The organism is Bacteroidota bacterium, assembly GCA_040388375.1.
GTDB lineage: Bacteria > Bacteroidota > Bacteroidia > UKL13-3 > UKL13-3 > JAAFJM01.
This window is the reverse complement of the sequence record JAZKBU010000009.1, coordinates 1-222,493: the sequence shown is the minus strand read 5'-3', so window position 1 is coordinate 222,493 and position 222,493 is coordinate 1. Positions and strand designations below refer to the sequence as shown.

Below are 222,493 nucleotides of genomic sequence, written 5' to 3'. Positions count from 1 at the left end.
AAAGACAGCCTTTTTTATTTTTTAAACTTTTTAAGTAATTAACTATGTTTGTTGTTTCGCACAGTCTTAATCTTCAAAGATGATAGAAAGATTATAAATGATCTTATAGCTTTTTATGCAATTTGGGGATGCTAAAACGAAATAAGTTAGGCGTATGATTTTTGGTTGTTGTCCTCATTACATAAAACTAATTATGCTCTATATAGTAAGAGCATATAGAATTGAGTTTGTAATTATGAGATATAGATTAATCTGAGTGTTCAAGTTTGAAACTCAATTGTGAAAGTTGTTCCGGTCCCTAATTCACTTTTTACACTAATCTGTCCATTGTTTTTTTCAATAAAGTCCTTACAAAGATGTAAGCCTAATCCAGTGCCTTTTTCTTCTTTTGTTCCTAATGTAGTAAATGTTTCTGTACTGAATAGTTTTTGTAGTTTATTTTCATCCATTCCGATTCCTGTATCTTTTACTATAATTGTCGTTTTGTGACTTGATACAATTGAAGATATGGTTATTGTGTCGAATTGATTACAGAATTTGATAGCATTGGAAATTAGGTTTCTGAATACTAATTGCATCATGTCTTTATCTACTAATAGGGTACAATCGCTACTGATTAAATTAATAACTTCGATTTTTTTGTCTGCAGCATTTTTGGATAGGTAAGTTATTTCTTTATCAAGAATTTCTTTTATTGAATGTATTTCTTTCACTGTGCTTTCCTGATCAATTTGGCTTTTTGACCAGTTAAGTAAATTATCAATAAGGGAAGAGGTGTAATCGACATTTTCTGAAATGCTAGGAAGCACGGCTTTCAATTCATCAAGTGATAAATAACCCTCTTTTGCAATAGCTAATAGACTTACTAAATTAGCTAAGGGTGTTCTTAAATCGTGAGAGATAATGGAGAACAGTTTATCTTTTAATGCATTTGTTTTTTGTAACTGCTCTGCTTGATTTTGTAGTTTTTCTTCTGCTAATTTATTTTCGGTAATATCCCTAAATAATAATAGTGTTCCATTTTGTATAGCATTTTTATTGACGATTGTTGTAAAAGTTATTTCAAAATGTTTGGAGTCTAAATTGATAATTGTTTTATCATCTTTACCATGCTGTAATAGCGTAGTTAGGTTTTGATTATTTATTACTTCATTTAGTTTTTTCCCAATTATGTTGTCACTTGTAAGCCCTAAAAATTGACTTACTATTTTGTTGGTATCAATTATTCTCTTATCCCAATCTAATATTATTACTCCATCATTCATGCTTTCAATTACTTTTTCACGAGCAAGCGGAATTAAATTGAACAGGCTGAATTTTAGTAACGCAAAAGCAATAGCTGCTGAAGTAGTAATAAATGCATAAGGAGTTAAATCAATATGTTGGAATGGCCTGTAACCTATTAGATAAATAAGATTTGTAATCCATGGAATGAGTGCTGCTATTAAAATAGCTATGTATTGTTTTTTGTATATTAGATATCCTTTTTGAAAGAATCGAATGAGCATAAAAATACCCCAGCCGAGCATAAAGTAAAAATATACTGTATGTACATGGTACCAGATTCCGGGTTGAAAAGATAATAAAGGGAAGTTGCTTTCATTACTTACGGATACTGTTTGGTAGTGTAAGTGATGTAGATTGTTAGTCCAAACCAGTAGTAAGGCAATAGCCGGAAATATGAAGATTTTAAGATAATTTAGTGGGGTGAGCCAATTAGATTTTCCTGTAAATTTAATGACAAATACAATCCAAGCTGAGGGGAGAAATGTGATTCCTATATATTCAAAATTGATGAATAGTAACATTTGGTTAAGGTCACTACTTGCCAGTTCTAAAGCGTATGCAATGGACCAAATGGAAATACAAAGCATCATAATTGAAAACCACTTCACTGCACTTCCAACTTTTTGGAATACGAATAGTGCTAGCAATAAATTGGCTATTCCTGACATTAATAAGGTTAAAGCAAATGCATTAAATTGAATGTTCATAGGAAATATATTGCTGCAAAATACTATAAGATTAATATTTATGCTAACTGATTTTAGTGTTACAAAATATATAACAGAGGTATAATATATTAAGGGGGAATAGATAATATTTAATAATTTGCACAAAATTTAGAATGAGAGAAAAATTAACAAGCCCTATTTTTAAACAACTTCAACAATGTGCTGATTCGTTGGGTTTAGAAACCTATTTGATTGGTGGTTATGTTCGGGATTTGATTTTAGATAGAGCTTCGAAGGATATTGATGTTGTTGTAATTGGGGATGCTCTTCCATTGGCAAAATCATTTGCTTTACGAAATAAGCAAAGTGATTTTGCGATTTTTAAAAACTTTGGTACTGCTATGGTTAAAACAGATGAATGGCAGGTTGAGTTTGTTGGATCAAGAAAGGAAAGTTACCAAGCAGATAGTAGAAAACCAAAGGTATTTGCAGGTACATTAGCTGATGACCAAAACAGGAGGGATTTCACAATAAATGCACTGGCTATATGTTTAAATGAAAATAGATTTGGCGAGTTTGTTGATCCTTTTGGTGGTTTAGAAGATATACAACAAAAGTTGATAAGAACTCCTTTGGAACCGGCTATTACTTTTAGTGATGATCCTTTGAGAATGTTAAGGGCTATCAGATTTGCATCGCAATTAAACTTTACCATAGTACCGGCTACTTTTGATGCTATTAAAAATAATGCGGAACGTATAAAGATTATTTCTTTTGAGCGTATCAGTGAAGAGTTAAATAAAATATTGTTATCTCCTAAACCTTCTATAGGTTTAAAGTTGCTTTTTGACAGCGGGCTGTTGGAACTTGTCTTTAAAGAGCTATATAATATGCATGGTGTTGAAGTAAAGCAAGGGAAGGGACATAAAGATAATTTTTACCATACTATTAATGTAGTTGATAATATAACTGAAGAAACAAATGATCTTTGGTTAAGATGGGCGGCCTTGTTGCATGATATTGGCAAGCCATTAACGAAGAGATTTATTGCAGAAGAGGGTGGCTGGAAGTTTCATGGGCATGAAGATAAAGGAAGTAAAATGGTACCTCAAATATTTAATCATTTAAAGCTGCCCCTTAATGAAAAAATGCGCTATGTACAGAAGTTAGTTGCATTGCATCATAGGCCAAAGGCTTTGGCTGAAGATGGCGTTACTGATTCGGCTATCAGGCGCTTGATAGTTGATGCTGGTGAAGACTTAAATGATTTATTTGTTTTGTGCAGGGCTGATATGACTACCCGATTTGAGGAAAAAAAGAAACTTTATAAAGCCAACTTAGATAAGGTACAGCAATTGGTAGCTGAAGTAGAGGAACGTGATAAACTGCGTAATTGGCAGCCTCCTATTGATGGTGAAATGATAATGAAGACATTTAATTTACAACCATGTAAGGAAATAGGCATTATAAAAAATGCTATCAGGGAGGCTATATTGGATGGTAAAATTAAAAATGATTTTGAGGAGGCTTTCAACTTAATGAAATTGGTAGCTAGTGACTTAGGTGTAAATGATTCCAATTAATATTGTTAATTTGTTATTGGTAATTAATTGGAGTAGAGAAAAGCATTGAATTTTATTATATAAAAACAAACTATTGAACTTATGAAAACTAAATTTTTGGGTGTATGTGTTATGACGGTATTGCTATATACTGGCGTCTTGAATGCACAAGTATGTAATGTAGATTTGAATATTAAATCTACTGGTGTTTTTCCTTCGGTTTTGCCAGCAGGTAGAGTAAATGTAGCGTATAGCCAGGTTTTACAATATTATGTAACTAAAGATACCATAGTAAATGTACCCAATTTTGGTCTGGTAAATGCCAAGGTTGATTCATTAAGGATAAAACAAATTATTGGTGTTCCGAATGGAATGGCTTATGAGTGTAACAATGGTAATTGTGCTATTGGTGGAGGCACTAATGGTTGTATATTGGTAACAGGTACGCCTACTCAAAAAGGAGTTTATCCATTACAAATTGTTATTGAAGTGGATGCTTCTGTATCTATCTTTAAACAAACTATAACGGATACGTTAACGGATTTTACTCTTACCGTTAATGCTGGTGTAGGTGTAAATGAAGTAATGGATTTTAGTGGAAAGGGGTTTATTATTTATCCAAATCCTGTAACGGAAAATGTATTGCATTTAAGTGCCTGGAGTAATCAATCGGATCAATGTAATATGAGTTTAATTGATGCACATGGGAGCTTGGTATTGGAGAGCAGTTATTCACTGGGTAAGGGTACTAATGAACTAGGGATGAATATTCCAATATTGCCTTCAGGATTGTATTATTTAAAGTTGAGTTCATCTTCAGGAGTGTTTTATCAGAAGTTTTTTAAACAATAGAAAACCAATAGCAATAATACTTCGTAAATACTGTCAAAAAATTGGCATGTAAATGTTTTAGTGCGACATTTGATTATTTTTTTAGTTCTTTTTTTATGTAAATGGCTGATTTTGGATTAAAACAGCACTTTTTCTAACGGTTTTCCTATTTAAATAGCAGTTTGTTTTGAATGCTTAATAAGTTTAAATATTTGAAAACAAGCATTTTGTGGACGTTTCTACCCATTTAATCATTATTTAACAACCATTCAAATAGGTTTTACGTATATTCGAATAAGAAAAAGGACAGATTTAAACTTTAAATAATTAGAACTATGGCAACTTTTACAAAAAACGAATTAAACAGAACTTCTTTTGCTAATTTAAACCCAAAGTTAAATAGTGTAAGCCAACCTCTGTACATCAGAGCGTTTGAATCGGTATTGTTTTATGTGAAAAACATGCTTGATTTCATGAAGTTTTTATACTTTGTAATAGTTATAGCCATGGTAGTTGGGGTTTTGTTTGAAATAAAATGCATTTATCATATTGATATATTTCAAAATGTAGATACTCCTTTTGATACTTATTTTTATTCAGCTAAAGAATCGATGCCAACTGCGCTACAATAAATAAACGGAATTTTGTTAATTAAAGCTATCTCACGAGTGAGGTGGCTTTTTTTATGCACTTTTGGTAAATCTTATTACTGTTCAAACAGTAAATTTTATTAGTTTCGCTCACCTATAATTTTAAAGTAATTAAATTGAAATATGACTAAATTAATTGAATGTGTTCCTAATTTTAGTGAGGGAAACGATTTGCAGGTAATTAAGCAGATTACTGATGTAATAGAAAGTGTAGAAGGTGTTAAGTTATTAGATGTTGACCCGGGAAAAGCTACTAATAGAACGGTAGTAACTTTTGTAGGGGAACCAAATGCTGTTATTGAAGCGGCTTATTTAGCAATAAAAAAAGCGGCTGAAGTTATTGATATGAGTAAACATAAAGGGGAGCATCCAAGAATGGGAGCCACTGATGTTTGCCCATTAATTCCGGTAAGTGGGATTACCATGGAAGAAACGGCTGCGTTTGCACAAAAACTAGGAAAAAGAGTTGGAGAGGAATTGAATATTCCTGTTTATTTATATGAGTACGCACAACCGAATAAAGAAAGAAATAATCTTTCAGTTATTAGAGCAGGGGAATACGAAGGTTTTTTTAAGAAAATAAAACAAGCAGAATGGAAACCTGATTTTGGACCTGTTGAGTTTAATGAAAGAGCCGGTGGAACAGTTATTGGTGCACGCGATTTTTTAATAGCCTATAACGTAAATTTAAATACAAAGTCGGTTCGTTTGGCTAATTCTGTAGCTTTTGACATCAGGGAAGCGGGTAGGGTTTTACGTGAGGGAAATCCTATTACGGGTAAAATAGTAAAGGATGCTGAGGGTAATGAGGTAAGAATACCCGGAACTTTGAAGGCTTGTAAAGCAATAGGGTGGTATATTGAAGAATATGGTATTGCGCAGATAAGTATTAACCTGACTAATTATAAAATTACTTCTGTTCACCAGGCATTTGATGAGGTTTGTAAAAGCGCTGAAAAAAGAGGCATGCGTGTAACTGGTTCGGAGCTGGTAGGCTTAATTCCTTTGGAAGCTATGTTAGCGGCCGGAAGACATTATTTAAACAAACAAAAACGTTCGGTTGGCGTAAGTGAAGAGGAGTTAATTCAAATAGCTATTAAGTCATTGGGATTAGATGAATTGGTTCCTTTTGATGTCAACAATAAAATAATTGAATATAAATTAAGGGATGCCGGTAAGGAAAAATTAATTGGGATGAACTTACGTAGTTTTGCCAATGAAACTGCCAGTGAAAGTACTGCTCCCGGAGGTGGTTCAATTAGTGCATATGTTGGTAGTTTAGGTGCTTCGTTAGGAACTATGGTTGCTAATTTATCAGCAGGTAAGCGTGGTTGGGAGGAGCAAGTTGCTTATTTTAGTGAGTGGGCTGATAAAGGACAGGTTATAAAGGATAAATTATTGAAAGCGGTAGATGAAGATACCAATGCTTTTAATGAAATTATGTTAGCCTTTGGTTTACCTAAAGCTACTGATGAAGAAAAAGCAGCCAGAACTTTGGCTATAGAAAATGCCACTAAATATGCTTGCGAAGTTCCTTTGAAGGTAATGCAAACTGCTTTTGATACTTTGGATTTACTGAAAGCAATGATTGAAAAAGGAAATCAAAATTCTATTACGGATGCAGGCGTAGGTGTATTGTGTGTAAAAACCGCAGTACGTGGAGCATACTTTAATGTTTTAGTAAATGCCAAAGAATTAAAGGATAGAACTTTTGCTGATAAATTAATTGCAGATGCAAAAAATTTACTGGCTAAGAACCATCAACAGGCTGACGAATTAATAACTAAAGTAGAAGCTGCCTTGGTATAAACATGTTGAGATTTGCTTCACTTCATTTTATATGAAGTGAAGCAAATTTTTATAAGATAAATTGGAATGATAAAATCGTTAGTTGTAAAGATATTTTCTATTTTGTTAATGCTCGCAGCCCCTATAGTTAGCGGCATGGCTTTTATAGAATATTACCATGTAAGATACCAGCATTTAAAACCAGCTTATCCTTTTGGTAAATGGATAAATGAAACAGGACTTTCTTACGAAAAATCAATTTTATACATAGGTATAGCCGCACTTATTTTTGCGGTGTTGGCTTATGTAAGCTTATTGATAAAAAGTTTAATACGGGTTGTTTTGATTTTATTGGTTATAGCCATCGTTTATGTTATAACCCGATAAACTTTCTTATTAATCTATATCACCTAACTGAGGCCTTATTATTATTTCTTCTACAACGGTGTTGTTTGATAGGGAGTATATATTCCAAATGGTATTGGCTACATCTGTAGTTTTGATAAAACGTTCTGCAGGTAATTCTGTATTACTCCAACTATCTGTTAACGTGGCTCCCGGCATTACCGCACTTACTTTAACGTTATAGTTTTTTAATTCTTCACGCAAAACTTTAGTCATGCCCAACATAGCATATTTACTTATGCAATAGCTGCTTCCGTTGGTATAAGCTGTAATGCTGGCTGTGCTGCAAATATTAAAAACATAACCTTCTTTCCTGTTTTTCATGCCCGGTACTATTTCGCGGGTTAAATGGTATGCACTGGCTAAATTGGTATTTATTTGTTGTTCAAAAATGCCATCCTCTTCTGTGAGTATGCTTCCCGGAATAAATACTCCTGCATTGTTAATTAACACATCTATATTTTCAAACTCTTCTAATACATCGCTGGCAAATGCTTGCACTGCAATTTTATCGCTTACATCAACTGAGGCCAATAAGAATCGTTGGTTTTCGTATTTATTCCAGAGTTCTGCTTTAAAGGCGTTCAGTTCTTTTTCGTTGCGTGCACAACCTGCTATATTAAATCCTTTTTCTGCAAATAATTCTGCTAAGGCACGGCCTATTCCTTTTGTTATTCCTGTAATTAAAACTGTTTTGGTCACGTATGTTGATTTAGTTTTTTATAATTTTTTGAACAAATAATTTATCGCCTACGCTTACTTTTACAAAGTATAAACCTGATTTAAAATCAGAGGCGTTTAATACAGCTGTTTGGTGCTGATTGTTTAATTGGTAAATTGATTTTCCTTCCAAGTTTATCACATCAATATTAAAGGCTTGCATAAGGGGTAAGTTAATTTGTAAGCGTTCGTTGTTATTGGCAAATCCGTATGTATTTATAAACTGTATAGGTAATTGACCTTGTATATTATCAACTGAGGTTGGATTAAGGATACTGCGTTGGATAAATGAATTGGTAAGAGTTGTATAGTGTGCTTTATTGAAAAGAATACTATCGTTTTGTAAAACTATCTGAGCAAACTGTGGAATGGTCATATTGTTTTGGTATGATGCCATTGATGTTATCAATAATTTAATGGTATTGTCCACACCTATTGACTCTGCTATATCAGTAACGGCCCCACTCCAAATATCGCCTAAAGCGTAGCGTTGTAATGTAAAGTCTGTTTTATAGTTTTTGGTGTTTAAAGTGTTCCTGCCGTTCCATGTTTCGTTACCATCCCAATTAAATACTTTTCGCCAATTATAGTCGCTTAATTTTAGTGAATATAAAACAGCCATAATATCTGCATTGCCTTCATCTATACCTATTCTTTCTTCTCCATCGCTTGAGTTTGGTGATATGTAATAACCTATAGCGTGTGTGTATTCATGGGTAATTACATCGGCATCTTCTGAATCGGGAATACCTCCAATGGCTAGTATCATGTATGGATTGGTATCTGTAAATTCAAATCTTGAGTTTTCGCTTAAATCGCCTAAAGCATCTACCCATAATTGATTTTGTAAATTGGTTATACCTACATTCTGAATGATGTTTTGGTATTGGCTAATGTGGTACATAGCCATTTCCTGTTTGAATATATCGGTATTGCGGGTAACTGCTAAGTTTGAAATATTGTTTAGTTTAAACGGATCAACAAAGGGGGCAAAAATATCTTTAATGAGTACGTATTTGTTTGCTGCAATAAATTGCCCGCTATCACTGTATTGTAATGACAGTGAAACATTTTTCCTCTCATTGTTTAGCGAAGGGGTATCTATTTTGTTGTAGTTTAAGTAGGGTGCTACGTAAGGGCTTCTAGCTGTTGAAAGTGGATCAGGGTTAAATAGTTTTACTGTAACGTTTGTATCTACCGGGCCTTTGTTTAAGCTTTTAATTTGCTGGTAAAGTATATTGTTGTTTTGGTCAATAATTTGTTCGGTATTGCCAACTGTTTTTTTGTTTGCGTTTATCAACTTACTACCATCAAACATCCATAATTCACTATTGGTTAATGATTGGATATTGTTGGTTTTTATATTGCGTAAATCGGATAGGCTATTTAGTATATTGATTATTTGACCTTGACTATTAAGGGCTATTTTTATATTGGACTGGTATACTTCTTTGTTTAAATAGGTTTGTATAAACTGGTAATGGGTACCTACTAAACTCTGGTAAGTATGTTGCAGTTTTATATCTACATTATCAAGTTGTAATTCGGGTATGGTATTGAGTAAAATTTGTTTGGCTACATCGGCCATTGGTGTTGCCATTTTATTGGCTGCTATGGCATTGTTGATTCCTGTTTCGGGTATGCTTAGTGTGGCCGTTTTTTGTTTAATATAGGTGCTGCAATTGTTTTGTTGCGCCTGAATTAGTAAGCCTGACAATAAGGTTATAGCAGTAAACAGTTTTTTCATAGGATTTGGATAAATTTTATTTGTGTTATTCCTGCATCGTTCAGTTGCTTAATAACTTCATCGGCTTTCGATTTTCTAACCTCAAATGTAAATAAGTTTGGGTTAAAGTTATCTGTTTGGTAAATTTTTATTGTAAAATGTTTGCTAACTTTATAGATGGCATTATGCATTAAATAATCTGCCTCTAATTGGTATTGTTCTATTATTTGTTTTTCAAGAATAATGGCATTGACTAATGCATCGGCAGCTGCTGCATGGTAGGCATTGATAAGGCCGGGTACTCCCAATAATTTACCTCCAAAATAGCGAACCACCACTACGAGTGTTTGTGTTACATTTTTCTGTAGTATGGCTCTTAATATAGGTTTGCCTGCTGTATTGGCTGGTTCACGGTCGTCACTACTTTTTTGAAACTCTTTCTGCGCACCTAAAATTAATGCCCAGCAATGGTGATTGGCTTGTGAATGTTCCTTTTTTAATTGTTTGATAATTTGTTTGGCTTCGTCTTCAGTTTTAACATGAAAAGCCAGCCCAATAAATTTGCTGCCTTTGTCTTTAAACTCACCTTGGGTTGTTTGACCAATGGTATAATAGGTATCGTTAAAAAATAAGTCCAATGTATTGATGGAATGAAATGAGAATAATAGCAATTAAAGCCAGACCTAAACCAATTAGGTTTTGTTTGTTTAGTTTTTCATTGAAAAACAAAACGGCTACTAAGGTACTTGCTGCAACAATACCAATGTTGTTAATGGGGAATATGCTTGCACTTTCAGTAGCATAATAGCTCAATGTTTTTACTAAAAAAAGCATGCTGAAATAATTGGGTAGGCCGAGCAGAAATCCCCAGAAAATATTTTTAAGTTTAATTTTTTCCTGCCTAAAAATAACGAGGTTAAGGAGGTAAATAAAACCAATAACAAAAGCCATTGTAAAGGTAATGGTAATAATATGTGATTCGCTGGTGGCGGGTATAAAATGGGTTTGTATAAAATTGAGTATGGTGTCAATAAAACCACTGCCAATAAATACAATAAATGGTAGTAACCATGTTCCTTGGTTTGTACTGGTGGCGTTTTGTTTTTTGCTGATAAAATAAATGGAAAGCAATGAAAGTATAATACCCAATATTTGAATGGGAACCAGATTTTGCTTATACATAACCAGTGCAAACACAATAGGTATAACTACAGATAGTTTGGCTGAAACCATACTGACAGAAACGCCCATTTTCTGGGTTGTTTGACCAATGGCAAAAAATATACTGATAAATAAAAAACCTAAAAGTAACGTGTATTTAAACCATTCCTCGCTATAAAATGTGGTTGTTATAACAGCTTGTTCACTGTCAATTAAATTACCGAGAATAGCACAAGTCAGGTAATTAAAAATAATAGCTTGTAGTGTGTTAACACCCACTTTTTCAAATATCTTAAAGAAACTAACGGTAATGGTTGATGCGAGTATACTGAGTAGTAAAAAAATCATTGAGCGTTATAAAAGTGCTGTTATGTGAAATTAATTTTGAGGGGCTAATAACCAATTGGCGGTTACTCCATCAATGGTATCGGATTGATAGTTTATGCCATTTATAAATGGTGCTTTAACTCCATCGTTTATAGTTTTGGGCGAAATAAACTGAATAGCTTCGTCCCATAGGTTAGCATCAATAATGGTATTCAGTAACTGACTTCCTCCTTCTACAATTAAGCTTTGAATTTGATTTTGGTACAGGTGATTCAATATATCCTCAAACCAGTTTTTAGAAAAATCTATCTGTACAAAAGTTAAGTTTTTAGCTGATTCTTTTTGTTGCTCTGTAAATACAATAGTTGGTATGCTTTTATCAAATAGTTTTAAGCTATCGGGTAAACGCAAAGTTCTGTCAATAACAATCCTTATTGGGTTTTTACCATGCCATGCTCTTGCATTTAAAGCAGGATTATCCAATAGTGCGGTATTGGTTCCAACCATAATAGCGTCTTCTTCGGTACGCCATTTATGTACCAGTTTTTGTATGGTAAAGCCTGTAATATGTCTTTGTTGTTCAAACTCCTCGGCAGTTAATTTACCGGCATCAGGAGCAATATAACCGTTGTGGGTTTGTGCCCATTTTAATATAACATAGGGTTTATGTTGGGTAACAAATTTGATAAAACGCCTGTTTAAAAACCGGCATTCTTTTTCTAATACCCCCACTGTAACATGAATACCTGCGGCCTCTAATTTGCTTATGCCATTGCCTGCTACTTTTTCAAATGGGTCAACTATACCTACTACCACTTGTTTAATTTGGTGTTGTATAATCAAATCGGCGCAAGGAGGTGTTTTACCAAAGTGATTGCACGGTTCGAGGTTTACATACAAAGTAGCTTCGTTCAGCAATGATTTATCTTGTACGGCTGCAATGGCATTTACTTCAGCATGGGCCTGGCCAAACTGTTGGTGCCAGCCTTCGCCTATCACTATATTGTTATGCACTATTATACACCCTACTAAAGGATTTGGCGATACTGAACCCGCTCCGTTTTGGGCCAGTTCAATACAACGTTGCATATAAAGTTGGTGGTTCATGAATGTGGCGCAAATTAAATGAATAATTTTAAACCACTTGTTTAAATAATGAAAGATAGGTGCCTTTTTGTGTATTGGGAATAAATTAAAAACAGGGTGTCAATTATATAAAATGTAGGTAAGTTTGCGCTTTATGATTTTGCAAGATTATTATAATCAATACTATTTAAAGTTACAAAAACTATATGAGCCCGGTGAAGCGCAAAGTATAGCTAACTGGGTTTTTGAAGAGGTGTTATTGATTAAACCGCACCAAATTAAACTGCTTAATAAGTATTTAACAGAAGGCGAGGAAAATATTTTAGAAGCTATTTTGGGGCGTTTGTTAAATGCGGAGCCAGTTCAGTATATATTAGGCTATGCTTGGTTTTATGGCCATAAATTTAAAGTAACACCTCAGGTTTTAATTCCACGTAACGAAACGGAAGAATTGGTGGAGCTGGTAATTACTACTTTGCAAAATAATAATTCACAAGGGCCACTTAAATTAATAGATATAGGAACCGGTAGTGGCTGCATTGCCATTAGTTTACAACTGGCATTGCCTCATTTAAAAGTTTCTGGTATTGATAAAAGCACGGAAGCACTGGCTTTAGCCACTAAAAATGCAGCTGAGTTAGGTACGAATGTTATATTTAGTGTGGAAGATATTCTGGAACCCTCTGATGCTTTGAGCAATGAACTGTTTGATGTAATAGTGAGTAATCCACCTTATATTTTATTGGATGAGCAGGAAGGGATGGAAAATAATGTTACCCAGTTTGAGCCACATGAAGCCCTGTTTGTTACCAATAAAAACCCGCTACAGTTTTATATTGCCATTGCCGATTATGCAAAAAAGTGTTTGAAAAATCAGGGGTATTTATTTTTTGAAATTCATCAGGATTACGGATTACAAACGGCTGAAATGCTGCGCAGTAAAGGTTTTGTGGAAGTAAAGGTAATGAAAGATATTAACGGAAATGACCGTATGATTGTTTGCCAAAACGCATAGACTTCCATTTGTAAAAAAAACGAGACATTTATTGAGTTTAAGTATATACTTGCGCCTCAATTCAAAATTCAGTATTACAGCATAATGAAAAAAATAGTATTTGCACTTTCTTTATTGGCAGGTTTACAGGCTATTGCTCAAAACAATAATAATGTAAAACAAGCCACCACTTCACCTCAATACGTAACCTTACAAAAAACTTCGGCTAATGGAAAATATACTTATACCACTGTAGCCAACGACCCATTGGGAGTACGCACCTATAAGCTGCAAAATGGCTTAACGGTAATGATCAGTGTAAACAAAAAAGAGCCACGTATTCAAACTTTTATAGCTACCAAAGCGGGTAGTAAAAACGACCCGGCAGACAATACAGGATTAGCGCATTATTTAGAACATATGTTGTTTAAGGGAACGGATAAATATGGCACTAAAAACTGGGAAGAGGAAAAAAAGCAGTTGGATAAAATAGATGCTTTGTACGAGGTTTATAATAAAACAACTGACGAAAAAACCAGAACAGACATTTATCACCAGATAGATTCGGTAAGTGGTGTGGCCAGTACTTTTGCTATTGCCAATGAGTACGATAAAATGATGAATACCATTGGTGCGCAAGGAACCAATGCATTTACCAGTTTGGAGCAAACAGTTTATGTAAACGATATTCCTCAAAATCAATTGAGCAAATGGATTACCATTGAAGCAGAACGTTTCCGTGCGCCTGTTTTGCGTTTATTTCATACGGAATTAGAGGCAGTATATGAGGAAAAAAATATTAGTTTAGATAATGACGGCAGAAAAGTATACGAAGCCTTATTGGGTAATTTATTTAAGAAACATCCTTACGGTACACAAACAACTATAGGTACGGTTGAGCATTTAAAAAATCCTTCGTTGGTTAAAATCAGGAATTATTTCAATAGTTATTATGTGCCTAACAATATGGCTATTGTTTTAAGTGGAGATATAGACCCTGATGCAGCGATAGCTATGATTGATGAAAAATTTAGTTACATGCAAACAAAGGCAGTACCTGCTTTTAACAGCCCAGTTGAAAATACGAATAATGAACCCACTATAGTAAACCTATATGGGCCTGATGCAGAGAATTTAATGATAGGGTACAGGTTATCGGGCTCTGGTACGAAGGAAGAGTTATTGTTAACTATGTGTGATATGATTTTGGCAAATTCAAAAGCAGGGTTAATTGATTTGAATTTAATTAAACAACAAAAAGTATTATCGGCCTCTTCAAGCCCTTGGGTAAACCACGATTACAGCATTTTGTTTTTAACTGGTAAACCAAAACAAGGACAGTCGTTAGAGGAAGTACGCCAGTTGTTACTAGCGCAAATTGATATAATTAAAAAAGGCGATTTTGATGAAAACATATTGAAAGCCATTATTGCTAATTTAAAAATATCGAAAATTGAAGAGCAAAAAAGTAACCAAGGCCGTGCGTATGCTATGCTTGATGCTTTTACTTTAAGTCGTAAGTGGGAAGATGCAGTAAGAATGGTTGATAATTTGAATAGTATTACCAAGGCTGAAATTGTTGCTTTTGCCAATAAATATTTTACCAACGATTATGTGGTAATCAATAAAAACAAAGGCGAGGATAAATCGATAGTAAAAGTACCTAAACCTGCTATTACCCCCGTTGATTTAAACAGGGACGATGTTTCTGCATTTGTTACTGCCATTAAAGAAACACCAAACGATAATATTAAACCACGTTTTGTTAACTATAAAAAGGATTTAACCATTACTAAATCAAAAGAAAAAACACCTATTTATTATGTTCAGAATAAAGACAATGAGTTGTTTCAATTGTATTATGTACTGGATATGGGCAGGTTTAACGATTTAAAATTACCTGTTGCCTTTAATTTATTGCAATACTTGGGAACCGATAAAATGAGCAGTGAAGAAATAAGCAAAGAGTTTTTTAAACTGGCTTGCGATTTCAATGTTTCTGCCAGCGATGAGCAGGTATATGTGAGCTTAAGTGGATTGAATGAAAATTTTGAGGCTTCAGTCCAGTTATTTGAAAATTTATTGTCTAATGCCAAGCCTGATGAAAAAGCTTTAAACGATTATATTGAACGTTTATTAAAGGGTCGTGCTGATGCTAAATTAAACAAAGCAGCTATTCGCAGAGCTTTAACTGCCTACGCTATGTATGGCACTAAAAATCCGTCAACGCATATTCTTTCAACCGATGAGTTAAAACAATTAAAAGCAACTGATTTGGTAGAAAATTATATAAAAAAAATAAACCAATACAAGCATACTATTTATTACTTCGGCCCACGTTCTGTTGCAGGTTTAAACAAAACCTTGACTGCTTTCCATAAAGTACCGGCTAAACAATTACCATATCCGGAAGCGGTTAAGTTTACGCGTAACCAAACCAATGAGAATACTGTGTTTTTTACTGATTATAAAATGGTACAAGCAGAGGTTACCTGGTTGCATAATTCAAACAAAAATTTTGATGTAAGTCTGGTACCAACTTCACAATTATTTAACGAGTATTTTGGTGGCGGTATGAGCAGCTTGGTTTTTCAAACCATACGCGAAAGCAAAGCTTTGGCTTATTCAACTTATAGCCATTTTCAAACACCTAATAAAAAAGCCGATCCTTATTATACCATTGCTTATGTGGGTACGCAAGCCGATAAAATAAATGAGGCCATTCCTGCCATGAATGAGCTGTTAAATGGTTTACCACATACCGAAGCTAATTTGGTTGCTGCTAAAACGTCTATAAAAAGTGGTATTGAAACAGAAAGAGTAAATGATGAAAGTATTATTTTCAGCTATGTAAGTAACCAAAAGTTAGGTATTAATTACGATATGCGTAAGGATGTTTATGAAAAAATGGATAAGATTAATTTTGCTGATTTAAATACATTTTACCAAACTTACTTTATAGGTAAACCTTATTTTTATACTGTAGTAGCTTCTAAGGAAAAAGTAGATATAAACAGCTTGGCTAAATACGGTAAAGTAGTAGAAGTGAGTTTAACTGATATATTCGGGTACTAAGTATTCCGGTTTTTAATAAAAAAGCTTGTTAATGGTTATACTTTAACAAGCTTTTTTTATGGAACCAGTCATTTTTTACGTGTAAGTGGGGTTAGCAATCAACACATTGTTTAAAATTTGGGGTTAACTAGGCTTGTTTAGCTATTACTTTTGCGGCTCATGGATATATCATTTAACTTTTTAAATAGTATTTTTATAGGAGTACTGGCAGTAAGCTTGCTGGTGCTTTTGTATTATTACTTTTTTTATTTTGCTAAATTAAGTTTTTATAAGCCTAATCAAACGCTTGCTAACGAGCAAGCACCTGTTTCAGTTATTATTGCAGCACGCAATGAATACAAGAATTTAGAAAAAAATTTAAAAGCGGTTTTAGAGCAAGATTACCCGAGCTTTGAGGTAATAGTAGTAAACGATTGTAGTTGGGACGAAAGCCAGAAATTATTAGAGTATTACCAGGAAGTTTATCCCCATTTAAAAATAAGCCAATTAAAAGAGCAGGAAAAATATCCTACCGGTAAAAAGTTTGCTTTAACCATTGGTATTAAAGCTGCCCAATACGATAATTTAGTATTTACCGATGCTGATTGTAAGCCTGCCAGCAACAAATGGCTGGCGTTGATGGCTCAAAAGTTTACGCCCAATAAGGAAATTATATTGGGTTTTTCGCCCTATACTACACAAAATACCTTTATTAATTTAATAGCCCGTTTTGAAAATGCCATTACGGGTATGTTTTATTTTTCGGCCGCTATTCGTTTAAAACCATTTATGGGTGTTGGCCGTAATTTAGCTTATACCAAAGAGTTGTTTTTTAAACAAAAAGGTTTTGCCTCGCACCAGCACATAATGAGTGGCGATGATGATTTGTTTGTAAACAAAGCTGCTAACAATAGCAATACGGCTATACAGTTGGATGCTGATAGTTTTGTATATACCGAAAGCAAAAAAACATTTGGCGATTGGGTGAAACAAAAAACAAGGCATAACACTACCGGTAAATATTACAAACCTGAACATAAAATGTTATTGGGTGGTTTTTATGCCGCTAGTTTATTGTTTTATGTTTCGTTGATTGGCTTGCTTATAACTGACCTTTATTTATGGCAAATACTATTGGGTGTGTATGTTTTTAAATTGGTGAGCCAATCGGTTATTTATTTCATGGCCTTTAAAAAATTAAAGTACCAGAACCTTACCTGGTTTATTATTCCGTTGGATATTTTATTTGTTATTTATATTTACATTTTTGGTACCGTAGGCTTATTTGCCAAGCAAAAAAAGATTTGGTAACAGGTAGTTTGATAATGCGTTTGCAAGTATTATTTTGCACACTTTAATTTGGATTTATTATATGGGAAGAGTTTTTGAAAAGCGCAAACATAAAATGTTTGCCAGATACGCTAAAATGAGTAGAACCTTTACCAAAATAGGTAAAGAAATAGCTATAGCCGTAAAAGCAGGAGGTGGAAGTGGTGACCCTGACAGCAACTCACGTTTACGTGCCATTATAGCCAATGCAAAAGCTATCAATATGCCTAAAACCAATATTGATGCAGCCATTTCAAGAGCAACCAGCAAACAGGATAAAGATTTTGAAGAGGTTATTTACGAAGGCAAAGGCCCTCATAGTGTAGCCATGATTATAGAAACAGCTACGGATAACCCAACACGTACAGTAGCTAGTTTACGTAGCTATTTCAACAAAAAAGGCGGACAATTACTGGTAAGTGGTTCGTTAGAGTTTTTGTTTGAGCGCAAAGGTATTTTTAGAATAAAAAGTGAAGGTATTAATCCGGACGAGTTTGAGTTGGATATGATAGATGCAGGTTTGGAAGAACTGGACGTAGATGATGAAGGTTACTTTAACTTATCGGTTGCCTTTACTGATTTTGGTAAAATGCAACACGCTTTGGAAGAAAGAAAAATAGAAATAGTGAATGCCGAATTACAACGTATACCTACACAACCTATAGAACTAACTGAAGAGCAGGAAGCTGAGTTTAATATTTTATTGGATGTAATAGAGGAAGACGATGATGTGGTAAAAGTATATACCAATTTAGGTTAATTCAACTAACCGATAAAAAAGCCCTCTGTACTGTTTGTATAGAGGGCTTTTTTGTTGTAGATCTAAATTATTAAATAGTATGAAAATTATGAATAAGCAAGGAATTAAAAATATAATCGGGCTAGTTGTTATTACAATAACAATTGGTTGTTCTTCTCAGACAGCGCCTATTCAATCACAAGGAAACAGGACTGGAGATACAGTTGAAGTAAAGCGCAAAATTATTAGCTGGGAAGAATTTGATCCTACATCAACAATGGGGCTAATAGATATAAGAAAAGAACACCTACAGGGAGTTTGGACAGCCTATCAGGGCGCATTACGTAATGGTTATTATGCTGATGCGATACAATTGACCACCCCTGCACTCATGGAAGTAAAAGATGATACTTACAGGCGGAATGCAGCAGATACTTTTACCAAATTTATTATCTCAGATAACCTGATCATAAAAGCAACGGAAGCAAAAATGGATACGGGAATCATTAACAAAATTACAGCAACCGAACTGACCATTTCATGGAAAGACAAAACAAATTACACCAGGTATTATTACAAAGTAGCATAACAAGAATTTAAAACAAATGCAAAACCAGAGCTTATAGGTTATACTTGTTGGTAAGAATAGCACACGCCATAGGCGTGCGCTAACTTTAGGCTTGGTAAATTTCATTCACCAAGGTTTTTTATAGGCCTTAATAATTTACAGTACTTTACTTGCAAAAGTGTTGAAGCCATCACGAAGTGCTTTGAATAAATTGCAATAGGTGTCTACTTCGTCTCGCAATTCAACGTGGTCAGGAGCCAGTTTATGGTCAGTGGCTACCGGATTTTTCGATTCTTCACTGGCAAATGCTACTTCAGCGGCATTTATTTTATGCCTTAATTCATCATTTACTTCCAATTGTCTGATGAATTGATTTTGGTAACTTTCAACCAAAGCTGTCATTTCCTTTTTTGTATTTGCTTTTACTATTTCTTCTAATCTGTTTTGTAATGATTGAATATCATCTTTGAAAAATTGTAAAGTATTTAACCATTCTTTTCTTTCTGAATGGAGTGCTGATACGTGTTTCTTGTTTTCCATGTTTTATGTTAATTTATTGCTACACCGAAGATGGGCGTAAAAGATGTCCTATAAAATGAGTAACATCACAATAATTAAGGATAAAACGCAATCATTTTTATACTCCAACGAATAAAAGTCGATGAAACAATAATTATTGAAGCACAATCAAAAAAAATATTGTTAATACTACATTTGCAAAGCAGGTAACGATTAATTATAATTAAAATAATAACAAAATATGCAAACACTCGGACTTATAGGAGGTATTAGTTGGGTATCGACAGCAGATTATTACAGGCATATTAATGAAGGAATAAATGAAAAACTGGGCGGGCTTAATTTTGCCCAATGTGTTATTTACTCTTTTAACTATGCCGACATCAAAAAGAACAATGATGCCAACGATTGGGAAAGTACTTTCCAAATGATAGCAAAAGCTTGTAATCATTTAAAATCGAGTGGGGCAACAGGTATTGTTTTGTGTGCAAACACCATGCACTATATTGCGGACAGGGTTGAAAAGGAAGTAGGGCTTCCTATTATTCATATAGCAACAGCTACTGCAAACGAAATAGAAAAAATGGGATTGAAAAAAGTAGGTTTGTTAGGCACGAAATTCACAATGGAGCTGGACTTCTTTACCTCGAAATTGACAGGTAAAGGTATTGAAACTATTATACCCAATGAAACGGACAGGGCATTTGTGCATCAAACAATTTTTGATGAATTGGGCAAAGGGATAGTTACCCCACAAACCAAACAACATTACCTAGCCATTATTGAAGACTTAATCAATAATGGTGCAGAAGGAATTATTTTAGGTTGTACTGAAATACCTTTGCTTATTCAACAAGCGGATGTTTCTGTACCGACATTTGACACCGCATTATTGCACTCAAAAGCAGCCGTTGAGTTTGCATTAGCATAAAAAACACTAACACTGAAAATACAATTAGATAAAAAATGAATATTAGAGAAGCGAGTATTGACGATATAAAACAAATACAAATAGTAAGAAATGCAGTAAAAGAAAATATGTTGTCGAACCCTAACTTAGTGACAGACGAAGACTGCAAAGAATTTATGACGGTAAGAGGAAAAGGCTGGGTTTGTGAAGTGAATAATGAGATAGTTGGTTTCTCCATTGCTGACCTGAAAGACAATAATATTTGGGCTTTATTTTTAAAACCTGAGTTTGAAAAGCAGGGAATAGGTAAGCAATTACACGACATAATGATAGACTGGTATTTTACACAAACAAGTGATACTGTTTGGCTGGGTACTGCACCCAAAACAAGGGCTGAAACATTTTACAGGAATGCAGGTTGGAGAGAAATTGGTATACATGGAAAAGGTGAAATTAAGTTTGAAATGACTTATCATGATTGGATAAACAGGAAAGCGTAATGAAAGTAATTATAACAGCTATAATCAGTTTTATTTTCCCGACAGTACTATTTTCTCAGTCAGCAATGAGTCCTTTAACAATAACGCATTTAACAGGCGACTTTTATGTATATACGACTTATCATGTATATAAAGGAACACCATTTCCTGCTAATGGACTTTATTTGGTAACAGACAGTGGCGTTGTAATGATTGATACACCTTGGGATACCACACAATTCCAACCTTTACTGGATAGCATTCAAATGAAGCATCGCAAAAACGTAGTGATAAGTATTGCTACGCATTCGCATGAAGACAGAACGGCTGGATTGGAATACTACCAACAACAAGGCATAAAAACTTTTACCACTAAGCAAACAGCATTAATTTGTAAAGCACAGAATCAAAAGCAAGCGGAGTTTTTAATTGATAAAGACACTGTTTTCATGGTTGGCCAATATAGGTTTCAAACTTATTATGGTGGTGCAGGGCATACGCCTGATAATATTGTGGTATGGTTTGAAAAAGATAAAGTTTTATATGGTGGCTGTTTAATAAAGAGTGTAGAAGCTATTGACCTTGGCAATTTGGGTGATGCAGATACAAAACAGTGGCCAACTACTATAAAAAACATACAAAAGAAATTTGGTAAACCTCAATATGTAATTCCCGGACATCAGGATTGGACAAACAAAAGTGCATTGATGCATACTTTGAAATTGTTGCAACAACATGCAAAGAAAAACTAATGGCGACAAAGGTTTTACGTTTCTAATTTACCGTTAATACGCTTTCAATAAGTCAGACCCCAACAACTCATTTAAAAAAATATTTGTTGTTTTGAATCTTTATCGTAATATTGCAATATAGCTATAAAGAAATGGGCACTACCAAAACAGAGCATTTTACAGATAAACAAAACACCATTGCAACACTTGCAAAGGCATTAGGACATCCTGCACGGATTGCCATTTTAGAGTATTTAATAAAAGTAGATGCGTGCATTTGTGGTGATATTGTAAATGAACTTCCATTGGCACAGCCAACAGTTTCGCAGCACTTAAAGGAACTTAAAAATGCTGGACTTATAAAAGGCAATATTGAAGGTAACGCTATTTGTTACTGTATTGATGAAAAGGCTTTACAAAAACTGCAAAACTATTTCGGAGCCATTTCAACCAAGTTAGAAAAAAAGAAAAACAATTGTTGTTAACTAAAAAATAAACATAAAATGAAATTATCAGACATAAAAAAATACTTAAGTACTGCAGAGGCAGTAAACTTTGAACTTCAAAACGGAACTTTAGTTCCTGAACATTTTCATGTTACCGAAATTGGTGTAGTAAGCAAACACTTTATTGACTGTGGTGGCACCATAAGAAATGAGAAAGTAGCCAACTTTCAGTTGTGGGATGCAAACGATTTTGACCACCGTTTGAAACCAACAAAACTGCTTAATATTATTAAACTATCAGAGGATAAGTTGGGCATGGAAGATTTAGAAATTGAAGTGGAGTATCAGTCAGACACCATTGGTAAATACGATTTAGACTTTAATGGAAAAAACTTTGTATTGGTGTCAAAACAAACAGCTTGTTTGGCTTCTGACAGTTGCGGAATTCCGACAGATAAACTAAAAGTAAATCTAGCTGAAATGACAGCCCAAAATACTTGTAAACCGGGCGGTAACTGCTGTTAATAAATAGATAAAATATGACAGCAAATAATTGTGCACCAGTAGTAGAAAGAAAGAGACTAAGTTTTTTAGACCGATTTTTAACCTTATGGATTTTTATAGCAATGATTTTGGGTGTTGCCATAGGTTATTTTATTCCGTCAAGTAGTGGTTTTATCAATTCTTTTTCAAGTGGAACAACCAATATCCCATTAGCCATTGGATTAATTTTAATGATGTATCCACCGCTTGCCAAGGTAAAGTATGAACAGATGGGAGAAGTATTTAAAAACACAAAAGTGCTGGGCGCTTCATTGTTTTTAAATTGGATTGTTGGCCCTATACTTATGTTCTTTTTAGCATTAATATTCCTGCAAGGTTATCCGGAATATATGATTGGCTTAATTTTGATTGGCTTAGCCCGTTGTATTGCCATGGTAGTTGTTTGGAACGATTTAGCTGATGGGAACCGAGAATACGCAGCAGGATTGATAGCATTGAATAGTATTTTTCAAGTACTTTTATACAGTGTTTATGCTTATGTTTTTATAACAATTCTTCCTCCCATTTTTGGCTATAAAGGTTTTGAGGTAAACATAAGCATTGGTCAAATTGCCGAGAGTGTAGGTATATATTTAGGCGTTCCTTTTGCATTGGGTATTATAAGCCGATATTCACTTATAAAATTAAAGGGAACTCAATGGTTTCAGGATAAATTTGTTCCTGTTATCTCCCCAATTACTTTAATAGCCTTGCTATTTACCATAGTTATTATGTTTAGTTTAAAAGGCGAACTCATTGTTCAAATTCCAATGGATGTGGTGCGGATTGCTATTCCACTCGTTGTTTATTTTGTAATCATGTTCATTGTTAGCTTTTTTGTTGGAAAGTATTTTGGTGCAGATTATTCAAAAAGCACCTCCATTGCTTTTACTGCTACAGGAAACAACTTTGAATTAGCCATTGCAGTAGCCATTGGTGTATTTGGTATTAATAGCGGACAAGCCTTTGCAGGGGTAATTGGGCCTTTGGTTGAAGTGCCTGCATTAATAGCTTTAGTTAATGTTGCTTTTTGGTATAGAAAAAAATATTTCACAGAAAACCAATAATTCAATTAACCAATGAAAGAAATTTTTGATACCATTGTTATTGGAGGTGGACAAAGCGGATTGGCATGTGGCTATTATCTCAGAAGAGCTAAAGTCAATTTCATCATATTAGATAAACAGCAAAACCCTGGTGGTGCTTGGCTGAATGCTTGGGATAGTTTAACCCTTTTTTCTCCGGCAGATTATAGCTCTCTACCTGGTTGGTTAATGCCAAAATCAAATAATAAATTTCCCCTGAGACAAGAAGTGATTGATTACTTAAATAAGTATGAAGCGCATTATCAACTTAATGTTAGACGAGGCGTAGAAATTAGCAAAATAACAAAAGAAGAAATAGGCTTTAAGGTTTATACTGACAATGGTATTTTCTATGCCAAAACAGTTATTTCCGCAACAGGAACTTGGGGCAATCCATACATTCCAAAAGTGGAGGGGATAGAAAAATATTCAGGCATCCAAATTCACTCCGGAAACTATAAAAAGCCCCATGATTTTGTAGGTTTGAAAACATTAGTGGTAGGCGAAGGTAATTCAGGAGCTCAAATCGTTGCCGAAGTTTCAAAGGTTACTACGGTAAAATGGTCAACTAAAAAACAACCTGAATTTTTACCTGACGAAGTAGATGGATATTACTTGTTTAATGTAGCCTCCGCAAAATACAAAGCAGAACAGGAAGGAAAACCTTTTGATGCATCGCAATACAGTTTAGGAAATATAGTTATGGTTCCGCCTGTTAAAGAAGCCCGCCAAAGGGGTGTATTAGTTTCAAGTGGAACATTCAGCAAACTTTATGACAAAGGTGTAATTTGGGATAATGGCGAGCAAGAGGAGTTTGATGCCATCATTTGGTGTACCGGTTTTGGTTATGATACTTCCTATTTGAAATCGTTGATAAAAACGGATGAAAGAGGCATTGCCAATACCAAAGAAAGTAAGTCTTTGGATGTAGATGGGTTGTGGTTGGTTGGTTATGGCGGTTGGACAGGGTACGCTTCCGCAACGCTTGTAGGATTAAACAGAACTTCGAAACAAACAATTCAAGAAATTGAAGAATTTTTAAAATCAAAAAATACATAAAATGAAAATTGCATTATTCAGCGACATCCATGCAAACCTTCCTGCATTGGAAGCCTTTTTTAAAGACCTTGAAACTACAAAACCCGATGCGATTTATTGTTTAGGGGACTTGGTAGGCTATAATATTTGGCCTAATGAAGTAATAAATGAAATTAGAAAAAGAGGTATTCCAACCATTGCCGGAAATTATGATTTTGGTGTTGGCAGAACTTCAGACGACTGTGGTTGTGCCTATAAAACAGACGAAGAAAAAGGAATGGGTGTTCAGTCAATTGCGTTAACAAATCAGTTAGTAAACGCTGAGGAACGCCATTATTTACGAACACTTCCTGCACATATTCAAGTAGAGCATCAACTCAATAATGACCAGTTATTTTTATTGATGGTTCACGGTAGTCCACGAAAAATAAACGAATATTTATTTGAAGACCGTGAAGAAAAAAGTATGCTGCGTATCATGGAAACTTCTAATGCAGACCTTATGTTTTTCGGGCATACACACAAACCATATCACCGTATTTTCGAATATGATAAAGATGGACAAAAGGCATTTCGCCACGCTATCAATTTAGGTTCCATAGGTAAACCAAAAGATGGAGACCCAAGAGGCTGTTATGTAATGATTAGCCTAAACGACAATAGTAGCAAATTTGATAAAGACAGTATTCAAGTGGAGTTTATACGAGTGGCTTACGATGTTGAAAAAGCAGCAAAGGCTGTAGAAGAAAGTATTTTGCCTAATGTTTATGCTGATATGTTACGCAAAGCGTATTAGCAATACATACATAAACAATGTATTAATAAATTTTAGCCAATAACTCCGCACAGACCAACTGTGCTTCTGAAATGCTTATACGTTGTATACATGGATTAGTTGGATGCACACAGGTAATTTGGTTACACGGATTACATTCCAATACATGGTGTATATATGCAGTGTTTTTACCAAACGGATAAAATACAAAAGGTTCACCCGGTCCGAATAAACCAAGCGCAGTAGCACCACTTACGGTGGCTATACATAAAGGTCCACTTTCGTTACCTACATACAAAGTGCTTAGTTTGGCTAAAGCGCTAAACTCAATTAAGTTAAATAAGCCGGCAGTATTGTAAGTTTTAAAAGGAATATGCTGTTGTATGTTTTCAATACTTTTTATATCAGATTGATCGCCTGTAAAAAGAATATCGAGCTGATGTTTTTCTTTTAAATAAACAGCCAGTTTAGCAAAGTTATCAGCAGGCCATTTTCTTAATTCCTTGCGTGCTCCCGTATGAAATAGGGCTATGTTATTTAACTGATGTGTTTGCAAATACTGCTTTACCTTTTCTATATTTTGTTGGCCTACATATATTTCAGGTTGCGGGTTTGCAGGTATATTTTTTAGTAAAGGTGTTATAATTTGCAAATTGGTAAATACCTCGTGCGGGTGTTTGCCTGCACGCATATTGGCAAAGCGCACCATGCCCCTGTCTAACCTTACTTTTGGTTGGTGTGCTGCAGCATACCTGATGCTTCTCCAGTTGCCTCTTAAATCAATAATCGTATCGTAGTAACCAGTTAAATCGTTCCATGAATGTGTAGCCACATCAATACCCGGATGATGCTCCACCAAACTCAATGCAAAAGGTTTGCATAACAATGTTATTTCTGCTTCAGGATGGTTTTGTTTTAATAAATCAAACACATGCAGGCTGTAACATAAATCGCCTATTTCATCAAGCTTAATACACAATATACGTTTAGGCGAGTAAGTGCTTATATTTTTATTAGCATTAACAGCTTTGCTTAGCAACATAGAGGCTGCGTAAACAGCTTTTTCTTTCCAAGTAAAACTGAAAAATTTCATGCTAAATCCAGGTAATTATTTCTCGGTGTAAATAACCTCTAATACGGTTTGACCAACAGCTTTTAAAGTAGCCCTGTCAATATTGCTCATATTGTCGTTAACTGTATGCCACCAAGCAGGGAAGCCGGTTTCTTTATTAAAGTTTATAATATCAATAGCCGGAATTTTGGTGTATTTATGAACGTAAAAATGGTCGTCAGTTATTTGTCCGTATTGGTAGTAATAAAAGAAATTACCATAGTTTAATAAAGCCGCTTTTTCCCATACTTTACGCAATACATTTTCGCCCTGGTTTATGCTGTGTTGCTCCCAGATAAATTTTGCATCTTTACCACCAACCATATCTAAGTTAATCGCAAAGTCAGCTGTGTAGTTTTGTGGCACTATATTTTGTCCCCAGTATTGCGTACCTAAACAATAGGTATCGGCATCTTGAAATTCAGCCGATGGATTTCCCCAATCTTCCGCATCAAAACAAATTAAATCAACACCAATTCCGTTTAGTTTATTTTGCTTAATAACTCTGGCTATTTCCAACATAACCGCTACGCCACTGCCACCATCGTCAGCAGCCAATACAGGTTTTGTTCTATTGCTTTCCACAGGGTCGTTATCGGCCACAGGGCGACTATCCCAATGCGCAGTAATCAATATACGTTTTTTTGCTTCAGGGTTAAACTGTGCAATAATGTTTATACAATTTAATTTACTCTTAGCCCAATTGGTTACCTGTCCTTTTTGCTCGGTTACTTTAGCACCATAGTTTTTAAACTGCTGGCTTAACCAGGCTGCACATTTAATACTTTCTTTGGTGCCTGTTACACGTGGCCCGAAATCAACTTGTTTTTGTACAAAGTAATAAGCCGAATCAGCATTAAAGTTGGGCGAAGCCTGTTGGTAGCCGGTAGCTTGTGTGGTAGCCGTATCGGTTTGTTTGGTGGTACTTGGTGGTGTTTCATTACCACAAGCACTTAGCAACAATACACTGCTTACTAAACTTATAAATATATATATGTATTGATTGTGTTGTTTCATTTTTTCAGGAAAGAATGTTGTTATTAATTGATACTATAAGTGGTTCCTTCTTTACCATCTTTAATTTCAAAACCAATTTCTTTTAGTTTGTTACGTATGCTGTCGCTGGTTGCAAAGTCTCTGTTGTTTTTAGCAGTGTTGCGTTGTTCAATAATCATTTGCATTAAACCGTCCAACTTATCAGTGTTTTCTGCCTGCTCTGCCTGTAAGCCCAATACATCAAATACTATGCTGTGCATAAGGGTTTGCAATGCTTCTTTATCGCTTTCAGTAACGCTTTCTTTACCATCGTTTATAGAGTTAACTATACGCACTACTTCAAACAAATGTGCTAAGGCAATAGGCGTGTTAAAATCATCATTTAACGCATCGTAAATGTTTTGTTTTAGTGTAGCTATATTGATGCTGGTTTGTTGGCTTGCTTTTAACTCGCTAACCAATTTGCAGGCATTCATTAATCGGGCAAAACCTTTTTCAGCCGCTTGCAATGCTTCGTTACTAAAATCTAAAGTGCTTCTGTAATGTGCCTGTAACATAAAAAAGCGTACTGTCATTGGACTGTATCCTTTTTCTAATAATTTATGTGAGCCACTAAACAATTCGTGTGGTAAAAAGGAGTTACCTAAACTTTTACTCATTTTTTGTCCGTTTACGGTTAACATATTCGTATGAATCCAATAACGGGCAGGTTGTGTTTTATGGCAAGCTAAATTTTGTGCTATTTCATTGGTATGGTGTGTAGGTACTAAGTCCATTCCGCCACCATGTATATCAAACTCATTGCCCAAATATTTACTACTCATAGCTGAGCATTCCAAATGCCATCCCGGAAAACCAACACCCCAAGGGCTAGGCCATTTCATAATATGTTCAGGTTTGGCATTTATCCAAAGTGCAAAATCTAAACGACCACGTTTTTCATTTTGTCCGTCTAAATCGCGGGTGTTATTCAACAACTCATCCAGATTACGGTTTGATAAAATGGTGTAATTATATTCTTTGGTAAATTTTTCTACATCAAAATAAACAGAGCCATTTGTTTCATAAGCATATCCATTGGCTAAAATTTGTTTAGTCATTTCAATCTGCTCAATAATATGGCCGGTAGCTGTTGGTTCAATGCTTGGTGGCAATGCATTGAACATACGCATCATTTCACGGAAATCAATGGTATAGCGTTGTACTATTTCCATTGGTTCCAATTGCTCCAGCTTTGCTTTTTTTGCTATTTTATCTTCGCCTTCATCTGCATCGCTTTCCAAATGACCTGCATCGGTAATGTTTCTAACATAACGTACTTTATAACCTAAGTGTAAAAAGTAACGGAATATCACATCGAATGAAATAAAGGTGCGTGCATTGCCTAAATGCGCATTGCTATAAACCGTAGGGCCGCAAACATACATGCCCACATGGTTGGCTAAAATAGGGTTAAATTCTTCGGTGGTTCGGGTTAAAGTATTGTATAAAGAAAGCTTAGATGCCATGTTAAAATTTTAAATGGCGAATATAGGTAATCTGTTTTGGAGATTTTTTGATTTTTTATGGATTGGCGAATGACTTTATATAGCCCGTTTATTACTTGGGTTGGGCATTAATCCACTTCACTACTTCATCAATTACATATTCCGGCACATTGCTCCTGGTAAAGTATTCGGCCGGGGTTGATTTACCTGTGCCTTCTAAAAACAAATGATTCAGCTTTTCAAACGAAGCAAACATGTAATTGGTTTTACCATTTAAAAGTGTTTCCCACTTTTTATACTCGGAAAATGGTACCTGATAATCGCGTTGTCCTTGTAATATTAATACAGGCTTGTTGTTTTTTAAAGCCATGGCATGTAAGTCTAGTTTGCTTAGGTAATTCCAGTAGCTAAACGGATAGCTTAGCGGAAGGCTATCGTTAGGCGTAGTTTTGGCTAAGTTGGGTTGTTGTGCCAATAAAACTTGCTTTTTTAAGTTTTCAAATGCAGCAGTATCGGCTGCTGTTTTGGCTTGCAGGGGCATTAAATAATCAAACTGATAAAGCATTAAATCTGTTAAGCTACTATAGTTTCCAGCTAACATAATACCACCGGCTACTTTTTTATTTTGTTTCAATAGTAATGGCATTAAACCAGCTCCCTGGCTATGCCCCATCAGGTATATTCTATTGGGGTTGATTTGTGTTTTTTTACTTAAGCGATTAACCAAAGTTTGTATGTCTTCTAAATATTCCTGCTCAATGGTATAATAACTTCCAGCCTTATGCGCTTCCATTATTTTACCAAAGTAGGCCTTGGTTCTTTTATCAAAACGCAATGAAGCCACCCCTTTGTTGGCAAGCCCCCAAGCAAAGTCTTTGTATATACGATTGGGTCCAAAAGTTAAATCTTTATCTACAGGGCCGCTGCCCCCAACTATAATTACACAAGGATATTTTTTTTCGGTTATTGGTACCGTCAATATAGCTTCGCCTTTATATTTATCGCCACCAAAAGGAATTCTTATTTCGTAAAAGCCGAACGTATTGGCATAAGTAGGTATGCTGTACATGGGTTCTGCATCTACAATAAAAAGCCCGGCTATTTCCCAGTTTAAAGTATAAATCAAGCGCAAACCAACGGCTCCGTTTTTGTATTTAAGTTTGGTAGTGGTTATGTGTAAGGTATCAACAAAATTATATTTGGTACTGCCCACTTCTTTTAGTTCACCGTTAATAGTTGCTAAACTTTCCCATACACTTTGCAGCCTGTCGGGTGTTGACCTGCGTCTGAAAATAGAATCACCTGTATTATAAACAGTTTCATATTGTTCTGTTTTAAAAAACTGAATGGTATTGTCAGTCATTAATAAAGCTTTAGGCTCATTCTTTTGTGCAAAAATGGGTATGGCTATTACTAGTGTAAGTAGCGTAATAAATGCTTTTATAAAGTGATTCATTTGTTAGTGAATAATGTATTGGTATAGCACCGAGGCTATAATGAGTGAAAAAAATACAGCTTCTTTCAGGTAGAATAGTTTTTTGCTGATAAAGTAGTTGGCCATAACAATACTGGTAGGAACCGTTAAATAACACAATGCAAAAACAATGTTATGATCTTCAATAACTACAATGCAAAATGAAATGATAATGAACAGCGCAACAGTAAATAATATCCTGCGTGTTTTTACTTTGTTTTTAAAATAGTTTGCCTGTAATGATATGCCCGAAATTAGCACTACTGCAGCCACTAAAATCCATGGGAAAATTTTGCTCCAGTTAATGCTTAGCTCGTTAATATATTGGCGTTGCAAGCTGTTGTTTACAATTATTTGCAACTCATTTAAACTGTCAAACATAAAAAAGGTTACACCCAATAAATAAAGCGGTAATAAAATACCAAATACTGAAACCAATAAGTAACGTATATTGAAATAAGTCATTAACACTACACTGATTAAGATAAAGGGTAAGTATATCAACGTATCGTAATTAAGCAATACGGCCATACCCAAATACAAACCACCATCTAACACAAAATACAAAGGTTTTTCTGCTTCATATAAAAAGCACAAACGCTGAAACATAAATATAATAAACAAATTGGCTATTAACTGCGGGCTCAAAAACATTTGAGCAGGGTATAAGCTGTTTAGTACAATGAATAGCAGGCCGGGTAGAAAAGTATCGGTAATTAAAATACTATGCTGAACAACGATGTGGTTAAGCAACCATGCCTGTGCAAAAACCAAAACACTGGCACTTATAATACTGAAATAATAATAATCGTTAAATGATTTAAACCAATCAAACAAAAACTGAGCTAACGGAGCATTCGTATTTAAATCAATAGGAAGTGTTTGTAAAAAAGGCGATAACCTGAGTAATACTAAAAAAAGTAGTGCAAATATTAAAGCAAATATGTTATTGTTTCGGAATAAGTTCAGCAAGGTTTTATAGAATTAAAAAGTAACACGCATCAAAGTAAAACGTTTATCGCGAATGGTACAAGCCAAAAACGAGTTGGCCGAAATTTGTTTACTTTCAGCAGGTATCATTAACAAACTTGCATTGATGGCTTTCACCAATATTTTGTTTTCATTTTTGCCCAATACATCAAATTTACTCATTTGTAAATCGCCTTCCTGGTTTACATCGTTATTGTATAAAGTATAAATAGCATCGTTGTTTATAAAATTACTGAGCGATGAATAATAACCACCATCACTTACTGATTGCTGCTCTTTTTTTACTACTGCACCGTGTTGTAATGAACCATCGGCATTGATGCTTAAAAGCATCACATCATTATAATTATAAACGGTGCGTGTATTGGTTTGCGGAAAACCATTGATATAATAAGTGTATGACTGACGTGTTAAAAAATATTTTTCAGCAATCATAAAACAACCACCATCGCTGCGGGCAATAATTTTTCTTATATACATGTCGTTTAGGTCCATGGTTTTGCTGAATGAAAGTTGTTCTCGCAAGGTTTCTAACGAAGAGGCATTGATAACATTTTGCAATACCTGGTTATTAGTTAGGTCAATACTTTGTAAGAAAAAACCTTTTACTGTATTTTCCTTTTCGCTGCCATAAAAACCGGTTATGCATAATTGTTTTTTTACACTGTTAATGCAAAAGCCAACATCGTCAATATAATAGTCAGAACTGTTAATGCTGTTTTCATTCACATCTGTAGTATTGGGTTTGTTAATTTCGTAAGTTAACAATTCATCCTTATCCTTATAATAACTGTACAGCACAAAGTTGCGTAGTTCTGTTTTTCTTTTGTTGTTATATGATTTCGGAAAATCTAAAATAACAAAAAAATTGCCATCATTATCATTCTCACGGGAGCTGCTTTCAATATCGCCCAACGGAAAATTAATGGTTGCTGTTTTATTGTATATTTTGTTCAGCTCCAAATCAAATCCATACAGGTAAAAAACAGATTTTTCTTTGTCCTTATCGCGGCTTAACAAACTAAGGCTAAAATATTTTTTGTTGCTACTTAGCCTTATACCAATATCGCTTTTAGCACTTATGAGCTCTTCTTCAACCGAGGCAAGTAATATCATACCGCCTATTTGGTTGGCGCCTAAATCAAATTTCTGTACTAAAAAATCAAGGTTTTTGGTATTGTTATTTTTGGCCGCAATAAAAGCATAGATGCTTTGGTTAATCATAAAAAATTTTAAAATATCGGCAGGAATGCTCAATTCAAATTCTTTGCTCGACTCCAGGTTTAGCTTGGCATTGTACTTTTCCAAACTAACGTCCTTACTAAAAGCATTGTCTTTACTCCTGATTAAATAAGTGCCCGACTCATTACTGCCCATTATTTGCGAATAGCTGTTCCTGTTTTTTAGTTTAACGCCCTGTCCAAATTCAATTGTTTGACCAATTGTAACATTTGTTAAAATAAAAATACTAATTATGTAAAGCAGTGTGTGTTTATGCATTATTTTGCAACCTTTTAAAATTGGATTGCAAATTAACAAAATGACCGATTTTAAAAATGATGATTACTTAAATGGCAAAAAAACTTTACGATACAGCAAAACCTCAGGAAAAAGCAGTATTGGTGGGTGTTGTTACCCCCAATATGAAAATAGAGAAGGCTCAGGAATATATTGACGAATTGGAATTTTTAGCACAAACAGCGGGAGCTGTAGTTGAAAAGCAATTTTTACAACGTTTACCACATCCAAGTTCACGTACTTATGTGGGCGAGGGTAAGCTGGCTGAAATACTGGAATATGTTACCGCACGCGAAATTGATATTGTTATTTTTGACGATGAGCTAAGTCCTTCTCAACTGCGCAATATTCAGCAGGAGTTAAAAATAAAAATATTAGACAGAAGCAATTTAATACTCGATATTTTTGCCAACAGGGCAAGTACGGCACAAGCCAAATACCAGGTTGAATTAGCACAAGCACAATATTTATTACCTCGCTTAACCCGTATGTGGACCCATTTAACCAAACAAAAAGGTGGAATTGGTATGCGTGGTCCCGGAGAAACAGAAATAGAAACAGACAGACGTTTGTTGCGTGACGAAATAAGTAAGCTGAAAGAAAAGTTAAAGCAAATTGACAAACAATCAGTAACACGCAGGCAAAATAGGGATGAGAAAAAACGTGTAGCTCTGGTTGGTTATACCAATGTAGGTAAATCAACCATTATGAATTTGCTGAGCAAAAGCGAAGTGCTGGTGGAAAATAAATTGTTTGCCACGCTTGATAGTACAGTACGCAAAGTAGTATTTGACAATATACCTTTTTTATTAAGCGATACCGTTGGTTTTATAAGAAAACTCCCACATCAGTTAGTAGAGAGTTTTAAATCAACTTTAGATGAAGTGCGCGAAGCTGATTTATTGTTACACGTAGTAGATATTAGCCACGAAAATTTTGAAGATCAGTTGGATTTGGTAAATAGTACTTTGCTTGAAATAGGGGCAAGTAATAAAAAACAATTATTGGTTTTTAATAAAATAGATCAATTAAAAGAACCGCTTCAACCAGATGATCCTTTTGGTGAAGATACGGAACAGTTAACTTATATAGAACGCTTGAAAAATACCTGGATGGCCAAAGAAAACGGACAGGTTATATTTATTTCAGCCACTAAAAAAGTGAACATTGATGAGTTGAGGAAAAAAATTATTGAATTGATTAGTTAAATATAAGAGGCTTTTTAAATGCCTGAACATAAAATAATTAAAAAATGATTTTATGTTTGTATCTATAACGCTTAAAACATGTTTAAAAAGTTAGCTTACATATTCATCCTGCTTAGTATCTTTCAATCATGTTGCAAGGACGATTATTACTCGCCAGGAAGTAGCGGTAAATATACGCTTATAGTGCAGGTCAAAGATGTAAACAATAATTACATCAACGTAAAAATTAATACCATAGAGTGGCTTGGTTCCGATTATGTACAACAGGTAGCTACCGATACGGCAACTGATTTAACTTTAAACCCGAGGGCAGAGCAAACGCAGTTTACAATAAACCATGCCAATGGAACAGATACAGTTACTTTTACTTACAAGTGGGGGCCAGTAGCTTATAATAAAGGTTGTTGGGGCGAAAATAACAGAATGGAACGCCTTGCGAAAGGATTAGTTGTTACAGGAAGTAAACCCGTTAGTAGCATAAATTCAGGGCGATATATTTTAAGACTTAACTAACATGAAAAAAAGTATTATCATACTACTGTTTTTTATTGTTGGGTTTAATTCATTTGCTCAATCAAAAAAGTCAATACCATACGATACCGTTGGTACTGATTTGTTATCGTTGAATTACCGTATTTTTGAGTGGTCAGCCGGGTTTGAGCTCAAGTATTTCCATTTGGCAGAACAAAGTGGTTTTGCGCCAACCATGGCTTTGGGTTTTGTTAACTATAATAATGATAACAGCGTAGGGAATGCCGTATATAAAGTAAATGGAGGCTTTGGTAAAATTGGGTTAGCCGCCTACCACAAATTTTCAGGTGCGGTTATATATATTGGACCCAATGTTATATTTTCTTATGCCAATCAAAACTTAACGGCAGAATTTAAAGATAAAGTATGGGACACTTACAGTCAAACATTTCAGACCAATGATTTTAACATAGGTTTAGAATTAGCCTTGGGCATCATAGTAAAAGTCCATAAAAAAGTATTTCTTCATTTCGAAGGGTCGTCAGGTTCTAAATTCCTGCATCAGGATAATCCCTTGTACTCATCTATGAACGTAGATGAAAAAGAAGCCTACAGTCTACCTTATTTTTCTCCGGGAATGGGTAGAGGCGGGGCTTTGTTTATTAATGCCAGTATTGGTGTTGGTTATCAGTTTTAGGTATTTTTTATCTAGCTAAAGTCATGCTTATAAACTTACTGGTCATAGTAAAAAATTAAAGTATTATGCTATTTTCGCCAGCATAACTTAAAAATAATTCATAAATGAAATACGTTGCTTTAAATGATTTGCATGCCGGTTTAGGTGCTAAAATGATTGAGTTTGCAGGTTACAATATGCCTGTACTTTATACCAATTTAATTCAGGAACATTTAGCTGTTCGCAATTCAGTGGGGGTTTTTGATGTTAGCCACATGGGCGAGTTTGTGCTTAAAGGCGAAAAGGCATTGGATTTAATTCAATTAGTAACAAGTAACGATGCTTCAAAGTTAACTGATGGTAAAGTACAGTACAGTTGCTTACCTAACGATAAAGGCGGTATAGTCGATGATTTATTGGTGTACCGTTGGAGTCAGGATGAATACTATTTGGTAGTAAATGCTTCAAACATTGAAAAAGACTGGAACTGGATTAGCCAACACAATACATTTGGTGTAGACATGCAAAACATAAGCGATGAGTTAAGCTTATTAGCAGTACAAGGTCCTAATGCCATTAAAGCATTGCAAAAATTAACTGATGTTGATTTAAGCGCTATGGAATATTATACATTTTGTGGTGGTACTATGGCTGGTTGCGAAGATGTAATTATTTCAAACACGGGTTATACCGGTGCAGGCGGATTTGAAATTTATGTATGGAATAAAGATGCTAAAAAAATGTGGGATGCCATATTTGAAGCAGGAAAAGAGTTTGATATTATGCCGGTTGGCTTAGGTGCCCGCGATACCTTACGTTTAGAAAAAGGTTTCTGCTTATATGGTAATGATATAAACGATGAAACAAGCCCGATAGAAGCAGGTTTGGGTTGGATTACTAAATTTACCAAACCATTTATCATGAGCGAGCATCATAAAGCTATTAAAGAAAATGGAGCTACCAAAAAATTAGTTGGTTTTGAGTTAATAGACAGAGGTATTCCTCGTCAGCATTATGTTATCAAAGATGCCAATGGTAATACCATAGGTGAAGTAACTTCAGGTACACAATCACCAAGCTTAAACAAAGCCATTGGTATGGGTTACGTAGATGCAGCCCATAGCAAAGCCGATACAGAAATTTATATTGAAATAAGAGAGAAATTGATAAAAGCTAAAGTGGTTAAAGTGCCATTTTTGTAAGCAAATAGTCTAAAATTAATTAAGCCAAAGCCTTACTTATTGAGAAAATAAGTAAGGCTTTTTTGTATTGAAGTGGTATTAGCTTAAAGTATTAATCAATTAACCTTAAAGTATACGGCCTTTTATATTTTTAATGTTTACCTTTTCCTTATTAGCCACCTTTCTTTTAATTAATATTTGTGCTTCAGCAGCATAGTTCTCTATCTGATAACTATTGCCACCATAGTTAACAAATACAATTCCTTCTTCATTCTTAAAAGTATTGAGCATATATATTTTTACATCAGACTCCACCGTTTTAACTTTTTTAAACTGTAAAAATAAATCGTTGTTGTTTTCAAAAGCTATGTCAAGCGTGGAGTCAGTGCTGCGTATGCATATACCCGGAGTAAGGTTTTTAATGCTTAAAATTTGAACATTTTTGCCTTTATATAATTCAATTTTGCCGGATGTTATTTTAGTAGTATTAGAGGCTGCTTCCCTTCGTAAATCAACATTGCGGTCAATATAAAATTGTAGCTTTTCAGGTTTTATTGATTTTAAATCGAGGTTGTTTCTGAGGGCTTCGTTAAAAGCAACTTTAGGAGTACATGCAGATAAGCAAGCTATAAAAGCCAATAGCACAATGATGGTTTTCGTTTTCATAAAAGTATGTTTTAGGTTTTAAAACCTACCATACAATTACTTTGCCAAAATTTAAGTTGTTCATATACTTTATAAAGAATACAGTATTTAATTTATTTTTTTAAATGAAATGGGTATTTCAACGGCAATACCAGTTTGGATATCCGGGGCATTGTTTACCTTGAAGTCTTCGTTTAAGTAAAAACTCCAAATCCATTTGTTACCATAGGAGCTAATCAAAGACCAGTTTTGGTTATTGCGATAAAGGTGTGTAAGTGCTAAGTGCCAATGTGGACTTATTCTATTACCTATTGGGGTTAATTGGTCAAAATCCTCCTCATTATTATATGCGCTTTGATAATAAAAGTTTAAACCAATTTGCCAGAATTTACCTTTTTCCAGTTGTTTCCGGTATTCAAACATTGTTTCATAAGCAAAGAAGTAAGGGCTACTACTAAAGGCTGCCTGAGAGTTTATATCAATAACTTTTTGCTTTAGAATACTTCCAGCTAAAGCAAATGTAAGCGCGTTTTTCTTTCGTATTTTTATTTGTTTTTGTATTGCTGCAGAAGCACCTAAATCTAATGAACGGTTATACACGGACGTATTACAACCAATATGCAAACCACTGTTGAATAGTAATTGATGTTTGCGAAGGAAATTCCATTTTAGATAATGAAATAAATTAAACTGAATGCCGGGTATTACAAATTGACCATTTTTTATTTGTAGAGTATTACCTTTTAAATCTTGGTAGTAAATATTAGCCTTATTTAAACCATAACTTTTGCGAGCAAAAGGGTCTTCACCTCCAGCTATTTTACTATGAAAAAATTCTATCAATTCATCATTGGTTAAAATAGAAAAGGGCATTTCACCTTGGGTTAATAAAAAGCTCCTCATGTTTACCGCCAGTTCAATACTTTTTGAAAAGGGGAGTCTAACATTAATATCAAAGGTTTTTATAACCCCATCAGCAGAAAATACGCTAGAGTCGTAATTCTGTGGGAAAGCTTGAAATACAGAATCCCTTTTATGCCAAGGGAATAGTTTAAGATGTTCCATTACCGCAGGGTCTTTAGGTCTGTATGCTTTTACTTCAGGCAACCATACATTGGCACTCCCCAAATCAATATTTAACTTTATTACTTTTGGAGGAGCCCCATTAAAGTTATGGTTAATTCTACTAATAAATAGTCCGAAAGGATGTGATACAAGAATATTAGGTTTATAACAACCGTTTAATTGGTTTGTAGAGCTGATGCTGTCGTTTAAAATACTTTGTGAGTTAATTGAGCCTGCGAAAAGTAACATAACGGGCAATAGAAATAATCTCATGTAGGTTATTAAGTTCCTCATTAATTATTTAATGTAGTTAAGTTTATTTTACGATAACAGCACCAATTTTTTTAGTAAGCTCAGTGCGTTGTTTCATTAAGTCCATATGTAAGTGCTGGTGTAATTGTTCTTCCTCTTCATTTCCTATTGATTCAAGCACTTTCATGTTTTGCTTCATTAGCCTATCAATATATTTAATGTGCAAATGAAGAATAGCTGTATCAATATCTTGTTTTATATTTTTAAAAAACAAGCTCATATTTACTTCAGCCTTTTTTTCCCAGTTAGGGCTAATTATATACTCTTTGCTAATAACACTGGCTGTTAAAGCCGTTATAAGCGGGTTTTGATGGTTGGTAAAATAAGAGCCACTCACCACTTCACCTTGTTGCAAAGCCAGATATGTTTCTTCTAAAATTAGTTTAACAATAGGGTGCTCGATGGCTATTTCCTTTGTTACTAATTCTTCTAATAAATAAGCCGCAGCAGTTTTATTATCCTCTAATGTTCTGTCAGCATAATTAACCAGTATACGGATTAAATCCTGTTCCAGACTATCAAATATAGTAGCATCGTCAAGCGTTTCCTGTAAATCATTCTGGTAGCTACTTTCATTGTTTGTTGATTGCTCCGGTAATTCACTTATGTATTGACGGTCTTTATCACTTAAAAACTGTTTGCGTAGTTTGTTTAATTCTACAATTAATACCTGTTCATCAACCTGTAGTAAACGCGAACATTCCGATACAAAAACTGAGCGTTTAATGCTATCAGGTATTTTACTTATACTCTCAACAATATCGCGCGTTACCGATGCCTTTTGTATAGGGTCGTTACCCGCAGCCGATAAAAGTAAATTAACTTTAAAAACAATAAAATCCTGACGTTTCGTTTCTAAGTATACTTTAAATTCATCACTACCTACTTTCTGGCTGTAACTATCAGGGTCATCTCCATCAGGAAAAGTGAGTACCCTAACATTTAAGCCTTGCTCCAAAAGCATATCAATACCACGAATACTTGCTTTAATACCCGCAGCATCGCCATCAAAAAGTACCGTTACATTTTCAGTAAAACGTTTAATGAGTCGTATTTGTCCTTCGGTTAATGAAGTGCCACTGGAGGCTACTACATTTTCAACCCCCGACTGATGCATGCTAATCACATCAGTATAACCCTCCACCAAGTAAACAGAGTCCTGCTGACGAATTACATTTTTAGCATAATTTAAACCATATAGCTCATTACTTTTATGGTATAGCAGTGTTTCGGGTGAGTTTACATATTTGGGGCTATTGGGTTCTTTTTTTAAATACCTGCCGGCAAAGGCTATTACCTTTCCATTTATGTTGTGTATAGGAAAAATAACCCGGCCTCTGTAAGCATCATATTTTTTTCCGTCTTCCCTGTGTTTAACTAACCCCGAACTAAAAAGCAATTCTTCCTTAAACTGGTTAGCTATGGCATCGTCATATAAAGCTTGCCAACTATCTAAACTAAATCCAAGGTTAAACTTTTTAATAATATCGTGCCTGAAACCACGCTCTTCAAAATAGCTAAGCCCGATTGCTTGTCCTGTTTCATTTTCCCAAAGTATTTTTTGAAAATACTCGTTAGCCCAATTATTTAAAATTTGTAAGCTTTCTTTCCCGTCACGTTGTTTTTTCTCCTCGTCAACATTTACAAATTCCTGTTGAGGCCATTCTATGTTAAACTTATCGGCTAAAAACTTTAATGCAGGTATATAGCCTAAGCTATCATGCTCCATAATAAAATTAACCACATTACCCGCTTTTCCACAACCAAAACACTTATAAATGCCTTTGGCCGGACTTACAGAGAAAGAGGGTGATTTTTCATTATGAAAGGGACAAAGCCCGGATAGATTTGCACCTTTACGTTTTAAACGCACATAATCGCCAATAACTTGCTCAATATTAGCGGCATTAATTATTTCATCTATTTTGTTTTGAGGAATCAATTGGCGGTAAATATACTACTTGAATTTATTTTCGTTTGCCTAAATAATTAAATGGTGTTTTTTTCTAAATTTATTTATTATTGACTGCCTGATAATTAATAACTTTATATTAATGATTAAATAGACTACTACTGTATGAAAACGTTGCGTGATAAACTTTTATTTTTAATTGTAGCTCTGGTACTATTATCAATTATATTTTTTGCGTTAGCCTCTTTTCAATTATCAAACAAAATAAATGATACTGTAGTGAGTATTGCGCATACCAATGAAGTGCTTTATCAATCACAAAATTTATTGACCCTTTCTATTGATAATGTCTCCCTGTCGCGAGGTTATGCTTTAACAGGAAAAGACGAATACCTGGCACTGTTAAAAAAATCGGAAAAAGATTTATATGAAGCATTGGCTCGTATTCAAAATTTAACTTCCGATAACACTGAACAGCAGAGAAATATTTCCTTACTAACTGATGCTGTCATTCAGCGGATTGCCTATACCAAAACAATTATTAATCTTAAAAACAAAAGTAGTTTAGATGCGGTCTCTCAGTATATAGGCAATGGCAAAGGCAATACTTTAATGGATAATATCAGGCAGATAGTACAGAAAATGCAGTCAACAGAAAATGAACTATTAATAGAACGAAAAGCAATTAATGTTTTAGTGTCCGATAACTTAAAGTACTCATTAAAAGGTATTACTATATTGTTTGTTTTCTTGCTTTTTTTATTGCTACTAACGGAGCGTAAACAGTTTTTAGTACGAAAAAAATCAAAAGAAGATGTACTGTATTTAGCCAAGTTAATTAATACAGTAAACGATGTTATTTTTTCAACAGACGATAAGTTTAATATTGTTTTTTGGAACAAAGCGGCTACTGATATGTATGGTTATACTGCTGCTGAGGCTATAGGAAGGAGACCTTCTCAATTATTGCATATCAGATTAAATAAAGATTTGTATGAAGACTCTGTAAACTTACTAAAGCAACAAGGTTTTTATAAAGATGAATATGAGGCCGTAACCAAAAGTGGAAACATTATTTTTATATTGGCTCACTCCAATGCGGTTTATGACGACAAAGGAAATATTACCGGTTACGTGAGTGCACACAGAGAATTAACCGAACGTAAATACTTAGAAGATAGCTTAAGAAAAGGGAATGAAAAATTAATAAAACAGGTAAGCGATAAAAGCAATGAATTGCGTAACATGTTTGAAAAAATTAGTGATGCGTTTATTGAAATGGACTCAGATTGGTCTTATACCTATATGAATTTAAAGGCTAGCGAAATTTTAGGTTGCTCACCCAATAATAGTATAGGAAGAACCGCATGGAATGAATTTTCTGAAGATCAAGCAAAACCCTTTTACGATGTTTTTTTGAAAGCCAAAGCAGAACAACAGTTCACTCATTTTGAAGCTTTTTATGAGCCTAAAAAAGTGTGGCTCGAATGTTATTTATATCCTTCAAAAAATGGAATTTCAGTATTTTTTAGAGATATCAGCCAGAAAAAAGCCAGTGAAGAAATTTTACAGCGCTCAGAAGAAAAATACAAATCGCTGTTTTATAATTGCCCTCTACCTATGTTAATGTATGACATAGAAAGTTTGAAAATTGTAGATGTAAACAATGCCGCTGTTAGAAAATATGGCTATAGCCAAGAAGAGTTTTTAAACTTAAAAATTCAAGATATTAGGCCCAAAGAAGACCTGCAAAAACTATTGGATTTTATTAGTATACCTAAAAAGAACTTTAGCGATAGCGGTGTTTGGAGGCATGTTAGAAAAGATAGTTCTGTTTTTAATGCGCATGTTTATGGTTTTGAGTCGTTTATAGGCGACAAGCCTGCTAGGTTGGTTATTATGATAGAAGAGTAACATCAGTTAATTAGGTGTAATGAATAGCTGACTTCTGTCATTCAAATAAACAAGCATATAGAAAACCATTTGAGTAGAGCCTTGTTCTATTTATTATGAACTCACAGATAATTAAGCAGTACATTGAACATACACTAGAGCATAATAAAGCGCCCGAAAGTGTTTATTTATTCTCAAAAGCCATAGGTATGGAGGAGAAAGAGTTTTACAACCATTATGCTAGCTTGGCTAGTTTAGAAGCTGATATTTATAAAGTATGGTTTGAGAAGGCTTTCGAATCATGCGTTCAGAGCGAACCCTGGATTAATTATTCTGCAAGGGAAAAAGTATTGTCAGTTTTTTTTAGCTTTATTGAAGAAGTAAAAAATTATAGGAGTTTTGCAACTTATTTAAAACAAAGAGATACGAGTACACTACCTAAATGGCCAGCTTATTTAAAGGAGCTTCACCTATCTTTCCTCGAAAAAATGAAGCCGCTTTTATCTTCGGCTATTGAGAATAAAGAAATAGAGCAACGAAAGTACTTAGATGACAAATACGTTTCTGGATTATGGTTAAACTTTTTGTTTGTATTTAATTTTTGGTTAAATGATACAAGCAAGTCGTTTGAAAAAACAGATGAATCAATTGAACGGTCAGTAAATTTAGCATTTGATTTGATGGGTAAATCAGCCCTAGATGCAGCGTTGGATTTTGGAAAGTTTCTATTTCAAAATAGATAAAAAGGGTCACAGATTATTGTGAAAACTAATTAAGTAATCTATTACGAAACAAGTATCAAAAAACCATTTATGGAACAAAATTCAATCCCTTCGAGTAAAGTAGAACGTGCTATGCGTTTTGTTAAAACAGGCGCACAAATAGGAGGAAACTACATTAAGCATTATTCAAAAAAAATAATTGATCCAAGTATAAGTAAAGAAAGACTACACGAAGACAATGCCGAGGATGTATACAATGCTCTGAGTGAATTGAAGGGTTCAGCATTAAAAGTAGCCCAAATGCTGAGCATGGAAAAGAATGTTTTGCCTAGAGCCTACGTAAATAAATTTGCACTGGCACAATATTCAGCACCCCCACTTTCTGGGCCACTTATAGTACAAACATTTGTAAAACAATTCGGAAAAACACCTCAACAAATTTTTGATACATTTAACATGCAATCAACCCGAGCTGCAAGTATTGGACAAGTGCATGAAGCAACAAAGGATGGGCGTAAACTGGCTATCAAAATTCAGTATCCTGGTGTGGCTGAAAGTATAAAAAGCGATTTGAAATTAGTAAAGCCTATTGCTTTTAGATTGGTTGGCTTAAGCGAAAAAGAGTTTGAAAAATACATAATTGAAGTAGAAAGCAAGCTTTTAGAAGAAACCAACTACGACCTAGAATTACAGCGTAGCCAAGAAATTTCGAAGCTTTGCGCCAATATTCTCAATATAAAATTTACCAAATATTATCCTGAATATTCCAGTAACAAAGTGTTAGTAATGGATTGGTTAGAAGGTTTGCATTTAGAAGAGTTTTTAAAAACCAATCCAAGTCAAGAAATAAGAAATCAAATTGGGCAAGCCATGTGGGACTTTTACGATAGGCAAGTGCATGAACAAAAAGCAGTGCATGCCGACCCCCACCCGGGTAATTTTTTGATGCAAAAAGATGGAACTTTAGGTGTGATTGATTTTGGGTGTGTAAAGGAAATTCCAGAAGATTTTTATTACAATTACTTTGCTTTATTGGTTCCCGAAATATTAAAAAGCCAAAAAAGTATTAAGCGAATAATGCTTCAACAACAAATTGTAAGTGATAAAGATGATAAGCATACTCAAGATGTAATTACAGATGCTTTTATTAAAATGACCACATTGCTTAGTACTCCATTTGCTACTGACGAATTTGATTTTAGTAATAATGAATATATTGATAGCATTTATGCACTAGGTGAAGAAGTAACCAACATGAAAGAATTGCGCGAAAGTAAAGAGGGTAGAGGTTCGCAACATGCTTTATATATTAATCGGACTTACTTTGGTATTTATAGTATTTTAAACGTATTGGGGGCTAAAGTAAAAACTGGGCAAAGAAACTGGAAAAAGGCATTGATGGATTATCATTTAAGTACCAAGGTTTAAAATGTTCATGCTAATCCTAATTGGTGGTAATCGAAATACTTTTTAACTCTAAACACAATATACCTTTTTAAGTAAGTTTCATTTATAAACATGCTCGAGTAGTCTTCAAAACGCTGACACTGTAAACCTAGGTAATAGAAATATAAACTCACTCCGAGCATAGGTAAAATACGTTTTTCTTCATCGCTTATTTTAGTTACCGATTCATAACCCTCTATAAAAGCATCCATTTTTGTTGTATAAATTGTTTCATCTGGCTCAAGCGTATAAAGTTGCATCATATAGTAGGCTATATCCAAGCAAATCCAACCATTTCCACACAAATCAAAATCATAGATGGTAATTTTATTATTGGGAGCAATGTGTAAATTGTCGAACCAAATATCCAAATGCACAACGCCTTTTCTTATTTGTGAAATGTTAACACATTCGTATTCCTTTAGTAAGTAATGTTGCATAGTTTGCATACACTTCATTTCTTCCGTTTCTAAAGCAATAAAATCTTTTAGAATATGCATTGACTCCACTAAAAGTGTTTCTGCATTGTATGCAGGTCTGTCTAGATATAAATCAGTAGTTTTCGTGTGGATTTGAGCCATTTTTGCACCAATAGCAAAATGAGTTTCTGTAGTGTAAGTAAATTGTTTTTCACCTTCTGCATACGAAAACAAAACACCAAATCTTTTACCCTCAGGAGCATTAAAAACTTGTATAAAATTACCAGCCTTGTCTGCAATTGGGTAGGCTATATCAATACCACTATTTTGTAAATGATTGAGTAGAGAAATTTCAGCTAAAATTTCTTTTTCGGTTCTCCAGTTGTAACAGTATACGCGGTAAATATATTTGTTTGTATTATGCTGTACCAGATAGTTATGGTTAACGCCTGCTTTAATTAAACCACAGTTCGCTTTGTTTGAAAAGTTAAACTGCTCTTGCAAAAAACTGGTTAAATGTACTGAGGAAAGTATCGAACTGGAAACAGGAAATAACTGCATGATTAGAATTGAAATTAGCCTGTAAAAATAGACAATGTTGCGACTATTTTAAGCTAGGTTTTATTAAATGTTAATCAATTAGGCCAACACAGCTAATTTATAAGCATTTAATTGACTAGTCATAGCAGGCTGCATACTAAACAATTCCCTGTAATACACTATACCATGGTTTAAATTAGTTACCATATTACTCAATTGTTTTTTTACTATATCACTAGGCTTAGCTAAGTAACTTTTCATTAAGTTATGGTAATAATCTATGTTCAATTCCAGTTCCTTTAAAAACAGGTGAGGCCTGTTGGGGTTATCAACCAAATTTTCTTTGCCATAAATATGATTACACATGGTTTGTAACGAAACTATTTTTGAGTAATAAGCCATATTTGGGCCCGGGCAAATAGCAACTCCTGTACCTTCCGTTCTTGTACTTAAACCATTTACTAATAAAGCGGAGGTTCCCAAACCTACACATAAACAAGTTTTTTGCATAGCTAAATCCATAGCTGCATCTAACTCTTCAGTTGGCAGGTTTTGTTTCTGCAACGATTTTAATTTTAAGTTTTGATACTGGCGGGATGCGGTACAAATAACTTCTTTTGTAAAGTCAGTATTTAGTTTGGCAAATTCACGTGGGCAACTGCTTCCTGGCCGGCCTTTAGCTATCCACCCCAGTCTTTCCATCTCTTTAGTATTACCTTTTACAGAATTAAAAGGAACACCCAAAGGAGAAATATTGCTTAAATACAAGTCTTTTTCCTTGGCTTTACATAACAAATCTAGGCTTTCATTATCTACAGAAGTAGCTTCGGGCACTAATAAAAAAGGAGTTCCCCAGCCTATGGAATCCAATTCATACTTGTTAATTAAAAACCGGTGTTCTTCGGCAGTGCCAACGCCCCCTTGAGCGGTAAATTTTACCGGTAATGATTGTGAAGGAACAAATCTTTTTTTATCAGCCAAAGCCGCTATATATATTTCATGAATAGTATGAATCAGTTCCTGTTTCTTTTGTTTAAATTCTTCCAAAATGGGCCCCATTAATGAGGCATCATTTCCAAATGCATGTCCACCACAATTCAGTCCCGACTCAACCCTGTATTCGGAAACCCAGATACCTTTTTTAGCTAAAAATTTGCCCTGAATTAGAGCGGAACGATAGTCACTTATTTTTAAAATAACCTTCTTTTTTAGGTCTCCGTTTTTATCAGGAAAGAATGTATCCAATTGCTCAAAATAGCTGTAGAGTTTGGGATTTAAGCCTGCTGAAAGTACAATGGATGAATGTAAATTGCTATTGGCAAAACCACGTAAAGCTGCATGGGCATCGTTATAAATAGCGGGTAGTTTTTCATGCTTAAATAAATTTTCTTTGTCAAGCTTAGTCATAATGTTTACATCAATGCTACCCATTTGTAAATAAGTATTTGCCCAGTTTTTTAACTCATCAATGGTTTTATTATGCTCCATAAAATGGTTGAATTGCTTCTTTATTTCAGCATAATCAGGGAGCATATTCATGTATTTTTCAAACTCACCTCCTTTTTCAGCAACAGACTGTTTAAGTTGCTCAAACTTTTGTTTGACTATTGAATTAACCATGTTTAAGTAAGCAGTAATCCGTTTTGCCCTCGAATCTTCCACACTATTATCAATAGATTCAAAAGGCATATTAAACTGTTCGGTATAAAAGGCCCGCATTTTCTCCATTAAAATATCATCAACCAAAGATATTGTAGAGGATATACCATACGCTGCTACTTTTATGGGAGAATCAATAGTGAAGCCAATACCCATAACAGGTATGTGAAAGCTATGTCCATTAAATTTTTTAGAAATCATTTCAGTAATAAAAGCCGCAAGGTGATGTGAAAGTCGTGTTTAATAAATGATGCGTATCATTTATTAAACAGATTTACGTCTTAACAGGAACTGATATAAATAAAGAAGCCCGTACTTTGGTTATAAATTTTACCAGAGTACGGGCTTCAAAAAATAGTATTCTTAATTTAACTAATTCATTTTTTCCAATTCTTTGTGTTTATGTAAATTACTGTTTCGTCTGCTGTACAAGAAGTAAACGATAATTCCCAACGAACCCCAAACCAAAAAAGCAATCCAGGTTTCGTGCCTTACTTTGCTCATCAAGAAAACATTGAATCCAATACCTAAACTTCCAACAATAGGTAAAATAGGCGTTTTGTAAGGTCTGTCCAGTTGAGGCTCTTTATAACGCAAAATCATAACTGCCAAACAAACCATAGCAAAAGCCAATAAAGTTCCCATACTGCACATTTCCGATATTTTATTAATAGGTGTAAATGCCGCCACAACAGAAATAATACCGCCAACCAAAATGGTAGATTTATAAGGTGTTTTAAATTTAGGATGCAATGAGCCAAACATAGATTTTGGTAATAAACCATCCTTAGCCATACCTAAAAAAATACGAGTCTGGCCTAACATCATTACCAACATAACCGAAGTTAAACCGGCAGTAGCCGCAATTACTATAAGAAATACTGCCCAGGTTACGCCCACACCTTCAAAAGCCGAAGCAACAGGCGCTTTTACATCCAGTTCAGAGTAAGGTACCATACCCGTTAATACTAACGATACCAAAATATATAAAACGGTACAAATAATTAAAGAAGAAATAATAGCAAAAGGAACATCCTTTTTAGGGTTAACAGCTTCGCCCGCCTGAGTTGATACCGCATCAAAACCTATATAAGCAAAAAACACAATGGTAGCGGCAGTAACCACACCATCCCAGCCAAAACTTTTAGTTACTATTCCATCTGTTATTGTTTCAATCTCAACAGGAATAAACGGATGCCAGTTTTCTACATTGATATAAAAAGCTCCGGCAATAATTACAAACAATACCACTGCTACTTTTAAAATAACTATAATATTATTGGTATTTGCCGCTTCCTTAATACCTTTTACCAATATGCTGGTAACAAGCCACGTAATTAAAATAGCGGGTAAATTAAATGCAAATGCAGGTGCTGCCTGTCCAAGTTCAGCTGCTTTAGTGGCTGCAGTAAACGGATCGTTCATCATCCAGATGGGTAAGTTAATATGAAATAAGTGTAGGAGTTTTTCAAAATAGCCACTCCAAGCTACGGCTACCGTTGTAGCACCCATCATATATTCTAAAATTAAATTCCATCCAATAAACCAGGCAAACAATTCACCAACGGTTCCATAAGCATAACTGTAAGCACTACCTTCTACAGGTAAAACAGAAGCAAATTCAGCGTAACATAATGAAGCAAACATACAGCCAATACCGGCAATAACAAATGAAAGCGCTAGTGCAGGCCCTGCAAAATCGTGTGCGGCTATACCCGTTAAAGTAAAAATTCCACCCCCAATTATTGCTCCTATTCCCAATGAGGTTAATCCCCATCTGGTTAGCACGCGGTTTAATCCGCCTTTTTTCATTTCAGCCTCAAAGGCCCCTATAGGTTTTTTACGCCAAACGCTCATATTTTATGTGTTATTTGAATGGCAATATAATAAGTATAGCAAATTATGCAAGCATGTAGCATAATTAAGAGGGGAAAGGCGTTTAGCGTAAAATAAATAAAACTTATTGCTCCCAGCGAACAACCCGGTTCACTTTTACAAAACGTTTGCGGTAGTAGGGGCTGTCCAAGAAATCAATTCTTACACCATCACTAACCGAAGAGTGTATAAAGCGAACAGGTTCGCCTTTGTTAGAAATAACCATACCCACATGGCCAATTCGTAAGCCTTTACGGCTTCGGCCTTTAAAAAAAATCAAATCACCTTTTTGAATGTTTTTGGTGTTGATTTCAATGCCTATTAAACCTTGTCCGGCACTGGTATGAGGAAGCCTGACACCGTATTTGGCAAAAATCATCATGGTAAAGCCACTGCAGTCGTAACCCCTGTTAGATGTGCCGCCTCTTCTGTAGTTAAGTCCAATAAATTTTTCGGCAAATTTAATCACGCTATCAGCCTTTAATGTTTTAGGTATTTGCGACTCGTTTGTAACTTTTACCTGACTTGAGTCGTTTGACTTGCGTTTTAAACTATCAGCAGCAGCTATAGTTTTGTTTTGTGCACAGGCGCATAAACCACATACTACCAGCAATATAACTAGTGAAAAGTATGGTAAATTTTGTGGTTTTGCGTTCATGTTAAAAAACGAAAATAAGTTTTATAATTCAAATGAAAAACCATACTTTCGCAGTTCTGTAAAAATGAAGTATTTAAGTTTAGCTTTAATAATTATAAGTTTGCTTTTAGGCTCTTGCAAAAGCAAGTTCCAAAAAGCACTTAAAAACCCAGACATAAAAACCAAGCTTGAAGTAGCAGAATACTTTTTTAAAAAGAAAGATTACTACCGCGCTCAAAGTTTGTTTGATCAAATAGAAAATGAAGTAACAAATACCGCATTAGGAGAGCGTGTATTGTTTTATCAGGCTCAGTGCGATTTTGGTTTAAAAGCATATTCATTGGCAGGATATAGGTATAAAATTTATTACGAAACTTATCCGACCAATGCAAATGCAGAAGAAGCCCTTTACATGAATGCTTATTGTATTTATTTAGAATCGCAGGATGTAGAGTTAGACCAAACCGATACATACAAAGCAGTAGAAACATTCAAAATATTTGTTAGTGTTTATCCGGATAGTAAATATGTGGAGGAATGCAATAAATACCTGGATAAATTAAGGGCAAAACTTTCGCAAAAAGCATATAACAATGCAAAACTGTATTACAATATAGGTGAATACAGAAGTGCTATAGTTGCTTTAAGGAATGTGGTAAATGATTTTCCTGAAGTGCCGCAAAGAGAAGAGATTGATTATTTGGTTTTAAGTTCCAGCTATATGTTAGCGGAAAACAGTATACCAGAAAAGCAAATAGAGCGTTACCAGGAAACAATTAATGCTTTTGATGAATTTACCGAATATTATACTGAAAACAGTAAGTATATGAGTAATGCAAAAACAATAAAACAAAAAGCCGAATTGGCTTTGAATAAATTAAAAAAATAAATAACAATAAGTATATGGCAAATTTAAATCACAACTATCAAAACGTACCAACAACAACTGTTACCCGTGATATGCGTAAATTAGAAGCAGAAACAGGAAACTTGTACGAGACCATAGCAATTATTTCAAAACGTGCTAATCAAATAGCTGCACAAATGAAAGAAGAACTTCATAATAAATTAAACGAGTTCGATAATGATAGCGATACTTTAGAAGAAATTTTTGAGAATCGTGAGCAAATTGAAATTTCAAACTACTACGAAAAGCTACCTAAAGCAACTTTAATTGCTACCGAGGAGTTTATGAATGGTAAAATCTATTACAATAATCCGGCTAAAAATGGCCGTGAGTTTTAATTAACAAATAATTTAAAAGGTTAGCTTATGTAAATAATGCTAACCTTTGTTTTGTATTTACAGTCCATTATTTATACTTTTACTTAAAGGTATTAATGAAAAATAAAAAAATTATACTTGCCATTAGTGCTAGCATAGCCGCTTATAAAGCGGCTTTTTTGCTTAGATTATTGGTAAAAGCCGGGGCTGAGGTAAAAGTTATTTTAACCGATTCGGCTAAAGAGTTTGTAACCCCGTTAACGTTAAGCACGCTTAGTAAAAATCCGGTTTATAGTAGTTTTGTTTTAAACGAAAATGGAGAGTGGACTAACCATGTTGATTTAGGTTTGTGGGCCGATTTAATGGTAATAGCTCCTGCCAGTGCCAATACCATTGGTAAAATGGCCAATGGCATTTGCGATAATTTATTAATAGCCACGTATCTTTCAGCCAAATGTCCCGTTATGTTTGCTCCTGCTATGGATCTGGATATGTATTTACATCCCAGCACCATGCAAAATGTAGTTAAGCTTCAGTCATATGGTAACATATTGATAGATGCACAGGAAGGCGAATTAGCCAGCGGTTTATACGGAAAAGGACGCATGGCCGAGCCAGAGGAAATAGTTGAGGAAATAGAAAAGTACTTTTCACAAGGCAATGATTTGAAAGGTAAAATAGCATTGGTAACAGCAGGCCCAACTTACGAAAATATTGACCCTGTTCGATTTATTGGCAATTATTCAAGTGGTAAAATGGGTTTTGCTATTGCAAAAGAATTAGCCAATAGAGGTGCTGAGGTTACATTGGTTGCTGGTCCGGTAGATTTAACCATTAATCATCCTCATATTACCAGAATTGATGTGCGTTCTGCGGCTGAAATGTTTGAAGTGGTAAATGAAAAATTTACGCAAACTGATATTGCCATTATGAGTGCTGCAGTGGCTGACTATACACCCAATGATGTTTCAGCTATTAAAATAAAAAAACAAAATGACGAGGGTTTAACCATTGAGTTAAAAAAGACCAAAGACATTTTGAAACATTTGGGAGCCATAAAAAGACAGGAACAAGTATTGGTTGGTTTTGCATTAGAAACCAATAATGAAGAAGCCAATGCCTTTAAAAAATTGAAAGAAAAAAATGCAGATTTTATTGTGTTAAACTCTATGCAAACACCGGGTGCAGGATTTAAACACAATACCAATCAAATTACTATATTGAAAAAAGATGGAAGTAAATTATCGTTTGAGTTAAAATTAAAAAACGAAGTTGCTGCTGATATCGTTAATGAAATAATTAAAACCATACATGCGTAAATTATTTTTAGGTTTTTGTCTGTTTGTGAGTTTTGTTGTGCAAGCTCAGCCAGATTTTAATGTACAAGTACGAATTACTGATAATCAAATAAACGTTACTGATAAATCAATATTTAGAAGGTTAGAGCAAGATATAAAGACTTTTGTTTCTAATCAGAAATGGAGTGTAGATAGGTTACAAGCCACGGAATTATTCGATTTAAGTATAGAGATTATTCCATCAGCTTACGACCAAGTGAGCGGAGCTATTTCAGCTGTAGCAGTAGTCCAATGTCGAAGACCTGTTTTTGGAAGTAACTACAATAGTATATTGTTTAATTTCAGGGATGAGAATTTCAATTTTACTTATATAGACCAGCAACGCTTTGATTATAACGATGGGCAGTACTCGTCAGAAATTACAGCTCTGTTAGCCTTTTATGCCTATTACTCGCTTGGCTTAGATTACGATAGTTTTGGCTTAGAAGCAGGTACACCTTATTTTAACAAAGCCTCACAAATTGTATCATTATCGCAAAGTGGTGGCGCTGCAGGTTGGGCGGCTTTTGGGCGTAGTTTGCGTACGCGTTACAATTTAATTGATAATATTTTAAATGAACGTTTCAAACCCATTCGTAGTGCCTACTATATTTACCATAGAAAAGGGATGGATAATTTTTACAAGAAACCATTAGAGGCCAGGAAACAAATTTATAAATCGTTAGAAGAAGTAAAACGTTTATTTCAGTTAGCACCAAATACCGTTATGATGCTCATGTTTTTCGATGCCAAACGCGATGAATTAATCAATATATACACAGGAGCAACACCCATAGAAAAACCAAAAATTGTGGAACTGCTGAGTGAATTGGATATATCCAATGCTACTAAATACGAAGCTATCAATAAATAGTTTTGGTTTATTTTGCAATTGTAATTTTTCTGGTCATACTGTAGTTATCCGCCTCTACTTTTACTAAATACATACCGTCAGCCACATTATTTAAGTCTATCGTTACTTCTTTGTTATTGGTTTGTTGTGTGCTTATGGTTTCTCCTAATAAATTAGTAATTACAATGGTGGCATTATTGGGTAACCCATCTATTTTAAATTGTCCATTGTTAGGATTAGGGTATATATTGATGGTGTTTTCTATAATATTTTTTGTGCCAGTATTAATTACATTTAAGATGGCGTAGCTACTTGTATCGAAGCAGGTGCTATTATATGCTACGCAACGATAACCATTATTGTTCATTAATAAGTTTACATTATTAATGGTTAATGTATCTTTATTTACACCATTATATATTCCAAAATTACTTAAGTTAATGAATCCTGTTCCGTTATTTTGCTGCCATTGAAAATTAAGACTACTACCTGAAGTTTGTATGTGGAATTGAGCATTATTACCCACAGGTACTGATGCGCTCTGTGGTTGTGTTGTAATTAGTCTTGCACAGTTTATAATCAGCTTAGCATTTGAACTGGTATCACTACAACCACCATAATTAGTAATACAGCGATATAAATAATTGTTTTGTGTAATGCTAACTGTATTAATAGTTAATGTACTCAAATTTGCTCCACTATATTGGCTATTATTGCTTAAGTTCACAAACCCTCCGCCATTGTTTTCCTGCCATTGGTAATTAGTAAGATTATTAATACTGGTAATACTAAAAGTAACATTGCCTCCACTGGTAGCATTTGAATTATTTGGTTGTATAACAATAAGTGGGGCACAATTGGTATTGAGAAAAACAGTATTGCTGTAGAACTGGCAAATGCCATCGCTAACAATACAACGATAGCTATTACCATTTTGGCTCTTAGTTACTCTGTTTACGGTTAAATATTTTGTATCGGCTCCTGTATATTGTACATTATTATTTAAATTTACAAATCCACTACCATTGTTTTCCTGCCATTGATAGGTTGCAGTAGTACTATTGGTATTGGTAAAGAAAATTGCATCTTGACCTACGCCTTTTGTTATACTGGTTGGTTGATTGACAAAATTTATAAAACAATTAACAGTTAGGTTAGCTTCATTACTGGTAGTGGTACAAATGCCATCCGTAATAATACACCTGAAAGAGTTATTGTTTAATGACATATTTGCGCTCACAATTTCTAATGTATCATCTTTTGCACCGTTAAATAATGAGCTATTGATAATATTAATAAATCCAGTCCCTGTATTCTGTTGCCATTGGTAGGTTGCAGTTACACTATTACATTTAATAATAAATTTTGAACTACTCCCACTGTTAACGGTAGATGGAGTAGGTTGTGACAATATATTTAAGTTGCAATTAACAGTTAGAATAGCAATATTACTAGTGTCAAAACAGCCATTTGTATTTACAATACATCTGTATCCATAATTATTAAAAGATAGAGGTGTAGCAGTAATAACAAATGTATCATTATTTATTCCATTATATAAACCAGAGGTGTTTAAATCAACAAACCCAGTTCCTGTATTTTGTTGCCATTGAAAGGTAGAGGTATTATTTGAAGAAGTAATAATTATAAAAGCAAGAGCTCCAATATTTACTTGTATATTATTAGGCTGTTTGTTAATGTAAGATGTACAATTGGCAGTTAATGTTGCCACATTACTAGTGTCATAGCAACCTAAATTATTAACTATACATCTAAACGTATTATTGTTTTGAGCAAGTTGAATACTGTTAATCGTCAATGTATTGCTATTGGTACCGCTAAATTGACTGTTACTGGTAATGTTGTTGAACCCACTTCCATTATTAACTTGCCATTGAAAACCTGCATTGATATTGGAAGAATTAATAGTGAATTGTGTATTGCCAGCAACATTAGCACTTTTATTAACCGGTTGATTAATAATTGTAGAAATGCAGTTAGCTGAAAGACTTGCTACAGTGCTGGTATCATAACATCCTGAATTACTTACAATACATCTAAACGTAGTATTATTTTGTGATAGACTAACGCTGCTAATGTTTAATATATTACTATTTGCTCCGCTAAATTGACTGCTATTATTTATGTTATTAAATCCACTTCCATTATTACTTTGCCATTGGAAGCTTGAATTAATTAAGCCAGAGGCAATTTCAAAAGAAGTATTCGCACCAACATTTACGCTCTTGTTAATTGGTTGTGTACTTATGAGAGACACACAATTTACAGTAAGATTAACAATATTACTGGTATCAGTGCATCCCTTGTAAGAGGTAATACATCTGTGAGAAAAACTATTTTGAGATCGGTTTATAGTTAACAAATACAGTGCATTATCGGTGACACCGATTATTTGACTGCTGTTACTTAGATTGGTGAATCCTGAGCCACTGTTTTGTTGCCATTGAAATAGGGTGGAAACAGGAGCCGTGATGGCAAAGCTGACATTGGTACGAATATTAGCAGTAACGTTATTAGGCTGATTAATAATAAACCCAATACAATTAACTGTTAATAACACATTATTACTCATTACGGAACAACCTAAATAAGAAACCACACATCTATAGCTTGTATTATTGATTGACATAGCCACTCCATTTACTATTAAACTATCATCATTACAACCATTATAAGTACTGTTGTTGCTTAAGTTTACAAATCCGGTTCCATTGTTTATTTGCCATTGAAATTGTGCTAAAGTATAGTTACTATTAACTACAAACAAGGTATTGGTTCCAATAGAAACATTCTTATTAACTGGTTGACCGGTAATATTTAAATCACAACTAACTGTTAAAGTTGCATTGTTACTAGTATCTCGGCACCCATTGTTATTAATAATGCACCTATATAAATGGTTGTTTTGGGTAAAGGAAACGTTGTTTATACCAAGCGTATCATTGTTTGCTCCGCTAAATTGAGTATTGTTATTTAAATTGATAAAACCTGCACCAGTGTTTACCTGCCATTGAAACACTGCTGTTGGATTATTAGAATTAACAATAAATGAGATATTATTGCTAATGTTCGTAGATTGGTTGTTTGGTTGCATGGTAATAGATGCAGGGCAGTTAATAATTAACGTAGCACTATTACTGTTTACGTAACATCCATTAAGATTAATGATACATCGATAGGTAGTATTATTCAATAAAAAAAAAGCCCCGTTTAAAATAAGTGTATCGTTGTTGGTACCACTGAATAAGATATTGTTACTAATATTAATAAAACCAGACCCTGTATTTTGCTGCCATTGGTAATTTGCATTGGGGCTGTTTGCAATAACAATAAATTGTGCATTTTCCCCATTATTAATGGATTGACTAGAGGGTTGTGATGTGAAATTTAAAATACAGGTTACCGTTAACAAACCAACACTACTGGTATCAATACAGGAGCCGTTAGTTATTAAGCACCGATAAGTATTATTATTTTGGGCTATAGTTGTAGCAATTAGGGTTAGAGAATCGTCATTGGTGCCGCTAAAGGTGGAGTTGTTATAAATATTTACAAATCCTGTTCCTTCATTTTGCTGCCATTGAAAAGTAGCATTGTTATTAGCAGAAGCAACAGAAAACAGTGCATTTGAACCAATAATTATATTTGTGTTGTTTACCTGTCTGGTAATGGAAGAGACACAATATACATTGAGTGTAGCGCTGCTACTGGCAAGAGAACAAGGTCCGTCATTCACAATACAACGGTAAGTGGTATTGTTTAAACTTTTAGGAGCAGCATTAATAATGAGTGTATCATCATCCACATTAGAAAATGTGCTGTTATTGGTTAAATTAACAAACCCACTACCTGTATTTTGTTGCCACTGAAAAGTAGTAGCAAATCCTGAAGCTGTAATACTCATAATGGTGTTAGATTCAGCAGGAATATTTTTATTGACAGGTTGTGTATTGATAGCTAAGGAGCAGTTTACATTGAGTAAAATGGAATCAGAAATTTTACTGCAAGGTCCGTCATTAATAACACAACGGTATCGGGTATTGTTTAATGAGAGTGGAGCATTATTAATGAGCAAGGTATCATCGTTTACATTGCTAAAAGTACTACTGTTACTTAAATTGGTAAACCCTGTTCCTAAACTTTGTTGCCACTGAAAGGTTGCATTTGTGCTATTAACATTGGTTATTAACTGGGTATTGTTTCTGATATTAATGCTTGTTGGAACAGGTTGTTTGGTAATAGCAAGTGTACAGTTTACATTTAGGCTTATGGGATTACTAACCACAGAACATGCATTATCGGAAACAATACACCTGAAAGAATTATTATTAAATGAAAGTGGGGTAGAGTTAATGATTAAAGTATCATCATTAACACCGGAAAATAGAGAGTTGTTACTAATATCTACAAACCCATAACCGTTATTTTGTTGCCATTGAAAAGTAGCAGTGCTTGAAGATGCTTCAAGAGAAAAACTGGTATTGGTACCAATATTAATATTTTGACTAACGGGTTGTCTTGTAATGTTAAAGAGGCAGTTGACCAAAAGTTTGGCATGTACACTATTAATACTGCAACCACTGTCGGTAGCTACACATCTGTATTGGTAATTATTTTTAGAAAAATTAATACTATTAATATTTAAAGTATTGGTGTTTACTCCTGAATACACTCCTGCATTAGAGAGATTAACAAACCCTGACCCTGCATTTTGTTGCCATTGGAAGGTAGTAGTAGGGCTACTGGCGATAACATTAAAAGATACATTGTTGTTGGTAACAATGCTTTGACTAACAGGTTGTTGGTTTAAATTGAAAGGGCATTTATTTATTTTGAAAACAAAAGCATCTGATGAACTTGAACTGATAATTGTTCTGAAAGTACCCGGAGTAGTGGGGAAATTAAAGCTGTTAGTACTCCCTGTAACCAGTATTGAAGCATTGTTTGCATAGGCTAAATCATAGGCATAATCACGGGTTGTTCCACCAATATAGCTTGAATACAACAAAGCAGAACCTGTTTCATTAAGTATGGTAATAAATGCATCTTCATTAGAGAGCGTGCCATTGAAAGAAGTATCAAAAGCATTGGAAGTGGTAGGGAAAACAACAGGTGGAATAGTAGTCAGGTAAAGGCTTAGAAACCCACAGATAACAGCATTATTGTTTTCATCAATATTAATTTCAGAAACATAATCCTGTGCAGGTCCGCCAATAAGGGTAGAGTATACCATTCCTCCGGTTTGGTTAAATTTAGTCACAAACACATCATAGCCCCCGGTATTAGTTCTGGAAAAGGCACCCGGAGTTGTTGGAAAAGTATTTATTCCAGTTACTTCAGGCATGTTTGTACCTGTAACGTAAACATTTTGTGATTGGTCAATACCAATAGCAGCTACTATATCAGTCGTTTTTGAGTTTCCTCCAAACTGTGTGAGGTATAAAGGTGTGGTGCAGGAAGGGTCCAGTTTAAGAAGAGAAATATGGTTACCGGGCCCAAAATTGTTATTAATACCGGGAGAGGGAAGAAGATTACTGGCCCCATTTGTAGCCACATAAATATAGGAACTGTCATCAATAGCCAGATCTCCATAATAAGTATTATTACCACTAAATAGTGAACTGGATATAGTTGTTAATGTTGTAGAGAAAACTAAGCTGTTACCTGAAGCAGCTAATTTGGTTATAAATAGGTTACTGGTATTATAACTATTTGTAAAAGCACCTGAAGTTTTAGGAAAGTCAGTTGATTTTGTGTAACCGGCAATATAAATGTTTCGTTCCTTGTCAAGTATAATTCTTTTACTTTTATCTGCCAGGCTCCCACCTAAAAAGCTTGAAACAACTAAAGCACTACCGGAAGGATTTAATTTGGTAATAAACACATCCTCGTAGGCTGTGGTATTATTAAAACTGGTATCGTAAGCATTTACCGTGGTTGGATAATTACTAGACCTTGTAGATCCAGTAATATAAACATTTAAGCTGCTATCAATTGTTAAATCAAATAAAATGTCATCGCTGACACCACCAATAAAGGTTGAGTATGTAAGAGTGTTAAGGTTACTATTTAACTTGGTTACGAAAACATCATAGTTATTATTTTTGAAAATAGCGTATGATCCTGCAACAATTGGGTAGTTGCTACTATTAGTGTACCCTGATACATAAACAGCATTAAAAGCATCAGTTTTAATAGCTATACCATAATCGTTATCGGTTCCACCTGAAAAAGTAGAGAAAATCAAAGGGTCAATAATTAATGGTTTGCTTTTATTGTATGTACCTAAAGTAAAAGTATAAGAGCCATCTTTTAGTAAAGCAAAATGGCTATTAATAGTTTGTTTGGTATTGTTTATATTTTGGTAAGTAAATAATTTGGTTTGCTTAACCTCTCCTAAACTGGTTTGAACAATTAAATCTCCATTATTATCAATGCTTGTTTTGTCAGTACCGTTAATATTAAATTTAATTTGTGAAGGGTCTGCATTTGGGTTTACTATATAATCATATCTTAAAGCGCCATTGTCAAAATAATAGCGTATATCAATCCCCCCGTATATGTTTTTAACAATAGCCTCATTGTATAAACCTACAAAACTAGCCCACTTACTTTTGTCATTGCCAATAAAATAATTGTAATAAGCTTCCTGTTTATAATTACCTTCTGGTATAATATTTTTATTGCATTGTAATAAGTTAAACTTTATCACATGGCCTTTTTTTTCTTTAAAAGTTTGTTGCTCTGTTTCCAATGCTAACTCACTGGTTTTTCCATTTTCAATTAATTGATAAAAGTCGTAAACAACACCCGTTTTGGTAATCCAGGCATCCATGCCATTGGTTTTGGTCATGAATAATACTTCATCGGGCCATTGACCTTTGTTTTCAATAAAAAACTGTTTGTTATTTTTATGTAATAACCCTTGTACTTTTTTTAAGTCAGGTGTTTCTTGTGCCTGAGCATATAAAGCAATAAAGACAAGCAGTAGGCTAATCAGTTTTTTCATAATAAAATAATTGTAAACAGGCTGAAAATGAGTTTAATATTGCATAAATAAGTATTATTTTTTACAAAAACAATACATTTTACGGGAGTAGTAATTTGCCTGATTGCTTGTTTTAAATGATTATTTCAACAGTACTTTTATCTTCACAATTGGCTAAAAGCTCGTGCACGTTTTCATTAAATACAGGATGCACAAAATAAGGTGCTATTTCATGTAATGGAAGCAATGTAAATCTTCTAACATGTAAGTAGGGGTGAGGTACTTTTAAATCAGCAGTATTAATAACGGCATTGTTGAAAAATAAAATATCCAAATCAATAATACGGGGTTCCCATTTTTGTATCCGGGTACGTCCCATTTTAGTTTCTATTTCAAGCAATGTTTTCAGCAATAGTTCAGCGCTTAGCGAGGTATTGATTTCAACTACCTGGTTAAAAAAGTCATCTTGCTCCGTATTACCCCAAGCTGCCGTTTTATATACTGATGATTGATTAACAAGCAGGCAGTTATTAGCAATAATATGATGGATAGCGGTATCTAAATGGTCTTTTTTGTCACCCATATTACTACCTAATAAAACAAATGCCTGATTCATACGCTGCAAGTATAAACTTTACCCATATTATTTTGAAAATAATGACGAATTTGAATAAATTAATTAATAAAAAATAGATATAGTCCTGAGAAATATTACTAACAAAATTATTTTTATTTAGTAATATTTACTTTTCTAATAGCACTATAATTCAGTGATTCTACTTTTACTAAATACATGCCATCCGCTTTATTACTTAAGTCAACATTAATTTTGTTATCGTTGGTTTTTATTTCAGCAATGGTTTTACCCGCCAAATCTGTAATAGTAATAACGGCATTATCAGGCAGTTCATCAATTAAAAAATGCCCGTTATTAGGGTTAGGATAAATATTGAAATAACTATTACTTAACTCATTTGTGCCAATATTAGATACTTGTAGTATGGCAGCATTACTGGTATCAGAACAACAACATAAATTGGTAGTATATACAATGGCTCTGTATTTACAATTATTAAAAACTGGGGATATTTTTTTTATTTTTAGTGTATCTTGATTTACGCCACTATAAGTAGCATCGTTTTGTATTGCCAAAAATCCTGAACCATAGTTGACTTGCCATTTAAATGACACGAAACTGTTAACTGAGGAAGTAACGCAAAAAAATGTACTTTCATTAACTTTACCGGATTTATTTACAGGCTGTTGAGTAATGGCAAGTAGACAGTTAACTGTTAAAACAACATTGTTAGTCGTATCAAAACAATTGTTGTTGTTTATAATACATCTAAACATATTATTATTCATACTGGATGGGACTTTGTTAATAATTAAGCTGTCGTTATTAGCATTATTAAATGTATTATCATTACTAATATTTGTAAAGCCATTACCTTTGTTTATTTGCCATTGGAATGTAGCTGCAGGATTATTGGAATGAACAATAAAAGATGTAGTGTCTCCCTGATTAATAGTTCGGTTTTGAGGTTGTAAAGTAATAGAAGAAATGCAATTTATATTTAATAATGCAGGGATACTATAGGTATAACAATTGTTTAATGTTATCCAACATCTGTAGGTATTATTATTCAATAAAAAAGAAGCCCCGTTTAAAATAAGTGTATCATTGTTGGTACCACTGAATAAACTATTGTCACTAATGTTAACAAACCCGGTTCCTGTGTTTTGCTGCCATTGGTATGAAACATTACTATCGACCTGCACTATGAATTGAGCACTACCACCATTGTTAATAGTTTGGTTTTGTGGTTGACCTGTAATATTAAACGGGCAACTAATTGTTAGTGTCCCACTATTACTGGTATCAATACAAGATTCATTGTTGATTAAGCACCGATAGGTATTGTTGTTTTGGGCTATAGTTGTAGCAATTAGGGTTAGAGAATCGTCATTGGTGCCGCTAAAGGTGGAGTTGTTATAAATATTTACAAATCCTGTTCCTTCATTTTGCTGCCATTGAAAAGTAGCATTGTTATTAGCAGAAGCAACAGAAAACAGTGCATTTGAACCAATAATTATATTTGTGTTGTTTACCTGTCTGGTAATGGAAGAGACACAATATACATTGAGTGTAGCGCTGCTACTGGCAAGAGAACAAGGTCCGTCATTCACAATACAACGGTAAGTGGTATTGTTTAAACTTTTAGGAGCAGCATTAATAATGAGTGTATCATCATCCACATTAGAAAATGTGCTGTTATTGGTTAAATTAACAAACCCACTACCTGTATTTTGTTGCCACTGAAAAGTAGTAGCAAATCCTGAAGCTGTAATACTCATAATGGTGTTAGATTCAGCAGGAATATTTTTATTGACAGGTTGTGTATTGATAGCTAAGGAGCAGTTTACATTGAGTAAAATGGAATCAGAAATTTTACTGCAAGGTCCGTCATTAATAACACAACGGTATCGGGTATTGTTTAATGAGAGTGGAGCATTATTAATGAGCAAGGTATCATCGTTTACATTGCTAAAAGTACTACTGTTACTTAAATTGGTAAACCCTGTTCCTAAACTTTGTTGCCACTGAAAGGTTGCATTTGTGCTATTAACATTGGTTATTAACTGGGTATTGTTTCTGATATTAATGCTTGTTGGAACAGGTTGTTTGGTAATAGCAAGTGTACAGTTTACATTTAGGCTTATGGGATTACTAACCACAGAACATGCATTATCGGAAACAATACACCTGAAAGAATTATTATTAAATGAAAGTGGGGTAGAGTTAATGATTAAAGTATCATCATTAACACCGGAAAATAGAGAGTTGTTACTAATATCTACAAACCCATAACCGTTATTTTGTTGCCATTGAAAAGTAGCAGTGCTTGAAGATGCTTCAAGAGAAAAACTGGTATTGGTACCAATATTAATATTTTGACTAACGGGTTGTCTTGTAATGTTAAAGAGGCAGTTGACCAAAAGTTTGGCATGTACACTATTAATACTGCAACCACTGTCGGTAGCTACACATCTGTATTGGTAATTATTTTTAGAAAAATTAATACTATTAATATTTAAAGTATTGGTGTTTACTCCTGAATACACTCCTGCATTAGAGAGATTAACAAACCCTGACCCTGCATTTTGTTGCCATTGGAAGGTAGTAGTAGGGCTACTGGCGATAACATTAAAAGATACATTGTTGTTGGTAACAATGCTTTGACTAACAGGTTGTTGGTTTAAATTGAAAGGGCATTTATTTATTTTGAAAACAAAAGCATCTGATGAACTTGAACTGATAATTGTTCTGAAAGTACCCGGAGTAGTGGGGAAATTAAAGCTGTTAGTACTCCCTGTAACCAGTATTGAAGCATTGTTTGCATAACATAAATCATAGGCATAATCAATACTGTTTCCGCCAATATAGCTTGAATACAATAGAGCAGAACCTGTTTCATTAAAAATGGTAATAAAGCCATCTTCTCTGTAATCGGAACCATTAAAAGAAGTATCAAAAGCATTGGAAGTGGTAGGGAAAATAGGTAGAATAGTGCCAGAATAAAGACTTAAAAACCCACAAATAATAGCATTATTGTTTTCATCAATATTAATTTCAGATACATAATCCTGTGCAGGTCCGCCAATAAGGGTAGAGTATACAACTCCCCCGGTTTGGTTAAATTTAGCCACAAACACATCATACCCTCCGGTATTTGTTCTGGAAAATGCACCCGTAGTTGTTGGAAAAGTATTAACTCCGATACCTTCAGCCATATTTGTTCCTGTAATATAAACATTTTGTGATTGGTCAATAGCAATAGCAGCTACTATATCAGTCGTTTTTGAGTTTCCTCCAAACTGGGTAAGGTATATTGGGTTGGTGCAGGAAGGGTCCAGTTTAAGAAGAGAAATATGGTTACCGGGCCCAAAATTGTTATTAATACCGGGGTAAGGAAGACGGTTACTGGCGCCATTTGTAGCTACATAAATATAGGAACTGTCATCAATAGCCAAATCTCCATAATAAGTATTATTACCACTATACGGAGAGCCTGGTATGGTTGTTAATGTTGTAGAGAAAATTAAACTGCTGCCCAAGGCATCTAATTTGGTTATAAACAGGTTAATGTTATTATAACTGTTTGTAAAAGCACCTGCAGTTTTAGGGAAGTTGGTTGATTGCGTGTAACCGGCAATATAAATGTTACGTTCTTTGTCAAGGATAATTCTTTTGCTTTTATCTTTTTGGCTTCCACCTAAATAGCTTGAAAAAATAAGCGCACTACCTGAAGGATTTAATTTGGTAATAAACACATCCTCATAGGCTGTGGTATTATTAAAGCTGGTATCGTAAGCATTTATTGTGGTTGGATAATTGCTTGACCTTGTAGAGCCTGTAATATAAATATTTAAACTGCTATCAATTGTTAAATCAAATAAAATGTCATCGCTGACACCACCAATAAAGGTTGAGTATGTAAGAGTGTTAAGGTTACTATTTAACTTGGTTACGAAAACATCATAGTTATTATTTTTGAAAATAGCGTATGATCCTGCAACAATTGGGTAGTTGCTACTATTAGTGTACCCTGATACATAAACAGCATTAAAAGCATCAGTTTTAATAGCTATACCACAATCGTCACCGGTTCCTCCTAAAAAAGTAGAAAACACCAAAGGGTCAATAATTAACGGTTTACTATTGTCATAACTCCCAAGCGCAATGGCAAAAGTTTGTGGGCTTAGTTTGCTGAAAAAACTAGTAATAGCTTGTTTTTTATGGTGGAGGTTTTGGTAACTAAAAAGTCCTGTTTGTTTTGTTTCGCCAATGGTTGTTTTTATAACTATTTCCCCTACATTGTTTAAACTAATTTGGTCAGCACCTTCCATATTAAACTGAATTTGTTTGGGGTCAGCACCGGGGTTTACTATATAATCATATCTTAAAGCACCATTGTCAAAATAATAACGGATATCAATTCCATTGTAAATATTTTTTATAACAACTTCGTGGTATAAGCTCACAAAACTAGCCCACTTACTTTTATCATTGCCAATAAAATAATTATAATAAGCTTCCTGTTTATCCTTACCTTCCGGTATTACATTTTTATTGCATTGTAATAAGTTAAACTTTACCACATGTCCTTTTTTGTCCTTAAAGTTTTGTTGCCCCTTTTCCGATGTTAACTCACTGGTTTTTTCATTTTCAATTAATTGGTAAAAGTCGTAAACAACACCGGTTTTGGTAATCCATGCATCCATGCCATTGGTTTTGGTCATGAATAATACTTCATCGGGCCATTGCCCTTTGTTTTCAATAAAAAACTGTTTGTTATAAGAAAGTTTTTTATTGCTATCAATATCCTGGGCATAAGCTATAGCGGTAATTAAAATAAAAGCTAGGGTTATTACGTTTTTTATTGGCATAAACGAAATTGAAATGATTGACAATGAGTTTTATATTGCATATATAATGCAAATTGTTAATGAATTCAAATGAATAAAAAAATAGGACCAACTCACAAGAAAAGAAAGTTTTTGTTATAGGCTGAGTTGAATTGGTTTAAATCATTTGGCATACACAAAATAACTCCTATTTTGCACACTCAAATTAGTATCAATATGATTAAAGAATATATCAAAGAAAACCAGGAACGCTTTTTAAATGAATTATTTGAATTATTGCGTATACCAAGTATCAGTGCCGATAAAGAATATGCCAAAGATGTGCATGCTGCTGCCGCTTATATAAAAGATAAATTAGTAGCTGCCGGAGCTGATAAAGTGGAAATTTGCCCGACAGATGGTTACCCGATTGTATATGGCGAAAAAATAATTGATGCCAATTTACCTACCGTTTTGGTTTACGGACATTATGATGTACAGCCAGCTGTTCCTTTGGAGTTATGGGATACACCACCATTTGAACCAACAATTCGTAAAACAGAAATACATCCGGAAGGAGCCATTTTTGCACGCGGTAGCTGCGATGATAAAGGCCAGGTGTATATGCATGTAAAAGCATTTGAGCTAATGATGAAAACAAACTCGTTGCCTTGCAATATTAAATTTATGATTGAAGGCGAAGAGGAAGTAGGTAGTAATAATTTAGGCACTTTTTGTATCAATAACAAAGAGCGTTTAAAAGCAGATGTGGTATTGATTTCTGATACTTCAATGATAGCGAATGATATTCCAAGTATAGATACAGGCTTGCGTGGTTTAAGTTATGTAGAGGTTGAAGTTACAGGACCTAACCGCGATTTACATAGTGGTGTTTATGGTGGTGCAGTGGCTAACCCAATTAATATATTGGCAAAAATGATTACCAGTATGCACGATGAAAATAACCATATTACCATTCCGGGTTTTTACGATGCAGTGTTAGAATTAAATGCAGCCGAGCGTGCAGAATTAAACAAAGCGCCATTTGATTTGGAAGCTTATAAAAAAGATTTAAATATAGCTGATGTTTGGGGAGAAAAAGGATATACCGTTTTAGAAAAAACGGGTATTCGTCCAACATTAGATTGTAATGGAATTTGGGGTGGATATATTGGCGAAGGTGCTAAAACAGTATTACCATCAAAAGCATTTGCTAAAATAAGCATGCGTTTAGTGCCTAACCAGTCAAGCGATAAAATTACAGAGTTATTTAAAAAACATTTTGAAAGCATTGCACCTGCCGGTGTTAAAGTAGAAGTAAGGCCACACCATGGCGGTGAACCTGTTGTTACACCAACCGATTCAATAGCTTACCAAGCTGCAGCTAAAGCAATGGAAACAACCTTTGGTAAAAAGCCAATTCCAACACGTGGAGGAGGTAGTATTCCTATTGTTGCGTTATTCGAAAAAGAACTAGGTTTAAAATCAGTATTAATGGGCTTTGGTTTAGATAGCGATGCATTGCATTCTCCAAACGAACATTATGGAGTAGTTAACTATTTTAAAGGTATTGAAACGATTCCTTATTTTCATAAGTACTTTGCTGAAATGAGCAAATAGTATATTGTGTAAATACATCATTTAAAAAATCACTCTCTTAAATTTAATGTTTAATTGAGTGATTTTTTTCTTTTATTTGAGTTATAAACCTAGTTAAATAATAAACCCCAAACCTATGGAAACATTAATTATTACCCTTGCCATTATTATTGTAATACTTGTAGTGCTATCGTTTCTTTTGCCAGAAAACTGGTCAGTTAAGCGTAGCATCGAAGTACAATCAACTCCTGAAAAGTTATATGATTTAACAGTTGAATTGAAAGACTGGGAAAAATGGAGCCCTTGGCATGGACTGGATCCAAACACAAAATGGGTATATAGCGACAATACTTATGGCGAAGGAGCATGGTACACTTGGGAAAGTAAAAAACGCAATGTAGGTAATGGTAAATTAACTACAGTTTTAGCAAAGCCATATGAAAAGAGTTCGTTTTTATTAGAGTTTCAAGGGATGAAAGCAAGCACAGCCTCATTTACATTTGAGCCAATAACTGCCAATAATGTAAAAGTAACGTGGTCGTTAGAAGGCAAAAATAAAGGCTTATCAAAGCTAATGTCATTACTAATGGGAACTTTTGTTGGAAAAGATTTTGAAAAAGGTTTAGCCAATATAAAACGAGTAGCTGAATCAGGAAAATAATAATAAGAGGCCTTTATTGCATGAAGAAAATAATTGGAAGTACTGCTTTTGTTATAATAGTAATTATACAAATGGCCTGTAGCGAAACAAGTAAAAGTAATAGCAAACCCAAGTTACCTTGTATTGATAATTTGGATTCAAGTACATTTGATTTAACCGTGTTTGAAACCCAAAGAATTAATTTTGTTACTAATAAATCCAAGGGAAGTTTAAGTCTTACCTATATAACTCCTAATAGTCCTAATTTTTCTTCTTTGATAATAAGTAATGACGGTAAGTCAATTATTAAAATGACTCCCAGTATAGTTTACCCGCCTAGGGTACTTAGAATTAATGGGGATACTATGTTTTTTGGAGACGATATAAATATAATAACCAAGTGCACATCAACAAGCTTTAAAATTTTGAGTTACGGTGGCGACATAGACATGCAGGATACTAGCATTACAGCTATGTGGAGTACCTATACTAAACGATAATCAAGCTAAAAACTTTGCTGAGCAACCTTACCTATTAACTAGCAACCAATTTTATTTACCCTGTTTTGATGGCGACCGCCTTCAAATGAAGTAGTTAAAAAAGTCATCGTAATTTTTTTTGCCAATTCAATATCGATAAAACGAGAAGGTAAACTCAATACATTGGCATCGTTATGTGTTCTGGCTAACGAACTTATTTCATTAGTCCAGCAAAGAGCTGCACGAATACCTTGGTGTTTATTAGCAGCCATATTTACACCATTGCCACTACCACAAATTAAAATGCCCAATTCACTTTCTTTATTCTCTACATGAATAGCTACAGGATGTGCTGTATCCGGGTAGTCCATTGAATCGGTTGAGTGAGTACCAAAATCAGTTATGGTGTAATTTAAGTCATTAAGCATGGCTTTAATTATTTCTTTGTATTCAAAACCAGCGTGGTCGCAACCTATAGCAATTTTCATAATGCGTATTTTTTTGTAAATGTATTATTAATAAAATAAAAAAGTAAGTTCAATTACTTGATTTTTTTCGATTCAACCCCCTTCGCTATAAATATACTTAATTCAAATAAAGCATACAATGGAATAGCCATTAATATCTGGCTGGCCATATCTGGCGAAGGAGTGAGTACAGCCGCTAAAACCAATATAACTACCAAAGCATGTTTGCGGTATTTGCTCATAAGCCTGCTGCTTAAAATACCTATTTTAACTAAGAAATAAACCAGTATCGGCATTTCAAACATCAGCCCGCAAGCAAAAGTTATAGTAGAAACAAATGATATGTACGACTCCAAATTAATTTCATTGCTTACCAATTCACTTACCTTATAAGAGCCCATAAACGAAACCGACACAGGAGCCAAAAAGAAATAACCAAAAGCAATACCAATAAAAAATAATATAGAACTGAAAAATACCAAACCACGCGCATAGCCAATTTCCTTTTTACTTAAAGCCGGTTTAATAAAACGCCATAGCTGCCATAAAATATAAGGAAAAGCAATAATAACCCCCGCTATAAAGGCAATCCATAAATGCTGGGTAAACTGCCCCGTCATATCAATATTTTTCAGCTCAAAATTGATACTTTTAATACAGTATTCGTCAGTGCCTTTTGCCCAATAGGAGAGTTTACAGAGTATGCGGTAACTTAAAAAGTCAATCCGCATAGGGCCAAAAATAATAATATCGAAAAGAATATATTTATTGAAAAACGCCAAGACCGCACCCAAAAAAATGGCAATTACCGAACGCATTAAATGGCTACGTAACTCATCAATATGATCAAAAAAGGTCATTTCCTTTTTCTCGCCAAAATGGTCGTCTGGTAATTGGTCTAAAGACATGTTTAAATAAAATAGTGCGCGAATGTAGTAAAAAGGAATATAACTAGTAAAAAACTAACAATTATCCTAAATCAACCCGAGTAACCGATATTAACTGACTGGCTTGTTTTATTTTATTCATCAATTCCTCTAGGTGATTGGTGTCATTTACCTGTAAGGTAATATTGCCTTCAAACATACCTTCGTTAGCCGTCACATTGATGGATTTCATGTTTACCTGTAACTGGTTGGAAATAATAGCAGTAATGGTGCTTACAATACCCATACTGTCAATACCCTGCACTTTTATTGAAGTAAGGAAAGATTTATTGCTGTTTAAGCTTGAATCAGCCCAACGTGCTTTGATAATACGGTAACCGTAATTACTCATTAAACTGATACCATTGGTACAATTGGTTCGGTGTATTTTCACCCCTTCGCCAACCGTTACAAACCCAAAAATATCATCACCGGGAATAGGACTGCAACATTTGGCAAACGAATAATCTACAGGGTCGCCATCGCCAATTATTACCGCATCTTTGGTTATTGGTTTGGTGGTGTAACGAGGTTTGACTGCTGTTTCTTCTATAACAGGTTTTTGATTTTCCTGCTCTAGTATTAAACCAATATCTAATTTAGTTCGGTCAATTTTTTCTGTTACCAGTTGATAGTATAGTTCTGTTACACTGGCTAGCTTATAATGCTTAATAATAGCATTCAGTGCTTCACTGCCAAAAGGAATTTTAGCGTTTTTAAATTTACGCTCTAAAATTTCCTTACCCATAGTAACAGATTGGTTACGCTCCTGTTTAAAGTAATCGCGTATTTTGGCTTTAGCCTTACCCGTAACTACCCATGCTAACCAATCTTCGTGTGGCTTCTGTTTGGTTGATGAAAGTATTTCTACCTGGTCACCATTACCCAGTTTATAAGTAATAGGTACCAGTTTATTGTTTACTTTGGCGCCTATACATTTGGCTCCTAATTGCGAGTGTATTTCAAAAGCAAAATCCAGTACCGTTGATTGCGCAGGTAATTTGCGTAAATCGCCTTTAGGCGTAAACACAAATATTTCTTCGGCAAATAAGTTTAGTTTAAAATCGTCTAAAAACTCAACAGCCGAACCATCTGTATTTTCCAACATCTCGCGAACACGTGCCAACCATTGCTCTAATCCATTGTCATTGTTCTGCGCTCCGTCTTTGTATTTCCAATGTGCCGCATAACCCTTTTCTGCAATCTCGTCCATACGCTCTGAGCGTATTTGCACCTCTACCCAACGGCCTTTCGGTCCCATTACAGTGGTGTGCAAACTTTCATACCCGTTGGCTTTTGGTATACTTACCCAATCCCTTAACCTGTCAGGGTTTGGCGTATAAAAATCAGTTACGCTTGAATATACTTTCCAACAATCACTTTTTTCGTTTTCATACTCTGTATCTATAATAATTCTAATGGCAAACAAATCGTACACTTCATCAAAAGGCACGCCTTGTTTTTTCATTTTATTTAAAATACTGTGTATGCTTTTAGGACGTCCTTTTATCTGGTATTTTATACCATTATCATCCAATGCTTTTTGAATAGGCTCAATAAATTTTTTGATGTACTTATTACGCTCCGCTTTGGTTTCCTGTAAACGGTTTTTTACATAATTATAGCTGTCAGGATCTAAGTATTTAGTTGATAAATCTTCCAGCTCCGTTTTCATGCTGTATAAGCCCAAACGATGTGCTAAAGGCGCATATACATAAGCTGTTTCACTCGCAATTTTTAATTGGCTTTTGGCACTCATGCTTTCCAAGGTGCGCATGTTATGTAGCCTGTCTGCCAGTTTAATTAAAATAACCCTTACATCTTCACTCAGTGTAAGCAGCATTTTTTTGAAATTTTCTGCTTGTAACGATTTATCCTGTTGGTCAAAAACGCCCGAAATTTTAGTAAGCCCGTCAATTATTTGGGCTACTTTATCGCCAAACTTCATTTTAATCAATTCCAGCGTTATGTCTGTGTCTTCAACGGTATCGTGTAATAAAGCACAAATAATAGAAGTGGTTCCCAAGCCAATTTCTTCAGCACAAATTTGAGCTACGGCTATAGGATGCAGAATATAAGGCTCACCACTTTTGCGCCTCATTGTTTTGTGTGCCTCTAAACTGATATTAAATGCTTCGCGAATTAAATCGCGGTTGGCTTTGGTTAAAATAACTTTACATGAGCGTAATAAATGCCTGTAAGCTTTTACTATTTCCTCATTTTCTTTATCAGTGTCGTGCATGATTGTCATACGTATATATGCGGTAAATATAGCCACTTTGGCTCATTGTGCAATGAGCGTTATTGGGTGTTTTATAAACAATCAAACACCCGGAAATCTATTTTTGTTTGCAGCCTGATTATTTAAAATCGGGCATAATACTTAACCCAAATAAAGCATAATCATATTTTACAGGATCAGTTTTATCTAACTTTTTTAAGTTTTCAGTTAATTCAACCACCGCTTTCCAATCGCTTTGAGTACGTGTAATCAGCTGGTGTTTAAGTGCTGTTCTTTGTACATGTAAATCAAGAGGCATCATTAGCTGTGCAGGTTTAATAGTATTCCATAAACCAAAATCAACTCCGTTTGAATCCTTTCTTACCATCCAGCGTAAGTACATACAAAGCCGTTTGCAGGCTGAGTTTTGCAATGGAGATGCAATATGTTTTTTAGTTCTGTGAGGTACTTCCTCTAATGAAAAAAACAAATTTCTAAATCCGTTTAGTGCATTTTCAATATTGCTATCCCTGGGTTTTAAATGCATCGCAAAAGCGTTTTCAAGACTATCGTTTTTCTGATACCAGGAATGAAGAAATGCAACAAAATACAACAAATCCGTATCGTTAAAAGTGCGGTGTTTAAACTGAAGTATTTTATTTAATTCTTTCTCGCTGTGGTTTAGTATAAAATCGTGAGGTGCATTATCCATTTTCTGCATCAGTTCAGTGCCTTTATTAATAATGGTAATGCGTTGCCCCCAGGCAAATGTAGCGGCAAATAATCCTGCAATTTCAATATCCGGTTTTTTCGAAAACTGATGTGGAATAAAAACAGGGTCTAAATCAATAAAATTGGAGTTGTTGTATTTAATTACCTGTTCATCTAATAACTTTTTTAATGACTGCATATTTTCCCTGTTCACTTACAGCCAGCGAAGTTAATTATTCTTAGATTTAATTCGATTCCATTTTTAGCCAGCAAAGCATTTCGCTATTCAACCAAATCTTTAAAGCAAAAAATAGCAACATTCGATTATATTTGCGCCTCAAAATTTTGATTAAAATTACATGATTGCTTTAACAAATATAGCCTTTGAGTTTGGTGGACGATACTTATACCGTAACGCAAACTGGCATATAAAACCCAATGAACGTATAGCTTTAGTAGGTCGTAACGGAACAGGAAAATCTACTTTGTTACGCGTTATTAATGGTGAGTATGGTTTAAGCGAAGGCACTATTAGTAAACCAAAGGATTTAACTATTGGTTTTTTAAATCAGGATAATTTAAGTTTTGAAACGGACGATACCATTTTAAATGTAACCATGCAGGCATTTAGCCGTGCTTTGTTTCTGGAAAAAGAAATAGAGGAAATATTGGTTAAAATGGAAACCGACCATAGCATGGAAATTATTACCAAATTAAGCGATGCACAAGAAGAATTTGACAGGCTTGATGGGTATAACATGAAGCACAAATGTGAAAAAGTGTTAGAAGGTTTAGGTTTTAGTACCGCTCAATTACAACAGCCTTATAAAAAGTTTTCTGGAGGTTGGCGTATGCGTGTTATGTTGGCTAAATTATTATTGCAAAATCCTGATTTGTTAATGCTTGATGAGCCTACCAATCACTTGGATTTACCAACCATTAAATGGTTAGAAGAATATTTAATAGGATACCCCGGAACCGTTATTGTGGTAAGTCATGATATGGAGTTTTTGGATAAAATGACCAATAAAACAGTTGAGGTTGCCAATCAATCCATATACGAATACAGCGGAAACTATAGCTTTTACTTAGAAGCAAAAGAAGAAAGAATAGATTTACAACAACGTCAGTTTGATAACCAACAACAATTTATCAGAGAGCAGGAACGTTTTATTGCTCGCTTTAAAGCCAAAGCCAGTAAGGCTACCGCTGCTCAAAGCAGGGTTAAAATGTTGGATAAGTTAGATAAAATTGAAGCACCAGAAGATGATAATTCAGCTATCAGTATTCAATTCAGGTTAGGACAACAAAGCAGTCGTTTGGTTGCTGAAATGATAGATGTAAGTAAATCGTTTCCCGATATTGATATAGTAAAACATGCCAATGCACGCATAGAACGTGGCGATAAAATAGCTTTAATTGGTGCCAACGGAAAAGGAAAATCAACCCTTTTGCGCATTATTGCGGGAGTTGAAAAATATGAAGGCGATGCTAAACTTGGGTTCAATGTACGCGATGCATTTTATGCGCAGCATCAATTAGAAAGTTTAGGGCAGCAAAATGAAATTTTAGAAGAGCTTTCACACCATGCTACAGATAGACCAGAAACAGAATTAAGAACTATTTTGGGTTGTTTCCTGTTTGCAGGCGATGATGTGTTTAAGAAAATTAAAGTATTAAGTGGGGGAGAGAAAGCACGTGTAGCTTTGGCTAAAACGCTTTTAACTGAAGCTAATTTCTTATTGTTGGATGAGCCTACCAATCACTTGGATATGCGTAGTATAAACATATTAAGCCAGGCACTGCAAGCTTACGAAGGAACATTTATAACAGTAAGTCACGACAGGCATTTTATAAGCCAGATAGCCAATAAAATTTGGTATATAGAAAATTTAGAACTGAAAGAATACCCTGGCACCTATGCCGAGTACGAAGAGTGGAGATTGAAAAATGAAGCATTGCAACTGGCTAATAAAGACAATAGCAAACCAGTAAAAAAAACGGAGCCAGTAGTGGTAGCTAAACCAGTTGAAGTAAAGCAAACTGCAACTGAAAACAAACCTAAGTTAAGCAATAACCAGGTTCAAAAAATTAAAACCGATTTTGAACAGGCAGAGAAAAAACTAGAGCAATTAAAAACTGATTTAGCAAAACTAGAAGAAGCATTTGCTTTACCTGAAAACAGCAGTAATGCTGGTAAATTAGGTGAATTGCAAAAACAACATACAGAATTAAAAAGTTTAATAGGTATGCAGGAAAATGTGTACGAAAAAGCTTTTGAAGCTATGATGGAATTGGAGTAATTTTTCTGAATTAGTTTTTAAATAAGATAGAACTATCACCATAACTTAAAAACCTAAAGTTATGCGTTAATGCGTAATCATAAACCTTACGCCAATCATTACCAATAAATGCACTTACCAATAAAAGCAATGTGCTTTCAGGTTGGTGAAAATTAGTAATAATAGCATCAACCAATTTAATTTGATAGGGTGGTGCTATTATTATTTGAGTAGCACCCTGCAATACATTTATATTTTTAAATGCCATCCACTCTAAAACAGCTTTCATAATAGCTTCTTTCGAGTAATCACCAGTTTTGTTTTCATATGGTTGCCATTGACTAATTTGAAGTGAGTTAATGTTCTGCCAGTTTTGTTTATTATCTAATAAATACAAACCAAACCAAAATAAACTTTCAACAGTTCTGAGTGAAGTAGTACCAACCGTAATTATCCTTCCATTGGTACTAAGTGAGTGGTGTATTTGAGCAATTAAATTAATATCAATAACAATATGCTCTTCATGCATTTGGTGGTCACTCATTTTTTCTGCTTTCACAGGCTTAAAAGTTCCCGCTCCAACATGCAGCGTTACATAATTAATATTTATCTTCTTTTGGATGAGTGTATCAAAAACATTTTCCGTAAAATGAAGCCCGGCCGTTGGTGCAGCAACAGAGCCTTCAAACTTAGCATATACCGTTTGGTAACGTTCTTCATCTTCATTCTCCGCATCACGGTTCATGTAAGGAGGCAATGGTAAAAGCCCTGCATGGTAAATAATATCGGCAAAGCTGAAATCATTATCCCATGTAAATTCAACTATGAATGAATCTAAATGTTGTTTTATCCTGTTTGCCTGTAAGATTACTTTGGTTCCATTTATGGTAAGTTCCTTGGTTAATAAACCGTCTTTCCATTTTTTATTATTGCCTATTAAAGCTACCCATTTACATGCTTTTGTTTGTTTAAAACACAGTGCTGCATCGTTTGGTTCAAAAGGTTCTAAACACATTATTTCAATCCGGGCACCGCTGTCTTTTGTAAATACCATTCGGGCATGTACTACTTTGGTATCGTTAAAAATTAAAGTATCACCCGCTTGTAATTGCTCTTGTAAATTTTTAAAAATGGTTTCACTGATTACTCCATTTTTATAAACCAATAATTTGCTTTCATCTCTATTCGACAAAGGATGGTGCGCGATTTTTTCATCAGGTAAGTAGTAAGTAAAATCAGCTATTTTAAGTTCTTGTACTTGCATTTAATAGGCTACGTTAAATTTTTTAAATACTGCACTTAATAACCATGCCGGTCCAATTAATAAAAACTGAATATCGTGTAAGAATGAAGGTTTTTTTCCTTCAATTTTATGCCCGATAAACTGACCAATCCAAGCTGCAACAAATAAAGACAAGCTTATTTTAAATAAATGAATAGGAGCGTTTAGAACTATGTAATTGCACAATGCAATACAAACAAAGGCAAATAAAGTAATAGCTACTGCCATGCGCCAACTTAGGCGTATGTAAAACAGTATAACTAAAAACAAGGCAACATGCGATAGTTTAAACAAGCCCAAATCTACACAATGCAGCATGCCTACAATGCTGAAAAATATACTAGGAACGCATATCCAATGAATCAGTTTATTAGTTGGGTTTTGATGGCTTACAGCATATTCATCAAACCATGATTGTATAGGTTTCATAAAAGTATCAGCATAAAAAAAGCAGAACCAAAGTTCTGCTTTTGGTTTAGTGTTTTATTAAAATGGTAAGTCATCGCTTAAGCCTGGGTCGTTTTGTGGCTCAGGTGCGTTGTAATTATTGTTTTGTGGTGCAGCATTGCTGGTGTTGTTTCCACCGTTGCTATTGTCGTTGCTTTTATTGGGATTGCCTCCTAATAAAGTAAAGCTTTGTACACGTACTTTATACCTACTTTTTTCAACTCCTTCTTTATCTTTCCAAGTTTCAGTTTTTAGTTTTCCTTCAATATAAACCTGGCTTCCTTTTTTTAAATACTTTTCGGCTATACGTGCTTGCGCATCCCACATTTCTATATTAAACCATTCCGTTTCTGTTCTTCTTTCTCCATTTTTATCGTTATACGATTCACTGGTAGCTAGTGAGAAAGTGGCAACCACTTTTTGATTATCCAGATTTTTAACTTCAGGGTCGCGACCTAAATTTCCAATTAAAATAACTTTGTTTAATGACATAATATTTTGTTTTTAGCTTGAGTGTTAAATTTTAAAATAAACTTTGTTGCAATTTATCATTTGAAATCAATTTATCAAGCAAACGCGGAATAGCATAATTTTGAAGTTCATCCATCTTAATTTTTAAAAAAGTACCGGGTAATTGAGGGGCTTTATTACAAGTAATTTTATAAAAATTAGCATAAAGCGTTTGATGCGTTAGCTGGTGTTTATCATTACCAATCCACTCTATTTGCGTTGTTTTAGTATCAATAAATATATTGTTTTCCCCAAACGCATGTATCAAATCCGTTTCGTTCAATAATTTATTGTTTTCAACCATCGGAAATTCAAATAACCCATGCCATATATCCTTTTCAGTACGTTGTTTTATAAAAGTACTATTTTTATAATTGATGATGGCGTAATTGAAATAACGTTGTTTTATTTTTACTGTTTTTATTTTTACTGGTAATTGTTGTTGTACCTTATGTTCAAAAGCATAACAGGCATTGTTTAAAGGGCACTCCAAACAATTTGGATTTTGAGGCTTGCAAACAAGCGCCCCCAGTTCCATAATAGCCTGGTTGTGCGTAGCCGGATTTTTAGTATCCAGTAACTCATTGGCTAAAATAGCAAATTCCTTTTTTCCTTCGGTTGAATTAATATCAGTATAAACACCGGCAAAACGTGAAAGCACCCTGTACACATTACCGTCAACTACCGCTTTAGGTTCATTGTTTGCAAAGGAAGCAATAGCCGCAGCTGTGTAAGGTCCAATACCTTTTAGCTTAATTAATTCAGCGTATGTTTGAGGGAAAATACCATGGTGATTATCCCTGATTAACACAGCCGTTGCATGCATATTTCTGGCCCTACTGTAGTAACCAAGTCCTTGCCACAATTTCAGCACTTCGTTTAAATCAGCATTGGCAAATTCAGTAATAGATTTGTATGCATTTAAAAAATTATTAAAATAAGGTAATCCTTGCTCTACACGTGTTTGCTGTAAAATAATTTCACTTAGCCATATTATATATGGATTAGTGGTTTTCCGCCAAGGTAAGTCCCGTTTATTTTCATTGTACCATTGGTGCAATTTCTGCTGCATTTGTGTTTTTGTTTAGGAAATAATAAGTGCAAATAACTTTGTTTTGTTCTGTATTTAAGTGAAAAAGATTTTATTCCGGAAAAGATAAACCCGCTGAAATAAAATTACAAAGGGCAATTTATCAGGCAAATAGGAGGGTTTTACAGGTTAAAAAAAATATCTTAACTTTTTTCAACAAATTAACTGTCAATTTTATACATTTGCAGCCCTTGTTTAAATAAAAACAGAAAATTCATTAAATCAATAGTATAAAATAACATGACAAAAGCAGAGATTATTGCAGAGATTTCAACAAAGACAGGTATTGACAAATTACAGGTTCAAGAAGCGGTTGAGTCATTTTTTAAAGTAGTTCGTAACAACATGATTGAAGGTAAAAACGTTTACTTCCGTGGTTTCGGTTCATTCATTTTGAAAAAGCGTGCAAAGAAAATAGCGCGTAATATTTCTAAAAATACAGCAATGGTAATTGATGAGCATTACATTCCTGCATTCAAACCGGCTAAGAGTTTTACTGAAAAAATCAAAAAAAGTGAGTCAGTAAAAACCAACGCTGCAAAACGCGAAAGAGAAGCTAAATTAGCAATGAAAGAAGACTAATTGAATAGCTTTCTAAAAATAATAAATGCAGAATAATAAATTATATATCATCATAATCGTATCGCTGGTAGTTTTGGCGAGTGGTTTAGCATACCTTAACTTTGGAACCATTGGAACTGAAGTACCGTATGCTGTTACTACCGATTCTACAAGCAGCATTGCAAAGCCATTCGATTATGATGAGTATTATATTGCCTCACGCGATACTTTATCACCCCTCATAAAACACCAAGTTGATAGTTTAGAAAACTTAATTAAAGTAGATACATCAAACTACCAAGCCACCGTTTTATTGGTAAGAACTTATGACCAAGCGGGATTAGGTTTAATTGCAGCTAATTATTTACAAAATATAGCTACAAAATTAGGTGATGAAAGATCATGGTTTAATGCAGGCTTTAAATTTTACGATTTTGCAGCTACAACTTCTGATACATCAGCTCAGGTTTATGCATCAAAAAAAGCCATCGGTGCTTTCGAAAAAGTGGTTTCTATTAACGAGCACAATTTAGAAGCAAAAAATGCAATGGCTATTTGTTTCGTTCAAAACGATTTGGATGTAATGCGTGGCGTACAACTTTTAAAAGATGTTATTTCCCGCGATTCAAATAACGTGCAGGCTAATTATACTTTAGGTATGCTTAGCAGACGTAGCGGGCAGTGGGATAAAGCACGTACAAGGTTTGAAAAGCTAACACAGTTGGAGCCTTTAAACAGCGAGGCTTACTTTTATTTAGGCGAGGCATATACCAGCTTAAATATGAAAAAAGAAGCAATTGTGGCTTACGAAACAAGCATGAACTTGATTTCAGATAATGAATCAAAAAGAGAAATAAAAAAATTAATTGATAATCTTAAACAAACAAAATAAACACTATGCCAAGCGGTAAAAAAAGAAAACGTCATAAGATTGCCACGCACAAGCGTAAAAAACGTCTTCGTAAAAACAGACATAAGAAAAAGTAATTTAGCTAGCTAAATACTTTGCAATCTTACAAAAGCCTGCCGCTTTACGGGTAAACCGGTAAAGGCTCTTAAAAATATTAAAACTTAACCTATTAAATCATTTTGATGTAGGTTAAGTTTTATTATTTATTACCCCAATCAATTACATTTTAACTATAGAAAGAACCTCAACCTACAGTAATTGAAAAAAATTTATAAGGGGAATATTAAATTGTGAGTAACGAAATTATAATAAACACTGATCAAGCAGGCAATGTACACATTGCTTTAATGCGAGATAAAAAACTGATTGAACTGCACCACGAAAAAGCCGATAACGCTTTTTTGGTTGGCGATATTTACTTAGGAACCGTTAACAAGATAATGGTGGGTTTAAACTCCGCCTTTGTTGACGTTGGACATGAGAAAGATGCTTTTTTGCATTACCATGATTTAGGGCCACAAATTCAATCATTACACAAATACACCAAACTAGTACGAAACGGTAAACAAAACTCCGGCATTGAAGATGATGTAATGGAGCCGGATATTGAAAAGCATGGTAAAATAAATACTTTACTGAGCAGGTTTCAACAAGTGGTGGTGCAGGTAGTGAAAGAACCTATATCAAATAAAGGACCTCGCTTATCAAGCGAAATAAGCCTTCCGGGACGCTTTATTGTACTAATACCTTTTGATAACAATATTTCTATTTCGAAGAAAATTGTAAAACACGATGAACGCAACAGGCTTAAAAAGCTAATGCAAACCATTAAGCAACCTAACTTTGGTGTTATTATCAGAACCAATGCCGAGGGAGTAAGTGTAGAAGAATTACAAAAAGATTTAGAAGAGCTAATGGCTAAGTGGGAGATTGTGTACACACAATTAAAAACGGCTAAGCCACCTCAAAAATTATTGGGAGAGAGCGAACGTACTTTAACACTAATACGCGATTTAGTAAACGAAGATTTTACGGGTATACATGTAAACGATAGTTTCTTGTATAACGAAATTAAGAACTATGTAAAATCAAAAAGTCCTCAACTAGAGAAAATAGTAAAACACTATACCAATACCAAACAAAGTATTTTTGAGCACTTTGATATTGATAAACAAATAAAGGCCAGCTTTGGAAAAGAAGCCAACTTTATGGGTGGTTGCTATTTAATTATTGAACATACCGAAGCTATGCACGTAATAGATGTGAATAGTGGAAATATGAGCGGTAAGAATGAAGCACAGGAAGAAAATGCTTTACGTATTAACTTAGAAGCAGCCAGTGAAATTGCACGTCAATTACGCTTACGCGATATGGGTGGTATTATAGTAGTTGATTTTATTGATCAAAAAACATCGGGTAACCGAAAACTGGTATACGAAAAACTAAAAGAAGAAATGAAGAGCGATAGAGCAAAGCATAAAATTTTGCCTATGAGTCCTTTTGGTTTAGTAGAAATTACACGCCAGCGAGTACGTCCTGAAATGACCGTAATTACTACTGAAAAGTGCCCTACTTGCAGAGGAACCGGTGAAATACAAAACAGTGTGGTATTACTTGATGAAATAGAAAATCAGGTTAAATACCTAATTGAAAATGTAAGACACAAAGGTTTTAGCTTAGAGTTAAATCCTTACTTGGTAGCTTATTTTACCAAAGGTGGTTTAAAATCGCCACGAATGAAATGGTTTTTACGATACAAACGCTGGATTAAAATTAAACCGGTAAATTCTTTATCAATGTTAGATTACAGATTTATTGATAGAGACGGTGAAGCAGTAGTATTTTAAAATAGCAGAAATTAATAATAAGAAACGCCAAGTTTATGCTTGGCGTTTTTGTTTTATTTAGCCCCTTTGAATGAGCGTATGTTATAGGTAAACACCAACATAAAATAGCGGTTTAATACCAGTGTTTTGTTGTCTTCAATATAATTACCGCTTACCGTACGGCTAATGCTGTTGTTTTGGTTTAAAATATCAAAAGTATTTAAGGCTAGTTCAGCAGCATTGTTTTGCAAAAACTTATAACCAACTCCTCCACTCCATAAAAAGAAATTTTGGTTAAAGCTTGCACTTAATCCGGTATAGTTTGTATTGCTTATATCGCTTCTTATAACCCAGTTTTTATAAGGAACTATATTTAGTTTTATGCTTGATAGTTGATTTAAATAGTTGTTGTTTAAATTGGCTTGTACGCTATTTTCAACTATGCTATAATTGGCAGTATACGAAATAGTGAAATCAATTTTTTCACTGATATTACTCCCAAGCACACCTCCGGTGGTAATGGTATAGTTACTGGCTAAATTGACTAAATTATTTATTTTACTTGGTGTGCGGGTATATGATACACCACCATTAATATTTAAATTACTCTTTAGTTTTTTAATAGGCAAACCGTATGTAGCAAAACTGTTTACACTCCAGTTTCCATTCATGTTTTCAGGAAGCGTTAATTGGGTTCCCTGGGCTAATTGAACGCCATTGATAACCGTGTTGCTATCCTTGGCTATTAAGCTCGTATTGGCTATATAATCCTGAGTCGTGTTTCCATTTAAAAATAAATAAAAACTTCTGTTGTTATCCGTATTGGTGTAACCGTATCTGGTAGTAAAAGAATGTGCGTATTCTTGTTTTAAATTGGCATTTCCTGTTGATAGTAATAATGGATTACTATTGTCAATAACCGTTTGCAGTTGAGTTACACTTGGCGCATTGGTACTGGTTCTGTAAAAAAGGCGAATATTACTTTTTTTACTAAACTGATGGCTTAACATGGCGTTAGGTAAAACAGAATTGAAGTATTTGTTTATTTTATATTCAATGGGCGATTTTTGAGCCCCTTCTAATATTACATATTGGTAGTTTCCACCAATCATTAAGTTGGTTTTTTCGTTCCATCTCCATCTTACATTAGCACCTCCACGTTGTGTCATTAAAACATTATCGAAATTACTTGAAAGCGTACTATTGGGTATAGTATATGTTTGCGTAGCAGTATCCAGCAAATTTGTTTGCTTGTTATTATTCGTATTGGTATACGATGGTGAATAATTAAGCATTAACATACCATTTTTACTAATATTCTGTGTGTAGTTAATGCTTCCGTTTAAAGTATAACTATTGTTTAAAGTAGTACTTCTTTGGTTGTTATTAACCACGGAGTCCGTAGTGGAGTAATAAATAGTTTTGGTAACTAAATCAGTTTGTGCATTTTTATCATTGATGTCTGTTCCCACCGATAAGCTAATGGTACGGCCGGGCTTTGAAAACTTATGGCGGTACAAAATATTGTTGTTAAAGCTTACTGCATTATTCGTTGAGTTATTAAAGTTATCAGTACTGTTTAAAGTGGAATTAGATAGGGTAGTATTACCTAAGGAATAAGTACTGGAAGTATTGTTCTGAAAACTTAATTTAGGTGTAATTAATAAAGTGTTATTGCTGTCAATATTGTATTCAATTCTAAAGTTAAGTCTGTGGTTTAAATTATCAGTATTGGTACTGCTTGTTTGTTTGTAAAATTGATTTTTTCCATCACTGAAAAAGTTAATTCTTTCAATTGAATTGTCAGTATTGTTTACACTTTTGTTAAAGAAATAACTACCTGTAAAGTTTACTTTTTTACCCCACGAATCGCTAAAATTAACACCAAGAGAGTTGGTAGTATTAATACCTCCCAGGTTGGATGTAATAAAGTTATTGCTTGGGTTATCACCACCTCCGGGTCCACCACGCATTCCTCCGGGTCCACCGCGCATTCCTCCTCCCATACCTCCTCGTCCGGGTGCTGTGGAGTTATTGGAAACGCCTACTAAATCTTGCGATGAAAAGTTTTGTTGATTGATGTTATTACTTAAGCCCACAACTGTTATACGCTGTTTGCCTCTGAAAAAATTAATATTGCCTCCTGCTGAATACCTGTCGTTGGTACCATAGCCGCCATACACTTTTCCAAAACTTCCATTGCTTTTGCCCGCTTTGGTTACTATGTTCAAAGCCTTTTGTGTATTGCCATCATTAAATCCGGTAAATAACGATTGGTCGCTTTGTCTGTCGAATACCTGAATTTTATCTACTATTTCAGCCGGTAGGTTTTTAAGCGCTAAGTTTACATCATCACCAAAAAATTCTCTGCCATCAATAGTTACTTTTTGCACATTTTCTCCTTGTGCTTTTATCGTTCCGTTGTCATTAGTAATACCGGGCATTTTGGTAACTAAATCCTGTACGCTGGCATCCGTATTTGTTTTGTAAGCATTGGCATTTATTTCTATGGTATCGCCTTTTATTTGTGTGCGTAATGCTTGCTCCTGTATAAGAATATCTTTCAGTTGTGTAGTGCCTTCTTCCAATTTAAAAACACCTAAATATTTGGTGTTACTATCAATTTTTACGGAACTAATAAAACTTTTAAAACCTATATAATTTGTTCTGAGTATATAGTTACCGGCAGGTAGTTTGGTAAAAGTAACTATACCATTTTCATTGCTGCTTACTTTATGTTTTTGATTGGTATCGCTTACGTTGATTAAAGTAGCTACTAAACCAATTAAATTCTCGTTATTGTTTTTGCTAACAAACTGCGCGGTAACTTGTTCTACCGATTGAGCTTTTATAATGCTGGTACTAGCGATAAAAAGCAATAAAAACAATTTACTATATAAGGCAAGGGTTTTTCTATTTGACATTAAAAGAATAATAAATAACGTAGATGAAAAAAGAGTTAAAAGGTTTAATGCCGCGATTAAAATTAATCTATCAAGAAACCTATAGCATTTAATTCTGTGTCTAATTTGTTTTTATCAATAGGCACAACACCTACTTCTTCACAAACCAAGCCTCCTGCAAGATTAGATATGGTGGCAATGCTTTTAATAGGCATATTTAATGCCATACAAAGTGAGGCAACACTAATAACTGTATCTCCGGCACCGCTTACATCGGCAATTTTGCGGAAGTGAGCTGGAATGTAGTGAAATTCTTTTCCATCGGTAATCATTACGCCATGTTCGCTTAAGGTTACAAACAGGTTTTTAAGTTGCATGCTTTGCATTAAATCTTTACATACCGCTTCAAATTCTTGTTTATTATGGATAGAGAATTCTTGTTTGAAACCTTCACGTAGCTCCTTTAAATTAGGTTTAAATAAGCTCGCTTCTTTATAAAAATTGAAATTTCTTTTTTTAGGATCAACAACTACGGGGATATTGTTTTTATGGGCAATCGCGGTAATTTGAGTAATGAGTTCTTCGGTAATAACGCCTTTATCGTAGTCCTCAAAAATAATTACTTGCGATTGAGGTATTAATTCCTCTATTTTTTTGATAAAATGCTGTGTTTGTTCCTCGTTTAAATTATCCGAAACTTCACTATCAATGCGTAACATTTGGTGGTTTTGACTGATTACTCTGGTTTTAACTGTAGTAATACGTTGAGCATTTTGTACTATTCCTCGTGCATCAATATTGTTTTTTCGGAGTAGGTCTAGTAAATCGTTACCTTCAAAATCGTTACCAATTACCGAACATAGTACCGGCTTGGCACCTAACGAAGCTAAATTTAAGGCAACATTAGCAGCACCACCTAACCTGTTTTCTTTCTTTTCAACGGCTACTACGGGCACAGGTGCTTCAGGCGATATTCTATCCACTTTGCCAAACAAGTAAGCATCAATCATTACATCGCCAATAACCAATACTTGTATATTTTTAAATTTATTTATCATATCGTTTTTTGATACGTTATATTTAAACAATTATCTGTTTTTTAAAAGCCAACTCTTCCAATCGTCAGCTACTTTGTTCCACCCAAAATCATTATAATTTATTTCGCCTTTTTCTTTTACACTGAAAAAATTGTGTTCTCTGCCTAAATAGGCTTTAAACGTAAAGTTTTCTTTTTGTTGTCTGATGGTTTCTATTCTTAAATAATCATTATAAGGTGCGTTTATATCTTTACTTCCGTAACAAACAAATGTAGGAATCTTAATTTTTAAAAGATAGTTAATAGCAGGGGTCGAAAAATCGTAGATGGATTTATACGTGTCGCCATATACATCGTCATTGTTGTCCTTATTAGCCACAACCGATTCCCAGTAATTCAATAACTCATCCCCGTAATTTGTTGAATCTCCCGGTTTTTCAGCCCTTCTGTATTCTCTCAGCATAGAAGTAATTTGCCCGAATGGATTACCTGAAGCTATTATTAAATGGGTGATTTTTTTGCTTAAGGTAGCCATTTTAGCCGCAATGGTACAGCCTTGCGAATGACCTGCAACAATTAGCTTCTTGGTAGATATAAAAGGGAGTGTTTGCAGATAGTCTACAACTGCAATATTCCTGTATACATAATAATCTAAATAATTTCGTTTGGTATAGGCACTGGGTACTTTACCTGTAGTGCTATCTATATACAAAAAATTTTCGGCTAATTTTTCAGCTTCAATTATTACGGGTATATAGGGTTTGCTAATAATAACCAAATGGTAGTCTTTTAATAAGCTATCTGTATCAAAAGGAAATACTCCGTAAATAGTGTTACCGGCTGTTTTAATTAAAGGAATAGGCAGGCTACCCTGACAAAACAATAAGGCAGGTTTTGTTTTATTTTCTTCACCCGTTTTTGTTTGAATTAAGATATCTATTATATCATCGTTAAACTGGATAGTGTGATGGCTAAAACCAAAATCTTCGGGTTCTTTATGTTGCGCAAATAAGCCTATGCTTACAGCGTATAACAACAACAGTATTTTTATTTTTCGAAAGTTTATTTGCAAATCAAATATTATTTAAGTTTAGTAATAGCTTCTTTAATTCTTTTCAAGGCTTCTACTAATTTATCATCGCTGGTGGCATAACTAAAACGTATACATTCAGGAGCGCCAAAACTATCACCACCAACCAGTGCTACATTTGCATTATGTAAAATATACATACACAAATCTTCGCAATTGTTAATTACGGTTGTTCCATCACTTTTACCATATAAACTGCTTACATCCGGAAATACATAAAAAGCGCCTTCAGGTATGTTTACTTTAAAGCCCGGAATATCTTTCATTAAACCCAATACTAAGTCTCTTCTTCTTTGAAAAGCCTCCGTCATGGCCACTGTTGGTTTTAAATCATGTTGTAAAGCTGCCAGTGCTGCACGTTGTGCAATAGCATTGGTTCCGCTTGTAAACTGGCCTTGTAGCTTTTCGCAAGCCTGAGCAATTAATTTAGGAGCACCAATATAACCCAAACGCCACCCGGTCATGGCAAAGCCTTTACTCATGCCATTTACGGTTATAACGCGGTCTTTAATAAAATCAAATTGGCCGATGCTTTCGTGTTTACCTTTAAAATTAATGTGTTCATATATTTCATCAGCAATGATTGAAACTTGAGGATATTTTTCAAATACCTTAGCAATATTATATAATTCATCTTTGCTAAAAACAGAACCCGTAGGATTGCAAGGTGATGAAAAAATGAAAATCTTTGTTTTATCAGTAATGGCAGCCTCTATTTGAGCAGGTGTTGGTTTGTAGTCCTGATCAACAGTGCTATGAACATATACAGGTTTACCATCATTCAGCTTAACCATTTCAGAATAACTTACCCAAAATGGAGTAGGTATAATAACCTCATCATCCTTGTTTAATAAAGCCATCATTACATTCATAATAGAATGTTTCGCCCCGGTTGATACTACTATTTGGTCAGCAGCATAAGTTAACCCGTTTTCGCGTTGAAATTTTTCACTGATAGCTTGTCGTAAATCTAGGTATCCGGCAACAGGGGTATAAAAAGTGTATCCATCGTCAATCGCTTTTTTTGCAGCTTCTTTTATATGGATTGGGGTTTGAAAATCAGGTTCGCCAAGGCTCAAGTTGATAATGTCTTTTCCTTGTGCTTGAAGCTCTCTGCTAAGCTTAGCCATACGTAGTGTATTGGACTCTACAATTTTATTTAATCTATCGGCTAGTACTATCATTCACGCTGTCTTTTTTAACATTAAAATAAAGGGCGAAAATAACTTTTTATTTATTCCCTGTATTAATTTTATCCTTTTCAAAAGTTGAAGTGTAGTATTTTATATAAAATATGACGAAAATAGTTCTAATGGCTTGTTTTAATTGTTGATTTGCCTTTTTAAAATTCATTTTCAAGGTTTGTTAATTTTGAAATTGAATTTCAATAAACATTTTTAGCTTTGCACCATGCAAAAAGTGATAGTTGTAATAAGCATTTGCTTATGTTTTTTTGTTTTTGGTTGTGGTGTTTATTCGCACACAGGGGCAAGTGTGCCACCTGATGCAAGTACTGTTTCCGTTGCTTACATAGCTAACGTAGCCAGTATAGTTAACCCATTGTTGAGCCAGAATATTTCTGAAAAACTGAAACAAAAGTTTGTGAATGAAACACCTTTAAAATTGGTGACAACTGATGGAGATATTAATTTTGTAGGTAAAATTACCAATTATGAAATAAGGCCGGCAGCTATTACGGGTAATCAAACCAATGCTTTAAACAGGTTAACAATTACTATTGAAATAACATTTGAAAACAAAAAAGCACCGGATAAAAATTTCACCAGGTCGTTTTCAAACATTACTGATTTTAGTGCTACTGATAATTTTCAAGCACGTGAGGCCGAACTATCAGGTAAAGTGGTTGATATGTTAGTTCAAGATGTTTTTAATGCAGCCTTTATTAATTGGTAGTAAAAACTTTTTTGTAAATACCTCCTCATTTTAAATTAAATTATTATTTTGCTCCAATAAAACTTATTAAGTGAATAAAGCCGACTTTACTGATTTATTAAAAAATCCCGAAAAACTAGGAACTGAACACATCGAAACATTGCGTAAGATTGTGACAGACTTCCCTTTTTTCAGTACGGCACATGTTTTATTAGCCAAGGCTCTAGCCAATACCAATCACTACGAATATGAAAAGCAGTTAAAAATTACTGCACTGTTAACAGGCGACAGGGCTGTATTGTACCAGTTTATTACGGGCAATAAAGACCATGAAGGCGATATAGAAGCATTTAATGTTCCTTTAGAATTGAAGGTTGAAAAAGTTTCGAAACCCGATTTTGAAATTACTGAAGAGGAAGTGCGTGAGGCGGAATTACTGAATAAGGCAAATAGCTTATTAGAGGAAGCCGAAACAACTTTTAATAGTGAAGCAGAAAAAGAAACTGTTGAGGAAGCAATAGAAAAAATAAGTAATGTTGAAGTAATAACAAGCTCTGATGAAGAAGCCGCAGAAGAAGAAATTGAGGATAATAATCAGCTTGAATCCAGAGGTGGAAAGGTTTTAGATACAGATGAAGAGACTGCAAACGAAAACACAGACGGAGTTGTTAATGAATCAGAACTGATACAACAAGAAGAACCTGTTGTTGAAGAAGAAAATATAAATGTATCAGAAGAGATTCTAAATGATACAAAAGTAACCGAAGACTTTGTAGTTAGTGAAAATTCAGAAGAAGTTGTTCATGAATTTGTAGAGGAAAGACAACAAGAGGAAGAAAGTAACGAGTCAAGTGAAATAGTTGAAGAAATTGATGAAACGCATCATGATATAATTGAACCGGTAGAATCAGTTGAGGAAAGGGAAGAAGTTGTTGCAGTAAGTGAGAATAACGACAATGATGTTTCATCGGAAAATGAAGAATCATCGGATAGTTTAGTTGCAGTTGAATTAAATGATAACACGAAAGAAAAAGTATTTCAGTTAGCAGAAACAGAAGGTACTTTGGTTCGGTTTAGAGGGAACTTCTCAGAAGAAATTTTGCAAGATTTCGATGAAACAAGTTTTGAGGATAACAAAGAGAATATAGAAACAGTAACACAATCTGTTACACCTATTACACCAAAAGAAGAACAAGCTTTTTCATTACCAACTATTGAAGAAGAGAAAAACCAAAACGATTTATCGGAAACAAAACTTGAAGAACAAGATGATACCATTGTTTTGGATACTGCTATAGCAGAAGAAATAGCCATTGAAGACGAAGTTGAAATGGAAGAAACGGCTGTTATAACAGATAATCATATAGAAGAAACAGAAGAGGAAGAAACCGGAGAAATTATAGAACAACCGGTATTTGTAGTTGAACCCGCTGTTCCTGTATCTTTAGATGATTTATTGGAAAAATACAATGATGAGCAGGACGAAGAACCACCTTTTATAACGGATGAGATAGTAGTCGAAAATAAATTGGATGAAGACGAAGAAGCGGAAACATTGGTTGAGGAAGAGGTAACCGAAATATCAGAAACACCAAATACTGAATATAATACAGGTAATGAAGATGGCTTGAATTTTATTGATTGGCTAAATAAAAATAAAGCAGAATCAAATCAAAACACAGAAAACAGGGTAGAAGCAAAAACAAATAAAAGTGTTGAAGACGATGAACTGACATCGTACATACAACATTTAATAAAAGCCAAAGCGGAGAGCACCTTAGCCAAAAATATTGAAGCTGAAACTCAGTTTGAAAAAACGGAAGAAGAAACACCAATAGCAGAAAATATAATATCAGCAATAGAGTTACCGGATGTTGACCCTAGACTGATAGCGGAGGAAGAAGAGGTAAATGATATTACTCCTGTTATAGAACCGTTTTATGCAACGGTGCCGGAAGTTGATAAAACAGAGAATGACGAAGATTCAACTTTTGAAGAAATTGAAGCTTTTCAGGTAAACACAATGGAAGAGGAGAAGGCTGAAGAAGAAATAGCACCAGTTGATGCTGCTACTGTTGTTACGCCTTTTATTGATGAAATTTATTCAGGTGAAGTTGAATCCATCTTGCCTGATTTTGAAAAGCTAAACGCGCAAAGTGATGAACATGAAGAACATGAAAGCTTTTTTACTTTTGACGAAAGCAAAGATTTAGTAGTTACCGAAAATGAAACAACTGGTAATACTGATGAGTCAGATTCTAATGAGGCAGTTAGTTTTGAAACAGAAGCTTTAAATGAAGCTTTATTTGATAACTCGTTTATGCAAATATTCCCCGGGGGTAAAAATTTGACAGAGTTAGATAATCAAGAAAAAGAGCCGGTCATAAAAATACCCCAACCAAAAATGGAGGTAGAAAGTATATTGGAAAAATTCATGCGTGAAAATCCATCTATTACGCGCCCCAAAGCCGAATTTTTCAACCCGGTTAATGTGGCTAAATTGAGTATTGAAGAAAAAGACGAAATCGTAAGTGAAACATTAGCAAGCATTTATTTGAAACAAGGCTTGGTAAAAAAGGCAATTTCTACTTACGAAAAATTAAGTTTGATATATCCACATAAAATTGCTTATTTCGCAGCCCTTATAAAACAACTTAAAACAGAACACAACATTAATTAGAAACCTATGTTATTTTTATTAATTTTAATTATTATAGCTTGCTTATTGCTAACACTAGTAGTATTAATTCAAAATCCTAAAGGAGGCGGAATAGCTGCTAACTTTACTGCTCCTAATCAAATAATGGGTGCAAACAGAAGTACTGACGTAGTAGAAAAATCTACTTGGGTATTAGCTATTGCGCTTATTGTTTTAAGTTTAGCATCAAACTTTTTACGTCCTAGTGGCGAAGTAGAAGCTACAGGAACTGAAAGCCGTATTAAAGATAATATCGAAGCTACTACTCCGGTTGCTCCTCAACAACAAGCACCTCAGCCAACACAACAACAAGCTCAGCCTGCAGCAACTCCTGCTGATAGTGCAGCACAATAAGATATAAAAAAATTAATTTTGAAAAAGCCTGTACCAAAATTTTGGTGCAGGCTTTTTTTTGAAAATTTTTGACCTTTATCATTAATTTTTTGCTTAGTAAAATTCTTACATTTGACCATAAAATAATAAAACTACAAAATGCAAATAGCAACTAACCACAAAGACGAATTTGTTTATCGTCACAATTCACCAATGAGAAAAGACACTGAAGCCATGTTAAAAACCATTGGTGTTAGTTCGGTTGAGCAACTGATTGATGAAACTATTCCTGCTCATATTCGCTTAAAAGAGCGTATGAAATTACCGGCAGCTTTAACAGAGATGGAGTTGTTAAGTATGCTGAAACAAATTTCTGAGAACAATAAAATATACAAAAATTTTATTGGGCAAGGTTACTACGGTACACATACACCCAATGTAGTTTTACGCAATATTTTTGAAAACCCTAATTGGTATACAGCTTACACACCTTACCAACCGGAAATAGCACAAGGCCGTTTAGAAGCATTGTTAAATTACCAAACCATGGTTATTGATTTAACCGGTATGGAAATAGCCAACGCCAGTTTATTAGATGAAGCAACTGCTGCCGCTGAGGCAATGCATTTATTACATGCTGAAGCTAAAAATGAAAAAGCGAACAAATTTTTTGTTTCCGAGCTTTGCTTTAAACAAACTATTGATGTTTTAATTACACGTGCAGAACCAACAGGTGTAGAAATAGTTATTGGTAACCACGAAACTGTTCAATTAGACGATACCTATTTTGGTGCTATTATTCAATACCCTGCTTCTAATGGCGAAGTATTTGATTACAGTGCATTTATGGCACAAGCAGCTCAAAACAAAGTTTTAGTAACAGTTGCTGCTGATATATTAAGTTTAACATTATTAACTCCTCCGGGAGAATGGGGAGCTGATGTAGTAGTTGGTTCGTCACAACGTTTTGGCGTGCCAATGGGTTACGGTGGCCCACATGCCGGTTTTTTTGCTACCAAAGATGCATACAAACGCCAAATGCCGGGTCGTTTAATTGGTGTTTCAATTGATAGTCAGGGCAACTCAGCTTTACGTATGGCTTTGCAAACACGTGAGCAACATATTAAACGCGAAAAAGCAACATCAAACATTTGTACTGCTCAGGTATTATTGTCAATTATGGCAAGTATGTACGCTGTTTACCACGGTCCTCAGGGATTAAAAGGTATAGCAGGTAGAGTACATGGTTTAACAAAAGCATTAGCCAATACTTTAACTGAAAATGGTTTAAAAGTTGCTAATAAAAATTATTTCGATACCATCACTGTTGCCGTTGATAATGCTGATGCAGCTTTGGCTAATTGTGTAAAATCAGAAATCAATATCAATAAAATTAATGATAAACATATTTCTATTGCCATTGATGAAACACATACTGTTAACGATTTAGTTAACTTAGTAAATTGTTTAGTTGGAAAAATAATAGATATAAAAGTTCCGGCAACTACTGATTTAGCGGTTCCTGCTACTTTAGCCCGTACTTCAGATTACATGACGCATCCTGTGTTTAATTCACACCACAGTGAGCATGAAATGTTACGTTATATCAAATTGTTAGAATCGAAAGATTTATCGCTTTGCGAAAGTATGATCGCTTTAGGTAGTTGTACAATGAAGTTGAACGCAACAGCAGAAATGATTCCTGTAACTTACCCGGGCTTTAGTGTATTGCATCCTTTTATTCCGCGCGAGCAAGCAACGGGTTATACACAAATATTTGACGAGTTAACCGAATACTTAAAACAAGTTACCGGCTTTGCAGGTATTTCATTGCAGCCAAATGCAGGTGCACAAGGTGAGTATGCTGGTTTAATGGCTATCAGAGAATACTTTAAAGCAAATGGTCAATCACATAGAAATATTGCTTTAATTCCTTCATCAGCACACGGAACAAATCCGGCAAGTGCGGTTATGGCCGGTATGAAAGTAATAGTTACCAAAACACTTGAAAACGGTTATATCGATATTGAAGATATTCGTGCAAAAGCTATTGAACACAAAGATAACTTAGCCTGTTTAATGGTTACTTATCCATCAACATACGGAGTGTTTGAAGAAGGTATAATTGATATCTGTTCAATCATTCACGAGAATGGTGGACAAGTATATATGGATGGTGCTAATATGAATGCACAAGTTGGTTTAACAAGTCCGGCTAATATTGGTGCAGATGTTTGCCATTTAAATTTACACAAAACATTTTGTATTCCACATGGTGGAGGTGGACCTGGAATGGGGCCAATTGGTGTTGCAGCACATTTAGTTCCTTTTTTACCTGGTCATGCCGTGGTTGATATGAAAGGCGGAAATAAATCAATGCATGCAGTAAGTGCAGCTCCTTGGGGAAGTGCTTCAATCCTTTTAATTTCTTATGCTTATATCAGAATGATGGGAACAGAAGGATTAGAAAATGCAACTAAATACGCTATTCTAAATGCCAATTATATCAAAGCACGTTTAGAGAAACATTACCAAATTTTGTACGTAGGTTCAAAAGGCCGTTGTGCACATGAAATGATTTTAGATACACGTGTGTTCAAACAAGCTTCTGGTGTTGAAGTAAGTGATATAGCTAAACGTTTAATGGATTACGGTTTCCATGCGCCAACTATTTCATTCCCTGTTGCTGGTACCGTTATGATAGAGCCAACAGAGAGCGAAGCTAAACATGAATTAGATCGTTTTTGTGATGCTATGATTTCTATTAGAAACGAAGTAACAGCTATTGAAAATGGAACAGCTGATAAAACAGATAACGTATTGAAAAATGCACCTCACACAGCCAGTATGGTAACAGCTGATGATTGGAAACATAACTATAGTCGCCAGGAAGCAGCATTTCCACTTCCATTTGTAAGAGCTGCTAAATTTTGGCCAAGTGTAGGTAGAATTAATGATACCTATGGTGATAGAAACTTAATTTGTGCTTGTATTCCGGTAGAAGCATATGCAGAACAAGCAAGCAACTAATAGCCTGTTTTGTATACCAAATAAAAAAGCCTCGAAAATTTCGAGGCTTTTTTTATAAATAATAGCTTTGATTATAGTTAATAATAAATCTTTAGTAAACGTTTTTAGGTAGTTCATTAGGCAAATCAGCCTCTACCATTTCATTTAATTTTTCAATTTGTAAAATAGTTGTTTCCCCTTTTTCGGAGCGAGCATACATAGGTACAAATTTTTTGCCCCATAAAATTTCACTAAACACATAGCTGGTTCTGGTATGAACTGTTTGAGAATACGATTCGTCAAAAGCCTTAAACATAAATATAAGTTCCAAGTCTATCTCCTCATAGTCCTTTAACGTAAGTCCGTATAATGGCGAGTTTTCATCAATTGGATGTACAATAGTCCAGCTTAAAGAGAGCGCATTTACTTTTTTACGTTCCAGCTTTAAAGGTAAAAACTGGCGTACCGGATTTTCATGGGTGAAAAAGGACATCATTAACTCAATTTCTACCTCCAATAAAGCATTTTGGCGGGCGTTGGTAATTCTAAACATTAAAGCTTTACCTTCTTTAAAAGGTGCTATAATGGCGTTTTGACTAGTTAATAATCTTATGTTAGGCTTGGCAAAACGTCCGTAAATTAAGCCCGTTACTACGGCAAAACTCATTAAGCCTACCAAACTTTCAACAGAGGCTATAGCACTAGATAAAAACCCTTGTGGATTTATTCTACCATATCCTACAGTAGAATAAGTTTGACAACTAAAGAAAAATGTCTCCATGAATTTTTCCAAAGTAGTTTCTCCCATAGTTCCACCTAAGTGTTCAATGCCAATAAACCAATAAATTAAAGTAAAAAATAAATTTATAATTAAATAAGTAGCTAAAACAAGTGAGTTAAACTTTAACCAACTCATCGCAATTAGCTCATGGAAATAGCTGTATCTATTAAAAATACTTACACCCGTTCTGGTAACATTGTAACGGCCATCTTTATTGAGTAACCTATCCGCTTGGTTAGCTGCTGAAGAACCGAATCCGGTATCGTTATTACTGGTGAAGTTTTTAAATAGTTTTGCCATGTGCTTTTATATACACAACTTATTTTAATTGAATTCGTTTTAAAATAGAAAGGAAAAAACCAATTATCATAATAATAGTTCCTGCCCAAACCAAATTAATCCAAGGGAAAACAATGGCTTTCATAATAATAAAATTACCACTATTGTCTTTTTCAGAAGTTTCAATCACTACTTTCTTGGTATCAGTATTAACGGTTTTAAAACTGAATTTAGTTTTTATTTCGTCTACATAAGCATCAAAATTAGCCACCGCTTTATCTTTAATTCCGTAGAGCGGAGTAGTAGTTAAAACCTTATCTAAAGTTCTGATTTCAAACTCAGCACCAATCAAAATTTCCGATTGATTCACGCCTGTATTTTTTTGAATATTAGAGCTGATATTTTTAAGAACACAGATAGCATTGCTTAAGTAAATAGTATCGCCTTGAGCTAGTTCATGTGTTTTTAAATTAACAAATTTGGCATCCTTCTTTTCAACAGGAACCGAACTAACATAAGTAAATACATCGTGGCTTATATAATGTTTAGTATCTGGGTTAGCTACCAAACCAAATTTTGGATTGATTTGCGCATTTGGAAACAAATTAAATTCATAATCAACATTACCCGACTTAGGATTCAATTTTTTGTAATTAACCTTGTAGTAAGTATTAACCCATTGCATACTATCACCCTCGTAGGTAATAATGTAGTCAGCCATTTTTAAAGGTTTGCCACCTTCAAGGTATACATTTTCAATATTGTTTTTGTCGTCAAATTCAGGGTTTAAAATTTTACCGCTTTCATTAATCGAAATAACTTTTTTATTGGCAGATGATACCAATACACCAATTAACAAAACACCAAAGCCAATATGTGCGACTGATGAACCAACTAATTTTATTTTACCTTTAAAAATGGGTTTTAATAAACTGGCATTGCCTACAATAGTATAAATGGCAGCAAACAATAAAACAATGAAGAAGTAATTTTCTAATTTAAAAGCAAAGAATAAAACAATAGCCAAAACACCTGCGATAGCTAAGTGGATAATAAGTTTTTTTAAACCCTCCCCGCCATTTTTTTTGTATTTTATTACATTGGCTATTCCCGTTAGTAAAGCTATAATAATAGCCAAAGGCATTTGCCATTTATTGTAATGCCCGATTACATCAGTAGGAGGGGCCAGTTTTAAATCAAATAACTTATTAAATACAGGAATAGAGGTAGTAATTATTATTTGAAACGATGAAATGCCAAGCATTAAGCTGCCAATAAACATCCAAAACTCACGGGTATATATTTCATCATCCTTTTTAGAACCGGGAACCTTTTTTACAATATAAAATATATTTAAACCAATAGCAATAATCCCAATCCCCGTTAAAGGCCATTTGCTAATGCTCATTTTTTCACTGGCTAATATGCCAAAAACTAAAATAAGTAAACCAATAAAATTGGCCCAGAATAATTTAGGTTTTTCTTCTATAACCAATGGTGTAAGCCATACAAACATTAATACAAAAAGCAACAACTGGCCACTCATACCTAAATCAGTAAACGAATGAACAGATGAGTTTCCTAATATACCACTGCGAGTTAAAAAGGTAGCGTAAAGCACAAATAAAAAGGTAACAATAATAAAACCAAAAGTAGCTTGTAAGGCATTACCCGTTGCTTTGTATATAAGCATTAAGTGTAAACCAGCTATCAATGTTAACCAAGGCACCAACGATGCATTTTCAACTGGATCCCAAGCCCAATAGCCTCCAAAGCTTAAACTTTCGTAAGCCCAGAAGCCACCCATAATAATACCTGTACCCAATACCATAACACTGATTAAAGCCCATGGTAAAGCTGGTTTTATCCACTCGCTATATTGCTTACGCATTAAAGCAGCTATGGCAAAAGCAAAAGGAACAACCGTAGTAGCAAAGCCAAAAAACAAAGTAGGCGGATGAATAACCATCCAATAGTTTTGTAACAAAGGGTTTAAACCATTGCCATCTTTTATTTTACTTAAATAATCAGGTTGTTTAAAAATAGGTGCATTCCCCATGGCGTTGCGTAACAATTCAAAAGGGGTGCTGCCAAATTTAATTCCGAAAACTTTAACGCCTAATAGCATGCTAGAAAGGGCTATTTGCGAAAGCATTAATACAAACATAACAGGGTTTGTCCAGCCTTTTGCCGTGCCTATAAGCAACCAACCAATAACCATTTGCCAAAAAATCCAAAGCAGAAAACTTCCTTCTTGGCCTTCCCAAAAACACGAAATCATAAAATGGACAGGCAAATCGCGGCTACTATGTTGCCATGCATAATGGTATTCGAAATAATGTTTGTAAATAATAAAAAATAAAGAGCCAATAATGGTGAGAACAGCAGCACTGTGAATGCTGAAACCCATGAAAGCTATTTTTTTCCACGTTGTTTCAAGTGGCCTTTTTTCGGCTAAATAATAACTAACAGCACAAAGTATAGAAGTAATAAAACTAAAAATAACGGCTAAGCGCCCTATATTTCCAATCCACAGGTGTTCTCCTTCAAAAATTATATTATTCATGTATGATTACAATAAAAGGCAAATGTAATTAAAGGGAGTGAATGCATAGCTTAAAAAAAATTATGAGTGAAGTCAAAAAAAACACCCTACCGTTTTGGGGTAAGGTGTTTTTTGCAATGCTGTTAATCTTTATACTTTTACCTGAGTATCGTTGTATTTACTCGGACATTTTAAAAGTATTTTACTGGCTTCAAAATGGTCGCCATCCATTTTACCAATAATTACAATTTTTTCGCTGCGTTCAAAATCTGCCGGTTCTGGTGCATGGTAAATTACTTTTTGCTCTTGCCCTTTTTCATCTATAAGAAAAAAACTAAAGTAGTTGGCATCCTTTTTAGGGTCGAAATATTTTTCTTTTTGCCTGTTTAATGTGCCTACCACGTGAAATTCTTTACCTGGGTTTTCTGCTGCTACTGAAAAATTTTCATAGCTGCTGGCATCGCTGGTAGTACTTATAATTGCAGCAATAGCAATAGCAATTAAAACAATGATTATAATACTCGATTTTTTCATTTAGTGCTATTATTTATTTTTTGCTTCTATTTTTCTTAATCTTAAATCCAAGAAAACTAAAAAAGCAGTAATCAATGTAAATATAATGGCAATCACAATAATTACCACCGTCATTTTATTATCGCTTGCTAAACTAGGCAGTTCACTTGTGCTTATTTTAGCTTGATTAACAATCAATTTCATATTTTGTTTAATTTATTTATTCTTACGCCAATATCGGCTATCCAAAATCCCATTAAAATCCATCCCAATACCGCAGGGTAAAATACCATACGTAATCTGCTATCCAAATCATAAGCGTTAAAACCGGGGTTTCCACCATTTCCCGGGTGTAATGAATCCGTCAATCGTGGTAATACAAAAACCAATACCACATAAATAGGGAAACAAAACACATTAAATACCGCAGCTATTCGTGCTCTTTTTTCTTGGTCATCAATACTGCTTCTCAACACAAAATAAGCAGCATATAGCAACATGGCCACTGCTGCAGCATTTAATTTAGGGTCATTGGTCCAATAAGCACCCCAGGTATTTTTTGCCCAAACCATTCCGGTACATAAGCCAGCAATTCCAAAAAGCATCGCTGTGGTGGCATATACCTCTGCCATTGCATCCTTTTTTAAATCAACGGTAGTTTTATTATTCAGCGTTTGAATGGAGTAAATAAATGAAAACAGCAACAAACTAATCATTGTAAACCACATAGGAACATGGAAATATAAGTTCCTGATGCTATTTTCAAGTATAGGCAAATTAGGGATAGCCCCATATAAACCTTGTATAATTGAATAAAGAACAAGAATAAATCCTGCTATTTTCCACCATTTAATCATGAGGCGAAAGTATAAAAAAGGAAATATTATTTTTTAAGTATGATAATATTTAGTTAAGTGTTACTTTTGACGACTGGGCTGCTCAGTTAAAAACGAGACAATAAAGTATTTTTAAAAGTTTTTTTTATTAATGCTTGCATTTAAAAATAATTATAAGATATTTGCAGCCCTTATTACGAAAAATAACGCCATGAGAGTTTGTGATTTAACAGGTAAAAAAGCTTTAAAAGGAAATAATGTATCTCATTCGAATACAAAAACCAAAAGACGCTTTTATCCTAACCTACAAGATAAAAAATTTTATATTCCTGAAGAAGGTCAATGGATTACTTTGCGCGTAAGCACAAAAGCAATCAAAACTATTTCTAAAAAAGGAATTACCACAGTGTTAAACGATTTTGTTAAAAACGGCAAAATTTAATTTAAGGAGATTAAGCAATGGCAAAAAAAGGAAATAGAATTCAAGTTATTATGGAGTGTACCGAGCACAAAACTTCAGGGATGCCTGGAACTAGTCGTTACATAACTACTAAAAATAAAAAAAATACAACTGAGCGTTTAGAATTGAAAAAATACAATTCAATTTTAAAACGTAAAACTGTACACAAAGAAATTAAATAATCACCCCTTAAAATATAAAGGAATCAGACCATGGCAAAAAAAGTTGTTGCTACATTAAAAACATCAAGCGGTAAAGATTATGCAAAAGTTTATCGCGCAGTAAAGAATAAAAAAGGAGCTTACTCATTTAAGTCTGAAATTATTCCTAACGAAGACGTAAAATCACATTTCAAAGCTTAGTTAGTTTTGTAATGAAATATTTATAGAAAAGCATTCTGATAATACTTTCAGAATGCTTTTTGTATTTTTAAAATAGCTAATTGAAATGAATTGTTTTGTTTCTGAAAAATCATTTAATTAGCAAATAGCTAAGTAAAATAATGGGAATTTTTAGTTTTTTTAGTAAAGAAAAAAAAGAAAAATTAGATCAAGGTTTAGAAAAAACCAAGACTAGCTTATTAGACAAAATTAGTAAAGCCCTTGTTGGTAAAGCCTCGGTCGATGATGACTTTTTAGACCAGCTAGAAGAAATTTTAGTGAGCAGTGATGTTGGAATTGAAACTACCCTTAAAATAATTGACAGGCTTCAAAAAAGAGTTTCAAAAGATAAATACGTTGGTACTTCCGAATTAAACAATTTACTGAAGGAAGAAATTGCCATACTACTTGACGAATACAACAATGAAAATTTAAGTAGTTTTGAAAATTTACCCGACCATAAGCCATATGTAATAATGGTAGTTGGTGTAAATGGTGTAGGTAAAACTACTACTATTGGTAAATTAGCCAATCAATTTAAAAAAGCAGGTAAAAAAGTAGTACTAGGCGCAGCCGATACCTTTAGAGCTGCTGCAGTGGAGCAATTAAAAATTTGGGGACAACGCAATGATGTGCATGTGGTAGAACACGGCATGAATACCGACCCGGCTTCTGTAGCCTTTGATGCTGTAAAATATGCAGTTGATAACAATGCAGATGTATGTATAATAGATACCGCAGGTCGTTTACACAATAAAGTGGGCTTAATGGATGAGCTTTCAAAAATAAAACGCGTAATGGGTAAAGTACAAGATGGTACTCCCCATGAAATTTTATTAGTGTTAGATGCAAGTACAGGTCAAAATGCGTTTGAACAAGCCCGCCAGTTTACGGCAGCTACTGAGGTAAATGCACTGGCATTAACCAAATTAGATGGCACTGCTAAAGGTGGTGTAGTAATTGGTATAGCCGATCAGTTTAAAATTCCGGTAAAATATATTGGAGTGGGCGAGGGTATTGATGATTTACAAGTATTTAACAAAGTAGAGTTTGTTGACTCTTTATTTAAGAAATAATATTTTACTGATTAAGAAAAACCGGTTGATTGGTTTTGTAACAAAAGCGGTAAAATAAAATGGAAGTAGAAAATTTACATGAAGACCAAAACACGTAAACAAGATAAAATAAATATTATAACACTTGGTTGTAGCAAAAACGTTGTTGACAGTGAAGTATTATATAGCCAGTTAAAAGCAAACGATTTTGATGTGGCCCATGAGTCGTTGAAAGACGATGCCAATATAGTTATTATTAATACTTGCGGATTTATTGAAAATGCAAAACAGGAAAGTATTGAAACTATTTTACGTTATGCCGAAGCTAAACAAGAAGGACAAATAGATAAACTATATGTTACAGGTTGTTTAAGCCAGCGTTATAAACCCGATTTAGAAAAAGAAATTCCAGATGTAGATGAATATTTTGGTACACTACATTTACCACAGCTACTAAAAACATTAGGAGCTGATTATAAACAAGAGTTGATAGGCGAGCGCTTATTAACTACACCTAGCCATTATGCTTATTTAAAAATTTCAGAAGGTTGTGACAGGCCTTGTTCTTTTTGTGCCATTCCTATTATGCGTGGTAAACACGTTTCGAAAAGTTTTGAGCAAATAGAAACTGAAGTGAAAAATCTGGTAAAAAATGGTACTAAAGAAATTTTACTAATAGCACAAGACAGTACTTATTACGGATTAGACTTATATGGTGAACGCAAATTAGCAGAATTGTTAAGACGTGTTTCTGATGTAGCAGGTGTGGCATGGGTTAGGTTGCATTATGCTTATCCAAGTCAATTTCCATTAGAAGCATTAGATGTAATTGCCGAACGAGATAATATTTGTAAGTATATTGATATTCCATTACAACATACCAGCGATAATATGCTGAAAGTAATGCGTAGGGGAATTACCGAAAAACGTACACAGGAAGTAGTTGACTCAATAAGAGCACGTGTACCGGGAATTGCCATTAGAACTACACTTATTGCTGGCCATCCGGGAGAAACAGAGCAAGATTTTTTAGACTTATGCGATTTTGTTAGACGCAACAGATTTGACAGGTTAGGTATTTTTACTTATAGCCATGAAGAAGGAACCCATGCAGGAACCTTGGTTGATGATGTTCCGCAAGAAGTAAAAGAGGAAAGAGCGGCAACCATTATGGAAATACAACAACTTATATCAGCCGAAAAAAACCAAGAGAAAGTAGGCAAAGTATTTAAAGTTTTATTTGATAGAAAAGAAAATGGCATGTGGGTTGGACGTACTGAATTTGATAGTCCTGAGGTTGATAATGAAGTATTGGTAGATGCTAAAAAATACTATGCTAAAATTGGCGATTTTGCCAATGTGAAAATTACCAGTGCCGAAGATTTTGATTTGTACGGAGAAATAATCGGATAATAAACAATTAAAATAATGGGTCTGAATTGATTTAGTTTTTAGACTATTGAATTGATTTAAAATGCAAAAAATTTCATTAACACAAACAGGCTTATTACCTCCAATTACTGTTGATTACATTAATCAGGACGAAAAACTAAAATCATTTTATAAATATACCCCCAACATTGACTCCTTTGGTGAGGCTATAAAAAACAAAAATTATAACAATGCTACCAGAGCAGTTTTAGTTGATGTTTTGCTAAAGCAATATGCAGAAGCTGGTATTGAGCTAAATAATGAAACAAAGGCTCAAATAGAAAAAATTAAGAACAACAATACTTTTACTGTTACTACCGGCCACCAATTGGCTTTATTTACCGGCCCACTTTACTTTATTTATAAAATAGTAACCATTATAAATTTAGCGGAACAGTTAAAAGCAAAATATCCGGAACAACATTTTGTGCCTGTATTTTGGATGGCTAGTGAAGACCACGATTTTGAAGAAATAAGCACTGTACAATTATTTGGCAAACAAGTTAAATGGCAAAATGAAACCAACGGTAAACCCGTTGGCAGAGTAAATAACAAGGGTTTAGCACCTATAATTGATGAAATAGCGAGCATACTTGGTGAAAGACAACAATCAAAAAACTGGATTGAATTATTAAAAAAATGTTACAGTCCTGACGAAAACCTATCCGTAGCTACTAGGCGTTTGGTGTATGAGTTGTTTAAAAACGAAGGTTTGATAATTATTGATGCTGATAATGCTGACTTGAAAAAGGAATTGCAACCCGTTATTGAACAAGATGTTTTAAACCAAACTACATTTAAGGCTATTAAGGAAACCAATAAACGTTTAGAAGAATCCTATAAATTGCAGATAAACGGGAGAGAGGTTAACTTTTTTTATTTACACAACGAGTTTGGCCGTAAATTGATTAAACCCGAAAGTAATGGATATAAATTACAGGATACTTCAGTAGTTTTTACCAAAGAAGAAATGGCTGTGGAAATAGCTAATAATCCCGAAATGTTTAGCCCCAATGTAGTATTGAGGCCTGTTTACCAGGAACTTATTTTACCTAACTTAGCCTATATTGGAGGTCCAGCAGAAGTAGCCTATTGGTTACAACTGAAAAATGTTTTTGATACATTTAATATTGCATATCCTGTTTTAATGCAACGCAATTCATTTTTATTGTTAAACAAATCGATCAGTGATAAGGCGGAAAAAATGGGCTTAGCCCTTGTTGACTTATTTTTAAACGATAGTGAATTAGCCGATCTGTTTTTACAAAAACAATCGTCAAGTAATTTGCCAGAAGTAATCAATCAAATAGATACCCTTTTTCAAAGTATTATTGATGAGGTTAAAAATATAGACCAGGCTACTACAAAAGAAATACTTGCGTTAAAACTGGAAAATAAAAAACAATTAGGAACTCACCTGAAATCTTACAAAAAAGCACGTCAACAAAAGCAAGAAGACAATATTGAGAAATTGCTAAAGTTAAAAGAAAGACTTTTTCCTTTAGGTGTTTTTCAGGAACGCTCAGAGAATGTAATGATGTATGATTTAAATCCGTCTTTGCCTTTTATTAGCAAAGTAAAGCAACATGCCGATGCTTTTGATTTTTCATTACATATTATTGATGATTAACAGCTAATTGTTTAGCTGCTTCCCAAAGAATTACCCCGGCTGATACTGATATGTTTAAGGAGTGTTTGCTGCCAAATTGAGGAATTTCAATTACCCCATGGCTATTATCAATAACAGTTTGGCTTACCCCATCTACTTCATTACCGAAAACAAAAGCATATTTTTCGTTTAATTGAAATGATACTTCATGTAGCATTTGCGCATTAGCAGTTTGTTCAATACTTATAACAGTGTACTGTTCAGATTTTAAGATTTCCACCAGAGAATTAATATTTTCATAATGTTCCCATTTTACACTTTCTGTAGCCCCTAAAGCTGTTTTGAAAATTTCTTTATTAGGTGGCGTTGCCGTAATACCACATAAATATATTCTATCTACATTAAAAGCATCAGAAGTACGAAAAATGGAACCTACATTCTGAGCACTTCTCACATTATCAAGTATTACAGTGATATTTAGTTTAATAGCATTAAGATTCTCTTCAATAGTTTTTCTATTTAAGTCTGAGTTTTTGATTTTCTGGTTTAACATGCTGTAAAAACTATTTAAGCTGCAAAAACCTCATTAACATTAATAAAGTGACAATAAATATTTTACGTAAAGTGTACTAAATTAATGACAAAGTGATTGCGCTAATGTTGTTAAGATAAAATTATAAATTATCTTTGCAAAGTTAACTGATTTGTATAACAACTTTATTTAAATGAAAAAAACGGTAGGAATATTTATTTTGTTGGTTCTTGGAATAGGCATTCGTGTGTCTGCACAGAGAGGAAAACAAGCCACAAACTTAAGTGCCGATTTGCAAGTTGGTGTACCTTACATGTTTACAAATGTTGGAAACGATTTTAATAATTCATTTGCGGGTTCTCTTAGGTATTCGTTTTCTAGAGAGTTTTCTATTCAGGGACAATTAACACATTTAAACATAAGTGGAAGTAACTCTAGTGCAAATTCTTCTTTATTGGGAGGCTTTCCTGCTGCTAGTGATGGAAATATAAAATCATATAGCATGTCGAACGACATGTACAGCATTGTAGGTATGTTAAATTTAACACCCATACTAAAAAAGAATGACCAAGGTAAATTGAATCTATATGTTTACGCAGGTGGTGGGTTAATGTACCATGATGTAAGCTATACATTGGTTAATAATGTAGTTATTAAATTAAACGATACTTATACTTCTCCTTTTTATGTTTACCGTTTAGGTGCTCAGGCAAAATATTATTTAAACTATGCTTTTGATCTTTCTGGAGGAATAGCTTTTGACTACGTAGATACATATTGGTTAGATGGGGCTCCTAATGATGAAGGATACAATAATATTCTATCAATCAATGTAGGAATCAGCTACAAAGTTTTAGCCAATAAAAATAAAGATTTAATTGACTGGAATCTTAAACGTAAGAAAAAAGCCAAACCTGTTGAGAAAATACCGGTTATTAAAAAACCTATTGTTAAACCAACTCCACCGGTTACTGAAGTACCTAAAAAAGATACAACTAAATTGGCCGTTGTTACAAAACCAGTAGATTCGGTTAAAGTGGTTAAACCAATAGAAACAGTGAAAGAACCGGTTAAACAACCAGTAGCGGTAGTTCCTCCTACTCCAAAAGTAGAAAACACACCAAATACAAATCCGGCAGTAGCTAACTCAAATACAAGAAAAGAATTTGGAGAGCCAGATTCAGTTTATAATGTAGTAATGGGTTGCTATACAATTAGAAGCAGAATGTTTGCAGTGAGATTTAGAAATAAATTAATTGCTAAAGGATATGATGCAAAAGTATTTAGATCAAAAGGTTCGAGATATTATAGAGTAATGGCAATAAGTACGGGAGATAGACAATTAGCATTGAGTGTACTAAAAGAGTGCCGCGAGAATATAGAACCAAATGCATGGATGCATGTATACTATAAACATTAGTGTGTAGATAAAAGCCCCTTCTAGGGGCTTTTTTATTGCCACATAATTAATACTTTAGCAGTACGAAATTTTTCAATTAAAATTATGAAAAACTATTTATTTCTAATATTCTTATTTGTATCCACTTTGGTTTTTGGTCAGCAAAAAGACACTGATACTAAGGAGAAAGCGAAGGCTAAAGCAACCAAAACGGTGGATGACGATAAGCCTAAGCCAATTAATACAGGCGAGGGTAGGCCAAAGCCTATTGTTACCGGTGAAGAGAAAACAAATGAGAATGCTGTAATATTTCCTACCGAACCGATAAGCCGTTGGACTTTGGGTTTAAGTGTTGGAGGTAGTTATAATTTTTTTGATATTGAGCAAGATGTAGTTAATCCTGTTTTTGGAGGTTTCTTAAAATATTCAGCCAGTCCAATATTGGCATTTAGATTACAAGGTGTTTACGGTACCTATTCAGGTAAAAGTACAGAAACTGTAAAAAAAGATTATGGTTTTTCAAATAGCATTACACAGGTTGGAGTTAATGTTATGGTTAATTTAGGCACATTAAGCTTTAAGAAAAAACACCCCAACACCAATTTATACGCTTTTACAGGTTTATCAGTTGCATTTAGTGATGCCATCAGAGATAAGAAAATTGGAACAGCTACCACAAAAGGTACTTATACAGGAACTGATTTAGCAGTTCCTATTGGAGTAGGTATTAAATTTAAAATGAGCGAAGAAATTGATTTGGGAATAGAAACGGTTGTAAATGCAACGAAAACTGATAGCTTAGATATGTATGGTGGTGTGCAAAATTATCCTGATTTTTTTGGTTCATTTGCTGTAACTATTGGCTACAAGTTTGTTGGACAAAAACGTAAAACACATGCTGACTGGTATAATCCAATTAGTACCATGTACGAAGATTTAAGTAAAAAAGCAGCTCAGTCGCAGGATGAAATGAAAAAAGACTCAGACGGAGATGGAATTCCTGATTACTTAGATAACGAAAGCAATACAAAACCAGGTTATAAAGTAGATGTAAAAGGTGTGGCTCTTGATAGTGATGTGGATGGTATTCCTGATTCAGTTGATCCTGATCCTTTTGGATTTAACCAAATGTTGAGCACCTATTACCCAGCAGTAAATGTGAAAAATAATGCCTCTATAGATGTATTAGGTTTTAACGATTCAATACCGGAAGCAGAGTTTGTGACTTTAAGTGGCGATGGATATGGATTACCAGTGGTAACCTTTCCGCCTAATAAATACGATATACACGTAGAGCAATATCCGCTATTACACCAAATAGCCAGGATAATGACAGTTGATACCTCAGTTATGTTAGCCGTTATTGGCCATGCTGATAATAATAAACCGGATTTAACCCAATTAACCATTGCTGAAAAAAGAGCTTTGGCAGTTAAACGTCAGTTAACTAAAATATATGAAATAGATACCAAGCGAGTATTGGTATTTAGTGAACGCGATGTATTTGTTAGAAAGTATAAGCTAAATACAGAAGGTTTAGATAGAAAAGTGGAATTTAGACTGATAAGAAAAAAATAACGAAAAAAATATTTACTTAGAAAAACCTGTTCAATTCTTTTGGGCAGGTTTTTCTTATTTTAAGCAATTAAAATTATTGAAAAATACCCTTTGTAATTTGCTTTAAAAATACACAAATTTGCGCAGCAAAAAATAATCCATGGCAGTATATAAATTTAAGTTAACTTTTGAAGATTACGAGGATACTTACCGCGTAATTGAAATTAAGTCGAACCAAACATTTTTTGATTTACATAAAACAATTCTTGAGTCAATTGCATTTGACGATAAGCAATTAGCATCGTTTTATATGAGTAATGATACGTGGCGTAAGTTACAGGAAATTACTTTAGAGGATATGACGGATGATCCTGAAAATCCAATACCAGAAATGAAAACGGCTAAATTAAGTACTTATATAAATGACCCACATCAAAAAATTATTTATGTGTACGATTTTATGGCATTGTGGTCTATGCATTTAGAGTTGTTTGGTATTGAAATAAAAGAAAACCCTAAGTTTACCTATCCGCGTATTGGTAAATCAGTTGGATTAGCACCAAAGCAATACGATAAAGTACAAAAATTCGGCTTGGTTGATGACAATGAGTTTGACGAGATAACAAAAAATTATTTAGATAAAACAGAAGAAGCGGGTGGTGAAATAAGTGATGACGAAGCCGATGAATTTGGCTTGTTTGCAAAAGATAGTGATAGTGAAGAGGAGGAGGGAACAGAACCTGCTTCAGGTGGTGGATTAGACGAATATTAAACACACAAATAACTATAAAATGCAAGTTGATAACTTGCATTTTTTGTTTTTGAAATTATAGATTTTTTAGAGAGGTAAAATAACCAGAATAAATGACATTGAATTTAAAGCGTCCGTTAGTAATATTTGATTTAGAAACAACCGGAATAAGCATATCTACAGATAGAATTGTAGAAATGGCTACAGTGAAAATAGCAGTTGATGGAACAGAAGAAGTAAGAACCCAACGTTTTAATCCCACTATACCAATACCAGCCGAAGTTTCTGCTATACATGGCATATTTGACGAAGACGTAAAAGACATGCCTTTGTTTGCCGAAAAAGCCAAAGAATATACAGAGTATTTTAAAGGATGCGATTTTGGAGGATTTAACTCTAATAAGTTTGACTTCCCCATGTTGGTAGAAGAAATGTTACGTGCCGGGGTTGAGTTTGAAACCGAAGGCAGAAAATTTGTAGATGTGCAACGTATTTTTCATCAAATGGAACAACGTACATTGAGCGCAGCCTATAAGTTTTATTGCGATAAAACATTGGAGAATGCCCATAGTGCAGAAGCCGATACATTAGCTACATTAGAAGTGTTAAAGGCTCAAATTGCACGTTACGAAAGTTTGGGCAATGATATGGAATCGTTACACAAAGTAAGTGGACAAGGCAATTTGGTTGATTTAGCGGGCAGAATTGTACTAAACGATAAAGGATTAGAGGTATTTAATTTTGGAAAACATAAAGGTAAATCGGTTGCCGAAGTTTTTAAAAATGAACCGGGCTATTACCAATGGATGATGGACAATGATTTTTCATTAGATACAAAAAGAAAATTAACAAAAATAAAAATGCAGGGCTTTGGAGCCGGCAAAAAATAGAAAATAGATAAATGAACAAAACAGAACGTATAATGTTGTTTACACTGGCATCAATAAACTTTGTAAACATCATGGATTTTATGATAATGATGCCACTTGGTCCAAACCTAATCAGTACTTTTGGAATTACTCCAGCTGACTTTGGTTTGCTAGTATCTTCTTATTCAATAAGCGCGTTTATCTCAGGAATAGTAACCACTTTTATTATTAATAAATTTGACCGTAAAGACTATTTAATGCGGGTATTCATTGGTTTTTTAATAGGTACTTTTGCTTGTGGTTTAGCACCCACTTATATTACCTTGTTAATTGCCAGGTTTGCTACAGGTTTATTTGGAGGTGTTTTAGGAGCCATTATTTTAGCTATAGTAAGTGATGCTATCCCTTTTGAAAGACGTGGTCAGGCAATGGGATTTATTATGGCAGCTTTTAGTTTGGCTTCAGTAGCTGGTGTGCCTTTTGGTATATATATAGCTACCCATACAAAACAATATGATTTTTTAGGGTGGCATGCTCCCTTTTTGTTATTAGCCATATTGGGTATTCCGGTTTATTTTTTAGTAAGCAAATTTGTACCCCGCCAATCAAAAGAGCTTCAGTTGGCAGCAGCACAAATGGATGTAATGAAAAATATAAAAGCTATTTTTAGCAATAAAAATAATTTATTGGCATTATCATTTGGTGTGGTAATGATGATGGGACACTTTTGTATTATTCCTTTCCTAAGTCCTTACATGGTAAGCAATGTCGGTATGCGTGAAGAAGATTTACCTTTAATATATTTAGTAGGAGGTGGAGTTACCATATTTACATCACCATTAATTGGAAAGTTAGCTGATAAGTTTGGAAAGTTGGTTGTATTTATAAGCTTAGCTACGGTATACGTAATTCCTGTTTATCTTATTACCAATTTAGGGCCACATCCATTGTACATGGTATTAACTTTATCGGCTGTATTTTTTATATTTTCTGGTCGATTTATCCCTATGCAAGCAATGGTGACCGGAGCAGTTGATCCAAAAATAAGAGCCAGTTTTATGAGTTTCAATAGCTCAATTCAGCAGTTGGCAAATGGCGTAGCTGCATTTTTTGCAGGTGTTGTAGTTACCACTGTTGATGGCAAATTGGTACACTATGAAATATTAGGTTATTTTAGTGTGGGCATGGCTTTATTAAGTATATACATAGCTTCAAGATTGCGTTCAGTTGATGGTCAAAAATTCTAAATACGATTTTATAATTATTGGTGGTGGAATAGTTGGATTAGCTACAGCTTATCAGTTGCTGCAAAAAAACAAACAGTTACATATAGCAGTTATTGAAAAAGAAAGTGCTGTTGCTGCCCATCAAACAGGCCATAACAGTGGTGTTATTCATTCAGGATTATATTATAAGCCGGGTAGTTTAAAAGCACAAAATTGTTTGCAGGGCTACCAAATGATGATTGACTTTTGTACTACACACGATATTCCGTTTGAGTTATGTGGTAAGTTAGTAGTGGCAACCAATAAAGATGAAATAGTAGAATTAGATAAATTATACAATAGAGGTTTAGAAAATGGTTTGGTTAAAAATACCATTATAGAACAAGAACGGATAAAAGAGTTTGAACCCAATTTAAACGGTGTAAAAGCCATTCATGTACCTTATACAGGTATTATTGATTATACCGTTGTTTGTGAAAAGTTAGCTGCATTAATTGTGGCTGATGGAGCTGAAATATATTTAAACCATAAGGTTGAATCAATTGATACTTTTGATAGTTATTCTATTATTCATACCGCACAACAAACTTTCGAAACTAAACAATATATTAATTGTGCCGGCTTGTATAGCGATAAAGTAGCTGCACTAACCAAACCTAATTTAGATACTCGGATTATTCCCTTTAGAGGTGAATATTTTATGCTGAAGCCAGAAAAAAGGAAATTAATTAATAACTTAATTTATCCTGTACCAGACCCTAATTTTCCTTTCCTGGGTGTACATTTTACGCGTATGATAGATGGTGGAGTAGAGGCTGGGCCCAATGCGGTGTTTGCATTTAAGCGTGAAGGTTACCACATGAGCGATTTTGATTTTAAAGAAACAATGGAAAGCCTCGCTTGGCCCGGATTTAGAAAAGTAGCTTTAAAATATTGGAAAACAGGTATGGGAGAATTTTATCGTTCGTTTAGTAAAACAGCATTTACCAAAGCTTTGCAAAAATTAGTTCCTGCCATTCAGGAAGATGATTTAATACCGGCAGAAGCAGGCGTAAGAGCACAAGCTTGCGATAGGTTTGGTGGATTGATAGATGATTTTAAAATAATAGAAGAAGCCAATGCCATTCATATTTTAAATGCGCCAAGTCCGGCTGCTACGAGTAGTTTAAGTATAGGGAATACCATTGCTACCATCGCTTTGCAACGCGTGTAATTTGTTTTAGAAAATATAACGCGCTTCCATTCTGCCAACATGTAAAATAGTATCGCTTAAGCCCGAAACCCTGCCATCGTAATTAATATTTAACTGAATATTTTGCCCTATACGTTGTTGTAAATTTACATTCCATAGTTGGTTACGACCGGTGGTTAAACCTTGTAACATATCATAGCCTAAATTGCTGGCAGCTTCTCCGTTAAATGATACTTCGTATAAACTATAACGCGCACTTAAAACACCTATTTGGGTAAAGTTATAACGCATTTCAATACCTACTTCAGTTGTTTTACCTTTTTGCGAACCGTATGTTTGACTGTTCTGTGCTTCGCTATAACTGGCATTGAGTGTGGTTCTGAAATTTTTAGTAGCCTGGTAAATGAGTTTGGGCTTCCACTCATAGTAATTGTATTCGTAATTTTGTTGCGTAAAAAATTGCGATATATAACTACGTACACCAAAATTGTACAACAGGTTAATGGTCCATATTTCGTTCAGGTTCCAACGTGTATTAATGCCATTCTCTAATTTGCGTCTGCTATCAATACCATTGGTTAAAAATATTTTACTTTGGTTATCCTGTATGCTCCAGTCAGCACCAAAAGTGGTATTGCTTCGGTTAAAAAACAAAGTATTCCGGGCTACACTGTTTACGTTTATCAATGCGGTATCATTAAACTGATTGGCAAATGGATTGGCAAAATTAAAAGTGTTGTCGGCTACTATTTTTCGTTCAATGCGTAATCCTGATTGGTTATAGAATAAAGCAAAAAAGTGTTTAATGCCTTTTTGATTAAACCATACACTGGCCGGGTTTATATTTAAGGTTTGGTTAAACTGAACAGAGTTGGTTTTAATACTGGAGTTAGTAGGTAAAAATACACGTATAAAGTTAGCTATGTTCTTATCAGCAAAACTGGCAATTACAAACTCGTTTAATTGTTGCACATCGTCTTTGTTAAAGTCTTGCCATACATATATTCCTTGTCCTTTCGGTACTTCTATATAACTAAAATCCCTGCGTAGTTCATTGCCACTTCCTATTTGGTAATAAGTATTGGCTGTAAAAAAACGTTTGGCAAAACTATAGTCATACTCAATACGCGCCAGTATAGTTCTTTCAGGTTTTACATTGGTAAAAGCAGAGTCAACCAATTCGAAATTTCTGAAAGTAAAGTTTAAATTAAGTTTGTTACCATTAGTTTGGTTAAGTACCAAACTGGAGTTTACATTTTGAGCTATACTGTATAATTTAAAAGAAGTATTGTTTGCCTGTAAATCATTTCTATTGGTATAATCAAGTCGGTATTTAATACGTGTCGTGTCAGTATTTTGGAAAAAAGCATTACTTTGATTGTAAGCAAAACTACCGCTTAATAAGCTGTCGCCCGTTTTATAAAACTTGCTTTGCTCATTTGTATAATTAATGCCTAACTGGTGTTTAAATTGAGTTCGGATATAGCCGGCAGCGTATTTATTGGTTTGGTTTTGTGGTACGTTTAACAATAAATTTTTATCGTTAATATGGATGCTTAAAAACTCTGCATCTAATTTAAATTGATTGGTTAATGTATTAATTAAAGCACCTGTAGTATGTTGCAAACCAACATAACTGGTGTTTCTGTTATACATAGCAATCTGGTAGTAAACATTGCTTGTTTTATTGTATTGTAAACTTGTTCTGCCCGATACTATATGTTCATTATACCCTGTATCTTTAGTGCTGGTATTATTTAGCTGCCTGTTCCATATCCTGTCAAATTCCACATTCCGGTAACGCTCCACATACCTGAAATTATTATCAACCCATTCGTATTTAATCTGGTTGTTTACTTCCCATTTTTTGCTCCATTCTATATTGTTTTTTACATCAACTTTCACCCCATAACCTTTGTCGTTTTGTTTGTCAGCAGAACTAAATAAATTTCTGTTATAATCGCTTTGGGCTATTTCTACATTTATCTGGGTGTTTTTTATTTTTGAGAACTCCACTCCAGCAGTCATCATCTGCATTTGATTGGGAGCTGTTAATAAAATAACAGGTTCAAAATTACCTTGCTTTACACCGTTAATGGGTGCTACAAACTGAAATACCCTGCCATTGGCCGAAGAGGCTGATTGGATATAATTACCATTGTTGTTTCCAACATTGCTGTATTTTACTTCATAAAAAATAGAATCGTTTGCATCAGTATTGGTATAAACGTACACACCGGTAGAACCCAATGTATCAATAAGCCGATACAAAATTTTGGTATTGGTAAATGTGGCTACTCGGGTTGCACCACTTACTACAGCCTGGTTTAAATTATTGCCAACGCCAGCCAGTATTTTTTTATCACTATCCGTTAAGTTTTGTTGAAAGGGTTGGTCCTTATCATCCTGTTCCGTATAGTATGCTGCATGAATAGCATAATCTTTTGTTGAATACTGTGCCTGACTGGTAAAAATAGTACGTGCAAAGTTTCTATCGCTATACTGAAATTCAGCAACTATACGGCTATATTGGGTAATGATTCTTTTGGGTGTAAAGGTTAATTCACCACTGTTGTAATCAATAATATAATCGTTTTGTTCACCCCTGTTTAATTTTTCTCCATCCAAATAAATAGCTTCCGTACCCGAAATAAGTATAATAAACAACTCGCCATTGGCTCCTTGTAAACGATAAGGGCCTTGATTACCTTCAATAGCCGTAATAGTGTTCCGCGCAAAACGTCCGCGACTAATAGCCAGTTCTGCACCAACCTGTAAATTGCCTTTATTGCCTAAAGCAAATGCCGTCTGTGCTTGTGCCCCTCTCGATTTTTTATTGTAGTTTAAAAAGTAGCTTTCGCTTGGTTTACGCATTTCAAAATCGCCAATTACTACTTTTGTTTTGTCTTTACTTAATTGAATAAATACCTTGTCAAAGTCTTGCAGTTGCTGGGTGTTTCCTTCCGGTTGAATGGGGTTGTTATCGTCACTTATAGCAGCCAGCACATCAATTTCATTGTTTATTTTTCCACTTAACTGAAGGTTTAAATTGGAGTTCACCACCACATTTTGCGCATTACCTAAACCCAATCCACGCATAATACTTCCGTTTATTTTTAAGCCTTTGTCTTGCCCGCTAATAGCACTAAACTCATTTTCATTGGGAATGTACAAGAAAGGGTTTTTAGTTTCTTTGCCTTCTACGTCAATAATGTTGGTTGATTTTTGTAAGTATACCTGGCTTAAATTAAAGTTACTGGCTCCGTATTTAACATCAACCACAGTTCCTTTTGGTATTTTTAAATTGATTAGGGCTCTGTAATAATAATTTATTCTAAAATCTATGCCTTCCACATAACTAGTTTGTGCGGTGCTGATTTTGATAGAGTTTTTTTGAATACTGTTGGAATCAAGCGTAATACTATCATTTGTAAGTAAAATAGATTTGAATCTATTTTGGGCATTTAAAGTGCCACACACACAAATGATAACTATTAGCAGTAGCTTACGCATTAAGGCAAATAAACGAAAAAACACCAAATAAAGTGTTACCCTGTTCATTATGCTTTGAGGGTCAATTATTAGTGTAAACAACTAATTTTATTCATTTTACTTAGCTTTTATTGGCTTAATAGTTTATGCATTTTCAATTTATAATGCTTTTATTTGCCCTTTCAATTATGACAAATAATAAAGAGTGGTTTGCTGATTGGTTTAACTCGCCTTACTATCATATACTGTATAAAGACCGTGATTATACAGAAGCAGAAATGTTTCTAAATAATGTAATAGCGTTCTTTAATATGCCTCAAAATGCACACGTTATTGATTTGGCTTGTGGTAAAGGTAGGCATTCCGTTTTTTTGAATAAAGCAGGTTTTAATGTATTGGGTGTTGATTTATCAGCCAATAGTATTGCTTTTGCCAAACAGTTTGAAAATGAAACATTGCATTTTGCTGAGGCAGATTTACGTTGCCTGAACAGGAACAATGAATTTGACTATGCCTTTAACTTGTTTACCAGCTTTGCTTACTTTAAATCAGATACCGAAAACCATGAAGTATTACACCAGTTTAATGCTTGTTTAAAACCCAATGGTTTTTTATTACTCGATTTTTTTAATGCTGAAAAAATTAAGTTGAGACGAAACTGTGTTGATACCAAAGAAATAGAAGGAATCACTTTTCATACCTCTAAAGAAATTGCTGATAATAAAATTTATAAAACAATAAAGTTTGAAGCCGAAGGAGAAAAACATAGCTACCAGGAAGAAGTGCAGCTATTGCTTTTAGCCGATTTTGAAAAATTGTTTGAAGATACTAATTTTAAAATAATTAAAGTTTTTGGTAATTATAGTTTAGAAAATTTCGATGCTACAGAAAGTGACAGGTTGATTTTTATTGCACAAAAAAAATAATACATGGAGGAAATACTGGCACTTGATAAACAATGGTTTTTAGCTATAAACAATGGCTTGGCTAGTCCTTTTTTAGATTGGTTGTGTCCAATATTGCGAAACCAGGCTGTTTGGTATGTGCCTTATGCTTTGCTGGTTTATTTTTTTTACAAAAACTATGGTATAAACACTTGGAAAATATTGTTGGTTGTTGCCTTAATGATTTTTGTAAGCGATCAATTTAGTGCTAATTTAGTTAAGAAAACATTTATGCGTATAAGACCTTGTAGTGAACCCGGTTTGCAGGGAATGGTAAGGCATTTAATAAGCAGTTGTAATGGATATAGTTTTGTATCTGCTCACGCAACCAACCATTTTGCGTTGGCATTGTTTTTAATTTATTATTTTAAACACATAAGCTTATGGGTTATTCCTGTTGCTATTGTGTGGGCCTTAGCTATTTCATTCTCGCAAATATATGTTGGCGTTCATTACCCATTAGATGTAATTTGTGGCGGATTAATTGGTGTTTTATTTGGTATTTCTTTCGCAAAGTATAGCTTAAAATATATAAAGCCTGCTTTAATTAATAATATAAAAGAATGAGTTTTTTATTTTTGTTTATCCTTTTTCTTTCGCCTTTTTTAGGGTCAATGGCCGCTATTAATTCAGGCAAATACGATGAGAAAAAATTAAAATTGTTATTGTCGTTTGCGGGAGCTTATTTGTTTTCAATAACCATTGTAAGTTTAATGCCGGAGGTATATTCCAATGCCAATAAATACACCGGTGTTTTTATTTTAGCCGGATTTTGGTTTCAGATTTTACTCGAAAAATATTCAAAAGGAATTGAACACGGGCATTTTCACTTACACGATGTAGTAAAGAAACACGTGGTTCCCTTTGGTATTATTATCAGCATGTGTTTACACAGTTTTTTAGAAGGAATACCATTGGGTGCATTTATGCAAGACAATGCATCTATTAGTTATTCATTGCTGGCAGGAATTGCATTACATGAATTTCCTGCTGCATTTGCGTTGGCTGTTATTTTAAAAGGATTACAAATTAATAACAAGCTTATCATTGGTTTGATGATAACGTATAGTTTAGCTTCGCCTACAGGAGCCATATTAAGCTATAGTTTAAATTACTCTGTTCCCGATTTTGTTTTTAACCAGTTTATGGCTTTTGTTATAGGTACTTTTTTACATATTTCTACTACCATATTATTCGAATCGTCAGAGCACCATAAGTTTTCTACTTATAAGACCTATGCGGTTTTAGCGGGTGTTTTATTGGCCTTAGTGGTTGTTTTTTCGTCTTGAGAAGTTGGGCTATCCAAGTAAGGTGTGTATAATAAATTGCATTAAATAAATTTTATTTGTTTAATTTGGTTGAATACAAAATTTAAAATTTAGCACTTAAACATGTCAACAGCGGTCAGTTTTATTATTATAATTTTAGTCATTACTGTTACGTTTAATGTTTTTTACCTCACTTTTTTTGGTGTTCTATCCGTATTTAGATCAAATAAAGTAAAGGAAGGAAATAAACATTTGTATAAATATGGTGTCATGGTTATTGCTTATAAAAATGACAAAGTAATTTTAGAGAGTGTTACCCAAAATTTATTGCAAAATTATAGTAAGGATAAGTTCGATATTATAGTGGTGGGTGATGGTTTATTACAGGAAACAATTGCAACTTTAAAACAAATGCCTATTAAAATAATAGAGTTGCATTTACCTTATCCGACCAAAGCCAACAGTATACGCGAAACAGAAAATTTGCTGCGCAATAGCGATTACGATTATGTTGTTTTATTAGATATTGACAATGTAATGGAAGTTGATTTTTTGAAGAAACTGAACAATGAAATTGAAAAAGATATTCCATTGATACAAACTCATAGAATGGCTAAAAATTTAGATACTCCCATAGCCATTTTAGATGCCTTCAGTGAAGAAATTAATAACTCCATATTTAGGCAAGCCCATCAGAATATTGGTTTACAAACCGCATTAATTGGTTCAGGAATTGTATTTGAGCGCCAGTTTTTTTTGAGCGATATTTTAAATATACAAGCCGTTGGCGGATACGATAAAGAGATTGAATTGTTGTTAGCCAAACAAAAATTAAAAACTAAATATTGTCCAACGGTTAATCTGTATGATGAGAAAACACGGTTTTTAGATGATTTGAATAAACAACGTACACGTTGGTTTTCAGCCCAGTTTTTCTACTTACGCAAAAATGTTTTGCAATCTATTTACCAAATGTTGTTTAAAGGTAATATAAACTATGTAAATAAAATTTTGCAGTTTACTTTATTACCTAAAATATTCACGTTGGTTTTATGTTTTATAATGCCTTTTATAACCTACTTTTTTTATGAGCCATTGTTTGTTTTAAGCGTTATAAATGCTATAGCCATTATTATTACAGCATCTATTAGTTTGCCACGTAAGTTTTATAGCATGCAATATTTTAGTGCACTGCAAAAGCTACCTTTGGTGTTTTTTTCAATGGTAAAAGGAATGACTAAATTGAAAGGAGCCAATCGCTCCTTTATTGCTACTCCGCATCATACTGATGAAAAGGAAAATAATAAATAAAACGTATTACGCTTTTTGACCCGCCAGTAAATACATAACAGCCATTCTAATGGCTACACCGTTTTCAACCTGATCTAAAATAATAGCATGTTTGCTGTCGGCTACTTCGCTGGTAATCTCAACCCCTCTGTTAATAGGCCCAGGGTGCATAATAACTATTTCTTTGTTTAATGAATCAAGGCGTTCTTTATCCAATCCATACAGCATACTATATTCACGTAACGATGGAAAGTATTTAATATCCTGACGTTCTAACTGAATACGAAGCATATTAGCCACATCGCACCAGTTTAAAGCTTTCATTAAATTGTTTTCGACCAATACCCCTAAACTTTCAATGTGTTTTGGTATAAGTGTACTTGGCCCACATACCATTACTTCTGCGCCTAATTTTTTTAAGCAAATAATATTGGAAAGGGCCACACGCGAGTGTAAAATATCACCTACTATAACTATTTTTTTTCCTTGAACAGTTCCCAGTTTTTCTCTTATAGAAAAGGCATCGAGTAAAGCTTGTGTGGGGTGTTCATGAGTACCGTCTCCGGCATTTATTATACTTGCATTAATGTGTTGTGAAAGAAACATGGCCGCACCCGGTGCCGGGTGGCGCATAACTACCATGTCAACTTTCATGGCTAAAATATTATTAACCGTATCAATCAGTGTTTCACCTTTTGAAACCGATGACGATGATGCAGAAAAATTGACAATATCAGCGCTTAAGCGTTTTTGTGCTAATTCAAATGAGATACGGGTTCGGGTAGAGTTTTCGAAAAATATATTGGCAATAGTAACATCACGCAATGAAGGAACTTTTTTAATAGGCCTATTGATAACCGTTTTAAAGTTATCTGCGGTTTCAAATATTAGCTCAATATCGGTAGGGTTAATATCTTTTATTCCTAACAAGTGCTTTTGCGTAAACTTTTTCATTGATGTTTTTTACTGTTTGTTATAATAGGCATTTACTAACTTGGTTGTAGTTTAGGTATAGCTTTAACTACTTACAATCATGGCTAAATCTGCTTTGTTATTTTCTTTCCATTCCACTTTTACTTTATCATTAGCTCTTGTATCTACAGTTATGCCCGTATAGTCAGGCTGAATAGGTAAGTGTCGGCTATATCGCCTGTCAATTAATACCATCAATTCCACTTTATCTGGTCGGCCAAAATCAACCAAAGCATCCAACGCGGCACGTATGGTACGCCCAGTGTACAATACATCATCAATTAAAATTACTTTTTTGTTTTCAACCGTAAAATTAATATTCATGGCATTAGGTACTATTTGCTCATTGCCTCTTCTAAAGTCATCTCTGTAAAAGGCAATATCCAACTCTCCGTAAAGTATGTTTGTATTGTTGGTTATTTCATGAAGCCTTTTAATTACCCGTCTGGCTAAAAAAATGCCTCTGGGTTGCAATCCTATAATAGCAGAGTGGTTAAAATTGCCATGTTTTTCAATAAGCTCATAACAAAGCCTGTCAATTACAATGCTGAATTGCTTTTTCTCAAGGATAGTTTTGGCGTTCATCAGTTTATAGTGCGAATGTAAATACGCTTTTTATGGTGTAAAAATATTATTTAATCATAGAAATACAATTAAAACAAATTTTGTTATTCCGTAACTTGTAAACCAAGTGTTTTCAATGTGTTTTCTTTATCTAATGCCAATTGATTTTTTAAAGTTTCTAATCCATCAAATTTCTCTTCGTTCCTTAGTTTCAAAGCAAATTCAATGGTGATGGTTTCGCCATAAATTTCTTTGGCAAAATTAAAAATGTTTACTTCAATACTTCGGCCTTTGTTTTCAATGGTAGGGTTATTGCCAATGTTTAACATGCCTCCGTATTTAATATTGTTATGCCAAACCCACACAGCATAAACGCCATCTGTTGGAATCAGTTTAAAAGTATTGTCAACTTCAATATTAGCGGTTGGATAACCAATTGTTCTGCCAAGCTGTTGTCCTTTAACTACTGTACCTTCTAAAACATAATTAGTGCCTAAATATTTTTTAGCAGTGATTATATCATCATTTAATAAAGCTGTTCTTATTTTAGTTGAGCTAACCGCTATATCATCAATATCCTGCTCAGGTATTTCCTCTACTTCAAACCCATAAAGTGAAGAATATTCTTTTAAGTGCTCAAACGAGCCTTCCCTGTTTTTACCAAATCGGTGGTCGTAGCCAATAACCAAGGTATGCGTATGCAGTTTGTTTACCAGTATATCCCTTATAAATTGCTCAGAGCTTTGTCTTGAAAATTCTTTGGTAAAAGGAATAACCAATAAGTGGTCAATACCTGTTTTTTCTAATAAATGTATTTTCTCCTTGAGTGTACTTAATAATTGCAAGCCATGGTCGCTAGGAAATAGAACCATTCTGGGATGAGGCTCAAAAGTCATGAGCACCGTTTCCCCATTTTTTTGTTTGGCTAATTGCTTAAGTCTTTCAATTATTTTTTTATGTGCTAAATGAACACCGTCAAAAGTGCCTTGACTAACAATGGCATTTTTAATGGGGGGTAAATCATTTATGTTATAGTAAACTTTCATGTTAGTAGAATTTTTTGAAGCCTATTAAATCCCTTGCTTCTGCTATTGTTTTAGAGGCACTTTCCATTGCTTTGTCTCTACCCGTTTTAGCAATTTTATTTAACGATGCTTCATCTTCCATAATAGCATCAATTTGTTTTTTTATAGGTGAAACAAACTGTACCATATCTTCAGCCAATTGTTTTTTCATATCGCCATACCGAATACTGCAATCGGCAAAAGTATTTTTGTAATGTTCAATTACATCGTTAGCCGAAACAAGTTGCATTAAATCAAATAAATTTTGAACGGCCTGGCTGGGTGTAGCGTTTGGTTCCGTTGGAGCCACATCGCTTACCGCTTTCATTATTTTTTTTCTAACCAGGGCTTCATCATCTATTAAATTAATAACGTTTGCATCACCATCACTTTTACTCATTTTACCTCCCCCTTGTAAGCCAGGAACTTTAACCAAATTGTTGCCGTAGTTAAAAGCCTGCGGTTCCGGAAATAATTCATGTTCATATATTCGGTTAAATCGGTTGCCAAAAGTTCTGGCCATTTCCAGGTGTTGCTCCTGGTCTTTACCTACAGGTACTTTAACCGCTTTATGAATAAGTATATCGGCTGCCATTAAAACAGGGTAAGTAAGTAATCCTGCATTAATATTGTCAGGATGCAATTTGGCTTTTTCTTTAAATGATGATACCCTTTCCAATTCACCTTTATAAGCGTGCATATTCAATAGCAAATACAGTTCAGCTATTTCCGGTAAATCACTTTGAATATAAATGGTACACGCCTCAGGGTTAATACCACAGGCTATATATTCAGCTAATACCTGTTTGACATTTTTGTGTAAACTTTTAGGATTTGGATGTGTTGTGAGCGAGTGGTAGTCTGCTATAAAAAAATAGCAATTATATTCATGCTGCATCTTTATAAAATTTTTAACAGCACCCATATAGTTGCCTAAATGTAAGTTTCCTGTTGGTCTGATACCACTTACAACAATTTCTTTTTTCATCTAAATTTCTTTTTTCAAAAACGGTGGTGCAAAATAGTTGTTTATACCCAATAGTCCATTTACTAATTGTAAGGGTTTGTTTTTTAAAAACTTATTCTATTTTTGACTTGATATAAAAAAATTATGAAAAAATATTTTACTATTTTACTAGTCTGTTTAATTGTTACCTTAAAAGCACAAGTTAATAAAACATCACTCAAAAATTATTTACACGAATTAGGTTACAAATGGATAACAGAAGAGCAGTTATTTATCAATAGTTCGCATACGGATAAACAAACACAAATAACCCATATTTATTTTAAACAACAATTTCAAAATAGCGAAATTTACAATACCCAAAGCAGTATTCACTTAGATAAAAATGGAAATATATTTAATAAAAACCTGTTTTTATTAAATACTGCAGAAGTAGCAAATAGTACAAAATACGATGCCAGCCAGGCTTTAAATGTGGCTTTAAATGAGGCGAGTATTCCAAATAAAGCATTAAACAAAGCAATTATTTTGCAAGATAACAAGTTTGAAATTGAAGATAAAGCGATGTCAAGCGAGGCCGTTAAAGGAAAGTTAGTTTATTTTATAAAAGACAATAAACTGTTTTCAGCATGGCAAATTGAAGTATTGAATGACGAAACCAGCGATTGGTTAGATTTGGTTATTGATGCCGCTGACGGTTCAATTATTCACAAATCAAATTACACCACTAAATGTAATCCGGCTGAAATGGCTGCTTCAAAACAAAACAAACCCTATTATTTTAATTTTGATGATGAGCCTAGTTTAGGCAAGGCTGATGCCGGAGGAACATACAGAGTATTTCCAATACCATTAGAAAGCCCGGCAAGAGGTAGTAGAAAATTAGTGAGTAACGCATATGATGTTGTGGCATCGCCTTACGGATGGCACGATGACAATGGAGTTGCCGGAGCAGAATATACCATTACAAGAGGTAATAATGTATGGGCTAAAGAAGATACTTTGGCGACCAATGGCACCGATGGTTATTCACCGGATGCAGGCGCTAATTTGGTTTTTGATTATGATTATACCTTAGGAGGAAGCCCAAGAGGAAATTTAAATGCAGCCATTACCAATTTGTATTTCTGGAATAATACCATACATGATGTATTTTATCATTATGGTTTTGATGAAGAATCAGGTAATTACCAAAGTACAAATTATACCAACAAAGGCGAAGGAGACGATTTTGTTTTTGCCGATGCACAAGATGGAAGTGGAACCAACAACGCAAATTTTTCAGCTCCTGCAGATGGAACCAATGGCCGTATGCAAATGTATTTATGGGTAAATGGAGCCACTGCAACCAAAAATGTACAAATTGAAGCACCTGCTGCTATTGCCGGTAAGTATGATGCAGTACAGTCAAGTTTTGGACCTAAGTTAGGTGTATATCCTATAACAGGCCAACTAGTATTGGTAAACGGAGGCGGAACAAAACCGGCTGAAGGCTGTACCACTCCATTGGTAAATGCAACTGAAGTAAACGGAAAAATTGCCTTAATAGACAGAGGCACTTGTGGATTTGTAACCAAAGTAAATGCAGCACAACAAGCAGGAGCTATAGCTGTTATTGTATTTAACAACAGTTCACAAGCTATTTATGCTATGACAGGCAGTGGTTCAAGTGGAATTACAATTCCTTCCGTAATGATGAGCCAGGCAGACGGTGTTAAAATAAAAAAATATTTAGACTCGGGAATAGTTACTTTAAGCTTATACGATTCATCAACAGTATCAGCTACATCACCTACTTACGATAGCGATTTTGACAATGGCGTAATTGCCCACGAATACGGACACGGTATTTCAGGCCGTTTAACGGGTGGTGCAGCTAACTCATCGTGTTTAACCAATCAGGAACAAGCAGGAGAGGGTTGGAGCGATTTCTTTGCTTTGGTTTTAACATCAAAACCATATGAAACTACATTAGCGAGTAGAGGAATGGGAACACATTTAATTAACCAGGATACAAACGGTTTAGGAATACGTAACTATAAATACAGCAGAAACATGACTATAAATCCTGCTACCTATAATAGTATTAAAACATTTGCAATACCACATGGCGTTGGTTTTGTTTGGTGCAGCATGTTGTACGATATGTACCTTGCCATGATAGACCGATACGGTTTTGATGAAAATGTATACACAGGTAACGGTGGAAACAATAAAGCATTAAGATTAGTAGTAGAAGGTTTAAAATTACAACCATGTAACCCCGGTTTTGTTGATTCTAGAAATGCTATTTTAAAAGCAGATTCTATCTTAAATGGCAATGCCAATAAAGATATTATTTGGAAAGCATTTGCAAGAAGAGGCCTTGGTTTTTCTGCTTCGCAAGGTGCTGCCAGTTCAAGATCAGATGGAACGCAGGCATTCGATTTACCAACAGATTTATCAAATAGTGTTACAGAACAAAATGCAACCATTGGTATTAAATTATTTCCTAATCCTAGTAACGGCAAATTCTCTATTAACGCACCTAATAATTTAGGAGTTTGCGAATACACTATATTTGACATTAGTGGTAAAGAACTTCAAAGTTCAACTATTAATATTAGCGAAAGCACAAGCGATTTAGATATTTCATTCTGCAAAGCAGGTATTTATTTAATAACCATAAAATCAAATGAGGGTAGCGTTACCAAGAAATTGATAATTGAATAAGCATTGATTTTATTACAAATAAAAAAGTCCATTTACAATTTAGTAAATGGACTTTTTTTATAATAGTAAAGATGGAGTTAGCTTCTCATATTGTCAAACTGCAAAGGCACATCAAAATCATGTGACCTTACTTTAGCCATTGCCTCTTGTAAATCGTCAATTTGTTTACCCGTTACCCTAACCTGATCATCCATAATACTGGCTTGGATTTTTAGTTTAGATTCCTTTAAAAACGCCACTACTTTTTTTGCAGCCTCTTTATCCAAACCCTCTTTAATAGGTAAATCCTGTAAAATAAGTTTACCACTTGGCCTCGGCTCTTTGCTCAAATCCAGGCTTCTTACATCCAATTGTTGCTTGCTGAACTTACCTAATATAATGTCAATAATACTTTTTAAAGCCATATCTTGGTTAGCTTGAATTTTTACAATTTTACCTTTTTTGTCTAATTCAATGCTACATTCAGCATCTTTTAAATCATACCTATTTACCAATTCTTTGTCTGCTGTGTTAATAGCATTATCAATTTTTTGTAAATCAATTTTAGAAACTATATCAAAACTTGCCATTATTATTAGTGTATTTTTAAGTAAATTTTATATTTATACTGTTTTATTTCGCCATGCAAGATGGTATATTTGGTAAAATAAATAAAGGTCATGAAAAAAATAATTTTTATATGCTGCTTTTTTTCTGTTTTAATAATGAGTTGTAGCAAAGATCCTGATACGGTGAACAAAAAAACGGTTAATGAATTGGATACCATAACCAATTACACCGGATTGCTTTTTGCCACAGATGGAAAAGCATCCTTAAATTTCTCTCATTATTTTAATGCTCAGCCCATTGTTTATGGCTCACAGAACTATATAAACAATGCGAAAGATACACTTACAATCTCTAATTTATCATACCGTATTTCTAATATTCAGTTAAAAGATAAACTTAAAAACACCTGGACAAATATTGGAACCTATAATTTAAATCAGGGAGATGATGCTTTTAAATATATTGTTTCAATAAGCAAAGTTCCGGCAGGATTATATGATTCTATAAGGTTTGATTTGGGTGTTGATAGTGTGGCAAATAGCACCGGTGAGCAAACAGGAGCGCTTGATCCATCGTTAGGAATGTACTGGAACTGGACAAGTGGTTATATATTTTATAGACTGGAAGGACGTACCACTGATTTAGTAACCTTCAGTTTAGATGTAGGTGGAAATAAAAATTTAGTAAACAAGGCATTTGATTTATCATCATTTAAAGTGAAAAACGCAACAAACGGAGTTGATGTTGAAATTAAAATGGATTTAGGCAAATTTTTTAATACGCCCAACACCTACGATTTAAAAGTAGATAAACGTAATATTCACAATGCAAATGAACCAAGTTTAGCTAAGTTGTTACCCAATATGAATGCTATGTTTATACTGCAGGATGTTAAATTAAAGTAGTTAATAGATGAGAAAAATTGCTTACTTGTTATTGGTTTTAGTTTTAATCTTTTATGCATCATGCGTAAAGGATAAAAAATTAGAATTCGGACAAGAAAGTCCAACTCCATATATCATAGAATATCCATCTTATTTTACCCCCAATAACTATATACAGCCTCCAGCCGATAATCCACTAACGGAAGAAGGAGTTGAATTAGGTCGAAAATTATTTTACGAAACAATGTTATCGGCTAACAACTCCCAATCGTGTGCCAGTTGCCATAACCAAAGTTTTGCCTTTACCGATAATGGATTAGATTTTAGTGTAGGAGTAACAGGAGAAAAGGGTACAAGAAATGCAATGCCTTTATTTAATCTGGCATATCAGGAAAGTAAATCAGCTTCCGTTCATAAGTTTTTTTGGGATGGAGCGGCTCCCAGCTTAGAAAGGCAGTCCATAGTTCCTATACAAGCGCCAAACGAAATGGCGGGCTCCCTGCCTGTTATTATTTCAAGACTTCAAGCGCATCCGTTTTATCCTAAGCTATTTAAGAAAGCTTTCGGTACCGATTCCATTTACACATTACTAATACAAAAGGCTATTGCTCAGTTCGAAAGAACCCTATTGTCATTTAATTCAAAGTACGACCAATATTTGGCAACCAGAAACCTAGGTGTTTTTACAGAATCAGAGCGAAATGGCTTGCTGTTATTCATTTCAGAGAATAATCCGGCTTTGGGCTTAAAAGGAGCAGATTGCTTTCATTGCCATGGCGCTGATAAAAGCGTTTTTATGACTGATTTTCAAATGCATAACAATGGTTTGTCTGAAAACCCAACCGATTCAGGTTTGTTTCGTATAACTAATCAATCAAATGATATAGGAAAATTTAAAACACCTAGTCTGCGTAATCTGGCTTTCACGGCTCCTTATATGCATGATGGCAGCTTAAAAACATTGGAAGAAGTAATTGATTTTTATGATTCAGGAGTAAAGAATTCGCCATGGGTTGATCCTCTAATAGCAAAGCATCTTCCTTTGGGTTTACAATTAACACTTGAACAAAAGCAGGATTTAATTGCATTTTTACAAACAATGACTGACAGTAGTTTTATAAAAAATACTAAATTTGCTAAGCCTTAATTACTAAGCTTAGTAATTTATACGAACAAAATAAAAGCAAACAAACAAACAAACAAATATGAAACCAGAATTACAAATTTTAAAAAGGGGCATGCTTACTTGCATCCTTTTTATGTTGATGGGAATTTCATTTGTGCAAGCACAAACAGTAATTACTATCGGAACAGGCACTACCACCAATGCTACCAACACTCAACCTACTCCTTATGGAGCTTGGTTCTCTCAATCAAAAATACAACTTCTTATTTTAGCCTCTGAATTAAATACTTTAGGTTATGGTTCTCAAAGTACTATATCTACATTGGCGTTTAATGTAATTACCCAAAATGCATCCGGTTCTCATAACAATTATACCATTAAAATGAAAAACACCACAGTTTCGGTGTTATCAACAGCATGGGATAATACAGGTTTGACTCAGGTTTACACTACTGCGGCTTATGTACCGGTAAGTGGTTGGAATACACATACTTTTCAAACACCTTTTACTTGGGACGGAACATCTAATTTATTAATTGATTTGTGCCATGACAATGGTAACAATAGTTTTACTGCATCTCCTGCAGTGGCTAATACAGTTACATCATTCAATTCTGTTATTCAGGCTTGGGATGATAATAGTACAGGTGTAATGTGTCCTATTGGTAATGCAGGTACAAATTATACCAACAGACCCAATATGCAAATGACCATTCTTAGTTCAGGGGTAGCACTTCCTCCAATAGCTAATTTTTATACACCCGATACGGTATGGATTAATAGTCCTCAAACCATATTAAATACTTCAAGTTTCCAAAGCCGTGTGTTTTGGAATTTACCTGATGAAAACCCATTATACCCTGGTTATAATCGCACCACAGCGGGTATTTATGCCGGTTATATTGATACAGCTAAATATAGCAACCACTTTACTTATACCTTTACCTCACCAGGTTTAAAACGTGTAAAACTATTAGCAGTAAATAATTACAAACGCGATTCATTATTAGATTCTATTGTTAAATTTATTTATGTAGATACACCAAGTCAAAAACCAAAAGCAGATTTTATCAGCTTTAAACGTAAATTAGGTTTTGGTGAAGAAGCACCTCTTTTAGATTTATCAACCAATGGTCCTAACCAGTGGGAATGGAGTTTTGATCCACCTTGTGCCACTTGTGCCACAGATCCCAATGCATTTCCTAACTACTTTAATCCAAGTAATACTATATCCAATCCCCGTTTTGCAGCCTTTGACCCTGGTGTATTTAGAGTATGTTTACGCGTATGGAATAATCGAGGGACGGATTCTATTTGTAAGCCAAGCTATGTACAAGTATTCACTGGTATAAATATGTGTGCAGGAACTTCATACCAAAGTAGCGAACCAATAGGATTTTTATATGGTGTATCAGGTCCATATACCAGTTATGCCAGAAGTTTATGGTCACCAAGTTGCCCTGGTTTTACCATTGCACCTTGTGCTGATTCAGTTACATTATATATTGAAAGAATTAAAATGTTACCTGGTGATAGTATAGAAATATTCAATGGTCCGAATTCTACTACCTCACCACGTTTAACAGCAGTAGGAGCCAGCAGCACGGGTCAATTACCTTTAAGCCCGGCTCAATCAATTATACGTGGTGGAAGCAGTTTAAGTTTTAAATACAAACCTGGTAGTGCTACTATTCCAGGCGGATACGATTCAGCCACTTTTTCTTTCCGTTGGGAAGCTAAACCGGCCAGTTACAGTAAACCAACAGCATCGTTTAATATACCTGATACTTTCTATTCAAACCAACCGGTAAGTTATGTAAATACTTCAACAGGTACTTTGATGAAATACTCATGGGATACAGATGGTAATGGTTTGTTTGATTCAACCTCAGCTAACCCAACCAGAACGTTTTTAGTAACTACCCCGCTATCACGTGTAATTACCATGGTGGCTTATAACTGTGTAGGTTCAGATACGATTAGAAAAACAGTAACCTTTTTACCTATTAACAGAATTCCGATAGCCCGTTTTACTGCCGATAAATTTTTAGGCTTTAATACCGATACTTTTAAATTGATTGATCAATCAGTTTATGGTGTAACACAATGGAACTGGATATTCAGCCCTAATGCAGTACAATTCATCAATGGAACCAGTGCTAACAGTCAAAACCCACAGGTACGTTTAACAAGCCCTGTTGCTTATACTATACGTTTAGTTACTACTAATAATTTTGGTGTAGATTCAGTAACCAAAACAGCCTTTATACAAGTAAGTGCATACCAAACACCTGGTTCGGGTACTGTATTTTCAAGTGTGGCTGATGCTACCATGGGTATTAGAAGAGTAAGGTTAAGTAGTGTTGATTCAACATTTACTAATTTTACAGGTCCAACTTATCAATATATTAATACCACTACCCAATTAGCTAATGTAAACAGGGGTGGTAAATACGCTATTGTAATAAACAGACCAAGTGCAGGAACCAATATGGATTACAAAGTTTGGATAGATTTAAACTTTAATGCCAACTTTGAAAGCAATGAGTTAGTATTAAACAAAATAAACAATGGTGATGCTCAGTTAATCGATACTATTGTTATCTCACCAACCCAAGGTTATGGAACTACCCGTATGCGTGTAGGAACAGATTTAGCCAACTCTACCCAGTTTAATTCAGTGTACTCGGTAATAGGTATGTTTAAAGACTTTAATGTAGCTATTAATAAAGACAATGTTAAGCCTGTCATATCATTATTGGGTAACAACATTGTACGTACCGAGATTAACAAAACCTTCAATGATCCTTGGGTATTGGCAACAGATAATATAGAAGGTAATATTGCAGGCAGAGTACAAATAGTATCAACATTAGATACAAGTAACTTGGGTGTTTATACCATTAAATATTTTGTAAAAGATTACTCAGGTAATGTATCAGATACTTTAATACGTACAGTTATAGTAGAATTAAACAATACAGGTCCTGCTATTGCTTTACTTGGTGGTTCAACAGTACGTACCAATGTAAAAACACCTTTTGTTGATCCAGGTGTAATTGCATTAGATAATACAGGTGCAGACATTAGTGCTAATGTGGTAAAAACAACTGACCTGAATGAAAATGTTATAGGCACTTATACTACAAGATATACAATTACCGATGCATTTAGCTTTACCAAATTTGTAGATAGAACAATTATTGTTCAAGATACAATCAAGCCTGTTATTATAGCTAAAGGGATTCCATATCTGCACCAAGTATTAACTAATTTTGAACCATTAGAAGCTATTAATTGGTCAGATAATTATAATTCTAAAGCACAATTAACACCTACTTATGTTGGAGTTGTTAACCCTAATTTGATTGGTATTTACTATGTAGTTTATGATTTAGTAGATGAGTCAGGTAATGCAGCTGCACAATTAAGGTTAGAAGTAAATGTAACTGATAAAATAAAACCAAGCATTACTTTGAATGGCGCTTCGCCTTTAGAAATAGAAGTAAATGAGGTTTATAATGACCCGGGAGTTGGCGTAAGTGATAATTACTGGCCGGTTAACAATTTATATTTAACCAAAACAACTGATTTACGTGTAGATTCATTAGGAACATATACTCAAATATACACAGTAACAGATGGTTCAGGTAATGTGGAATTTATAACAAGAACTATTATAGTAAAAGATGGTAAAGCACCTACAATATCGTTATTAGGCGCAACAACGGTTAATTTAATACGTTGGAGTGTGTTTAATGACCCAGGTGTTCAAATATCAGATAATTATAATACAGATGCACAAATAAGAAAAAATCTTACCATAGTAAGTAATTTACCTCAAAATGGTAATGGAGATTACTTTGGCGATGTAGAAGGATTGTTCAGTGTATCTTATAAAGTAACAGATTTATCAGGTAATCAATCAGCACCGACAATCAGAACAGTAAATGTAGTAGCCAATTCATCATCAGTAGAAGATGTATTAAATGCAAACAATATTGTAGCTATATATCCAAACCCAAGTAATGGTTTATTAAAACTAAAATTATTTGAAGCATTAACTGACGATGTAAACATTAAAGTATACAATGCAGTAGGTGGTTTAGCTAAAACAATAACCATTAACAAAAACGATTTAGTTGAAAAACAAATTGATTTGTCAGCTTTTGCAAATGGTGTTTACTTAATACAGGTGGAAACAAACAATAAAGTGTATACGCATAAAATAAGCGTAGTTAAATAACTTGAATTGATAAACCAATCAGTTTAAAAAAGAAAGGTGCTTAATTAAATTTAAGCACCTTTCTTTTTTTATTTTTATTAAATTTGAATGAATGAAGGCAGTAATTGATTTAGGTTCAAACACTTTTAATTTACTAATTGCAGAAATAAAAAACGGGCAGTTAAACCCTGCCGTTAATTTGGAGTTTCCTGTTAAAATAGGTTTAGGAGGAATGGTTTCTAATACCATAACCGATGCGGCTATGCAGCGGGCCATTACCGCATTAACTCAGTTCAAATCATATATTGATGGATTAGGTATTACTGATATAAAAGCACTGGCAACTTCAGCTATTCGAAATGCCAGCAACGGGTCTGTTTTAGTCAATAGAATTAAAGAACTACTGGGAATTGATATATCAATAATTGATGGCAATGAAGAAGCCTTGTATGTATATAATGGAGCATCAAAATCATTTAAATTACCTGAAGATGAAATATTGGTAATGGATATTGGCGGAGGCAGTGTTGAGTTTATTATTGGCCGTCATCAATCTGTTCATTGGCAACAAAGTTTTGATTTAGGTGCCGTAAGACTAATTGAGAAATTCTGCCCTCAAAACCCACCAACAACAGCAGAAATACAAAATATAAAAGAATATATTTTAAACGAATTAGAGCCTTTAAAAAAAGCAATTAAATATTATCCGTTAAAAGTACTGATAGGCACTGCAGGAAGTTTTGAAACCTTGGTAGATGTGGTCATTAACGATTTACATGTTATTCCTATTTCACTCACTAAAAACGCATTTGAAATACATATAAAAGAGTTTGAAATGTTTAATGAGTTAATTCTTACATCAACTATTGAACAGCGTTTAAAGTTAAAAGGGATGGTTGATTTTAGAGCAGAATATATTTCAATAGCCACTATACTGATAGAAACAATTATAGAAATAGCAGACATTAAAAAATTAATTTGCTCCAATTATGCCATGAAAGAAGGAGCTATTTACTCCATGTATAATTAATACTTAGGGCAGCGAAAACCAATTTTGTTTTTTAAGCTCGCTGTATATTTTTCTAACAGGTAATCCCATTACATTATAAAAGCAGCCTTCAATTTTTTCAACAGCGGTATATCCAAACCAATCCTGAATGCCATAACTGCCCGCTTTATCAAAAGGTTTGTAGTTGTTAATATAATGGCATTTTTCAGCATCACTTAGGTTATTAATAGTAACCAAACTGGTATCAAAAAAGGTAATGCTTTCTGTATTGCTTTTCATGCAAACTCCGGTATAAACATGGTGTGTAGTACCACAAATTTCATTGAGCATGGCAAAGGCCTCTTGCTTAGACTCAGGTTTGTTTAATACATGGTCATTTACCCATACTATTGTATCAGCAGTAATAAGTATTTCATCGTTACCGAGTGGTTTAGGGTAAGCTGCAGATTTTTTTTCAGCCAGATAAGTAACAATATTTCCGGCTTTTAATTCAGCAGGAAAAGTTTCATCCACTTCATAAGTGAAAACTTCATAATTTAATTCAAGCCCCTTTATTAACTCTTGTCTTCTTGGCGATTTTGAAGCTAGTATTATTTTTTTATTCATGACTCGGCTTTAAATTATAGTACTATGTTAAATTGTTCGGCTAGTTTCAATAAATCGTCCTCCACCAACTTATTTAGTGGTATACCTGTTTGAAGTCGTTCAGTTTCCATTTCAAACTCTGGCTCACCGGGAATAATAATTTTTTGATCGGAATTAATTCTTTCTGCATTTTTAAAACGTTCAATCCAGTTATCAATATGATGTAGAAAATCATCAGCAGGCCTGAAAGCATCTATGCGCATAGCGCCTAAAAAATGCCCGATGCCTTTACCGGGTAAATCGTTTAATGGATTTAGAAAAGATACAAAAGGAGGAACCCAAGGCCCATAATTGGCACCGGAAAGAACACCTGTTAAAATATCTACAAGGGCACCAAGACCATAACCCTTATGACCTCCTAAAGGAAGCAATGAACCTTTGTTTTTTAACTCGTTTGCATCAACACTATCGTTCCCATCTTTATCTTGTACCCAACCTAAAGGTATCTGTTTATTGTTTCTTTGCGCAATTTCTAACTTACCATTTGCAGCAGCGCTTGTTGCCATATCAATAACCACCGGGTTGTATTTTTTTGCAGGAAAAACAACACAAATAGGGTTTGTTCCCAGCATTCTTTCCTTTGAATGAGTAGGAGCAACCAATGGACTTGCATTGGTCATGGCTATGCCAATCATGTTTTCAGGAAGTGCTTTCATGGCGTGGTAAGCTGCTATACCAAAATGATTGGAATTTTGAATAGCAACCCAACCCGTACCCACCTGTTTAGCTTTTTCAATAGCTATATGCATAGCTTGTGGGGCCACTACCAACCCTAAACCATTATCAGCATCAATGGTGGCAGTACTCGGTGTTTCATGAATAATACCCCACTTGGGTGTCATGTTAGCCCTTTGCGTTTCATATAGTCTTACATAGCCGCTTAACCTGGCTACTCCGTGCGAATCAATACCGCGTAAGTCAGCACTAATTAAAACATCTGCAGCTTGCTGTGCCTCGTTTTCAGGCATTCCACATTGTATAAAAATATTTTTCGAAAATTGAAGTAATCTGTCTTTTGAATAAAACATCAGTAAGTATTATAATGAAATGGTGGGCAAATATAAGGTCATTCCATTATAGAAATGAGAATTATAATAACTTATGAGCTACTGATTGATGGACGAATTAATGATATTAATTCATGTGCATTTTAGGGAAACGAAACATTTCACTATCGTGTACCATTACGTTGTGTATTTTAGATTGAATAAATTCATACAAAGGTAATTGCTCCATTATAGTATTAACTTCAGCTTCGTTCTCCGTATTAAAAATAATCCAGCCACGTGTTCTTTCCTCATTAATAGTGTAACTTTGAATTTTACCCTGATTAATTAATTGATTGATGAATGCTCTGTGACTAGGAATTTTACGCATAAAATGGCTATCAATTTCATCCGGTAATTTTATTTCGACCATGAATACCATAGTATTTATTTCTTTTTATTTCAAATGTAACTAATCATTTTTGTCAATTGCTATGCCAAACAAAACAAAGTATGCCCAATTAATAAAAAATAAAGCTGCCGATTTAGGCTTTAGTTTTTGTGGTATAAGCAAAGCAGAGTATTTGGCCTCAGAAGCACCTAAATTAGAAAAGTGGTTAAGAGAAAATAAAAATGGCAAAATGGCTTATATGGAAAATCATTTTGACAAAAGGTTGGACCCGACTATTTTAGTTGATGGAGCAAAGTCAGTAGTGAGTTTGCTATATAACTATTATACACCCAAAACACAATTACATGCTGATGCACCCAAAATATCTAAGTATGCATACGGACAAGATTACCATTATGTAGTAAAAGACAAGTTAACCGAGTTACTCGCATATATTCAGGAAGAAATAGGCGAAGTAGGAGGTCGTTGTTTTGTGGATTCCGCACCTATTTTAGAAAGGGCATGGGCAGCAAAAAGTGGATTGGGTTGGATTGGTAAAAATGGGAATTTAATTAATAAAGGAAATGGTTCCTTTTTTTTCCTAGCCGAACTGATTATTGATTTAGATTTAGCTTACGATTCACCCACGACTAGCCATTGCGGTACTTGTACCGCTTGTATTGATGCCTGTCCTACACAGGCTATTATTGCTCCTTCAGTAGTTGATGGAAGTAAGTGTATCAGTTATTTTACTATTGAACTCAAGGAAGCTATTCCTGTAGAAATGAAAAATAAATTCGATAATTGGGCTTTTGGATGTGATGTTTGCCAGAATGTATGCCCCTGGAATAGATTTTCACAAGCTCACAATGAGCCTTTATTTGAACCCCCAAATGAGTTATTACACATGCAAAAAAAAGATTGGGAGGAAATAACCGAACAAGTATTCAATACATTATTTAAAAAATCACCGGTAAAAAGAACCAAATACAACGGTTTGAAGAGAAATATTGACTTCATAAATAAAGCATAGGCTAACATGAAAAAAATAAGTACGTATTTATATATTTTAACGCTTTGTTTAAGTTTTAACAGTGTTTTTGCGCAAGTAAAAAAAAGTAAGGAAGTAACAACACCTCCAGCTACAAAAAAATTATTGTTGCATAAAATGGACCCTAATAATTTAAATTTTGGAGTGGGTTTAGATGTAAACTTTAATTTATTAGGAGCTCAATATGGTAACTATTCCGGTAGAGCACTACCCCGCATAAGCTTATTTTTAACCAGGCCTTTTAACAAGTATTATGTAAATAGTTTTGTAAGTTTATGGGATTACGCCATTGAACCCGTAGCATTAAATATTATTAGCAGCAGAGAACGAAATTTAGATAACCAGTATGGCGGTTATTATTATGACCCTTCGTTTGCCTTGCATTTAATACCGGATAGAAGCAGCTCTGACTTTAGAATTATTTTAGGTGTCAGACCATCCTTTTTATTGTATAGCTATACAGAAATATTAGAAAATGGCGAGTACAGATTAGCACAAGGTGGAGTTGATGCCAATAAAAACAAAGCAGGTGATTTTGATTTTTCAGGCATGTTGGGCTTGAGTTTTAAGTTTAGCTCAATAGGTAATTTTGATATAAAGTATGTACATAGTTTTACCAATCAGAATAATATTAATTATGTTAAAGGGCGCCCTGATTTATTTGAATTAGGTATAAGATTAAGTGCGGTACAAATAGGAAAGGTTTTGTTTGATGAAAACGAAGAAACACAGAAACAATTATTAAAATTAAGTAAAGGTACCCTTTTGGTAATGTTACCAACTACAAACCCCAACGAAGAAAAAGTATTGCGTGAGTTAGAAAAATATTCAGAAATTCAACAATTACACTTTCAGCAGGAAGCTACCAATAAAATGGTGGTTGAGAAGTTTACTAAAAATTATAAGTTTAGTAAAGTGTTGTTCTTTTACGATACTTCCGCATTGAAAATTGTCAATAAAAATTTCAATAACGTTTTCTTAAACCAACAGGGAGAGGTAATGCCCGAACCGGACGATTTTGATTCATCTAATTTCTTTATTGCCTCGTTTTGCGATGATTTATCAGAGTTCTCCAATAAGTTTACTTATGGGTTACATGTATACGATGATAAGATGCAGGCATTACCAAAACCATTTAACGTGCCTCGTAATGATATGGGGTTATTTCCTGATGGAGATATAATAGCTTATATGCGTAAGAAAAAAGCGTTGTTTAATATCAATGAATACGAAAAGGTTATTCAAAAATTCAATGACCGCTTAATGGAAGGAAAAATGAAACAATTGGTAGATAATGAATAATAAAAAAAAGCCACTCCAAAAGAGTGGCTTTTTTTATTAAAGATGATTATTATAAACCAGCTAAACCTTGCTTCAATATTTCTATTTTAGCCATAGCATCTGCTTTCTTCTGACGCTCTTTCTCAACCAAATCAGGTTTGGCATTGGCTACAAATTTTTCGTTACTTAATTTAACATCAACACTAGCCATAAAGCCGGTTAGGTATTCTATTTCCTTGTTAATTTTTTCACGTTCAGCTTCCGCATCAATTTCAATATTTAGTTTTACAAATACTTGGTCTGTAGCAACAGGTAATGAAACAAAATTAGGCGCTTCTATATTGAATTGAATACTTGAAACATTAGCTAGTTTTTTTATTAAAAACTGATATGGTTCGTACAAATTAATTTGAGTTGTGCTTATAACTATTTCAAAAGCTTCTTTAGGGCTAATACCTTTACTGTTGCGCAATTCACGTACTTTCGTAATGGTTTCAAATGTATTGTTTAATTGTGGGGACACTGCTTTAGTAGATGCTGCATGCAACGTCTCTACAGTTGGATATGCGGCAACACAAATGCTTTCACCTTCTTTTCTTTCTGCTAATTCTTGCCAAATTTCTTCGGTAATAAAAGGCATAAACGGATGCAATACTTTCATTAATTGCTCAAAGAAATGAACTGTTGTTTGGTAAGTACTTTCGTTCAATGGTTCACCGTAAACTGGTTTAATCATTTCCAAGTACCAAGCACAGTAATCGTCCCAAATCAGTTTGTAAATCATCATTAAGGCTTCGCTTAATTTGTAGTCTTTACATTTTTCTTCAATTTCCAGTAAGGCTGTGTTGAATCTGGTTTCAAACCATTGTGCTGAAATGGTATTGCTTGCCAATAAATCAGCAGCAAATTCACTATCAGGTTTTACTTCAAAACCTTTTACCAAACGGAAAGCATTCCAAATTTTATTGGCAAAGTTTCGGCCTTGTTCTACTTGGCTTTCGTCAAATAAAATATCGTTACCGGCAGGACTGCAAATAAGCATACCCATTCGTACACCATCAGCCCCATACTGTGCAATTAAATCCAATGGATCAGGAGAATTACCCAATGATTTGCTCATTTTTCTACGTTGTTTATCGCGTACAATTCCGGTATAATAAACATTGCTAAATGGTTTTTGCCCCATCCATTCGTATCCGGCCATAATCATACGGGCTACCCAAAAAAACATAATTTCAGGAGCAGTTACTAAATCATTGGTCGGATAAAAATATTTGATGTCTTCGTTATTTTTTTCTTTAAAGCCATCAAAAACACTAATTGGCCATAACCAAGAGCTGAACCAAGTATCTAACACATCTTCATCCTGCTTAATATTTTGGATTTCGGATTTTGGATTTTGGATTTTGAATTTCTCAATCGCTTCTTCCTTCGTTTTTGCAACAATATAATTTCCTGTTTCATCATACCACGCAGGTATTTGTTGCCCCCACCAAAGTTGGCGACTGATACACCAGTCTTTAATATTGTCAATCCAGTGCTTGTAGGTATTTTTCATGTTGGCAGGATGAAACTTAATTTCATCGCTCATTACCGCATCCAATACCTGCGGGTTTTTAGCCAAAAATTTCTTCATATCAATCCACCACTGTAATGTTAAGCGGGGTTCAATTACAGCACCGGTTCTTTCACTGGTACCAACTTGGTTTTTGTACTCATCTATTTTTAAAAGATGTCCTGCTTCTTCTAAATCAACAGCAATTTGCTTACGTACAGCAAAACGGTCTTTACCTATGTAGCGTTCATCTTGCGCTTTTTCATTTAAAAAGCCTTCTTCGTTTAAAATATCAATTACTTCAAGTTGGTGTTTTTTACCTAAATCGTAATCGTTTTTATCGTGAGCAGGCGTAACTTTTAAGCAACCGGTACCAAAATCCATGGCTACATATTCATCGGCTATAATTTCAATTTCACGGTTAATAAAAGGAACCAAAACTTTTTTACCAATTAAATGCTTAAAACGTTCATCATTAGGATTTACACAAATAGCTGTATCAGCCAAAATAGTTTCAGGACGGGTAGTAGCAATAACAACAAAATCCGAATTTTGAATTTCTGTTTTCGATTTTTCAGTTAAATAATATTTTATATAATACAGTTTTGACTGTACATCTTTATAAATAACCTCCTCATCGCTCAAAGCTGTTTTACCTTGTGGATCCCAGTTTACCATACGTAACTCACGGTAAATTAATCCTTTATTATACAGGTCAATAAATACTTCAATTACTGCCTCACTTAAATTGGGTTCCATGGTGAAACGGGTTCTATCCCAATCGCAACTGGCACCTAATTTTTTAAGTTGCTCCAGTATAATTCCGCCATACTTTTCTTTCCATTCCCAGGCATATTTTAAAAAATCTTCTCTGCTTAAATCCGATTTTTTTATACCACGTTCGCGTAACATTTGAACAACTTTAGCTTCTGTTGCAATACTGGCATGGTCTGTTCCCGGAACCCAGCAAGCATTTTTGCCTTGCATACGTGCTCTACGAGTTAAAACATCCTGAATAGTATTGTTTAGCATATGACCCATGTGTAAAACACCTGTAACATTGGGTGGGGGAATAACTATACAGTATGGTTCTCTTTCGTCAGGAGTAGCGTGAAAATATTTATTGTCTAACCAGTAGCTATACCATTTGTCTTCTATAGCTTGTGGGCTGTATGTTTTAGAAATTTCTTTTGTCATATAATTAAGCTGGCAAATTAATTAATGCCATTCATTTTGTTTGATTAATAAATAAAAATTTTCAAAAAAAAACCCCAATTCAATGAATGAATTAGGGCTTTCCAATTTAACTATGAAAAAACTAACCTCTTTTCTCTTTGATTTTGGCAGCTTTACCAGTTAAAGCGCGTAAGTAGAACAAACGAGCCCTGCGAACTTTTCCGCGGCTGACCACCTCTATTTTATCAATATTTAAGCTGTATAAAGGGAAAATACGTTCAACACCAACACCGTTAGAAATTTTACGAACTGTAAAAGTTTCTGCAATGCTAGAATTTCTACGTTGTAGACAAACACCTTGATATTGCTGAATGCGCTCTTTAGCACCTTCTCTGATTTTGTAATATACGTTTATAGTATCACCAGCTTTAAAAGTAGGAAATGTTTTTCCTGTTGTAAATTCTGATTCAACTAATTTTATTGCTTCTGTATAATTCATAACTATTCTGGTCAAAAAATTGGACTGCGAAAGTAAGTCTATTTTATAAAAATGCAAATATTTTTTCTGCAAATAATTTAAAAATATTTGAAGCCTTATTTATTTGAGCAAATTAGGTCTTCGTTGCTTCGTCCTTTCAATGGATTGCTGCATTTTCCACTCTTCTATTTTGGCCTGATGGCCACTTAAAAGTATTTCGGGAACAGTCCAACCTTTGTATTCAAATGGTTTTGTGTAAACTGGCGGACTAATTAAATCGTCTTGAAACGAATCACTTAAAGCTGATTGTGCATCGTTTAAAACTCCCGGAATTAAACGTACAACGGCATCAACTATAACAGCAGCGGCTAATTCACCCCCGGTAAGTACATAATTTCCAATAGAAATTTCTTTGGTTACTAAATATTGCCTTATGCGTTCATCAATACCTTTATAGTGCCCACATAAAATAATGATATTTTTTAAGGATGATAATTGGTTAGCCGTTGACTGTACAAATTCCTCCCCATCTGGACTCATGTATATAATTTCATCGTAGGTGCGTTCTGCTTTTAAGGCTGCTATACAATTATCAATGGGTTCTATCATCATAACCATACCTGCTCCGCCACCAAAGGCATAATCGTCTGCTTGCTTGTGTTTACCCAATCCATAATCGCGTAGGTTATGCAAAACAATTTCTACTATCCCTTTTTCTTGGGCTCTTTTTAAAATAGAGTGGTTAAATACATTTTCAATTAAAGGAGGATGTAGGGTAATTATATCTATTCGCATCAGCTGCAAAATAATAGTCATTAAATGAAATTATAAATTTTATTTTCGCCCGCTATGAAAAAAAATATATTATTAGGACTGTTTATTCTTTTTACTGCACCCGTTTTTGCTCAATATGCCAATAGGGAAAATAAAACGCATATGCAAAAGTTTATTGCCTACAATTGTTTTGGCATGGGAGCTATTCCATCTGAACAACTAATGTTGGGAGGGAATCATGTTTTTTTTAAAAAAGTGGGTTTTGCTATCAGTTACCGATTTGGTATCAAGGATTTTATGGAGCCTGTAAGAGGTAAAGCAGGCGACCAGCCATTTTTAGATTCCATCAGGGCTAATAATTTATTTACTGGGGAACAAAGTATTTCCTATGCTTATTTTGTTGCCCCTTCATTAGTTATAACACTAACCCCTAAAATACCTTTGTATATAGGTATGGGTATAACAAAAAAGAAAGTGTATAAAGAGTATCAGGAGAAATTTGATCCTACTAAATATTGGATTGAAGAAAAGCAGGATGCCCGTTTATTACCAACATTTACCATTGGTACTTGTATTCCTATATATGGTAGGTTTGTATTGAATTTATCTTACGATAATGAGCCAAGAACTATATTTGTTGGTTTTACCATCAGGTCTTGGGATAGTTATGATGAAATTAACTAAATAAAAAAAGCGATGAAATTTTCATCGCTTTTTTTGTATTAAAATCTTGGACAACGTAATCTTCTTGAACGTGAGAAGCGTTTAGGAACTTTAGATCCTAAGTGGTAAACAAGGCCAATGTGAAGGCCTAAAAAATTATCGGTATCAAATCCTTTTTTCTGTAAAGCAACACCATCCATATATTTAGACTGTGGCATATTCCATGAAAGTCCGCCTTGTATATCAAATTTGCTGGTTAATGCTTTTCTGGCGTTAACAAAAAATCTGTATACATAAATAGGTTTAGTCAGGTTACTCGAAACCTTTACTTCATTGTTAAATGTAGTTTCGTTTTTAAATGTACTTACGTTAAACCCTATTCCGGGTCCAACAAAAATATCGTTTTGTACTTTAAACTCATATAGGGCGTTTAACTCCGCACCCATCAAAGTTGTAGAGTATAAAGCTGCTGCTTGTAGGTCAAAATTATCTTTGGTAAATTGATGATAGGTTCCTTGTAAACCAATTTGAAGGCCATCAAATGCATTGAATCTAACACCTAATTCGCCAAATCCAGCTTTAGCTGTATTTACATCAAAAACAGTGTACGCATAATTCGCATTAACGTAAATACTAAACGGCATCTTTTTTTGTGCTATAACATTAATATTAGCAATAAGTAAAAATGCTATTAATATTAAACTTATTTTTTTTCCGTAATTACTCATATGTGCTTGCAAATTAAAACATAAAAAATGAAAAAACCGAAACTTTTATGAATTCAGCTAATACAATTTAATAAAATAAATTGTTTTTGAATAATTTAAATAGATTAAAATAAGACATAAAGCTTACTTTCAACTGGTTGTATGTGGCTTATTTTGCTGCTTACATAGAAATGCTGCCAGTTAAATGTTTAAAGACCATGTTGTTTACTTTCATTCCAAATAAGGTCCATTTCTGTTAAATTGAGGTCGGTTAATTTTTTTTCCATGGTATTGGCTCGTTCTTCAATAAACATAAACCTGTTTTTAAACTTTTGATTGGTGTATTCCAATGCATTATCCGGATTTATGCCGTTTTTACGGGCTAAATTAACCAACGAAAAAAGCAAATCGCCAAATTCCTGCTCTGTTTTTATTTGATTATTAGGTATGTCTAGCTCTTCCTTAAATTCCTCTAACTCTTCGTTTACTTTGGCCCAAACCTGTTCCGGTGTTTCCCAATCAAAACCAACCTGCGCTGCTTTTTCTTGCATACGAAGGGCTTTTACCAAGCTTGGTATGCCAGCACTTACACCACTTAACACTGATTTGTTACCTTCTTTTAGTTTTATTTGTTCCCAGTTTTCTTTTACCTGTTCTTCGGTTTCGGCTATTACATCACCGTATATATGTGGGTGTCGTACAATTAATTTCTCACATAATGTATTCATCACGTCAGCAATGTCGAATTCGTTTTGTTCGCTGGCTATTTTTGCATAAAATATAATATGTAACAAAACATCGCCTAATTCCTTTTTTAGTTCACCTAAGTTATTGGTTATAATGGAATCGCTTAACTCATAAGTTTCTTCTATAGTTAAATGGCGTAAGCTTTCTAAGGTTTGTTTTTTATCCCACGGACATTTTTCTCTTAACTCATCCATGATGGTTAACATGCGTTCAAATGCATCGTGTTTATCTTTTAATGTATTCATTGTAATATCTTATTTTTTGAGCGCTACGTAAAAAACACTTCCTTCGTTGAGCTTGCTTTCTACCCAAACTTTACCATGGTGAATTTCTACTATTCGTTTGGTAATGGATAACCCTAAACCGATTGTTTTTTCTCCGCTTGTGCCTTGTTTAGCATGTTTGTTAAAAGGGTCAAACAGCGTGTTTAAGTGGTCACTGTCTATACCCGTACCGCTGTCTTTAATGGCCACAACTATTTCTGAATCAGTGTTAGAAAGGGTAATTGTTATTTTTGATTTGGGATAACTGAATTTAATAGCATTGCTTATTAAGTTTTCAAATACCCGGTAAAGTTTAATAGGGTCGCCCTCAATAATGGGTTTTTCTATGGTTTCAATTTCTATAGTAATTTGTTTTTCAATGCTTACTTGTTTTAAGTCATTTAAAACATTGGCTAAAACATCGTCAAGGTTTAGCGGTACTTTATTAATGTCTTTTATATTGTTTATTTTAGCACTTTCTAAAAGTTCATTGATTACATCCAGCCCATTTACTGCACTTTTATGAATCATATCAAAACATTCCGCAAAATCTTCTTTGCTAACTCTTTCATCAGCTATATCTCGCTTTAGTATTTCTGCTAATAGCTTAATACTTCCAATAGGGTTTCTAATATCGTGGGCAATGGTGGCAATAGAGTAGTCTTTTAAATCAACTGAGTTTTGAAGTTGAATATTTAATTTCTCTTGTTTTTGTTTTTCTAAAATTAAACTATCGTTCAGCTCTTTAAGTTGCTTGTTTTTTATTTTTATTTTTTGTGAATTAACTATGTAAAATAAAATAATAATAAGCAGTAATATAGCTATATATAAAATAATAAAAGCAATTTCTTCATTCTCTTCCAGTGTTTCGTATTCGGCTTTGCTATATTCTTCCTGGTAGTTTTCGAAAATTTTAGAGGTTAAATTTATTTTTTTATAGGCATTATTTAAACTATCGTATATATGTTTAGACTGAATGAGGTTTTTATAGGCGTTTTCGTAATCTTTTTTATCAAATTGATAATTTGATAAGTCCAGATAATAATCGGCAAAGTTTTTTTGGCTGAAATGCTGTTTAACAGATTCTAATAATTTAATCTGCTCAACTACTTTAAGATGATTAAACTGTTCAATATAAATACCAAGAAGACTTATGTTTATTTCTGCATTTAGGTCGGGTAAAAAAAGTTTGGCTGCATTATTAATAGTTATGGCCTCTTTAAATAGCGCAATGGCTTGACTTGTTTTGTTTTGTGTTAGGTAAAGTTTAGCTAAATTGGTTAAAGCTACTACCATACCTTGCGAATTGCTTGTTTTCTTAGATTCGTCAATTGCCTTCCTATAGTAATATTCTGCTAGTTTGTAGTTTTGGAGCTTAAAGTAACAAAGGCCAATATTATCTAAATTGTTCTGTACCCAATATCTATCGCGGAAATGGGTTGCCAGCCTACAATAGTGGAGTGATATATAAAACTGTTTTAAAGCACTTTCGTAGTCTTGCTCAGCGTAATAAGCAATACCCAGCGTAAGGTAATACCTGTATACAAATGCTTTATTTGAAATTAAATGCAGGTAATTAGAAGCATCAATTAAATTTTTTATGGCTTGTTCCGGATCACCCCTAAATTGTTGAATTTCAGCTTTTGCATAATAGGAACTGAAAATAACGTCAGGATATTTCTTTTTATCGTCTGTATTATTAATAATGGAATCAGCTGTTTGTAAAACCTTTTCATCGTGGTCTGCTAAACGCTGTTCCTGTAATAGTTGAAATGCCGCTTTTGTGTCGAAAGTAGCATGCACTTTAAATTGTAAAAAACAGATAAATACGAGTAAAAAAAAGGTTCTCATGAAAAATTAGGGTAGCCAAAAGTATTAAAAATACAAGACTATACAAGAGGACGTTTCAAAAATTAATTACTTTTTAGGGCGTATAGTTTGGATTAACAAATAATAAATTTATTTTCGCAGCCCTAAAAAAATAAAAAACAGTTTAAATGGCAACCAAAACAACCAAAACAAAAAAAGTAGAGAGTGTTGTCCTTAACAACTATGAGTCTGTGATTATTTTCACACCCGTACTCTCTGACGAACAGCTGAAAGACGCTGTTGCCAAATACCGTAAATTAATTACGGAAAATGGCGGAGAGCTGATTCATGAAGAAAACTGGGGGTTAACCAAATTGGCTTACCCTATTCAAAAGAAAAGTACAGGCTTTTACCACATTTATGAGTACAAAGCACCAGCTTCTTTTGTTAGTACCTTCGAATTAGCTTTCAGACGCGATGAACGTATTATGCGTTTTTTAACTACTGCTTTAGATAAGCATGCGGTTCATTACAACGTACGTAAACGTAATGGCGAGTTTAATCAAAGTAAGAATACCACTAAACAACAGGAGGCTAAAAAGTAATGGCAAAAGCACAAAAAAAATATACTGGTTCTTCAGTATTTAATACTACTCCGGATGCAATTCAGCGCAAAAAGTATTGCCGCTTTAAAAAGAATGGTATTAAGTATATTGATTATAAGGATGCAAATTTCTTATTGAAGTTTGTAAACGACCAAGGTAAAATTTTACCTCGTAGATTAACTGGAACATCTTTAAAGTTTCAACGTAAAATATCGCAAGCTGTTAAACGTGCCCGTCACATCGCAGTTTTACCTTTTACAGGAGATATGATTAAATAATTTAATTGAAGGAGAAAACAAGCGATGAAAATTATTTTAAAAGAAAACATGAAACACCTTGGTAAACAAGGTGAAGTTGTTCAAGTAAAAGATGGTTATGCAAATAACTTCTTATTCCCTAAAGGTATGGCTATTATGGCTACACCAGGTAACTTGAAAATGATGGAAGAAAACAACCGTCAAGGTGCTATGAAACGCGAAAAGATGAAAGCTGATGCTTTAACTACTAGCGAAAGCATGAAAGACATGGTTATTTCAATTGCAACTAAAGCAGGTGCAAATGGAAAAATATTTGGTTCTATTACTCCACTTCAAGTAGCACAAGCTTTAAAAACTAAAGGCTTTGATATTGATAGACGTAAAATTGAAATTGATGATGTAAAAGTATTAGGTAGCTACGAAGCTATTGTAAACTTACACCGTGAAGTTTCAGTTACTATTAAAGTTGAAGTAGTAGCAGAATAATATTTAAAAATTTGAATTAAGCCCTTGGCTTTGCTAAGGGTTTAATTTAAACTGTTTCAATAACAGAAATTTGTAAATTGATTGATTGAAAATTTTGTAATAGAAATTGGAATTAGTTTTATTTGCATCCCTCATTTGGTCTCTTAGCTCAGCTGGATAGAGCAACGGTTTTCTAAACCGTAGGTCGAAGGTTCGAGTCCTTCAGGGACTACAAAAAATCCCCAAGCTTGTATTCAAGTCTTGGGGATTTTTTTATGTTTATTTAAATCGTTATTACTTCAATACATTTGGGTTTCCCTTGCCTGTTGTTATCAGGTTTAATAAACTACCTTGTAAGTAATAATTCCAGCCGTTGGAGCAATCGTTAAAACATTCAATTTGGGGAACTAAACCCATGTGGGTAAAGATGATTTGTGTTTTGTCGTTTTGTTTAGTTATGTCGAAATGGATTTGGGTATTGTTCCATTCGGCTTTGTTTTTAAGAAAGCTCAGATGGCTATCGGTAACCAACCAAACTACTTTCTTATTTGGAATTAGTTCTATCAGTTTTTGTTTAGAATAATGCATATCCTTAAAGTTAACTTCAAACTCATCATGTAGTTTTTCTGAATGGCCTTTAAAATCTTCTGACCACCATCCGTAAACATTATTGATAGCATTGAATACTTCTTCCGGTGATTGATTTACCAAGAAGCTGGCTGTGTAATTTTGGTTACTCATAGGTTATTGTTCATTGTCTTTTTGTAAAGTAGCTGCATTGTCAATAGCAGTTTGATACGGATTGGGTTTTCCTTTGCCTGTTTCAATCAAACTTTTTAGGCTGCCATTTATGTAGTTACCCCAGGCATCGGAACAAATATTGTAACATTCGTATGCCGGTACTAAACCTATGTGTGTGAAAACTACTTGTGTTTTGTTGCCTTGTTGCGTTATTTCAAAACTAATTTTTGTGTCTTTCCATTCTGTTTTGTCTTTGGTAAAATTGAAATAATTTTCCATTACAAGCCAAACTACTTTTTGGTTGGGAATGGACTCAACTATTTTCATTTTGCAAATATGGATGTCCTGATAGTGGTAGTTAAACTCTGCATCTGGTTTATTTGTGCTGCCTTCAATTTGTTCTGACCACCACCCACGTACATTGTTGATAGCATTGAATACTGCTTCCGGTGATTGATCTACAAGGAAACTGGTTGTGTAATTTTGGTTATTCATAAGTTATTGTTTGATTATTAATAAAAGAATTGCTCTGATACAATCTGACCGTTTTTTACTTCATAAAGCATTACCTGATTCATTTGTATTCTTCCAAACTCTTGTAAGGTAATTTCCATTTCTCTGCCAACTGCAAAATAATTTCCACCTACAGCAGGCTCGCTTGTAGTTGCTCCATGAAAAGCTTCTATCTTTTTTACAAAGTCTTCGCCTTTTTTGCGAACGTTGGCCTTGCCTTCGGCATAACCCATGTAAGGAGAGTTTACAGGTTCAATACTTTTTACATCATCAGCAAAAAGTTCTTCCTGAATTTCGAACCATTTTTCTTGTTGTGCTAATTCATTGAAACGAAATGCCACTTCACGGGTTGTCATTATCTTACTATTTGTTGATTCTGTCATTTTTATTCTTGATTTTATAGCACAAACATATTGTCTGAATAGTAATAAAGCAGGGTGTGAAATAGACCTTGTAATGGGTTGATTTGGACAAGAGATGATGTTATGTTTGCAAAAAAGAATAATGATGCAACATTTAACTATAATAGTTCCTGACGGAGAAAATAACTTAAGCAGTATAGTAGGTGCTTACAAAATATTTTCAAGGGCTAATGCGTATTGGAAGCAGATGGGTAAAAATGAATTGTTTACTATTCAGTTAGCAGGTATTTCAAAAGAAGTAACCTTTTATGATGGTTTGTTTAGTGTGAAACCGCATACGCATATTTCAGCTATTGAAAAAACCAATTTGATTATTATTCCTTCGTTGAACCATAATTACGAGAAAGCGGTAAAGGGAAACCAATTGCTGATTGACTGGATTGAGCAACAATATAAAAATGGTGCAGAGGTAGCCAGTATATGTACGGGTGCATTTATGCTGGCTTCATCGGGTTTGTTAAATGGCAAAAGCTGCTCTACTCATTGGGCGGTGGCTGATAATTTCAGGAACATGTTTCCTGAAGTAGATTTACAAACGGATAAACTGATTACGGATGAAAATGGTATTTATACCAACGGTGGTGCTTATTCTTTCTTAAACTTAATGATTTATCTGGTAGAGAAATATTATGACAGGCAAACGGCTATTTTCTGTGCTAAAGTATTTCAGATAGAAATGGATAGACAAAGCCAATCTGCATTTATTATATTTAAAGGACAGAAGTTACACGGGGATGAAATGGTAAAGCAGGCTCAAGCATACATTGAAAGTAAGTTGGATGAAAAAATATCTGTGGAGCATTTGTCGGCTCAGTTTTCGGTAGGTAGACGGAATTTTGACAGACGATTTATTAAGGCAACGGGCAATACGCCTGTTGAGTATGCGCAAAGGGTAAAGATAGAATCGGCTAAAAAATCATTTGAAAACAGTCGTAAAACCATTAATGAGGTAATGTACGAAGTTGGTTATTCGGATGTAAAAGCGTTTCGGGAGGTGTTTAGAAAAATAACGGGGGTATCGCCATTGGAGTATAGAAACAAATATAATAAGGAAGCACTGTTGTAGTTGTTGGTTATACTGTAAAGCTTCTATTTAAAATTCCAAGTTGTTGTAAGTCTAGTTTCATTTGTACTTGTGTAGTAACTAAAATGCTTTGTATACCTAATTGCTGTGCCGCATGTATGTTTTCCATATTGTCATCCAGGAAAACTGTTTGCGAGGGGTCTAGTTGCAAGTAATCAAGTACTATTTGGTACGATTGTTTTTCGGGTTTTCGTAGTTTAATTTCATGGGAAGAAAATATTTTTTCAAAATGCTTTAGTGTATCAGCATATTTAACGGTCCATACCTCGTTATGAATAATGTTTGTATTGGTTAATGCTACTATTTTATATTGGGTTTTTAAATGACTTAATAATTCGTCTATACCATTATAAGTTTCTAAATAAAGGTCACACCAGCCTTTATCAAAGTCATGGACAGAAAGCGATAGATTAAGTTGTTTTGAAATGGATTCACGAAAGACTTGTGCTGAAATTTCACCACGTTCAAAAGCACCAAAAAAGGTATCAAACTTAAAATTGGTTTTTATTTCATCAAACGATTTCCCTGATAGATTTGCCCAGTATTGAAAGGTTCTGTCGAACGATACGTCAAATACTACTTTTCCTAAATCAAAAATGAGGGCTTTATAGGTTGTCATACAGTTTTAAAATATCTCCAAAATCAAATGTAATGAAATTTGTTTTGGAAAGGTTTTAGACTGCAATGTCAAAAAAAATAAAAGCCTTGCTCATTGGGCAAGGCTTTTATGTAAGCTTAATTTAAAGCTATTGTACGTGCTATATGTATTTGTTTTAAAAAGTATTCATCGTGCGAAACTACAATGAGAGTTCCCTGATAATTATTAATAGCTGTTGTTAATATTTCAATGTTTTGAATGTCTAAATTGTTGGTTGGTTCATCTAAAATAATCATATCTGGCGATTGATGAATGATTGTGAGACAGCAAAGTATTAAACGCATTTTTTCTCCACCACTTAAAACAGAACAAGGTTTGTCCCAATAGTTTTTTGTAAACAGAAACCGGGTTAAGCGTATTTTTATTTCATGCTCAGCTAAAGCGCTTGTATTAAATTGTTGTGCTTGGTCGTAAACGCTGAGCTTATTATCTATTAATGAATAATCTTGGTCAATGTAAATAGCTTTTATAGGTGCTTTTTGAATAGTGCCTGATTGTGTTGTTATAAGCCCTAAAAATAGTTTTATTAAAGTGGTTTTACCTGAACCGTTTATTCCTTGTATGGCTATTCTTTCACCACTGGTAATGGTTATATTTAATGGCTGTTTCCAAAGCTGTTTTTGGTTGTATGTAAAGTTAATATTTGTTGCAGTTATTAATATTTTTCCTTGGTGTAAAGCAGAGTTGTTAAAGCCCAGTTTTATTTTGTCTGCATCGGGTAAAGAGGTACGTAATTCGTTTAGTTGTTTTGTAATGCTATCTGTTTTTTCAGCATGAGTATTTTTTAAACGCGAAGTACTTTTTTCTGCATTGTTGCGGAGGGTATTCATCATTATTTTAGGTACTCCCGCTTTTTCCTGTTTTTGCTTTCCACGTGCATCCAGTTTTTGTTTTCTCTCAAGCGTTTCTCTTTCTATTTCCCTGGCTTTGCGTAAAGCTTTCTCTTTGCTTTTAATATCAATATTCAGTGCATTACGTTCTATTGCTTTTTGCTCCGTATAAAAATCGTAATTGCCTCCATATATATTTATGCCTTGTTTGCTTAATTCATAAACAGTGTTCAGTAGGTTTAACAATTTTCTATCGTGGCTAACTACTACTAAAGTGCTTGTTGTAGTTTGTATAAAATGGTACAACAGGTTTCTGCTTTGTAGGTCTAAATGATTACTTGGTTCGTCCATTAAAACAATTTCGGGTTGATGAATACTTATGCCAGCCAGAAAGATTTTGGTTTTTTGACCACCACTTAATGTTTCCATTTTTTGTGTCAAATCAAGCCCACTTAACTGCCATTGGGTTAATGCTTCCCGACAACGTTCTTCAATGCCCCAGTCATCATTTAATAAAGCTAAATTAGCCTCTGTTACTTCGCCTGCAAGTATTGCTTGTAATGCATTTAGTTTGTCTTCAAGTTGCAATGCTTGTGCAATAGTATAGCTGTTAAACTGACCAAAATGTTGTGGAATATAATAGGGCTTTGTATCTGCATTTACCAAACCACTTAAAGGTTGTAAAGCACCTGCCATAATTTTAAGCAGTGTTGATTTACCTACACCGTTATTGCCAATAAGGGCTATTTTATTTTGTTTATTTATTTTCAGATTTATGTTGTCGAACAATAAATCTTTATTGGGATGTTTGTATAGAATGTTTTGAATAATAAGCATACATTTATTTCTTTAAAAAGTGAATAATTAAAGTTTACCATGTTAGTGGTACTCTGTTTATTTTTTAAAAGAAATTATATACTACATTTATTCGTTTTGTTTTTTGAGTTCACAAAACTAAGTTTTTTATTTTAATCGTATTCATATAACTTTTGTGTTCTATAAAAACACTTACGCAACCTATTTTTAAAATTGACTGACTTACCTTTCATAAAAAATAACATTATGAGAAAAATTATTTACTACCTGCTGTTAAGCCTTCTATTTTTATATAAGCAAGGGCAAGCTCAAACTCAATCCCGTATGCTGGACTTTAATAATGTAAGCGCAAAAATTACTAACCAAGGCAGTTTGTTTTGGGATGGAGTAAGTTCTAAATTTACTGTGCCTAAAAACAGCAATAAAAGTACGGTGTTTGCTGCATCGCCATGGATAGCCGGAACAAGTAATAACCAGTTGCATTTAATGGCAGAGGTTTACAGGCAGAATGGGAGGGATTTAATACAAGGTCCGGTATCCAGTTCAAACACGGGTCCCTTTTTAGTTTATTGGAACAAAATTTGGGTTGTTTCAAAAACCGATATTCAAGTGTTTAGAAGCACTATTAATGCAGGTCAAACTCCTGATGCAAATACTTACAAAGATATTCTGGAATGGCCTGCAAGGGGCAATGTGTATGGTAAGGATACTATGAATGATTATGCTCCTTTTGTGGACGTTAACAATAACAATAAGTATGAACCATTGTCGGGCGATTATCCATTGATTAAAGGTGATATAAGCACTTTTAGTATGATGAACGATAATGTAAACCATACAGAAAGTTTAGGCCTGCCATTAAAAGTGCAAATAAACAGAATGGTGTACCAGTATAAGAATAGTACTTTGGATAATACTTTGTTTGTTGATTATTTGGTTACCAATAAGTCAATAAATACCTACGATTCGTTGTTTTTCTCCACCTGGGTTGATTTTGATTTAGGTAATTCTACTGATGATTATATTGCTACTGACTCAGTACGAAATATGATTTATGCATTTAATGGTGACGATGATGATGATGGAATTATGGGTTACGGAACAACCCCTCCGGCACAAGCCTGTGTGGTATTGAATGAGCCTTTGTGGTCCAGTATGTATTACAGCAATACGAATAGTGCAGTAATGGGTAATCCAAATACTCCGGCTGATTATTATAATTATATGAAAGGCATGTGGATGGATGGTACACCTAAAACAGGATCGGGTACGGGGCATAACAGCACGGGTGCTATTACTAAGTTTTCTTTTGCCGGTAATCCTTGTGAAAAAACGGGTTGGTGGGAAGGCGGATCAAATATTGAGCCTGGAGACAGGCGTATATTGGCCAGCATAACACCACGTACTTTGCAGCCTGATGAATCGTTTAATGTTACCATGGCATTTGTATATGCAAGAGCTGAAAGTGGTGATAATATAGCATCGGTTTGTGCTTTAAACAGCGCTGTAGATAGTGTAAAGGCTTGGTATAAAAACAATGCAGGTACAGGTATTACAGAGGTGTTAAGGAAACCTGTATTTACTATTTATCCTAACCCGACTAAGCAGGAAATAACTATAGACGGAGATGGGATAAAAGGAGCGGAGCTGGCTATTTATAATATTACAGGCAAAAAAATGAAAACGATTACCGTAGGTGAATTAACTAAAGTAGCAGTTAACGATTTACCTGCAGGTGTATATATAGTGCAATTAACTACTGATAGGGGAGCTTCAACCCAAAGGTTAATTGTAGAGTAAATGAAGCGTTGAAGCGCATATAGTTTTGTAAAATAAAAAGGCTTGGTGAATGAACAACCAAGCCTTTTTTATGCTATTAGTATTTGTTTGTAGTAACTATTTTAATTTGTCGGCCATTTCGTTGGTAATGCTATCGGAGTAAATACCATATCCATTTACCAAAACGCCTTTTAAATGATATTTTTCTGATGATATGGCATATAAAATACTCTGGTCTGCGGGGTCGGTATTGTCTTCAAATCGGAACGTTTTATCTATATGGAACTCATCGTGAAATAGCTGGTATTCGCCATTTCTGCATTCAATACAACTTTGTTGTAAGTTAAAATCTTCGGTATAGCCTTGTTGCTTTAAACTGTTTATAGCTTCGCTAAGTGTTTCGTAACTTTCCATATAAATAAATTGGTTTTTGCTTAGTGCAATATAGAAAATTGGGTATTTATAAATGAGTATGGGGTACTTTATTTTATGGATTTATAAACTTCCTTTTTGCCTTATTTTTTCGGTGGTTTCAAGTAGTTTAATTGCCGATTTTAAATCGCGTAGGTTTTGTTGGTAGTTTTGTTGTAGGTGTGGTTTTGCAATCATGCCGGGCAAGCCATTTAAATTAATTTCGCACACTTCTTTGTGTTTCTTTAATATTTCAAGTGCAAATTTCATAATTTAATTAATGCGTTAATGATTGGTTCCCGGTAGTATATATGGCTATAATAAAATTTTTATTTCGCTCATATATAATCACTAATAGTTTTATTTAGATTGATTATAAATAATGGCAAATATCTAAAAAGAAATTTAAGTTCCAAATGGATTTTAATTTTTAGGTTAAAATTTAGTACAGCTTTACCAAAACCGAAGTAAAATAAGAGAATGAGGAAAACGGAAAGAGAACCTATAATTCAGTGGAAGAAAATACCCGTAGTTGCCTGTTTATGCTTAGCTGTTGTTATATAGTTTTATTACGGGCTCTCTTAAAGCTGCTGCTTCAGGGCTACAATAAAAATAAATGGTTTGGGCAATGGCTTCCGGTTTTACCCAAGCATCAAAATTACTATCGGGCATTGCTTTGCGGTTTTGTGGTGTATCAATAGTACTTGGTACAATTACACTCGTTACCACATTGTGCCCTTTTGCTTCGTGGTTTAATATTTCGGCCAGTTTAAAAATAAGCGATTTACTTAAACTATAAGCCACCATGCCTTTTCCTTTACTGGCATCTAAGCCGGGTTTTGAACCAACCATAAAAATGCGCCCTTGTTGTTGTTTCATCATTTGTTCAAAAGCAGGGCGAGCCACATTATAAGCCGTTTCAAAATTAAGTTTGTATTGCTGGTATACATCAGCGGTTTGGGTTTGTGCCACGTTGCCCATAGCAAACCCACCTACTGTTAGTATTACGGCATCAATGGTTTTGTGCTTTGCAATAACCTGTTGCATAAACTTTTCGGTATCCGCAGCGTTTGTTAAATCTACAGCAACTTTCTCCAGCCTGGGGTTTTCTGTTGCAGCAGCAGTGGTGTCATGGTGGTTAACAGTGCCAATAACCGTATAGTTTTTTGCTAAAAACAATTGAAGCACGGCTTGCCCTAAATTGCCCGAAACACCTGTAATAATTACCGTTTTATTTTCCATGTTATGCCTGTTATTTAATAAATTATTATTTTTCAATAATAGAAAAAATGTGCCGACTTATAAATGGTTATCTATTGTTTGGGTAACAACAGCTATTTACTAACTTCCCTGCCTTATTTTATGAATGAGTAAAGGAATTGTAACCAATAAGAACAAATAATGCAAAAAACAACCTTTAGAATATCAAAAATGGATTGCCCCTCGGAAGAGCAAATGATACGGATGAAATTGGGCGATTTGTCAAATATAAAATCGCTGGATTTTGATATTGCCAACAGGCAATTGACGGTTTTTCACTTAGACAATTATGATCAGATATTTCAACGGCTTGACAATTTAAAGTTTGACACTTCACTTATTGATAGTGTTTTGGCAGATAACTACACGTTTACAGACAATCACAAACAGGAACGCAAACTTTTGTGGCAGGTTTTAGCCATTAATTTTTTCTTTTTTGTACTGGAATTATTAACCGGCTTTATTTCAAACTCAATGGGGCTTGTGGCTGATAGCTTGGATATGTTTGCGGATAGCATTGTTTACGGGCTTGCGCTTTTTGCGGTTGGGGGTGCATTGGCAAGAAAAAAGAATATAGCAAAGGCCAGTGGTTACTTCCAGCTAATTCTTGCTGTTTTTGGCTTTGTAGAAGTTATAAGGCGCTTTACCGGGTTTGAAAATGTGCCCACATTTGAAACAATGATAATTATTTCAATACTGGCTTTAATTGGCAATGCGGCTTGCTTGTATTTGTTACAAAAAAGTAAAAGCAAAGAAGCACATATGCAGGCAAGCATGATTTTTACATCAAACGATGTAATAGTAAACATAGGTGTTATTATAGCGGGTGTACTTGTTTACCTCACCAATTCAAAATATCCGGACCTTATAGTTGGAACAATTGTGTTTTTTATTGTTGGGCTAGGGGCATTTAAAATACTAAAACTAGCAAAATAGCAAACGGGTAAAAGCATTATTGCCCCAAACATATTTTACATATACATTCAGTTTTTAACATGTACCAAAAACATGTTTTACCTATATGTTCAGTTTCTAACATGTACTAAAAACATGTTTTACCTATATGTTCAGTTTTTAACATGTACCAAAAACATATTTTACCTATATGTTCAGTTTCTAACATGTACTAAAAACATGTTTTAGCTATACATTCAGTTTCTAACATGTATCAAAAACATGTTTTTCATATACATTCAGTTTTTAACATGTACTAAAAACATGTTTTACCTATACATGTAGTTTTTAAGGGGCAGTAAAAATTATTTATTTTTCATCTACATTAACTTGACATTTAAAAATAAATTATTTTATTTCACTGTTGAAACATTCACATACCCCATATGAATTACTTAAAACTAACCAAAAACTTGTTCGGCAGTCAAACCTTTAGCCGAAACGAACTGAATTTATTTGCTACCGATTTAATTAGCAGATTAACTACCATGCAAAACTCCGTACTGCCCACAGCCGACAAAACGCTGCTGGTTACTTTGCACCAGGATTTTGTAAACACCTATGGTACGCTGGCTATGAGCAGTGCCGTACAAAAGGGTGGCACCATTAGCCGACAAGATGCTTACGATGCCATTTTAGAATTTATTGGCCGCGAAGAAGGCGCCATTAAAGCCAAATTTGGCAAAAACACACCTATTTATACCGAGTTTTACCCACAGGGGCTTAGGGAGTATTATGGTGCTACGGTTGAGGGCATAAAAGTATTGCTGTATAGGTACAGTGCTACTGCTGCTAAATACACAGCTCAATTATCAGCCGATTTTGTACGCAACCTCACTACTTTACAAACTGCTTATGTGGATGCGAGGGAAACACAGGTATCATCCAAATCCAGCAAAAAATCATCGCAAACGGAAATGCAAAAAAACAGAAAAGCATTAACCGAGCATTTAACCACTTGTGTACTGCTTATAGCTGCCCGTACTATTGGTAACGAAGCAGCTTTTAACAGTTACTTTAACTTTGGTTTGTTGCTGGTTGATAACGACAACCCAACCCCTCCGGATGAGCCTACAGCTCCTATTGTTTAACCCGTAAGCAATCTTTAAAACAATAAAAGCCCTTGTACGAAAGTACAAGGGCTTTTTTGTTTAGTAATAGCTAAATTCCTTCTTCACATTATTTATCTAATTTTAAATCCTTACAGATGAAGTTCAGCAATTCACAAGGGTCTGTGTCTATAGCCAAAGCAATCATGTAAAGTTCCTTTGCTCTTAAATGAGATGCAGTATTTAAGGTAAGCTCGCTAATACGAGATTTACTAATTCCAGTCTTCTTTGAAATTTCAGCCTTACTCGCTGATTTTTTGGCTAAAAATAATCCTAATTCGGTCATTGGTTCTGATTTTCAGGACTGAAATTTAGTTATTTACGACAATTGTTTAGAAAATCTGTATTAAATTATATGATTTGTGTAGAATAATTATATTTTTGTTTAGAAAATCAAACTTTAGTATAGAAAATCTAAACAAACAATTGCACTTATAAAATAAAAAAAACGCATCGTTTCGTTATAAACCCCTGCTTACCATGAAACTTAAAAACAAACACAAATTTATTACCTCTCTTATTTTAGATGATTTAATTAATACCAAACTGGTTAATGCATTAATGAGTTTAGACTTGGACGCTGACCAATACTATACCAACATTGGCGATAAGGTAATGACCCTAATGGGTTATACCAACCAAACCCAAAACGAACAGGTGCATACCTATTACGTAGGTCTTTTAAACAAGAGTAAACACATAAGCCTTAAAAATAATTATAACAACATGCACCAACTGGCTAAACAGATTTACGAAGAGTTAAAGAAGCAAAAGCCGATAGGCAAGTTGTAGTATGATATGGTTTATAAATAAAATTTCTTTTGTAACGGTTTGCAGCTACCCGAAGGGCGGTACTTTTACCACAAAACTGTCTTTGGATAACGAAACCCCGCCTTTTTGGTAGGTGCTGTTATGTGCTGATATTTTCATCGTCTTCATAATTCGGCACTTCTTCAATTTGAATATCCGCTAGTGAGCCAAACCTTTTAAAATGATTGAATGTCTTTTCAATTACTTTATATCTTAGTCTTAATGATTTTTCTAAATGAACTCCTTGCTGGTTTAATCTATCATATTCAACAAGAACAGGATTGGCTTGGGAACTTTCTTTTTTTCTATTCTCCTTTCTTATTTCTTCAAACTCAATTAAAAAACTGTAGAACATTTCATTTTCAGGGAGATGTCGTGTATAGAAAAAATAGAACACTGGTAAAACACCTTTCGATGATAACAACGGATCCTTGTCTTTAAAACATTCTTTGAATTCATTTAGATTGTTTTCAACTTTGGTAAAAACATTAGAAATATTTGAATCAAAACTTTTATTATCTTTTATAAAATCGTAAAGAATATTGTTTTTGAATGATACCAACTCGTCATTAAGCTCGGTCAAAGCAAGTTTTATGAACAGGTCTTGATACTGATATCTTGGGTTGTTGAATCTTAATTTATTTGTAAAAAAGTTATGAGTTTCGACAATCTCTCTTACTTTTCGATTAAACTCTCCACCGATTGCATTTCTTTTTTCCGCATTTGTCAATGCTTCTCCACCATTTAATCTTAAAAACAATTCTTCTAGCTTGTCTTCATCATCAGTATCGATAAGGATAATGTCTAAATTGTAATTGTAAAATTTAGATAAAATAAAAGGGTGTTTTTCGGCAATCTCAGAATATTTTAAATTCTTTAATTGTAAGTTTTCATTATCATAAAATCTAAATTCTTGTGATAAAGGAAACTTGTCTGCTAAAAAGTCAAAAATTGCCTCTAATCTCTGCTTTCCGTCAACTATAGCATATATTTTATTGCTGGAGTTTAGTGGGTTTGATGAGTCAGAAAAATAATTAAAATAAAATTTAGGGGTATCATAATCATTGAGTATTGTGTCTATGAAAAGCTGTTTTTTTTCTTTACTCCAAATACCACCATATCTTTGATAGACGGGGTGAAAATCTATTGAATTACGCAAGGAGATTATTGTTTCAATATTAAAATCTCCAAATTCCCCAAGTTTGTATATTTTAAACATTAGTTAGTGGATTTAATGAATCAATAAATTCTCTTTTAATTTCAAGTCCAAGGCTAGGAAGTTCTGGGAAAATTGTACTCTCAGTAACCCCCAAAGTTGAAAGCTGTCTTTTTATATTTTCTACACTTTCTTTAGAAATAGTAATTTTTGTCAAAAAACTACTTGAGTCATCTGTTTCTTCAAGATTGAAAGCAGTGGTATCTGGAAATAATGTAAATGTTCCTTTTTGTGCAACAATTCTAGCACTGTTTAATGGTCCTGTGATTGCAATTGGATATTTAACAATTCCAGTAGGATTGAATTTGTAGGTTGGCATTAATTCCTTTTTGAGAGTAATATCAGGTATGATTTCTGTTGGAGACAATTTCATACGGATACGATTTTCATCGTTTAAGATAACTGGATTCAAACACCATACTACTGCATCATCATCTTTATATTTTCCATCACGATATAAAACTGCAAATGCTAAAGCTGTTATAGCACTTGAAGACCAGTCCAAAAGTCTTGTTGGTACTCCATGATGTTGCATCAAAAACAACCAATGCCAATAGTCATAGTTTTGATAGTTTGATTCTATAAAAGGGATTGCTCTTGACTTAAATTTGTTTAAAAATTGTTCTTCGTTTGATGAAGAAAAAGGCGGTCTAAAAATAGAAGGACAAAGTTTATGCTTGTTGCTCTCTAAACCACGAAACCAAAGCTTTTCGTTTTTAGTTGTCAATTCTTCGATATTTTCAAGGAATTGTGTTATTGTCTTAATGGGTTCTGTCATTGGTGTTAGGCTTTATATCACAAAAGTATTTTATTTATTTACGTATACAAGTTGTAAAACGGGCTTTTAATTTATGGTTTTGGGGTTACAATAAGTTGGCGATACTTGCGGCAGACGCGTGTTATGCCTAGTTGTTCATTCTCCTTAGTGAAAGAAGTTCTTCTTTTAGGTCTTCGTACCAAATATCATAATTAGAAGCGTCCAAAACTATTATTTCACCGTCTTTAAGAACCAATTTAATGTATTTTTTAGCCATTCGATGTCCAATTGGTCTGCGGCTAAAGGTTTCAATTTTTTCAATGTCATGCCAGCCAAAAGTCTTGGATTTTTTAATTGAGATGGAAGTATTGTCTGCAATTAATTCATATACATCTTCATTTTTTTTAATGTGTCTTACAAAAAAAGTAAAGGCAATCCCCAATACTGTCAATGTAATTAATGCTGTCAAAAGGTAACTTAGATTAAGTAGAACAGAAAAGGTCATGAAAATAAGAGGGAATAAGCATGTCACTATAATTGCTTTTCCTATTATGCTAGTGTCTTTTACTTTAATTACTTTATTTTCTGTGGTCATTACAATTGGTCATAACGGTTTGCAGATTTGAGATGGGGCTTTTCAGCACAAATGTTCATTCGGAGAACTGAACTTTCCGTAACCACAATCCCGATAGCTATCGGGATGTCTTTGGAACACGAAACCTCGTCTATTGCAAATGTGCTGTTAGGTGTTGTTTTTATTTCAGTAGTCTGTCTAAAGGCACCAATTAATTAGTGGTAATGAACGTTTCTGGTTTTTATTCCATAGTCCAAATTGAATCCCTTTTAGTTGTCTACATGAATTAACAAGTCCGAGTTGGACACCTTTACATTTAGTATTATGATTTCCGAATAATGCCAAAGTAAGTCCGTTAGTAAAATATTCCTTATTAGATAAAAGCGAGATTGTTACACCTCTGGTGCCAGTTTCTCTACTTGCAAAAGCATTAATGTTTAATCCATTAATAATTGTTGCATCCATATTGAGTAGGGCGATTTGAATACCATTAATTTGCTTAAACTTTGAGAAGTCGATGGTGTCTGTCATTGCTAATGTTGGTGGGCTATTGAAAGCAGAATCAGCAGAATATAATAACATCATTATTGGTGTAAATATTACTAAGGGATTAAGGTTAATGTCAACACCATTTATTGTCGGGTAAGTATTTTGATACCAAAGACCTTCTTTAAACCAAAAATCGATGTTTAAGCCATATACATGTGTAGCACGGGACGGGTAGAACCAAGCTATATATTTTTTGTTAAAATTAGTTGAGTCTTTAGTTAAATTATTGGTGTCTTGTGAAAATGATTTCAGGCCGAAGGAAAGAAGAAATATTACTAATAGGGTTTTTGTCATATACTTGGTGCTAACTTTTACATAACCCTGATTGGTGTCAGGCTTTATATAACAAAAGTATTTTATTTATTTACATATCCAAGTTGCCCAATAGGGGAGTTTTAATAGGCGCAAGGTGTGTGTTATAACAACTCAATTAGTATAAAATAAAACAGGTTTCAATAGTACTATTGAAACCTGTTTGTGGAGTTGGAGGGGTTAATACTTTTATTCTCACCGTCCGTCCGCCTACTAACACCAAACGTGTGTTAGTGGTAGTGCATTCAGCATTTAATATTACTACCTAATTGAGTATAATGCGAAGAGTCCAAATGAACCTAAAATTAAACCAGAAAGTCTGTTTATCCAAATCAGTTTGTCGGGTGTAATTTTAGATTGAAAAAAACTAACTATGGAACTCAATATAAACCACCAAATAGCAGAACCCATAAACACTCCAAAAACAATAGCCATGGAGGAGAAGTAGTTTGCAGAGGTAGAAGCTAATCCAAGTCCGGCAAAAATAGCTATGAACGATAATATGGTAGAAGGATTGGTAAGGGTTAAGAAAAATGTAGAAATAAAATTATTTAAAAGACCTTTGCTTGCAACGGCAGCTTCCTTTGTAGCGGGTTTGCTAATAAATGACTTTACGCCCAGGTACAATAAAAATAGGCCACCAATAAGTTTTATTACAAATTCCTGTGAGATTAAAAAAGACGAAACTGCAATTAAGCCAAATCCTGCCACTGCGCCATAAGCTGCGTCTGCTAATGCGGCACCCATTCCGGTAACAAAACCTGAAATTCGTCCTTCTGTCAATGTTCGCTTAATGGTCAATACACCTATTGGTCCAACCGGAGCTGCTATTGAAAAGCCAATTATTAATCCTTTAATTAAATAGTCTGTCGTCATCTGTTGTTGTATTGCATTACTGCTAACTTGTATATATCCCTTAATTTGTGAGGGTTTATTTAACAAAAATATTTTATTTATTTACATATACAAGTTGCCCAATAGGGGGGGTTAATAGCTATTCAGGTTCTTTATAACAACTCAATTAGTATAAAATAAACAGGTTTCAATAGTACTATTGAAACCTGTTAGGGATTAATCCATTAAAAATTATATCCAAAATGTAGCCCTGGTTCAGGCGTATATTTTGGCCACTTGTCATCTTTTTGTTTAAATCCATCAGGCATTTCTGTGTAAAAAGCACGACCAGCAATACCTAGTGATGGTTCTATAAAAAACCGATCATTCAAGAGTTTAAAGTGGTAGCCAATTCGGTTAGTGTTGAATATAATAAAACCGTTTCCAACCTTATCACCGTTTTCATTGTTAAATGTTTGCCACATAGGCGTTGCATGCACTGCCAGGTACAGGCCTTTCCAAATATACCTTTGATAGGCTAGGCCAATTCCGTATTCTCTTATATAACCGGGAAATTTCTCTTCAGGAGTTCCGTATGCCTTATTATAAAATGGGTTAATACCAAGAGGCCAAGCATGTTTCCAAGTTATTAGTTCAAGTGAAATTACATCTTTTCCTGTAATACGATAACCAACATTGAGTTGGGCAAAGCCCGGTGGGTTTACATTATCTAAATTTCCTAATAAAAATAAGGTACTCCCAACGAACCACCTTTTGTAAGTGCTATCTGTTTTAGCATATTGTGCTTTAAGGTTGATTGAAAAAGTACTTAAAAGTGCAATGAAGAGCATAATTTTTTTCTTTTGCATAGCTATTATTTTTGTTGTTAAATGATGGCGCAAAAGTAGATTGGCAATAACTTTAAAATCGTTCACTTTAGTTAAGAAATGAAGTTACTCTTTTTTAATTTTAGATATTCCGGTTAATTTCTCAATTAGGATGCTAAAATTTAAATCCAAAATCAAGTCCGGGTTGAATAAAGTAGTTAGGCCATTTTTTTTCTGCTGTTTTAAAAGATTCCGGAACACCGGTTCTTAGCGGCCAATAACTGCATCCAATAGCGGGTTCAAAAAAGAAGCGGTTTTTAAAAAAGGTAAACTGGTAACCCAAATAGAAGTCTAGATATAACGTGTATCCATTTCCAATCTTTTTATTATCCTTATCCATGTATTTTTCAAAAGCATTCAATGCATAAAGGGATGTATAGAGTCCTTTCCACCAAAATCGCTGGTATCCTAATGTAGGTGCAAGTATCCGTGCATGTCCGGGATAGGTATCTTCCGTCCCATCAAATATTTTTCCCCAAGGTGTACCCAAAGGCCAATCATAAACTGATCTTTTAAATCTAAAATGAATAACGTCTTTAGGTGTAATTCTGTACCCTGCATTTATTTGTATATACTCAGGGTTGTGTTCTTCAACAAAATTCCCCAACAGATATAGGGTAGTCCCAATAAACCACTTTTTATAGGTGCTGTCTTGTTTAGCACCTTGTGCATTCACCTGTAAACTGCTTGCCAACACTATGGCTAATCCAATGAATAAAATTTTCTTCTGCATATCTTTTTAAATGATACAGCAAAAGTAGATTGGCTAATTACAACAACTCGATCACTTAAGTTAAGAAATACGTTTTAACTCTTTTTTTCAAGTAGTCTTGCTCTTAGTCTGCTTAATGATTGAGGTTTGATACCTAAATAACTCGCTAATTGGTGTTGTGGCACACGCTGAATAAGGTCAGGTCTGTTTTGTAGTAAGTTTAGGTATCGTTGTTCAGGTGAGGAGGTCTTAAACTCGTCAAAGTCTATTCGTTGTTTAGCTAACAATTCTTCTGACAACATTCTACACATGATATCAAACTTTGGAAATTTACTATTTACTTCTACTGACATATCGATATTTGAAACCAGAAGCATCGTGTCTTCTGTAGAACTTATATAATATTCGGACGGAGTTTTGTTTACTACACAAGGAGGTGTCAAAGTATCCATTTCTGTGTAGAAAGCCGTAGTTTTTTCTTCACTATCTAAAATATAATAGGTGCGGATACAGCCTTTTATAACAAAGTAGCTTTCCTTCGATTTTTGCCCTTCTTTGAGTAAAATAGATCCTTTCTTTACCGAGCGAAATAGGTCCAAAGAAACGAGTGCGTTCTTTTCATCTTCTGTTAGCGAAATATATTTTGATATAAAGTCAAATAGTATGTCTTGCATTGTTTTAGGTTGTTACTGTTGTTTGTTCAATTTGTCTGTAACCATTTCAGGCTTTGCGTTGGGGGCATTTTACTACAAATATTGATGCGGAGCACGAAACCGCACCTATCGCAAATGTGCTTTTAGCGGTTCATTGTTTTTCTGTCGTGTTAAAGTCTGCCTTTGTTCAGGTTAATAATATTTGTCAATTCCACCAAAGCCTGAAATAAGTTTGTTGTCTCGTGTTTTTTGAATAAAGTTAGTCAGTCGTTTGGTGAATTCTTCTGGTCGTTTTCTTGCACCTTCAATGTATGCAATTCGTATTCGCTTGTAGGAGTCTGAAAAAAAGTTATAATTTTCCCAAGCTGTTTTATCTTTTTTTATTTCATCTAAAATGTCCAAAGGAAAAACAAACTCCTTTGATATGACTTCTTGAACTGTTTTAAGAAATGAATGATGAATTAAATTGTTTTCAACTAACCATTTCAGTCGTTCTTTATTAGGTTGTGAATAACTGCTTTTGGTTTGTCGTGGAGTAAATCGTTGAATCGTGTGGTCTTTGTCAAGGGTTTTATTTGTACTGTCTATCCAACCGAAACATAGCGCTTCTTCAACTGCATCATTATATTGAATTCGTTTTTCGCCAGTTGACTTTTTAGCATAAATCAGCCAAACCTCGTTCTCCATGTTAAAATGCTGTTGAAGCCAGTTTCGCCATTCTGTTCTTGTTTTTATATTAAGTGTCTTGTTAGTTGTCAATTTATTTCATTTATAAAGTTGTTCAAAATTTGCCATTTTTTTCGCTTAGATTGTCAATTGGGTATGTGTCGCTTTATAGTGACCGCTAACTTGTATATAACCCTGAATTTGTAAGGGTTTATTTAACAAAAGTATTTTATTTATTTACATATCCAAGTCGCCCAATAGGGGAGTTTAATAGCTATTCAGGTTTGTTTTTTTGAGTAGGAGGGATTAATACTTTTTCCTGTTTGGTGAACCTTACAAACAATGCCCTTTGTATACGCAAATGATGCATTATTATTTATAGCACGCCTTAGTAAGCTGTGTTTACCCTTGTGCTTGGGGGATTAATACTTTTTCCCGTTTGGGAGAACCTTACAAACAATGCCCTTTGCATACGCAAATGATGCATTATTATTTATAGCACGCCTTAGTAAGCTGTGTTTACCCTTGTGCTTGGGGGATTAATACTTTTTCCCGTTTGGGAGAACCTTACAAACAATGCCCTTTGCATACGCAAATGATGCATTATTATTTACAGCACACCTCAGTAAGCTTTGCTTACCCTTGTGCTTGGGGGATTAATACTTTTTCCCATTTGGGAGAACCTTACAAACAATGCCCTTTGCATACGCAAAGGATGCATTATTATTTACAGCACGCCTCAGTAAGCTGTGCTTACAGTTGTGCTGTAAATAATAATGCCCCAGCCTAACGGCCGGGGCATTATTTGTGGAGGACAAGGGACAAAAGTCGAACCTTGAAATATTATTGAAAGACTTAAATATTATAAATGATTCTATTACTGTTTAGATGTAAATAGCTTATTTCATTTGTATTAACTTAATTCCCAATGCTTGGTAGACTAAACTTCTAACCTGTACAAATATGGCAAACAGAAGCAAAATTTGCAAATTTATCTCCACCTAACGCCCTTGTTATTGCATGCTATTCTTTCGCAATGTTGCTTTATATGCTACAGGTTTCATTAGCCCATTTGCTTTTAAAACCTCAATAGGATTTCTTATAATGTGAAACACTTTTCCCTTCTTTTCAGCTCGGTCTGATATATGCACCAAGTATATAAAGGCATTATTTTCAAGCTGTCCAAGTGTTTGGTGTTCGTTTTCAGTTATGAAAAAGTCTAGATTTTTGTTTAAGGATGATTTGACCTCAATAAATCGATTATCTTCATTTAATAAACAACGTATATCGAATCCCGCTCCTGAATTAATCTTTGAAGTATGTTCAATATATTTTTTAGCATTTTTTATTCCATTATCTCTTAGTCGATTTAATTCATATTCAAAGGCTATTTTTTCTCCAATTTCTCTTTGTAGTCTTAATTGTTCCTCGAGAGTTTTGGGATCAATAAATTTTACTCTATAGGGTATTGTATTTTTGATTGCGATATTGTGATAAAGGATGCATTTTCAAGTGTGTAATTTGGGTGAAACTTAGTAATCCATTCGTCAAATGCCTTTCGTATTTCGTAGTCTATTTTTTTTCTTGGAATCCAGTCTTTTCTGGTTAGTTTAGCTATATGTTTTTGGGTATTTCCGCCATTAGTTTTATGTCTATAATTATATAAATATTCTTCAACAGTTATGTTTTTGAATGCACAAAACTTAGAAAGGCCGAAACTATGTTGTCCACCATTTTGAATATGAACAAAATATCTTGGGGCATTTCCAGTAGTTTTCTTCCAAGATTTCGGCTTAGCAAAAAACTCAATAACTGATTGAGCTAACTCCAATTCATTATTTACAAATTTATAATTCATTACTTATTTACTAAAGCACTAGTATTTGCCCTATTTTGTCCATTACCCAATTTTGGTACGAATCGGGTTAGAATTCTTTGTGTATTTTAAAAATTCTGGCTTGGGTTTATTATTTTATTTTTTGATTTAATCCATGTAACAAAACATTCAAAAGTCAAAGCGTTTGAACTTTCCCAAACATCTTCTTTCACTTGATACCTTATTTTACCATCTTCAATAAAAAGATTTACTCCTTCTTGGTCTTGAATTACTTTTTGTTTTTCTCCTGTGTAAGAAAGAAATTCATCATATCTTTTTTTTAAAGGTTTTGCAATGTCAATAACGAAACGGGTATGTTCACGAACACTTTCCTCTTTAATCTCATAACCCTTTAAGGGTAAAACTGCTAAAACATAATTGTTACTATTCTTTGTTGCTTCTTCACCTTGTGTTGGTGTCATTTCAGCGTAGTTTTTTCCTGTGGCTTTTAATTCTATCAGTATTTGGTCAATTTTAAAAAGTGTTTCCTTTCCGTTGTCGTCAAGAACATCATGTTCATACACAACACCAAAGTCGCTTCCAATTGCTGTTCGGTTAATTGTAAAGCCGTCTTGTTTAAATTCTTTGGAGTCAAAAATGTCTCTGAATATTTTTTCAAAAAGGTATCCGATGTTTTGATTCTCTTTGATTTTATCTCTCCTGTCTTTTTGTGATTGATAAACTTCTTGCAGTTTCGGATCTTGCAGCATTTCTACAGCAAGCTCTGGTTTAATATTTCCACTTGTCAGCAAATGAGAGAAAGTCATGTCCCATGCTAATTTATCTTCTTCGTTTACCAAAGTGTTTCTAATAATGTCTGCTACACTAAGTCCAAGTTGATTGAAAAATAAAGCAGCATTTTTCTTTTTTATTTCATTTAAAAGTTCGGGTTCGCCCTTTAGTAGCTCTGTAAAATTAGAAACGGATGCTCTTTCACTTTGGTTGTAATACTTATTCTCATCATCACTAAATTTTACTGGAACCCATTGAGTAGCTCTTAACCTTGATAACCATAAACTTTTATTTAATGAGATTGTATTTTGCCCAACTACTACATCATTTTGTTTATCAAAGAATAGGTCTTTGTCTAAAACCTGCGTAAGCAAAAATTTCAATAAAATTTTTCCGCTTTTAATTGCTTCACCAGTCTTAATTAAAATACCATCATCACTTCTCGTTAGATATGGGATATCAGAAAACTCAAAATTGAGTTCCTCTTTGTCTATTGGCAATTTGAAATATTCCTCCTCCTTTTTCAGAAGTAGTTTCAATTCTTGTTTCGTTGCTTTTGTTCGCTTGATAAGTGGAGTAAGGAAGATAAGTTCCATTTGAGATAAGTAATTGAAATCGTCTGTTGTCAGGTGTTCAAAATATTCATCAATGAGAATGAACTTTCTTTTTACAAGGTCTCTATACAGTGAGAAATCTGTTTGCCAAAATTGAAAGGGCGAAAGAAGTCTATCGCTGTTTGAGAGAAACAATCTTCGCTTGCTGTAAGAAGTTTCGCTGGACTCCCGACTGTCTTCTACAATTACATAAGTTGACTTTAAATCGTCAATTCGCCTGTTTGTAAGAAGCCATTTGAAAAAATGAATTAGTGCTTTTCTGTTTTTAGAATCTGTCAAAAATCCATCAGGTATTTTTTCGCTTAACTGAAAGATTGTTTGAATTACTTTTTCCAAAGTGAATTTTGGTAGTACTCCATCTTTCATTCTTATTGAAGGATAGACAAGTTCTGATTCAATATCCCAGCCAAATGATTCTGCAACCTTTTTTATTTTATCGTCTCCAATTCCATCAAGTGATGGTGATTCAGTAGTTCTTGTAACTAAGGTTTCGTTTTGATTAGGAATGATTTTATAGAGAGAAGAAAAAAATTCAGTTTGCTCTTTTGAAAGAAGATTGAAGAAATCATTAAGCCATGCAATTCCTGGTAGAATATTTTCTGCATCAATGACTTTAGAAATATGTTGGTTAAGAGATTCAAGGGTTTGACAAAGTTCTATTTGCTCGCAAAGTTTTTTCTCGTTGACGATAAAATCATAGGCAGAAACATGTTTATTATCCAATTCCGAAAATCCTTTAGCGACAACAATCCACTGCTCATTTTCATTTAAGGGCGGTGAAAGGTTTGGAGAAAACTCCGAGATAAGTTTGTAAAATTCAGTATTAGAAATTATTTCGCCAAAAGGAATAACAATGCTATTTAATTTAACTGGTTGCTGTAATGTGAAGCAACATTCAGTTTCTAATAATACTGGCACTAAATCTCTGAGCTTGCCTTCTAACCAGTCGGATTGTAGCCACTCATAATTAAATGGTTTGGAAATACGAAACAGATTGAACAAACCAGTAACTCGTCTATTCGAAAGGTGTTTAATTATGTGGCTGAAGTTTAATAATGATTGTTCAACAATTCTTTTGTTCTCTGTTATTGTTGGCTTGTCGTCAGAGCCCAAATAGATTCCATCTCTTTCACCTCTCAAATCAAACTTTGTTGAATTGATTACAATTGGGCAACCAAGTTTTTCCGTCCCAAGCAGAGGGAAATCAAAAAATAATTTTGAATAGCTCTCATTCAAATCTACTACTTCCCAAGTTTCTTTTGAGGTGTCAATCAAAACACCAATATCGCTGTCCTTCGTTGAAAGAAGGATTACAGTCATACTCTTGTTGTCAAGAATTATTTCCTGCTCGGTTATAGTATAATCTTCTTCTTTGGTTTCAGAACTCTTGCCACGAATGATTGAAATTTGTTTTTGATTTGCAGAGACTTCAATGTTCTCTATCTCAGGGTTAAATGCTAAAACAAAAGGGAGAATAAATTGTAACTGGTCTATCCCTTTTTGTGCAATTTCTGTTCCCTCATTTAATTCATACTCAAATACTGTGTTGTAGGGAGCAGTAGTATAAGAATCCTGTTTGATAGAATTTTTGAAAGCAATAAAAGAATTGTCAAGATTTGCTTTTTGCTGTGGAACATCTTTTGCCTCACGAGACAATTCAAATTTAAAACTTCTGCTGTCTTCTAATTTTCCAGCAATTACAACCTTCCTTGACAATAGATGAGTGGCCATAAAACCCGTTCCGAATCTCCCTATCTTGCCTTCAAGTTTCTTTTTAGATGAACCATGAAAAATTAAATGAAGAACGTCATCTTGGTTGAATGCATTTCCTGTATGACTAAATACAAGTTTCGTTTTTTCTAATAAAACTTTGATAGAAACTTTTTCGTCTCTTTTTATTTCAACTGCGTCCTTTGCATTTTGTAGAAGTTCCCAAAACCATCTCTTAGCATACACATCTTGTTGCTTCTCTATATGATTTAAGTGGTCAAAAATCGTTTGGGCATTATTCTCAACAAGAATTGACTTCATCGCTGAATCAAGGTCTTGTGCTATTTCGTTATTCTCCATCATCTATTTTTGTGGTAATATTTAGAAATGGTATTGTCTAATTTTTTTGAAAATTTCATTCATAGCACAGCGCTATGATTCCTGGTTTGTATGCCAAGCCAACCCGTGTAACGAGCCATGTAGGTTTATATTACCATGAATTTTTTCTTTTTACTAAATTAAACCCCTGTTAAACTTTGCTATATTTTAGGTATTGTAAGACCTGGCAATAATTTTTGTAGCCATTCTAACTGCTTCTGTTCATTTGCAGTTGTTATGAAATTTCCTTTATACTGCTCTATATAGTCTAATGCTTGTTTTACACCCGCTATGTTTCCTGCCATCTTTTTCATTACTTTTAGGAAACCTGAATATGTATCTTCTGTACCCCAAAAATCTATATCCAATATAGCTTTCTCCATTAAGTAGGATTGATTTGGATAATTTGCATTAGCATTCCAATGTTTGCAAAGCCTAATAACATTACGAATTGTATTATTCCCTATCCATTGGTTTTTCCGTTCAAGTTTAGTATTTAAGTCGTTAGGAACAGTCGTTTTCCATTTTTCTGTATTATCTGGTATATAAAATGTTTTTTCGTTAAGCCAATTTTTCTCAAAATAGGCAGGAACTATATCAAACATTATATGATTAAGTTCGAGTTTTACTACAGGGAAATCTTTTTTTGAAATTGAATTAGGGTAAGATTTTGAAATTATGTCGGATAAATAGTTTCTATATGTTCCGGCTGTTTTAATTCCACTGGAAATATTAAACACTACCATTAAATCAACATCAGATTGAGAATCGTATTTTCTTGGCAGAATTGTATTTCTTGTAAAAGAACCAAAATGAATAAATTGTAATATATCTCCTTGAAGTTTGCTTATTAGAACTTTTTCCAATTGATTTAATGACGCAATAATTTTATTTCTTTCAGTATCATCATGCGAAAGAACTAATTCTTGTTGGGAAAATGTTTTAAGTATATTGTTAATTGCCGCCATAGTTTATATGATATTATATTTATGTTTTAGCTTTTTCCAAGCCTCTATTAATGAAAGATTATGTTTGATAAAAAATTTGTCAGAAATACCGGCATTAATTTTACTATGAAGCGTTTCATAATGTAACCAATATTTATAAATATGTGATTGATATTTTATTGTGTCTGATTTTAAATCATTATTTTGAAATAATAAAATCCAAGAATCTTGTATTGAGGATAATTTATTAAACAGAATAAAATGTTTAATAACTTGCCCTAAAATATTTGCAGAAAATATTCCTTGTAAAATTGTTAATGCAATTGGAACTTGTTTAAATCCATAGAATGCCAAAAGAATAAGCACAATGAATATTATAATAGGGAGAATTATTTTTGATATGGTCTTTGATTTTACAAGTGAATATGTAAAAAAACAGTTTTCAAAAAGATTTACTGCCGCTTTGTATAACCCTTTATTTATCTCATCGTTGTCGTAATAACCAATTGAATTATTTGTCGAAAATTTAGAACCAAATGAATTATCTATAAAATCATCTCTTCTCTTATTGTCTGCCTCAGGAATTAAAATGAACTCATTAATTAGTTCTGTACAGAAAAATAAGCTTATTCCAATAATATTCAAAATGTTCAAAGTGTCAATTAAATTATGCTTCACACAAAAATTATTGCATATAAGAGGAATACATGACAAGATAAGTATTATCCAAAAAACATACAGCCCAATTGCTGAAAGTTTATTGCTTATTTTAAACAAATCATATTGTGGTGCAAAATTAGCCATTGTAGAATTTTATTGTTTTAGTATGTAGTGAATATATTAATTAGATAATCTTTGTAGGGATATATATTGGGCCTTTTTGTATAGTCAACGCAGGTTAATAAGCATTACACATTTATTAAAAATTATATTGCAATGCAACATATGGTGTAAACTGAGGAGCAGAACCAAATTTATAATCCTTTTCAATATCCTCCGTTCCCTTTATTTTATCGCCAACTTTAAGTCTGTCTAACTCTTTTATCCAAGTCATGGCAATACCACCACCAATTGCCAATCTTTTGATACCATTAATGCTGCTTCTTAATCCAAAACCTGTCAAAAAAGTCGGCAGTCCTGAATTTATACCTAATCCAAGTTGGTAGAAAGGGTGAAGGGGTGAGTTTTCAATGTAATAATTAAAATTAAGCATCGTAGTTATATTAAGATTCTTAACAACATTTTCTGTTGGACTACCAACATACTGTTGTCCTGTGGAATCTGATGTTGTTCCATACGAATAGTAGTTTAAAAAAGTAAAAGCTGTTCCAACTGATACTTCGGGAATAAATCGTTGAAATTTCCTTGTTCTAAAATTACTTTTTATAAGTTCCTTTGGTTGTATACTTATAATTTCGTTATCTACTGATAATTTATACCCATTTTCTTTTATTGTAATTGTGTATATTAATATTTTATCTTTTCTGACAACTGCTGCCTTAAGGGGTATACACCATTCACCATCTTTTGCGGCTTTTTTTACCATACTTTCAACAAGGTCATATGCTATTTTTAAGTTTAAAAGCCTCTTTTTTTGCTCTTCTACTTTAGAAGAAAATTCTTTCAGTATAGAGTTAAAAACGAATTTTGCCGTAAATGAGTCAGGATAAGTGCAGGGATAATCTTTTATCTTAATTTTTATATTGCTTATAGAAGTTTCTATTCCCTTAAGGTAATTAGTAATTGTTTCCATGCTTTTCTTAGCTGTATCAATATCTACAATAGTAGATTTTTCATCATCAAAGGAGATTCCTTTTAAGAATTCAAATATTTTAGCAACATCATCTTTATTAGATTTTAAAAGTTTTTTTTGAATATCTTCAATACTGTCTTGTATACTCTTAAACTCTGTACAATTTGAAGAATTATCTTCTTTAGTTCTATCCTTTAAATTCGTTTTTTTTTGCGCTACCGTTCCTAACATCTCTATTATTGAACCAAGTGCTGTTGCTGCTGTTTCATTAATTGGATCAATTATAAGTGTTGTTTCAGTGTTATAACTATAATTTAATGGATTCAATGGCTTTAAAAAGACAGTCAGTTCATCTTCGCGAACTAAATAAATTATTGAATCATTATGTGTAATAAAGGTACGATGCGGGTCAGATAATGCAATACGTGATTTCATACTTTTATCTGTAACATCGTATTTTAAAAATAAGCGATTCTCCTTTTTTACTGGTTCTCCTTTTTCTAAAACTTCTGATGCTTTTTGAGCAAAGACTTGATGCGAGCAAATCAGAATTACTGTGATGATTAATAAATTCTCTTTCATAGTTATGTTATTTAAAAATATTATAAATGTCAGTAATTATGCTTTTGCTAAGGATATAAATAGAGGTTATATAAAATGCAGTTCTACTTATCGATTTCTATGAATAGCCTTTCACTTAACTCAAAGCTATTTATAAAAACATATTCAAACAAGGGCTTGCTTTTATATAGAAAAATTTGCGCACATCACTATATTAAGCATGATATATAATTAAAGTGCTGAAAGTGAAATGAATACAAATTCTAAAAAACCATTTTAAACTTAAATGCTTGACCTTAAAAAGAGTATTTATACTATGAAAAAAGGGTATTTATACTACAGGTATTAAAAAAAATTAATAGTGTACTGAATGGATTAAAACAAAGAGGACAAAATACTAACCATGAAACTTATGAAAAGACTTAAAAACAGATTAGATTTTTCATGTTTACAAAATAATAGTTCTATTAAATAGTTAAAATATAAATTTGTTTGGTAAAAATGAAAAGTAAAAAACAAATAATTTATCTTGATAATAATGCAACGACACAAGTTGATAAAAGAGTATTGGAAGCTATGATACCTTTTCTGACAGATGTATTTGCAAACGCAAGTAGTACTCATCAATTTGGTTTAGAGGCACATGAGGCAGTTAAAAATGCAAGGAAGCAAGTTGCTGAATTAATTGGTGCAGACCCTCACGAAATTGTTTTTACAAGTGGTGCTACTGAAGCAATTAATTTGGCTCTCAAGGGTGCCGCTGAAAGTTACAATAGTAAAGGAAAGCACATTATAACCTTAGCAACCGAACATTCAGCGGTATTGGATACTTGTAAGCATTTAGAAACAAAAGGTTTTGAAGTGACCTACTTGTCTGTCAAGTCAGATGGAATAATTGACTTATCTGAATTAAAAAATGTCTTACGTAATGATACTATTTTGGTGTCAATAATGTTAGCAAATAATGAAACGGGAGTACTTCAACCTATTAAAGAAATTGCAAAACTGTCACATGATATAGGGGCTTTGTTTATGTGTGATGCAACACAAGCTGTTGGTAAAATACCCATCAATGTGGATGAGTTAGAAATAGATTTATTATGTTTCAGTGGACATAAAATATATGCTCCAAAAGGTGTAGGAGTCTTGTATATTCGTCAGCGATTAAACCGTGTAAAGATACCTGCTTTGTTACATGGTGGGGGGCATGAAAGGGGAATGAGAAGTGGCACATTAAATGTGCCAGGAATTGTTGCAATTGGTGTTGCCAGTGCTTTAGCTCAAAAAGAAATGAATAAAAATGCTGAAAGCATTTTGGCTTTGAGAAACTATTTAGAAACTGAACTTTTGAAAGTTGACGGCACAAGTATAAACGGAAATATTGCTTCTCGTTTGTATAACACAACAAATATTTTGTTTAGTGGTGCTGATTCTGATGCTGTAATTATGGGTTTAAGTAATCCTGAAAATGATTTTCCTTTGATTGCTGTGAGTAATGGAAGTGCTTGTACTTCTGCATCAATGGAGCCATCTCATGTTTTAACTGGAATGGGATTAGATGAAACTTCTGCTTTTAGTTGCATTCGTTTTTCCCTTGGAAAATACAACACTAAAAAGGAAATGGATATTGTTGTTGCTGCTGTTAAAACTGTGGTCGACAATTTGAGGGCTATGGTTTCTTAATCTTTATTGAGCAACTCATAAAGTCGCAAAACTCGTTTATCTGAATTATCTATTGGTGGGAAAATCGCCAAACTCAAATCCAAGTAAATGATAGATTGCGATTTGCTTGTAAAAGGGTAACGCTTCAAATCTTTTACATTTATATTCTTAGCTTTTTTTAAATAATTTTCATAACTCTTTACTTCATATCTTTCCTTTTCCGGTAACTCTTTTAAAATATCAATCAGCATATTTAAAAACGATGTATAACCAACCGTTGTTTGTAAAATATTTGTTGGCTTCATTGATTCGGGATTGAAGTCCCAATAAGAGTTTTTTTCATCATCAACAAAAACATTTTTTACTGCTTTGAAATAGTAAAACAAAATATCAGAAATTGAACTGTCTTTATTTGCTACATAATATCCTCTGAAAGGTAGATACTTTTGTGAACCTGCTGTTCTTTCACTCAAAAGTTTTCTCTCTTTGAAACGGTCTCTTTCAGATTCTCTTAAACTCTCACAAATTAAATTGACAATTGATTTTACCATTCCAGCCTGTGAAAGTGGTGGACTTTGGTTATTATCATAGTCATTGCCGTAAAGATTTATTCTATTAAAGAATGGAGATTTATCATGTGCATTCAAAGCAAGCACAACTTGTAATGCTGTTTTCTGTGGCGAATCTTCAGTTGTCAAACCAAACAAACTTGAAACTAAACTATCGGAAACTCTCTTTTGTGTTCTGTTGATAGTTGAAAAAATCATCGCTTGATATTCCAAAGTTTTATCAATGAAAAATGAGACAACTAATTGAATATTCAAAAGGTCTTTTCTTCTTTGAGAATATCTATCTAATTTTTTTTTCAAGTCAAGATTGTTTGGACTTCCTTGCAGAGTTTGTGCAAGAACTCTTATGTCTCCGTCAATTCTTTCAAGTGCTACTTCAATACCTCTGATACGGTGTTGACCATCAATTATAGTTATGTAAACATCACCTGCATCATCTTTACCTCTTGACCTTTCTACACCGTCAAAAACTTTATTGTTCACTTGAATTTCTACAAATCCATTATTCTGTTTTTGAGAATCAACAATAAGTGAAGGAATATGTAAAACTATGTTGGTCGGAAATGTTGCGTTGGGGTCGTCAATTAAAAAATCTGCAATCTTTTGAACTCTCAGATTTTCTAAATCTCTTTGAATTTGTGGATTGTAAATAGGCAGGTTTTCCTCGTCAAAACCGACAATTAAACGCTTTGTATATTTTGTAAATTTTAGAATTGTTCCAATGCTGAAAACACCAATCAAAAAATCTTGTTGGTTTTGAAATACTGGAAGGCATTTTATTTTATTATCTATAAAGTAGCTCATTATTCCCAATTTTTAGAATGTCCTTTTTCTTCAATTTCATCTCTGATTTCTTTGTCAAAAGTAATATCAACAAGTTTTTCTTGCAGTAAAAAAGCATACTTAGAAACTTTCAATGATTGCTCAATACAAAGAAATGATAGCAGTAACTGCAAAAGCAACCACCATGAGAGAGTGAAAGGTGTATGAATTACTTGAAAGATATAAAACAATGCAATACTAAAAACTAATCCCTGTGAGTAGTAGTGTATTTTGATTCTCAAATTGTATGTATCTCTTTTTCTTTTTTCTTTTTCTTTGGTTTTATCAAACTTAAAAAGATTTATACCTAATGAACTTAGTCGGTTCAAAGCAACCATTGGAATGCTACCATTCAAAACTAAATTTATAAAAGCCATTGCCGTAACTTGTTCAGGATTCTTGAATATTAAAAAACTAATTAATGAAGCAGCAATAGCGAACATTGGATAATACAAATTTGGTAATCTCCAAGAAAGCATTTCTTCCATGTTAATCACTTCGGATTTATTCAGAAAAAACAACTCTGATTTATGTAGAATTAATTTTACCATTTTATGCTTTAAAAAGTTCAGCAACTTTATATTCTTTCAAGTTACTAATGAGTTGATACTTTTGAATCTTTTCCATACTGTTTTTCAGCTTTGTTGAATCTTTATCACCTATGCCTAAAAACTTCTGCATCATTTTCAAATTTGTTTTATCTTTAATGTCAAATAGGAAAGCGGTTTCGCACATTGTGCTAAAGTCAAATGAAGGTTGATTAAATTCTTCAATGGCTTGTGAAAGTAAAATAATAGAAACTCCTTTTGAACGAATTTCACGAAGTACTTTTTCCAAAAGGTCTTGGCTCTTCTTCTCTTTAAAAATTGTATGTGCTTCATCAATCAACAAAACATACCTCATACCTTGATACTTGCCTTCAATTGGGGCGTTGTCCATATTCATGAAAGTATTATAGATATAATTAATGATTAAGAAAACAGAGGTAAAACGGACTGTTCTTGGCAAATCACCACTCAAGCTTAGGTAATAGTTTTTGTTTAGAAAACTATTTTTTGCATCAACCTTCGTTTCAAATAACTCATAATCATCTCCAAGCCCCTGCAAAATTTCTTTGAGCGTGCTTGCTTTCTCCCCTTCAATCTCAATTACTTTATTGTAAATCTGTTTGAAAGAAGGATATTGCCCGTTTTTCATGGAGTTAAAAACTTCCCGGGTTGCATCTTTCAAAGTTTGTTGTTGGTTCTTACCGATATTGCTGTAACTGGTAATGATGTCCACAAACTTATTTATACCCATGATTTTGTTCTTCTCATTCACGTTGTCAATGAATGCAAGCGGATTAATAGGGAAGGGCTTGTAAGGTGCTTTTATCAACTCGGTTTTTGTTTTCTCAAAAAACTCTTTATTTTTCTTTTCATCTTCACCACTGATACCTTTGAAATCAAGAAAAAGAAAATTTACTTCTCCTTTTGTTTCCTGTGAAATTTGCTTCAAAATACTATTGGCAAAATATGTTTTACCTGTGCCTGAATTACCCGCAACGGCAACATGTGCATTGTTGTGAATGCTTGTGTCGTTTATTTGAAAATAAATGTCTTCATCGTCAAACGATTTACCAACTAGAATTTTTATTGCTTCTGCATAATAGCCTTTGTTTGTAATTCTGTTTTTTCTTGTCTTTTCATCAAAAATGATTGCATCATTTGTAATATCATTTTCCTCTAACTTCTCAATTCCTTTTTCAATGTTTTCTAAAAGAAAATCAAGTCCAGAATAATTTTTGTTATCTTCAAATAATTTATTTATTAAAGTCAAGCCGTGGTCAATATGCATCTTTATGTATTTTGCTATATCTTTATCAGACTTATAAAGATTATAATGCTGACAAATTAAAGCCATGTAGTAATCACGATACTTACCAAACAGAATATCATCTTTATATTCTTTGCCTTTGCTATCTTTTAAATCTTTTTCCAAATTCAATTTTACGTTTCGAGAAATGGAATAAGAAAAAGCAATTCTTGAGACGTAGTTTTCCGTTCCAAGATTTAACCTCTTCGTTAACTCTTGAACAATTGGTTTATTCGCTTCGGATGTTCTTATATTAATCAGCATTATTATACATTTTGTTATACGTCTTCAAAAATTTATCGGGTGCAACAGAAATGAATTCACTCTTGTCTTCGTGCACATTATTAATTAAAAAAGTTTGAGCAATATGTTTTGAAAGTATATTAAATTCTTTTTCAGTTAGTTCCTTATTGACAAGAGGGAAAATAACTACTTGCTCTGAAATATTAGGATAAAAATACTTCACTATATTTTCAGCATGTTGCTCATCAAATTTTTGCATTGGTGAATCAATGAAAACAGGAAACTGAATATCACTTTCCTCCACAAGTCCGCGTAGCAAAGCAGTTGCATACATTTGTTGTTCGCCTTTACTCAATGATTCTTTTTTAATTTCTTCATTGCGACTATTTTTCAAAATAATGTCTATGTCATCTCCAATAATTTCAACTTCAACTTTTTTAATAAAACCTTTTTTGTGAAGCAAAGTATTTAAACCGCTTAAAATTTGTTCCTCTAAAGATTCTTTTTTCTTCGCCTTGAACTTACCAATAAAATCTTTTAAGTTAGCTATATTCCTTGCAATTATAGCGTCCTTCTCTTTGTTTTGTTTCGATACATTTAATTTTCTTGAAAGCTCTGAAATACGATGCCCTTTTTGCGTTTTCTCGTTTGTCAGTTCTCCAATTTCACGATTCAAAGAATCAATAGTACTTTCAATTCTAATTATTTCCTTGTCTAAATCTTCCTTGTGTTTACGGTAATCAGCAATAATTGGATCTTCCTGATTCGCTTCAGCATCTTTTATCCTTCTCCTAATTCCGTTTAATTCGTTTCTTGTTTGTGTATAGTCCCCATTTATTCTTCTGAATGATTCACGGAAGGATTGTTTGATATTACTCAGAACTGCTTGTAATTCGTTTTTTTCTGAATCGGAAAATTCGTGAATTACTTTAAAATCATCTGGCAATTGCGGAGTGTCAGAAAAGAAATGTTTGCGAATTAGTTTTTCAAAATTCTCTGAATAAAATTTCTGTACTTGGTAATCAATAGCTAATTTTTCAGGAGTAGGAATATTAAATAAATCTGTAAGGATTCTATTAGTTACACCTTTTACATTTTCATCTTTGAACTGAGCTGCTTTATGGTTAGCTTCATTCTCCAATTGCTTATTTACTTCTAAAAATTTCTCTCCAGCAATGGCAAATGGAATGATGTCAAATGAATCTTTTAGTTCATTTGATAATTCATTTTGCCTCTTTGTAAGTTCGTCCTCCTGTAGGCGTATTTGTTGTAGTTCTTCTACTGTAATTAAACTACCTGCTTTAATAAGCTTTTCTTGTATATCTCTTGATTCTTTATTTTTCTCATTGCGTTTTTCTCTCTGTTCGTCAATCAGTTTTTGATTCTCTGAAATTTTCTCTTCACAACCTTCAACTTCTGCTTCTAAAAGTTTAAGTTGCCCTTTTTCCGTTGCACTGGCTGATTCTTGACGAAGTTTAAGTTGTAAATTTTCTAACTCAGTTCTTATATCTTCGTACTTTCTGATACCTAAAACTTCTGAATAGGCACGACTTAAGTTTCTGCGTTGTTCTGCAGTATTTACCTCTGCAAGATTTACAATTTTTTCTGCATCAAAAAAGAAAAATTTCGCTATTTCAATTGGCATAATAAATTCTCGAATGAAGATTTCCTGTCCAACTTCTTTTGCTAATTCACTTGGGTAACCGTCAATCAAAACTTCTATTTCCTCTGCCGCACTTGATTTTGCATAACTACGAGTTATAATTATTTCCTTACAAGGTACTTCGGGGATGTTTACTTCTGTGAACGTGATTGAAACAGAAAATTTTTCATCACCCTCTGCTTTTGCAAGTCGGTTAAGAGAGTTTACAATATATTTGCTGTAACCTCCTTGGTCTGCAATTTCTTTTTTGTATAAATCGTCAACGTCCTGCATTTGCTTACCATATAAGCACCAAACCATTGACATTAGGAAGGTCGTTTTACCAAATCCATTTCTTCCGCTTATAATGAAAATATTTTTCTTGCCATCGGGAGAAAGGTCAATAATGTTGGAACCCTTGTAGATTCGGTAATTGCAAAGCTCAATTTCTTTAATTATCATTATTCTTATTTGGCTTTTTTGCTGTCTTCGATAAATTGGTCCAAACGATTTTCAATGTCTGCTTGTAATCCTCTTTTTCTAATCATTAGAGTTTTGGTTTTTTGCAAAGCTAAAAGCGACTGAATTAACTCCACATCTTTGGGTTCCTCTTTACAAGATTTTTTTAATAGCTCAACCTCTTGTTTTGTTTTTTCTTCTTGTTTGCTCATATCTAAATTTTCTTTAAAGATTTTATTATATATGCTAGACACGGTTTGTTTAAAATAATACCTCTCCCTATACCAATAATATTGAATTAAAACTAATTCTTGATGTGTAATTAACTCAACACCTTCGGTTGCTTGTAAAGATTTTTGAGCTTTTAAAATTCGTTTTAATATTTCGGCTCTAGTTTCAGCCTTATAGGGTCCCCATTGACCTTCTTTAATCGTCCCATCCCTTTTTTCTTGTTCTCTATATTTTTCAGGATTGTCCCTTGTTTCAATTAAAAAATTTCTAATATCTGCCAATGGCTGCATCCATTCTTCACCATTCTCAATCAAACCTTCCATTGATTTGTCCTTGTTTACTACAGTGCAAGTCCAACATCCAAAACGACTATTACCACAGCTTGGAGTAGTGTCATCAATAACCAAAGGGCAATCGCCAGCATTGGCATTTCTATAAAGAGTGACTAATTCTTTATGAGTGCCACCCCAAGGTGGTGGTACTTGATTAAGATATTGCCATAATTCGTTGGTTGAAATATCTTTTATTGGGGCATAAACAAATACATTTGGCAATAAATGTTTACGTAAACGCATCCCTTTAACTTCATGCCTTTTTATTGATGCAGCACGGTTTGAACTTTCAGCACTTCTAGTACCTAGTAAAATAATGGCTTCTCCATTTATTGCTGCGGTTTCTTTTATGAATCTAGTAGTAGGGTCTATCTTTAAACGTTCGGTACACCATCTATAAAATTTATTTGGTGCTGGATAACCTAATCCAATTAGTTTAACCCAAAAAGTATTTTCTATTACAGGAATTGTTTGATGTACAGTTATGGGTATACCATATTCTATAGCAGCTTTTTGTATTTTACTAAGTGTTTTATTTATGAACTTTACAATTCTTGGGTTCTCAACTAAAGTATCATTACAAACAACATATACCCTCCTTCTTAATAAAAAAGGTTCGATTTTTCTAAGTGAGTTCCAAACTAATTGCAAAAGCATAGTACTGTCTTTACCTCCACTGAATCCTATTATCCACGGTCTATCTGATTCATCATAGAGATATTGGTCTATTATTTCATTCTCTATATGAGATATATTTATTGACATATTTGTTTTATTCTTTTTTTAATTTTTGCGCAAAGTAATTATTTTGAATGTAATGTCCCGTAGAATAATATCTTCAATGTATTACACTTTGAAAATATAAAATTTCATATATAATAAATTTTGTTAGAAACTAAGAACAATATTCTATCTTTTAAATTTATTATGCCGCCAATCACAATCTTCATTAAAGATATCTGATTTAAAATATATCTTGTTAATAATGTCCAAAAGCTTGTTTGATTTCGAAAGTCCACCACAATGTTTGGGTTCTGTAGCAATCGTAAAACCTGCAAGTCTTGCGAAAATCCACTTAATTAACAATGTATCCGTAGAAAGCATATTGATTATTTGTTCTTTTGTCACATATGTAAATTTACTTCCTTTCCCATTATATGGGTTGTTAATAGTAAAAAAATCAAGGTCAATGTCAAAAAAAACTTGTTTTTCTGTTGTTGTTAAAAGGTGTTTTTCTAAAGCCTCGTACGTCCTAAATTTTTTAATATGATGTATATTTCCTTTTATATCAGTTAGTTTTTCATCTTCCCAATCATTATCAAATGCTCCTTGACGACAGAGGACATAGATATTACCAATTAAATTTAGATATGCTGCGCATAAAATATGTCCATCGTTATTACCCGCGAGTTTTGTCCATGAAAATATTGCAACTTCACCATCGCTTGACTGGTCAAGTTCGGATAACCATTGTTTTTCAGTGTCACTGGGAACACAAAGGTCTTGATGCCAGTCTAAAGAAACTAAACATGGTGGATGGGTTGTTTTTTGCTTTCTTGTCCATTTTAACCAATAGAAAAAGGCGTAACGGTGTTCTTGAAAAATAGCTAATTCAACCACTTCATTTTCTAATGTAGGATGTGATAGTATTTGTTTATCCGAACCTGGAGGAACTATGTAATGAGGGTTTCTAAATTCTATCATATTGTTGAATGAATTGATAATAAATTTGCCAAATCCTTTTTGAAATGACTCTCTTTTGTTTATTTAATGGAAATTAAAGTTTTTTTGTAATGTTGGATAGAATTTGTTTTCTATTCATCCTTCACTTCATTGTTTTCTTTTTCTCTTTCAGCTAAAATCTGCTTTATCAATTCGGCATTAACATCCACAATTTCCCAACTTTCTTTTTTTTGATTAAAAATTATAAAGTCCGGTTTTTTTATAGATTGGTTAGGTCTTACAGTTTTTAAAAAGTCCAAAATTTTGTCAATAGATTTTAGGGCCGCTTCATCTGATAATTCCCCATCAATTTTGAATTCAAACTTTGTATTTTTATCAAGAGCCATTTTAATACCACAGTTAAATTCTTTCTTACTTTCAATTTGCATATTAGCACTTCTGTTTCGTACTGTCTTCCATACATGAAATGTAACTGTCTTTATAGTATCCCATATTGCATTAGTACCTATACCGAAAAGAATATCTTGTGTAGTCTTATCTCCTACAAATAAACTTACTTGTAGCATAAATTGCTCTAACGAAGCATATGGAACATCATTTTTGTCAAAACTACTAAGTTCTATGTTTATCTTTGCGAGTGACGTTTCTATTGTAAGTATATCAGTTTCGTTAATTAAACCAGCGTAATAATCAAGGTGTACGACATTGTCACCTCGTTTTATAGTACTATATTTTTTTTCCATATACTCTGCATAATCGATAAGTTTCTCTTCGCTCCAAGTTGTAAATATCTTTCGATATTCTTCTAAAAAAAAGTGTTTAGTATACATGCTGATTTGTTTTGTTAACTTCGGTTGTTATTAGATTTTTTGTTCCTAATGCCTTTATAGCATTTCTCATAAACTTTTCAATTTAAGTCCATTTTGAATTGCTTGTTATTTTCTTTTATATCTACTAGCTTAAAAAGTATGATATTATTTTCTTCAATACCTAGTGCTTTTAAAGTGCCAAAATGTTTTTTGCTTTCTTTGATGTCATAATAGGAAACATGCCATTTTACATCTTTTCTAACTGACCTAATAATTTGTTGAAAATATGGCAGGTCAACTGGAGAGATAGAATGACCAAGAATATATACCTCTTCTACATTAATAATACTTTTAAAGAAAGCACTGTGTTCTTTTATGATATCTTTGGTAGGTTTGTATGTGTCTTTAAAATATCGCATTAAAGTTTCTTTACCCGTATCGTAAGAATAATCATAGTCATTATGTTGGTCATTCCAATCTTCTAATTGCTCTTCATTTAATCCGTCAGGAGGTATTTGTCTTTTTTCTTTAAAATTTTCAGGGTCAATTCCGTGTCCTAATACAATACCTTCACTATTGTAGAATACAGAATTATGAATGTAGACAATTTGTTTTTTGTCTATTTTGTATAAATGCTCTAAGGTGTTTGTGTAATTGAAAGTTAAAAATGTTGCTGATTTGTCAAGTTTAACATTATACTCAAAAGCAGTTTCGTGGAAATCAACATTTTTTATAAAGGCTTCAAATTCCGAAAAAAGTCCACTGGTCAGTTTTTGATAGTGTTCATGCATAATATCTGGAAATACATATCTATCTCTATCTCTAAAGTCATCACTTCCATAGCTTGGTAAAGTGTCTGCGTGTTCATAAATTATTTCTTTTATTTCTAAGTTTGCCAAATTTTCTTCAAATCTTGACCAAAGGTCTCTGTCAAACGATGGGTAAGAAATGTACTTTTCTAGAGTAATATACAAATCTTTGTTTTTTTTCTTAAGAAATTTCGCAAAATCATAATAGCTTGTTCTTAAATTATGATGAAGATCAAAACCGTTTCCTATTATGTATAATTTTTTTATTACCATTTCAGCTTTTCATCTGTATAATCATATCATTTTGAGTTATACATTATTAACTCAAACCTATTTATAAAAAGGCTAACAAACAAATGGTTGCCTTAGGTAAATGAATTGATTTTAACTGTCTTAATAGATGAAATATTAATGTAATTTTCTGAAAACGAAATGTATAAATAATAAAATTACATTTTATCATTTAGAAAAATCACCCCAAAAAGAGTATTTATACTAAAAAAAAGGGTATTTATACTACTAAGATATTAAAAAGAATTAATGAGCCTTTAGCTTTTTCTGCTATTAAATTTATAGTCTTACAAATCCAACATTAAATACAAGTGTAATGTCTTACTTATGTAGTTAACTAGACTTCAAATTACAACCAATATCGGTTGTAGTGCAAAAACATTCCAATTAATGGGTTTTCAAAGTGCAGAAAACGGCAAAAAAACGCAAAATTGTGCAAAAAATGGCAAATTTATACTGCTAAATTATTCTCCAACACATCCACCCTTGGCGATGCTGGCCTTAAAATCATATAGTAATAAGAATTACCATCATATCCGATATTGGCTTGGGTAGTTACATGTTTAATTAACTGATTAATTACCGATAGTTAACCGGTTAAAATAGTCTAACATAACCGACTTTGGCGGTGATGGCTAACCTTCACATAGGTTGTTCAAAGTGCAATAAACAGCAGAAAACGGCAAAAAACGTCCGTTGCCAACCTTAAATAATGGTTTAACACCGCCAGCTTTGGTGGTGCTGGGTTATAGTAACTGAAAATCACCACCGCCAAAGTTGGCTGTAGTGGGTGGTTACAAACCGGTTATTACCGGTTACTAACCGGTAATATTAGCTGTAACTATCACATAATAGCTGACTATATATATAGTAAACAAAATGTAACAATACCAGTATCGGAGGTGGTGGCTAAACGATGTCAATAAAGGGATTTTTATGGTTAAAGCTTCTTAATTTCCGTCAATGTTAACTTGGTCATTTTCTTTATTTCCTCGTTGCTCATGCCTGCTGCTTTTAATTTTTGCGCAATATCAATTCTTGCTTTCTTATCTGCTTTTTCTGTTGCAATCTCCGTTTTCATTTCGTTTAAATCGGCTTTTGTACGGTCAACCAATTCCCAAACACCACTGGTTTTAATTTTGGTCATTAAGCCATTATCATCAAAGCTGAAATATTGCTTTTCGGCAATAATGAGGTGGTCTATAACATTAATTTCTAAAAACTTGCCTGTTTTGTAAAGATAATCGGTTAAATCCTTATCAGCTTGTGAAGGAATGGTGCTACCGCTTGGGTGGTTATGCACAAAAACTACCTGTGTAGCCAGTTTGTAAATGGCCATTCTAAAAGCATCAGCAGGTTTAATATGTGCACGGTTTTGTGCCCCAAGTGCAAGCAGCTCAATAAACAATAACTTACTCTGGTTACTCAATCCTACAATCCATAAATGTTCTTGTGCTCTTCTTAATCTGTTTTCACGCAACAGAATTTGCTGCATTATCTTATAAACATCATCGGAGGTAACAACTTTTATCTTTTGGGCTTCGTTTAGTTTCACATTCATGGGATAAATATAAATGATTGCACTGCGAATATAATCAACAGTTATTGGTTGTTATTATAGTTTTGGACTTAATTTAAAAAAGATTATAAACTTAGGAAAAGTAGTTAATTAGTCACAATACTTTATTAAGTAAATTACAACCTGATAATGAAATTGAAATAAATATAACAACTAATAATTTAAAATACATTTAACATATTTTTTAGTATATTTTTAATATAATTGCGGCCAATTTTTTTTAAATCATTATGCAATTAAAAACCCATTGCTTCTCCCTTACAAAGCATTTAAAGGTAAACACTTTTCTTTTTTTATTACTATTAATCTCAAATTTTGCTGTTGCGCAAAGTGAGGAGCCACCTCCGAGCCCAGATACTACTTTTGCAGGTTACATTAATGATTATAAGGTAGATGTTGTATATACCTATGATATGATAAACTTAGATATAAATGTAGCATTGAATATAGATTCTTTAAGTTTAGGTGTACAATATGAAGTAATACAAACATTCTTAAACACAAAGAATGTACCAGTGATAATTAAAGATTTAGCCCCGTCTTGTACTTGTATTTCGACCGATTGGTATAAACAGCCTATTGCACCTGGTGCTACTGGATGGATAAAGATTAAATATTTGGCTACCATACCCGACAAAAAATCAAAATTGGTTAAGGCCATTATATATGATGAAAAGGGGTATAAACCAATGGGTATTCAACCAATAAAAATAAGTGTAAACGTAAAACAACCTGCAAATAACTAATATGAAAACAATAATAAAAATATCAATAATAGCATTAGGCTTATTTTTAACGAAACAATCGTTTGCACAAGACCCATACCAATTTACAACGGTAAAATATGCTTACGATGCCAATGGTAATAGATGGAATAGAAGTATATTATTTACATTAAACAAAATGAGCCCGTCAGATACTATTACTACTTCGGTTCATAAGCCCTTTAAAGAAAGTGTATTGGATTCGTTTGGAATAAAAGAAATTGTTATTTTTCCTAACCCAACTTTAGATATGGTCAAAGTAAACATTGTTAGTGCATTTGCATCTCCGTTAACAGGAACAATAAAAGTATTCAATACACTGGGTACCACCCAATATATTAATCAAACCATTCAATTGAATAACGATATTGATTTTACACTGCTTGCTGCTGGTTTGTATATACTTAAAATAGAGGTAAATGGTCAGGTGAAAACCTATAAAGTACTTAAAAATTAATCCAACCATTTACTGTATTGAACAAAATAAGTATGAATTTTAAAAGTGTATTAATTATAATAAGCGTATTAGTTTATACGCAATCATTTAAAGCAGTTGCGCAAACCTATGGAGTTGGTAATACCAGTGTAACAGCTGATGTGGGTCAGATGGGAAATGCAACAGCTACAATACCTATTTACTGCCCTTCTGGACGATTAGGTATAAAGCCAAGTGTAAACGTAGTGTTTAACAGCCAAGCCAATAGTGGTATATTGGGAAAAGGGTGGAATATAACGGGAATGAGTGTAATAAGTCGTTCCGGAAATAATTGGCATTTAGACAATGGTGTACAAGAAACCGTTAAGTTAAATGGAACTGATAAATTAACTTTAGATGGACAAAGATTGTTGTTGGTTCAAGGTCCAACCAATAGTTTTTTTACCCATAACAATGTTTTTAGAACAGAAGTAGATCAGTTTGTTAAAGTTACATATAAGAATGTTAGTGGAAACGAATATTTTGAAGTGGATACCAAAGATGGAGGTAAGGTATTTTATGGGCAAAGCAATAATAGCCAACATAAGCCGGATGGTTCCAGTAATGTTTTGGCCTGGTATATTAGTAAAAGCTATGATAGAAATGGAAATTATATGGAATATTTTTATTCCAATACTGGAGGACAAATATTATTAACACAAATAAAATATACTGGTTTTGATGCCACTATAAATGGTACTAAAACAAGCTCATTGGCCCAGGAGAATCCGTTTAATAAAATTACCTTTACTTATGAAACAACTACCTATGAGGGTAACCAATATGTTAATGGCGAAAAATTAGTGCAAAATAAACGTTTGCAAAACATTAAGACCTATGCTGATGCTAATTTAGCCAGAACTTATTCAATGGAATATACCACCGATGACATAAACTCTTATTTAGCCAAAGTAACTGAGCAAAATGGTAATGGGGAGGCTATGCACCCTATTGATATGACTTGGACACCTGATGCAAGTTCCGATAAAACGCGAATAAAGAAGATAATTGATTCAGAATTGTTTCCAAATAAATACTACGGAGATTTTGATGGGGATGCTAAAACGGATGTATTAATGGTTTCTGGAACTTTAAATCCATTAAATGGGGAGTTGTTAAATTCACCCAATTTTAAAATAATAAATTATAATGGGGTTGAGATAAAAAGTGGAGTAATTAGTATTACAGGTATAAGTTCAATTACAGTCGGAGATTTAAATACCGATGGAACTGACGATTTGCTTATTCAAACTGCATACAACGTGCATTCTGGACAAGATAGAACTGATAATGATATATGTCCTGATTATAATAGATATAAACTAAATAGAATTATGTATCATTATTATTTATGGGATACAAAGCTGGCTGCAGTCGTAAAGACTAACCTTTCAAATGATAATTATATTGACCGCACGGATTGCCATTTTCCGCCCCCTCCAGTACCAACAGGTGGATATTGTGCTGTTTCAGTTATTAATCCAAACTACAATAATTTCTTTTCAAGTGAGGAACAATTGTGGCAATTTCTGCACGTTGAGCCTGTTTTGGTAGATATGGATGGTGATGGGCGTTTAGATATTGTTTTAAAAGAAATGTGGGCAAAAAGAGAGATTAAAGCAACTACAGTGTGTGATGATATAGAAAGGACCGAGGTTAATTTTAATGAAGGTTTTATAATAAATTTATCTATTTATCCGTCAAGTCTCAATTTAATGAATTCAAATTTTGTTGATCAAAAAATTTCATTAACTGGTTCAGGAAATAGAATTGTTAGTTTTATTCCGATGGATTTTAATGGAAATGGAAAAACAGATTTTATGATAACTTATTTTAATAATACCACATCCATAATAGAATACAATAATATATCTCAAACTTTAGAACATTTATATGGAAATGGTAGTAATAGTTTTCCTACATACGACTATCATAAATTCTTAAAAACAGGCGATTTTAACGGTGATGGAAAAACAGATTTGGTATTTTATCACATGACTAATCCAAATAATACTAATAGTGTTAATACATGGCGTATTGCTTACTCAAATGGTATTGGGTTTGATGAAGTTGATGCCACTGATTTGGGATTGTCTCATAATATTAATCCCAATGGTTGTCGTCAACAAATAAGTAAGTATGGAGAACCTGTAGTTACTAAGTATGGGTTAATTTTGGAAGTTGGTGACTTTAATGGCGATGGAAAATCGGATATTATTGAAAGGCATCATCATGATAATAATAGTTCTAATCATACAGGAAATTCAATATACATTTACTATTCAAAAGGTTTTGGTTTCAAAGAGTTCTTAATTTCTGGTGGGCATGACAATCCTTTAGCTGTTTCTGGTAGCTCATCTTCTTTTCAATATTATGATTTAGAGAGAACCATAAACGCTGACTTTGACGGGGATGGCAAGTGTGATCAACTACTTTATAGTGGACAAGATGCTACAGGTTGGGCAAATGATATTTACAACGGAAGTAGTGCTACAAATGTTGTAGCCGTTTTGTTTGAAAGCTTTAAAAGCAGAAATAATAAATTAACCGAAATAAAATATAGCGACAAACATAAATTTACATTTCAATATTCTTTATATAGTGATGGATACAAAAAAAATTATTCAATATTAGGAAAGTGCCTAATTGTAGCGGCTCCAATATTTGTTGTTAGTTCGATGGATAATTCAGTCGATGGTTTGGTTAGTAAAACATATGGTTACAGTTATAATGATTTAATGTTAAATAAGCATGGACGTGGTTTAATGGGTTTTGGCGAATTGTCAATTAGTGAGACAAAAACTAATGGATTAACTAATGCAAATGTTCCCGTTACTATTCATAAATACAAGCAAAATCTAGAGTTTTTATATAAATTAGACTTATACAGTACTACCAATTATTTAGTAGCTAATGGAGGTTTTGCAGGTAGTAGTAACGAAGTCTCAAAAACTATTTATACCAATACGAACTTAAAAACAACGACATTAAATAATAATATTAATTTTTTCTATACCAGTAATACCGTTGAAACCAATAAATTAAATGGCTTGCGTAAAACTACCTGTTTTGAGTACGATGAAAACGGGAATTTAATACATATGCTAGAATCTTTTGATAAAACAAATAATACTATAGGTGTATATGAGTACACTAATACAAGCGATTTTAAGTATGAGCAATACAATAGTTGGATACCTGCCTCGTTAACTATAAGCAGGAATTGCCAGATAAGAAATAACAATACTGCTCCTTACTATGTACAAAAGGAAATGAAGTATTTTACCAATGGTAATTTAAATGAAACAGAATATTTTAAAAATAACCTAAGTTACTATTATAAAGAAATAATTAATTACGATAAATACGGTAATATAGTTTTTACAGCATTAGATAGTGCCAATAACAATACCACCAATGTGTTCAGAAATAAAAGTTTTACCTATACCGATGGTAGGTTTTTACAAAAAGTAAAAAATGCTTTAAACCAAGAAACGGTATTTGTTTATGAGCCCATGTATGGAAACAAAACTTCAGAAGCCGGTGCCAATAATTTAATCACTTCATATGAGTACGATAATTGGGGGAAACTGGTTAAAACCAATTATCCTAACGGTAATGTAGAGGATATAGTTTTTACTTGGTCACCAAGCAATACCATTAATGCTTATTATTTTGTTACTAAAACCAATAGTTTGGGTAATATGAGCTGGGATTATTACGATGCTTTGGGCAATAAAATAATGACTAAAAACAAAGGTTTTAAGGGTAAAGTGGCTACTAAAACATGGATTTACAATGCCGATAATTTACTGATAGAGGAAAGTAATTGGTTTGATGCTACTTCAAGCACCACCATTGGCAACACAAAAAAACTAACAATATATAGTTATGATATTTATAAAAGACCAGAAACCAAAAGGTATAGTGGTGCTTTAATGGCTACTTATATATACGATTACGGTACCACTAAAACAACAGTTAAAGATGGTAAAAACAGACAAAAATACACCCTGTTAAATGCCACTGGATTAGTAGAAACCGCTAGTGATAATGCAGGAAGCACTATTAGTTATAAATACGGCTCACACAATAAGTTAATAGAAACTACTACCAATGGTACCATTATAAGTATAGATTATAATGTACAACTGAACAAAATAAGCATGAACGACCCCAATACGGGAACTATCCTTTATGATTATAGTGCTTTTGGCGATTTAATAGGACAAAAAGATGCCAAGAATAATATGTATTATTTTAAATACGATGAATTAGGGCGACTTGCACAAAAATGGGGAGGCAACGATGTATATGAATACACCTTTTACAGTACAGTGGGTCATGCAAGTTTAAACCAAATACAAAAAGAAGAATTAAAAACCAGCGGTACAAGCAAACACAAAAAGGAATATACCTATAATAGTTTAGGCTCTCTCCAAAGTGTAGTGGAAACTTTACCTATCGATGTTTATACAACCAGTTATAGGTACGATGCCTACCAACGTATTGAAACAATAACCTATCCAATTCTTGAAATTACTCATGTTTATGATAATTATAATAATTTAGAAGCCATATGGCAAGAGGGGACTGCCATTTGGACTAAAAATAGTGAAGATGTAGATGGAAAAATGACAAGCGAAACTTATGGTAATGGTTTTACTACCACCTACGCTTTCGATAGCCATAGGCAATTGAGCGGTATTTATAGCGAAAATACTACTTCATCGCAAACAGCACTGTATGTTAATTATGATTTTGAATTAGAAACAGGAAATCTTAAAAACAGACAATACGATAATAACTCCATTGAAGAATTTGAATATGATAATTTGGATAGATTAGTAACGATTGATGAAACAATAAATGGTCTCAATAATATTAAGACATATAATTATGGGGCCAACGGCAATATTTTAGCTATTGAAAACGGGGGGCAACATACCTTAAAGTACGAAAGTGCCAAACCACATGCGCTTACCGATCATAAGTTTGAAAATACAGTAACAACAGTTCCAAGCCCATCTTTCGATCCCCATAATTATACCTATACCGCTTTTGATAAAATACAACATATAGAACAAAATGATATAGCCGTATTAGATATGGAGTATGGTGTGGACCAGCAACGTATCCATATGGCAGTAGCTGAGTATGGTACCGTTACCGTTGATAATTATTATGTTACCAGTGCAAATATGGAAATTATACAAGGACAAACCTATTCTTACTTGTATGCTGAAGGTAAAGCTTTTGCTTTGTATAAAGAGGGTGAACAGATGTTTTATTTACACCACGATTACCAAGGAAGCCTAATGGCTATAAGTACACAGGATGGTTATAGTGTAGAAAGAAGAAGTTATGATGCTTGGGGACGCCCGCGCGACCCAATTACTTGGAGCTATAATTTAGGTCAGGCTTTTGGTGGGGCTGGTTATGGTAAAACCATGCGTGGTTATACCATGCATGAGCATTTGGAAATGTTCAGCTTAATTAATATGAACGGTAGGTTGTATGACCCAATTGTGGGGCGCATGTTAAGTCCAGATAATTATATACAGGAACCCGGAAATACACAAAGCTATAACAGGTATAGTTACTGTGTAAACAACCCGTTAAAATACACCGACCCAAGCGGAAACAGTTGGGTTAATTGGGCCTATGCATTAGCTGGTGCTTATGGTGGCGGGGTAGCTGCAAATGGGGGTGAGTTAAATCCCCTTCATTGGAGCCCTACAAACCCGGGTACTTATTTTGGAATATTGGGAGGAGCAGCCATAGGTTATATGGGAGCCAACGGAACTACTTTTAATATTAATGCCAATATTAGTGGCGTTACTTTACCTTTAGGACGTATAACAGTAGGAATTGTAAATACAGCATTAAGTTTAGGTTTTGGCAGCGAAACCTTTGGAGGTTATTTAGGTAGCGATTTTGTATTAAAGCACAATAAAGAAAATAGCGGAAATGATTTGACCATGAATGACAACTATAGAACTATAGTAAATCCAGCGAAAAGAAGTTTTTTTACATTAGGAGATAAAGGTCGTGTTGAAATATATCAGTTTGAAAAATATTCTGATTTAGGTGTTTATGGGTTAACTATTGATTTAGGGTTTGACAATTTCGAACATGAGGGTAAATTTAATTGGGTGCAAACTGTTTGCACTAATCTGCCACAAGACGGCAAAGATTTTTGTGATATTGATGGATTTGCGCAGCCATATTATAATACTCCTTACATGAAATCGAAAGTGGATGATTTAGCAACATTCTTTGATGAACCTAAAAGGCCATGGAGTCTAGTCTCAGATATTGCTGGAGGATATATATTTTGGAGAGCAGAATTATCATTAATAAATGTTGATACTAGACAACGATTAGTAACTTTTACTTACGGTTTTGAAGTTGTAAATAAAGTTCAAACAAATTATATTCTGAGAAAAACGGAGCCTTCAGATTTTCATTTAAAATATATTCCTAAAAAATGAGTTCATTAGTTAATAATAGTAATAGGAACGTGCTAAAAATAGCTTTGCTTCTAATAAGTGCTTTTTATTTGAATAGTAATTCTGCACATAACCGCACGATTAAAATTGCAACTGAAAACAATCCTGTCTTGAGAGATACATTGTATGATAAGCAAAATGGTAATATTTATGTATTAGATAAAAACAGAATTTTTATTACGGCATATGATAAAGAGAAAAAATTACTTTGGAAAACAGATCCGGCTCTAGATTCTTTTTTACCTCAATATCAAATGGAGCAGTTTGAGTTAAAAAGACCTATTATAAAATACTTTTCTTTGCAAGAACTTAAAGATGATAAGAGAATGGAAGTAATTTGGATTGTTTTTAATAATACACAATTTGGCTATTTGCTGAAAAATAATGGCAAATTTTATTGGTTAGGTCAAGATTAAATTAATTGCATCATATGAAAATAAAGTATTTAATATTGTTTTTTTGTTCGCTATTTATAGTAGCATGTAATCAAAAAAACTATTCAAACGAAGCAATTGATTATATTGAACTAAGAAATTACAGAGATATAAACAGAATTAGCCCCCATTTATTACTTTCAAGTTATCCAACGGGTATTGATACAAGCTATTATTGGGTATTTAATGTTATTGTTCCAAATGATGTTTTACAACAAGTTAAACAAAAAAGCATCGTATTTAACGATGCTTTAAATATAACAGATACCTCTTTTCAAAATAATTTTTATATTGATGTTCATTATGCCAAAACCAATCGTTTAGAGAGTATAAAAATACCTGCTGATAAATGGGATAATTATTTTGATTTATTGATAGAGATTGTAGATAAAAACAAAATAAAAGATTTAGCTATTGTCAAGAAAAAACTAATTTACATGAAAGACTAAAGTGAAAACAGGTATTCATAATTTTGATACTAACATTATAGGTTCTTTTTTACTTTAAAATTTGTATTTACTATTGCAAACGTAGAAGCAAAATGAAAATAAAATAATGAAAAACAAACAAATTGTATGGCTTACTTTCTTTTGCTTAGCTGCTATTTGTTCCAAGGCACAATGGAGCTTGGGTGCTTTTAGCGGCTATCTGGTACCCATTGGTTATACTGCGCAGGAAGTAAATTTAAATAGGCTAAGCAGGGAATCAGATTATAGAACATTTTCAAAAGGTATTATACCTATTGGTTTATCGCTGAAATGTAAATTAGGTAAAAGATTTATGCTGTCAGGTGATTATTGTACCACTACTATAAACATGGACGATAGCTACATAGTAAATGTGAATGGCGAATCATATAAATCAACCTTCACCAATACTTTACAGTACTATAGTTTAGGAGCAAATTATTTATTTGCTAAAAATATTAATTATAGCAAATGGGTTCCATTGCTAGGTATTAATATAGGAATTTATTCTTCTGCTTTGACTACAACTATGGCGAAGAATAATGGAGAAGCATATACCGTTAGTTTCGATTCAAAAAACAGGTGGGCTGTTGGTACTAAAATGGGTGTTAGGTATACCTTAAGCAGCGAAATACATGCAGAAGCAGCTATCAGGTATAATTATATTTTTACTTCAGAGTTTGTGAAATCAAACAACAAGGGAAATCCGCCTCTTTCATTTAATAATTCCCAGCTTGTAGGCGTAGAATTAGGGGTTAATTTTGATTTTTAACTATGGTCATTATAAATAGTTTGCCTAATAAAAATACTCTGCTAAAATATGCTAGGTATCGTTACATAAATAAATGTGCACTTTTATGCATATTACTTGGTTTAAGTTACACACTGCAAGCGAAAAAAAGAGAACCCTTTACCTGTGACTTCCCAAGGAGTAGTAGCCATAAAGTATATAATTGGGCTAATACAGATGGTGAGAAATATTATGCAGATAAAAAATACAGGCTCTCACTTAATGGGGTGTATGCATACCGGTATGGCATTAATACCGAGTATCTGCTAAATAGCATTTTAAAAGACCTGGGCAATCAGTCAAAGCACTGTTTTGGTTTTACTGCCGATGCACATATGGCCTTGAATAAATCACGGAGAATATATGTAGGATTTTATTACAGTAGAATGCAAAGCAATGCAAGTGTTGAAAATACTACGTTTATTGCTAAACCCAATTTAGCAACCTACAGTGGAACGGCCTATTTGCAAACCAATATAAATGTTTTAGGTATAAGTGGAATGCTTGCTGTGGCTAGGAAAAAAGACAAACATTGCTTCTATTTTACCTTTGGTTTGAATAGTATACAATACTATGAAGATTTCAGGGTAGGTGATTATTATGCTACAGCCAAGCAAAATGCAATGGGTACTACATTAGGCTTTAAGTATGATAAACGCTTAAATAGAAATTGGGCATTGAATATGGGCTTAGCTATTGATAGGGGTATAATTACTAATATACTCACCATTGAAAATGGAATACCAGGTTCGTATAGTTATAATGAAGCTAATGCTATTAATTTGGCAAGGCTTAGTTGTTCCGTTGGACTTAGTTGTTATTTAGGGCGAAAAAAAAATGAAAAAAAAATATTATAGCATCATTTTAGTTTTTTGTATTGCATTTAGTGCTTGTTTAAAAGATACACCTGATGCGTGGGACAATGCCAATAAATTATCTCTGGGCATAGCCATTGTTGATGCAGAATACAACCAAAGTAGCGATAAGCTATATTTGCTTTCTGCTTCTTATCCTTATGAATTGCGTATTTTTAACGTAAACGATAATTCTTTTGATAAAATTCGTTTGAATTATCCTCCTAATTGTATTTCAGTAGTGCAAAATGGAAAGTATGCGGCAGTCGGCCATTCTAATAAAATTACCTATATTGATTTAATAACAAAAAGCATAAAAAGGGAATTTGATGTATCCGCAAACATATTTGATATTGTGTTATACGATAGCACCAATATAATAGCAAATACCAATAATACTGACTCTATCTATTGGATTAATACCAATACAGGTAAATTGGTTTTGGAAAGTTTTGGAACGACTTACTATCCGTCTCCTATAAAATTACATCCAAAAGGCAATTATATTTTGGGCCTTACGCCTTACTTCTATTATAAGTTAAATATTGCAAATAATAAGCTTGTTTGTTTAAAAAGTGATAGCTCTAATTTAAATAATTTGGGTTTTAATTTTTGGTTTGCCAATAACTCCAGTATGATTTATAGTTCATTTGGAGGTATATTATTAGCAGGAGACTCTTTAACAGACAAAGTTAATTTAATTAGCAGATTAAGTTCCAATCTACAAAGTTACCAAATTTATAGTGCAGTAGAATCCAAAAGGAATCAAAAAATATATACAGCCACTAAATATACTAATCTTAAGGTGAATTCTCTGGCTTGTTTTGATGGAGTAAACTATACACTATTAAATATACTTCCATTAAAAAATATACTTTACCCATTAAATGGAAAAACAGAATTAGCTGTTGCGAGTCCTAGTTATGTTTTCGTAAACAGTACTAACGACAAAATAATTGTAGTAGCTGTTGGTGGCCTTTCTAGTTGGGGCTTAGAGGTGCTGGATGCGAAATGATGAAGACAGCTTTTCGATTACACTACTAACAGAATAGATTTAAATTATGCTATTTTCAGGATTATTGGTTCCTGTTTTACTGGTTTGGGTGTTGGGCGAAGCAGGTAATCTATAAAATTAATAGCAATTCCAATTGCTAAAAGTTTAATAATCGCCTCACCAATGGACATATTTTTCACAAGTTCCATTAATCGATTTTCGGTAAATCCTTGTAGTAAATTATTTTGATTGATTGGATTTTTTCTAATCATTTCTTGTTTAGCTATATTTAGCCTTGCTTTCGTTAATGCTTCTTTTTTGAGTTTATCAAAATTAAAACCGATTAGTAGGTCAATTCCGAACCGTTCCGAACACCATAATTTGATTCCCCACCACTTTAATTATATCCGAGCATTAGGAAATAATATAAATTATATTACTTTTGAAAGATATGAATGAAGAGTTAGATAAAATTAATGCCTTGCATGATTACTTTACTGTTTCAGCCGATGAAATTGAAAACTTGGAGGAGTATTACCCGTTAATCAAAGAAACAGTAGTGCCTTTATCTTTTACAGGAGTAAATGCAAAAACATTTCATTCATGGAAACAAAATGGATTGGTTGATTTAACGATTTTAAAAAAGACAGATGATACAGGTCGTGTATGGATTAAATTAAATCTATACGAATATGTTTGGATTAAGATTATCCAGTTTATGCGTGATTTTGGCTTGCCCTATGAGGTAATTAAAATAATGAAGGTGGAAATGGAGTCGAAGATACATGAGCAACTTTTAAGTGGATTAGAAGCCGCTGAAAATTATTGGCGTAATGAATTACAATATAACGAAGAAAAAATCCAAGCATTAAAAGAAAGCTATCATAAAACTGCCAATGCCATGTTTATGGCATTTGACCCCAAAGACCCCTATGAACAAGAAAAAACGGTGTTATTTGGTTTTATAAAAACAATCATAGTACAGCAATCTATGGTTTCTATCATTCTAGTTAAACAAAAAGATAATTTTTTAATAGATGCTATATTTTATGAAAGTCCTCAAGGTCTAGCTAAGTTAAACTATGCAAATATTAAAAGACCTCGTTTTGAGATTCCAGTAAAAGCAATAATAGAAGAGTTTTTTGAAGAGCCTAAAAGTGAAGAATATGGGTTGCAATTGGGATTGTTTAATGCAAAGGAAAAAAGAGTATTGGATGCTTTAAGACAAAGAGATTTCTTAGAATTAATTATAAAACTAAATGGTGAAGATGATTTTATTATAGAAGCAACAAGTGAAGGAAGCATTACAAACGAGCAAGCAGCATATATCAGAAAAACACTGGGTCTAGGCAGCTACGATTCAATAACACTAAAACATAGAAATAACAAAAATCTTTACTTTAAAAAAACTAGACGAATATAATAACTGCCCTTGGGCAGACTCTAAATAAACAGACCCGCTTTAGCGGCTCTAGCATGAACAACTATTAAAACCTCGAAGCCCGAGCTTTTAGTTACACAGCCCAAACGCTGTTATGTTAAGTTTAGAACAATGTAAAACCATTTTACAACAACAAGGAAACAAGTACACACAAGAAGAAACACAACAAATCAGAGATTTATTACTGGAGTTAATCGAATTCCAAAACATTCACACAAACAAAAATTTTGACTATGATAAAGAAAGCGGCATTAATGGCGAGAGTTTCGAGTGACGAACAAGCCAAAGGATATTCATTAGATGTGCAATTAGATAGCTTAAACAAGTATTGTGAGCGCAATACAATATTCATTGCCAAAGTGTTTAAAGAGGATTATTCCGCTAAAACATTTGATAGACCTGCTTTTAAGGAGTTTATTACTTATCTGAAAAAGAATAAGGGTACAATTGATGTACTCTTATTCACCTCATGGGATAGGTTCTCACGCAATACTGCCGAGGCTTATATGATGATTAGCGAATTAAAAAAGCTAGGAGTACAAGCACAAGCCATTGAACAACCCCTTGATATGGCTATACCCGAAAATAAAGCTCTTTTAGCATTCTATCTAGCACTACCCGAAATTGATAATGACAGGCGTTCTATTAAAATAAATGGAGGTATCAGAGGGGCAAGGAAACAAGGGCGTATTACTTGTTCTGCCCCTAGAGGATATGCAAACAAAAGGGATGAAAACAACAAGCCTATTATTGTTCCTAATGAGGAAGCCGCTGCCATTGCCAATGCTTTTAGAGAAATAGCCAAAGGAGTAGCTATGCCAATTATAAAAGAACAGTTAAAGGAGAAAGGTGTTACTATATCAAGAACACAACTTTATGTAATGTTTCGTAACCCGATGTATTATGGTTATATCAAAGTACCCGCAGGAGAAAATGAAAAGGAATACCTTACAAAAGCAGTACACGAGCCTATCATATCAGAGGACATATTTAACCAAGTACAAAACAGATTATACAAAAGGAGAATTGAAACCAATAAGCATAGTGTAGTAACTCAAAAGGATGAATTACCGTTAAGGGGTATTTTAGTTTGTAACCATTGCGGAGGACATATTACGGGCAGTGCTTCTCGAAGTAGAACAGGGAAAAGACATTTTTATTACCATTGCAATAGTTGCAAAAAACAAAGGTATAAAGCGGATTTAGCCAATGAAGCTATGGAGAAAATCTTAGCGGATTTTAAATTTTCAAATGACATACAAAATTTATATCAGGCATTAGTTAAAGATACCATAGGTATCAATACGAATAGAGATGAAAAGAAAATAAAGGATTTAAAGGCGCAAATTAGTCAACAAGAAACACGCTTACAGAACCTACAAGATATGTTAGTAGATAACAAAATAACCCATTCGGATTATGCTAGCATGAGAAAGAAATATGAGGAACTAAAAAGCGATTTAGTACAGCAACTTGATACGCTGCAACAAAACGATACTTTGCTAATTCAGAAAATAGAAAAATCAATCAAATGGGTATCGAATCTTGAAAACATCTATCAAACATGCGATGTAAGAGGTAAAGGGCTTTTATTAAGTTCGATATTCCCCAAAAAGTTGAGTTTTGATGGTTTTAAATGTCGAACCACAAAAGTAAACGAATTTGTGAGGCAGACACTCAATATTGATAACGGTTTCAAAGGGACAAAAAAAAGACAACTCTCAAATAACTTGGAGTTGTCCTGTTTGGTGGAGTTGGAGGGATTCGAACCCTCGTCCGGAAATGGAATTGCTATGCCTTCTACATGCTTATAGAAACATTGTTTGTTCGAACTAAGTTGGCTGTTCCTCGGGCCTGCTTAATTTATAGTTTATTAAGTACTTAAAGCAGCCATAAACATACTGCTAAAAGGTTTGGTTTAAATGATGCCTCTATTGTAAAACGAAACAAAACTTAACATTTTACGAGACAATGGCAATTGCTTAATCCTAGATTAAGCAGCCATAGCGAAGTTAGACTCGCCAGATAGAATTTTGAGACTTGCTATTAACGAGCTAAATTCTCCACGCTCGGCATGCTAACATAACCCTTGCTCACCCCGTCAAAACCGGTCAACCCCCATTATAGCATCTGGCTTCTGGCTTTCGGCTATTAGCAAAATGCTAGTAGCCAGCGGCCAGTTGCTAGGTGCAATATTTTATTCAAAATCAATCATTTTCTGGTTTTTATCAACCACATTTTTTTCGGCTATATGTATTTTTTTTACTACTCCATCCGTAGTAGCTTTTATAATATTTTCCATTTTCATGGCTTCTAATATCAATAACCCGTCACCTTTTTTTACTGCTTGCCCTTCGCTTACCAATACTTTTAAAACCAAGCCCGGCATGGGTGCTTTTAACAGGTTTGCTTTATTACCCATTAATTTATCCATACCCAATTGTTTCAATAAGTCGTCATACTTATCTTTAATTTCAACGGTTTGCTTTTTACCATTTACCAATATGGTTTGGTTTTTGGCTTGTTCGTCTTTAGCTAAAAGTTCAATATTGTACGACTGGTTATTAATTAACACATGAAATTTATTGCGATCAATCTTTACTACATCGGCATTTACAGCTTGCCCATCCAGTAAAACGGTTTCCATTTTTTTGTCGAATAAATACTCTTGTTGGTTTAATTGAATGCGCAACATGTTTTAAAAAGCTTTTATGTCATTAATTTTTGCTATTGCTTACATACTTGTTATTATTGCACGAATGAATAAAATATGCTTACTAATAGCTACAGCAGTAATTTTTACTGCGGGCTGCAAGGTAAATAAAAATAGCGATACCCAAAACAGTCAGCCAAGTTTATTGGCTAAACAAATAAATATTGTTGCTTTTAAAAGTCCGGCTGAGTATCAGGCCAGCAGAACTAAAAGTATTGACTTATTGCATACCTCGCTTAAAATTAGGTTTAACTACGAAAAACAACATGCTTATGGCCAAGTAAATTTATTGTGTAAGCCCTATTTTTATGCTACCAATACGGCTGTTTTTGATACCAAAGGGTTGGAGTTGCACAGAGTAGCCATTATTAAAAACAAGGATACGGTGAATGTAAAGTATACTTACGATAGCTTGCAATTGCATATTACGTTAGATAAAACGTATACCAACAGTGAAACCTTTCAGGTGTTTATAAATTATACAGCCAAGCCTAATGAAATAAAAGCAGAAGGAAGTGCTGCCATAAGGGATGCCAAAGGTTTGTATTTTATTAATCCGCTAAAAACGGATGTAAATAAACCACGCCAAATATGGACACAAGGAGAAACAGAAAGCAACAGTTGCTGGATGCCTACCATTGATGCACCTAATGAAAAACATACACAGGAATTATGGATAACGGCTCAGGCCAATGAGGTTACTTTGAGCAATGGTAAACTAATCAGTGTAACACAAAATGCTGATGGTACGCATACTGATTACTGGAAACAAACTTTACCACATGCACCTTATTTAACCATGATGGCTATTGGCGAATTTGCTATTACCAAACATAAATGGCACGACTCTATAGAGGTGAGTTATTATTTAGAAAAAGACTATCATCCGTATGCTGATTTAATTTTTGGCCCGACCAAAGAGATGTTAACCTGTTTTAGTCAAAAGCTGGGTGTTGATTACCCTTGGGAAAAATTTAGCCAGATAATTGTACGCGATTTTGTGAGTGGTGCTATGGAAAATACTTCGGCTGTATTGCATGGCGAGTTTGTACAACACGATGCACGCGAACATTTGGATAATGACCAAGAAGATATTATAGCACATGAAATGTTTCACCATTGGTTTGGCGATTTAACTACGGCTGAAAGCTGGAGTAATTTACCCTTGAATGAAAGTTTTGCTACTTATGGTGAATATATATGGAATGAATGGAAACATGGCAATATAGAAGCCGATGCAGTATTTGAATCAAACCTAAATGGCTATTTAAGAAGTAAGCAGAATGCAGCCAAAACACCTATTCGTTTTTATTACCACAACAAGGAAGATATGTTTGATGGCGTAAGCTATAGCAAAGGTGGGCGTATATTACATATGCTCAGAAAGGAAGTAGGCGATGATGCATTTTTCAAATCACTGCAATTGTATTTAACTAAAAACAGGTTTAAGAGTGCAGAAATACATGACCTACGTTTGGCTTTTGAAGAAACTACGGGGTTGGATTTAAACTGGTTTTTTAACCAGTGGTTTTTAAAAGCAGGCCACCCGGAGTTAGAAGTAAAAACTACCTACCATAGTAATTCAGCCCAAATGCAGGTTATACAGAAGCAAGATAGCAGTGTTGGTTTGTACCGTTTGCCATTTGTAGTGGAAGTATATGATAAACGAGGTGTGAAGCAAGTACCTGTATTGGTAAGCAAAGCAACACAAACATTTACTTTTGAAGGCGATTCAGTTTATTTAATCAATTTTGATGCAAACAAGGCTTTGGTAGCTAAGTTAGACTGGAAACAAAGTGAAAGCAACTGGTATACACAATTAACTAAAGTAAATACATGGAAAGCCAAAGAACAAGCTATGACGGGTTTGTTTGAAACCTATAAAGAAAATGGCAATGAGTTAACTCCGTATTTAAAAAATGCGATTGAGTATTGTTTAAACCATACGCATCATCAAATAGTACAATTGGGTATAAGAACCATTACTTTATTAAATGCAAAACACCAGCCCGAGTTTGAAAAGTTAATGACCCCTTTGCTTCATTTTAAAAATAAAGCTTCTATACGTGCATCGGCCTTGTTGTATTTTTATACTTTAAACAATAAAAAGTACATTCCTTATTTTACCGAAGCACAATTTGATAGCTCCAACCAGGTAGTGGCCAATGCCATGTACGGGTTAAATTATACGGACAGTTTATTGGCACTGGAAGTGGCTAACAAATGGCGTAACTATAAAAATTATTCCATTGCTATGGCGGTAAGTTCTGTTATATCAAAAAACTCGTTACAGGATGAAAATACATTTTTTAGTAATGCCATTAACAATACCAGTTTTGGTAAACGAAATATTATGTATGCGTATAGCAAATATTTAATACGTTCTAAAATAGATTATGTAGCCAATGCCGTTCCTGTGTTTGAGCAAATAAATAAAAAGCTGGAAGGAGAGGAGCGAAAATATTTACTGTTCAATACGGTTAATGAAGTAAAGGAGTATTTGGAAGGTAAAAATAGTGCCATAAAAAAAGCATTGCAACAAAATAATAGCAATGCTGAATTAACTGCTGAAAGCAAAAAGATTGAGCAAGTTATCGACCAGTTGGAGGCGCTTGTAAAAGAACATTAATTTAAGCTTAAAAAGCAGCGCCTTAGTTTTGTTGTTTTAGTTTGATAAATACTATAAGTTTACAAAACAAATTTTTGCTTAGCCATTGGATTCAAAAGAAATAATATCACTTTTAACATTGCTTGATGATAGCGACAAGGAAGTTGCTAATTTAGTAGAGCAAAAGTTATTGTCTTATGGAATTGATGCCTTGCCTATTATAGAGCAACAGTTAGTTGTAAACCACGATGAAGAAAGTGTTTTGGTCATTAGCCAACTGGTTGATAAAATACAATACAATAAACTGCTTGTTGATTTTAAACACTGGTTGTATAGCGAAGACAGGGATTTATTGGAGGGTGTATTTTTGGTTACACAGTTTAAATATCCTAAAGTACAAAAGCACGAGCTGAATGTAGAAATAGAAAAAATTCGTTTAACAGCTTGGCTTGAAATGCGCCACGATGTTACTCCGTTTGAAAAGGTAAAAATACTGAATTATGCTTTTTACCAGATACATGGTTTTAAAGGAAATGTAGAGAATTATCATAACCCCAGTAACTCTTTTATAAGCGATTTTTTTGTAACCAAACAAGGTAACCCAATTATGTTATGCATAGTTTATATGCTGGTTGCTCAAAAACTACAGTTGCCTGTTTTTGGTATAAACTTACCTCAACATTTTATGTTGGCCTATTTGGAAGAAGATAAATTTGATTTAAGCCATTTTGATTTTAACAACGACAAAAAAATAAGTGCTGAAAACAAACAGGCTTTATTTTATATCAATGCGTTTAACAATGGCGGTATATTTACCCGAACAAGTCTTGAGCAATTTGTAACACAAATGCGTTTAGAGCTATTACCTGCTTATTTTGAACCTTGCGATAATGTTACTATTATAAAAAGAGTTTTACGTAATCTGGCGGCAGCTTATAAAATGGGAGGTGATACGGAGAGTGAAGCGCAGGTGTTTAATATATTGTATATTTTAGGGGAGCCTCCTTTGAATCATTTTACTGATATTACAGGTGCCAATTTTGATGAGTAACAGGCGTTACTTCTTTTTTACTTTCCACTCCTCATAACAATTTTTAATGGCTAAAATTATTTCATACTCGTTGGAGTTTAGGACAAAATAATTAGGCAAATTACAAAAGTGCATTAAGTCTTGCGCTTTGGCATCATTCAATAGCGTAGCTCTTTTAACCAAATCAATATTGTATTTTTCGCTTACTAAGTTATGCTCCTGATAAATTTCAAGCAGGCGCATAAGCCTTTCGTATTCTTGTATTTTTTTATTTCCACCAGCTAAAATACTACTTAACATACCTCCTTGTGAAGCATTGTATATGGATATGGAGGTATTGTAGTTGTTTAAAAGGGGATCTGTCTTTAAGCGTTTAGCAGCTGCTCTGGCCATAGAGTCCTGCTTACGTTTTTGTCCTGAAATATTTACTTCACGTAATTTTATATAACTGCGTTGCAGTTTTATTACTATGGGTACATCGCCCTGGTTTATATAGTTAGCACATACCAAAGTATAGGTTTTATAACCTATTACTGAAAACTCTAGTGTATCGGTAGTTAAAACATTAATACCAAAGGCTCCAAACCTGTTGGTGATGTACCTGTTGTTTGAACTTATATTATGAATATTGGCAAGGGCAATAGGTGAACTGGTATCGGCCCCTACAACATAACCTTTAATATATAGCTTATTCTGTTGCGCTTTACTTGTTGTAAAACACAATAGCATGAGTATTGTAAAAAAGGAACTTAATTTTTGCAAGTGATCTATTTTAGGGTTAATACGAACAAAGTTGCAATTAGTTACCAAATAAGCCACCTAAGCCCGGCATCATGCTACCCATAAGAGAACGCATTTCGGCTGCAGAAACGTTTTCTGCTTGTTCTAAGGCACGTTCAATAGCTGTTACTAACAGTTCTTCTACTTGCTCTTTGTTTTCTGCTTTCAGCAAGTTTTCATCAATGCTAATATTGGTAATTTTTTTGTTTCCATTGGCAATTACTTTAATCCCTTCGGCATTACCTTCTACTGTTATTAATTCTAATTTTTGTTTTATCTGTTCAGCCTTTTCTTTTGCTTCGTTTAATTTTCCAAACATGGTTTTTATTTTTAAGTGAAAGCAAATATAACCATTGCTCAAAAAATCAAATAATATTAATGTTTTTAGTGAGTAAAAGTGTGTTATTGGTTTGGTTTATTTTGAGTTACAGCATTTGTAACGGGGTAATGGTAAAAGATGCTGGTAAATATGTCAATAATTTTTCTAATTTGCAGGTAAAGAATGGGTAAGTACATACTAAAAATATTTTTAATAGGTGTAGCAATTTTTATTGTTGGAAGCATTTATGCGCAAAACGACAGCATACCCAAAAAGAAACTAAAAACGCAGAAAGGCAATGCCAGTTACTATGCCCGTAAGTTTGAAGGACGGAGAACGGCTAGCGGAGAAAAATATAGAAGGAAACTGTTAACGGCTGCTCACAGAACTTTACCTTTTAATACACGGGTAAAAGTTACCAACCCTAAAAATGGAAGATGGGTTATTGTACGTATCAACGATAGGGGGCCTTTTCATAAAAAAAGAATTATTGATGTATCGGAAAGGGCTGCCCGTCATTTAGGTATTTTTGGTCACGGTTTTAGTATGGTTATTATTCATGAGGTGCCTGATAGTGCTCAGTTATGGATAGATAAATCGCAATAGGTATTAACAAAAAAGCCTCCGTCAATATTTGACGGAGGCTTTTTTTATGGAATATGTTTTTTCCTATTTCATAAATGGTAAGTTTTTCATGCTTCTGCCGGCACCTTGAAACTTATTGATGGTTTTCATCATCTTACGCATTTCTTCAAATTGTTTAAGTAATTGATTTACTTGTTGAATATCTGTTCCACTACCATCAGCAATACGTTTTCTTCTTGTACCATTAATAATATCGGGAGTTTTACGCTCACCCGGGGTCATTGAATTAATAATGGCTTCAATTCCTTTAAAGGCATCATCACTGATATCAATATCTTTAATGGCTTTACCTACACCCGGAATCATAGCCATCAAATCTTTCAGGTTACCCATTTTTTTGATTTGTTGAATTTGGCTATAAAAATCTTCAAAAGTAAATTGGTCTTTTAGTAATTTCTTTTGAATTTTAGCTGCTTCTTCTTCATCAAATACGGATTGAGCGCGTTCCACTAAGGTAACAATATCACCCATACCCAAAATACGTTGTGCCATCCTATCCGGATGGAAAACATCAAGGGCTTCCATTTTTTCGCCCATACCCACAAACTTGATGGGTTTTTCAACGATTGTTTTAATTGATAAAGCGGCACCACCACGGGTATCACCATCGAGCTTGGTTAAAATAACACCTGTAAAGTCCAATACATCGTTAAAGGCTTTGGCTGTATTTACAGCATCTTGCCCGGTCATGGAATCTACTACAAATAATATTTCCTGTGGCTTAACACTTGATTTGATGTTGCCAATTTCGGCCATCATTTCTTCGTCAATACTTAAACGACCCGCAGTATCTATAATTAATATTTTGTGGTTTCCTTCTTTAGCCGCTTTTACAGCATTTTCTGCAATTTTAACCGGATTTTTGTTTTCCATTTCAAAGTACACGGGAACGTCTATTTGTTCACCTAATACTTTTAATTGCTCAATAGCAGCCGGGCGGTAAACATCGGCAGCAGCTAATAAAACGCTTTTGCCTTGTTTTTTAAAGTAGCTGGCCAGTTTAGCAGAGTGGGTAGTTTTACCACTTCCTTGTAAACCTGCCATTAATATAATACTCAATGGAGCGCTTGTATTTACTCCTTCTGATTTGCCTCCTAATAATTCAGTTAATTCATCGCTTACAATTTTAATTAACAATTGTCCTGGCGAAACGCTTGTTAATACGTTTTGTCCAAGTGCTTTTTCTCTTACTGTGTCGGTAAATTGTTTGGCTATTTTATAGTTAACGTCTGCATCAATTAAAGCTTTACGAATTTCTTTAACTGTTTCAGCAACGTTTATTTCGGTTATTTTACCTTGCCCTTTCAGGGTTTTAAACGCTTTATCTAACTTACTACTTAAATTTTCAAACATGTTGGCTAGTGACTATATTTTTGGTGGGCGAAGATACATTTTCTCATGAACTAATCAATACATTTCAAAATTAAGAAAGTGCTGTAAAACAGGGCTGTTTAGTAATAAATAGGAAGTATTTTTCATAAAAAAAGCCATTCAAATAGAATGGCTTTTTGTTTATGCTCCGATACAGCTTTTTAAATCGTGTACCTGACTTTCCCAAAGTTGTTTGGTGTATTTTTCTTCTGCTTCTTCTATAAAATCGGTAATAACCAACGAAACATCATCAGTTAATTCATCCACTGAAATTTCAAATTCTAAATATTCATCTTTAGAGGCTTCAGTCCATCTGAATTTCATTATTTTATTGTTTACTTTTTTTAGTAATTCAGCCGAGTTTTCTTCGCCATCCCATTTAAATTTATAGATATTATTTCTAATGTCAACATCGTTACAAAACCATTGGGATAGCCCGCTTGGGGTACTAATATAGTTAAATACTAATGAAGGAGATGCTTTGATTGGGAACTCCACTATTATTTGTTTTCTAGCCATGGTTAATGTTATTTAATTTAAATGCTGTTTAGCAAATATAATTTTTCAATCCACTTTACAAAGTTTATATAAAAAAAATCTTTTTAATAAGTGCTAAAGCCTTGTTTTTGCTATATTTCTTAAAATTTAAAGAAACCTCCTAACATTCCGGCTAAACCACCACCACCAATTTCTTTCAATATAGTTTGCACATCAAAAGTATTATCGTTTGGATTATTTGTTTTGCTGATAAGTTGCGTAAGTACCGTTGGAATTAAGTGTGTGCTTATACGCTTAGCTTCCGTTTCATTTATACTTAATTTGGTAGTGTAGGTCGCACTTAAGGTTGTTATTATATCGCTTACAATTTTGTTATCAGCATTAATATTATTGCTTTTAATTAACTCTGTTAACCCTGCAATATTGCCCGATGAAAATACTTTTTTAAGGTTTGTTATAATTGTTTGGGCACATTCAACAATAGCCTGTTCTTTATTTTCGGGTGTTATATTTTCATTGTTGGTAATTAAATCACCAGCGTTTTCTCTTACTAATTCTATTAGTTTATTTAACATTTTAGTGGGGTAGTTATTTTTTTAGTTTAAAATAGGCATCCAATTTTTCGGTATCAAAAGCATTTAAACATTGTGCGGCAGTTAAACCTCCTTTACGGCCAATCTGAGTACCGTAATACATGTCTTTTAAGCCTTCTATACTATGCGCATCAGGGTTAATGCACAGCATTACATTTTTGTTGAGAGCGTAATCTATGTAACGCCAATCAAGGTCCAAACGATAAGGATGCGCATTGATTTCAATAGCTACGTTATTGGCAGCGCAGGCATCAATTACTTTTTGGTGGTTAATAGGATAGCCCTGACGTAATAATAACAATCGTCCTGTCGGGTGGCCCAGTATGGTGGTGTATGGGTTTTCAATAGCTGTTATTAAACGGCTCATGGCTTTTTCTTCGTTCATTTTTAAAATACTATGAACGGAAGCTACCACATAATCAAAAGTAGCCAATACATCGTTGCTGTAATCTAGCTGACCATTGTATAAAATATCGCATTCGGTTCCTTTAAATATTTTAAATGCACTATTGGCTTTATTGAGTTTGTCTATTTCTTCTTGTTGGTTAATAATGCGCTCTTCATCTAAGCCATTGGCGTAAAAAGCAGCTTTGCTATGGTCTGCAATACCAAAATAACTATAACCCATTTGCTGGCAAGCTTTAGCCATTTCGGCAATGGTGTTTAATCCGTCACTCCAGGTAGAGTGGTTGTGCAATGCACCTTTTAAGTCGGTATATTCAATTAGTTGTGGTAGTTTGTTTTGTTTGGCGTAATCTACTTCATGTAAACCCTCTCGTAACTCAGGCTCAATATAAGGTAGGCTTATACTTGCATATATAGCTGTTTCAGTAGTTTCACTTTTATTGATTGTATTCAAATCTAACAATTGTAAATGTGCTGCACTGGCAGTTGTTTCAAACAGGTTCCATGCAAATTGTGCAGGCAAGCTTATAAATAGGCTAACTTGTATGTTTTTATATGTACCGCTTATTATATGTTGGTTGCTACTAACGTTTGTAAGTGCATTGCTTGCTTGTATTGTACTTGTTATTTCATCAATTGATTTTGCAGTAGCAGCAATTAATTCAATGCTATCAATAATTTCTAATTTACGTCTTAAGGCTCCTGTAAATGATAGGGCTTCAAACAAATTTAGTTTATTGAGTTCTTCAACCAATTCACGGGCTGTTTGTTCAGTAGTAGCGTAATGAAATTTGTTTTCGCTGGCAAACATAAACTCTATCTGGTTAATTACATTTTGTTGTGTTTTTAAACCAAATCCCTTTGCTTGTGCCAACCTGTTTTCTTTACAGGCATATAGTAGTTCTCCAATACTTTCTATTTCCAGCTCTTTCCATATTTGCGCTATTTTCTTGGGGCCAATGCCCTTTATTTTCATCATTTGCAACACACCCTCGGGTGTTTGTGCAATCAGTTCGGTTAAATCTGTAAAACTTTCGGTTTCGTTTATTTCAAAAATTTTAGCAGCTAAAGTTTTACCTACACCTTCTACTTTTTCAAGTTCGGCTATTGTTTTACCTGCTAATACAGTTGGTAATTTATCAATGCGAAATGAAGCGCTGGCAAACGATTTTATTTTAAATGGATTGCCTCCATGGAGTTCGCTTAAATCAGCATACAGTTTTAATAAGTCGGCTATATCAGAGTTAGTCATGGGTTTTAAATAAATAAGGTTTTATATGGGCTCTCCAAACATAAACAAGCATGGTTAAAATTCCAGTTATAAAAAAAATAAGGGAAACTGATCTTGGTAAATCGCCATAAAAGTCGCTGAGCATCCAAGCGCTATTGGCACAAATCCAAAAAACGATAGAAATGTTTACTATAATTAAATTAACATGTTGTTTTGATAAATACGTTACGTAAAAAGCCATAGCCAGTGTAGGTAACATCATTATAGTGCCCAACGTTTTAAATTCCATCATCCAAAACATATCTTTTATCAACCAAAAAATGACGTGCAGGTTTTCCGTTTTTCTTAATTTATCGACCACTTATTTGTTGTTATGTTTAGTAAAAATTGCGTTTGGCAATAATAATAAAAGCGATGATTGAAAATAGAAATATTTAATCAGGTAAGGCTGTATTAAAATAAAAAAGTTCCGTTCATAATAACATGAACGGAACTTTTTATAAGGAATAAACGGAGTAGCTTATTCTACCACTAATTTTTTTACAAAAACTTGTTTGTTCATTTCCACTTTTACAAAGTAAATGCCTTTAGGCAAGCTATTCATATCAACCTGTGTAGTATTATTGTTAGTTACCTCATTTGCTAATACAACAGTACCATTGGTATTGTATACTTTGTATTGCCATTCAGTAGCTCCACTTACCTGTAAAGTTACATAATCTTTAGCCGGGTTCGGATACATTTCTAAAGTAGCAGCTTCATCATTTAACTGGATAACTCTGGTTGGTAATATTTCAAACTTACCATCAAAATCAACTTGTTTTAAACGGTAGTAAATAGTTTTACTAGCAGGGTTTATAGTTGAAAGCTTATCAGTGAATTTATATTTCGATAATGAAGTAGCATTGCCATTTCCTTTTACTTGACCCAGTGCTATCCAGTTTTTATTGTCTTCGGCACGTTGCACTTCAAAGTAGTTGTTATTTATTTCTGTTGAAGTACTCCAGGTTAATAAAGCATCGTCACCTATTTTTTCGGCTTTAAAGTCAACTAGGGTTACCGGTAAGGTTGTAGCATTTGTTGTGGCTGTAGTAGGGGTTAAATAATTAACTGAACCTCCTGTTCCATTGTATTCAAATACACTAAAATGGTATTGTGTAAACAAGGCAAGACCTGTAACAGTAACTGAAGTTCCTGTTCCATTATACACTACAAAGTTTGCTGAACCAACTTGTGAACCGCTACCGTAACTGGTATTTGCGGTATAGTTGGTTTCGTCAACAGGATTGCTGGTTACAGGGTTAATGATTCTTGCAACAACAATACGTCTGCTTCCATTTCCATTGGTCCAGTTTACGGTTATACTGGTATTGGTTATTAAGCTGGTTGTAACAGTAGTTGCCTGTACTGTTGGTTCTGGAGCTAAAATACTGTTTCTGAAAACCGAAATATTGTTTGCAGTATTATTAGATGTTAATATATCAGGTCTGTTATCTCCATCAATATCGCAAATAAAAGTCGATACCACTCCGTTTGGAGTTGCAAAATTAATACCTGTACCCAATGATATAATACCTGAAACACTGTTGTTTTTATACAAGGTAATGTTGTTGGTACTGTTGTTTGCGGTAGTAATATCCACTTTCCCATCACCATCTATATCGCCCATGCCAATAGCATTAATACCACTTGCGCCTGCGGTAGAGAAATTGCTACTGCTAAAATTAACAGAACCAATAGCACTGGTATTACGTAATACAGTCATGTTGTTACCTGTATAGTTTGGTACCACTAAATCAATTTTTCCATCACCATCTATATCCGCATCGCTCATATAGAAAGGCCCGTTTCCACAGGTAAAATCATTTCTTGATGCAAGCGATGAAGTATTAATTGTTCCAACGGCTGCTATGTTTCTGAACACTGATATTTGATTGCTTCCAAAGTTGGTTACAGCAATATCCGGTTTTCCATCGCCATCTATTTCTGCAACTATAATAGATGATGGTTGTGTAAGTGTAGTAAAGTTAACCGCAGAAGCAAAGTTAATGCTATTGCTAACGCTATTGTTTTTAAACAGGGAAACACTATTTGTATTTAAGTTGGCTACAGCCATGTCAATTAATCCATCGCCATCGATGTCGCCTGTTGCTATACCATAAGGTGAAGCAGAGGCAGGTAAAGTAAAGTCAATTTTTGTGGCAAAAGTAATAGTACCCACTGCGGTGGTTGTGTTTCTGAACACCGAAACAGTATTTGAACTTAAGTTTACTGTTGCTATATCTAATTTACCGTCATTATCAAAATCGGCTACAGCTTGGAACCATGGTTGGTTAGTAGCAGCCAAGGTTATTGCTGAAGTAAATGATGAAGTGGTGATAGGTCCTGGCGAAGCAAGGTTTCTATATACATTGATATTATTAGCACCTGAATTAGCTACATACATATCGGGTTTACCATCGTTATCAAAATCGGCTAAAGTAGCTCCGCGCACTCCGTTTAAACCGGTTATAATATCAGCACGGGTTGCTAAACTAGCTGTTGTAATAGTACCGTTACCGGTAAAAGTAGGTGTAAATAACAAAGCACTTAAGGTAGTAAAATTGCCTACGGTTAAGCTAATTTGATTATTGATAGCACCACCTGGTACGGTAACTTGTAATTGACTACTTGATGCACTTGTAACGGTTGCTTTTACTGAACCAAAATACACAATATTATTAGCCGCTGTAGTACTAAAGTTATTTCCGTTAATAGTAACAGTTGTACCAACACCGGCTGCAAGAGGTGAGAATGAAGTAATATTCGGACAAGCAATTACATTGATAAGGGTATAGTTAGTACTTATGCTGCTGGGGTTAGATGATACAATCCTGATACGGTAATTTGAACTGCTGAATAAGCTATTTGGTAAAGTACCATTGATGGTGCCTGAACTGGTTGAAATAACCGAACCTAAATTAGCAGGGCTTGCAAAACTTCCACTGCTATCAGATAACTGGGCTGTAAATACATTACCCAATGAGAATAAACCTGAAGGTGCTGTATAAGGAATGGTTACCGATGAGCCGGAACAAAATGATGAAGTTCCAACACTTCCAACTGAAAAAGTTGGTGTTGTATTTTGCCATATATAAACATTATTGTTTCCGTAACCGGTTGCTGCAATATCTATTTTACCGTCATTGTTAAAGTCGCCCACTTCTGTTCCTACCAAAGTTCCAGTAGTAGATGAAACGGTGTAGGCGCTGTTAAATGCAATAGTACTGGTCGATACATTTCTTAATACACTTAAATAACCCGATTGAGAGCTGTTTACCAAGTCTATTTTGTTATCACCATCAATATCCATAGCTACTAAACCGTATGAACCTGAATTGGTAATAGGTGCTGCTTGTGAAGTAAATGAACCCGCTGTTAAATTACCACTGGTATAATTGTTTCTATAAACAGTTATAAAAGAAGAACTATAATTGGCTATGGCAATATCTGTTTTGCCATCATTATCAAAATCATTTGCTGCAATGAAATAAGAACTTGTTCCATTGCTTAAACTTATGGTAGTAAATAAAGAACTTCCAATTACAGCTCCGGTATTTCTTAAAATATTGAATGCACTGCTTCCAAATGTTAATGCAATATCCATTTTACCGTCATTATCAAAATCGGCCGGAGTACAGAAATATCCACCACTAGAAACAGTTATGTCTGCTCTTGTAAATGATGATTGTATAATATTACCTTGAGCAGTAGCATTTTTAAATACATACATAATATTTGTTGATGTTGTTGCTATTATTTCTGGTTTACCATCATTATCTAAATCGGCAATACAGCCACTGTATAATGCAGCAGGAGTAGTAATATCAATAACAGTAGCAAAGGTTATATTACCTGTTGCAGTGGTTGTATTTTTTAAAATAGAAAGACCTGAATTGGTAAATACCATTACATCTAGCTTCCCGTCACCATCCATATCTGCTACTTTAACAAAATTACTGGTATTGGTTAAATTAATATCAGTTCTACTTGGAAATGCAGAGACATTGATATTACCGATTGAATAAAAGTTTCTGTAAATAGAGACAGAATTGTTGTTACCACAACTTACCATATCTGTTTTACCATCATTATCTAAATCTCCGGTAGCCATTGATAATGGTTGCGTATTACCGGATATACCAACAAAAGGGATACTGAAATTATTGCTGCTAAATGTAGCACTTGCACCGGCAAAGGTGGTATTAAAAGGTTTGTTATAACTGGCAGTTAAGTTATTACTTAAATTAGTTACCGAAATGCTTTTATAATTATTACCAAAAGGGTTAGTAGCAGTAATACTAGTAGCGGTGGCAGCAGTAACCGTAGCTTTAACTGCACCAAAATATACTATATTATTATTTAACGTAGTGCTGAAATTAGAACCGTTAATAGTAACCGTTGTTCCTATATCGCCACTTAACGGGCTTATACTGGTAATAGTAGGGCAATTGTTCAATGTAATGGTATTTGCGCTGCTGGCTGAAATAACGGCAGGGCTGGTAGATATAACGCGTATTAAATAATTGCTGCTAACATTTAATCCGGTTGGGATAATAGCATTAATAGTACCTGACGTAGTAGCAATGGCAGAACCAATACTAATAGGAGATGCAAAACTTCCATTTTCATCAGATAACTGGATAGAGAATATATTACCTGGGTTAAAAGTTAATGTAGCTGTATAAGGTATAGCTACCGTTGAGCCCGAACAAACTTGTGATGGTGCTGAGCCTATAGCCAGCGTAGGTGTGTTATTAGGAAAAACTGCAACGGTACCATTACCATATAAAGTGGCAATTATTTCCGGTTTTAAATTACCATCAATATCGCAAATGGCAATATTGGTTGGTTGTGTTGATGTACCTAAAGCCCCATCAACCCTGGTTGCAAATGAAGCAGAAGTAATGGTTCCTGAAGTATAATTATTGGCAAATAATGATACAGTTCCTGCTGTAAAGTTGGCTACTGCAATATCCGGTTTGCCATTTCCATCTATATCACCTGCAGCTACTCCCCAAGGTCCGTTACCCGTAGTTAAATCAACTCTTGTTGCTAAACTGATGGTACCAACGATTGAAGTATTTTCAAAAATAGAAACCGAGTTTGATGTTTGGTTGGTTACTAAAATCTCTACTTTACCATCAGCATTTAAATCGGTAAAAGTTAAAACGCGTGGCGATACTTGTGTAGCAAAGCTGCTTGCTGTTGCAAATGAAATGCTTCCTGCAGTACTTGTGTTTTTGTATATGAATATAGTATTGGCAGTATTATTTATTACTACCATATCTTGTTTTTTATCACCATCAATGTCTTTAAAAGCAATAAATACAGGGCCAGAACCAACAGTTTGATCAATACGTGATGCAAATGACGAAGTATTTAATACACCGCCTGAGCCAATATTTCTAAATATAGATACATTGTTAGTGCTGAAATTTGCAGAGGCAATATCTGTTTTACCATCACCATCAATATCAGTATAAGCAATACCCGTTCCACTTGAAGCAATCGTTAAATCGAATCTTGTTCCAAAACTTACTGCATTACCTGTGGTTGTATTTTTTTGAACTGACAAAGTAGAAACGTTATTGTTAACGGTTAATAAATCTTTTAAACCGTCACCATCTAAATCTACCATTTGGCTTGCCCATGCAGTTCCTGCGGTAGCTTGTGCAGTACCACCTGCAAAACTGCTTACATTAATAATACCTGCAGTTGCTGTATTTTTCAGGAATATATTGTTACTTGGGTTAGAAGGACCATTAATAGGAACAATAATATCCGGTTTACCATCGTTGGTTATATCACATGCCTCAACTGTTAATGGACTTGTTCCCAATGAAAAACTGGTAGAAGCACCAAGAGTTGAAGAGTTAATGATTCCATTGCCCACAAATGTTGGACTAAAATGTTGTGATGAGTAAGCAATATTTGCTAATACCGTTACTGAAACATTGGCCTCAGTAGCTGATACAGGAACTGTAGCAGTTAAAGTTGTTGTTGTGGCACCGGTTACTATAGCTTTTTGTGCACCAAAATAAACTATGTTTTCAGCCAGTATAGGGCTAAAGTTGGTACCTGTTATCGTAATCTGTGCTCCCGGGCTTGCAACTCTTGGACTTATTGAAGTAATACTGGCCGGAATAATTATTCTGACAGCCGCGCTAACATCGGAAATAAAGCCGGGCGAAGTAGATATAATACGAATTCTGTAATTAAGGCCCGGTATAGCATTGCCGGGAATAGTACCAGTTATTGTATTAGACGAGGTACCTATAATAGAACCCAAATTAACAGGGCTTGCAAAGCTGCCACTGCTATCAGATAGTTGGGCTGTAAAAATATTACCTGGATTTATTGTTAAGGTTGATGTAAAAGGAATACTGATACTGGCACCTGCATTAAAAACAGTAGTGGATAAAGTATTTACCCTGAATACACCTATTTGATTTTTAAAAAAGGTAATACCAGATGTGTTTGATGGAGAAACAAAAGTCAAATCACTTCTATTGTCGTTATCCAAGTCGCAAATGGCCGGTGTAGCTCCAGCAAAATTAAGTGTACTTACATCAACTCTTGTTTGTAACGACAGTGAATTAATGGATCCTAAGGTAAAATTATTTTGCCAAACACTAAAGTAAGAAGCATTATTATATACTACAACAATATCAGGTTTACCATCACCGTTTAATTCGCCTACTCTTACGTTTGAAGGAGAGCCACTGCCTATCGTAGCATAGTCAACACGTGTATTGAATGATGCTGTAGATAAGGAAGCCGTAGAACCGCTATTTTTGAAAATAGAAATAGAATTGATATTTTGATTCACCACCACTATATCCGTTTTACCATCACCGTCAAAGTCAGCCACATCTATATCGTAAGGGCTTGAAGCCGTAGGAATACTAACAGCAGTACCAAAAGCGATGGTTCCTGATGTACAGTTGTTTTTAAATATGCTTAAGTTATTCGAAGAAAGATTGGCGGTAATAATTTCTTTTTTCCCATCGTTATCAATATCGGCAATGGCCATACCATAAGGAGAACTACCGGTACTATAAGTAATTGTTGGAGCAAATAAAACTGTACCCGGGTAACCGGTGTTTCTTAATACACTCACTGTATAATTGCTGTAATTACTAAAAACAAAGTCAGCCTTTCCATCACCATCCAAATCACTGGCATCAAAGAAATAAGGTGCATTGATAGTATAATCATACCTGCCACTTAGCATGGCAGTAGAGTATACCGTTGTATTTTTAGGAATTAAATTTCTGATAACAGAAAAAGAACTGATACCCGGATTGGTCAGTACAAAATCTAATTTTCCATTTCCATCAGCATCGGCCACAAATAAATTTTGTGCATACACACTAACCGCTATTACTAATGGTGGAGCAAAGCTACTACCACTTAATGAAGCGGTATTGCCAATGTTTTTAAATAAATATAATTGCCCGTTATTATTTAATGCTGCAAGGTCCATTTTACCATCTTCATCTAAATCAATAGGTAAAACTTTATAGAAAAAATTACTGGTACTTAACTGTGTTTGAATGGTAAAACTTGTTGAGTTATTAATAGGTGCAGCATTAGTAAATGTAGGTAAAAAAGCATTTTGATAAAAAGCAGTCAAACCATTTGTATTTACAGTAATAGGTCTGTTAACTATACCCTGAGGCACATTTACAACCAGTCTGTTGGCTAATGCACTTACTATATTTGCATTTACACTTCCGTAGGTTACCGTATTATTAGCCGCTGTCGTATTAAAGTTGGTTCCGTAAATAGTATCAAGTGTACCAATAGGTCCAATAATTGGCGAAATAGATGTAATAGTTGGCAATGGGCCTAAAACAGGTGGAGGAACAGGTGTACCAATAGTAATATCATAATCCTCAGTTTCTCCTGATCCAAAAGTAGTACAGGCATCTGTTGAACCATTGTTGTTGGAAGTAGCCCTTGTTCTAATCCTCATTCTAGTTAATGCATTTACTGCATTGGAAGGAACAGTAATGTTAACAGAAGCTGAAGGCGAAAAACTAGTTCCCAACTGAGTCCACTCAGACGCATCAAGAACCTGGTCACTATTAAAATCGATCCAAACAGAACCAATGGCAGTTGCAGCTACACTTACCGTAAGCGTATAAGTATTGCCCGGTGTAAGGGTAGTGGTTGAAGCACCCGAAGGTGAATAGTAATTATACCCATTCGTACCAGCACACACATTGGATGCGTTTAATGTGTTAAAAGTTACCTGTGTTATCTCAGGACTTAAACATCCTCCATTACTTGGAGTACAATACTGGGCATTTGAGCTTAAGTTTGCTAAAAGTAGAGCTGCTAACAATAAAAATGTAGCTTTAATATTCATATAGTATTTAAGTTTATTTATTTTTAGATTAAAAGGTGCAAAGTAATAAATTAGACTTTAATTACTGATAGAAACAGTACATTGTTTTAAAGTTTTACAAAAGGCATTAACTGTTTGGCAATGAGCTGAAATTAGTTGCTAAATGGAGGGTATAAAAACAAAAAAGCCTTGAAAATATCAAGGCTTTAAATGGGGTGGAATATGGGGCTCGAACCCACGACCTCCTGAACCACAATCAGGCGCTCTAACCAGCTGAGCTAAAACCACCGTTTTAATTTTGTTGGGTTGCAAAAGTATGTTTATTTTAAAAAAAAGCAATACAATTTTTTAAGATTATTTCAAGTGTTTGGTTTATAATAATATGGTGTTGGTATTATTGATACTGCTTGAGAAAAGTAGTGTTATGAGCGTTGAATAATCACATCATTTTTAGTCCAATAGCACATAGTATATAAAATAAAAAAGCCAAAGCAATTATGCTTTGGCTTTTTAGTATCCATTTAAAAACAGTTTATTAGCTAGAAGCCATTGAGTTTTTAAAACGTTTACGGTCATTCTCGTTTAAGTGAATTTTACGTAAACGTAATGATTTAGGTGTAATTTCTACGTACTCATCACCTTGAATATATTCCATACATTCTTCTAATGAGAAGTTAATTTTTGGCGCAATACGGGTTTTATCATCAGTTCCTGATGCACGCATATTGGTTAATTTTTTCTCTTTGGTAATGTTTACCACTAAGTCGTCCTGGCGATTGTTTTCACCAATAATCTGACCCATGTAAATTTCGTCACCGGCTTCTACGAAGAAACTACCTCTGTCTTGTAATTTATCAATAGAGTAAGCAATGGCAGTACCTTGCTCACCACTAATCATAACACCAGCTAAACGAGAAGGTATTGGACCTTTCCAAGGCTCAAATGCTTTGAAACGGTGAGCCATAATAGCCTCACCGGCAGTAGCAGTTAATACGTTGTTACGTAAACCAATAATACCACGCGAAGGAATTTCAAATTCTAAATGGGTTAAATCACCTTTAGGCTCCATTATTATCATATCGCCTTTACGTTGACTTACTAATTCAATTACTTTACCTGATACTTCCAAAGGAACATCAACGGTAAGAATCTCCATAGGCTCACATTTAACGCCATCAATTTCTTTTATAATTACTTGTGGTTGTCCAACTTGTAATTCGTAACCTTCACGTCTCATGGTTTCAATTAAAACCGATAAGTGAAGAATACCTCTGCCAAAAACTAAATAAGAATCCGCTTGTCCTGTTTCTTCAACGCGTAATGCTAAGTTTTTCTCTAATTCACGGAACAAACGGTCACGTAAATGGCGAGAAGTAACAAATTTTCCATCTTTACCAAAGAAAGGAGAGTTATTGATACAGAATAACATATTCATAGTTGGCTCATCAATATTAATTGGTGTTAAGCCTTCCGGATTTTCAAAATCAGCAACAGTATCACCAATTTCGAAACCTTCAATACCCATAATAGCACAAATATCTCCGGCACCTACTTCTTCTACTTTCATTTTACCTAAGCCTTCAAAAACGTAAAGTTCTTTTACACGTGATTTTTGTACTGAACCATCGCGTTTTACTAAGCTAATAGGTTGATTTACTTTTATACTGCCACGTAAAATACGTCCAATAGCTATCCTTCCGGTAAATGAAGAATAATCCAGTGAAGTAATTTGCATTTGTAAATTACCTTCTTCCACGTGTGGTTCAGGAATTTCAGAAATAATATCATCTAATAATGATGTAAAGTCTTCAGTAGGATTTTTCCAATCTCTACCCATCCAACCTTGTTTAGAGCTACCATAAATAGTATGGAAGTCTAATTGTGCTTCAGTTGCATCTAAATTAAAGAATAAATCAAAAACAGCATCGTGAATTTCATCAGGACGGCAGTTTGGTTTATCTACTTTGTTAATAACTACAATAGGTTTTTTACCTAATGCCAACGCTTTTTGTAATACAAAACGAGTTTGTGGCATCGGGCCTTCAAAAGCATCTACTAATAATAATACACCGTCAGCCATGTTTAATACACGCTCTACCTCACCGCCAAAATCCGCGTGACCAGGGGTATCAATAATATTAATTTTGTAACCTTTGTATTGTACCGAAATATTTTTTGCTAAAATGGTAATACCACGTTCGCGCTCTAAATCGTTATTATCTAGTATTAAATCGCCTGTTTGTTGGTTTTCGCGGAAAAGTTGTGTTTGATGTAAGATCTTATCAACCAATGTAGTTTTCCCGTGATCTACGTGGGCAATAATAGCTATGTTTC

185 protein-coding genes, 2 tRNA genes and 1 other RNA gene are annotated in these 222,493 nt (G+C 33.9%); 87 read left to right on the top strand and 101 right to left on the bottom strand.

Annotated elements, in window-relative coordinates; genetic code table 11:
- Window positions 1-260: 260 nt before the first annotated feature.
- Window positions 261-1,994 carry a histidine kinase N-terminal 7TM domain-containing protein gene (locus V4538_14790; GenBank protein ID MES2382311.1) on the bottom strand — a complete coding sequence of 578 codons (1,734 nt, stop codon included), beginning with the start codon at window positions 1,992-1,994 and terminating at the stop codon, window positions 261-263.
- 134 nt (window positions 1,995-2,128) lie between these two features.
- Between V4538_14790 and V4538_14785 the strand changes: the two genes are divergently transcribed.
- The 5 genes from V4538_14785 (at window position 2,129) to V4538_14765 (ending at window position 7,173) form a co-directional block, all read left to right on the top strand.
- A complete protein-coding gene (locus V4538_14785; GenBank protein ID MES2382310.1) occupies window positions 2,129-3,538 on the top strand; it encodes an HD domain-containing protein in 1,410 nt (469 codons plus the stop codon).
- A gap of 81 nt (window positions 3,539-3,619) precedes the next feature.
- Entirely contained in the window at window positions 3,620-4,369 is a 750-nt protein-coding gene (locus tag V4538_14780) for a T9SS type A sorting domain-containing protein (protein MES2382309.1), read from the top strand.
- A gap of 314 nt (window positions 4,370-4,683) precedes the next feature.
- On the top strand, window positions 4,684-4,980 hold the full coding sequence (locus V4538_14775) for a hypothetical protein (protein MES2382308.1): 297 nt from the start codon (window positions 4,684-4,686) through the stop codon (window positions 4,978-4,980).
- A gap of 141 nt (window positions 4,981-5,121) precedes the next feature.
- Window positions 5,122-6,807: a glutamate formimidoyltransferase gene (ftcD, locus tag V4538_14770; protein MES2382307.1), complete on the top strand. Its 1,686-nt coding sequence runs from the start codon at window positions 5,122-5,124 to the stop codon at window positions 6,805-6,807.
- Between the two features lie 135 nt (window positions 6,808-6,942).
- A complete protein-coding gene (locus tag V4538_14765) occupies window positions 6,943-7,173 on the top strand; it encodes a hypothetical protein (protein ID MES2382306.1) in 231 nt (76 codons plus the stop codon).
- Between the two features lie 9 nt (window positions 7,174-7,182).
- Here the strand turns inward: V4538_14765 and V4538_14760 are convergent, their stop codons facing one another.
- From V4538_14760 to ribD, 5 genes are read right to left on the bottom strand one after another with little or no spacing between them, the layout of a single operon-like run.
- A complete protein-coding gene (locus V4538_14760; protein MES2382305.1) occupies window positions 7,183-7,893 on the bottom strand; it encodes an SDR family oxidoreductase in 711 nt (236 codons plus the stop codon).
- A gap of 10 nt (window positions 7,894-7,903) precedes the next feature.
- Window positions 7,904-9,658: a T9SS type A sorting domain-containing protein gene (locus tag V4538_14755; GenBank protein ID MES2382304.1), complete on the bottom strand. Its 1,755-nt coding sequence runs from the start codon at window positions 9,656-9,658 to the stop codon at window positions 7,904-7,906.
- A complete protein-coding gene (locus V4538_14750) occupies window positions 9,655-10,275 on the bottom strand; it encodes a YigZ family protein (GenBank protein MES2382303.1) in 621 nt (206 codons plus the stop codon). Before V4538_14750 ends, V4538_14755 begins: the two co-directional genes overlap by 4 nt.
- The gene (locus tag V4538_14745; GenBank protein ID MES2382302.1) at window positions 10,259-11,146 is read right to left on the bottom strand and encodes an EamA family transporter; all 888 of its coding nucleotides are present in this window, start codon (window positions 11,144-11,146) and stop codon (window positions 10,259-10,261) included. Before V4538_14745 ends, V4538_14750 begins: the two co-directional genes overlap by 17 nt.
- Before the next feature lie 30 nt (window positions 11,147-11,176).
- Window positions 11,177-12,232, bottom strand: a complete 1,056-nt coding sequence (gene ribD / locus V4538_14740) for a bifunctional diaminohydroxyphosphoribosylaminopyrimidine deaminase/5-amino-6-(5-phosphoribosylamino)uracil reductase RibD (protein MES2382301.1) — start codon at window positions 12,230-12,232, stop codon at window positions 11,177-11,179.
- Window positions 12,233-12,365: 133 nt separating this feature from the next.
- Here ribD and prmC point away from each other — a divergent pair, with 133 nt between their 5' ends.
- The 5 genes from prmC (at window position 12,366) to V4538_14715 (ending at window position 18,916) form a co-directional block, all read left to right on the top strand.
- Entirely contained in the window at window positions 12,366-13,226 is an 861-nt protein-coding gene (gene prmC, locus V4538_14735; protein MES2382300.1) for a peptide chain release factor N(5)-glutamine methyltransferase, read from the top strand.
- Between the two features lie 84 nt (window positions 13,227-13,310).
- The gene (locus tag V4538_14730) at window positions 13,311-16,280 is read left to right on the top strand and encodes an insulinase family protein (GenBank protein MES2382299.1); all 2,970 of its coding nucleotides are present in this window, start codon (window positions 13,311-13,313) and stop codon (window positions 16,278-16,280) included.
- Between the two features lie 159 nt (window positions 16,281-16,439).
- Window positions 16,440-17,570, top strand: a complete 1,131-nt coding sequence (locus V4538_14725) for a glycosyltransferase (protein MES2382298.1) — start codon at window positions 16,440-16,442, stop codon at window positions 17,568-17,570.
- Window positions 17,571-17,631: 61 nt separating this feature from the next.
- Complete coding sequence (locus V4538_14720; GenBank protein MES2382297.1) at window positions 17,632-18,348, top strand: YebC/PmpR family DNA-binding transcriptional regulator; 717 nt, start codon at window positions 17,632-17,634, stop codon at window positions 18,346-18,348.
- Between the two features lie 88 nt (window positions 18,349-18,436).
- On the top strand, window positions 18,437-18,916 hold the full coding sequence (locus V4538_14715) for a hypothetical protein (protein ID MES2382296.1): 480 nt from the start codon (window positions 18,437-18,439) through the stop codon (window positions 18,914-18,916).
- A gap of 135 nt (window positions 18,917-19,051) precedes the next feature.
- Here V4538_14715 and V4538_14710 read toward each other — a convergent pair whose 3' ends face one another.
- Window positions 19,052-19,435, bottom strand: a complete 384-nt coding sequence (locus V4538_14710) for a hypothetical protein (protein ID MES2382295.1) — start codon at window positions 19,433-19,435, stop codon at window positions 19,052-19,054.
- Window positions 19,436-19,655: 220 nt separating this feature from the next.
- On the opposite strand from V4538_14710, the gene V4538_14705 reads away from it, so the two are divergent.
- The 8 genes from V4538_14705 to V4538_14670 all read left to right on the top strand — a co-directional run bounded on the left by V4538_14705 (window position 19,656) and on the right by V4538_14670 (window position 25,442).
- Window positions 19,656-20,345: an aspartate/glutamate racemase family protein gene (locus V4538_14705; GenBank protein ID MES2382294.1), complete on the top strand. Its 690-nt coding sequence runs from the start codon at window positions 19,656-19,658 to the stop codon at window positions 20,343-20,345.
- A 35-nt stretch (window positions 20,346-20,380) separates the two neighbouring features.
- Window positions 20,381-20,824 carry a GNAT family N-acetyltransferase gene (locus V4538_14700; GenBank protein ID MES2382293.1) on the top strand — a complete coding sequence of 148 codons (444 nt, stop codon included), beginning with the start codon at window positions 20,381-20,383 and terminating at the stop codon, window positions 20,822-20,824.
- The gene (gene bla / locus V4538_14695; protein ID MES2382292.1) at window positions 20,824-21,555 is read left to right on the top strand and encodes a BlaB/IND/MUS family subclass B1 metallo-beta-lactamase; all 732 of its coding nucleotides are present in this window, start codon (window positions 20,824-20,826) and stop codon (window positions 21,553-21,555) included. Before V4538_14700 ends, bla begins: the two co-directional genes overlap by 1 nt.
- Before the next feature lie 131 nt (window positions 21,556-21,686).
- A complete protein-coding gene (locus V4538_14690) occupies window positions 21,687-22,019 on the top strand; it encodes a metalloregulator ArsR/SmtB family transcription factor (protein MES2382291.1) in 333 nt (110 codons plus the stop codon).
- An 18-nt stretch (window positions 22,020-22,037) separates the two neighbouring features.
- On the top strand, window positions 22,038-22,505 hold the full coding sequence (locus tag V4538_14685; protein ID MES2382290.1) for a DUF6428 family protein: 468 nt from the start codon (window positions 22,038-22,040) through the stop codon (window positions 22,503-22,505).
- A 14-nt stretch (window positions 22,506-22,519) separates the two neighbouring features.
- Window positions 22,520-23,590, top strand: coding sequence for an ACR3 family arsenite efflux transporter (gene arsB, locus V4538_14680; GenBank protein MES2382289.1), 1,071 nt, complete (start codon window positions 22,520-22,522; stop codon window positions 23,588-23,590).
- A 12-nt stretch (window positions 23,591-23,602) separates the two neighbouring features.
- Window positions 23,603-24,667 (top strand): ArsO family NAD(P)H-dependent flavin-containing monooxygenase, encoded by a 1,065-nt coding sequence (locus V4538_14675; GenBank protein MES2382288.1) that lies wholly within the window; start codon window positions 23,603-23,605, stop codon window positions 24,665-24,667.
- A 1-nt stretch (window position 24,668) separates the two neighbouring features.
- A complete protein-coding gene (locus V4538_14670; GenBank protein ID MES2382287.1) occupies window positions 24,669-25,442 on the top strand; it encodes a metallophosphoesterase family protein in 774 nt (257 codons plus the stop codon).
- Between the two features lie 22 nt (window positions 25,443-25,464).
- On the opposite strand, the gene V4538_14665 is transcribed toward V4538_14670, so the two are convergent.
- The 6 genes from V4538_14665 to V4538_14640 form a co-directional block, all read right to left on the bottom strand.
- Window positions 25,465-26,514 (bottom strand): glycosyltransferase family 9 protein, encoded by a 1,050-nt coding sequence (locus V4538_14665; protein ID MES2382286.1) that lies wholly within the window; start codon window positions 26,512-26,514, stop codon window positions 25,465-25,467.
- 15 nt (window positions 26,515-26,529) lie between these two features.
- Window positions 26,530-27,549 (bottom strand): M28 family peptidase, encoded by a 1,020-nt coding sequence (locus V4538_14660; protein ID MES2382285.1) that lies wholly within the window; start codon window positions 27,547-27,549, stop codon window positions 26,530-26,532.
- Window positions 27,550-27,572: 23 nt separating this feature from the next.
- A complete protein-coding gene (gene cysS, locus V4538_14655) occupies window positions 27,573-29,036 on the bottom strand; it encodes a cysteine--tRNA ligase (protein ID MES2382284.1) in 1,464 nt (487 codons plus the stop codon).
- Window positions 29,037-29,127: 91 nt separating this feature from the next.
- Window positions 29,128-30,471 carry a prolyl oligopeptidase family serine peptidase gene (locus V4538_14650; GenBank protein ID MES2382283.1) on the bottom strand — a complete coding sequence of 448 codons (1,344 nt, stop codon included), beginning with the start codon at window positions 30,469-30,471 and terminating at the stop codon, window positions 29,128-29,130.
- A gap of 3 nt (window positions 30,472-30,474) precedes the next feature.
- On the bottom strand, window positions 30,475-31,461 hold the full coding sequence (locus V4538_14645) for a DUF6427 family protein (protein MES2382282.1): 987 nt from the start codon (window positions 31,459-31,461) through the stop codon (window positions 30,475-30,477).
- 12 nt (window positions 31,462-31,473) lie between these two features.
- The gene (locus V4538_14640) at window positions 31,474-32,979 is read right to left on the bottom strand and encodes a hypothetical protein (GenBank protein MES2382281.1); all 1,506 of its coding nucleotides are present in this window, start codon (window positions 32,977-32,979) and stop codon (window positions 31,474-31,476) included.
- A 71-nt stretch (window positions 32,980-33,050) separates the two neighbouring features.
- Between V4538_14640 and hflX the strand changes: the two genes are divergently transcribed.
- The 4 genes from hflX (at window position 33,051) to gcvT (ending at window position 36,554) form a co-directional block, all read left to right on the top strand.
- The gene (hflX, locus tag V4538_14635) at window positions 33,051-34,205 is read left to right on the top strand and encodes a GTPase HflX (protein ID MES2382280.1); all 1,155 of its coding nucleotides are present in this window, start codon (window positions 33,051-33,053) and stop codon (window positions 34,203-34,205) included.
- Window positions 34,206-34,283: 78 nt separating this feature from the next.
- Entirely contained in the window at window positions 34,284-34,718 is a 435-nt protein-coding gene (locus V4538_14630; protein ID MES2382279.1) for a hypothetical protein, read from the top strand.
- Window position 34,719: 1 nt separating this feature from the next.
- Window positions 34,720-35,373: a hypothetical protein gene (locus V4538_14625; GenBank protein MES2382278.1), complete on the top strand. Its 654-nt coding sequence runs from the start codon at window positions 34,720-34,722 to the stop codon at window positions 35,371-35,373.
- A 104-nt stretch (window positions 35,374-35,477) separates the two neighbouring features.
- Window positions 35,478-36,554: a glycine cleavage system aminomethyltransferase GcvT gene (gene gcvT, locus V4538_14620; GenBank protein ID MES2382277.1), complete on the top strand. Its 1,077-nt coding sequence runs from the start codon at window positions 35,478-35,480 to the stop codon at window positions 36,552-36,554.
- A gap of 105 nt (window positions 36,555-36,659) precedes the next feature.
- Here gcvT and V4538_14615 read toward each other — a convergent pair whose 3' ends face one another.
- The 3 genes from V4538_14615 to dnaG all read right to left on the bottom strand — a co-directional run bounded on the left by V4538_14615 (window position 36,660) and on the right by dnaG (window position 40,497).
- The gene (locus V4538_14615) at window positions 36,660-37,199 is read right to left on the bottom strand and encodes a hypothetical protein (GenBank protein MES2382276.1); all 540 of its coding nucleotides are present in this window, start codon (window positions 37,197-37,199) and stop codon (window positions 36,660-36,662) included.
- Between the two features lie 87 nt (window positions 37,200-37,286).
- A complete protein-coding gene (locus V4538_14610; protein ID MES2382275.1) occupies window positions 37,287-38,516 on the bottom strand; it encodes a hypothetical protein in 1,230 nt (409 codons plus the stop codon).
- A gap of 43 nt (window positions 38,517-38,559) precedes the next feature.
- Window positions 38,560-40,497, bottom strand: coding sequence for a DNA primase (gene dnaG, locus V4538_14605; protein ID MES2382274.1), 1,938 nt, complete (start codon window positions 40,495-40,497; stop codon window positions 38,560-38,562).
- 135 nt (window positions 40,498-40,632) lie between these two features.
- Between dnaG and V4538_14600 the strand changes: the two genes are divergently transcribed.
- The 3 genes from V4538_14600 to V4538_14590 all read left to right on the top strand — a co-directional run bounded on the left by V4538_14600 (window position 40,633) and on the right by V4538_14590 (window position 44,510).
- A complete protein-coding gene (locus V4538_14600) occupies window positions 40,633-42,381 on the top strand; it encodes a PAS domain S-box protein (GenBank protein MES2382273.1) in 1,749 nt (582 codons plus the stop codon).
- Window positions 42,382-42,476: 95 nt separating this feature from the next.
- Window positions 42,477-43,103, top strand: coding sequence for a TetR family transcriptional regulator C-terminal domain-containing protein (locus tag V4538_14595; protein ID MES2382272.1), 627 nt, complete (start codon window positions 42,477-42,479; stop codon window positions 43,101-43,103).
- 69 nt (window positions 43,104-43,172) lie between these two features.
- The gene (locus V4538_14590) at window positions 43,173-44,510 is read left to right on the top strand and encodes an AarF/ABC1/UbiB kinase family protein (protein ID MES2382271.1); all 1,338 of its coding nucleotides are present in this window, start codon (window positions 43,173-43,175) and stop codon (window positions 44,508-44,510) included.
- Between the two features lie 5 nt (window positions 44,511-44,515).
- Here the strand turns inward: V4538_14590 and V4538_14585 are convergent, their stop codons facing one another.
- The 4 genes from V4538_14585 to V4538_14570 all read right to left on the bottom strand — a co-directional run bounded on the left by V4538_14585 (window position 44,516) and on the right by V4538_14570 (window position 49,679).
- On the bottom strand, window positions 44,516-45,508 hold the full coding sequence (locus V4538_14585) for a phosphotransferase (GenBank protein ID MES2382270.1): 993 nt from the start codon (window positions 45,506-45,508) through the stop codon (window positions 44,516-44,518).
- Between the two features lie 78 nt (window positions 45,509-45,586).
- The gene (locus tag V4538_14580) at window positions 45,587-47,347 is read right to left on the bottom strand and encodes a hypothetical protein (GenBank protein ID MES2382269.1); all 1,761 of its coding nucleotides are present in this window, start codon (window positions 47,345-47,347) and stop codon (window positions 45,587-45,589) included.
- Between the two features lie 171 nt (window positions 47,348-47,518).
- The gene (locus V4538_14575) at window positions 47,519-49,003 is read right to left on the bottom strand and encodes an amino acid permease (protein ID MES2382268.1); all 1,485 of its coding nucleotides are present in this window, start codon (window positions 49,001-49,003) and stop codon (window positions 47,519-47,521) included.
- Window positions 49,004-49,106: 103 nt separating this feature from the next.
- Complete coding sequence (locus V4538_14570) at window positions 49,107-49,679, bottom strand: C40 family peptidase (GenBank protein MES2382267.1); 573 nt, start codon at window positions 49,677-49,679, stop codon at window positions 49,107-49,109.
- Here V4538_14570 and bamD point away from each other — a divergent pair.
- From bamD to V4538_14550, 4 genes are all read left to right on the top strand, one after another.
- Entirely contained in the window at window positions 49,678-50,547 is an 870-nt protein-coding gene (gene bamD / locus V4538_14565) for an outer membrane protein assembly factor BamD (GenBank protein ID MES2382266.1), read from the top strand. The genes V4538_14570 and bamD overlap by 2 nt on opposite strands.
- 14 nt (window positions 50,548-50,561) lie before the next feature.
- Window positions 50,562-50,903, top strand: a complete 342-nt coding sequence (locus V4538_14560; GenBank protein ID MES2382265.1) for a DNA-directed RNA polymerase subunit omega — start codon at window positions 50,562-50,564, stop codon at window positions 50,901-50,903.
- A 95-nt stretch (window positions 50,904-50,998) separates the two neighbouring features.
- Complete coding sequence (gene coaBC, locus V4538_14555) at window positions 50,999-52,201, top strand: bifunctional phosphopantothenoylcysteine decarboxylase/phosphopantothenate--cysteine ligase CoaBC (protein MES2382264.1); 1,203 nt, start codon at window positions 50,999-51,001, stop codon at window positions 52,199-52,201.
- A complete protein-coding gene (locus tag V4538_14550; GenBank protein MES2382263.1) occupies window positions 52,194-53,093 on the top strand; it encodes a DUF4835 family protein in 900 nt (299 codons plus the stop codon). The genes coaBC and V4538_14550 overlap by 8 nt, the downstream gene beginning before the upstream one ends.
- A gap of 7 nt (window positions 53,094-53,100) precedes the next feature.
- On the opposite strand, the gene V4538_14545 is transcribed toward V4538_14550, so the two are convergent.
- The 3 genes from V4538_14545 to V4538_14535 form a co-directional block, all read right to left on the bottom strand.
- Window positions 53,101-60,102 (bottom strand): SBBP repeat-containing protein, encoded by a 7,002-nt coding sequence (locus V4538_14545; protein MES2382262.1) that lies wholly within the window; start codon window positions 60,100-60,102, stop codon window positions 53,101-53,103.
- A 112-nt stretch (window positions 60,103-60,214) separates the two neighbouring features.
- Window positions 60,215-60,697 (bottom strand): 2-amino-4-hydroxy-6-hydroxymethyldihydropteridine diphosphokinase, encoded by a 483-nt coding sequence (folK, locus tag V4538_14540; GenBank protein ID MES2382261.1) that lies wholly within the window; start codon window positions 60,695-60,697, stop codon window positions 60,215-60,217.
- 113 nt (window positions 60,698-60,810) lie between these two features.
- A complete protein-coding gene (locus V4538_14535) occupies window positions 60,811-65,532 on the bottom strand; it encodes an SBBP repeat-containing protein (protein MES2382260.1) in 4,722 nt (1,573 codons plus the stop codon).
- 189 nt (window positions 65,533-65,721) lie between these two features.
- On the opposite strand from V4538_14535, the gene V4538_14530 reads away from it, so the two are divergent.
- The 3 genes from V4538_14530 to V4538_14520 all read left to right on the top strand — a co-directional run bounded on the left by V4538_14530 (window position 65,722) and on the right by V4538_14520 (window position 68,229).
- Window positions 65,722-67,110 (top strand): dipeptidase, encoded by a 1,389-nt coding sequence (locus V4538_14530; protein MES2382259.1) that lies wholly within the window; start codon window positions 65,722-65,724, stop codon window positions 67,108-67,110.
- A 115-nt stretch (window positions 67,111-67,225) separates the two neighbouring features.
- A complete protein-coding gene (locus V4538_14525; GenBank protein MES2382258.1) occupies window positions 67,226-67,750 on the top strand; it encodes an SRPBCC family protein in 525 nt (174 codons plus the stop codon).
- A 20-nt stretch (window positions 67,751-67,770) separates the two neighbouring features.
- Window positions 67,771-68,229, top strand: a complete 459-nt coding sequence (locus tag V4538_14520) for a hypothetical protein (protein ID MES2382257.1) — start codon at window positions 67,771-67,773, stop codon at window positions 68,227-68,229.
- Between the two features lie 38 nt (window positions 68,230-68,267).
- On the opposite strand, the gene rpiB is transcribed toward V4538_14520, so the two are convergent.
- From rpiB to V4538_14500, 4 genes are all read right to left on the bottom strand, one after another.
- Window positions 68,268-68,699 (bottom strand): ribose 5-phosphate isomerase B, encoded by a 432-nt coding sequence (gene rpiB, locus V4538_14515; protein MES2382256.1) that lies wholly within the window; start codon window positions 68,697-68,699, stop codon window positions 68,268-68,270.
- A 50-nt stretch (window positions 68,700-68,749) separates the two neighbouring features.
- Window positions 68,750-69,583: a twin-arginine translocase subunit TatC gene (tatC, locus tag V4538_14510; protein ID MES2382255.1), complete on the bottom strand. Its 834-nt coding sequence runs from the start codon at window positions 69,581-69,583 to the stop codon at window positions 68,750-68,752.
- A 61-nt stretch (window positions 69,584-69,644) separates the two neighbouring features.
- On the bottom strand, window positions 69,645-71,843 hold the full coding sequence (locus tag V4538_14505) for a bifunctional (p)ppGpp synthetase/guanosine-3',5'-bis(diphosphate) 3'-pyrophosphohydrolase (GenBank protein MES2382254.1): 2,199 nt from the start codon (window positions 71,841-71,843) through the stop codon (window positions 69,645-69,647).
- A 118-nt stretch (window positions 71,844-71,961) separates the two neighbouring features.
- Window positions 71,962-72,732 (bottom strand): TIGR02757 family protein, encoded by a 771-nt coding sequence (locus tag V4538_14500; GenBank protein MES2382253.1) that lies wholly within the window; start codon window positions 72,730-72,732, stop codon window positions 71,962-71,964.
- Between the two features lie 160 nt (window positions 72,733-72,892).
- Between V4538_14500 and V4538_14495 the strand changes: the two genes are divergently transcribed.
- Window positions 72,893-74,836 (top strand): ABC-F family ATP-binding cassette domain-containing protein, encoded by a 1,944-nt coding sequence (locus V4538_14495; GenBank protein ID MES2382252.1) that lies wholly within the window; start codon window positions 72,893-72,895, stop codon window positions 74,834-74,836.
- 10 nt (window positions 74,837-74,846) lie between these two features.
- On the opposite strand, the gene V4538_14490 is transcribed toward V4538_14495, so the two are convergent.
- Genes V4538_14490 through mutY form a run of 4 tightly spaced genes read right to left on the bottom strand, consistent with a single transcriptional unit; the run spans window position 74,847 to window position 78,126 of the window.
- On the bottom strand, window positions 74,847-76,079 hold the full coding sequence (locus V4538_14490; protein ID MES2382251.1) for an S-adenosylmethionine:tRNA ribosyltransferase-isomerase: 1,233 nt from the start codon (window positions 76,077-76,079) through the stop codon (window positions 74,847-74,849).
- Window positions 76,080-76,526: an Mpo1-like protein gene (locus tag V4538_14485; protein MES2382250.1), complete on the bottom strand. Its 447-nt coding sequence runs from the start codon at window positions 76,524-76,526 to the stop codon at window positions 76,080-76,082. It lies immediately after the preceding gene.
- A gap of 57 nt (window positions 76,527-76,583) precedes the next feature.
- Window positions 76,584-77,036, bottom strand: coding sequence for a single-stranded DNA-binding protein (ssb, locus tag V4538_14480; protein ID MES2382249.1), 453 nt, complete (start codon window positions 77,034-77,036; stop codon window positions 76,584-76,586).
- A 31-nt stretch (window positions 77,037-77,067) separates the two neighbouring features.
- A complete protein-coding gene (gene mutY / locus V4538_14475; GenBank protein MES2382248.1) occupies window positions 77,068-78,126 on the bottom strand; it encodes an A/G-specific adenine glycosylase in 1,059 nt (352 codons plus the stop codon).
- A 258-nt stretch (window positions 78,127-78,384) separates the two neighbouring features.
- Here mutY and V4538_14470 point away from each other — a divergent pair, with 258 nt between their 5' ends.
- The 3 genes from V4538_14470 (at window position 78,385) to V4538_14460 (ending at window position 81,462) form a co-directional block, all read left to right on the top strand.
- The gene (locus V4538_14470; GenBank protein MES2382247.1) at window positions 78,385-78,726 is read left to right on the top strand and encodes an HU family DNA-binding protein; all 342 of its coding nucleotides are present in this window, start codon (window positions 78,385-78,387) and stop codon (window positions 78,724-78,726) included.
- Between the two features lie 25 nt (window positions 78,727-78,751).
- The gene (locus V4538_14465; protein MES2382246.1) at window positions 78,752-79,597 is read left to right on the top strand and encodes a tetratricopeptide repeat protein; all 846 of its coding nucleotides are present in this window, start codon (window positions 78,752-78,754) and stop codon (window positions 79,595-79,597) included.
- Window positions 79,598-79,905: 308 nt separating this feature from the next.
- Entirely contained in the window at window positions 79,906-81,462 is a 1,557-nt protein-coding gene (locus tag V4538_14460) for an Rne/Rng family ribonuclease (GenBank protein MES2382245.1), read from the top strand.
- Window positions 81,463-81,515: 53 nt separating this feature from the next.
- Here V4538_14460 and V4538_14455 read toward each other — a convergent pair whose 3' ends face one another.
- The 4 genes from V4538_14455 to V4538_14440 form a co-directional block, all read right to left on the bottom strand.
- Window positions 81,516-84,365 carry an outer membrane beta-barrel protein gene (locus tag V4538_14455; protein ID MES2382244.1) on the bottom strand — a complete coding sequence of 950 codons (2,850 nt, stop codon included), beginning with the start codon at window positions 84,363-84,365 and terminating at the stop codon, window positions 81,516-81,518.
- A gap of 62 nt (window positions 84,366-84,427) precedes the next feature.
- Window positions 84,428-85,402, bottom strand: coding sequence for a D-glycero-beta-D-manno-heptose-7-phosphate kinase (gene rfaE1, locus V4538_14450; protein MES2382243.1), 975 nt, complete (start codon window positions 85,400-85,402; stop codon window positions 84,428-84,430).
- A gap of 30 nt (window positions 85,403-85,432) precedes the next feature.
- Window positions 85,433-86,452, bottom strand: a complete 1,020-nt coding sequence (locus V4538_14445) for a prolyl oligopeptidase family serine peptidase (protein MES2382242.1) — start codon at window positions 86,450-86,452, stop codon at window positions 85,433-85,435.
- An 8-nt stretch (window positions 86,453-86,460) separates the two neighbouring features.
- A complete protein-coding gene (locus tag V4538_14440) occupies window positions 86,461-87,654 on the bottom strand; it encodes a pyridoxal phosphate-dependent aminotransferase (GenBank protein ID MES2382241.1) in 1,194 nt (397 codons plus the stop codon).
- Window positions 87,655-87,880: 226 nt separating this feature from the next.
- On the opposite strand from V4538_14440, the gene lptE reads away from it, so the two are divergent.
- The 4 genes from lptE to gcvP all read left to right on the top strand — a co-directional run bounded on the left by lptE (window position 87,881) and on the right by gcvP (window position 94,424).
- Window positions 87,881-88,384: an LPS assembly lipoprotein LptE gene (lptE, locus tag V4538_14435; protein MES2382240.1), complete on the top strand. Its 504-nt coding sequence runs from the start codon at window positions 87,881-87,883 to the stop codon at window positions 88,382-88,384.
- 70 nt (window positions 88,385-88,454) lie between these two features.
- Window positions 88,455-91,043, top strand: coding sequence for a hypothetical protein (locus V4538_14430; protein ID MES2382239.1), 2,589 nt, complete (start codon window positions 88,455-88,457; stop codon window positions 91,041-91,043).
- A gap of 6 nt (window positions 91,044-91,049) precedes the next feature.
- A complete protein-coding gene (gene secG / locus V4538_14425) occupies window positions 91,050-91,415 on the top strand; it encodes a preprotein translocase subunit SecG (protein ID MES2382238.1) in 366 nt (121 codons plus the stop codon).
- A gap of 138 nt (window positions 91,416-91,553) precedes the next feature.
- Window positions 91,554-94,424, top strand: coding sequence for an aminomethyl-transferring glycine dehydrogenase (gene gcvP, locus V4538_14420; GenBank protein ID MES2382237.1), 2,871 nt, complete (start codon window positions 91,554-91,556; stop codon window positions 94,422-94,424).
- Between the two features lie 91 nt (window positions 94,425-94,515).
- Here gcvP and V4538_14415 read toward each other — a convergent pair whose 3' ends face one another.
- From V4538_14415 to ccsA (V4538_14395), 5 genes are all read right to left on the bottom strand, one after another.
- Window positions 94,516-95,484 carry an ion channel gene (locus tag V4538_14415; protein ID MES2382236.1) on the bottom strand — a complete coding sequence of 323 codons (969 nt, stop codon included), beginning with the start codon at window positions 95,482-95,484 and terminating at the stop codon, window positions 94,516-94,518.
- 19 nt (window positions 95,485-95,503) lie between these two features.
- Complete coding sequence (ccsA, locus tag V4538_14410) at window positions 95,504-98,029, bottom strand: cytochrome c biogenesis protein CcsA (GenBank protein ID MES2382235.1); 2,526 nt, start codon at window positions 98,027-98,029, stop codon at window positions 95,504-95,506.
- 129 nt (window positions 98,030-98,158) lie between these two features.
- Window positions 98,159-98,542, bottom strand: a complete 384-nt coding sequence (locus V4538_14405; GenBank protein MES2382234.1) for a cytochrome c maturation protein CcmE — start codon at window positions 98,540-98,542, stop codon at window positions 98,159-98,161.
- A 9-nt stretch (window positions 98,543-98,551) separates the two neighbouring features.
- Window positions 98,552-98,725 (bottom strand): hypothetical protein, encoded by a 174-nt coding sequence (locus V4538_14400; GenBank protein ID MES2382233.1) that lies wholly within the window; start codon window positions 98,723-98,725, stop codon window positions 98,552-98,554.
- The gene (ccsA, locus tag V4538_14395) at window positions 98,722-99,378 is read right to left on the bottom strand and encodes a cytochrome c biogenesis protein CcsA (protein ID MES2382232.1); all 657 of its coding nucleotides are present in this window, start codon (window positions 99,376-99,378) and stop codon (window positions 98,722-98,724) included. Before ccsA (V4538_14395) ends, V4538_14400 begins: the two co-directional genes overlap by 4 nt.
- A 190-nt stretch (window positions 99,379-99,568) precedes the next feature.
- On the opposite strand from ccsA (V4538_14395), the gene rpmB reads away from it, so the two are divergent.
- The 6 genes from rpmB (at window position 99,569) to bshC (ending at window position 104,313) form a co-directional block, all read left to right on the top strand.
- On the top strand, window positions 99,569-99,799 hold the full coding sequence (gene rpmB / locus V4538_14390) for a 50S ribosomal protein L28 (protein ID MES2382231.1): 231 nt from the start codon (window positions 99,569-99,571) through the stop codon (window positions 99,797-99,799).
- Window positions 99,800-99,816: 17 nt separating this feature from the next.
- Complete coding sequence (rpmG, locus tag V4538_14385; protein ID MES2382230.1) at window positions 99,817-99,999, top strand: 50S ribosomal protein L33; 183 nt, start codon at window positions 99,817-99,819, stop codon at window positions 99,997-99,999.
- Between the two features lie 30 nt (window positions 100,000-100,029).
- Complete coding sequence (locus tag V4538_14380) at window positions 100,030-100,179, top strand: DUF4295 family protein (GenBank protein ID MES2382229.1); 150 nt, start codon at window positions 100,030-100,032, stop codon at window positions 100,177-100,179.
- A gap of 140 nt (window positions 100,180-100,319) precedes the next feature.
- A complete protein-coding gene (gene ftsY, locus V4538_14375) occupies window positions 100,320-101,273 on the top strand; it encodes a signal recognition particle-docking protein FtsY (GenBank protein MES2382228.1) in 954 nt (317 codons plus the stop codon).
- A 78-nt stretch (window positions 101,274-101,351) separates the two neighbouring features.
- Complete coding sequence (gene rimO, locus V4538_14370; protein MES2382227.1) at window positions 101,352-102,665, top strand: 30S ribosomal protein S12 methylthiotransferase RimO; 1,314 nt, start codon at window positions 101,352-101,354, stop codon at window positions 102,663-102,665.
- A 61-nt stretch (window positions 102,666-102,726) separates the two neighbouring features.
- On the top strand, window positions 102,727-104,313 hold the full coding sequence (bshC, locus tag V4538_14365) for a bacillithiol biosynthesis cysteine-adding enzyme BshC (GenBank protein ID MES2382226.1): 1,587 nt from the start codon (window positions 102,727-102,729) through the stop codon (window positions 104,311-104,313).
- Here bshC and V4538_14360 read toward each other — a convergent pair.
- Entirely contained in the window at window positions 104,300-104,845 is a 546-nt protein-coding gene (locus V4538_14360; GenBank protein ID MES2382225.1) for an RNA methyltransferase, read from the bottom strand. The genes bshC and V4538_14360 overlap by 14 nt on opposite strands.
- 172 nt (window positions 104,846-105,017) lie before the next feature.
- On the opposite strand from V4538_14360, the gene V4538_14355 reads away from it, so the two are divergent.
- From V4538_14355 to lhgO, 6 genes are all read left to right on the top strand, one after another.
- Window positions 105,018-106,244 carry a hypothetical protein gene (locus V4538_14355; protein ID MES2382224.1) on the top strand — a complete coding sequence of 409 codons (1,227 nt, stop codon included), beginning with the start codon at window positions 105,018-105,020 and terminating at the stop codon, window positions 106,242-106,244.
- Window positions 106,245-106,328: 84 nt separating this feature from the next.
- Window positions 106,329-107,801, top strand: a complete 1,473-nt coding sequence (locus tag V4538_14350; protein ID MES2382223.1) for a DUF6089 family protein — start codon at window positions 106,329-106,331, stop codon at window positions 107,799-107,801.
- Window positions 107,802-107,940: 139 nt separating this feature from the next.
- The gene (locus V4538_14345) at window positions 107,941-108,552 is read left to right on the top strand and encodes a hypothetical protein (GenBank protein ID MES2382222.1); all 612 of its coding nucleotides are present in this window, start codon (window positions 107,941-107,943) and stop codon (window positions 108,550-108,552) included.
- 92 nt (window positions 108,553-108,644) lie between these two features.
- Complete coding sequence (locus V4538_14340; GenBank protein ID MES2382221.1) at window positions 108,645-109,421, top strand: 3'-5' exonuclease; 777 nt, start codon at window positions 108,645-108,647, stop codon at window positions 109,419-109,421.
- 11 nt (window positions 109,422-109,432) lie between these two features.
- On the top strand, window positions 109,433-110,647 hold the full coding sequence (locus V4538_14335) for an MFS transporter (protein ID MES2382220.1): 1,215 nt from the start codon (window positions 109,433-109,435) through the stop codon (window positions 110,645-110,647).
- Entirely contained in the window at window positions 110,631-111,839 is a 1,209-nt protein-coding gene (gene lhgO / locus V4538_14330) for an L-2-hydroxyglutarate oxidase (GenBank protein ID MES2382219.1), read from the top strand. Before V4538_14335 ends, lhgO begins: the two co-directional genes overlap by 17 nt.
- 6 nt (window positions 111,840-111,845) lie before the next feature.
- On the opposite strand, the gene V4538_14325 is transcribed toward lhgO, so the two are convergent.
- Entirely contained in the window at window positions 111,846-115,379 is a 3,534-nt protein-coding gene (locus V4538_14325; protein MES2382218.1) for a hypothetical protein, read from the bottom strand.
- Window positions 115,380-115,498: 119 nt separating this feature from the next.
- Between V4538_14325 and V4538_14320 the strand changes: the two genes are divergently transcribed.
- From V4538_14320 to V4538_14305, 4 genes are all read left to right on the top strand, one after another.
- Complete coding sequence (locus V4538_14320; protein ID MES2382217.1) at window positions 115,499-116,236, top strand: class I SAM-dependent methyltransferase; 738 nt, start codon at window positions 115,499-115,501, stop codon at window positions 116,234-116,236.
- A gap of 3 nt (window positions 116,237-116,239) precedes the next feature.
- Window positions 116,240-116,821, top strand: coding sequence for a phosphatase PAP2 family protein (locus tag V4538_14315; GenBank protein ID MES2382216.1), 582 nt, complete (start codon window positions 116,240-116,242; stop codon window positions 116,819-116,821).
- Window positions 116,818-117,543 (top strand): ZIP family metal transporter, encoded by a 726-nt coding sequence (locus V4538_14310; GenBank protein MES2382215.1) that lies wholly within the window; start codon window positions 116,818-116,820, stop codon window positions 117,541-117,543. The genes V4538_14315 and V4538_14310 overlap by 4 nt, the downstream gene beginning before the upstream one ends.
- Before the next feature lie 102 nt (window positions 117,544-117,645).
- Window positions 117,646-118,833, top strand: a complete 1,188-nt coding sequence (locus V4538_14305) for a glycosyltransferase family 2 protein (GenBank protein ID MES2382214.1) — start codon at window positions 117,646-117,648, stop codon at window positions 118,831-118,833.
- 6 nt (window positions 118,834-118,839) lie between these two features.
- Here the strand turns inward: V4538_14305 and V4538_14300 are convergent, their stop codons facing one another.
- The 4 genes from V4538_14300 to trpS all read right to left on the bottom strand — a co-directional run bounded on the left by V4538_14300 (window position 118,840) and on the right by trpS (window position 122,400).
- Window positions 118,840-119,766, bottom strand: coding sequence for an aspartate carbamoyltransferase catalytic subunit (locus V4538_14300; GenBank protein ID MES2382213.1), 927 nt, complete (start codon window positions 119,764-119,766; stop codon window positions 118,840-118,842).
- Between the two features lie 63 nt (window positions 119,767-119,829).
- Window positions 119,830-120,369: a bifunctional pyr operon transcriptional regulator/uracil phosphoribosyltransferase PyrR gene (pyrR, locus tag V4538_14295; protein ID MES2382212.1), complete on the bottom strand. Its 540-nt coding sequence runs from the start codon at window positions 120,367-120,369 to the stop codon at window positions 119,830-119,832.
- 83 nt (window positions 120,370-120,452) lie between these two features.
- Entirely contained in the window at window positions 120,453-121,394 is a 942-nt protein-coding gene (locus V4538_14290; protein ID MES2382211.1) for a bifunctional riboflavin kinase/FAD synthetase, read from the bottom strand.
- A 1-nt stretch (window position 121,395) separates the two neighbouring features.
- Window positions 121,396-122,400, bottom strand: coding sequence for a tryptophan--tRNA ligase (gene trpS / locus V4538_14285; protein MES2382210.1), 1,005 nt, complete (start codon window positions 122,398-122,400; stop codon window positions 121,396-121,398).
- A gap of 123 nt (window positions 122,401-122,523) precedes the next feature.
- Between trpS and V4538_14280 the strand changes: the two genes are divergently transcribed.
- Window positions 122,524-125,091, top strand: coding sequence for a T9SS-dependent M36 family metallopeptidase (locus tag V4538_14280; protein ID MES2382209.1), 2,568 nt, complete (start codon window positions 122,524-122,526; stop codon window positions 125,089-125,091).
- A gap of 77 nt (window positions 125,092-125,168) precedes the next feature.
- Here V4538_14280 and V4538_14275 read toward each other — a convergent pair whose 3' ends face one another.
- Window positions 125,169-125,660 (bottom strand): YajQ family cyclic di-GMP-binding protein, encoded by a 492-nt coding sequence (locus tag V4538_14275; GenBank protein ID MES2382208.1) that lies wholly within the window; start codon window positions 125,658-125,660, stop codon window positions 125,169-125,171.
- Between the two features lie 90 nt (window positions 125,661-125,750).
- Here V4538_14275 and V4538_14270 point away from each other — a divergent pair, with 90 nt between their 5' ends.
- The 4 genes from V4538_14270 (at window position 125,751) to V4538_14255 (ending at window position 132,905) form a co-directional block, all read left to right on the top strand.
- Window positions 125,751-126,545, top strand: coding sequence for an MbnP family protein (locus tag V4538_14270; protein ID MES2382207.1), 795 nt, complete (start codon window positions 125,751-125,753; stop codon window positions 126,543-126,545).
- Window positions 126,546-126,552: 7 nt separating this feature from the next.
- Entirely contained in the window at window positions 126,553-127,671 is a 1,119-nt protein-coding gene (locus V4538_14265) for a cytochrome c peroxidase (protein MES2382206.1), read from the top strand.
- 58 nt (window positions 127,672-127,729) lie between these two features.
- On the top strand, window positions 127,730-131,896 hold the full coding sequence (locus V4538_14260; protein MES2382205.1) for an immunoglobulin-like domain-containing protein: 4,167 nt from the start codon (window positions 127,730-127,732) through the stop codon (window positions 131,894-131,896).
- Window positions 131,897-131,987: 91 nt separating this feature from the next.
- On the top strand, window positions 131,988-132,905 hold the full coding sequence (locus tag V4538_14255) for an exopolyphosphatase (GenBank protein MES2382204.1): 918 nt from the start codon (window positions 131,988-131,990) through the stop codon (window positions 132,903-132,905).
- 3 nt (window positions 132,906-132,908) lie between these two features.
- Here V4538_14255 and V4538_14250 read toward each other — a convergent pair whose 3' ends face one another.
- The 3 genes from V4538_14250 to V4538_14240 form a co-directional block, all read right to left on the bottom strand.
- The gene (locus V4538_14250) at window positions 132,909-133,490 is read right to left on the bottom strand and encodes a Maf family nucleotide pyrophosphatase (protein ID MES2382203.1); all 582 of its coding nucleotides are present in this window, start codon (window positions 133,488-133,490) and stop codon (window positions 132,909-132,911) included.
- A 14-nt stretch (window positions 133,491-133,504) separates the two neighbouring features.
- Window positions 133,505-134,557, bottom strand: coding sequence for an Ldh family oxidoreductase (locus tag V4538_14245; GenBank protein ID MES2382202.1), 1,053 nt, complete (start codon window positions 134,555-134,557; stop codon window positions 133,505-133,507).
- Window positions 134,558-134,663: 106 nt separating this feature from the next.
- Window positions 134,664-134,948: a muconolactone Delta-isomerase family protein gene (locus V4538_14240; protein ID MES2382201.1), complete on the bottom strand. Its 285-nt coding sequence runs from the start codon at window positions 134,946-134,948 to the stop codon at window positions 134,664-134,666.
- A gap of 61 nt (window positions 134,949-135,009) precedes the next feature.
- On the opposite strand from V4538_14240, the gene queG reads away from it, so the two are divergent.
- Window positions 135,010-135,939, top strand: a complete 930-nt coding sequence (queG, locus tag V4538_14235; GenBank protein ID MES2382200.1) for a tRNA epoxyqueuosine(34) reductase QueG — start codon at window positions 135,010-135,012, stop codon at window positions 135,937-135,939.
- A 6-nt stretch (window positions 135,940-135,945) separates the two neighbouring features.
- A complete protein-coding gene (locus tag V4538_14230; GenBank protein MES2382199.1) occupies window positions 135,946-137,259 on the top strand; it encodes a hypothetical protein in 1,314 nt (437 codons plus the stop codon).
- A 49-nt stretch (window positions 137,260-137,308) separates the two neighbouring features.
- Here the strand turns inward: V4538_14230 and V4538_14225 are convergent, their stop codons facing one another.
- From V4538_14225 to trmD, 3 genes are all read right to left on the bottom strand, one after another.
- Window positions 137,309-139,990, bottom strand: a complete 2,682-nt coding sequence (locus tag V4538_14225) for a valine--tRNA ligase (protein ID MES2382198.1) — start codon at window positions 139,988-139,990, stop codon at window positions 137,309-137,311.
- A gap of 121 nt (window positions 139,991-140,111) precedes the next feature.
- Window positions 140,112-140,468 carry a 50S ribosomal protein L19 gene (gene rplS / locus V4538_14220; protein MES2382197.1) on the bottom strand — a complete coding sequence of 119 codons (357 nt, stop codon included), beginning with the start codon at window positions 140,466-140,468 and terminating at the stop codon, window positions 140,112-140,114.
- Window positions 140,469-140,567: 99 nt separating this feature from the next.
- A complete protein-coding gene (trmD, locus tag V4538_14215; GenBank protein ID MES2382196.1) occupies window positions 140,568-141,242 on the bottom strand; it encodes a tRNA (guanosine(37)-N1)-methyltransferase TrmD in 675 nt (224 codons plus the stop codon).
- Between the two features lie 54 nt (window positions 141,243-141,296).
- Between trmD and V4538_14210 the strand changes: the two genes are divergently transcribed.
- Window positions 141,297-141,905, top strand: a complete 609-nt coding sequence (locus V4538_14210; GenBank protein MES2382195.1) for a hypothetical protein — start codon at window positions 141,297-141,299, stop codon at window positions 141,903-141,905.
- 38 nt (window positions 141,906-141,943) lie between these two features.
- Here V4538_14210 and V4538_14205 read toward each other — a convergent pair whose 3' ends face one another.
- From V4538_14205 to V4538_14195, 3 genes are all read right to left on the bottom strand, one after another.
- The gene (locus tag V4538_14205) at window positions 141,944-142,612 is read right to left on the bottom strand and encodes a hypothetical protein (GenBank protein ID MES2382194.1); all 669 of its coding nucleotides are present in this window, start codon (window positions 142,610-142,612) and stop codon (window positions 141,944-141,946) included.
- 188 nt (window positions 142,613-142,800) lie between these two features.
- On the bottom strand, window positions 142,801-143,583 hold the full coding sequence (gene mazG / locus V4538_14200; protein ID MES2382193.1) for a nucleoside triphosphate pyrophosphohydrolase: 783 nt from the start codon (window positions 143,581-143,583) through the stop codon (window positions 142,801-142,803).
- Window positions 143,584-143,592: 9 nt separating this feature from the next.
- On the bottom strand, window positions 143,593-145,452 hold the full coding sequence (locus tag V4538_14195; GenBank protein MES2382192.1) for a tetratricopeptide repeat-containing sensor histidine kinase: 1,860 nt from the start codon (window positions 145,450-145,452) through the stop codon (window positions 143,593-143,595).
- A 146-nt stretch (window positions 145,453-145,598) separates the two neighbouring features.
- On the opposite strand from V4538_14195, the gene rpsF reads away from it, so the two are divergent.
- The 4 genes from rpsF (at window position 145,599) to V4538_14175 (ending at window position 146,969) form a co-directional block, all read left to right on the top strand.
- On the top strand, window positions 145,599-146,015 hold the full coding sequence (gene rpsF, locus V4538_14190) for a 30S ribosomal protein S6 (protein ID MES2382191.1): 417 nt from the start codon (window positions 145,599-145,601) through the stop codon (window positions 146,013-146,015).
- The gene (gene rpsR, locus V4538_14185; GenBank protein ID MES2382190.1) at window positions 146,015-146,293 is read left to right on the top strand and encodes a 30S ribosomal protein S18; all 279 of its coding nucleotides are present in this window, start codon (window positions 146,015-146,017) and stop codon (window positions 146,291-146,293) included. Before rpsF ends, rpsR begins: the two co-directional genes overlap by 1 nt.
- A 24-nt stretch (window positions 146,294-146,317) precedes the next feature.
- A complete protein-coding gene (rplI, locus tag V4538_14180) occupies window positions 146,318-146,758 on the top strand; it encodes a 50S ribosomal protein L9 (GenBank protein ID MES2382189.1) in 441 nt (146 codons plus the stop codon).
- Between the two features lie 137 nt (window positions 146,759-146,895).
- Window positions 146,896-146,969: transfer RNA gene (locus tag V4538_14175), tRNA-Arg, on the top strand.
- A 62-nt stretch (window positions 146,970-147,031) separates the two neighbouring features.
- Here V4538_14175 and V4538_14170 read toward each other — a convergent pair.
- Genes V4538_14170 through V4538_14160 form a run of 3 tightly spaced genes read right to left on the bottom strand, consistent with a single transcriptional unit; the run spans window position 147,032 to window position 148,374 of the window.
- On the bottom strand, window positions 147,032-147,478 hold the full coding sequence (locus V4538_14170) for an SRPBCC domain-containing protein (protein ID MES2382188.1): 447 nt from the start codon (window positions 147,476-147,478) through the stop codon (window positions 147,032-147,034).
- A gap of 3 nt (window positions 147,479-147,481) precedes the next feature.
- Window positions 147,482-147,973, bottom strand: coding sequence for an SRPBCC domain-containing protein (locus V4538_14165; protein MES2382187.1), 492 nt, complete (start codon window positions 147,971-147,973; stop codon window positions 147,482-147,484).
- Window positions 147,974-147,990: 17 nt separating this feature from the next.
- Window positions 147,991-148,374, bottom strand: coding sequence for a SnoaL-like domain-containing protein (locus tag V4538_14160; protein ID MES2382186.1), 384 nt, complete (start codon window positions 148,372-148,374; stop codon window positions 147,991-147,993).
- Between the two features lie 124 nt (window positions 148,375-148,498).
- On the opposite strand from V4538_14160, the gene V4538_14155 reads away from it, so the two are divergent.
- Window positions 148,499-149,479, top strand: coding sequence for a helix-turn-helix domain-containing protein (locus V4538_14155; GenBank protein MES2382185.1), 981 nt, complete (start codon window positions 148,499-148,501; stop codon window positions 149,477-149,479).
- A gap of 7 nt (window positions 149,480-149,486) precedes the next feature.
- Here V4538_14155 and V4538_14150 read toward each other — a convergent pair whose 3' ends face one another.
- Window positions 149,487-150,116 carry an HAD family phosphatase gene (locus tag V4538_14150; GenBank protein ID MES2382184.1) on the bottom strand — a complete coding sequence of 210 codons (630 nt, stop codon included), beginning with the start codon at window positions 150,114-150,116 and terminating at the stop codon, window positions 149,487-149,489.
- 116 nt (window positions 150,117-150,232) lie between these two features.
- Window positions 150,233-151,822, bottom strand: a complete 1,590-nt coding sequence (locus V4538_14145) for an ABC-F family ATP-binding cassette domain-containing protein (protein ID MES2382183.1) — start codon at window positions 151,820-151,822, stop codon at window positions 150,233-150,235.
- 225 nt (window positions 151,823-152,047) lie between these two features.
- Here V4538_14145 and V4538_14140 point away from each other — a divergent pair, with 225 nt between their 5' ends.
- On the top strand, window positions 152,048-153,601 hold the full coding sequence (locus V4538_14140) for a T9SS type A sorting domain-containing protein (protein ID MES2382182.1): 1,554 nt from the start codon (window positions 152,048-152,050) through the stop codon (window positions 153,599-153,601).
- A gap of 96 nt (window positions 153,602-153,697) precedes the next feature.
- Here the strand turns inward: V4538_14140 and V4538_14135 are convergent, their stop codons facing one another.
- The 3 genes from V4538_14135 to V4538_14125 all read right to left on the bottom strand — a co-directional run bounded on the left by V4538_14135 (window position 153,698) and on the right by V4538_14125 (window position 155,233).
- Entirely contained in the window at window positions 153,698-153,994 is a 297-nt protein-coding gene (locus V4538_14135; protein ID MES2382181.1) for a phosphoribosylpyrophosphate synthetase, read from the bottom strand.
- 81 nt (window positions 153,995-154,075) lie between these two features.
- A complete protein-coding gene (locus V4538_14130) occupies window positions 154,076-154,261 on the bottom strand; it encodes a hypothetical protein (GenBank protein ID MES2382180.1) in 186 nt (61 codons plus the stop codon).
- 276 nt (window positions 154,262-154,537) lie between these two features.
- Window positions 154,538-155,233 carry an SDR family NAD(P)-dependent oxidoreductase gene (locus V4538_14125; GenBank protein ID MES2382179.1) on the bottom strand — a complete coding sequence of 232 codons (696 nt, stop codon included), beginning with the start codon at window positions 155,231-155,233 and terminating at the stop codon, window positions 154,538-154,540.
- Window positions 155,234-155,392: 159 nt separating this feature from the next.
- Here V4538_14125 and V4538_14120 point away from each other — a divergent pair, with 159 nt between their 5' ends.
- The gene (locus V4538_14120) at window positions 155,393-156,187 is read left to right on the top strand and encodes a cation transporter (protein MES2382178.1); all 795 of its coding nucleotides are present in this window, start codon (window positions 155,393-155,395) and stop codon (window positions 156,185-156,187) included.
- A 404-nt stretch (window positions 156,188-156,591) separates the two neighbouring features.
- A complete protein-coding gene (locus tag V4538_14115; GenBank protein MES2382177.1) occupies window positions 156,592-157,296 on the top strand; it encodes a hypothetical protein in 705 nt (234 codons plus the stop codon).
- A gap of 88 nt (window positions 157,297-157,384) precedes the next feature.
- Here the strand turns inward: V4538_14115 and V4538_14110 are convergent, their stop codons facing one another.
- Entirely contained in the window at window positions 157,385-157,600 is a 216-nt protein-coding gene (locus tag V4538_14110) for a helix-turn-helix transcriptional regulator (GenBank protein ID MES2382176.1), read from the bottom strand.
- 194 nt (window positions 157,601-157,794) lie between these two features.
- On the opposite strand from V4538_14110, the gene V4538_14105 reads away from it, so the two are divergent.
- A complete protein-coding gene (locus V4538_14105; protein ID MES2382175.1) occupies window positions 157,795-158,106 on the top strand; it encodes a hypothetical protein in 312 nt (103 codons plus the stop codon).
- A gap of 118 nt (window positions 158,107-158,224) precedes the next feature.
- Here the strand turns inward: V4538_14105 and V4538_14100 are convergent, their stop codons facing one another.
- From V4538_14100 to V4538_14035, 14 genes are all read right to left on the bottom strand, one after another.
- Window positions 158,225-159,343, bottom strand: coding sequence for a DUF262 domain-containing protein (locus tag V4538_14100; GenBank protein MES2382174.1), 1,119 nt, complete (start codon window positions 159,341-159,343; stop codon window positions 158,225-158,227).
- Window positions 159,336-160,118, bottom strand: a complete 783-nt coding sequence (locus V4538_14095) for an FRG domain-containing protein (GenBank protein MES2382173.1) — start codon at window positions 160,116-160,118, stop codon at window positions 159,336-159,338. The genes V4538_14100 and V4538_14095 overlap by 8 nt, the downstream gene beginning before the upstream one ends.
- 127 nt (window positions 160,119-160,245) lie before the next feature.
- Window positions 160,246-160,692 (bottom strand): hypothetical protein, encoded by a 447-nt coding sequence (locus V4538_14090; protein ID MES2382172.1) that lies wholly within the window; start codon window positions 160,690-160,692, stop codon window positions 160,246-160,248.
- A gap of 177 nt (window positions 160,693-160,869) precedes the next feature.
- Window positions 160,870-161,514: a hypothetical protein gene (locus tag V4538_14085; GenBank protein ID MES2382171.1), complete on the bottom strand. Its 645-nt coding sequence runs from the start codon at window positions 161,512-161,514 to the stop codon at window positions 160,870-160,872.
- 279 nt (window positions 161,515-161,793) lie between these two features.
- Entirely contained in the window at window positions 161,794-162,408 is a 615-nt protein-coding gene (locus tag V4538_14080) for a LysE family transporter (protein ID MES2382170.1), read from the bottom strand.
- Window positions 162,409-162,611: 203 nt separating this feature from the next.
- Window positions 162,612-163,235: a hypothetical protein gene (locus V4538_14075; GenBank protein ID MES2382169.1), complete on the bottom strand. Its 624-nt coding sequence runs from the start codon at window positions 163,233-163,235 to the stop codon at window positions 162,612-162,614.
- Window positions 163,236-163,368: 133 nt separating this feature from the next.
- Window positions 163,369-163,986: a hypothetical protein gene (locus V4538_14070; GenBank protein MES2382168.1), complete on the bottom strand. Its 618-nt coding sequence runs from the start codon at window positions 163,984-163,986 to the stop codon at window positions 163,369-163,371.
- Between the two features lie 74 nt (window positions 163,987-164,060).
- Entirely contained in the window at window positions 164,061-164,639 is a 579-nt protein-coding gene (locus V4538_14065) for a cyclic nucleotide-binding domain-containing protein (protein MES2382167.1), read from the bottom strand.
- A 171-nt stretch (window positions 164,640-164,810) separates the two neighbouring features.
- Window positions 164,811-165,305, bottom strand: a complete 495-nt coding sequence (locus V4538_14060) for a YdeI/OmpD-associated family protein (protein ID MES2382166.1) — start codon at window positions 165,303-165,305, stop codon at window positions 164,811-164,813.
- A gap of 1,432 nt (window positions 165,306-166,737) precedes the next feature.
- Window positions 166,738-167,142 carry a hypothetical protein gene (locus tag V4538_14055; GenBank protein MES2382165.1) on the bottom strand — a complete coding sequence of 135 codons (405 nt, stop codon included), beginning with the start codon at window positions 167,140-167,142 and terminating at the stop codon, window positions 166,738-166,740.
- Between the two features lie 86 nt (window positions 167,143-167,228).
- A complete protein-coding gene (locus V4538_14050; protein MES2382164.1) occupies window positions 167,229-170,579 on the bottom strand; it encodes a hypothetical protein in 3,351 nt (1,116 codons plus the stop codon).
- A 176-nt stretch (window positions 170,580-170,755) separates the two neighbouring features.
- Window positions 170,756-171,562 carry a hypothetical protein gene (locus V4538_14045; GenBank protein MES2382163.1) on the bottom strand — a complete coding sequence of 269 codons (807 nt, stop codon included), beginning with the start codon at window positions 171,560-171,562 and terminating at the stop codon, window positions 170,756-170,758.
- Between the two features lie 3 nt (window positions 171,563-171,565).
- Window positions 171,566-172,345, bottom strand: coding sequence for a hypothetical protein (locus tag V4538_14040; protein MES2382162.1), 780 nt, complete (start codon window positions 172,343-172,345; stop codon window positions 171,566-171,568).
- 115 nt (window positions 172,346-172,460) lie between these two features.
- Window positions 172,461-173,876 (bottom strand): hypothetical protein, encoded by a 1,416-nt coding sequence (locus tag V4538_14035; GenBank protein MES2382161.1) that lies wholly within the window; start codon window positions 173,874-173,876, stop codon window positions 172,461-172,463.
- Between the two features lie 480 nt (window positions 173,877-174,356).
- On the opposite strand from V4538_14035, the gene V4538_14030 reads away from it, so the two are divergent.
- A complete protein-coding gene (locus tag V4538_14030) occupies window positions 174,357-175,538 on the top strand; it encodes a cysteine desulfurase family protein (protein MES2382160.1) in 1,182 nt (393 codons plus the stop codon).
- On the opposite strand, the gene V4538_14025 is transcribed toward V4538_14030, so the two are convergent.
- From V4538_14025 to V4538_13985, 9 genes are all read right to left on the bottom strand, one after another.
- Complete coding sequence (locus V4538_14025; protein MES2382159.1) at window positions 175,535-176,890, bottom strand: DGQHR domain-containing protein; 1,356 nt, start codon at window positions 176,888-176,890, stop codon at window positions 175,535-175,537. The two genes, V4538_14030 and V4538_14025, sit on opposite strands and share 4 nt — an antisense overlap.
- The gene (locus V4538_14020; GenBank protein MES2382158.1) at window positions 176,890-177,459 is read right to left on the bottom strand and encodes a hypothetical protein; all 570 of its coding nucleotides are present in this window, start codon (window positions 177,457-177,459) and stop codon (window positions 176,890-176,892) included. Before V4538_14020 ends, V4538_14025 begins: the two co-directional genes overlap by 1 nt.
- A 1-nt stretch (window position 177,460) precedes the next feature.
- Complete coding sequence (locus V4538_14015; protein ID MES2382157.1) at window positions 177,461-179,026, bottom strand: DndE family protein; 1,566 nt, start codon at window positions 179,024-179,026, stop codon at window positions 177,461-177,463.
- Complete coding sequence (gene dndD, locus V4538_14010) at window positions 179,016-181,109, bottom strand: DNA sulfur modification protein DndD (GenBank protein MES2382156.1); 2,094 nt, start codon at window positions 181,107-181,109, stop codon at window positions 179,016-179,018. The genes V4538_14015 and dndD overlap by 11 nt, the downstream gene beginning before the upstream one ends.
- A 5-nt stretch (window positions 181,110-181,114) precedes the next feature.
- Complete coding sequence (gene dndC / locus V4538_14005) at window positions 181,115-182,434, bottom strand: DNA phosphorothioation system sulfurtransferase DndC (protein ID MES2382155.1); 1,320 nt, start codon at window positions 182,432-182,434, stop codon at window positions 181,115-181,117.
- 144 nt (window positions 182,435-182,578) lie between these two features.
- Window positions 182,579-183,373 carry a UPF0489 family protein gene (locus V4538_14000; GenBank protein ID MES2382154.1) on the bottom strand — a complete coding sequence of 265 codons (795 nt, stop codon included), beginning with the start codon at window positions 183,371-183,373 and terminating at the stop codon, window positions 182,579-182,581.
- Between the two features lie 110 nt (window positions 183,374-183,483).
- Complete coding sequence (locus tag V4538_13995; protein ID MES2382153.1) at window positions 183,484-184,182, bottom strand: hypothetical protein; 699 nt, start codon at window positions 184,180-184,182, stop codon at window positions 183,484-183,486.
- Window positions 184,183-184,259: 77 nt separating this feature from the next.
- Entirely contained in the window at window positions 184,260-185,243 is a 984-nt protein-coding gene (locus tag V4538_13990) for a bacteriophage abortive infection AbiH family protein (GenBank protein MES2382152.1), read from the bottom strand.
- Window positions 185,244-186,201: 958 nt separating this feature from the next.
- Window positions 186,202-186,822, bottom strand: coding sequence for a JAB domain-containing protein (locus tag V4538_13985; GenBank protein ID MES2382151.1), 621 nt, complete (start codon window positions 186,820-186,822; stop codon window positions 186,202-186,204).
- Window positions 186,823-187,070: 248 nt separating this feature from the next.
- Between V4538_13985 and V4538_13980 the strand changes: the two genes are divergently transcribed.
- The 8 genes from V4538_13980 to V4538_13945 all read left to right on the top strand — a co-directional run bounded on the left by V4538_13980 (window position 187,071) and on the right by V4538_13945 (window position 198,151).
- Window positions 187,071-187,586 carry a DUF1573 domain-containing protein gene (locus tag V4538_13980; protein MES2382150.1) on the top strand — a complete coding sequence of 172 codons (516 nt, stop codon included), beginning with the start codon at window positions 187,071-187,073 and terminating at the stop codon, window positions 187,584-187,586.
- A gap of 1 nt (window position 187,587) precedes the next feature.
- Entirely contained in the window at window positions 187,588-188,061 is a 474-nt protein-coding gene (locus tag V4538_13975; protein ID MES2382149.1) for a T9SS type A sorting domain-containing protein, read from the top strand.
- A 32-nt stretch (window positions 188,062-188,093) separates the two neighbouring features.
- Window positions 188,094-194,573 carry an FG-GAP-like repeat-containing protein gene (locus tag V4538_13970; protein MES2382148.1) on the top strand — a complete coding sequence of 2,160 codons (6,480 nt, stop codon included), beginning with the start codon at window positions 188,094-188,096 and terminating at the stop codon, window positions 194,571-194,573.
- Window positions 194,570-195,007: a hypothetical protein gene (locus tag V4538_13965; protein ID MES2382147.1), complete on the top strand. Its 438-nt coding sequence runs from the start codon at window positions 194,570-194,572 to the stop codon at window positions 195,005-195,007. Before V4538_13970 ends, V4538_13965 begins: the two co-directional genes overlap by 4 nt.
- 14 nt (window positions 195,008-195,021) lie before the next feature.
- Window positions 195,022-195,474, top strand: coding sequence for a hypothetical protein (locus V4538_13960; GenBank protein MES2382146.1), 453 nt, complete (start codon window positions 195,022-195,024; stop codon window positions 195,472-195,474).
- 106 nt (window positions 195,475-195,580) lie between these two features.
- Window positions 195,581-196,264 carry an outer membrane beta-barrel protein gene (locus tag V4538_13955; protein ID MES2382145.1) on the top strand — a complete coding sequence of 228 codons (684 nt, stop codon included), beginning with the start codon at window positions 195,581-195,583 and terminating at the stop codon, window positions 196,262-196,264.
- Between the two features lie 2 nt (window positions 196,265-196,266).
- Window positions 196,267-197,139: a hypothetical protein gene (locus V4538_13950; GenBank protein MES2382144.1), complete on the top strand. Its 873-nt coding sequence runs from the start codon at window positions 196,267-196,269 to the stop codon at window positions 197,137-197,139.
- Window positions 197,120-198,151 (top strand): hypothetical protein, encoded by a 1,032-nt coding sequence (locus V4538_13945; protein ID MES2382143.1) that lies wholly within the window; start codon window positions 197,120-197,122, stop codon window positions 198,149-198,151. Before V4538_13950 ends, V4538_13945 begins: the two co-directional genes overlap by 20 nt.
- Before the next feature lie 44 nt (window positions 198,152-198,195).
- Here V4538_13945 and V4538_13940 read toward each other — a convergent pair whose 3' ends face one another.
- Entirely contained in the window at window positions 198,196-198,402 is a 207-nt protein-coding gene (locus V4538_13940; protein ID MES2382142.1) for a hypothetical protein, read from the bottom strand.
- Between the two features lie 179 nt (window positions 198,403-198,581).
- Between V4538_13940 and V4538_13935 the strand changes: the two genes are divergently transcribed.
- On the top strand, window positions 198,582-199,553 hold the full coding sequence (locus V4538_13935) for a hypothetical protein (GenBank protein ID MES2382141.1): 972 nt from the start codon (window positions 198,582-198,584) through the stop codon (window positions 199,551-199,553).
- Between the two features lie 112 nt (window positions 199,554-199,665).
- Window positions 199,666-199,845: a hypothetical protein gene (locus V4538_13930; protein ID MES2382140.1), complete on the top strand. Its 180-nt coding sequence runs from the start codon at window positions 199,666-199,668 to the stop codon at window positions 199,843-199,845.
- Window positions 199,846-201,317: 1,472 nt separating this feature from the next.
- Here V4538_13930 and ssrA read toward each other — a convergent pair.
- Together ssrA and V4538_13920 are read right to left on the bottom strand one after the other, a co-directional pair.
- Window positions 201,318-201,690, bottom strand: a transfer-messenger RNA (tmRNA) gene (gene ssrA, locus V4538_13925).
- A gap of 78 nt (window positions 201,691-201,768) precedes the next feature.
- Complete coding sequence (locus V4538_13920) at window positions 201,769-202,266, bottom strand: biotin/lipoyl-containing protein (protein ID MES2382139.1); 498 nt, start codon at window positions 202,264-202,266, stop codon at window positions 201,769-201,771.
- A gap of 16 nt (window positions 202,267-202,282) precedes the next feature.
- Between V4538_13920 and V4538_13915 the strand changes: the two genes are divergently transcribed.
- Both V4538_13915 and V4538_13910 read left to right on the top strand, forming a co-directional pair.
- Window positions 202,283-204,913, top strand: a complete 2,631-nt coding sequence (locus V4538_13915) for a M1 family aminopeptidase (protein ID MES2382138.1) — start codon at window positions 202,283-202,285, stop codon at window positions 204,911-204,913.
- Between the two features lie 85 nt (window positions 204,914-204,998).
- Entirely contained in the window at window positions 204,999-205,943 is a 945-nt protein-coding gene (locus V4538_13910) for a transglutaminase-like domain-containing protein (GenBank protein ID MES2382137.1), read from the top strand.
- 6 nt (window positions 205,944-205,949) lie between these two features.
- Here the strand turns inward: V4538_13910 and V4538_13905 are convergent, their stop codons facing one another.
- On the bottom strand, window positions 205,950-206,651 hold the full coding sequence (locus V4538_13905; GenBank protein ID MES2382136.1) for a carboxypeptidase-like regulatory domain-containing protein: 702 nt from the start codon (window positions 206,649-206,651) through the stop codon (window positions 205,950-205,952).
- Window positions 206,652-206,721: 70 nt separating this feature from the next.
- Entirely contained in the window at window positions 206,722-207,021 is a 300-nt protein-coding gene (locus tag V4538_13900; GenBank protein ID MES2382135.1) for a YbaB/EbfC family nucleoid-associated protein, read from the bottom strand.
- Window positions 207,022-207,204: 183 nt separating this feature from the next.
- On the opposite strand from V4538_13900, the gene V4538_13895 reads away from it, so the two are divergent.
- Window positions 207,205-207,627, top strand: a complete 423-nt coding sequence (locus tag V4538_13895; GenBank protein ID MES2382134.1) for a septal ring lytic transglycosylase RlpA family protein — start codon at window positions 207,205-207,207, stop codon at window positions 207,625-207,627.
- A gap of 63 nt (window positions 207,628-207,690) precedes the next feature.
- On the opposite strand, the gene ffh is transcribed toward V4538_13895, so the two are convergent.
- The 8 genes from ffh to typA all read right to left on the bottom strand — a co-directional run.
- Window positions 207,691-209,019 carry a signal recognition particle protein gene (gene ffh, locus V4538_13890; protein MES2382133.1) on the bottom strand — a complete coding sequence of 443 codons (1,329 nt, stop codon included), beginning with the start codon at window positions 209,017-209,019 and terminating at the stop codon, window positions 207,691-207,693.
- Window positions 209,020-209,178: 159 nt separating this feature from the next.
- Complete coding sequence (locus V4538_13885; GenBank protein ID MES2382132.1) at window positions 209,179-209,556, bottom strand: START-like domain-containing protein; 378 nt, start codon at window positions 209,554-209,556, stop codon at window positions 209,179-209,181.
- A 119-nt stretch (window positions 209,557-209,675) separates the two neighbouring features.
- The gene (locus V4538_13880) at window positions 209,676-210,110 is read right to left on the bottom strand and encodes a hypothetical protein (protein MES2382131.1); all 435 of its coding nucleotides are present in this window, start codon (window positions 210,108-210,110) and stop codon (window positions 209,676-209,678) included.
- A 13-nt stretch (window positions 210,111-210,123) separates the two neighbouring features.
- Window positions 210,124-211,785, bottom strand: a complete 1,662-nt coding sequence (locus V4538_13875) for a PHP domain-containing protein (GenBank protein MES2382130.1) — start codon at window positions 211,783-211,785, stop codon at window positions 210,124-210,126.
- Window positions 211,778-212,125 (bottom strand): hypothetical protein, encoded by a 348-nt coding sequence (locus V4538_13870; GenBank protein ID MES2382129.1) that lies wholly within the window; start codon window positions 212,123-212,125, stop codon window positions 211,778-211,780. The genes V4538_13875 and V4538_13870 overlap by 8 nt, the downstream gene beginning before the upstream one ends.
- A gap of 159 nt (window positions 212,126-212,284) precedes the next feature.
- On the bottom strand, window positions 212,285-220,180 hold the full coding sequence (locus V4538_13865) for an FG-GAP-like repeat-containing protein (protein ID MES2382128.1): 7,896 nt from the start codon (window positions 220,178-220,180) through the stop codon (window positions 212,285-212,287).
- A 190-nt stretch (window positions 220,181-220,370) separates the two neighbouring features.
- Window positions 220,371-220,447: transfer RNA gene (locus tag V4538_13860), tRNA-His, on the bottom strand.
- A 247-nt stretch (window positions 220,448-220,694) separates the two neighbouring features.
- Window positions 220,695-222,493: translational GTPase TypA (gene typA, locus V4538_13855; protein MES2382127.1), on the bottom strand; the 1,799-nt coding region annotated here is incomplete at its 5' end.

What these genes read in the sequence shown, in the direction of transcription:
- V4538_14725 (MES2382298.1), top strand. Translation starts at nt 16,440, where the DNA reads ATGGATATATCATTTAACTTTTTAAATAGTATTTTTATAGGAGTACTG.
- V4538_14470 (MES2382247.1), top strand. Translation starts at nt 78,385, where the DNA reads ATGACAAAAGCAGAGATTATTGCAGAGATTTCAACAAAGACAGGTATT.
- V4538_13985 (MES2382151.1), bottom strand. Translation starts at nt 186,822, where the DNA reads ATGAATGTGAAACTAAACGAAGCCCAAAAGATAAAAGTTGTTACCTCC.
- V4538_14100 (MES2382174.1), bottom strand. Translation starts at nt 159,343, where the DNA reads ATGTTTAAAATATACAAACTTGGGGAATTTGGAGATTTTAATATTGAA.
- V4538_14345 (MES2382222.1), top strand. Translation starts at nt 107,941, where the DNA reads ATGGCAGTATATAAATTTAAGTTAACTTTTGAAGATTACGAGGATACT.
- V4538_14615 (MES2382276.1), bottom strand. Translation starts at nt 37,199, where the DNA reads ATGAAAACGAAAACCATCATTGTGCTATTGGCTTTTATAGCTTGCTTA.
- V4538_14610 (MES2382275.1), bottom strand. Translation starts at nt 38,516, where the DNA reads ATGAGATTATTTCTATTGCCCGTTATGTTACTTTTCGCAGGCTCAATT.
- V4538_14485 (MES2382250.1), bottom strand. Translation starts at nt 76,526, where the DNA reads ATGAAACCTATACAATCATGGTTTGATGAATATGCTGTAAGCCATCAA.
- V4538_13975 (MES2382149.1), top strand. Translation starts at nt 187,588, where the DNA reads ATGAAAACAATAATAAAAATATCAATAATAGCATTAGGCTTATTTTTA.
- V4538_14255 (MES2382204.1), top strand. Translation starts at nt 131,988, where the DNA reads ATGAAGGCAGTAATTGATTTAGGTTCAAACACTTTTAATTTACTAATT.
- V4538_14765 (MES2382306.1), top strand. Translation starts at nt 6,943, where the DNA reads ATGGCTTTTATAGAATATTACCATGTAAGATACCAGCATTTAAAACCA.
- V4538_13865 (MES2382128.1), bottom strand. Translation starts at nt 220,180, where the DNA reads ATGAATATTAAAGCTACATTTTTATTGTTAGCAGCTCTACTTTTAGCA.
- V4538_14600 (MES2382273.1), top strand. Translation starts at nt 40,633, where the DNA reads ATGAAAACGTTGCGTGATAAACTTTTATTTTTAATTGTAGCTCTGGTA.
- V4538_14080 (MES2382170.1), bottom strand. Translation starts at nt 162,408, where the DNA reads ATGACGACAGACTATTTAATTAAAGGATTAATAATTGGCTTTTCAATA.
- V4538_14775 (MES2382308.1), top strand. Translation starts at nt 4,684, where the DNA reads ATGGCAACTTTTACAAAAAACGAATTAAACAGAACTTCTTTTGCTAAT.
- rplI (MES2382189.1), top strand. Translation starts at nt 146,318, where the DNA reads ATGAAAATTATTTTAAAAGAAAACATGAAACACCTTGGTAAACAAGGT.
- V4538_14690 (MES2382291.1), top strand. Translation starts at nt 21,687, where the DNA reads ATGGGCACTACCAAAACAGAGCATTTTACAGATAAACAAAACACCATT.
- mazG (MES2382193.1), bottom strand. Translation starts at nt 143,583, where the DNA reads ATGAATACATTAAAAGATAAACACGATGCATTTGAACGCATGTTAACC.
- V4538_14380 (MES2382229.1), top strand. Translation starts at nt 100,030, where the DNA reads ATGGCAAAAAAAGTTGTTGCTACATTAAAAACATCAAGCGGTAAAGAT.
- hflX (MES2382280.1), top strand. Translation starts at nt 33,051, where the DNA reads ATGGCAAAAAAACTTTACGATACAGCAAAACCTCAGGAAAAAGCAGTA.
- V4538_14065 (MES2382167.1), bottom strand. Translation starts at nt 164,639, where the DNA reads ATGCAAGACATACTATTTGACTTTATATCAAAATATATTTCGCTAACA.
- V4538_14195 (MES2382192.1), bottom strand. Translation starts at nt 145,452, where the DNA reads ATGAGAACCTTTTTTTTACTCGTATTTATCTGTTTTTTACAATTTAAA.
- V4538_14575 (MES2382268.1), bottom strand. Translation starts at nt 49,003, where the DNA reads ATGAGCGTTTGGCGTAAAAAACCTATAGGGGCCTTTGAGGCTGAAATG.
- prmC (MES2382300.1), top strand. Translation starts at nt 12,366, where the DNA reads ATGATTTTGCAAGATTATTATAATCAATACTATTTAAAGTTACAAAAA.
- dndD (MES2382156.1), bottom strand. Translation starts at nt 181,109, where the DNA reads ATGATAATTAAAGAAATTGAGCTTTGCAATTACCGAATCTACAAGGGT.
- ffh (MES2382133.1), bottom strand. Translation starts at nt 209,019, where the DNA reads ATGTTTGAAAATTTAAGTAGTAAGTTAGATAAAGCGTTTAAAACCCTG.
- V4538_14000 (MES2382154.1), bottom strand. Translation starts at nt 183,373, where the DNA reads ATGATAGAATTTAGAAACCCTCATTACATAGTTCCTCCAGGTTCGGAT.
- V4538_14125 (MES2382179.1), bottom strand. Translation starts at nt 155,233, where the DNA reads ATGGAAAATAAAACGGTAATTATTACAGGTGTTTCGGGCAATTTAGGG.
- queG (MES2382200.1), top strand. Translation starts at nt 135,010, where the DNA reads ATGCCAAACAAAACAAAGTATGCCCAATTAATAAAAAATAAAGCTGCC.
- V4538_14270 (MES2382207.1), top strand. Translation starts at nt 125,751, where the DNA reads ATGAAAAAAATAATTTTTATATGCTGCTTTTTTTCTGTTTTAATAATG.
- ftsY (MES2382228.1), top strand. Translation starts at nt 100,320, where the DNA reads ATGGGAATTTTTAGTTTTTTTAGTAAAGAAAAAAAAGAAAAATTAGAT.
- V4538_14625 (MES2382278.1), top strand. Translation starts at nt 34,720, where the DNA reads ATGAAAAAAAGTATTATCATACTACTGTTTTTTATTGTTGGGTTTAAT.
- V4538_13885 (MES2382132.1), bottom strand. Translation starts at nt 209,556, where the DNA reads ATGGCTAGAAAACAAATAATAGTGGAGTTCCCAATCAAAGCATCTCCT.
- trmD (MES2382196.1), bottom strand. Translation starts at nt 141,242, where the DNA reads ATGCGAATAGATATAATTACCCTACATCCTCCTTTAATTGAAAATGTA.
- ccsA (MES2382232.1), bottom strand. Translation starts at nt 99,378, where the DNA reads ATGATTAAATGGTGGAAAATAGCAGGATTTATTCTTGTTCTTTATTCA.
- V4538_14090 (MES2382172.1), bottom strand. Translation starts at nt 160,692, where the DNA reads ATGACCACAGAAAATAAAGTAATTAAAGTAAAAGACACTAGCATAATA.
- V4538_14085 (MES2382171.1), bottom strand. Translation starts at nt 161,514, where the DNA reads ATGACAAAAACCCTATTAGTAATATTTCTTCTTTCCTTCGGCCTGAAA.
- V4538_14260 (MES2382205.1), top strand. Translation starts at nt 127,730, where the DNA reads ATGAAACCAGAATTACAAATTTTAAAAAGGGGCATGCTTACTTGCATC.
- ssb (MES2382249.1), bottom strand. Translation starts at nt 77,036, where the DNA reads ATGTCATTAAACAAAGTTATTTTAATTGGAAATTTAGGTCGCGACCCT.
- lptE (MES2382240.1), top strand. Translation starts at nt 87,881, where the DNA reads ATGCAAAAAGTGATAGTTGTAATAAGCATTTGCTTATGTTTTTTTGTT.
- V4538_14490 (MES2382251.1), bottom strand. Translation starts at nt 76,079, where the DNA reads ATGCAAGTACAAGAACTTAAAATAGCTGATTTTACTTACTACTTACCT.
- V4538_14720 (MES2382297.1), top strand. Translation starts at nt 17,632, where the DNA reads ATGGGAAGAGTTTTTGAAAAGCGCAAACATAAAATGTTTGCCAGATAC.
- V4538_14115 (MES2382177.1), top strand. Translation starts at nt 156,592, where the DNA reads ATGAATTACTTAAAACTAACCAAAAACTTGTTCGGCAGTCAAACCTTT.
- V4538_14320 (MES2382217.1), top strand. Translation starts at nt 115,499, where the DNA reads ATGACAAATAATAAAGAGTGGTTTGCTGATTGGTTTAACTCGCCTTAC.
- V4538_14205 (MES2382194.1), bottom strand. Translation starts at nt 142,612, where the DNA reads ATGAGTAATTACGGAAAAAAAATAAGTTTAATATTAATAGCATTTTTA.
- V4538_14780 (MES2382309.1), top strand. Translation starts at nt 3,620, where the DNA reads ATGAAAACTAAATTTTTGGGTGTATGTGTTATGACGGTATTGCTATAT.
- V4538_14150 (MES2382184.1), bottom strand. Translation starts at nt 150,116, where the DNA reads ATGACAACCTATAAAGCCCTCATTTTTGATTTAGGAAAAGTAGTATTT.
- V4538_14585 (MES2382270.1), bottom strand. Translation starts at nt 45,508, where the DNA reads ATGCAGTTATTTCCTGTTTCCAGTTCGATACTTTCCTCAGTACATTTA.
- rfaE1 (MES2382243.1), bottom strand. Translation starts at nt 85,402, where the DNA reads ATGATAAATAAATTTAAAAATATACAAGTATTGGTTATTGGCGATGTA.
- secG (MES2382238.1), top strand. Translation starts at nt 91,050, where the DNA reads ATGTTATTTTTATTAATTTTAATTATTATAGCTTGCTTATTGCTAACA.
- arsB (MES2382289.1), top strand. Translation starts at nt 22,520, where the DNA reads ATGACAGCAAATAATTGTGCACCAGTAGTAGAAAGAAAGAGACTAAGT.
- ftcD (MES2382307.1), top strand. Translation starts at nt 5,122, where the DNA reads ATGACTAAATTAATTGAATGTGTTCCTAATTTTAGTGAGGGAAACGAT.
- V4538_14570 (MES2382267.1), bottom strand. Translation starts at nt 49,679, where the DNA reads ATGAACGCAAAACCACAAAATTTACCATACTTTTCACTAGTTATATTG.
- V4538_14560 (MES2382265.1), top strand. Translation starts at nt 50,562, where the DNA reads ATGGCAAATTTAAATCACAACTATCAAAACGTACCAACAACAACTGTT.
- ribD (MES2382301.1), bottom strand. Translation starts at nt 12,232, where the DNA reads ATGAACCACCAACTTTATATGCAACGTTGTATTGAACTGGCCCAAAAC.
- V4538_14055 (MES2382165.1), bottom strand. Translation starts at nt 167,142, where the DNA reads ATGAATTATAAATTTGTAAATAATGAATTGGAGTTAGCTCAATCAGTT.
- V4538_14355 (MES2382224.1), top strand. Translation starts at nt 105,018, where the DNA reads ATGAAAAAAACGGTAGGAATATTTATTTTGTTGGTTCTTGGAATAGGC.
- V4538_14140 (MES2382182.1), top strand. Translation starts at nt 152,048, where the DNA reads ATGAGAAAAATTATTTACTACCTGCTGTTAAGCCTTCTATTTTTATAT.
- V4538_14015 (MES2382157.1), bottom strand. Translation starts at nt 179,026, where the DNA reads ATGCTGATTAATATAAGAACATCCGAAGCGAATAAACCAATTGTTCAA.
- cysS (MES2382284.1), bottom strand. Translation starts at nt 29,036, where the DNA reads ATGGCATCTAAGCTTTCTTTATACAATACTTTAACCCGAACCACCGAA.
- V4538_14790 (MES2382311.1), bottom strand. Translation starts at nt 1,994, where the DNA reads ATGAACATTCAATTTAATGCATTTGCTTTAACCTTATTAATGTCAGGA.
- V4538_14275 (MES2382208.1), bottom strand. Translation starts at nt 125,660, where the DNA reads ATGGCAAGTTTTGATATAGTTTCTAAAATTGATTTACAAAAAATTGAT.
- V4538_13880 (MES2382131.1), bottom strand. Translation starts at nt 210,110, where the DNA reads ATGTTAAATAAACTAATAGAATTAGTAAGAGAAAACGCTGGTGATTTA.
- V4538_13950 (MES2382144.1), top strand. Translation starts at nt 196,267, where the DNA reads ATGGTCATTATAAATAGTTTGCCTAATAAAAATACTCTGCTAAAATAT.
- V4538_14035 (MES2382161.1), bottom strand. Translation starts at nt 173,876, where the DNA reads ATGAAAGAGAATTTATTAATCATCACAGTAATTCTGATTTGCTCGCAT.
- V4538_14160 (MES2382186.1), bottom strand. Translation starts at nt 148,374, where the DNA reads ATGACAGAATCAACAAATAGTAAGATAATGACAACCCGTGAAGTGGCA.
- lhgO (MES2382219.1), top strand. Translation starts at nt 110,631, where the DNA reads ATGGTCAAAAATTCTAAATACGATTTTATAATTATTGGTGGTGGAATA.
- V4538_13900 (MES2382135.1), bottom strand. Translation starts at nt 207,021, where the DNA reads ATGTTTGGAAAATTAAACGAAGCAAAAGAAAAGGCTGAACAGATAAAA.
- V4538_13935 (MES2382141.1), top strand. Translation starts at nt 198,582, where the DNA reads ATGAATGAAGAGTTAGATAAAATTAATGCCTTGCATGATTACTTTACT.
- mutY (MES2382248.1), bottom strand. Translation starts at nt 78,126, where the DNA reads ATGCAGCAGAAATTGCACCAATGGTACAATGAAAATAAACGGGACTTA.
- V4538_14785 (MES2382310.1), top strand. Translation starts at nt 2,129, where the DNA reads ATGAGAGAAAAATTAACAAGCCCTATTTTTAAACAACTTCAACAATGT.
- bamD (MES2382266.1), top strand. Translation starts at nt 49,678, where the DNA reads ATGTTAAAAAACGAAAATAAGTTTTATAATTCAAATGAAAAACCATAC.
- V4538_14715 (MES2382296.1), top strand. Translation starts at nt 18,437, where the DNA reads ATGAATAAGCAAGGAATTAAAAATATAATCGGGCTAGTTGTTATTACA.
- V4538_14045 (MES2382163.1), bottom strand. Translation starts at nt 171,562, where the DNA reads ATGGCGGCAATTAACAATATACTTAAAACATTTTCCCAACAAGAATTA.
- V4538_14630 (MES2382279.1), top strand. Translation starts at nt 34,284, where the DNA reads ATGTTTAAAAAGTTAGCTTACATATTCATCCTGCTTAGTATCTTTCAA.
- V4538_13990 (MES2382152.1), bottom strand. Translation starts at nt 185,243, where the DNA reads ATGGTAATAAAAAAATTATACATAATAGGAAACGGTTTTGATCTTCAT.
- V4538_13980 (MES2382150.1), top strand. Translation starts at nt 187,071, where the DNA reads ATGCAATTAAAAACCCATTGCTTCTCCCTTACAAAGCATTTAAAGGTA.
- V4538_13920 (MES2382139.1), bottom strand. Translation starts at nt 202,266, where the DNA reads ATGTTGCGCATTCAATTAAACCAACAAGAGTATTTATTCGACAAAAAA.
- V4538_14210 (MES2382195.1), top strand. Translation starts at nt 141,297, where the DNA reads ATGAAAAAAAATATATTATTAGGACTGTTTATTCTTTTTACTGCACCC.
- V4538_14070 (MES2382168.1), bottom strand. Translation starts at nt 163,986, where the DNA reads ATGCAGAAGAAAATTTTATTCATTGGATTAGCCATAGTGTTGGCAAGC.
- rpsR (MES2382190.1), top strand. Translation starts at nt 146,015, where the DNA reads ATGGCAAAAGCACAAAAAAAATATACTGGTTCTTCAGTATTTAATACT.
- coaBC (MES2382264.1), top strand. Translation starts at nt 50,999, where the DNA reads ATGAAAAATAAAAAAATTATACTTGCCATTAGTGCTAGCATAGCCGCT.
- V4538_14305 (MES2382214.1), top strand. Translation starts at nt 117,646, where the DNA reads ATGTCAACAGCGGTCAGTTTTATTATTATAATTTTAGTCATTACTGTT.
- V4538_14665 (MES2382286.1), bottom strand. Translation starts at nt 26,514, where the DNA reads ATGAAATTTTTCAGTTTTACTTGGAAAGAAAAAGCTGTTTACGCAGCC.
- V4538_14030 (MES2382160.1), top strand. Translation starts at nt 174,357, where the DNA reads ATGAAAAGTAAAAAACAAATAATTTATCTTGATAATAATGCAACGACA.
- V4538_13945 (MES2382143.1), top strand. Translation starts at nt 197,120, where the DNA reads ATGAAAAAAAAATATTATAGCATCATTTTAGTTTTTTGTATTGCATTT.
- V4538_14230 (MES2382199.1), top strand. Translation starts at nt 135,946, where the DNA reads ATGAAAAAAATAAGTACGTATTTATATATTTTAACGCTTTGTTTAAGT.
- V4538_14440 (MES2382241.1), bottom strand. Translation starts at nt 87,654, where the DNA reads ATGATAGTACTAGCCGATAGATTAAATAAAATTGTAGAGTCCAATACA.
- V4538_14710 (MES2382295.1), bottom strand. Translation starts at nt 19,435, where the DNA reads ATGGAAAACAAGAAACACGTATCAGCACTCCATTCAGAAAGAAAAGAA.
- bla (MES2382292.1), top strand. Translation starts at nt 20,824, where the DNA reads ATGAAAGTAATTATAACAGCTATAATCAGTTTTATTTTCCCGACAGTA.
- V4538_14650 (MES2382283.1), bottom strand. Translation starts at nt 30,471, where the DNA reads ATGAATCACTTTATAAAAGCATTTATTACGCTACTTACACTAGTAATA.
- V4538_14350 (MES2382223.1), top strand. Translation starts at nt 106,329, where the DNA reads ATGAAAAACTATTTATTTCTAATATTCTTATTTGTATCCACTTTGGTT.
- V4538_14145 (MES2382183.1), bottom strand. Translation starts at nt 151,822, where the DNA reads ATGCTTATTATTCAAAACATTCTATACAAACATCCCAATAAAGATTTA.
- V4538_14670 (MES2382287.1), top strand. Translation starts at nt 24,669, where the DNA reads ATGAAAATTGCATTATTCAGCGACATCCATGCAAACCTTCCTGCATTG.
- V4538_14545 (MES2382262.1), bottom strand. Translation starts at nt 60,102, where the DNA reads ATGAAAAAACTGATTAGCCTACTGCTTGTCTTTATTGCTTTATATGCT.
- V4538_14705 (MES2382294.1), top strand. Translation starts at nt 19,656, where the DNA reads ATGCAAACACTCGGACTTATAGGAGGTATTAGTTGGGTATCGACAGCA.
- V4538_14110 (MES2382176.1), bottom strand. Translation starts at nt 157,600, where the DNA reads ATGACCGAATTAGGATTATTTTTAGCCAAAAAATCAGCGAGTAAGGCT.
- folK (MES2382261.1), bottom strand. Translation starts at nt 60,697, where the DNA reads ATGAATCAGGCATTTGTTTTATTAGGTAGTAATATGGGTGACAAAAAA.
- V4538_14520 (MES2382257.1), top strand. Translation starts at nt 67,771, where the DNA reads ATGAAGAAAATAATTGGAAGTACTGCTTTTGTTATAATAGTAATTATA.
- V4538_13915 (MES2382138.1), top strand. Translation starts at nt 202,283, where the DNA reads ATGTCATTAATTTTTGCTATTGCTTACATACTTGTTATTATTGCACGA.
- V4538_14280 (MES2382209.1), top strand. Translation starts at nt 122,524, where the DNA reads ATGAAAAAATATTTTACTATTTTACTAGTCTGTTTAATTGTTACCTTA.
- V4538_14170 (MES2382188.1), bottom strand. Translation starts at nt 147,478, where the DNA reads ATGAGTAACCAAAATTACACAGCCAGCTTCTTGGTAAATCAATCACCG.
- gcvP (MES2382237.1), top strand. Translation starts at nt 91,554, where the DNA reads ATGCAAATAGCAACTAACCACAAAGACGAATTTGTTTATCGTCACAAT.
- V4538_14595 (MES2382272.1), top strand. Translation starts at nt 42,477, where the DNA reads ATGAACTCACAGATAATTAAGCAGTACATTGAACATACACTAGAGCAT.
- V4538_14745 (MES2382302.1), bottom strand. Translation starts at nt 11,146, where the DNA reads ATGATTTTTTTACTACTCAGTATACTCGCATCAACCATTACCGTTAGT.
- rpmB (MES2382231.1), top strand. Translation starts at nt 99,569, where the DNA reads ATGAGAGTTTGTGATTTAACAGGTAAAAAAGCTTTAAAAGGAAATAAT.
- V4538_14135 (MES2382181.1), bottom strand. Translation starts at nt 153,994, where the DNA reads ATGGAAAGTTACGAAACACTTAGCGAAGCTATAAACAGTTTAAAGCAA.
- V4538_13895 (MES2382134.1), top strand. Translation starts at nt 207,205, where the DNA reads ATGGGTAAGTACATACTAAAAATATTTTTAATAGGTGTAGCAATTTTT.
- V4538_14640 (MES2382281.1), bottom strand. Translation starts at nt 32,979, where the DNA reads ATGCATAAACACACACTGCTTTACATAATTAGTATTTTTATTTTAACA.
- V4538_14660 (MES2382285.1), bottom strand. Translation starts at nt 27,549, where the DNA reads ATGAAACAACACAATCAATACATATATATATTTATAAGTTTAGTAAGC.
- rpsF (MES2382191.1), top strand. Translation starts at nt 145,599, where the DNA reads ATGGCAACCAAAACAACCAAAACAAAAAAAGTAGAGAGTGTTGTCCTT.
- gcvT (MES2382277.1), top strand. Translation starts at nt 35,478, where the DNA reads ATGAAATACGTTGCTTTAAATGATTTGCATGCCGGTTTAGGTGCTAAA.
- V4538_14310 (MES2382215.1), top strand. Translation starts at nt 116,818, where the DNA reads ATGAGTTTTTTATTTTTGTTTATCCTTTTTCTTTCGCCTTTTTTAGGG.
- V4538_14040 (MES2382162.1), bottom strand. Translation starts at nt 172,345, where the DNA reads ATGGCTAATTTTGCACCACAATATGATTTGTTTAAAATAAGCAATAAA.
- V4538_14130 (MES2382180.1), bottom strand. Translation starts at nt 154,261, where the DNA reads ATGAAATTTGCACTTGAAATATTAAAGAAACACAAAGAAGTGTGCGAA.
- pyrR (MES2382212.1), bottom strand. Translation starts at nt 120,369, where the DNA reads ATGAACGCCAAAACTATCCTTGAGAAAAAGCAATTCAGCATTGTAATT.
- V4538_14245 (MES2382202.1), bottom strand. Translation starts at nt 134,557, where the DNA reads ATGTTTTATTCAAAAGACAGATTACTTCAATTTTCGAAAAATATTTTT.
- V4538_14265 (MES2382206.1), top strand. Translation starts at nt 126,553, where the DNA reads ATGAGAAAAATTGCTTACTTGTTATTGGTTTTAGTTTTAATCTTTTAT.
- V4538_14225 (MES2382198.1), bottom strand. Translation starts at nt 139,990, where the DNA reads ATGACAAAAGAAATTTCTAAAACATACAGCCCACAAGCTATAGAAGAC.
- V4538_13875 (MES2382130.1), bottom strand. Translation starts at nt 211,785, where the DNA reads ATGACTAACTCTGATATAGCCGACTTATTAAAACTGTATGCTGATTTA.
- V4538_13940 (MES2382142.1), bottom strand. Translation starts at nt 198,402, where the DNA reads ATGATTAGAAAAAATCCAATCAATCAAAATAATTTACTACAAGGATTT.
- V4538_14050 (MES2382164.1), bottom strand. Translation starts at nt 170,579, where the DNA reads ATGATGGAGAATAACGAAATAGCACAAGACCTTGATTCAGCGATGAAG.
- V4538_14455 (MES2382244.1), bottom strand. Translation starts at nt 84,365, where the DNA reads ATGTCAAATAGAAAAACCCTTGCCTTATATAGTAAATTGTTTTTATTG.
- V4538_14550 (MES2382263.1), top strand. Translation starts at nt 52,194, where the DNA reads ATGCGTAAATTATTTTTAGGTTTTTGTCTGTTTGTGAGTTTTGTTGTG.
- V4538_14495 (MES2382252.1), top strand. Translation starts at nt 72,893, where the DNA reads ATGATTGCTTTAACAAATATAGCCTTTGAGTTTGGTGGACGATACTTA.
- V4538_14525 (MES2382258.1), top strand. Translation starts at nt 67,226, where the DNA reads ATGGAAACATTAATTATTACCCTTGCCATTATTATTGTAATACTTGTA.
- V4538_14290 (MES2382211.1), bottom strand. Translation starts at nt 121,394, where the DNA reads ATGAAAGTTTACTATAACATAAATGATTTACCCCCCATTAAAAATGCC.
- V4538_14025 (MES2382159.1), bottom strand. Translation starts at nt 176,890, where the DNA reads ATGAGCTACTTTATAGATAATAAAATAAAATGCCTTCCAGTATTTCAA.
- V4538_13965 (MES2382147.1), top strand. Translation starts at nt 194,570, where the DNA reads ATGAGTTCATTAGTTAATAATAGTAATAGGAACGTGCTAAAAATAGCT.
- V4538_13960 (MES2382146.1), top strand. Translation starts at nt 195,022, where the DNA reads ATGAAAATAAAGTATTTAATATTGTTTTTTTGTTCGCTATTTATAGTA.
- V4538_14075 (MES2382169.1), bottom strand. Translation starts at nt 163,235, where the DNA reads ATGCAAAAGAAAAAAATTATGCTCTTCATTGCACTTTTAAGTACTTTT.
- V4538_14340 (MES2382221.1), top strand. Translation starts at nt 108,645, where the DNA reads ATGACATTGAATTTAAAGCGTCCGTTAGTAATATTTGATTTAGAAACA.
- dndC (MES2382155.1), bottom strand. Translation starts at nt 182,434, where the DNA reads ATGTCAATAAATATATCTCATATAGAGAATGAAATAATAGACCAATAT.
- rimO (MES2382227.1), top strand. Translation starts at nt 101,352, where the DNA reads ATGAAGACCAAAACACGTAAACAAGATAAAATAAATATTATAACACTT.
- V4538_14700 (MES2382293.1), top strand. Translation starts at nt 20,381, where the DNA reads ATGAATATTAGAGAAGCGAGTATTGACGATATAAAACAAATACAAATA.
- trpS (MES2382210.1), bottom strand. Translation starts at nt 122,400, where the DNA reads ATGAAAAAAGAAATTGTTGTAAGTGGTATCAGACCAACAGGAAACTTA.
- V4538_14095 (MES2382173.1), bottom strand. Translation starts at nt 160,118, where the DNA reads ATGACAGAACCCATTAAGACAATAACACAATTCCTTGAAAATATCGAA.
- V4538_14250 (MES2382203.1), bottom strand. Translation starts at nt 133,490, where the DNA reads ATGAATAAAAAAATAATACTAGCTTCAAAATCGCCAAGAAGACAAGAG.
- bshC (MES2382226.1), top strand. Translation starts at nt 102,727, where the DNA reads ATGCAAAAAATTTCATTAACACAAACAGGCTTATTACCTCCAATTACT.
- V4538_14755 (MES2382304.1), bottom strand. Translation starts at nt 9,658, where the DNA reads ATGAAAAAACTGTTTACTGCTATAACCTTATTGTCAGGCTTACTAATT.
- V4538_14685 (MES2382290.1), top strand. Translation starts at nt 22,038, where the DNA reads ATGAAATTATCAGACATAAAAAAATACTTAAGTACTGCAGAGGCAGTA.
- rplS (MES2382197.1), bottom strand. Translation starts at nt 140,468, where the DNA reads ATGAATTATACAGAAGCAATAAAATTAGTTGAATCAGAATTTACAACA.
- V4538_13995 (MES2382153.1), bottom strand. Translation starts at nt 184,182, where the DNA reads ATGTATACTAAACACTTTTTTTTAGAAGAATATCGAAAGATATTTACA.
- V4538_14060 (MES2382166.1), bottom strand. Translation starts at nt 165,305, where the DNA reads ATGGAGAACGAGGTTTGGCTGATTTATGCTAAAAAGTCAACTGGCGAA.
- V4538_14500 (MES2382253.1), bottom strand. Translation starts at nt 72,732, where the DNA reads ATGCAGTCATTAAAAAAGTTATTAGATGAACAGGTAATTAAATACAAC.
- V4538_14105 (MES2382175.1), top strand. Translation starts at nt 157,795, where the DNA reads ATGAAACTTAAAAACAAACACAAATTTATTACCTCTCTTATTTTAGAT.
- V4538_14505 (MES2382254.1), bottom strand. Translation starts at nt 71,843, where the DNA reads ATGCACGACACTGATAAAGAAAATGAGGAAATAGTAAAAGCTTACAGG.
- V4538_14580 (MES2382269.1), bottom strand. Translation starts at nt 47,347, where the DNA reads ATGATTTCTAAAAAATTTAATGGACATAGCTTTCACATACCTGTTATG.
- V4538_14165 (MES2382187.1), bottom strand. Translation starts at nt 147,973, where the DNA reads ATGAATAACCAAAATTACACAACCAGTTTCCTTGTAGATCAATCACCG.
- V4538_14675 (MES2382288.1), top strand. Translation starts at nt 23,603, where the DNA reads ATGAAAGAAATTTTTGATACCATTGTTATTGGAGGTGGACAAAGCGGA.
- V4538_13905 (MES2382136.1), bottom strand. Translation starts at nt 206,651, where the DNA reads ATGCTATTGTGTTTTACAACAAGTAAAGCGCAACAGAATAAGCTATAT.
- V4538_14120 (MES2382178.1), top strand. Translation starts at nt 155,393, where the DNA reads ATGCAAAAAACAACCTTTAGAATATCAAAAATGGATTGCCCCTCGGAA.
- V4538_14590 (MES2382271.1), top strand. Translation starts at nt 43,173, where the DNA reads ATGGAACAAAATTCAATCCCTTCGAGTAAAGTAGAACGTGCTATGCGT.
- V4538_14155 (MES2382185.1), top strand. Translation starts at nt 148,499, where the DNA reads ATGCAACATTTAACTATAATAGTTCCTGACGGAGAAAATAACTTAAGC.
- V4538_14360 (MES2382225.1), bottom strand. Translation starts at nt 104,845, where the DNA reads ATGTTAAACCAGAAAATCAAAAACTCAGACTTAAATAGAAAAACTATT.
- V4538_14020 (MES2382158.1), bottom strand. Translation starts at nt 177,459, where the DNA reads ATGGTAAAATTAATTCTACATAAATCAGAGTTGTTTTTTCTGAATAAA.
- V4538_14415 (MES2382236.1), bottom strand. Translation starts at nt 95,484, where the DNA reads ATGGCAAAACTATTTAAAAACTTCACCAGTAATAACGATACCGGATTC.
- tatC (MES2382255.1), bottom strand. Translation starts at nt 69,583, where the DNA reads ATGTCTTTAGACCAATTACCAGACGACCATTTTGGCGAGAAAAAGGAA.
- rpmG (MES2382230.1), top strand. Translation starts at nt 99,817, where the DNA reads ATGGCAAAAAAAGGAAATAGAATTCAAGTTATTATGGAGTGTACCGAG.
- V4538_14240 (MES2382201.1), bottom strand. Translation starts at nt 134,948, where the DNA reads ATGGTCGAAATAAAATTACCGGATGAAATTGATAGCCATTTTATGCGT.
- ccsA (MES2382235.1), bottom strand. Translation starts at nt 98,029, where the DNA reads ATGAATAATATAATTTTTGAAGGAGAACACCTGTGGATTGGAAATATA.
- V4538_14465 (MES2382246.1), top strand. Translation starts at nt 78,752, where the DNA reads ATGCAGAATAATAAATTATATATCATCATAATCGTATCGCTGGTAGTT.
- V4538_14325 (MES2382218.1), bottom strand. Translation starts at nt 115,379, where the DNA reads ATGAACAGGGTAACACTTTATTTGGTGTTTTTTCGTTTATTTGCCTTA.
- V4538_14300 (MES2382213.1), bottom strand. Translation starts at nt 119,766, where the DNA reads ATGAAAAAGTTTACGCAAAAGCACTTGTTAGGAATAAAAGATATTAAC.
- V4538_14535 (MES2382260.1), bottom strand. Translation starts at nt 65,532, where the DNA reads ATGCCAATAAAAAACGTAATAACCCTAGCTTTTATTTTAATTACCGCT.
- V4538_14405 (MES2382234.1), bottom strand. Translation starts at nt 98,542, where the DNA reads ATGAAAAAATCGAGTATTATAATCATTGTTTTAATTGCTATTGCTATT.
- V4538_13930 (MES2382140.1), top strand. Translation starts at nt 199,666, where the DNA reads ATGTTAAGTTTAGAACAATGTAAAACCATTTTACAACAACAAGGAAAC.
- V4538_13970 (MES2382148.1), top strand. Translation starts at nt 188,094, where the DNA reads ATGAATTTTAAAAGTGTATTAATTATAATAAGCGTATTAGTTTATACG.
- V4538_14730 (MES2382299.1), top strand. Translation starts at nt 13,311, where the DNA reads ATGAAAAAAATAGTATTTGCACTTTCTTTATTGGCAGGTTTACAGGCT.
- V4538_14335 (MES2382220.1), top strand. Translation starts at nt 109,433, where the DNA reads ATGAACAAAACAGAACGTATAATGTTGTTTACACTGGCATCAATAAAC.
- V4538_14315 (MES2382216.1), top strand. Translation starts at nt 116,240, where the DNA reads ATGGAGGAAATACTGGCACTTGATAAACAATGGTTTTTAGCTATAAAC.
- V4538_13955 (MES2382145.1), top strand. Translation starts at nt 195,581, where the DNA reads ATGAAAAACAAACAAATTGTATGGCTTACTTTCTTTTGCTTAGCTGCT.
- V4538_14400 (MES2382233.1), bottom strand. Translation starts at nt 98,725, where the DNA reads ATGAAATTGATTGTTAATCAAGCTAAAATAAGCACAAGTGAACTGCCT.